This window comes from Pseudomonas sp. CFBP 13710 (assembly GCF_014842235.1).
Taxonomy (GTDB): Bacteria; Pseudomonadota; Gammaproteobacteria; order Pseudomonadales; family Pseudomonadaceae; genus Aquipseudomonas; species Aquipseudomonas baltica.
On record NZ_JACYVJ010000005.1, the window covers coordinates 111,918 to 301,637 of the forward strand.

Here is a 189,720-nt window from a genome sequence, read left to right on the forward strand (position 1 = left end):
GGTTGGACGGTATCTGATCGCCTTCCTCCAGTGCCGGTGCCTGGGCCTCGGGGCTCAGCAGGTAGGCCGCCAGCTTCTGGGCCAGCTCGGGCTGGTCGTTCTTGGCGATCACGCACTCCGCCACGTTGAGCACCACCGCGCCCTCCTTGGGTTGCGCGTACTCAACCGGTACACCGCGCAGTTTCAAGGCGGTCACCTGAGTCGGTGTGAGCGGAAACAACGCGGCCTCGTCGGTCTGCACCATCTCGGAGATCTTCGCCGAACTGGCAATGTACTCCAGCACATTCGGGCCTACCGTCTTGGGCCATGCCATGAACCCCGGTTCGACATCGGTGTCGCTGCCACCCTTCAGGCGGTTGAACATCAAGAAACCATGCAGGCCGAAGGTCGAGGAGGCGAGTGACTGGAACACCAGTTTGTCCTTGAAACGGCTGTCGGCCATGTCCATCCACGAGGTGGGGGCGGCCCAGCCATTCTTCTTGAACAGGCGCGTGTTGTAGGCCAGCCCAGTCACCCCCAGGCTGACCGCAGCGGCCTGATCCTTGATCCGCGCCTTGGCCGGGATGGCCGCCAGGCCGTCGCTGTCCTGCAGGGTGTCGCACAGGCCCATGGAGATGGCGCGGTACATGATGCCGTCGTCGAGAAACATCACATGGATCTGCGGGTTGTCCTTGCTCGCCTGGACCTTGGCGAGAATGTCCGACGAAGTACCTGGCACGATGACCACCTTCACATCGTTGGCTTCCTCGAACGCCGGCAGCACCTTGTCGGCGTACAAGCGTTCCATGGTGCCGCCGTTCATGCCCAGGTACAGCGTGGGCCCGGCCTGAGCGCCGGTGGCGGCCAGCAGGGCGGCGAGGGAGAGTGCGTGAACCGTAGGTTTGACTGGCTTCATGAAAGCGACCTTCCTTTATGCAGTTCAAGGGGAGAAAAGCGTTGGATGGAAAACGCGTCGATCGGCGCCTGGCTGCGGCCCTCGACGACCAGTTGCGACAAGGCTTCACCGACTGCCGGGCCGATCTGGAAACCGGCTCCGGCAAAGCCGAATGCATGGATGAGGCCCGCCTGCGCCAGGCTGTGGCCGATCACCGGCTCGCGGTCGGGCAGGTAGCCTTCGGTCCCGCTCCAGGTACGGATCGCCTGCGCGCCGTGCAGGAACGGGTACAACTCGACGGCGTTGCGCAGGATATCCAGGGTGGCCAGTTGACCGGGGCGTGCCCGCACCGTGTCCACGGCGAAACCCTGCCCGCCGCCGAGCACGCAATTGCCCCGTGCCACCTGGCGCGCGTAGATGCCACCGCCCTCGACCCCGGTGCTGACGTCCATGACCACAGGCAGCGGTTCGGTCACCAGCATTGCCGGGTGGCCACTGGTCATCGGTACCTGCTCGCCGAACTGTTCGGCGATGTGGTTCGCCCAAGCCCCGGCACAGTTGAGCAGCCAGGGCGCGCGCAGCCGTTCGCCGTTGCTGCAGGCCAGCACGAACGCCTGGCCGTCATGGTCGAAGGCCAACGGCTGCACCTGCTCGACGATCCGTGCACCGGCACGCCTGGCCGCTGCCGCGAAGGCGGGCGAGACCAGGCGTGGGTTGGCATGCCCATCGGCGCTGCACAGCGACGCACCCACGGCCACGTCGCCCACCCAGGCAAAACGCTGGCGCAACTGACCACGATCGAGCAGCTCCACCCCCAGATCGAAATCCGCGGCGGCGTCGGCCCAGGCTTGCAAACGGGCCATGTCGGCGTCGCTGCGGGCCAGCTTGAGATGACCGGAACGCACGTACTCGCCGTCGATGCCGATCAGCCCGGGCAGGTCGCTCCACAGTTCATGGGCGCGCTGCGACAGCGGCAATTGCACCAGCGAACGGCCCTGACGGCGCACGCCACCGTAGTTCACGCCGCTGGACCGCGAGCCGCAGAAGTCGCGCTCCAGCAATACCACCCGCTGACCGCGCAGCGCCAGCATCAAGGCTGCCGAAGCACCGACGATTCCGCCGCCGACGATGATCACATCGGTTTCGCAGACCTGGCTCAAGGCTGCACCTCCACACCGAAGGGCAGCGGCTTGATGGGCGCCTGCGCGCGCAGGCGGCCGACGTCCGGCGGCGGGCACGCGGCGGCCTGGGCAATGATTTCCACGGCGGCGCTGCCACACATGCGCCCCTGGCACCTGCCCATGCCGACCCGGCAATGGGCTTTGACTCGGTTGATATCGGTATGGCCCTGGGCGACCACCCCGCGTACCTCGCCGACGCTGACTTCCTCGCATCGGCACAGCATCAGTTCATCGGGCGCCTGGCGAGCCCAGTCCTCGGGGAACGGGAATGCGTCTTCCAGGCCGGCACGAAACCCCTGGATGCGCGCCAGTTGCCTTTGCAGGTGCGCGCCACGCCCGGCGTCGATGGCCACACCCAGGTCTTCGAGCAGGGCCAGGGCGGCGCGCTCGCCGGCCATTTCCGCCGCATCGGCGCCCATGATCCCAGCGCCATCACCGGCCAGGTAGACCCCCGGCACGCTGCTGCGTCCGGCCTGGTCGCGGCTCGGCAGCCAGGCCCGGTTGAGCGGGCTCCAGGCAAACGCGCAACCGAGCAGGTCGGCCAGTTGCGTTTCGCTGCGCAGCGCGTGAGCGAAGGCCAACCCGTCACAGGCCAGGGTGTGTCGTTCGCCGGCTTGCTGCCAGGTGACGGCTTCGACCCTGCGCTCGCCGTCGACCCTGACCAGATGCGCGCCCTGGTGCACGGCGATCCCATGGGCAGTCAGCCAGGCGCGGTAGTACAGACCCTTGGCCAGGGTCAAGGGCTGACGCAGCAGCCGGGGCAGGGCTGCGACCTGAGCAGCGAACGGCGAGCTGTCCAGTACCGCCAGCACCCGCGCGCCGGCCTTGGCGTACTGATAGGCCACCAGATACAGCAACGGCCCACTGCCGGCGAACACCACCTGCTCGCCAATGGCACACCCCTGGGCCTTCAAGGCAATCTGCGCAGCGCCGAGGCTGTAGGCACCGGGCAAGGTCCAACCCGGCACCGGCAGGATGCGGTCGGTAGCGCCGGTGGCGATCAACAGGCGGTCATACTTGACGGTGCCGACGCGCTGCTGGTTGAGCGTGTGCAGGTAGCCATCCTCGGCGTTCCACACCAATGTGTCGGGTCGGTAGTCGATCTGCCCACGCAGCGCGTCCAGCGCCTGATGCACCGCACCTGCCTTGCGCGCTTCGAAGCCATAGAGCTGGCTGGCAGGACGTTGAAAGTTGCCCGGTGCCCGGCGATAGACCTGGCCGCCGCCCTGCAAGGCTTCGTCCACCAGGCACGGGCGCAGGCCATGGGCGGCCAGGGTCTGCGCGGCACGGATGCCGGCCGGTCCGGCGCCGACGATCACCACCGCGTTCACGAGCGCCGCCCCGGTTCGCGGTCGACCTGCATGCCGGCTTCCAGTGGCGTGGCACAGGCGCGCACGCGGCGGCCGTCGCCCAAGCGCACCCAGCAATCCTGGCAGGCGCCCATCAGGCAGAAACCAGCACGGGCCTGGGCACTGAAGTCGCTGCCGCGCAGGTGCTCGACGCAGGTCAGTACTGCGACCAGCAGGGTATCCCCAGCCAGACCGGTCACCGCTTGTCCATCGAGGGTGAAGGGTACCGACGCGCGATCGAGTTCGGCCAGCCGCTTGAACAAAGCCATCAGTTTTTCCCCACCAGTACGCGGTCCAGGCCATACACCCGGTCGAGCAGAATCATGGTCGCCGCGGTCAAGGCGATCACCAGCGCCGACACCGCCGCCATCATCGGGTCGATGGACTCGGTGGCGTACACGTACATGCGCACCGGCAGGGTCTGGGTGGCAGGCGATGTAACGAAGATCGACAGGGTCACCTCGTCGAAGCTGTTGATGAACGCCAGCAGCCAGCCCCCGGCCACCCCCGGCAGGATCATCGGCAGGGTGATCTGACAAAACAGGGTGAAACGGCTGGCGCCCAGCGATTCCGCCGCCTGCTCGGCGCTGCGGTCGATACCGATGGCGGCGGCGATCACCAGACGCAGCACATAAGGCGTGATCACCACCACATGGGCCAGCATCAGCCAGACGAAGCTACCATTGACCCCCATCAGCGCGAACAGGCGCAGCATCGCCACGCCCAGCACCAGGTGCGGAATGATGATCGGCGACAGAAACAGCGCATTGAGAAAGTCGCGTCCCGGAAAGTGATAGCGGGTGATCGCCAGCGCCGCCGGCACGGCGATCAGGGTCGCCAGGGTTGCAGCCACCACTGCCAGGATCAGGCTGTTATAGAACGCATCGATGAAATCGGCGCGCTCGAACACGGCGCGGAACCAGCGCAGGGAAAACCCGGAGGTGGGCAGGGTGAGGGTGTTCTCCGGAGTGAACGCCACCAGGCACACCACCACCAGCGGGGCCAGCATGAACACCACCACCAAGGCATGAAACGACAGGGCCAACGGACCGTTCTTGGACATCGATCATTCCCCCAGGGCTTTCTTGTAGCGACCTTCGACCAGTCGGTTCCAGGACAGCATGATCAGCAGATTGGCCAGCAACAGCGCCACGGCAATGGTTGCGCCCATGGGCCAGTTGAGTTCCGACAGGTACTGGTCGTAGACCACCGTGGCGACCATCTTCAAGCGGCGCCCGCCGAGCAGCCCGGGAATGGCGAACGAGCTGGCCGCCAGACCGAAGACGATCAGCGTGCCCGACAGCACGCCGGGCATGATCTGCGGCAGCACCACCATGCGCATCACCTTGGCCTGGCTTGCGCCCAGCGATTGCGCCGCCTGCTCGGCAGCCGGGTCGAGCTTCTGCAGCGAGGTCCAGACCGGGATGATCATGAACGGCAACATCACATGCACCAGCGCCAGAATCACCGCGAAGGGTGTATAGAGCATTTTCAGCGGCCGCCCGCCCAGCGCTGCGATAGCCTGATTGATCAGGCCATCGGCGCCCAACAAGAGGCTCCAGCCAAAGGCGCGCACCACCACCGAAATCAGCAGCGGAGTCAGGATCAGAATCAGGAAGATCGAGCGCCACGGCGTGCCCATGCGGCTGAGGATGTAAGCCTCCGGCACGCCGATCACCACGCACAGCAGGGTCACCAGAGCGCTGATCCAGAAGGTCCGCCAGAAAATCTCGTAGAAATAGCCGTCGCTGAGCAGGGCGGCGTAGTTGGCCAGCGTGTAGCTGTCGCTCTTGACCCCCACTTCGTAGTCGAACAGGTTGAACGACAGCACCAGGGTCAGCCCCAGCGGGACGATCAGCAGACCGACGAACAGCGCCAGCGCCGGCGCCGACAGCAGGTATCCGCGGCTCATGCGCAGGCCTCGCTAGCGAGCACGCGAAGCAGCTCGCCCGGCCAGTCCAGGCCGACAGTGACGCCGGTGGCCAGCGGTGCGCTGCCATCGTTGCGACGCACTACGGTGATTTCGCCGAGCACCGTTTCCAAGCGGTACAGCCACTGGCTGCCGAGAAAATAGCGGGTCACGATACGGCCCTGGATGCGCCCATCACCGGCGTTGCAGAAATCGATCTTCTCCGGGCGCAGGCTCAACATCAGTTCGCCTTCCCCGGCCTGTGCCAAGACCTGGGGCTGGCCCAGCGCGTCGTACTCGCCGGGCAGCAGGTTGGCCTTGCCGACGAAACCGGAAATGAACGGCGTGCGCGGGTGCTCGTAGAGCTTGTAGGGCTCGTCGATCTGAGTGACCTGACCGGCTTGCATCACCACCACCCGGTCGCTGATCGATAAGGCTTCGGCCTGGTCGTGGGTCACCATCAGGGTGGTGATGCCGACTTCACACTGGATGCGGCGAATCTCGAACTGCATTTCCTCGCGCAGGCTCGCGTCGAGGTTGGACAATGGCTCGTCGAGCAGCAGCACCGGCGGCTGGATCACCAAGGCCCGAGCCAGGGCCACCCGCTGGCGCTGGCCCCCGGACAGCTCGCGTGGGTAACGGTCGGCATGGACGGTCAGGCGCACCAGCGCCAGCACCTGGTCGACACGGGTGCGGATGTCGCTGCTGCCAACCTTGCGCATCTTCAGGCCGAAGGCCACGTTGTCGCGCACGCTCATGTGCGGGAACAGCGCGTAGCTCTGGAACACCACGCCAAGGCCACGGCTGCTGGGTTTGGCATGGGTGATATCGCGGCCGTCGAGCACGATCCGGCCGCTGGTGACATCGACGAAGCCGGCGATCATCTGCAGCGTGGTGGTCTTGCCGCAACCCGAAGGGCCGAGCAGCGAGACGAACTCGCCCTGGCTGACGCTCAGGTCGGTCGCTACCACGGCCTGCACGGGTCCGTAGCGTTTGCACAGTGCTTGAAGTTCGAGAAAGGCCATGGCTGCGTTCCACCTGTCGTTGTCGGCCGCATGTGCGGTGCGTTGATCGAGGGCAGAGGCGAAAGGGGTCCTGCAATGGGGTGGCGCTCGTTCTGAGTCGGCTGCCGGCTATTGTTGGTCTCGCCCCGTGGACGCAGAGTAGGACGAAGACTAGGATGGCGAAAGCGCTTATTTCACTGAGCGGATGGTTATTTTCAGATTAATCCTTTCAATGAAATCGGATGAATAAAACATGAATAACGATTCCACTGAGCGGAATTCTGAGCCAAGCACAGGCGGTGTCTCCCGGTTGTTTGCCGTATTGCGTGGATTGTCTGCAGCGCCCGCCGAGGGCGAGCGCGTCATCCAGCTCGCCGAGCGCATCGGTCTGTCGCAACCCACTACGCACCGCTTGTTGCGCGGGCTGGTAGAGGAGGGCATGGTCGAGCAGGATGTACGCAGCAAGCGCTATCGGCTGAGCCTGGAGTTCTTCGCCCTGGCCGCCCGCGCCGGCAATGGCAGCAACCTGCGCGAACTGGCGCGCCCCAGCCTGCTGCGGCTGTCGGCGTCTTTGGGTGACTCGCTGTTTCTGCTGGCGCGCAGTGGTTTCGATGCCATCTGCCTGGACCGTAGCGAAGGGCCCTACCCGATACGCACCTTCACCGGCGACATCGGTGGCCGCGTTGCGCTGGGGGTAGGGCAAGGCAGCCTGGCGATCCTCGCGTTCCTACCCGAAGACGAGCGCGAAACCGTGATCCACTACAACCTGCCCCGGCTCAGGGACCTGCACCTGTACGACGAGGTGCTGTTGCGTTCGGAAGTCGACAGCGTGCGCAAGCTCGGCTATGCCGCGCGCAACACCGGCGTGCTGCCCGGCATGGCGGGCCTGGCGGTGCCGATACTCGACCGCAACGGCCACGCGGTGGCGGCCCTCAGTGTTGCCACCATCAGCGATCGACTTGGCCCCGACCGTCTACCCACCGTGGTCGAACTGCTCAAGCGCGAAGCTGCTGCCATCGGCCCACGGCTGAACCCCTTCGACCCGACCCTGCGCAGGCCCTCGCAGACCTTCGGCAAGGTCTGAAGGGCCGCCGTGCCCGGCGTGCCCCTGTTCGCGCAGACGCTTGTAAAGCGTATTGCGGCTGACTCCCAAGCGCCTGGCCAGGCGCGAGATGTTGCCGTCGCTGGCCTGCAGCAGTTCGCCCAGGTCACTGACCTTGGCCAGGGTCAGCAGCGGGCGCGGCAAGGCCTGTTCCTGCGCCGGCAGTTGGCCCGCCTCGCGAAGAAAATCCTCGGGCAGATGGTCCAGGCCTATCACCTCCTCATCGGCCAGGACCAGCGCGACCTTGACCACCGCAGACAACTGACGCACGTTGCCAGGCCATGGGTGGGCCATGAATGCGGCCCACACCTGGGCACTGAAACCGGCGCTCTGCTGGGGTTCGCGGTGCGACTCCCACACCTGTTCGATGAGCTCGCGCTTGTCGCTGCGCGCGTGCAGGGTCGGCAGGTGCAGGGTCATGCCAGCCAGGCGGTAGTAGAGGTCTTCGCGGAACAAGCCGGCCTGCACCCGCTGGCGCAGATCCTCATGGGTCGCAGAAATCAGACGAATGTCGACCGGTATCGGGTCGCCACAGCCCAGCGGCTGGATGCAGCGCTCCTGCAATACGCGCAGCAGCCGCGCCTGGGTCGGCAACGGCATGTCGCCGATCTCGTCGAGGAACAGAATGCCCTTGTCGGCCTTGCGCACCAGGCCAGGGCTGCCCTTCTGGCTGGCACCGGTGAAGGCACCACGCTCGTAGCCAAACAGTTCCGACTCCACCAGCTCGGCGGGAATCGCCGCACAGTTGACCGCAATCAGCGGGCACGACGCGCGGCTGCTGGCCCGGTGCAGGGCCTTGACCAGCACTTCCTTGCCGGTACCGGTGTCGCCGCGCAGCAGCAACGGCACGTCCTTTTCCAAAAGGCGCAGACCCTGCTGCATGGCTTTGTCCAGGCGCGGGTCGGTGCCACGTTGCGCTGCAGCCGGCGCCGGGCAGGGTGAAACCGGCTTCTTGAGCAGACACTGCAACCGGTTGCGCCCTGGCGGTTGCAGGGCGAACGTGCGCTCCGGCGGGTGGTCGAGCAGTGCCTGCGGCGTCAGTCGGAACACCTGCTGCACGGTCAAGCCCGGAAGCTCGACACCCAGCAGGCTGTCGGCACGACGATTGGCCGCCAGCACGTGACCGTTGTCGTCGAACACCAGCAGTCCGGCCCACTGGCTGTCGAGGTTGTTGACTCCGGTATTGAAGATCAATTGGTGATGCCGGTCGGCGAACGCCTCGAGAATCAGGCGATTCTCCACCGTCTGGCTCATCATCTTCACCAACCCGAGCGTGTGCGAAGGCGGCAGGTGACTGTCGCTGGAAACGTCCAGCACTGCGACCATTCGCCGTTGCGCGTCGAATATCGGTGACGCCGAGCCGTTCATCAAGCGGTTGGCAAGCAGAAAGTGCTCGTCGGGCTCGACGTGCACGGCCTGGCGGCAGGCCAGCGCAGTGCCGATCGGATTGGTCCCGGCCGATGTTTCCAGCCAGGACGCGCCGGGGACGAAACCGGCATGGCTGTGGGTAGCGCCCGGCTGCTCTCCCCACGACCTGAGCACGCGCGCCTGCGGGTCGGCCAGCCGAATCAGGCAGCGCGAATTGCCCAGGATGTGTTCGTAGTAGGGCAACACCTCGCGATGGGTGGTGTGCAGCAGCGCCTGGTGGCGTTCGAGCATCTGTTGCAGCGCGGCCCGTGGCAGCGGCTCGAAGCGCGGCGCGTGATGGTGCTCGAGCCCCGCTTCGCGACAGCGTGCCCAGGAATCGTGGATGAGCCGGTCATGGGCAAGCATTGGATTGGATACGGACATGGTTCGAGTATCCCGGCACGCGGCCTTGTTGTTTTTGTTCATGCAGTGTTGTTCACGGTTGTTCATTGTCAATGCGCCAGGCGTTCATTTTTGTTCAGTGATGAACCCCGCCTGCCTTGGACACATACCTTCGAACCGTTTGGCTGGCGCTTTCAGCCTTGACTGGCGGCAATTGGCACGCTTATCGCTCTGGGTTTGCCAGCAGTCGTACCGATGCGAAGCCGCAACCGCTTCCAATAATAAAAAAGGCGCCGCCATGTCCCTTGTGCTCGAGCAGGTCACTCGTCGTGTGGAAAATCAGCTGTACATCGACAATGCGTCGCTGGTGCTGGAACCCGGTTCGTTCAACGTTCTGCTGGGACGTACCCTGTCTGGAAAGACCAGCCTCATGCGGCTGATGGCCGGCCTGGACAAACCTGACCAGGGCCGCGTATTGATGAACGGTGTGGACGTGACCGGCAAACCGGTGCGCCAGCGCAACGTCTCCATGGTCTACCAGCAGTTCATCAACTACCCGACCATGACCGTCTTCGACAACATTGCCTCGCCGCTGCGCCAGGCCGGCATGGCCCGCGAGCAGATCCAGGAGCGCGTGTTGCAGACCGCACGCATGTTGCGGATCGAGCCGTTCCTCAAGCGCCACCCGCTGGAATTGTCCGGTGGCCAGCAACAACGCACGGCCATGGCCCGCGCGCTGGTCAAGGATGCCGAACTGATCCTGTTCGACGAACCGCTGGTGAACCTCGACTACAAGCTGCGCGAAGAACTGCGTTTCGAGATGCGCGAGTTGTTCCTGACCCGCCATACCATTGCCGTGTACGCCACCACCGAACCCAACGAAGCCCTGGCGCTGGGCGGCACCACCACCATTCTTCACGAGGGGCGGGTGATTCAGAGTGGCAGGACGCCGGAGGTCTACCACCGGCCGGCCACGGTGCTCGCGGCCGAGCTGTTTTCCGAACCGCCGATCAACCTGATCGAAGGTCGCATCGGTGGTCAGGAAGTCAGCTTCGCCAACTTCGTTCACTTCGCCCGCAATCTCGACCTGTCCGGCGTCCCCGATGGCGATTACCGCTTCGGCGTGCGACCCAGCCACATCGGCCTGACCCCCAGCAATGACGACGACCTGGAACTGGCGGTAACCGTGGAGCTTGCGGAGATCAGCGGCTCGGAGACGTTCCTGCACGTACGCAACGAGTACTTTTCGCTGGTGCTGCATCTGCCGGGCGTCCACGACTATGCGGTGGACGCGGCCATACCGGTGTACATCCCGACCCACAAGCTGTTCGTGTTCCAGCGCGACGGGCAATTGGTCCAGGCTCCCGGCCTGCGTGTAGCGAGGGCTGCCTGATGGCCGAGATACGTCTGCAGCACCTGGCCCACAGTTACAGCGCCCACCCGGCTGGGCCGGAAGACTATGCCATCCGCGAGATGGATCACATCTGGGAGCAGGGCGGCGCCTACGCCTTGCTCGGCCCGTCCGGGTGCGGCAAATCGACCTTGCTCAACATCATTTCCGGGTTGCTCAGCCCCTCCCACGGGCAGGTGCTGTTCGACGGCAAGGTAGTCAACGAGCTGCCACCCGAGCAGCGCAACATTGCCCAGGTGTTCCAGTTTCCGGTGGTGTACGACACCATGACGGTATTCGACAACCTGGCATTCCCCTTGCGCAACCAGGGCAAGTCCGAGGAACAGGTCAAGGTTCGGGTGCAGGAAGTGGCCGAGGTGCTCGACTTGCAACGCTTGCTGCAGCGCAAGGCGCGCAATCTCAGTGCCGACGAAAAACAGAAAGTGTCGATGGGCCGTGGCCTGGTACGCGACGACGTCTCGGCGATCCTCTTCGATGAACCGCTGACGGTCATCGACCCGCACCTGAAATGGAAACTGCGGCGCAAGCTCAAGCAGATCCACGAGCAGTTCAACATCACCATGGTCTACGTTACCCACGACCAGCTCGAGGCATCCACCTTCGCCGACAAGATCGCGGTCATGTACGGCGGTCAGATCGTCCAGTTCGGCACCCCGCGCGAGCTGTTCGAGCGACCGGCGCACACCTTCGTCGGCTACTTCATCGGCAGCCCCGGCATGAACCTCGTCGATGTCCAGCCCGAGCGTGGTGGGGTCGGTTTCGGCGGCATTCATGTGCCCTTGTCGGAGGCCTTGCAGGCGCGCATTGCCCAGGGCGGCTGGCAACGCCTGCAGATCGGCATCCGTCCGGAGTTCATCCGGGTCTGGGACGAAGGCTTCGAGGCGGCCCTGCACAGCGAACGGGTCCATCTGGAAGACCTGGGCACCTACAAGATTCTCACCCTGCTGCTCGGCGGCCAGACCTTCAAGGTGCGTTTGCCCGAGGACCGCACCGTGCCCGAGGGCACGGTGTTCATCAGCTTTCCCGCGCAGTGGCTGATGGTCTATGCCGATGACCGCCTGCTGGAGGTGAAGCCATGAACAAGGTTCAGAACAACAAGGCCTGGTGGCTGGTGCTGCCGGTGTTCCTGCTGGTGGCGTTCAGCGCCGTGATTCCGATGATGACCGTGGTCAACTATTCGGTGCAGGACATCTTCGACCAGTCCAGCCGCTACTTCGTTGGCGCCGACTGGTACCGCCAGGTCCTCCAGGACCCGCGCCTGCACGATTCGCTGCTGCGCCAGTTCATCTATTCGGGCTGCGTGCTGCTGATCGAGATACCCCTGGGCATCGCCATCGCCCTCACCATGCCGGCCAAGGGCCGCTGGTCGTCGCTGTGCCTGATCGTCATGGCCATTCCGCTGCTGATTCCGTGGAACGTGGTAGGCACCATCTGGCAGATCTTCGGCCGCGCCGACATCGGCTTGCTGGGCTACACGCTCAACGCCATGGGCATCAGCTACAACTATGCGTCCAACACCGTGGACGCCTGGGTCACGGTGCTGGTCATGGATGTGTGGCACTGGACTTCGCTGGTGGCGCTGCTGTGCTATTCGGGCCTGCGCGCCATCCCCGACGTCTACTACCAGGCTGCGCGTATCGACCGCGCCTCGAACTGGGCGGTGTTCCGCCACATCCAGTTGCCGAAGATGAAAAGCGTGCTGCTGATCGCGGTCATGCTGCGCTTCATGGACAGTTTCATGATCTACACCGAACCCTTCGTGCTGACCGGTGGCGGCCCGGGCAACGCCACCACGTTCCTCAGCCAGACCCTGACGCAGATGGCCGTGGGTCAGTTCGACCTCGGCCCGGCCGCGGCCTTCTCGCTGGTGTACTTCCTGATCATCCTGCTGGTGTCATGGCTGTTCTATACCGCCATGACCCACAACGACAAGCAAGGTTGAGGCAGCCATGAGCAAGCGCAAACTGATCCCCCTGCTGCTGTACATCCTGTTTTTGCTGGTGCCCATCTACTGGTTGCTGAACATGTCGTTCAAGAGCAACGGTGAAATCCTCGGTGGGCTGACCCTGTTTCCCCACGAATTCACCCTGGCCAACTATCGGGTGATCTTCACCGACCCCAGCTGGTACACCGGCTACATCAATTCGCTGTACTACGTGAGCCTCAACACGCTGATCTCGCTCAGCGTCGCGCTGCCGGCGGCCTATGCGTTTTCGCGTTACCGCTTTCTAGGCGACAAGCACCTGTTCTTCTGGCTGCTGACCAACCGCATGGCGCCGCCTGCGGTGTTCCTGCTGCCGTTTTTCCAGCTGTACTCATCCATCGGCCTGTTCGACACGCACATCGCCGTCGCGCTCGCGCACTGCCTGTTCAACGTACCGCTGGCGGTGTGGATTCTCGAAGGCTTCATGTCCGGCGTGCCGAAGGAGATCGACGAAACCGCCTACATCGATGGCTACAGCTTTCCGAAATTCTTCGTGAAGATCTTCATGCCGCTGATTGGCTCGGGTATCGGTGTAACGGCCTTCTTCTGCTTCATGTTCTCGTGGGTGGAATTGCTCCTGGCGCGCACCCTGACTTCGGTCAATGCCAAGCCGATCGCGGCGGTGATGACCCGTACCGTTTCAGCCTCGGGCATCGACTGGGGTGTGCTGGCCGCGGCCGGCGTGCTGACCATCGTGCCCGGCATGCTGGTGATCTGGTTCGTTCGCAACCATGTGGCCAAGGGCTTCGCCCTGGGCCGCGTATGAGGAGCCTGTGATGGAGTGGATGGCCTGGACTCTACCGACTGCCCTGTTCTTCGGCGCCATCGCGCTGTTGCTCGCCGGCATGACGTTCTATGAATTGCGCTCGCCCTGCACCGAGCGGCGCGGGTTCCTGCCGATCGCGACCACTCGCGGCGATCGGTTGTTCATCGGTCTTCTCGGTAGCGCCTACCTGCACCTGCTGGTGATCGGCGTTACCGACTGGAGCATCTGGGTCGCCTCGGCGCTGTCCCTGGTGTGGTTGCTGGCGGTAATGCGTTGGGGCTGAGCCACACGGGTCTGCGCGACGCAAAAATTCCAAACAGGAGGTCACTATGTACAAGAACAACAACAAACTGCGACATAGCATTGCCCTGGCGACCGCGCTGGCGTGTGCCGGGCTGAGCGCCGCGGCTTGGGCGGATGCCTATGAAGACGCGGCGAAGAAATGGGTAGGCGCCGAATTCAAGCCATCCACCCTCACGCCCGAGCAACAGATGGCGGAGATGCAATGGTTCATCGAGGCCGCCAAGCCGTTCCGAGGCATGAACATCAACGTGGTGTCCGAAACCCTCACTACCCATGAATACGAAGCCAAGACCCTGGCCAAGGCGTTCAGCGAGATCACCGGGATCAAGCTCACCCACGACCTGTTGCAGGAAGGCGATGTGGTCGAGAAGCTGCAGACGCAGATGCAGTCGGACAAGAACATCTACGATGGCTGGGTCAACGATTCGGATTTGATCGGTACTCACTTTCGCTACGGCAAGAGCGAATCGATCACCGACATGATGGCCAGTCCCGAGGGCAAGAAGGCCACCTCGCCGACCCTCGACCTCAAGGATTTCATCGGCATCTCGTTCACCACCGCGCCCGACGGCAAGGTCTATCAACTGCCCGACCAGCAATTCGCCAACCTGTACTGGTTCCGTGCCGACTGGTTCGAGCGCCCGGAACTGAAGAAGAAGTTCAAGGAAATCTACGGCTACGAACTCGGTGTCCCGGTCAACTGGTCGGCTTACGAGGACATCGCCAAGTTCTTCTCCGAGGACGTCAAGGAGATCGACGGCAAACGCATCTACGGGCACATGGACTACGGCAAGAAAGACCCCTCTCTGGGTTGGCGCTTCACCGATGCCTGGTTCTCCATGGCCGGCGGTGGCGACAAGGGCCTGCCCAACGGCTTGCCGGTGGACGAGTGGGGCATTCGCGTGGAGGACTGCCATCCGGTGGGTTCCAGCGTGACCCGTGGCGGCGACACCAACGGCCCGGCAGCCGTCTATGCGACGCAGAAATACGTCGACTGGATGCGTGCCTATGCACCACCCGAAGCTCAGGGCATGACCTTTTCCGAATCCGGTCCGGTACCGGCCCAGGGCAACATCGCCCAGCAGATCTTCTGGTACACCGCCTTCACTGCCGACATGACCAAGCCTGGCCTGCCGGTGATGAATGGCGATGGCACGCCGAAATGGCGCATGGCACCTTCGCCCAAGGGCCCGTACTGGGAAGAGGGCATGAAGCTGGGGTATCAGGACACCGGCGCCTGGACCTTCCTCAAGTCGACGCCCGAGAAACAGCGCCTGGCAGCCTGGCTGTACGCGCAGTTCGTGACGTCGAAGACGGTCTCGCTGAAAAAGACCATCGTCGGCCTGACGCCGATTCGCGAATCGGACATCAATTCCCAGGCCATGACCGATCTGGCACCCAAGCTGGGTGGCCTGGTGGAGTTCTACCGCAGCCCGGCTCGCGTGCAATGGACCCCGACCGGCACCAACGTGCCTGACTATCCGCGTCTGGCGCAGTTGTGGTGGAGCCACATTTCCGAGGCAGCCAGCGGCGAGAAGACCCCACAGCAGGCGCTCGATGGCCTGGCCAAGGATCAGGACGCGATCATGACGCGCCTGGAACGCAGCAAGGTGCAACCCGTGTGCGGGCCGAAGATGAACCCCGAGCGCGACGCCCAGTACTGGTTCGACCAGCCCGGCGCACCCAAGCCCAAACTGGCCAACGAAAAGCCTCAGGGTCAAACCGTGGGCTACGCCGAACTGGTCAAATCGTGGGAGGATGCAAGAAAGTAGCCGCAGGCGCGGTCAGCGGCCAGGAAAGCCGCGCTGCGATTGGCCTGCCACACCGCGCCGTTCTTTTCGCGGCCACAGGCCGCTCCCACGGAAGATTGATGCCCCGTAGGAGCGGTCAGCGGCCGCGAAAGCCGCGCTGCGGTGCAACGGATACAGCGCGCATCAGGGTTTACATCACTGGTGCAGCGTTTCTGCTGCATACAGGGTGTTTTCCAGCAGGCAGGCGCGGGTCATCGGACCTACGCCGCCTGGGACTGGAGTGATCCAGCCGGCGCGGGGCAGGGCAGTGTCATACACCACGTCGCCCACCAGCTTGCCATCGGCCTGGCGATTGATGCCCACGTCGATCACGATCGCACCTTCCTTGATCCATTCGCCCTTCACCAGCCCTGGCTTGCCCGCGGCAACCACCACCAGATCGGCGCGGCCCACGTGGCCCGCCAGGTCCTTGGTGAACCGATGAGTCACGGTCACGGTGCAGCCTGCCAGCAGCAACTCCATGGCCATGGGTCGTCCAACGATGTTGGAGGCACCCACCACTACCGCGTCCATGCCATACAGATCCTGGCCAGTGCTTTCCAGCAGGGCCATGATGCCCTTGGGCGTGCACGGACGCAGCAACGGAATGCGCTGGGCCAGGCGGCCGACGTTATAGGGATGGAAACCATCGACGTCCTTGTCCGGACGGATGCGCTCGAGCAGCAGCGAGGCGTCCAGATGCTCGGGCAGCGGCAACTGCAACAGAATGCCGTCGATCTCGGTGTCGGCATTGAGCGTGTCGATCAGCGTCTCGAGCTCAATCTGCGAGGTGGTGCTCGGCAGGTCGAAGGCCCGGGAAACGAAACCGACTTCCTCGCAGTCCTTGCGCTTGTGCGAAACATAGACCTGGGACGCGGGGTCGGTACCCACCAGAATCACCGCAAGGCCCGGCGTGCGCAGGCCTTGCCGACGACGCTCGGCAACCTGATGAGCGATCTGCCGACGCAGGTTGGCGGCGATCGTCTTGCCGTCGATAAGTTGTGCAGTCATGACGCGTGATTAACCATCGAAAAGGAATGAAAATGTGCGCGCATTCTCGCATGTCGCACGCCCAGGGCAAAGGCGCTTGCTTCGCGAAACCTCCTAAGCCCTTTAATTAAATGAATTTTTTTCAAAAAAGAGTTGACGACCCCAAGGCTCGCCTATAACATTCGTCGCACTTGTCGGGCAGGGCCTAGCACTGGTGAAGAAGGTAGAGTAAAACAGGCGGTTTCAAGGCTTGTTTGTCATCACCGACTGAAGCTCTGGATTTGTAATCTGCAAGGACTACAGACTCAAAAGCGCCCGTAGCTCAGCTGGATAGAGCATCCGCCTTCTAAGCGGATGGTCGCAGGTTCGAGTCCTGCCGGGTGCGCCATTAGGCAGCTTTGGCACAAGTAACGCAGTAAACGCAATATGGTGGGCGTAGCTCAGTTGGTAGAGCACAGGATTGTGACTCCTGTTGTCGTGGGTTCGATCCCCATCGTCCACCCCATATTTCGAAAGGCGCCCGATTCTTACCGATCCGGCGCCTTTGCTTTAAAAGCTACACGCGGACGTGGTGGAATTGGTAGACACACTGGATTTAGGTTCCAGCGCCGCAAGGTGTAAGAGTTCGAGTCTCTTCGTCCGCACCAACCCGTACAGCCAGGCCTAGGCCTGCTGCGCAACGTGAAAGCCGCCTTCGGGCGGCTTTTTCGTGTCTGCGTTTCAGTCGACGAGTCACGCCTCTACGGGCTGGACCATGCTGAAGGTGATGACATTGCCGTTCTGCTCGACGCTCAGGTTGCCACTGTGCGCAACCGCGATGGCCTGAGAAATGTACAGCCCGATCCCCAGGCCGTTCTTGTTGCGCAGGTTTTCACTGCTGTGCGGCTTGAACGGCTGGAACAGCGTCGACAGGCGCTCGGGGGCCACCGGGGTGGTCTGGTTGAGGACCGACAGCCGCGTGTTGTTTTGCTCCGTGCTCAAGCTGATCAGTACCGGCGTATCCGGCGTGCCATGGTAGCGGGCGTTGCCCAGCAGGTTGGTGATGACCTGCGCGTAGCGGTCCGGATCGACCATGGCGCGCACATCCGGTTGGATGCGTGCCTCGATGGTCAGGCCAGGGAAAGCCACCGCCGTTTCATCGACGATGCTTTCGACCAGCGCCGACAGATCGGTTTCAACCCGATTGACCATGATGCCGAGGCCGGACTGCAGGCGGCTCATCTCAAGGATCTGGCTGATCAGCCGTTCCATGCGACCACTGGAGTGGCTGATGTGCTTGCGCAGTTCGGTGTCGCGCGTCTCGCTCGAGGACAACATGGCCGCAGCCATGGAAATCGACTGCAGCGGATTGCGCAGGTCATGGCCGAGCATGGCGATCAGGCGCTGACGCATGCCATCGATCTCGCTGGCACGGCTCAGGCACAATTCGACCAGGTCGCGTCGCAGCTTCTCGGCAATGGTGATATCGGTATCGCCCCAGTTGGCCGAACGCCCACGCACCACTTCTTCCCAAGCCTCGAAGGAGCCCCGTGGCGTCAGGCGTGGCCCGGACGGCCCGACCTTGACGATTTTCTCCGGCTTGCCGCCCCAGCGCACATTGTTGATTTCTTCCTTGCGCAGCCAAATCACCCAGCCCGATTCCTGGCGATGGAAACGGACCGCCAGAATGCCGCAGTAGCCGCTGGTATTGCGTTCACTCTCTGAACCCTGCCAATTGTCGGTGTGGAAGACCTCGAGGTTCGGGTCCTGCTCGACGTGCTCCAGCACTTGGCGACACAGTGGGTCGAAGTGCCCGCCGATGCTTTGGGTGCGACCCGACATGACCACTGCGGCGCCATCGCAGGGTATCAGCGCGGCAATGTTGTCCGGCTCGCCCGCCAATGCACTGACCAGGTCTTCGGAGTCGCGCGCCAGGGTCATGAGTTTTTGTTGCTGGTCGCTCGCCTGCTTCAAGGTCTGGGTGGCCAGGTTGTGCTCCAACCGCTCGACCAGCGCGCTGCACACCTGCGAGATGACCTGAAAAGACATGCGCAATGGATGCGCCATCGTCTTGGGTGCCATGTGATGGCAGGAGAACAGCCCCCACAGCTTGCCGCCGACGACGATCGACACGCTCATCGAGGCGCGCACGCCCATGTTGGTCAGGTATTCGCAGTGAATCGGCGAAACGCTGCGCAGGGTGCTGAAGCTGAGGTCGAACGGCTGGCCGGTCCGTGGGTCGAGAGACGGCGTCAATGGCGCTGGCGCATAGGCCACGTCGGCGATCAGGCGAATCGGGTTGAGTATATAAAGCAGGCGTGCCTGGGCAGGGATGTCCGATGCCGGGTAGCGCTGGCCCAGGTAGCTCTCGAGGTCTTCGCGGTGGGCCTCGGCGATGACTTCGCCAGACAGGTCGGGGCGAAAACGGTAGGCCATGACCCGGTCGAAACCTGTCATGTTGCGGATTTCGGCAGTCACGCGGCTCAGCAGTGCGTCGATGTCGTGGCGGTTCTGCATCTGGCTGATGATGCGCTGCGCGTACAGGGCGAACTGGCTGAACGAGCCGCTGGCGGTCCGACGCGGTTCGAACTCCAGATACAGGACCTGCAGATGGCGATGGGCAACCACGTCGAACAGGCGGCCAAGCAGGACACTCTCGACGCTGTTCGCCCAGTGATCACTGCTGGCAAGGCCCTCGGCGATCAAGGCCAGGGCATCGGCGCCCAGCAGTTCGCTGTTCGGGGTAGTGCCCGGCAATACATCCAATCCGGTGATGGCCATCAGGTTGGCGCTGCGAGTCAGCACGCGACCTTCGCCGTCCAGTGCGATCAGCGCGCCGTGAGGCTGAATGGCCCCGGGCCGATGAATGGGCTCGTCCTCGCAATTGGCGAGGGAGACCGGCGTGTCAGGGCTTATGGCCATGAGGGTCCTGCAAGAATAGAGGTTGCTACGGGAAGCGACAGAATGGCCGAGATCTCCACGTGGAAGTGCAAGGTAATGGCTTTATCCTTTGCATAGGATACCAGCGAGCCTGAGATTATCTTGCAAAACTTGTCCGTCAGGGCATTTGCAGGCCTGGGCCAGCCTTCTTTTGCTGCCGTTTGACGGTTTCTTCAGCGACTTTGTGCGCATCCATGTGCATAGGGTGACTTCTTGAGTTCGAGCCTCTAGAATGCTTGCCCTTGATCTGGGGTCGGAAATGGCCGGCTAACGTCTGTGCAACGAGGAAAATCCATGCAAGTTTCTGTTGAAAACACTTCCGCTCTCGAGCGCCGCATGACCATCGGCGTTCCCGCCGAGCGCATCGAGGCCGAAGTCAACAAGCGTCTGCAACAGACCGCCCGTAACGCCAAGATCCCGGGCTTCCGTCCAGGCAAGGTGCCTATGAGCGTCATCCGTCAGCGCTACGAGGCTGACGCGCGCCAGGAAGCTCTGGGCAACGTCATCCAGGCTTCCTTCTATGAAGCCGTGGTCGAGCAGAAGCTCAATCCAGCCGGCGCACCCGCCGTCGAGCCGAAAGTGTTCGAGAAGGGCAAGGACCTGGAATACATCGCCACCTTCGAAGTGTTCCCCGAGTTCGAAGTCGGCGCGTTCGACAGCATCGAAGTCGAGCGTCTGAGCGCCGACGTCGCCGACAGCGACCTGGACAACATGCTCGAAGTGCTGCGCAAGCAGAACGTACGCTACGAGCAGACCGATCGCGCCGCGCAGACCGAAGACCAGCTGAACATCGACTTCGTCGGCAAGATCGAAGGCGAAGAGTTCTCCGGTGGTTCCGCCAAAGGTACCCAGCTGGTTCTGGGTTCGGGCCGCATGATTCCTGGTTTCGAAGACGGCCTGGTCGGCGCCAAGGCCGGTGAAGAGAAGGTCCTGAACCTGAGTTTCCCCGAGGACTACCAGAACCTCGAGCTGGCCGGCAAGGCCGCCGAGTTCACCGTCACCGTCAACAGCGTTTCCGAAGCCAAACTGCCAGAGCTGAACGAAGAGTTCTTCGGCCAGTTCGGCATCAAGGAAACCGGTCTCGACGGCTTCCGCGCCGAAGTTCGCAAGAACATGGAGCGCGAGCTGCGTCAGGCAATCAAGGCCAAGATCAAGAATCAGGTCATGGACGGTCTGGTATCGACCAACCCGATCGAAGTGCCCAAGGCGCTGCTCGACAACGAAGTCGACCGTCTGCGCGTTCAAGCCGTGCAGCAGTTTGGCGGCAACATCAAGCCTGACCAATTGCCGGCCGAGCTGTTCACCGAGCAAGCCAAGCGTCGCGTCGTGCTGGGCCTGATCGTTGCCGAAGTGGTCAAGCAGAACGAACTCAAGCCGGACGAAGCACGCGTGCGCGAGCTGATCCAGGAAATGGCCTCGGCCTACCAGGAGCCTGAGCAAGTTGTATCGTGGTACTACAAAAATGATGAGCAGCTGAACGAAGTCCGTTCGGTTGTGCTGGAAGAACAAGTTGTGGATACTGTTCTGCAGAAAGCCAAGGTGACCGACAAGTCGGTCTCTTACGAAGAAGCGGTCAAGCCGGCGGAAGCAGCACAAGCCGAGTGATCGTTCTCTGAGGTTCGAAAACACCATAAGCCAGCCTTCGCGCTGGCTTATGCGTATTCAAGACATGACTATTTGGGAGTGAGTGCGAGACATGTCCCGCAATTCTTATATTCAGCAGAGCTCTGACATCCAGGCCGCAGGCGGCCTGGTCCCGATGGTTATCGAGCAATCGGCTCGTGGCGAACGTGCGTACGACATCTACTCGCGCCTGCTCAAGGAACGAGTGATCTTCCTGATCGGCCCTGTGGAAGACTACATGGCCAACCTGGTCGCCGCGCAGTTGCTGTTCCTTGAGGCGGAAAACCCGGACAAGGACATCCATCTCTACATCAACTCACCAGGCGGGTCGGTGACGGCGGGGATGTCGATCTACGACACCATGCAGTTCATCAAGCCGGACGTGTCCACCACCTGCATCGGCCAGGCCTGCAGCATGGGCGCGTTCCTGCTTGCCGGTGGCGCCGCGGGCAAGCGTCACTGCCTGCCCAACTCGCGCATGATGATTCACCAGCCGCTGGGCGGTTTCCAGGGCCAGGCCTCGGACATCGAGATCCATGCCAAGGAAATCCTGTTCATTCGCGAGCGTCTCAATTCGCTGCTGGCGCACCACACCGGCCAGAGCATCGAGACCATCGAGAAGGACACCAACCGCGACAATTTCATGAGCGCCGAGCGTGCGGTCGATTACGGTTTGATCGACTCTGTGATGTCCAAGCGCAACTTGCCCGCCTAAGCAGCCAGATGGGGGTGGTGGCCATGTCAGCCACCTGTGGGCTTGAAAAAGCCCGCAATAGCCTTCATCTTGTGTTGCAAGCCTATCGGATTTGGATCGATCGAATGACTGACACCCGCAACGGCGAGGACAACGGCAACAAGCTGCTCTATTGCTCCTTCTGTGGCAAAAGCCAGCATGAAGTGCGCAAATTGATTGCCGGCCCCTCGGTCTTTATCTGCGACGAGTGCGTCGACCTGTGCAACGACATCATCCGCGAGGAGGTGCAGGAAGCCCAGGCCGAGAGCAGCGCGCATAAATTGCCCTCGCCCAAAGAAATAAGCGGCATCCTGGATCAGTACGTGATTGGCCAGGAGCGCGCGAAGAAGGTTTTGGCGGTAGCGGTGTACAACCACTACAAGCGCCTGAACCAACGTGACAAGAAGAACGACGACGTCGAGCTTGGCAAGAGCAACATCCTGCTGATCGGCCCGACCGGTTCAGGCAAGACCTTGCTGGCTGAAACTCTGGCTCGCCTGCTCAACGTGCCGTTCACCATCGCCGATGCCACCACCCTGACCGAAGCCGGTTACGTGGGTGAGGACGTCGAGAACATCATCCAGAAGCTGCTGCAGAAGTGCGACTACGACGTAGAGAAAGCCCAGATGGGCATTGTCTACATCGACGAAATCGACAAGATTTCGCGCAAGTCGGACAACCCGTCCATCACCCGTGACGTTTCGGGCGAAGGCGTGCAGCAGGCGCTGTTGAAGCTGATCGAGGGCACCGTGGCCTCGGTACCGCCGCAAGGTGGTCGCAAGCATCCTCAGCAGGAGTTTCTGCAGGTCGACACGCGCAACATCCTGTTCATCTGTGGTGGTGCATTTTCCGGCCTGGAAAAAGTCATCCAGAATCGCTCCACCCAAGGTGGTATTGGTTTCGGTGCCCAGGTGCGCAGCAAGCAGGAAGGCAAGAAGGTCGGCGAGTCGCTGCGTGAAGTGGAGCCGGACGATCTGGTCAAGTTCGGGCTGATCCCCGAGTTCGTCGGTCGTCTGCCGGTTCTGGCAACGCTGGACGAACTGGACGAGGCGGCACTGATCCAGATCCTTACCGAACCGAAGAACGCGCTGACCAAGCAGTACGGCAAGTTGTTCGAAATGGAAGGCGTGGATCTCGAGTTCCGCAGCGATGCCTTGAAGTCCGTTGCTCGTCGTGCTCTTGAGCGCAAGACTGGTGCGCGAGGCCTGCGTTCGATTCTCGAAGGCGTTCTGCTCGACACCATGTATGAAATTCCTTCGCAGACCGATGTAAGCAAAGTGGTCATCGATGAGAGCGTGATCGAAGGGACGTCCAAGCCGCTGTTGATCTACGAAAACAGCGAGCCGCCGGCGAAGGCTGCACCCGACGCCTGATCGACAATCTGAGCTGGAACAAGGAAGGGGCCTACGGGCCCCTTTCGTTTTTCAGACAGTGAACTTGTTTTTTGCGGGGCGAGCCCCCACATTGAAGGCATGCTCAATTCCATCTGTTTACGGCCTTCGGGGCCGCTGTAGAGGCGAAATCATGAAGACAACCATCGAATTGCCTCTCCTGCCATTGCGTGATGTCGTCGTCTATCCGCATATGGTTATCCCGCTGTTTGTGGGTCGTGAGAAGTCCATCGAAGCCCTCGAGGCGGCGATGTCTGGCGAAAAGCAGATCCTTTTGCTCGCGCAGAAGAATCCCGCCGATGATGATCCAGGTGAGGACGCCCTGTACCGTGTCGGTACCGTTGCCACCGTTCTGCAGCTACTCAAGCTGCCTGACGGCACCGTCAAGGTGCTGGTCGAAGGCGAGCAGCGCGGCAGCGTCGAGCAGTTCCTGGAGATCAACGGCCACGTTCGCGCCGAAGTGCAATTGATCGACGAAGTCGATGCGCCGGATCGCGAGTCCGAAGTGTTCGTGCGCACGCTGCTGGGTCAGTTCGAGCAGTACGTGCAGTTGGGCAAGAAGGTCCCTGCCGAGGTGCTGTCCTCGCTGAACAGCATCGATGAGCCTGGCCGCCTGGTCGACACCATGGCCGCGCACATGGCGCTGAAAATCGAACAGAAGCAGGAGATCCTCGAGATCATCGAGTTGCCGGCGCGTGTCGAACACGTACTGGCACTGCTGGATGCCGAGATCGACCTGCTGCAGGTCGAGAAGCGCATTCGCGGGCGGGTCAAGAAGCAGATGGAGCGCAGCCAGCGCGAGTACTATCTGAACGAGCAGATGAAGGCCATTCAGAAAGAGCTGGGCGATGGCGAGGAAGGGCACAACGAAGTCGAAGAGCTGAAAAAGCGCATCGACGCGGCGGGCCTGCCCAAGGACGCCCTGGCCAAGGCCACGGCCGAGTTGAACAAGCTCAAGCAGATGTCGCCGATGTCTGCAGAAGCAACGGTGGTGCGGACTTACATCGACTGGCTGGTGCAGGTGCCTTGGCAGGCGCAGAGCAAGGTGCGCCTCGACCTGGCTCGCGCCGAAAGCATTCTTGATGCCGATCACTACGGGCTCGAAGAGGTCAAGGAACGCATCCTCGAATACCTCGCTGTGCAGAAGCGCGTGAAGAAAATCCGTGGCCCTGTGCTGTGCCTGGTCGGGCCGCCCGGTGTGGGCAAGACCTCCCTGGCCGAATCCATCGCCCATGCCACCAACCGCAAGTTCGTGCGCATGGCCTTGGGCGGTGTTCGCGACGAAGCCGAGATTCGCGGTCACCGTCGTACCTACATCGGTTCGATGCCTGGTCGTCTGATTCAGAAGATGACCAAGGTGGGGGTCCGCAATCCGCTGTTCCTGCTCGACGAGATCGACAAGATGGGCAGCGACATGCGCGGCGATCCGGCCTCGGCGCTGCTGGAAGTGCTCGATCCAGAGCAGAACCATAATTTCAACGATCACTACCTGGAAGTCGACTACGACCTTTCCGACGTGATGTTCCTGTGCACCTCGAACTCGATGAACATTCCGCCGGCGTTGCTCGACCGGATGGAAGTGATCCGTCTGCCCGGCTACACCGAAGACGAGAAGATCAACATCGCGATCAAGTACCTGTCGCCCAAGCAGATCGAAGCCAACGGCTTGAAAAAGACCGAAGTCGAGATCGACGTCGAGGCGATCCGCGACATCATTCGCTACTACACCCGCGAAGCGGGCGTGCGAGGCCTGGAGCGTCAGATCGCCAAGATCTGCCGCAAGGTGGTGAAGGAACATGCACACCTGAAGAAATTCACCGTCAAGGTCACCGCCGAATCGCTGGAGCACTTGCTGGGCGTGCGCAAGTTCCGCTACGGCCTGGCCGAGCAGCAGGACCAGGTGGGTCAGGTCACCGGCCTTGCCTGGACTCAGGTGGGCGGCGAGTTGCTGACCATCGAGGCTGCCGTGGTTCCCGGCAAGGGCCAGCTGATCAAGACCGGTTCGCTGGGTGACGTGATGGTCGAGTCCATCACGGCGGCGCAGACGGTGGTACGCAGCCGCGCCAAGAGCCTGGGTATCGCGCCGGACTTCCATGAGAAGCACGACACGCATATCCACATGCCCGAAGGCGCCACGCCCAAGGACGGTCCGAGTGCCGGTGTCGGCATGTGCACTGCGCTGGTTTCGGCCCTGACCAAGATTCCGGTGCGTGCCGATGTCGCCATGACCGGCGAGATCACCCTGCGTGGCCAAGTATTGGCCATCGGTGGCCTCAAAGAGAAGTTGCTGGCGGCGCATCGTGGTGGAATCAAGACTGTAATCATCCCTGAAGAAAACGTGCGCGATCTCAAGGAAATTCCCGACAATATCAAGCAGGATCTGCAGATTAAACCTGTTAAATGGATTGACGAAGTCCTGCAAATTGCGCTGCAATACGCGCCTGAGCCCTTGCCCGATGTGGCTCCCGAGATTGTCGCCAAGGATGAGAAACGCGATACCGATTCCAAGGAACGAATCAGCACGCATTGAGCCTTGATTTGACTGGGTGGCTTTCTTGACAGTTTTTTAGAGCCCTTGTTATAAAGCGGCACTTGCTGTCTCGACAGCCACCCAGCGCACGTTTCACCACATACTTAGAAACAACTCAAAATATCGATATAAGGGGACTTATAGTGAACAAGTCGGAACTGATTGACGCAATCGCCGCATCTGCTGATATCTCCAAGGCTACAGCTGGCAAGGCGCTGGACGCCGTGATCGAATCCGTTACGGGCGCCCTTAAATCCGGTGATTCGGTTGTGTTGGTAGGTTTCGGTACGTTCTCCGTGACTGATCGCCCGGCGCGCACCGGTCGCAACCCGCAAACCGGCAAGGCGCTGGAAATCGCGGCTGCCAAGAAGCCCAGCTTCAAAGCCGGTAAAGCCCTGAAAGAAGCTGTCAACTAAGCTTCGGCCACGCCTTTGCTACCTGCTGCCAGGCCATGCCGGCAACAGGAGTGGAGCTGAGCAAGCTCCGCGAGTTACGAGAAGGCGCATCCTCGGATGCGCCTTTCTTCTATCCGGATTCCTATTACTCTCCGCGGTCGCTCTATCTGTACGACCGTTTTCGGGGGATGCATGCTGCAGAACATCAGGGATAACTCCCAGGGCTGGATTGCCAAGACCATCATCGGTTTGATCATCGTGTTGATGGCGCTTACCGGTTTCGACGCGATCTTCCAGGCCGCCAGCCACAGCCAGGACGCTGCCAAGGTCAACGGTGACGAGATCACCTTGAACGAGCTCAGCCAGGCCACCGAGATGCAACGTCGCCAGCTGATGCAACAGCTGGGCAAGGATTTCGATCCGGCCCTGCTCGACGACAAGATGCTGCGCGAAGCGGCCCTCAAGGGCCTGATCGACCGCAAGTTGCTGCTGCAAGGCGCACATGACGCCAAGTTCGCCTTCTCCGAAGGCGCGCTCGACCAGATCATGCTGCAGACACCGGAATTCCAGGTTGACGGCAAGTTCAGCGCCGAACGTTTCGACCAGGTCATCCGCCAGATGGGTTATGGCCGTTTGCAGTTCCGCCAGATGCTTTCCGAAGAGATGCTCATCAGCCAGCTGCGCGCCGGCCTGGCAGGCAGCAGCTTCGTGACCGACGAGCAGGTTGCTGCTTTCGCCCGTCTCGAGAAGCAGACCCGCGATTTCGCTTCGTTGACCTTCAAGGCTGACCCGTCGGCGACCAAGGTGACCGACGAGGAGATCAAGGCGCACTACGACGAGCACGCCAAGGAGTTCATGAGTCCCGATCAGGTGGTCATCGACTATGTCGAATTGAAGAAGTCTTCGTTCTTCGACCAGATCACCGTGAAGGACGAGGATCTCCAGGACGCCTACCAGAAAGAGATCGCCAACCTGTCCGAGCAGCGCCGTGCCGCGCACATCCTGATCGAAGTCAACGACAAGCTCGATGACGCGCAGGCCAAGGCCAGGATCGAGGAAGTCCAGGCGCGCCTGGAAAAGGGCGAGGACTTTGCCAAGCTGGCCAAGGAAGTCTCACAGGACCCAGGCTCGGCCAACAATGGCGGCGATCTCGGCTTCGCCGGCAATGGCGTGTACGACCCGGCGTTCGAAACGGCGCTCAATGCCTTGAGCAAGGGCCAGGTGTCGGCGCCGGTGCGCACCGATTTCGGCTGGCACCTGATCAAGCTTGAAGACGTGCAGGCGCCGGACGTGCCGACCTTTGCCAGCCTCAAGGCCAAGCTCACCAGCGACCTCAAGACCCAGGAAGTGGAACAGCGCTTCGTCACCGCCACCAAGCAGTTGGAAGACTCGGCGTTCGAAGCCTCCGACCTCGGTCAGCCGGCCCAGGAGCTGGGCCTCAAGGTGCAGACCTCCGAGCCATTCGGCAGGGACGGCGGCAGCCAGGGCGTCACGGCGAGTCGCGCAGTTGTCCAGGCTGCGTTCAGCCCCGAAGTGCTGGAAGAGGGTTCCAACAGCGCTGCGCTCGAGCTGGATCCGGAAACCATGGTCGTGGTGCGTGTGAAGGAGCATCGCAAGCCTGCGCAGCTGCCGCTGGAAGCCGTATCCGGGCCGATCCGTACCGAGTTGGCCAGGCAGCACGCTGCAGCCCAGGTGAAGGCCAAGGGCGAAGCATTGCTGGCCGGTTTGCGTGACGGCAAGGTGCCGTTGGCTGCCCGCCAGGACGGGCAGCCGTGGAAAGTGCTGGAGGCGGTCACCCGCGGTCAGGACGGCATCGAGCCGGCCGAGCTGCAGGCGCTGTTCCGCATGCCCAAGCCGCAGGCCAAGGAGAAGCCCGAGTTTACCAGTGTGTCGCTCAAGGACGGCAGCTTCGTGATTCTGCGCCTGGACGGCGTGAACGAGGCTGCTGCGCCCAGTGATGAAGAGAAGACCCAGTATCGCCGGTTCCTGGCGTCGCGTATGGGGCAGCAGGATTTTGCCGCGTATCGCAAGTTGCTGGAAACCAAGGCGGACATCACCAAGTATTGAGGTGATGGATGTTTGAACAAAAGGCCGCGTATGCGGCCTTTTGTTTGTCCAGGCATCGGCGGCGCCCTTTCGCGGCCGATGACCGCTCCTACGGAGATTTCTGAATCTCAGGTAAAAAAACGCCGCTCGAGGTGAGCGGCGTTTTCTTCGATCGAGTGCAGCCTGACGACTTACTCTTCGATATCACCCATGGCGGTGGTGTTGAAGCCGCCGTCCACGTACATGATTTCGCCACTGATGCCCGACGCCAGGTCGGAGCACAGGAACGCGCCGGCGTTGCCGACTTCGTCGATGGTGACGTTGCGGCGCAGCGGGGTCTGCGCCTGGTTGGCGGAGAGCATCTTGCGGAAGTTCTTGATGCCCGAGGCTGCCAGGGTACGGATCGGACCCGCCGATACGGCGTTGACGCGCGTGCCTTCCGGGCCCAGGGAACCTGCCAGGTAACGCACGCCGGCTTCCAGCGAAGCCTTGGCCATGCCCATGACGTTGTAGTTGGGCATGGTGCGCTCGGCGCCCAGGTACGACAGGGTCAGCAGGCTGCCATTGCGGCCTTTCATCATGTCGCGACCGGCCTTGGCCAGTGCCACGAAGCTGTAGGCGCTGATGTCGTGGGCGATGCGGAAGCCTTCGCGGGTGGTGGCCTGGGTGAAGTCGCCATCGAGCTGGTCGCCGGGGGCGAAACCGACGGAGTGAACGATGACGTCCAGGCCGTCCCACTTCTTGCTCAGGGCTTCGAAGACCGAGGCGATCTCAGCATCGCTGGCGACGTCGCAAGGGAAGCACAGATCGGCGCTCGAGCCCCAGCCAGCGGCGAATTCTTCGACGCGGCCCTTGAGCTTTTCGTTCTGGTAGGTGAAGGCAAGTTCAGCACCCTCGCGATGCATGGCGGCAGCGATGCCGGATGCGATGGACAGTTTGCTGGCGACACCGACGATCAGGACGCGCTTACCGGCGAGAAAACCCATGTGTTGTTCCTCTTCAGGTTAATCGACAGCCGTTGGGGCCAAGAAGGCTGCTTCCAACAGCTGCTGTGTATAAGGGTGCTGCGGCGCGGCAAAGATAGCCCGCGCCGCCCCTTGTTCGACGACCTGACCGTGCCGGATCACCATCAGTTGGTGACTCAAGGCTTTGACTACCGCCAGGTCGTGGCTGATAAACAAATAGGTCAGGTTGTATTTCAGTTGCAGTGAACGCAACAGCTCCACTACCTGGCGTTGAACGGTACGATCGAGCGCCGATGTGGGCTCGTCCAGCAGGATCAACGCCGGTTTCAAAACCAAGGCCCGGGCAATGGCGATACGTTGCCGTTGCCCGCCGGAGAACTCGTGAGGGTAACGATGGCGGGTCTGCGGGTCCAGCCCAACCTCCTCGAGCGCGGCAATGATAGCCTGTTCCTGCTCGGCTTCGTTGCCGATCTTGTGTATTCGCAGGCCTTCGCCGACGATCTGGCTCACGCTCATGCGTGGGCTGAGGCTGCCGAACGGGTCCTGGAAGACCACCTGCATCTGCTTGCGCAGCGGTCGTACCTGCTGCTGGGCCAAGCCGTCCAGCGCGGTGCCCTGGAACTGGATCGAGCCACGGCTGGCGATCAAGCGCATGATCGCCAGGCCCAGCGTGGACTTGCCCGAGCCGCTTTCGCCAACGATACCAAGGGTCTGCCCACGGGGCAGGGTGAACTGGATGCCATCGACGGCCTTGACGTGATCCACGGTACGGCCCAGCAATCCCTTCTTGATCGGGAACCACACGCGCAAGGCGTCGACCGCCAGTATCGGCTCGCCGACCGCGGTGGCCGCCGGCTCGCCACTGGGTTCGGCACCCAGCAGAACCTGGGTGTACGGATGCTGCGGCGCTCGAAACAATTCTTCGCACGTAGCCTGTTCGACGATGCGACCGCGCTGCATGACACATACCCGGTGCGCAATTCGCTTCACCAGGTTGAGGTCATGGCTGATCAGCAGCAACGCCATGCCCAGCCGCGCCTGCAGGTCTTTGAGCAGTTCGAGAATCTTCAGTTGCACGGTGACATCGAGTGCGGTGGTGGGCTCGTCGGCAATCAGCAGTTCAGGCTCGTTGGCCAGGGCCATGGCGATCATCACCCGCTGACGCTGGCCGCCGGACAATTCGTGCGGCAACGCCTTGAGGCGCTTGTGCGGTTCGCCGATGCCGACCAGCTCGAGCAATTCCAGGGTGCGCCGGGCAGCGGCGGCCCCGGTGAGCCCTTTGTGCAGGGCCAGCACTTCACCGATCTGCTTGCCGATGTTGTGCAGCGGATTGAGCGAGCTCATCGGCTCCTGGAAGATCATCGCGATGCGGTTGCCACGGATGTGCCTGAGCTGCTTTTCCGGGAGCGTGAGCAGGTCGCGGCCGTTGTAGACGATGGTGCCGCTGGGGTGCTGGGCGAGCGGGTAGGGCAGCAGGCGCAGGATGGAGTGCGCAGTCACCGACTTGCCCGAGCCGCTTTCACCCACCAGCGCGAGGGTTTCGCCACGGCGGATATCGAAGCTGATGTGTTCTACCACCCGTTGCCGACTTTCGCCGGCGACGAACTCGACGGCCAGGTCGCGGACCTCGATCAGATTGTCCTGGCTCATGTCATTTCCTCGGGTCGAAGGCGTCACGGGCCGATTCGCCAATGAACACCAGCAGGCTGAGCATCAGCGCCAGCACGGTGAAAGCACTGATGCCCAGCCAGGGCGCCTGCAGGTTGGACTTGCCCTGGGCGACCAGCTCACCCAGCGATGGCGAACCGGCAGGCAGGCCGAAGCCGAGAAAATCCAGGGCGGTCAGGGTGCCGATCGCGCCCGTCAGGATGAACGGCATGAAGGTCATGGTCGAGACCATGGCGTTGGGGAGGATGTGGCGGAACATGATCGCGCCGTTCTGCATGCCCAGCGCGCGGGCTGCACGCACGTATTCCAGGTTGCGGCCACGCAGGAATTCGGCGCGCACCACGTCCACCAGGCTCATCCAGGAAAACAGCAGCATGATGCCCAGCAGCCACCAGAAATTGGGTTGCACGAAGCTGGCCAGGATGATCAGCAGGTACAGCACCGGCAGGCCGGACCAGATCTCCAGGAAACGCTGGCCTGCCAGGTCCACCCAGCCGCCATAGAAGCCCTGCAGCGCACCGGCGATGACCCCGATGATCGAGCTGGCGATGGTCAGCGTCAGGGCGAACAGGACCGAGATGCGGAAGCCATAGATGACCCGCGCCAGCACGTCGCGCCCCTGGTCGTCGGTGCCCAGCCAGTTCTGCGCGGAAGGCGGCGCCGGTGCCGGTACCCTGAGGTCGTAGTTGATGCTCTGGTAGCTGAACGGGATCGGCGCCCAGAGCGTCCAGCTGTCCTTGGCCTCCAGCAGTTCGCGCAGGTAGGGACTTTTGTAGTTGGCTTCGAGGGGGAATTCGCCGCCGAACGTCGTTTCCGGGTAGCGTTTGAAGGCAGGGAAATACCACTCGCCGTCGTAGCGCACCGCCAGCGGTTTGTCGTTGGCGATCAGTTCGGCGCCCAGGCTCAGGCCGAACAGCAGCAGAAACAGCCACAGTGACCACCAGCCGCGCTTGTTGGCCTTGAAGCGCTCGAAGCGGCGTCGATTGAGGGGAGACAGGTTCATCTCAGTGCTCCCGATGGCCGAAGTCGATGCGTGGATCGACCAGGGTGTAGGTAAGGTCGCCGATCAATTTCACCACCAGCCCCAGCAAGGTAAAGATGAACAGGGTGCCGAACACCACCGGGTAATCGCGATTGATCGCCGCCTCGAAGCTCATCAGCCCCAGGCCGTCGAGGGAGAAGATCACTTCGACCAGCAGGGACCCGGTGAAGAAGATGCCGATGAAGGCCGAGGGGAAGCCGGCGATCACCAGCAGCATGGCATTGCGGAACACGTGGCCGTACAGCACGCGACGATTGCTCAGCCCCTTGGCCTTGGCGGTGACCACGTATTGCTTGCCGATTTCGTCGAGGAAACTGTTCTTGGTCAGCAGCGTCATGGTGGCGAAGTGGCCGATCACCAGGGCGCCGACCGGCAGCACCAGGTGCCAGAAGTAGTCCAGCACCTTGCCGCGCCAGCTCAGCTCCTCGAAATTGTTGGACGTCAGGCCGCGCAGCGGGAACCAGTCCAGGTAGCTGCCGCCGGCGAACACCACGATCAGCAGGATGGCGAACAGGAAGGCGGGAATGGCATAGCCGATGATGATCGCCGAGCTGGTCCAGACGTCGAAATGGCTGCCGTGGCGGGTGGCCTTGGCGATGCCCAGGGGAATCGACACCAGGTACATGATCAGGGTGCTCCACAGGCCCAGCGAGATCGACACCGGCATCTTTTCCACGATCAGGTCGATGACCTTGGCATCGCGGAAGAAGCTGGTACCGAAATCCAGCTGCGCATAGTTCTTGATCATGATCCACAGGCGCTCGGGGGCTGGCTTGTCGAAGCCGTACATCTTCTCGATTTCCTTCACCAGCGCCGGGTCCAGGCCCTGCGCGCCGCGGTAGCTGGAACCGGCGACCGCCACTTCGGCACCACCGCCGGCGATGCGGCTGGTGGCGCCGTCGAACCCTTCCAGCTTGGCGATCATCTGCTCCACCGGCCCGCCGGGGGCGGCCTGGATGATGGCGAAGTTGATGATCAGGATGCCCAGCAGGGTAGGGATGATGAGCAGCAGTCGGCGCAGGGTATAGGCCAGCATGTCAGGGCGTCTCGGAAGGCGTGGGGGTTACCGCCGGCGTGGCGTGGGGCTTGCTCCACCAGGTCTGCAGGCCCACGTCGTAGCGTGGCGTGATGGCCGGGTGGCCGATGTGGTTCCAGTACGCCACGCGCCAGGTCTTGATGTGCCAGTTGGGGACCACGTAGTGGCCCCAGAGCAGGACGCGGTCCAGAGCGCGGGCATGATCGACCAGGTCCTGACGTGAAGTGGCATTGATCAGGCTTTCCACCAGGCTGTCGATGGCCGGGTCCCTGAGGCCGATGTAGTTGCGGCTGCCGGGCTTGTCGGCACTGGACGAGGCCCAGAACTCGCGCTGCTCGTTGCCGGGCGAGGTGGACTGGGAGAAACTGCCGACCATCATGTCGAAGTCGCGCGAGCGAATGCGGGTGATGTACTGGGAGACGTCGACGCGGCGGATCACCAGTTCGATACCCAGGTCGGCGAGGTTGCGCTTGTACGGCAGCAGCACCCGGTCGAAATCGGCCTGGGTCAGCAGGAACTCGATCTTCACCGGTGTGCCCCGGGCATCGACCATCTTGTCGTCGACGATGCGCCAACCCGCTTCCTGCAGCAGTTTGTAGGCCCGACGCTGCTGCTCGCGCAGCATGCCGCTGGCGTCGGTGACCGGGTTGTTGAACGGTGTATCGAAGACTCGTTCGGGAATCTGCCCGCGCAGCGGTTCGAGAATCTTCAGTTCGGCGGGGCTTGGCAGGCCCGAGGCCGCCATGTCGGAGTTCTCGAAAAAGCTGTCGGTGCGCGTGTAGGCGCCGTTGAACAGCTGTTTGTTGGTCCACTCGAAATCGAACACCAGAGCCAGGGCTTCGCGCACGCGCACGTCCTGGAACAGCGGCTTGCGCAGGTTGAACACGAAGCCCTGCATGCCGGTCGGGTTGCCGTTGGGTATTTCTTCGCGGATCAGGCGCTTTTCGCGGACTGCAGGAATGTCGTAGGCGGTGGCCCAGTTCTTCGCGCTGCTTTCGAGCCAGTAGTCGAACTGTCCGGCCTTCATGGCTTCCAGGGCCACGGTGCTGTCGCGGTAGTACTGGATGTCGAGCACGTCGAAGTTGAACATGCCGCGGTTCATCGGCAGGTCGCGTGCCCAATAGTCCTTGACCCGCTCGTAACGTATCGAGCGACCGGCCTTGACCTCTGCCACCCTGTAGGGCCCGCTGCCCAGCGGAATGTCCAGGCTGCCCTTGGTGAAATCGCGGCCTTCCCAGAAGTGCTTGGGAAGTACCGGTAGTTGACCGAGGATCAGTGGCAGCTCGCGATTGTTGCTGTGCTTGAACTTGAACAGCACCCGTTGCGGGTCTTCGGCGACCACTTCGGCGACGTCGGCGTAGTAGCTGCGATACAGCGGCGAGCCGCTCTGGATCAGGGTCTGGAAACTGAACACGACGTCTTCGGCGTGCATCGGCCGGCCATCGTGGAAACGCGCTTCGGGGCGCAGGTAGAAGCGCACCCAACTGTTGTCCGGGGCTTTCTCGATGCGCCCGGCGACCAGGCCATACTCGGTAAACGGCTCGTCCAGGCTTTGCCGCGCCAGGGTATCGTAGTTAAGGTCCATGTCGTCGGCAGGCACGCCCTTGCTGATGAAGGGATTGAGGCTGTCGAAGCTACCCACGCCTTTCTGGCGAAAGGTGCCGCCCTTGGGCGCGTCGGGGTTGACGTAGTCGTAGTGCTGGAAGCCGGCCGGGTATTTCGGTGCTTCGTCGTACAGGGTGAGGGCATGTTGGGGCGCGGCCTGTGCCAGGCTGGCCGCAAGGCTCAGCGCGCATGCGCCGAGGGCTCTGGCCAAGGCAGGTAATGGCATCATTGACTCTTCTCCGTAGGCTTGACCCACCAGGCACTCAGGCCCAGGGTGTACGGCGGTGTAGTGACGAATGCCAACCGGCTGCGGTACGCCAGGCGGTGGTAGTCCAGGTACCAGTTGGTCACCATGTAGTGCTGCGACAGCAGCACGCGGTCCAGTGCCCTGGCGGCGGCTACCTGGTCGTCACGGTTCTGGGCGCCGAGCAGTTGCTCCAGCAGGCGATCGACCACCGGGTTGGCAATGCCCGCATAGTTCTTGCTGCCGCGCACGGTGGCTTGGCTGGAGTGAAAGTACTGCCATTGCTCGAGGCCCGGGCTGAGGGTCTGCGGCAGGGTCAGCGAGATCATGTCGAAATCGAACTGGTCCAGGCGCTGTTTGTATTGCGCGCGATCGACGCTGCGCAGGTTGGCCTGCACGCCGATACTGGCCAGGTTGGCGACATAGGGCCCCAGGATGCGCTCCAGATTGGAATTGACCAGCAGGATTTCCAGGCGCAACGGCTGGCCTGCGGCATTGCGCAGACGGTCGCCCTGCAGCGTCCAGCCCGCATCCCCAAGCAGCTTCAGGGCCTGGCGCAAGGTGGCTCGAGGAATGCCGTTGCCGTCGGTACCGGGCATGTTCGGCGCTTCCAGAAAGAGGGCCGGGCTCAGTGCGTTTTTGTACGCCGACAGCAGCAGGCGTTCCTTGCCGCTGGGCAGGCCAGTGGCGGCGAATTCGCTGTTGGGGTAATAGCTCTCGGAGCGCCGATACGCGCCGCTGAACAGCGCGCGGTTGGTCCATTCGAAATCCAGCAACAGCCCCAGTGCTTGGCGCACGCGGGGGTCGCTGTAGGCCGGGCGGCGAGTATTGAAGAACAGGCCCTGGGTCTGCGTCGGGATCTTGTGGGGAATCTGTGCTTTGATCACATCGCCGCGACGCACTGCGGGAAAGTCATAGCCGTTGGTCCAGTTCTTCGCCTGGTGCTCGATGTAGATGTCGAACTCGCCGGCCTTGAACGCTTCGAAGGCCACGTCGCTGTCGCGGTAGAACTCGACCTCCATGCGATCGAAATTGTATTTGCCGCGATTCACCGGCAGATCCTTGCCCCACCAGTTTCGATCCCGTTCCAGCACCAGCCTTCTGCCCGGTACCACCTGCTTGATGCGATAGGGGCCGCTGGTCACCGGCGCCTCGAAAGTGGTCGCCTGGAAGTCCCGACCTTGCCAGTAATGCTTGGGCAGGATCGGCAGTTCGCCCAGGCGCAGGATCAGCAGCGGATTGCCCGAGCGCTTGAACACGAAGCGGATGCGAGTCGGGCTCAGCACATCGACCCGCAGCACTTCCTGCAGGTTGGTGCGGTACATCGGATGGCCCTGGGTCAGCAAGGTACGGTACGAGAACGCCACGTCGGCGCTGGTGATCGGGTGGCCGTCGTTGAACCGCGCCTGCGGCCTGAGATTGAACACCACCCAGCTGCGGCTTTCGTTGTATTCCACCGACTGGGCGATGAGACCATAACTGGAGCTGGGCTCGTCCCCCGAGGGCGCGTACTGGCCGGTACCTACCATCAACGGCTCGTTCAGCTCGTTGATGCCGTACTGCAGGAAGTTCGCAGTCTGGACCGGGCTGGTGCCCTTGAAGGTATAGGGGTTGAGCGTGTCGAACGTACCGAAGGCCATCGTCCGCAACGTGCCACCCTTGGGCGCATCGCCGTTGACCCAATCGAAGTGGCTGAAGCGTGCCGGGTATTTGAGCGTTCCGAATTGCGCATAGCCGTGGCTTTGGATGATCGTCGCGTTGGCGCAGGCGCTCAACGCAAGGCCCAGCAGGCAGGCCAGCAGGCGGAAGGGAAGGAGACGCATCAATTCATGAATCCGAACCGGTCGGCAATGACTTTGTTGCGCTTACAGTAACAGTTTGTCTCAGCAGGAAGAAGAGTGGTGATGGCGTTAAGCTGGCGCTGGAACGCTCCTCAGGGGGAGCGTTCCAGGTCAGCGCGCACTCAGCGGCGGTTGAGGTAGACCGTAAGGGTCTGGCCAGGCTTGAGCGCGTGGCCGCTGCGCGGATTCCAGCGCTTGAGATGCTGCATCTCGACGTTGAAGCGCTTGGCGACCAGGTACAGCGAGTCGCCCTTGCGCACCTTGTAGGTGGTGGTCTTCTGCGCATCGCTGGCAGCCGAGCCAGCCCTGGCCGCCAGGCGGCCCTTGGCCGGGGTTTCGGCCTGCATGACCAGGGTCTGGCCGGCCTTGAGGTTCTTGCCGGTCAGGCGGTTCCAGCGCTGCAGGTCGCGGGTATCGACCTTGTTGGCCTTGGCGATGGACGCCAGGTTGTCGCCGCGCCGCACGGTGTACGACTTGGGCCGGCTGGGCTGCACCACCGCCACTTCGTCGAAGACGCGCTGGGCAGGTGCCAGGGTCAGCAGTTCTTCGGGCTTCATGTTCGACAGGCTGGCGGTCAGCAACTGAGCCTTGGCCGTGGGCACCAGCAGGTGCTGGGTCGGCTCCATGGTGACGCGCTTCTTGAATGCCGGATTGAGCTGGAACATCTCGTCTTCGTCGATGCCGGCCAGCGCCGCGACGCGGGACAGGTCGACGCGCTGGTTGACCTCCACCACGTCGAAGTACGGTTGGTTGGCGATCGGGTTCAGATTCACGCCGTAGGCCTGGGGCGATTGCACCAGTTCGGCCAGGGCGAGCAGCTTGGGCACATAGTCACGGGTCTCCTGCGGCAATGGCAGGTTCCAGTAGTCAGTCGGCAGGCCGAGCTTTTCGTTGCGCTCCATGGCGCGGCTGACCGTGCCTTCGCCGGCGTTGTAGGCCGCCAGGGCCAGCAGCCAGTCGCCGTTGAACATTTCGTGCAGCTTGCTCAGGTAGTCCAGCGCCGCACCGGTGGAGGCGGTGACATCGCGACGACCGTCGTAGAAGTTGGTCTGGCGCAGGTTGAAGTAGCGGCCGGTGGACGGAATGAACTGCCACAGCCCGGAGGCATCGGAGCGCGAATAGGCCATCGGGTTGAAGGCGCTTTCGATGACCGGCAGCAGCGCCAGCTCCAGCGGCATGTCGCGTTCTTCCAGGCGCTCGACGATGTAGTGCATGTACAGGCTGCCACGGCCGCTGGCACTTTCCAGGAACGATGGGTTGCTGACGAACCACAGGCGCTGCTGTTCGACGCGCGGGTTCATGGCAATGCTGTCTTGCAGCTGGAAACCGTCGCGAATCCGCTCCCACACGTCCTGTGGGGCCTTCTTGGGCTGGCTCTGGTTGACGAAAATCGGCTTGGGCCGCACGTGTGCGGTCAGGGCGTGAGGGCGTGCGTCCGGGGCGGCGCCCGAAGACACGCTGGCGGTGCTCTGGCAGCCGGCCAGGCCGGCGCACAGCGTGACCGCGATCGCCTGGGCCAGTCGCGTCAATGCGTCGGACTTGATGGTTTTACGTATGGATGACGACATTGGCTGGAGGATAGTTCCGCGCGAAAATGTCGGGCGATTCTAGAAAGTGACCGAAGGTCGGTCAACCTTTGAGAAATTTCCGACACAAATCAGTGCCCTTCAGAACTTATCTTTCCAACTACGCAAGGTTGCGAACACCGCCTGCGCCGTGCCGTGAGAGGTTCCGGCCCGTTCGTCTGCTTTTTGTTTAACGGATGTTTCAGCAGCCCGCAGAAATGGGTTCGTGCGCTTTTCCAGGCCGATCGAGGTGGGCAGGGTGATCGCATTGCGCTGGCGCAGCGCGGTGACTTCCTCCAGCCGCTTGGCAATGTCCGGATTGCCGGGTTCTACCGCGCTGGCGAATTTCAGGTTGCTCAGGGTGTATTCGTGAGCGCTGTAGACCAGGGTGTCATCGGGCAGTACGGCCAGGCGCGAAAGCGATGCGTGCATCTGCTGCGCGGTGCCTTCGAACAATCGCCCGCACCCGGCGGCGAACAACGTGTCGCCGGGGAACAGCAGGGGCTGCGTGTCGCTCAGGTGGTAGAACGCGATGTGCCCCGCGGTGTGCCCCGGCACGTCGTGGACCTGCAGGTGCAGGCCGAGCACGTCCAGGCTGTCACCTTCGCGCAGGGCGCGGTCGCGGGCCGGGATCGATTCCCCGGCAGGCCCACTGACCTGCGCGCCGGTGCGCCGCTTGAGCGCCTGAACGCCGCCGACGTGATCGTTGTGGTGATGGGTGACGAGGATATCGGTCAGGCGCATGTCGGGATGGGCGTCGAGCCACCGCTCGACCGGCCCGGCATCGCCCGGATCGACGACCGCGCAGTGGCGCGCCGCAGTGTCTTGTAACAACCAGATGTAGTTGTCGGAGAAAGCGTTCAGCGCGTGAATCTGTATCATGGCTCGGTTCGCTTGATTTCGATTAATGGTCCATCTTAGTGCCCCGTCGGCATTAGGTGAACCTCAGTGTGGGAGATCGTCATGACCGATACCGCCTTTGCCCAGGCCGACCCACAGTGGCTGGCCCTGATCGGCCAGGCCCGCGAATGGTTCGCCGGGCCGCACGGCCAGTTGCTGCTGCGCGAAGAACAGCGCTTGCTCGAAGAAGAGCTGGCGCGCTTCTTCGGCGGCTATCTGGTGCATTACGGCCCCAGCGCCGAGCCACCGCCGGTGGCCGGGCAAATCCACCGCAACGTGCGCATGGGTGCGCCCTTTCCAGGCGTCGAGATCGTGTGCGAAGAGCAGGCCTGGCCGCTGGGCGAACATGCCGCGGACGTCGTGGTGCTGCAGCACGGGCTGGATTTCAGCCTCTCGCCCCACGGCCTGCTGCGCGAAGCGGCCAGCGCGGTGCGGCCGGGTGGGCACCTGCTGATCGTCGGCATCAACCCGTGGAGCGCCTGGGGCGCGCGCCGGGTGTTCGCCAAGGACGGGCTGCACAAGGCGCGCTGCTTCTCCGCTTCGCGGGTGGCCGACTGGCTGAACCTGCTGGGCTTCGGGCTGGAGAAACGCCGGTTCGGGTGTTATCGTCCGCCGCTTGCCTCGCCCCGCTGGCAGGCGCGCCTGGCCGGCCTCGAACGCGTCGCCGGCAAGTGGCAGAGTGGCGGTGGGGGCTTCTATATATTGGTTGCGCGCAAGATGGTGGTAGGTCTGCGGCCATTGGTGCAGCAACGCCGCGAGCCAATGGGCAAGTTGCTGCCGCTGCCGATGGCCAAGGTCAACCGAGACAATTCGAACATCGATGGAAAAGCCTGATGAGTGACACTGTGGAAATCTTCACCGACGGCGCCTGCAAGGGCAATCCTGGCCCCGGCGGCTGGGGGGCATTGCTGGTGTGCAAGGGCGTGGAGAAGGAGTTGTGGGGCGGCGAAAGCACCACCACCAACAACCGCATGGAGCTGACCGCAGCCATTCGCGGGCTGCAGGAACTCAAGCGCGGCTGCGACGTGCTGCTGGTGACCGACTCCGAGTACGTGATGAAAGGCATCAACGAGTGGATGGTCAACTGGAAAAAGCGCGGCTGGAAAACCGCCGCCAAGCAGCCGGTGAAGAATGCCGACCTCTGGCAGCAGCTCGACGAGCAGGTCAATCGCCATCAGGTCAAATGGCAGTGGGTACGCGGCCACAACGGCCATGCGGGCAACGAGCGCGCCGACGACCTGGCCAACCGTGGGGTCGATGAAGTGCGTGGCATGCGCCCGGCGTAGGCGGCCCGGTAACCCCATAGGAGCCCCTGCTGCGCTGTGCTAGAGTTTCACCGGTTGCCGTTCAGGCCCTTCGCTCCACCTTGATCTTCGTTCACCCTGCTCGAGAGTTTTCTGCCCATGGCCGTTCGTTCTGTAGTATTCGACACCGAAACCACTGGTATGCCGGTCACCGATGGCCATAGGGTGATCGAAATCGGCTGCGTCGAGCTGATGGGGCGGCGTTTGACCGGGCGCAATTTTCACGTCTATGTACAACCGGACCGGCCCAGTGACGAGGGCGCCATTGGTGTCCACGGCATCACCGACGAGTTTCTGGTGGGCAAGCCGCGCTTCGCCGAGGTCGCCGACGAACTCTACGAGTTCATCCAGGGCGCGCAGATCATCGCGCACAACGCGACCTTCGACGTGGGCTTCCTGAACAACGAATTCAAGATCGCCGGCATGCCCGAGCGGGCCAACATTGCCGAGTACTGCACGGTGATCGACAGCCTGGCGATGGCGCGCGAACGCCATCCGGGGCAACGCAACAGCCTCGATGCGCTGTGCAAGCGCTATGGCATCGACAACTCCGGGCGTGAACTGCACGGCGCATTGCTCGACTCCGAGATCCTTGCGGACGTCTACCTGGCCATGACCGGTGGCCAGACCAGCCTTTCGCTGGCAGGCAACGCCAGCGATGGCGACGGCGGTGGCAAGCAGGGCAGCGAGATCCGCCGATTGCCGGCAGACCGCCGGCCCACGGCGATCATCCGCGCCAGCCAGGCCGAGCTCGACGAGCACCTGGCCCGCCTGCAGGTCATCGCCAAAGCTGCCGGGGCCGATGCGCTCTGGACGCAGTTGGGCGCGTAGCCCGCAGTGTCGCCTGCCAATGGCGCAGTCGGTGGTTTGACCGACAGCCAACCCTGCATTCGCCTGGCCGATGAGCGTTTCGACGACTACGTGCTGGGCGCCGATTTCAGTGCCCAGGTCTGTGGCTATGTGTCCCCCGTGTTCAACCAGCCAGTCGCCCAATGGCCGCTCAGGACGGTGCGTGTCTATCACAAGGACTACGGCATAGACCCTGCCGAGTTCGCCCGCTATCGCCAACCCAATGCCGGCGGTGCCATCTTCGTGGCGTGGCTCGGTGAGCAGGCCGTCGGTCATGTGGTGGTCAGCCGTCACTGGAACAACCTTGCCTATGTCGACGAGCTGGCGGTCGATGCGTTGGCGCGCGGGCAGGGCGTGGCCAAGGCGCTGCTCGATGTGGTGCGTTTCTGGGCAGTCAAGCAGGGTTTGCCAGGCATCATGCTGGAAACCCAGAACAACAACCTGCCAGCGTGCCGGCTGTACGAGCGCTGTGGTTTCAGGCTGGGTGGGATCGACTACTTGCGCTACCAGGCCATCGATGCGGCCAGCCACGAAACGGCGCTGTTCTGGTACAGGCTATTCGCGGACGGGTGAGAGCAACGCCTGCGCGTTGTGCGCAATGATTTCGAGCAGGGTCTTTGCCGCCGCGCAAACCGATGCCTCACTGCGCGTGAGGGCGTAGAGGGTGACCGGCACGGCAGGCGACAGCGGGCACGTATCCAGCCCCTGGGCACGCGCACCCGCTGCGGTAAAAGGATCGACGATGGCCAGCCCTTCGCCGGCCTCGACCATGCTGCGCATCATCTGGTAGGTCTGCACGCGAGTCTGGATACGCGGGGGCGGATTCAGCGCTTGAAGCTTGTGTTCCAGCACCAGGCTCAGCGGGTCTTCCCCCTCCAGACCGATCATCGCCTGTCCCGCCAGTTCATGCAGTGCGATGTAGCGATGCTTGGGGGAGAGCCAGCCTTGAGGGGCGAGCAACTGCAGTTTGCCTTCGGCCAGCACCTGGCTGGTAATGGACGCGTGCTTGGGACTGTGCAGGCTCAGGCCGACGTCGGTCTGCTGCAGCAACAGGCTGCGCACCATGGCATCGGTATTCTGCACACCCAGCGTGCACGGGGTTTCACGAAAGCGTCGGCGCAGGGCAGCGATGCTCTGCGGCAGCAACTGGTGGGCCAGGGACGCTGTGCACACCACGTGCAGTCCGGGATCCTGATGCTCGCGCAGGCTGTCGGCCAGGCGTTGCAGGCGGTCCGCCTGAGTTTGCACGTTGGCGATGGCAGCCTGCATGCGCAGGGTTTCCGGGGTCGGCTGGAACCTCCCACGGGCCCGCGCAAACAGCAGGAAGCCCAGCTTTCGCTCGGCGTCCTGCAAGTTCTGTTCGAGGGTCTGCACGGAAAGGTCGAGCATTTGCGCAGCGCTCTTGAGTTCGCCGGTCTGGCAGAGCGCCTGGATGATTTCGATATGGCGCAGTCTCATGCGCGTTCCCTGCCGGCTAACAACGCGGGGGGCGTGTCAGCGTGAATGGGTGCACGGACTGTCAAGGGATTCGGATGATTTCCACGCCGCTCTGTACCAGTTGGAAACGGTCGTCGCCCAAGTGGTTGACTCGATCGCCGATGGCCAGCTTGTAGGTACGGGTCGGCGCACTGCCTTCGACCGCCGGGGTCGACTCCTGAAACTCATGCACCGGATAGATACGACCTTCCGCATCGCGTGCATGAAATTGCCCAACCAGGACTACCGCCATTTTAGTTCCAACCTCTGAAGAATTTTGCGTGTATCTCGCTGGCACTGTAGACCCCTGTTTATTCAGGTAGTTTTGCCAGCGAGAAAAAATAGTGCGGGCGCCTGACCGATGGCGGACAAACCGGGCCAAGTCATCTATAACTAGCCCTCGGTTCATTCATCACAGGGGTACAGGCATGAGCAAGGTCTATTCGGTTGCGGTACTGGTCGGCAGCCTCAGAAAAGAGTCGATCAACCGCAAGGTGGCACTGGCGCTGCAGGCCATGGCACCTGACAACCTGACGTTGAAAATCGTGGAAATCGGCGCTCTGCCGCTTTACAACGAAGATATCGATGTCACCCCACCCGCTGCTTATACCACTTTTCGCCAGGCGCTGGGCGAAGCCGATGCGCTGCTGTTCGTCACGCCCGAGTACAACCGCTCGGTACCGGCACCTTTGAAGAACGCGATCGACGTGGGCTCGCGGCCTTACGGTCAGAGCCACTTCACCGGCAAGCCGGGCGCGGTCATCAGCGTCTCGCCCGGTGCGGTAGGCGGCTTTGGCGCCAACCAGCACCTGCGCCAGTGCATGGTGTTCCTCGACGTGGCAATGATGCAGCAGCCCGAAGCCTACCTGGGTCACGCAGGTGGGCTGTTCGACGAGAACGGTCAGGTGGTGGAGAAGAGCCGGCCGTTCCTGCAGGGTTTCATCGACGGCTTCGGCAAGTGGGTGGCCCGCGTGGGTTGATGTTGCGCCCGGAGAATTTTGGTCGATGCGCTTGCGATGGGCAGGTAAACTGCGCCGCAACGCGCGGGCTGCAGTCGCCTGCGCATGGGTCGAGCGAACAAGAGAGCGGGTAAATGGGCGCACAGTGGAAAGCTAAACATCGCGAAGCAGCAGCCAACGCCAAGGGGCGGATTTTCGGCAAGCTGTCCAAGGAAATTTCGATCGCGGCGCGTTCCGGTACCGATCCGGACACCAACGCCCGCCTGCGGTTGGTGATCGAACAGGCCAAGAAGGCCTCGATGACCCGCGAGACGCTGGAGCGTGCCATCAAGAAGGGCGCCGGCGTAGGCGACGACGCGGTCAACTACACATTGGTCAAGTACGAAGGCTTTGCGCCGCACCAGGTGCCGGTCATCGTCGAGTGCCTGACCGACAACGTCAACCGCACCGTTTCGCAGATTCGCGTGCTGTTTCGCAAGGGCACCCTGGGCGCCGAGGGTTCGGTCTCTTGGGATTTCCATCACTACGGCATGATCGAAGCAACGCCTGATTCGGCCGACGTCGATGCCGAGGAAGCGGCCATCGAAGCCGGTGCGCAGGAGGTCGAGGAGGGCGACGAGGGCGCGTTCCTGTTCCTGACCGAAACCACCGATCTGGACGCCGTGTGCAAGGCGCTGCCGGGGCAGGGTTTTACCGTGGTGTCGGCGAAGATCGGCTACGTGCCGAAAAACCCGGTGACTCTGGATGACGCCGCGCAGTTGGCCGAAGTGGAAGACTTCCTCGACGCCATCGACGGCAACGACGACGTGCAGAACGTCTACGTCGGCCTCGCCGGCTGATCCGTAGTCGTCTTTACCGCTATAGGCCAGGCAGATCGTAAGGACGCGGCCGACACCACCCCTGTAGCAGCGGCGCGAGCCGCGTCCGGGTTCAACGCGGTGCGTCAGGTAGATTACGGCGGCCGTTGACGCGGCTTGCGCCGCTGCTACAGGGGATCTGGCGTCTGATCGTCAGGTACCCAGGCGCTGGGTGACTTGCGCGAAGCTGGGGCGGGCCAGCACCTGGGGCTGGACGCACTCGCGTTGCAAGGCCCACAAGCCGTCGTCGGTTTCAGTGCAGCGCGTCAGCAGCTCCTCGAGCAGCAAACCGAAGGCGCGAACCTCGATCCGCTCCAGCGCTTGCGATACCTCGCTATCGTCGCCGGGGTAGAACGAGGCGCCGCCGAAATCGCCGAACAGGCACTCGCCACTGTCGCGCCACAGCACGTTGTGGGCGTAGAAGTCCCCATGGTTGATCCCGCGCGCATGCAGATGGGCGCCGACTCCGGCCATACCCCGCAGCAAGCGCAACAGGGCATCGCGATCAATGGCGAAATCGGCCGAGTAGATGTCGCGCGTGCAAGAAGCCAGGCTGGGCGGACCCGCCAGGTTGGCGAACGACTGATCGATCAGCGCCATGACCAGCCCCGCAGTGCCGTCGGGATGCCCGCTCAAGCGTCCCAGCACCTCGATCAACTGCGGATGTTCGCCCGCAGCCATGCAGGCGTTCATCTCGTTGACCGGTGAGCCATCGCTGGTCATCGCGCCCTTGTACAGCTTCACCGCCACCGGCTGCCCGCTTTCCAGGTGTGCACGATAGATGATGCCCGAAGCCCCTTCGCCCAGACGCTCGTCCAGGCGCAGGTCGCTCCAGGCGATGTGCCCGCGTGTGCCCTCGCTGTGGGGTGTGGTGAAGGCTTCGCTCATGGGGTTCCCGGCATACGCCAGCCAGGCCAGCCGTGGCAGGCGCAGCAGCCAGTCGGGCAGGGCCGGCAGGCGGTTTGCCGACAGGCGCAGCAGCTCGAGGTTTTCCAGCCGTGCCAGGCGCTCCGGCAAGGCTTGCAGACGGTTGCCCGAGAGCATCAGTTTCTGCAGGTGCAGGCAGTCACCCAGCGCGTCGGGCAAACGCTCGATGCGGTTGTCGGTGAGAATCAGCCAGCGCAGCTGTGGCGGCAACGCCTGCGCAGGTACGTGTTCGATGCGGTTGGCCTTGAAGCCGACCATGCTCAACTGCGGGCAGCGGCCGATGCAGGCAGGCAACTCGGTGAATGGATTGTCCGAGCAGAACAGCACCTTGAGCTTGTGCAGCCGGTGCAGGTCATCGGGCAGCCGGGTCAGGGCGTTGCCGCTGAGGTTGAGCACCTCCAGGCTGTCGGCCAGGGTGAAGATGGCCTGGGGAAATTCGGTCAGGCCGCAGGCCAGGTCCAGGCGGGTGGCGCCAGCCAAATGGCCGGCTTCGAGCAGCTCGAGGGTATTCATGGGACAACCGTCATCAAGGAAATCGCGGTGGCCATCATAGCGGTTCGTGCGCGCCACGCCACGTTCGACGTTCGACCTTGGTCGGCTGGCAGCCCGGCCAACCCCAGCCATACTCAACGCTCGCCCTTCAATAACAACAATCCAGGGTTGGCTACCGATGAACTATGAGCAAGCGTACGAACGCTCCATTTCCGACCCTGCCGGTTTCTGGGCAGAACAGGCCCGCGCAGTCGCCTGGTCGCACCCGCCGCAGCAGGTGCTCGACGTGCAGCCCGACGGCACCCATCGCTGGTTTGCCGATGGCCGTCTCAATACCAGCTACCTGTGCCTGGACCAGCAAGTGGCGCTGGGTCGCGGCGCACAGACTGCGCTGATCTACGACTCGCCGGTGACCGGCGTACAGCAACGCTTCACCTATCAGCAGCTGCTCGACCAGGTGGCGCGGCTGGCAGGCGTGCTCACCCACCTGGGGGTGGCCAAGGGCGATGGCGTAGTGATCTACATGCCGATGGTGCCCGAGGCTGCGATGGCGATGCTGGCCTGCGCGCGGATCGGCGCAGTGCACTCGGTGGTGTTCGGCGGCTTCGCTGCCAATGAACTGGCGCTGCGCATCGACGACTGCCGGCCCAAACTGCTGCTCACCGCTTCGTGCGGGGTGGAATTCGACCGCGTGATTGCCTACAAGCCGCTGGTGGACAAGGCCATGGGCCTGGCTCGCCATGCTCCCGCACAGGTGCTGGTGCTGCAACGTCCGCAGGCTTTGGCGACACTGCAGGACGGCCGCGATCTGGATTGGCAGGCACAGCTGGCCGATGCTGCGCCTGCAGCGGCCGTGGACATGGCCAGCGGCGATCCGCTGTACGTGATGTACACCTCCGGCACCACCGGCAAACCCAAGGGCATCGTGCGCGAAACCGGTGGTAACGCGGTGGCCCTGACCTTCGCCATGGGCGCGATCTACGGCATGCGCGCAGGCGATGTCTGGTGGGGAATTTCCGATGTCGGTTGGGTGGTTGGCCACTCGCTGATCGTCTACGGGCCGCTGATGTGCGGCTGTACCAGCGTGCTCTACGAGGGCAAGCCCATTCGTACGCCGGATGCCGGCAGCTATTGGCGCGTGGTCGAGCAGTATGGCGTCAACGCGCTGTTCTGCGCGCCCACTGCAATGCGTGCCATCCGCAAGGAAGACCCCGAGGGGTTGCTGCTGCGCGGTTACGACCTGAGTTCGCTGCGGCAGCTGTTCCTGGCCGGCGAGAAGCTCGACTCCAGCACCCATCGCTGGCTCGAAGCGCAAACCGGCAAGCCGGTTCACGATCACTGGTGGCAGACCGAGACGGGGTGGCCTGTGACCGCACCCTGCATGGGCCTGGAAGGCTCGGCCGTGCGGGTGGGCTCGAGCAACCGAGCGGTGCCGGGCTATCACGTTCAGGTACTGGATGAGCAAGGCGAGCTGATGGCGCCCGGCGAGCAAGGCGCCATCGTCATCGCGCTGCCGTTGCCTCCCGGTTGCAGCCAGACCTTGTGGGGCGATCACCCGCGCTACCTGCAAAGCTACCTGGAGCGCTACCCCGGCTATTACCACACCGGCGACGGTGGCTATCTGGATGCCGACGGCTATGTCCACATCATGGGGCGCACCGACGATGTCATCAACGTCTCGGGCCATCGGCTGTCGACCGGTGAAATGGAAGACCTGGTGGCCCGGCATGCCGACGTGGCGGAATGCGCCGTCATCGGCGTCAGCGATGAGATCAAGGGCGAGGTGCCGCTGGCGCTGGTGGTGCTCAAGGACGGCAGCGCGGTGAGTCCGTCCGTGCTGCAGGCACAGTTGGTCGCGCAGGTACGCGAATCCATCGGGGCGCTGGCATGCCTGCAGCGGGTGCTGGTGGTCAAGCGCCTGCCCAAGACGCGTTCGGGGAAGATCCTGCGGGCGGTGCTGCGCAAGATCGCTGCGCAGGAGGTGTTCGTCGCACCTTCCACCATCGATGACCCGGCGATACTGGAGGAAATCGCCCAGGTGCTCGCGGCGCGCTAGGTGAGGACGAGCTACCGGCGCGGTGGCTCGCCCAGCATGGTCAGTTGCCCCAATCGGCTGCGTGTGCGCATCAGGTCGATGACCGACCCTGCTAGGCTCTCTGCAAGGGGCCGCTCGCTGACCAGTATCAGCGTCTTGTCCTGGTCGTACAGCACGTCGATGAGGTTGATGAAGCGCTGCTGTACGGCGGTCGAGCAGTCGTCCAGCATCGGCAGATGGTCAATGCTCCAGTGCTGGAAACGCTTGCACAGGGCCAGGTAATCAATGACAGCGGTCGGTTCCTCGCAAAGGTCGGCGAAGTTGAAATGAATACGCTCGCCCGTGATCAGGCGGGCACGCAGTTCGCGGTGGCCGACGGTGAACGCCAGCGGTGCCAGATCGACGGGCGGCAATTGCAGCAGTGCACGCTGTGCCGGCGTGCCCGGCCATACGTAGTGACCGCGGGTGAAACACTGCTGTGCACCTGACTGGGCCAGGCTGCGGTAGTCGGTGGCGCCGCCGACTTCGAGCACTTGCATGCGCGCATTGATCAGTTCGATGACGGGCAAAAAGCGCTCGTGATAGAGCGGATTGGGCAGCAGGCCTTCCGGCGAGTAATTGGAGGTCACTACCAAGAGGATGCCGCGGTCGAACAGCGCCTTGAACAAGCGCGTGATCAGCATGGCGTCGCCGATGTCGTGCACGTGAAATTCGTCGAAACACAGCAGGCGGCAGTTATCGAGCAGTTCATCCAGGGTGCTGGCCAGCGGATCATCGGCCTGGCCGTGATGGAACATGCCCTGATGCAGCTTGGCGAAGAAATCATGGAAATGCAGGCGGCGTTTCTCATCCACAGGGGCGGCGCGGAACAGGCCGTCGAGCAGCCAGCTCTTGCCGCGCCCCACGGCCCCATACAGGTACAGACCCCTCGCCGGCGTGCCCTGCAGCAACGCGGGCATGCGCTCGGCCATGCTGTCGATGACCCGCGCCTGATCGGCGCCCAGCGTATAGCCCGCCTGCCGGGCGCGCTCGTCGAACCAGGCGCGCAGTGCGCCACCGGCGTGGCCAGTGTTGGCGCAGGGCTGGGCGTTGCGTTCAGGTTTGAACAGACGCCTGTACAAGGCGAGCAGCGACGGCGGTGCGGTCAATCAGGGCGCTCCTTGAGCAACGTGGGGGTCAACGCAAGTTAGGCGCCATCTGCGCCAGCACGCTCAGCACATCGCCGCCCAGTCGCGCCGAGCGCTGGCCGTTCCAGCCGGTAAGCGCATCGGGAGCCGCATCGTGATCCTTGAACGGCATTTCCAGGGTCAGCGACAGGCAGTCGAATCGCTCGCCGACGCTGTTGCAGGCGAGAGTCATGTTGGCCTCGCCCGGCTTGTCGCGGGTGTAGCCGTGTACCGCCTGGAAATCCGCCGTACGATCACACAGCAGGTCGCGAAAGGTCTGTTCCAGCTGGGCGATACGCGGCGTATAGCCGGGATTGCCTTCGCAGGCCGCGGTGAACACGTACGGGATTTCCTCATCGCCATGGGCGTCGATGAACAGGTCGACACCGTGCTTGTCCATCTGCTGCTGCACGAAGAACACCTCGGGGGTGTACTCGGCGCTGGAGTCCTGCCATGCACGGTTGAGGTCGCGGCCGCGGGCATTGGTGCGCAGGTGGCCGTGGAAGGCGCCGTCGGGATTCATGTTCGGCACCAGGTACAGATCGGCCACCGCCAGCAGGGCCTGAATCTGCGGATCATTCGCCTGCAGACGATCAATCACGCCCTCCATGAACCACTGCGCCATGTGTTCGCCAGGGTGTTGCTGGGCGATCAGCCACAGCCGACGCTTGCCGGGCGCACCGTCGCCCTTGCGCAGCAACGGTATTTCCCGCCCCTCGCAGCTTTGCCCGACAGCCAGCAGTTGCAGGCCCGCCTGGGTGATCGCGCGATTGATCAGGGCGTCGTGCCGCTGCCGGCTGTAGGGCTCGAAATAGGCAAACCACATCTCGCTGCCCTGAGCGTCCAGACCGAACCGCAGTGCCTGGCCATCGAACGTACTGGGCACGCGGAACCAGGTCTGTTGGTCGCAGGACGCCACCGCGTGGTAGCCGTGCCAGGCATTGTTATAGGAAGACTGCGCAGCGTTCTGCAACCTGAACGCGTAGCGTTGCCCAACCTGGAGCTCCGCAGCCTTGAAGTGAAACCACTGAAAGTGTGGGCTCTGCCGGTCCGGGCGAATCGCCAGTTGGATGTCGAGAGGGTCGCGTAGGTCGATGGCTTCGATGTTGCCGCTATCGAAGTCGGCGCTGATCAGCGGGGCTGGGCGGGTCACGGTAGGGTCCTGTGGGTGAGTTCTTGTACCGCCCACTGTACACCGAGCGCTGGGCCACTTCGCAACTAGCGCGCTGACTTCTGTGGTTGGTTTCATCAGCTCGGGCAAGGTTCGTGACGAAGACTTCACTTGCGCACCCGCCATGTCCGCGTCGCCTCAATGCGTTGATGAGTGATGAATCGATTATCTATGCTTAGTTGTTGCGCAAACTAATATCGCACCACGGATTTTGTCCATCTCTTGTTCAATGATAGCAATGTGATATTCGAAAATTGTTATAAATCGTCAGCTCTTGAGTGCCATCACGTACTAGCCTAACCCATAGATGGCGCAGCGCCATAAAGCCTTAGTCAAGTTGAATGGATTTTAAAAGTCAATCTAAAACAAGCAGTTAAAAGTTTAAGGTGGGCTCGTCATGGAAAGATGTCAATTGTTTATCGTTCAGCCGGGCTGTTACGGGTGAGCCGACCCAGTGTGCAGTGCCCCGTCCGGGGCAAACATTAGAAGAGACCTTGAATCACTGGCCTCGGTTAGCGCCGAGTACGCGTGAAGTTGTTTGTGCAGTGCCCTGTAGTGCACTGCAAGAATCTGCTAGGAGTAGGTATGGACAGTATCGTTGTTGCTGCGAAGTCGGCGCAAAGCACCTCGGAAATCGCCTGGGGCAATATAAAGCTGTTGGATACCAGCCTGGTCAAACTGCCAGTGGATCCCAGCGATGTCGCTTCGGCCACGCGTTCCGGCAACAATCTGACCATCACCCTCAAATCCGGCGAGCAGATAACGCTCGGAGACTTCTTCAAGGTCGATGCGGCCGGGCAGCAGAGTGAATTGGTCTTCGAAGGCCAGGACGGTTTTCTCTGGCAGGCCAACTACGGCGAACCCTTCACCGGCTTTACCTTCTCCGAAGCCTCGACCGTGGACGAATTGCTGCTGGCCGGCGCGGCTGCCAGCGGCGCCACACCCGGCTGGTTGCTCGCCGCCTTCGGCCTGGTGGGTGTGGGCGCTACCACGGCGGCCGTCGGTGGCGGAGGCGGCGGCGGTGGGGGCGGTGGCGGTGTCGCACCCGTACCGCCCGTGGATCCGGTACCACCCGTTGACACGACGGCACCCGGCGCGCCGACCGGGCTGAATTTCGCCGCCGATGGCAGCAGCGTTTCGGGCAGCGCCGAAAGCAATGCCTCGGTGATCATTCGCGATGCCCAAGGCAACGTGGTAGGCAGCGGCACCGTGGGTGCCGATGGCAATTTCCAGGTGGCGTTCCCCACGCCCCAGGCCAATGGTGAATCGCTGGAAGTGATCATCACCGACGGCTCGGGTAACAGTTCGGACCCGGTGGTCATCACCGCACCTGATATCACTGCGCCTGCAGCACCCGGGGCACTGACGCTCAGCCCCGATGGCAGCACCTTGACCGGTACCGGCGAGCCCGGCGCCACCGTTACCCTGACCACGGCCACCGGCGTGGTCCTGGGCTCGGCCGTGGTAGCGGCCGACGGCACGTTCAACCTGACCCTGACCCCGCCGCAGATCAACGGCGAAGCCTTGAGCGCCACGCAAACCGACCCAGCAGGCAACCAATCGCCCGCCGCAGGCCTGATTGCGCCTGACCTGACCCCTGGCCCTACGCCTGACCCAACGCCTGACCCAACCCCCGACACCACCGCTCCAAACGCGCCGACCGGCCTGGCCGTCAGCGCCAATGGCAGCGTGCTGACCGGTCGCGGTGAGGCCGGCACGCTGGTCAATGTCACCGATGCGGCCGGTAACCTGATCGCTACCGGCACCGTGGACGCCAGCGGCAATTTCCGCGTCGATCTCAGTCCTGCGCAGGCCAACGGGCAGGGCCTGGGCGTTACCCTGACCGACGCCTCAGGCAATGTTTCGTTGCCCGCCAACGTGCTGGCCCCGGACATCGAAGCCCCGTCTGCGCCGAGCAATTTGAGCATTGACGGCAGCGGTCTGGTGCTCAGCGGACGCGCCGAAGCAGGCGCTACCGTGGCGGTGCGCGACGCCGCCGGTAACCTGCTCGGCACCGGTACGGCCGACGCCAGCGGCATCTTCCAGATCACCTTGAGCGCTGCTCAGATCGACGGCGAAACCCTCAGCGTGGTGGCCACCGACGCGGCGGGCAATGCGTCGCTGCCTGGCCAATTGCAGGTGCCGGACCTCAGTGTGTCCGAACCGATCACCGATTTCGTCGTCAGCGCCGATGGTTTCTCTTGCGGCGGCCGCGGCCAGGCGGGCGACACCGTAACCATCACCAACGCCGCTGGCGACGCCATCGGCAGCGCGGTGGTGAATGCGTTCGGCCGCTTTTTCATCCGTTTTGCCCTGCGTCTCACCCCCAATGAACCGATCACTGCCACGCAGACCGACGAGAACGGTAACGTCACCTCCACGTTCAGCATGTTGGTGCCTGATGACATCGGCCCCGGCACCCCGGACAACCTCAACCTGAGCCAGGACGGGCTGACCCTGACAGGTACCGGCAATGCCGGCGATACCGTGCGTGTCTTTACCAGCCAGGGCGTGTTGCTGGGCAGCGCCATCGTCAACGTCGATGGCAGCTTCTCGATTACCCTTGGCCAGGCCCAGACCAATGGCGAGACGCTGACGCTCATCGCCACCGACTTCGATAACGAAGCCTCGGTGCCGGTGCCCTTCGTTGCGCCCGACAGCACAGCGCCAGCCGCCGTCGGCAACCTTGGTTTCAATGCCGATGGCACGACCCTGACCGGCATCGGCGAGCCTGGCGCCACCGTGACCGTGCGCAATGCCCAGGGCAACGTGGTAGGCACTGCTACGGTCAATGCCGCTGGCAATTTCGTTGTCAGCCTGTCCCCGGCCCAGGCCGATGGGAAAGTGCTCAGCGTCAGCCAGACCGATGCCGCCGGCAATCCTTCGGTTGCGGTACCGGCGACGGCGCCGGACATCACCGCCGGCGTGGACCTCAGCGAAGTGGCTATCAGTGCTGACGGCAGCCTGGTGAGCGGTCGTGGCCAGCCGGGCGATACCGTCACCGTCACGGCAGCGAACGGGGCAGTGCTGGCCACCGGCGTGGTCGCGGCCGATGGCACCTTCAACCTTTCCCTGGCTGCGCCACAGACCAATGGCCAGGCGCTGCTCGTCGGTCAACAGGACGCCGCCGGCAATGCCTCGGCCAATGTCGGCCTGACCGCACCTGATCTGGAAGCGCCGGTGGCACCGAGCAACCTGGCGCTGAATGCGGGCGGTACCGTGCTCTCGGGCGTGGGCGAGGCCGGCACCACAGTGTCGGTGAAAAACGCGGCCGGCACGGTGCTGGGCACCGCCCTGGTCGCGGCCGACGGCACCTTCCAGGTCACCCTGTCGAGCGCTCAGGCCAATGGCCAGGCACTGACGTTGAGCGCCGTGGATGCGGCCGGCAACAGCTCGCCATCGGTTCCCTTCACCGCGCCGGACACCACCGCGCCGAATGCGGTCACCAACCTGTTGATCAGCGCCGACGGCCTGACCCTGACCGGGCGTGGCGAGCCGGGTGCCACGGTGACCATCAGCAATGCTGCAGGCGCGGTGATCGGCACTGCCACGGTCGGTGCCAATGGCAATTTCAGCACTGCGCTGGCACCGGCCGCCGTCGAAGGCGACCTGCTGAGCGCGGTGCAAGCCGATGCCGCCGCAAACGTTTCGACCCCGGTCTTCATTACTGCACCCGACGCGGTTGGTCCGGGCACGCCTGGCAATCTGGCATTGAGCAGCGACGGCCTGCAGCTGACCGGCACCGGCAGCGCCGGCAACACCGTCAACGTCTTCGGCCCGCAGGGCAATCTGCTGGGCACGGCCACCGTAGCCGCCAACGGCACGTTCGTCATTACCCTGACCCAATCCCAGACCAACGGTGAAGTGCTGTCGGTGATCGCCACCGATGCGCTGGGCGAAGCCTCGGTGCCGGTCGAAATCACCGCCCTCGATTCGACCGCGCCTGACCCGGTGAGCGGCGTCGCCATCAGTGCCAATGGCAGCACCGTGACCGGTCGCGGTGAAGCGGGTGCCAGCGTCACCGTGCGGGGCGCCAACGGTGCGGTGATCGGTACCGGCACCGTCGCCACCGACGGTACCTTCAGCGTCGCCTTGAACCCACCGCAACTGAATGCCCAGCAGCTTCAGGTCAGCCAGACCGATGCATCGGGCAACAGCGCCACCGCCGTCGACCTGACCGCGCCCGACCTGACCGCACCGGCCGCGCTCTCGCAATTGGCCGTGAGCAACGACGGCCTGACCCTGACCGGACGCGGCGAAGTCGGCGCCACCGTGACGGTGCTCGCGCCGAACGGCGTCGCGCTGGGCACAGCAACGGTGGGCAGCGACGGCTTGTTCAGCGTCACCCTGAACGCCGCCCAGACCAACGGCCAGAGCCTCAGCGTCAGCCAGAGCGACGCTGCCGGCAACCGCTCGCCCATCGCTCTTGCGCAAGCACCCGACACCGATGCGCCTGGCGCACCCGGTGCCTTGCAGCTCAACGGCAGCGGAACCGTATTGACCGGCCTGGGCGAGGCCGGTGCCACGGTGCGCGTGGTCGGTGCCAACGGCGTCGAGCTGGGCAATGCCGTGGTCGCGGCTAACGGTACGTTCCAGGTCAGCCTCTCTCCGGCCCAGGCCAACGGCCAGTTGCTGGAGGTCACCCAGACTGACGGCGCCGGCCAGACCTCGGTGCCGGTAGCGATCACCGCTGCCGATAGCACCGCTCCCGGTGCCTTGACTAATGTGCTCCTGAGCCGTGATGGGCTGAGCGTGACCGGCACCGGTGAGAGCGGGGCCACGGTCACCGTTCGCGCGGCCAACGGCGCCGTCCTTGGCAGCGCCGTGGTGGGCAGCGATGGCACCTTCAGCGTTGGCCTGGCCAGCGCTCAGGTCAATGGCGAACGACTGGGCGCCGCCCAGACCGACCCAAGCGGCAACGTGTCGCCGACCACCTTCGTCACCGCTGCCGATGTGACTGCGCCCGGCGCCCCGGCGGCCCTGGCGCTGGACGCCAGCGGGCTGGTGCTGACCGGTACCGGCGAGGCGGGCGCCACCGTGCGCATCACCAATGCACAAGGCACGCTGCTGGGCACCGGCACAGTGGCAGCCAATGGCACCTTCAGCATTACCTTGAGCGCGGCCCAGACCAATGGCCAGAGCCTCAAGGCCGTGGCCACCGATGCGGCCAGCAACAACTCGGCGGCCAGCACCCTGGTCGCCGCCGACACCACTGCGCCGATTGCGGTCGGCAACCTGGCGATCAGCGCAAATGGCCTGACGCTGTCGGGCACCGGTGAAGTGGGCGCCAGCGTCTCCGTACGGGCCGCCAACGGCGACCTGATCGGCACCGGCACCGTGGGTGCCAATGGTATTTTCGTCATTGCCCTGAACCGTGCGGCGCAGCAGAGCGACGTCCTCAACGTGATCGAGACCGATGCGGCCGGCAATGCATCGACACCCGTCACCGTCAACGGGCCGAACGGCAGCGAGCCGGTCGCCCCGGGCAACCTGGTAATCAACCTCGATGGCGTGACGCTCACCGGTACTGCTCTGGCCGGCAACACCGTGACCGTCGTCGATGCGCAAGGCGCAGTACTCGGCTCGGCCGTGGTCAATGCCTCCGGCCAGTTCAGCCTGACCCTGTCGCCGGCGCAGAACAACGGCGAGCTGCTCAGCGTGCAGGCCAGCGACGGCGTACGCGTGTCGGTGCCGACCCTGCTCACGGCGCTGGACGCCACGCCACCCGATGCCCTCGACAATGTCCAGCTCAGCGCGAACGGCAGCATCTTGAGCGGTACGGGTGAGGTCGGTGCCACGGTCAACGTGCGCGGCGCCCAGGGCCAATTGCTCGGCACCGGCACGGTCGGCAGCGATGGCACCTTCAGTATCGCTTTCACCCCGGCATTGATCGACCGTCAGGTACTCACCGCCACCCAGACCGATCCGGGTGGCAATGTCTCGGCGGCGGTCAGCGTGACTGCTCCGGACTTCACCGCTCCGCTGGCTGCGTCGGGCTTGAGCCTGAACGCTTTGGGCACGGTGCTCAACGGTGTCGGCGAGGCGGGCACCACAGTCGCCGTGCGCGATGCGGCAGGCGTGATCATCGGCAACGGTAGCGTGGCCGCCAACGGCACGTTCCAGATCACCCTGGCCACGGCGCAGCTGACCGGCACCACTTTGCAAGTGATGTTGACGGACGCGGCAGGCAACGTTTCGCCCTCGGCGGCGCTGCCTGTCGCCGACGTTACCGCACCGGGCGTGGTGACCGGCCTGCAGCTTAATGTGGCGGGCACGCTGCTGACCGGCAAGGGTGAAGTGGGCGCGACGGTCAGCGTGACCGCAGCCAATGGCGCGGTGCTTGGCAGCGCCGTCGTCGGTGCAACCGGCAGCTTCGTTGTCAATCTGGTACCTGCGCAAGCCAATGGCGAGGTGCTCGATGTGCAGCAGGTGGACGCTGCGGGCAACCTGTCGCTGCCGGTGGCGCTGGTCGCCGCCGACGTGACCGCGCCCATCGCTTTGAACACCGTTGCCATCAGCGCCAACGGCGCGGTCGTCACCGGTGTGGGTGAAGCGGGGGCGACCGTGCGGGTATTGACCAGTGCCGGTGGCGAACTGGGCACTGCGACGGTCGGCGCCGATGGGCGCTTCTCGGTCACCCTGAGCACGCCGCAGATCAATCTGCAGTCGCTCACCGTGACCCAGGCCGATGCCGCCGGCAACCTGTCGGCCAACGTCAACCTGACCGCGCCTGACCTGCAGGCGCCGAGCGCGCCCACCAATGTCGTGCTGACCGCGCAAGGCTCGGCCGTCACTGGCCAGGCCGAGCCCGGCACGGTGGTGTCGGTGGTGGTCAGCGACGCCCAGGGCAATGTGCTGGGCACTGCGACCGTCGCCGCCAACGGCACTTTCCAGGTCAACCTGAACACGCCGCAGACCAATGGCCAGACGCTGCTGGTGACCTCCACCGATGCCGCCGGCAACGTGTCCACCTCGATCACCGTCATTGCCGCCGACTTGACTGCGCCCAACCAGGCCACCGATCTTGCGGTCAATCCCGCGGGTACGCTGCTGGCCGGCAAAGGCGAAGTCGGTGCCACGGTCACCGTGTTCGATGCCCAAGGCGCGCAGATCGGTACCGGCACCGTCGGGCCGACTGGCAGCTTTCTCGTCACCCTGACACCTGTCGCACAGAACGCCGTGCTGAGCGTGACGCTCACCGACCGTTTCGACAATGTTTCGCTGCCCGCCAGCGTGACGGTGCCCGACGCCAACGGGCCCGATCAACCCACCGCGCTGGTGCTCAGCGCCGACGGCCTGCGCCTGAGCGGGATTGCCGACGCGGGCAATACCATCACCGTGCGCGGCCCCACTGGCGTGCTGGGCACCACCACGGTCAATGCCGATGGCACGTTCCAGCTGACCTTGAGCGCGGCGCAGACCAATGGCGAACAACTGGATGTCGTGGCCAGCAGCGGTGGCTTCAATTCGCTGCCCGGCCAGCTTACCGCCATCGACAGCACAGCTCCGGCGCTGACCAATGTCGTCATCAGCAATGACGGCAGCCTGATCACCGGGCGCGGCGAAGCAGGCGCCACGGTCACCGTACTCAACCCGGCCGGCGTGACGATTGCCACGGCCATCGTCGGTATCAGCGGGCAGTTCAGTGTGACGCTGACGCCGCCGCAGATAGATGCGCAACGCTTGCAGGTCAACCAGGTCGACGGGGCGGGCAACAGTTCGGTGCCGGCCACTGTGACCGCACCTGACCTGACCCTGCCCGGCAGCGTGCTGCAGCCACTGGTAAGCGCCGATGGCCTGGTGGTCAGCGGGCGTGGCGAAGCAGGTGCCACGGTTACCGTGTTCGCCAGCAATGGCGTGGTGCTGGGCACCGGCGTGGTCGATGCAAATGGTCTGTTCAGCGTCAACCTGAATCAAGCCCAGAACAATGGCCAGACCCTTACCCTGTCGCAACGCGACCCGGCCGGCAACGAGTCGGCAGTGGTCAGCGTGCAGGCAGGCGATACCCTGGCTCCCTTGGCGCCCGCTGCGCTGGTACTCGACAGCACCGGGTCGTCGCTCAGTGGTACCGGCGAGATCGGTGCAACCGTTCAGATCAGAAATGCCAACGGCGATATCGTCGGCAGTGGGGTGGTTGGCGCGAACGGCCGCTTCCAGATCAGCCTGGACACGCCGCAGGTGGCCGGCCAATTGCTGGCTGTCACGCAGAGCGATGCGGCGGGCAACACCTCGCCAGCCACACCGCTGAGCGCCCCGGACACCACCGCGCCGACCGCGCTGCTCAACGTCGTGCTCAGCAACGACGGACGGCTGGTCAGCGGTACGGGTGAGGCGGGAGCCAATGTGACCGTGCGCAGTGCCGCCGGTGTGTCGTTGGGCAGCACTGTAGTGGCCGCGGACGGCAGCTTCACTGTCATTTTGAGCAGTCCGCAACTCAATGGTCAGACGTTGTCGCTGGTGCAGGTCGACGCCGCCAGCAACGTCTCGCCCACCTTCAGCCTGCAGGCAGCCGACATCACCGCCCCGGCAGTGCCGACCGGGCTGTCGCTGAGCCTGGCGGGTACGCTGCTTTCGGGTGTCACCGAGGCAGGTGCTACCGTCAGCATCACCGGAGCCCAGGGCCAGGTCATCGGCAGCGGCGTTGCCGGCAGCGATGGCACCTTCGCCATCACCCTGGCGTCTGCCCAGGCCAATGGCCAGGCCCTGCGCGTCACGGCTACCGATGCCGCAGGCAATACCTCGGCGCCGGCCACCCTGCTGGCAGCCGACATCACCCCACCGGTAGCGGTCAGCAATCTAGTGGTCAGCGCCGACGGCACCTTGCTCAGCGGCTCGGGCGAGGCCAACGCCACCGTGCGCATCACCGCCGCCAACGGCGATTTGCTCGGCACCGGCACGGTGAATGCGGGCGGCACTTTCCTGATTACCTTGAACCGGCCCGCCATCCTCAGCGACGTGCTGACCGTGATCGAAACCGATGCCGCAGGCAACCCCTCGCTGCCGGCGCAGGTCAACGGCCCGGATGGCGGTGCTCCGATCGCTCCGGCCAATCTGCTGCTGACACTGGAAGGCGCGATCCTGACCGGCACCGGTTCGGCGGGGGCGCTCATTCGTGTCACCAGTACCACGGGTGTGCTGCTGGGCAGCGGTACGGTCAATGCGTTGGGTACGTTCAGCATCCTGCTCGATGCCCCGCAACGCAACGGCGAAGTGCTGAGCGTGCAGGCGAGTGACGCGATTGGTCGTATCTCGATTCCGGTGTCGCTGACTGCCGGAGACACCACTGCGCCCGACCTGCTTGCCAACGTCCAGCTCAGCGCCAACGGCGCGCTGGTTACCGGCAACGGCGAGGCAGGCGCGCAAGTCACCGTGCGCAACGCGCTGAACCAGTCTGTCGGCACCGCCACGGTGGCCACGGACGGCACCTTCACGATCAACCTGGTGCCGGCCCAGACCAACCTGCAGGTGCTCACCGTGACCCAGGCCGATGCGGCCGGCAACCTGTCGCTGGGCGTGACCCTGATCGCGCCTGACCTGACCGCGCCCGCAGCACCGGTCGCGCTGGTGCTCAACGATGTCGGCACAGTGTTGACCGGCGCCGGCGAGGCGGGTGCCAACGTGGTGGTGCGCAACGCCCTGGGCGTCCAGGTCGGTACCGGCACCGTGAACGCCAACGGCACGTTCCAGATCACCCTGGACGCGCCGCAGATCGACGGCGGTACCCTGAGGGTCACCCTCGGCGACAGCGCGGGCAATCTGTCCGTGGTGGGCAGTGTGGTTGGCCGCGACACCCTTGCACCGGTGGCGGTGGTGGCGCCTGCCATCAACGCCGGCGGCAGCCTGATCACCGGGCGCGGCGAAGCCGGTGCGACCGTCACCGTCACCAGCGTCGCCGGCACCGTGCTCGGCTCGGCCGTGGTGGCCGCCAATGGCACGTTCAGCCTGGTGCTCGATCCTCCCCAGGCCAACGGCCAGCTTCTGGACGTGCTGCAGACCGACGCGGCCGGCAACGCCTCGGTGCCGGTTGCGCTGCAGGCGCCGGACATTACCCCGCCCACCGCGCTCAGCGAAGTGCTCATCAGCGCCGATGGCCTGGTGGTCAGCGGTCGCGGCGAGGCCGGTGCTTCGGTTCGCGTATTGCTCGGCAACACCGAGCTGGGCCGCGCCGACGTCAACGCCAGCGGGCAGTTCACCATCACGCTGAACAATCCTCAGGTGAACCTGCAGCAGCTCACCGTCAGCCAGGTCGATGCCGCCGGCAACTTCTCCGCCAACGTCACGCTGAACGCACCGGACCTGCAGGCGCCGGCAGCGCCGACCGATGTGGTGCTCACGCCGCAGGGCGGGGCGGTGATCGGCAAGGCAGAACCCGGCAGCGTGGTCTCGGTGGTGGTCAGCGATGCCCAGGGCAATGTGCTGGGCACGGCCACGGTGGCGGCCAACGGCACCTTCCAGGTCGACCTGGCGTTCCCGCAAACCAACGGCCAGACGCTGCTGGTCACGTCGACCGATGCCGCCGGCAACACCTCGACCAGCATCACCGTGATCGCAGCCGACCTCACCGCGCCGGATGCGCCCACTGCTCTGGGTGTCAGCCTCGATGGTCTGACCGTGGTCGGCCAGGGCGAAATCGGCAGCACTGCCACCGTGCGCGCCGTCAACGGCGACGTGCTCGGCGCCGCAGCGGTCGGTCCGAACGGCATTTTCACCGTCGTGCTGCTGCGCGCCGCCACCGAAAACGAGGTGCTCAACGTCACCTTGACCGATGCGGCCCGCAACGTGTCGACGGCAACCGTCGTGGTCGCCCCCGATGTCAACGGTCCCGATCAACCCACTGCGCTGCTGCTGGGCGGCAATGGCCTGACCCTCAGCGGGCAGGGCGATGTCGGCAACACCATTACCGTGCGCAGCGTGACGGGCGTGGTACTGGGCACGGCAGTGGTGGACGCCACGGGCAATTTCCAGGTCGCACTGAACGTAGCCCAGACCAATGGCGAAACGCTCGAAGTCATTGCCACCAGCGGCGTACTGGTATCGCTGCCTGCGCTGATCACGGTAGCCGACACCACGCCGCCCGGCCTGATCAGCAACCTGCTGGTCAGCCTCGACGGCACCCAGGTCACGGGGCGCGGCGAGGCCGGCTCGATCGTCACCATTCGCGGCCCCGACAACGCCGTGCTGGGCACGGCGACGGTCGGCGTCACCGGCGCCTTTACCGTGTCGTTGAACGTCGCGCAGACCAATGGTCAGGTGCTCAGTGCCGTGCAGGTGGACGGCGGCAACAACCCATCCACAGCCGTGACCGTGATTGCTCGCGACAGCACGCTGCCCGACGCTCCCGCAGCGGTGCTCAATCCTGCCGGCACCCTGGTGACCGGCACCGCCGAACCCGGCACGCGGGTCACAGTCATCGTCAGCGATGCTCAAGGCAATGTGCTGGGCACTGCCACGGTGGCAGCCGATGGCAGCTACGAGGTCGACCTGGGCACCGCGCAGGCCAACGGCCAGACCTTGCTGGTGACCACCACCGATGCCGCCGGCAATGTGTCCGCCAGCACCACGTTGTTCGCGCTGGACACCACCCCACCTGCGCCGGTCACCGGCCTGGTGATCAGCCCGAACGGCGATCTGCTGGCTGGCCGCGGCGAGCCGGCTGCCGAGGTGACCGTGCGCGACGCGGGCGGCACCGTGATCGGTATCGGCGTGGTCGGTGCCACGGGCAGCTTCCTCATCACCCTCACTGCCCCCGTCGCCCCAGGGGACGTGCTCACCGTCCTACAAGAAGATGCCGCGGGTAACGCGTCGGACGACGTGGACGTAACCGCACCCGATGGCACCGGCCCGGACCAACCCAGCGCGCTGCTGCTCAGTGGCAACGGCCTGCAGCTGAGCGGTCTGGCCGATGCTGGCAATACCGTGACCGTACGCAGTGCCACCGGCGTGGTGCTGGGCACCGCAGTGGCCGATGGCAACGGTGCTTTCACGGTCGCGCTGTCGAGCCCGCAGCTCAACGGCGAACAGCTGGAAGTGGTTGCCAACCTCGGTGCGCTGGTCTCGGTGCCTGCGCAAGTGCAGGCCCTCGACCTGACCGCGCCGGGCGCATTGACCGATCTGCTGGCCAGTGCCGATGGCACTCAGCTGACCGGTCGCGGCGAAGTGGGCGCCACCGTTACCGTGCTCGCGCCCGACGGTACTGCGCTGGGCAGCGTCGTCATCGGCGTTACCGGCACCTTCACCGTACCGTTCGCGGTCGCGCAGCTGGGCGGCGGCAATCTCGCCGTATCGCAGACCGACGCGGCCGGCAACCTTTCGCCGACGGCCTTGGTGCCTGCGGTGGACAGCACGCCGCCTGTGGCACCTACCGCTGCCGTCGACCTCAACGGCGGGGCAGTGGTGGGGGTTGCGGAAGCGGGCACCGTGGTCACGGTGATCGTCAGCGATGCCCAGGGCAATGTGCTGGGCACCGCCACGGTCGCCCCCAACGGCAGCTACGAAGTGGTCCTGGGGGCGGCGCAGACCAACGGCCAGACCTTGCTGGTCACCTCCACCGATGCGGCGGGCAACGTCTCGTCGACCACTCTGGTGGTCGCGCCCGACACCACGGTGCCGAACCCGGTCACCGACCTTGTGGTCAGCGCCGACGGCGCGCTGCTGACCGGCAAGGGCGAAATCGGCGCGCAAGTCACCGTACTCGGCGTGGGCGGTATTTCGGTCGGCACGGCCACGGTCGATGGCAACGGCAATTTCACCGTGACGCTCGATCCGATCTCCGGCGACCGCACCTTGCTCAGCGTCACTCAGGCCGACCCGGCCGGCAACGTTTCGACCGTCGCCACCGTCACCACGCCGGACACCAATGGCCCGGATGTACCGACCGCACTGCTGCTCAGCACCGACGGGCTGCAGTTGGTGGGCCAGGGTGATGTCGGCAACCTGATCACCGTGCGCAACCTGCAAGGGACCGTCCTGGGTACCGCGACCGTCGATGGCAGCGGCGTCTTCCAGGTGCAGCTTTCTGCTGCCCAGCTCAATGGCGAAATCCTCCAGGTCACGGCCGCCGACGGCGCGCTGACCTCGCTGCCGGCGCAACTGACAGCGCCGGATGTGACCGCTCCCAGCAACCTTGGCGCACTGTCGGTCAGCCTCGACGGCACGGTGCTGACCGGGCGCGGCGAAGCTGGTGCAACCGTGGTGATCACTGGCCCTGGCAACGTAGTGCTGGGCACCGCCGTGGTCGCAGTGACAGGGGTGTTCGTCGCCAACCTGGCCACGCCACAACTCAACGGCCAGGCCTTGAGCGTGGTGCAGACCGACCTGGCCGGCAACGCTTCGCTGCCCCTCGTCACGCTTGCCGGCGACCGTACGCCACCCGCAGCGCCGGCCGATCTGGCGGTCATCAACCAGGGCCTGGTGCTGACCGGCACGGGTGAGCCCGGTGCACTGGTTACCGTCACCAATGCCCAGAACGTCGTCCTGGGCACCGCCACGGTCCTGCTCGATGGCAGCTTCCAGGTGGTGTTGAGCCAGGCGCAGGTCAACGGCCAGGCCCTGGGCGTGACCCTGACCGATGCCGCGGGCAACGTGTCGGTGCCGGGCGCCGTTCTGGCGGGCGACACCACCGCACCGGTGCCTTTGACCAATATCGCCATCAGCAATGACGGCGCATTGACCAGCCTCTTGACCGGCAAGGGCGAGCCCGGTGCCGTGGTCAGCGTGACCCGGCTGGACGGTACCGTACTGGGCAGCGGCCCGGTATCGGCGGCGGGCAATTTCAGCGTCACTCTGACGCCAGCGGTGATCACCGGCGAGCTTCTGAACCTGGTGCAGACCGATGCCGCAGGCAATGTCTCGCCAATCGCGACGATCAATTCGCCGGACACCACTGCACCCGAATTGCTGACCCAGGTTGCAATCAACCTCACCACCGGGGCCACTGTCACCGGCCGGGGAGAGCCTGGCGCCACGGTGACCGTGCGCGACGCCGCCGGGGTAGTCCTGGGCAGCGCCCAGGTGGCAGCCGACAACAGCTTCGTCGTGACCCTGTCGCCGGCGCAGATCAACAACCAGCCACTGACCGTGGCCCAGACGGATGTGTCCGGCAACGTGGGTGCGAGCACCCCGATCTTCGCTCCGGACCTGACCCCACCGGCTGCGCCGACGCAACTGCTGCTCAATGCCAGCGGTACCGTGCTCAGTGGCGTGGGCGAAGCCAATGCCACGGTGCTGGTGAAGAACGCGGCAGGCGTGACCCTGGGCACGGCGACCACCGTAGCGGCCGATGGTACCTTCCAGGTGACGTTGCCGGCGCAGCTCAACGGTCAGTCGCTGGTGGTGACGCTGACCGACGCGGCTGGCAATGTCTCGGGCCCCGGCAGCCTGCTGGCCGGCGACACCACGCCTCCGGCGGCGCCGACCATTCTGGCGCTGAACGCGACTGGCACGCTGCTCACCGGTACCGGCGAGCCCGGTGCGCAGTTGATCATCCGCAACAACCTCAATGTGTCGGTGGGCACCGGCACGGTCAACGCCGATGGCACCTACAGCGTCACGCTCAGCGTGGCGCAGATCAACGGTGAAGTGCTCAGCGTCCGCCAGGTCGATGCCGCCGGCAACGCCTCGGCTGTGGTCACCATCACCGCCAGCGACCTGCAGGCCCCGACGGCACTGGTCAACCTGGCGGTATCGACCAATGGCCTGCAACTGACCGGCAGCGGCGAAGCGCTTGCGCGCATCGTGGTCAAGAACGTGCTGGGTGTGCAGATTGGCGCGGCGACTGCCGATGTCGATGGTAATTTCACCGTCAACCTGGCTAACCCTCAACTCAACGGCCAGGTGCTTGTCGTGACCCAGGCCGACGTGGCTGGCAACGTCTCGCTGCCGTTCAACTTTGCTGTACCGGATGTCACCGCGCCACTGGCATTGACCCTGACGGCGGTCAGCGCCGACGGTCGTATCGTCACCGGGCGTGGCGAAGCCGGCGCGACGGTGACCGTCACCGGTCCGCTCAACGCGACACTGGGCACCGCCGTGGTCGCCGCAGACGGCACCTTCAACGTGACCCTGAGCACCCCGCAGACCAACTTCGAAGCCTTGCTGCTGGTCCAGCGCGACGCTGCGGGGAACACCTCTGCCGGGGTCACCGTCAACGCCCCTGACCTGACCCCTCCGGCGCTGCCGACAGGGTTGGGCCTGAGCGCCAACGGCCTGCTGTTCAACGGCACGGCTGAGGCGGGCGCGAGGGTGTTCGTGAGCAACGCTCAGGGCGCGGCGTTGGGCAACGTGCTGGTCGGTGCCAATGGCACCTTCAGCGTGCCGCTGAGCCTGGCACAACTCAATGGCGGGACGCTGGAGGTGTACGCGCAGGATGCCGCTGGCAACAAATCCGCGCTGGCACGTTTGACCGTTCCCGATATCACCCCACCGAGCCTGGCCACGCAACTGGTGGTGAATGCCGCTGGCACCGTGCTCACCGGCAAGGGCGAGGCCGGGGCGACCGTGACTGTCGGGTTGCTGGTCGGGCAGACCCCTGTGGTGCTTGGCACGGCGGTGGTCGACGTCAATGGCAACTTCCAGGTGCCGTTGCTGCCGGCTGCCCTCGGTGGTCAGCTGTTGACCGTGATCCAGACCGATGCGGCGGGCAATCCTTCGGCTATCGCCTCGTTGAACATTCCTGTGGAGCTGCCACCGGCCGCGCCGCAGGTCAGCACCATCACCAGCAACGGCGTGACCCTGACCGGCACCACCGAGGCGGGCACTACCGTGGTGGTGCGCAACGCCGCCGGGACCGTGCTCGGCACCGGTGTCACCATCGGTACGACCTTTACCGTGACGCTCAATCCACCCCAGGCCAACGGCCAGGTGCTCGAACTGCACGCCACCAAAGGCGCGCTCACGTCGATCGCGACCTTCTACACCTCGGTCGACAGCACCGCGCCAGTGCCCATCACCGCACTGGACGTCAACGGCACCGGTACGCTTGTTACCGGCCGAGGCGAGGTAGGCGCCACCGTGCGGGTCACCAATGCCGCCGGCGTGGTGGTAGGCACTGGTGTGGTCGGTTTGAACGGCAGCTTCGCCGTGGTACTGCCAGTGGCCCAGGCCAACGGCGGTACCCTGACGGCGGTGCAGGTGGATGCCGCGCAGAACGTGTCCACGGCGGTCAGCATCGCCGCGCCCGATATCATCGCACCCGTGGCACCGGTGATCACCGGCCTGAGCAATGCCGGGCAGACCCTCAGCGGCACCGGTGAAGCCGGTGCCATCGCCACGGTCTACAACGCTGCGGGGGTTGCCATCGGCACGGCCACCGTGCTGCCCAACGGCACCTTCGCGGTCACGTTGAGCAGCCCGCAACTCAATGGCCAACTGCTCAGCGTCAAGCTGGCCGATGCCGCCGGCAATGTGTCGGCGGGCACGCCGTTCCTGGCACTCGACACCACCCCACCGACAGCGCTGGTCAACGTCGCGCTGGCCACCAATGGCAGCAGCGTGAGCGGGCAGGGTGAGGCCGGCGCGCGGGTAACCGTCAGCGTTGGCGGCGTGGCATTGGGCAATGCCGTGGTCGATGCCAGCGGCAACTTCAGCGTCGGCCTCAGCGCCGCGCAGCTCAATGGTCAGCAACTGACCGTGGTGCAGACCGATGCCGCCGGGCTGACGTCGCCGATCACCACACTCACGGCCCGTGATGCCACCGCGCCGAACGCACCGACCGCACTGTTGCTGGTCGGCGGCGTGAGCCTGAGCGGCGTCGGCGAAGCCAACAGCACCGTCAAGGTCTACGGGGCCAACAACGCTCTGCTGGCCGAGGGGCCGGTGAACGCGCTGGGTCTGTTCACGGTGACACTGGCTGCGCCGCAGCTCAACGGAGGCGCGCTGCGCGTGACCCTCACCGATGCGGCCGGCAACGTGTCCGCAGCGGGCCAACTAGGTGTGGCCGACACCACGCCACCGGCTGCGCCAACCGCCACTATCAGTGCCAGCGGCACCGTGGTGTCGGGCACCGGCGAGGCGGGCGCCACCGTCACCGTGCGCAGTGGCGCCAGCGTGCTGGGCACGGCGCTGGTCGCTGCCAACGGCACCTACAGCGTTACCCTCAATACCGCGCAGATCAACAGCCAGGTGCTGACCGTTAGCCAGGCCGATGCTGCCGCCAACGTTTCGCCGACGGCCACCACCACCGCGCCGGACCTGACCCCGCCGAACCTGGCCACCGGGCTGGTAGTTGCGGGCGATGGCCTGACCCTGCGCGGGACCGGCGAGCCGGGCGCCACGGTCAGCGTCAAGGCTGCCAACGGCGTCGTGCTCAACGTGGCGCCGGTCACCGTGGGGGCTGATGGCACCTTCACCGTGGCCTTGACCGCCGCGCAGATCAACGGCGAGCGCCTGAGTGTCACGCTCACCGACGGGCGCGGCAATGTCAGCGCCGGCGCGGCTGTGGTGGCACCGGACATCGACGTCAACGAACCGGTGATCGCCTCCAACAACCTGGCAACCGCTACGGTCAACATCACACCGGTCACGGTGGCCAGCGAGTACACCAACACCAGTGTCAGCCTGCTGCTGGGCCAGGTGAAGGCGTTCGGTTTCACGGTGGCTGCCGGTACCGTGACCGATCCGTTGATCACGGTGACCAACAACGCCTTGCTCGGTGTGCTGCCAGCTTCGGCTTTCGCTCTGGAGGTGCAGAACGCCGCCGGCAACTGGGTAACCCTGGCCAACAGCACGACCAATCCGCAGTTGCTCAATCTGATCGGGCTGGGTACCAACCAGGTGCAGGCCGACATCGGCTTGCTCCAGGCCGGCAACTATCGCCTGACGGTCGCCAGCAGTCTGGTTTCGCTGCTCGACAGCCTGACCACGCAGATCCAGTTCGTGACCACCAGCCTGACCCAGTTCACCGGAACCCCGGCGCCATTGGATGGCAACGTCATCACCGATCCCGGTGTGAACGGCCTGGCCGACCGCACCGGGCCGGACAACGGTGCGGTGTTGCAGGTACTCAAGAACGGCACCTACGTAACGGCCGGTGCGGGCACCATGGTGCAGGGCCTGTACGGCCAGCTCACCATTGATTCCACCGGCAAGTACACCTACAACCCGAGCGGGGCTGTGGCCAGCGTGGGCAAGGTCGAGGACTTCCAGTACCAGTTGGTGCACCCCAATGGCTTGAGCTCGACGGCCCATCTGTACGTGCGCATCGACAGCGCCAACGTCAATGAGGTGTGGAACCCCAACAACCTGGCCGCCAATGCCACCCTGGTGGACGCGATCAATGACACCGCGGCGAGTGCCTTGAGCCTGGTCGGTCAGTTCACCGACAACACGGCCACGATCGGTCGCTATGACAGCAGCTTGCTCGGCGGTCGCGGCGAGTTCACGTTCACAGTGGCGCCGAACACTTTGAGCGACCTGACCTTGTCGGTCACCGGCAGCGGCTTGTCACTGTTGTCGCCGGTCAACTTCGTGCTGTCCAAGCTGCAGGCCAACGGCACCTATGTTCAGGTAGGGTCCTACTCGGGCGCCAACCTGATCGCGGTCGGCAGCGCCGGCCTGGGTGTGCGGGTCGAGGACCAGACTGCCGGCACCTACCGCCTGGTCGTCACCAACGGTGGCCTGGGAGTGGCATCGAGCTACACCGCAGCGGTACGTCAGGAGGCGACGTCCACCAGCACCTTCGTGGTCGGCAGCGCCACCACGGCGGTGGGCAACCTGCTGACCGGGGCGGGCGCCGATGTACTGGGTTCCTCGTACACCTCGCTCAGCGTGCTGAGTGCCGGGGCGTTCGTTCTGCCCGGAGTCAATGGCGTGACCATTGCCGGTGCCCATGGCGCGCTGCTGGTCAATGCCGATGGCAGCTATGCCTATACACCGACCTTGAACCAGGGCAGCGCCGTGATTGGCCAGACCGACGTGTTCACCTATCAACTCAACCACCCCACCGGAGCCAGCGATACCGCCACCCTGACCATCAACCTCAACAACGCCGCCACGCCGGCCACCTTCGCGCGCCTGGCGTCGTTCACCAGTGACGACACCAGCGCCGATCACGCTGCCGTTGCCGGCAGCGACCGGCACGACCCGCAAGGCACTTCGGGCGATGATCTGCTCGATGGCGCCCAGGGCGGGGCGCTGACCCTGCACGGTCACGACGGCAACGACACCATCGTCATCTACGACCAGACGTTCGCCTCGGTCGACGGCGGTGCCGGGACCGATACGTTGAAGTGGAGCGGCGGCGATGCCGACATCGACCTGAGCAACCTGGCAGCACGCATCAACAACATTGAGGTCATCGACCTGAACCAGTCCAGCAAGGTCAACCTGACCTTGAGCTTGAGCGACCTGCTGTCGGTCACCGACGCCAGCACCGACAAGCTACTGATCCTGGGCGACAGCCACGACACCGTGCACATGACCGGCGCAACCTGGGCGCCGGGCGCCACACAGACGGACAACGGCGTGCAGTACAACGTCTACACTCCCCAGGAGGACCCCTCGCACCATCTGTGGGTCCAGAGCGGTATCAGTGTCGTCTGATACCCGCTACCAGCGTCGGGCCTGCGGGCCCGGCGTCGCGGCAGGAAGTCGCACGCCGCCTGAATCGGGCGTGCCATCAAGAACAGGAAGTGGGGGATTGGCTTGAAGTGCACCTCTTTTGCAACGCATATTTCGGTGGCCGTTCTGGCACTGGGCATCACACCGCTCTACAGCCTGCCGGCACATGCCGCAGACACCCTCGAACCCGGGCTCAAGGTCATCAGCCCCAGCCGACTGGAAACCCGTCCCGAGCAGACCGCTCGGCCGCATCCACGCAATGTCGCCAGGCCTGCGATTGCGTCCGCTGCAACGGCGGCGGGGGCCAGGCTCGACGATTCCGATCTGGCCGCGCCGGCCTCCGGCACCCAGTTGGGCCTGGTCCAGGCCGTCCGCCTGGCGGTGGAATGGCATCCGAGCATCGGCGAGGCGATCGGCACCCTGTACCAGCAGGGTGAAGGCATCAACGTGGCGCGTGCCGGCTACTATCCACGCATCACCGGCGGGCTGCGTGGTGGTCTCGACAGTTCCTACGGTGGCAATGGCACCAGCCAGGCGGTGAACATCTCGCTCAAGCAGATGCTCTACGACTTCGGCAAGGTCGACAGTGCGGTCGACGTTGCCAAGGCCCGCGTCGCGCGCAGTCAGGCCCAAGTACTGCTGAGCATCGATCAGGTGGCGCGCGACACCTCCCAGGCCTACATCGAGGTGCAGCGCTATCAACGCCTGCTGCAGGTCGCTCGCGAGCAGATCAAGGGCATCGCCGGCATTGCCGAGCTGGCACGTCAGCGCAGCGACATGGGCGCCGCCACGCGTTCGGACGTGGTCCAGGCCAGGTCCCGAGAAGACGGCGCGCGTGCCACCCTGCTGCAGTATCAGGCGCTGTACAACCGCTGGCGAGCCAACCTCATCAACCTGGTAGGACGCGCCGCGCCGTTCGACGTCAACGACGATTTTCCGCCGTCGCTGCTGGCCTCCTGCAACGCTGCAGAACCGGACATGAACGCCTTGCCCGGCATCCTGGTAGCCAACGCGCAACGGGTCGAGGCCCAGGCGGCCATTCGCCAGGCCCGTGCCGATGGGCTGCCGACGCTGTCGGTCGACCCCACTCTGAACCACTACCTGGACAGCAACTACAACAGCAACAATTCCAATATCGACCGTACCCAGGCAGGCATCTTCATCAACCTCGACGTGCCGTTCTACCAGGGCGGTGCCACCACCGCGCGTACCGCCGCAGCCACCTATGCCCTGACTGCCGCCGACTCGGCCGAAGATGCCGCCCGCCTGCAGGCCCGTCAGGGCTTGTTCGAAGCGCAGGCGCAAACCGCCAGCCTGGACCGCCGGCTCGGCTCGCTGCAGTCGCGCCAGGGCAGCATTTCCGAAGCCCGCGAGCTGTACGGCCAGCAATACCTGGAGTTGGGCACGCGGCCACTGCTCGACCTGCTCAACGCCGAGCAGGAGATCCACCAGTCGCGCTTCGACCTGGCCAATACCGAAGCTGACCTGCGCCGCCTGCAGGTGGACTGCCTGTACAGCACTGGTGCCCTGCGCAGTGCCTACCGGATCGATCAAAGCACCATCCAAGGCGTGGAGATACTGCCATGAACGATGCCGTGAACCTGCCCCTGGACGCGGAATCGGTACAACCCGCGCAAACCTTCTCGCGCCAGGACTACCAGGTCTGGCTCGACGCGATCCTCGGTGTGGCGCGTCACTACCGCCTGGAGTGCTCGGCGGAAAACGTGCGTATCGCATCGCTGCGTGCCGACGATTCCAGCGTCGAGGACGTCCTGCGGCAGATGGCCCGACAGGCCGGCCTGACGATCAAGTTCGCCCGCTACGACCCCACCACCCTGACCCAGTGGCGCACGCCGCTGGTGGTGCAGCTCAAGGACGGCCAGGTCGGCATCATCCAGGTGCTCGGCGACGACGAGCAGATCGGCATCGCCTACAGCGGTGACCAAGGGCTGCAGAGCAGCATCGACCGCCAGACCCTGCTCGACAACGCCCTGCGCACGGTGATCCTGCGTCCGGCCCGGCCGGTCAGCGACGTGCGCACCAACGACTACATCAAGCCCTACGACGAGCATTGGTTCCGCAAGATCGTGCTGCGCGACCTCAGGCCTTACGGGCACGTCATGCTGGCCTCGCTGGTGGCCAACATCCTTGGTCTGGGCGGGGTGTTGTTCTCCATGCAGGTATACGACCGGGTGATCCCGGCCGAATCGCTGCCCACCCTGTACGTGCTGTTCGGCGGCGTGCTGCTGGCGATCACCTTCGACTTCATCATGCGCATCATGCGCATGAAGATCACCGACCTGCTGGGCAAGCGCGCCGACCTGCGTGTCAGCGACCTGGTCTTCGGCCACGCGATGCGCCTGCGCAACTCGGCGCGGCCCAAGTCCACCGGTTCGTTCATCTCGCAGCTGCGCGAACTCGAATCGCTGCGTGACCTGATCACCTCCAGCACTGCCACGGCACTGGCCGACCTGCCGTTCTTCCTGATCTTCCTGGTGGTGTTCTACCTGATCGGCGGGCCGCTGGTGCTGATTCCGCTGTGCGCCCTGGTGGCCATGGTGGTGCCGGGGCTGATGGCCCAGCGCAAGCTGGCGCGGCTGGCCAACGAATCCATGCGCGAGTCAGCATTGCGCAACGCCATGCTGGTAGAAACCGTGCAGGGCATGGACGACATCAAGAGCCTGCAGGCCGAGCAGCGCTTCCAGCAGCAATGGAACCACTACAACGCCGTGGCGGCAGACAGCAGCCTGCGCCTGCGCACCTTGACCAACGGCCTGGTGGCCTGGACGCAGAACGTGCAGAGCGCGGTGTTCGCCATCGTCATCGTGTTCGGCGCGCCCATGGTGATCGCCGGCGACCTCACCACCGGTAGCCTGGTGGCCGCCTCGATTCTGGCCTCGCGGATGATGGCGCCGGTGTCGCAGCTGACCCATGTGCTGACCCGCTGGCAGCAGGCCAAGGTTGCCCTCGAAGGCCTCAACCGCTTGATGCTGCTGCCGGTCGATCACCCCGAAGGCGCCCAGCGCGTGCACCTGCCGGTGATCGGCGGGCGCTACGAGCTCAAGCGCGCCAGCTTCAAGTACAGCGAGGAGTCGCGCACTCCGGCACTGACCGTCAACGAGTTGAGCATCGCGCCGGGCGAGCGCATCGCCGTGCTTGGCCGCAACGGTGCCGGCAAGTCGACCTTGCTCCAGGCCCTGGCCGGTGGCGTGGACCTGAGCGGCGGCAGCATCAGCCTCGACGGCGTTGCCCTGGGCCATATCGACCCTGCCGACGTGCGCCGCGACATCGGCCTGCTCACGCAGAACTCGCGGCTGTTCCACGGCAGCCTGCGCGAGAACCTGATCATGGGTGCCGGGCAGGCATCGGACCAGGAGATCATCGCTGCACTGGAAATCACCGGCGCGCTGGATTTCGTGCGCCAGTGCCCGACCGGCATGGATCACTTGATTCTCGAAGGCGGCCTCGGCCTGTCGGGTGGTCAGCGCCAATCGCTGCTGCTGTCGCGTCTGCTGATCCGCCAGCCGCACATCCTGCTGCTCGACGAGCCCACCGCGTCGCTGGACGAAACCACCGAACGCCGGCTGATCCAGAACCTGGCGACCTGGGGCCAGGGCCGCACGATCATCGTTGCCACCCATCGCACCAGCGTGCTGGCCCTGGTCGACCGGATCATCGTGGTCGACAACGGTCAGGTGGTGATCGACGACACCAAGGAAAACGCCATCGCCAGACTGTCGCGTCCCAAGGGCGCGGCTCAATGAAGGAGGGCAGGGCAATGGATACAGGCAAGTCTTTCAAGGTGCTGGGCTCCGGTGAATTCAAGCGCATCCCGCTGCTCAGCGAAGACGGTGCGCCGGGCCAGTCGTATTACCAGGACGGTGTCGACGACTCCACCGTGGTGCGCGCGACCCGCGTGGTGTGGGTCGCGGTGGCGATGCTGCTGGCGTTCTTCGTCTGGGCATTCTTCTTCGAGGTCGTGGAAGTCTCCACCGGCACCGGCAAAGTCATTCCCAGCTCGCGGGAACAGCTGATCCAGTCGCTCGAAGGTGGCATCGTGGCCGAGATGAACGTGACCGAAGGGGCGATCGTCGAACGCGGTCAGGTGCTGGCCCAGCTGGACCCGACCAAGACCGAATCCAACTTCGGCGAGAGCGCGGCGAAATACCGCGCGACCTTGGCCAGTGTCGCCCGCCTGCAGGCCGAAGTGGGCCTCAAGCCCCTGAAATTCCCGGCCGAGCTCGACGCCTACCCGGCTCTGCTCAAGGCCGAAACCGAACTGTACAACGTTCGCCGGCGTGGCCTGGATGACTCGTTGGCCGGCATCAACGAATCCCTGCGGCTGGTGCGCAGCGAATTGCAGATCACCGAAAACCTGGCCAGAACCGGCGCGGCCAGCCGGGTGGAAGTACTGCGGCTGAATCGGCAGCGCTCTGAGCTCGAGCTCAAGCTCACCGAAGCCCGTTCCGATTACATGGTGCGGGCCCGCGAGGAGCTGGCCAAGGCCAATGCCGATGTGGAAACCCTGACCGCGGTGCTCAAGGGCCGCTCCGATTCGGTGTCGCGCCTGACCCTGCGCTCGCCCGTGCGTGGCATCGTCAAGGACATCGAAGTCACCACCATCGGCGGCGTGGTGCCGCCCAATGGCCAATTGATGCAGATCGTGCCGCTGGACGAGCGCTTGCTGATCGAAGCGAGAATTTCACCCCGCGATATCGCTTTCATTCATCCCGATCAGCAAGCCAAGGTAAAGATCACCGCCTATGACTATTCGATCTACGGCGGGCTCGACGGCCGGGTGGTGACCATCTCGCCCGATACCATCCAGGATGAAGTGAAACCCGAGGTGTTCTATTACCGAGTGTTCATCCGCACCGATTCCGACTCGCTGGAGAACAAGGCCGGGAAGAAGTTTGCCATCGTCCCCGGCATGATCGCCACGGTCGACATCACCACAGGCCACAAGACAGTGCTGGATTATTTGATAAAGCCGCTGAACAGGGCCAAGGAAGCCCTGCGCGAACGCTAGGAAGAGCAGGGGGGCTCGGCAGCCTGGCCCCCCGGCGATTTCCAGCTCGGGCAATACGCCGAACGCACCACCTGGGCCAGGCAATAGCCGCGGTTGCGTACCGAGCGGATCAGCCGTTCACCGCCGCTGCACTGGCCAAACTTGCTTTGCAGGCGGCTCAGGGACATTTCCAGACCGTTGTACTGGCTGGGGTTCTTGCCCAGTCCGGCGATAAGCGCTTCCTTGCTGACCACCCGCTCGCTGCTGAAGGCGAGCAGGCTCAGCAGCGAGCACTCGGTGCGCGTCAAGGCCACGCTGATGCCATTCTGGGTCAGGGTTCGGTCGATGTCGTTGAACCACCAGCGGCCGTGTGCGAGCTGCGCATCATCCGCTGTTTGATGGGCCGTATAGAGCTGCGTATAGACGGAAGAATATTTGTTGCCAAGGTCCGTAGGCATGGGGTCGTTCCTTCAAAACGTGGTGCTGGATCCAATTTCTCTATCAATTCAAGGCTAGTACGCTTTGAAAAAATCGCCAATGGCCATCGGTCAGTCGAAAAACGCTTTTCAGCGAAAGGCGATGGGCGGGGGCGAGATGCAGCCGCGAATCAGGCGGTAGCCGGTGCCGCGTACGCTCTGGATGACATGGGTGCCGAAGGCTCGGCGAATGCTGCTGCGCAGGCGACTGACGAATTTCTCCACCACCCGCACGTCGTAGGTGCGCATATTAAGCCCCAGCAGTTGCGCCAGATCGTCGAAGCTCAGCTGGTGATGAGGGGCGTAGAGCAGCGCCAGGACCACCTGAACCTGCACAAAGGTCAGGTCCAGGCGTCGCGTCGCGTCTTCCAGGCACAGACGTACGGGATCCAGCACCGGTGGGGCCAGATTCCAGTAGTCGGGGTTCTGGAACAGCGCGAGATAGAATGCTTCGCGCTCCTGCTCCGGGCCCGGCAATCGCAGCACGTGGTCGGCCCCTGCGTGTTGGTAGGCTTGGCGAATGGCGGGGTCGGCGCCGGTCAGGGCGACCAGCACCGACGCCCAGCTGTTGCCTCGACGGATGTCGTCGACCCAGCGGACGCCCTGTTGTCGTTCGCCACGGGCAGGCTCGACGAGAATGGCCTTGTGCCGGCTCTTTTCGTAGTCGAATGTCGGCTGCAAGTCCGGCTGCAGGCCCTCGACGGGCAGGGAAAGGTGGTGAAGGCAGCGCTCGAGCGAGTCGCTCCGTGAGGTATCGCTGCAAAGCATGAGAAGACGCGGTTCAAGCGGGTGAAACAGTGCAGCCAAAACATCCATGTGTATCATTCCTGCTGTTCGCCGAGCCGACGAACAAGGCGCAGCATCGAGCTGCCTGGATCCAAGTCACTACACTGTGTACTGGCGCTACGCTATCGGCAAGCGACTTGTTCGCAACGCTTCCTGCAGGTGGCTTGTCACCCGCCCGCTGCGTTGCGTATTTTGTGTACATCGCCGAGTACGGCATTGAGCGTCAAGGGCAGAGAAATGAGTAGCGAAGGACTGCGTACGGTCGCCGAGCGTTTGAGCGGTGTCGATGAAATCGAATGCTTCACACCTGATCTCAATGGCGTACCGCGAGGCAAGGTCATGACGGCAGAAGGGTTCCTGGAGGGTCGTCGTCTGCAACTGGCCAGCGGCGTGCTGCTGCAATGCATCATGGGCGGTTATCCGCCCAGCCGCTACTACGGCGCCGACGACGGCGACGTCGCACTGGTGGCCGACCTGACTCGGTTGCAGCGCCTGCCCTGGAGCGAGCCGCCCCGTGCCTGGGTGGTCTGCGATGCCGAGGAGTTGACCGGCGGGTCATCCCCGCTGTCGACCCGCGGTCTGCTCAAGACAGTGGTTGCACGCTATGCGCGCCTGGGCTTGGCCCCGGTGGTAGCGACCGAGCTGGAATTCTTCGTCTTCGCCGCCAATCCCGACCCGTTACTGCCGTTCCAGGCGCCGATCGGGCTGGATGGCCGACGCGAGGATGGCAGCAGTGCGTTCAGCGTGGGGTCCAACAATGGCTTGCGGCCGTTTTTCAACGAGGTCTATCGCAGCATGGCAGCGCTGGGGCTGCCGCGCGACACGGTGATGCACGAAATGGGCGTCAGCCAGTTCGAGATCAACCTGCTGCATGGTGATCCGCTGCTGCTCGCCGACCAAACCTTCCTGTTCAAGCACTTGCTCAAGGAAGTCGGGCTCAAGCATGGGCTGAGCGTGGTGTGCATGGCCAAGCCGCTGGCGCGGGTGGCTGGCAGCTCGATGCACATCCATCAGAGCGTGGTGGCGCTGGACAGTGGCCTCAACGTGTTCAACGATGCCCATGACCAGCCCACCGACACCTTCCGTCATTTCATCGGCGGGCAACAGGCGGCCATGGCCGATTTCACGGCGCTGCTGGCGCCCAACGTGAATTCCTACCAGCGCCTGTGTCAGCCCTATGCGTCGCCCAACAATGCCTGCTGGTCCCATGACAACCGCGCCGCCGGGCTGCGCATACCGGCCAGCCCTGCCTGCGCCCGCAGGGTCGAGAACCGTCTGCCCGGCGCCGATGCCAATCCCTACCTGGCCATCGCCGCCAGCCTCGCCGCCGGCCTGCACGGCATCGAGCACCGGCTCGAGCCCTCGCAGCCCATGCAGGGCGACCTTGCCGTGCCCGAAGAATTGTCGTTGCCATGTACCTTGCATGCGGCCCTGGAGCGTCTCAAGCGCAGCCCATTGGCCAGGGAACTGTTCGGCAATGTGTTCATCGAAGGCTACATTGCGACCAAGACCCTGGAGCTGGCGAGTTTCTTCGACGAAATCACTCCTTGGGAACGCCGGGTGCTGGCGGCCCAGGCTTGATCCTGCAACAGCTTGTATGCAGGTGACGATTTTCCCCGCCGCGCTCAGCCGAGGTGGCGGAAAAGGGCGTTGCCTGTGAACCGATCGTTCCGACACCCTTTACCGCGGACCTGCAATGCGCCAAATCTGGAAAAACTTTCGAGCCCTGTACTTCGCCTCACTGATGATGCTGATCGGCTCTGGCTTGTTGAGTACCTACCTGGCCCTGCGCCTGTCGGCCGAGCAGGTCGACAGCCTGTGGGTGGGTGCGCTGATGGCCGCCAACTATTTCGGCCTGGCCCTGGGCGGCAAGATCGGCCACAGGTTGATCGCCCGCGTGGGCCATATCCGTGCCTATGCCACCTGCGCCGGTATCGTCGGCGCCGCCGTGCTGGGCCATGGCCTGGTGAACTACCTGCCAGCCTGGCTGTTCCTGCGGGTCATCGTCGGTCTGGGCATGATGTGCCAGTACATGGTGATCGAAAGCTGGCTCAACGAGCAGGCCGACAGCAAGCAGCGCGGAGCGGTGTTCAGCGGCTACATGATCGCTTCCTACCTGGGCCTGGTCCTGGGCCAGCTGATTTTGGTGGTGCATCCGCAACTGGGGCTGGAACTGCTCATGCTGGTCGCGCTGTGCTTCGCCCTGTGCCTGGTGCCGGTGGCCCTGACGCGGCGCATTCACCCTGCGCCCATGCACCCGGCGCCCATGGAGCCACGCTTCTTCATCAGTCGTGTGCCGCAGTCACTGAGCACCGTGCTGGGCTCAGGCCTGATCGTCGGCTCGTTCTACGGTCTGGCGCCACTGTATGCCTCGGCGCAGGGCTTGAGCACCGAGCAGGTCGGCTTGTTCATGGGTTCGTGCATTTTCGCCGGGTTGCTGGTGCAGTGGCCGTTGGGCTGGCTGTCGGACCGTTACGACCGTGCGCTGCTGATCCGCTGCGTGGCAGTCGGTATCGCCATTGCCGCGCTGCCGCTGGCGCTGATTCCGGCCGTGCCGCTGGAGGTGCTGTTCGCCGCCGGCTTCCTGGTGTCGCTGCTGCAGTTCTCGCTGTACCCGTTGGCCGTGGCGTTTTCCAACGACCATGTGGAGGCCGATCGGCGTGTTTCGCTGACCGCCATGCTGTTGGTGACCTACGGTGTCGGCGCCTGTATCGGGCCGTTGGTGGCAGGGGTGCTGATGAAGCAGTTCGGCAGCCAGATGCTGTATGCCTTTTTCAGCCTTTTCGCCGTGGTGCTGGTATGGCGGATCAGGCCGAAGGCAGTGACCAACCTGCACGTCGTGGACGACGCACCGTTGCATCACGTGGCCATGCCGGCCGCCAACTCGCCGTTGGCCGCAGCGTTGGACCCGCGGGTGGATGAGCACATGGTGCAGGAACAGATGCAGAACACCGAACCTGCCGAAGAAGAGCCGGTCAAGGCTGGCTAGGGTGCCGCCGGGCCGCACTCGAGGCGCGGCCCGGGTTTAGAAATCGTCCCGGTCGAAGCGCTGTGCGTCGCGTTGCAACTGATGCACGAAGCGCTCGAGCTGCCGCTGTATCAGCCCCGGGATATTGTGGAAGCGCACGCCCACGAAAGTGGTGTCGATGCGCTCCTCGAAATGCAGATGGCGCAGCTCGACCGCCGTATTCATGGCGCCGAAGGGAAGGCCGGCGCTGAAGCGCTCGTAGATCTGCCCCAGTTGCAACCGCTCGGCGATGTCGCCCTCGAAGCGCAGCTTGCAGCCATGGGCCGAGATGTCCAGCAGCTTGCCCACCAGGGTGCTCTTCAGCCGACTGCCAGCGATTTCCACGTCGACCAGTTGCGACAACTTGAGTGCGGCACGAAAGGCATTGCGGCGCTGGTGGTAGACCACCTGGCCAGGCAGCGCGCCGACATAGCAGCGGCTGCCCTGCTTCTGGGTGATGGTCCAGTTGCCATGGCTTTCCCAGGCAACGCGTACGCCGTCATGAAAGCCTTCGACCTTGAACCCTTCACCTGCTTCCAGGTATTTCTCGCCTTCGCGGGGAATCATTTCATCAAGGACTATGCGCAGGTTGTCCCGGTCCACTTCCACCAGAAAGCTCTGGCAGCGCAGGGTGCGCTCGTGAAAAGTGATGATCAGGGGGTCGTGGCTTTCCTGGAGCATGCGCAGGTTGGCGGCGACTTCCAGGGGTGTGGCAAGCACCTTGGGCGGTTGCGGTGCGTCTTCCACGTTCGATGCGTTTGACACGTTCTGGTCTACTCCGGGGAACACACAGGTCAGGCCTGGCTGAGGGCGCGGTAGGTGGCCATTCGCGCAGTCGAGCCACGGCTGTTGTAGAGCGACGGTGGCTCGGCGCCAGTAAGTATGCGGATCTGGTTGGCGGTCGCCACCTGCTGGCGCACGATGCCTTGGCCCACCTGTGCATTGATGGCCTGGCACTGTGCGAGCAACTGACTCAACGCATCGCCCCGGGCCAGCAACGCATCGCCCAGGTGCGACTGGCGCGCCAGCGCCTGCAGCCCGTCGCGATCGGCGGACAGGCCGAGCTGCATGAGCAGGTGGCTGCGTCGGCGTCCGTTCTGCTCGAGCAACACGATCAACGACTGCTTCTGCGCCAGAATCGTTTCCAGAAGCTCCATGTCGCGGCTTTGCAACGCCAGCGACTCGTCGCGCAGCAGCTCGAGCAGCTGCCCTGCGTACGGGAGGTCTTCTTCAATCAGCTGCAACAGCGTTTGATCGTGCATGGTGAGCCCTGGCGTTGACACGTCCAGAAGCCCCTGCGCCTAGACTGGGCTAGCGCTGGGCTTCGAAATTGAGCATTTTGCTGGCAACGCGCTCGCTGTCGACTTTATAGCTGCCCTCGGCGATAGCCTGCTTGAGCTCGGCGACGCGGGCGCTGTTGACAGTGGGCTGATCGCTCAGCTTGTCGGTGATTTTCTGCATTTGCTGGGCCTGATCGCTCAAGGTGACCGGTTCCCCGCTCTTCACGGCGGGCGTGCTTGGCACGGCCGTGTCGGCGGCCACTTCCTTGGCAGCGCTGGTACGCGAGGTACCCTGCACTGACGGCGAGTTGCCCACTCGGTTGAAGTCGATAACCATTGTTCTGAACCTCTGGGTATTTGGACGCTTGCCTTGTTTTCGGCCAAACCCCGATTAACTTTAGGCGCTGTTTCGCAAATGCCCGATGCCGCGGCTACGGGCCCGTGTAGGCCCCTAGTGTAGGAAAACTCCAGTTCGCCGGCCAGCTTTTACATTGCCACTTCCACTTGCCCAGGCCCGGTGACGCGCGCCTTGACCACTCGTTTGGAGTTCAGGTTGCGCACACGTATCTGCTCGCTCATGCCCCCCTGGGCCAGCGCTTCGCCCGGCATGCGGACCGCCAGGGTGCCGCTGCGGGCAATGATCACCACTTGATCACCCTTGAGCACCAGCGCCTGTTGCTCGAGGAATACCGGCGTCAGCACCTGGTCGATCACCGTCGGTCGGATCAGCTTCATGCCCACGGCCTCGTCCATCGAAACCAGGAAGCCTTGACCCATGGCGCCAACGTCGCGTTCGCGCAACGCCACGTCGGCCTCCGTCAACACGCTGTCGCGCTTCAACGGCCGAGTGGTGGTCACCACCTCGCGAAACAGCCGGACCTGCGCCGGAACGAATACCGTCCACGGCGCAGCGCCTTCGCAGCGCACTCGCACGGTCACCCGCCCCATGGGCTGCGCCGGGCTTTCCAGGCTGGCCGACAGTTGCCGGTCGCAACCGGGCATGCGCAGACGCGGGTCGAGATTGTTCACTTCGATCTCGTAGCGGCCCTGGATTTGCGAGGTCGCCAGATAATCTTCAACAGTGAACTCAAGAAAACCCTGGGTGACACCGATAAGCTGTTCGGGCAATGTGACATTGTCGGCGCGCGCCGCACTGCCGAGCACCGCGCCACCCACCGTGGCAACGGCCCAGAATAAATACGCGGCGATGTGTCGAGAAACTGTCGTTTTTGCGTTCATGCAGTGCTAATAGCAAGGCCCGTGCCGATATCGAGCGGGTCGCAAGAGGAGTTTGGGCATGGCGGGTGTAATGGATTCGGTGAACCAGCGCACGCAGCTGGTTGGGCAGAATCGCCTGGAGCTGTTGTTGTTTCGCCTCAATGGCAAGCAGCTCTACGGGATCAACGTCTTCAAGGTCAGGGAGGTGCTGCAATGCCCCAAACTGACGGTATTGCCGAAGTCCAACCCGGTGGTTCGCGGCGTGGCCAACATCCGTGGCGCGACCATCCCGATCCTCGATCTGGACATGGCCACGGGTGCTGCGGGCCTTGTGGCATCGACCGATACCTTCGTCATCATCACCGAGTACAACACCAAGATTCAGGGCTTTCTGGTGCATTCGGTGGAACGCATCGTCAACATGAACTGGGAAGAGATCCATCCACCACCCCGGGGTACCGGCCGCGATCACTACCTGACGGCCGTCACCCGCGTGGATAACCAGTTGGTGGAGATCATCGACGTCGAGAAAATCCTCGCCGAAGTAGCGCCGACCTCCGAAGCGATCTCGGTTGGCGTGGTCGACGAGGAGACGCACAGCAAGGCCGTTTCCCTGCGCGTGTTGACCGTCGACGATTCATCGGTGGCACGCAAGCAGGTGACCCGTTGCCTGCAGACCGTGGGGGTAGAAGTGGTGGCCTTGAACGACGGCCGTCAGGCGCTGGAGTATCTGCGCAAGATGGTCGACGAGGGCAAGCGTCCGGAGGAGGAATTCCTCATGCTGATCTCCGACATCGAGATGCCGGAGATGGACGGCTACACGCTGACCGCCGAGATCCGCAGCGACCCACGCATGCAGAAGCTGCACATCATTCTGCATACGTCGTTGTCAGGGGTGTTCAACCAGGCCATGGTCAAGAAGGTCGGCGCCGACGATTTCCTTGCCAAGTTCCGCCCCGACGACCTGGCGGCACGGGTCGTCGATCGCATCAAGGCAGCAGTATGAATGCCGGGCGCCAGCGCCCGGCCTACCGAACCAGCAAGAGGCGGCACCGTGTCTACGGGTAATTTGGATTTTGATCAGTTCCGGGTCTTCCTGGAAAAAGCCTGTGGCATTCTCTTGGGCGAGAACAAGCAGTACCTCGTTGCCAGCCGCCTGAACAAGCTGATGGAGCAGCAGGGCATCAAGTCTCTGGGCGAACTGGTGCAGCGTATCCAGACCCAGCCGCGCAGCGGTCTGCGCGAGCAGGTGGTGGACGCCATGACCACCAACGAAACCCTGTGGTTTCGCGACACCTATCCCTTCGAAGTGATGAAGAACAAGGTTTTGCCCGAAAGCATCAAGGCCAACCCCGGCGCACGCCTGCGTATCTGGTCGGCGGCGTGCTCGTCCGGCCAGGAACCCTATTCGCTGTCGATGACCATCGACGAGTTTGAGCGCAGCAACCTGGGACAGCTGAAATCGGGCGTGCAGATCGTTGCCACCGACCTGTCCGGCAGCATGCTGACCAACTGCAAGAGTGGTGAGTACGACAGCCTGGCGATCGGCCGCGGCCTCTCCCAGGAGCGGCTGCAGCGCTATTTTGATCCCAAGACGCCAGGGCGCTGGGCGGTCAAGGCGCCCATCCGCAGTCGCGTCGAGTTTCGTGCGTTCAACCTGCTCGACAGCTATGCGGCGTTGGGCAAGTTCGACATCGTGTTCTGCCGCAACGTGCTGATCTACTTTTCCGCACAGGTCAAGAAAGACATCCTCACCCGTATTCATGGCACCCTCAAGCCGGGCGGCTACCTGTTCCTGGGTGCGTCCGAAGCCTTGAACGGCTTGCCCGAGCTGTATCAGATGGTGCAGTGCAGCCCCGGCATCATCTACCAGGCCAAGTGATCTTGCGCCTGGCGCGCCTCCTTCACCCAGGCGTGCGACCAAGGCGCAAGGGCGGCAATTTTTCTGGCGCCAGCGTTGCCGCTTTTCCCCTCCAGCGGAAATTTCTTGCCGCTTTTCTGGCATCACCCAACGCCTGATAGGCCCGCAACCCGCATGGGACGGGCTTTTTGAGACTTGGCACACTGATTGCTATCTATCCTGCACGAACCATCTGGTCTGCCGCATAGGTACCAACATGAGCATCAGTTTCGACAAAGCGCTGGGCATTCACGAGCAGGCCTTGGGCTTTCGCGCCAAGCGCGCCGAAGTGCTGGCCAACAACATCGCCAACGCCGACACGCCCAACTACAAAGCTCGGGACCTGGACTTCGCCTCGGTGCTGGCAGCGCAGAACGAGCAGAACGGCAAAGGTGCCTTCGGCCTGCAGACCACCAGCAGCAAGCACATCGCCGCCCAGGGCTTCAGCTCGGGCGACGAGACCTTGCAGTACCGCATTTCCACGCAGCCTTCGCTGGACCAGAACACCGTCGATGCGCAGATCGAGCAGTCGAACTACGCCGAGAACTCGGTCAACTTCCAGGCCAGTTTCACCCTGCTCAACAGCAAGTTCAAAGGGCTGGTATCGGCCCTTCGCGGAGATTAAGCCATGTCCCTTGCCAGCGTCTTCAACATTGCCGGTAGCGGCATGAGTGCGCAGACCACGCGCCTGAACACCGTGGCGAGCAACATCGCCAACGCCGAAACCGTGTCGTCCAGCATCGACCAGACCTACCGCGCACGGCATCCGGTGTTCGCCACCATGCTTCAGGGCCAGCAGGCCGGCGACAGCGGTTCGCTGTTCCAGGACCAGGATTCGGCGGGGCAGGGTGTGCAGGTCACCGGCGTGGTCGAGGACCAGAGCGATCTGGAAGCGCGCTACGAGCCCAATCACCCGGCGGCGAACAAGGATGGCTACGTCTACTACCCGAACGTCAACGTGGTCGAGGAAATGGCCGACATGATCTCGGCCAGTCGTTCCTTCCAGACCAACGCCGAACTGATGAATACCGCAAAGACCATGATGCAGAAGGTGCTGACCCTGGGTCAGTGATAGAGGCGAGCGCAGATGACGACTACCAGCATTAACAATGGCGTGAGCGCCTCGGTCCTGGACTCATTGCAGAAGACCACCAGCAGCACCGACAGCTCGACCGGCACCGCCGGCAGTGCGTTGGGCAAGGACGCGTTCCTGCAGCTGCTGGTGACCCAGATGCAGAACCAGAACCCCCTCGATCCCCAGGACAATGGCGAGTTCGTCGCTCAGCTGGCGCAGTTCAGCAGCCTGGAAAGCATGCAGAGCCTGAATGCGTCGGTGGGCACCATCGTCAACAACTACCAATCGTCCCAGGCGCTGCAGGCCTCGTCGCTGGTCGGCCGCTCGGTCATCGCCCAGACCGATACCGCCGTGGTCGACCCCACCAAGGGCCTCACCGGCTCGGTGGCGCTGACCTCGTCGAGCAGCAACACCACGGTCGGCGTCTACGACGCCAAAGGTGACCTGGTGCGCAATATCGATCTGGGTAGCCAGTCCGCCGGCAACGCCGCCTTCACCTGGGATGGCAAGGACAGCAACGGCGCGGTTGCCGCTGCCGGCACCTACACCTTCAAGGCTGCAGCCACCGTCGACGGTACCGCCACGGCCATGAGCACCTACCTTCCAGCCACGGTGAACAGCGTCACCATGGGCACCAACGGCGGTGAATTGACCCTCAACCTCGCTGGACTGGGTAGCGTTGCGCTGTCGAAAGTCCAAACCATCGGAATTTGAGCCGCTTCGTCCGGCGCAGGAGTACAGCATGACTTTCAATATCGGCCTCAGCGGTCTTTCGGCAGCTAACAAGGCGCTCAACGTCACCGGCAACAACATTGCCAACGTCGCGACCACCGGCTTCAAATCCTCGCGCGCGGAATTCGCCGACCAGTACGCCGCGTCCATTCGCGCCACGGCCGGCAAGACCAGCGTGGGCAGCGGTGTGACCACCGCTGCCGTGTCGCAGCAGTTCACCCAGGGCAACATCGCCTCGACCGGGCAGAGCCTCGACCTGGCGATCAACGGCAACGGCTTCTTCGTGCTCAACGATGGTGGCCAGAAGCTCTACACCCGTGCCGGTGCCTTCTACAGCGACAAGGACGGCAACGTCGTCGACGTGAGCGGCAACAACCTGCAGGGCTACAACGCCCAGGACGGCGTAGTGCAGACGGGCGTCTTGACCAACCTGAAAATCGACTCCGCGAACCTGCAGCCCAAGGCGACCTCGAAAATCGCCGAAACGGTCAATCTCAACTCCAGCGCGCCGCAGGCGACCATTACCCCGTTCGACCCGGGCAACGTCAAAAGCTACAACTACACCTTCAACACCGATGTGTACGACAGCCTGGGCAACGCCCACCAGATGAACCAGTACTTCGTCAAGGATGCCACGGCCAACAGCTGGACCATGCACACCACCATCGACGGTCGCAATCCGTCCGATCCGACGGCCACCACGCCGTTGGTCAATACCTTGAGCTTCAAGTCCGACGGCAGCCTCATCGTGCCCGCTCAGGGTAACGTGCCTGGTGGCCTGGGCATCAACGCCGACAAGAGCTTCAACCTCGCCGGCTGGGTGCCTTCCACCCGTGGCGCCGATGGAACCTGGACACCCAACGGCGCGACGGCCAATGCCGGTGGCGTGGCGTTGGACATGCTGGCGACCACGCAATACAACTCGGCATCGGCCACCTCGGCCAAGACCCAGGACGGCTACGCCACGGGTGAGCTGACCGGTCTGTCGGTGGACGGCACGGGCAACATGTTCGCCAACTTCACCAACGGCCAGAACAAGGTCATCGGTCAGGTGGCCATGGCCAGCTTCGCCAACATGCAAGGCCTGGCGCCCAATGGCGGCACCAACTGGAAGGAGTCGTTCGCTTCCGGTACCGCCGTGATCGGTACGCCCGATACCGGTGTCATGGGCAACCTGCAGTCCCAGGCGCTGGAAGACTCCAACGTCGACCTGACGGCCGAGCTGGTGAACCTGATCAAGGCGCAAAGCAACTACCAGGCGAACGCCAAGACCATTTCCACCGAAAGCACCGTGATGCAGACCATCATCCAGATGACCTGATGAGGGCAGGGCAGTGATCCGGTGTCTGTGTGCAGCCCTGGCCATCGCCGCAACCTGCGCGATGGCCGTGGCGGCGCCCGCGCCCTGGTACACCTACCAGAGCCTGGCGAGCGGCCGCTACCTGTGCAGTCAGGTCGACCCTGGCCCGCATTACCGTCGCTTCGCCGGGCCGTTCAGCAACGCCGGCTGCCGTCGTTGAACACGGCGCCGTCGAGCCTCGCCCTGATGTCGCGACGTAAATCCATTCTCCCGTTGCCGCTAGCGGCAATCCGGCGCCGACTTTTCGGCGTCAAGCTTTCAGTCCGCTTCGGCCGCACCGCTGCAACCCCCGTCCTAGAGGGGCTGTAGCCGTATTGGCAAAGTTGGCCCGCATATTGCTCTACCTCTCTCAGTACAGCAGTAGACGGCATTCGCCCGTCGAGGGAGACAACTGTGGACAAGATGCTCTATGTGGCAATGACCGGTGCCAGCCAGAACGCGCTGGCGCAGAAGGCGCATGCCAACAACCTGGCCAACATTTCCACCACCGGCTTCAAGCGTGACCTCGAACAGGCGCGTTCCATGCCGGTGTTCGGCGACACCTTTCCTTCGCGGGCCTATGCCCTGACCGAGCGTCCGGCCACCGATTTCAGTGGCGGCGCGCTGCAGGAAACCGGCCGGGATCTGGACGTCGCGGTAGGTGGCAACGGCTTCATCGCCGTACAGACACCCGACGGCGGCGAAGCCTACGTCCGCACCGCCAGCATGAACGTCGACGCGCTCGGTGTGCTGCGCGCCGGCAATGGTTTGCCGGTCATGGGCAACGGCGGCCCGATCGCCGTGCCGCCCGACGAGAAAATCGAAATCGGCATGGACGGCACCATCAGTATTCGTGGTCTGGGGCAGGCCCCCAACGTCATGGCCCAGGTCGACCGCATCAAGCTGGTCAATCCGGACGTGAAAACCCTGACCAAGGGCCTGGACGGTCTGATCCACACCTCCAGCGGCCAACCGGCACCTGCCGACGCTGCGGTCCGCGTCGAGTCCGGCTTCCTGGAAGCGAGCAACGTCAATGCGGTCGAGGAAATGACCTCCGTGCTGGCGCTCTCCAAGCAGTTCGAACTGCACATCAAGATGATGAGCACCGCCAAAGAAGGCGACGAGGCCATGGCCCGGGTCTTGCAAATCTAATTCCAGCGTAGCGATCGCGCCGTAAACCAGGCGCTCCAGGAGAAGACACATGCTTCCAGCACTATGGGTCAGCAAGACCGGCCTCCAGGCTCAGGACACCAACCTGACCACGATTTCCAACAACCTGGCGAACGTGTCGACCACGGGTTTCAAGCGCGATCGCGCCGAATTCCAGGACCTGCTCTACCAGATCAAACGTCAGCCCGGTGCCCAGTCGACCCAGGACAGCGAACTGCCGTCGGGCCTGCAGGTCGGTACCGGTGTGCGCATTGTCGGCACCCAGAAGAACTTCACCGCCGGCAGCCTGCAGACCACCGACCAGCCGCTCGACATGGCCATCAACGGTCGCGGCTTCTTTCAGGTGATGCAGCCTGACGGCACCGTTTCCTACACGCGTGACGGTACCTTCCACCTGAACTCCGACGGCCAGATCGTCACCGCCCAGGGCCTGGCGCTGGAACCTGCGATCGTCGTTCCCAACGAAGCGCAGACTTTCACCGTAGGCACCGACGGCACCGTGTCCATCACTACCGCCGGCAACGCCGCTTCGCAGGTGATCGGCAACCTGCAGACCGCCGACTTCATCAACCCGGCCGGCCTGCAGGCCATCGGTGGCAACCTGTTCCTGGAAACCGCCTCCAGCGGCGCGCCGCAGGTGGCAACGCCCGGCCTGAACGGCGCCGGTACGGTACTGCAGAACACTCTGGAAAACTCCAACGTGAGCACTGTGGAAGAGTTGGTCAACATGATCACCACCCAGCGTGCCTACGAGATGAACTCCAAGGTCATCTCCACTGCCGACCAGATGCTGCAGAACCTGACCCAGAACCTGTAATTCGGGTCCATCCGTAATCCCCAAGCTACCTGGGCGCCACGTGCGCCGGCTACACCGTGAGGTCTGTGTCATGCGTCGTGTCTCGATTGTTCTTGCCCTGAGTGGAATGGCCTTGCTGACCGGTTGCGTCGCGCCGCCGGCCAAGCCCAACGACCCGTACTACGCCCCGGTGCTGCCGCGCACTCCGATGCCTGCCGCCGCCAACAACGGCTCGATCTACCAGGCCGGCTTCGAGCAGAACCTGTACAGCGACCGCAAGGCGTTCCGCGTGGGCGATATCATCACCATCACCCTCAACGAGCGGACCAGTGCCAGCAAGAGCGCCAACTCCAAGGTCGGCAAGGACAGCAACAACAGCCTGGGCCTGACCTCGCTGTTCGGAGCGGGTGTGAACACCAACAACCCGCTGGGCAGTGGCGACCTGAGCCTCAATGCAGGCTACAGCGGCACTCGCGCCACCAACGGCACCGCGGCGGCAGCGCAGAACAACAGCCTGACCGGTTCGGTCACGGTCACGGTGGCCGACGTGCTGCCCAACGGCATCATCTCGGTTCGCGGCGAGAAGTGGATGACGCTCAACACCGGCGAAGAGCTGGTGCGCATTTCCGGTCTGGTCCGCGCCGATGACATCGCCACCGACAACACCGTGTCCTCGACGCGGGTAGCCGATGCGCGCATCACCTATTCGGGCACCGGTTCGTTTGCCGAGGCCAGTCAGCCGGGTTGGTTCGACCGGTTCTTTGCCAGTCCACTGTTTCCTTTCTGAGTGCGCCCGTCCATGCTCAACTTCAAACACCTGATCGCCGCTGCCCTGCTGTTGTCCGCCGCGTTCGGCGTTCAGGCCGAGCGCCTCAAGGACATCGCCAGCATTTCCGGCGTGCGCACCAACCAGCTGATCGGCTATGGCCTGGTCGTGGGCCTCAATGGCACCGGCGACCAGACCACGCAGACGCCATTCACCCTGCAGACCTTCAACAACATGCTCTCCCAGTTCGGCATCAAGGTGCCGCCGGGCTCGGGCAACGTGCAGCTCAAGAACGTCGCCGCCGTGTCGATCCATGCCGACCTGCCGGCGTTCGCCAAGCCGGGACAGGTGGTCGATATCACCGTGTCGTCCATCGGCAACTCGAAAAGCCTGCGCGGTGGCAGCCTGTTGATGACCCCGCTCAAGGGTATCGATGGCAACGTCTATGCCATCGCCCAAGGCAACCTGGTCGTCGGTGGTTTTGACGCCGAAGGCCGCGACGGGTCGAAAATCACCGTCAATGTGCCGTCGGCAGGACGGATTCCTGGCGGTGCCAGCGTCGAGCGTGCCGTGCCCAGTGGCTTCAATCAGGGCAACAGCCTGACGCTGAACCTCAACCGCTCGGACTTCACGACCGCCAAGCACATCGTCGACAAGATCAACGAGCTTCTTGGCCCGGGAGTTGCACAGGCTATTGACGGGGGCTCGGTGCGCGTCACTGCTCCGGTCGACCCCAGCCAGCGCGTGGACTACCTGTCGATCCTCGAGAACCTCGATGTCGACGTAGGGCAGGCGGTGGCCAAGGTGATCATCAATTCGCGCACCGGCACCATCGTGATTGGCCAGAACGTCAAGGTATCGCCTGCGGCAGTGACCCACGGCAGCCTGACGGTGACCATTACCGAAGACCCGATCGTCAGCCAGCCAGGGCCTTTGTCCGGTGGCGAAACGGCGGTGGTGCCACGTTCGCGGGTCAGCGCCCAGCAGGAAGCCAAACCGATGTTCAAGTTTGGCCCTGGCACCACGCTCGACGAGATCGTCCGCGCGGTCAACCAGGTGGGGGCAGCGCCCGGTGACTTGATGGCCATTCTCGAAGCCCTGAAACAGGCCGGCGCATTGCAGGCCGACCTGATCGTGATTTGAGGTAACAGCTGATGGAAATGCCGAATGGTGGAGTATCGGGAACACGGGATTCGGGGGCTTACACAGACCTCAATCGCCTGAGCTCGTTGAAAGTCGGGGATCGCGACAGCGAGGCCAACCTGCGCAAGGTGGCCCAGGAATTCGAGTCGCTGTTCCTCGGTGAAATGCTCAAGTCCATGCGTTCGGCAAATGACGTGTTGGCCAAGGACAACCCGCTGAACACCGAAACCACCAAGCAGTACCAGTCGATGTACGACCAGCAGCTGTCCGTGACCCTCTCCAAGGAAGGTGGCGGTATCGGCCTGCAGGACGTGCTCATGCGCCAGTTGTCCAAGACCAAGGGCGTGGCCCGTGCCGGCGCGAACCCGTTCGCCCATGCCGACAACAGCTTGAACAAGCCGCTGGGTGCCACTCGCGACGCCTCGGCCGATGCCAAGGCCGCCGGCAGCGTTGGTCACAACGACATGGCCTTGCTCAACCAGCGTCGGCTGTCGTTGCCCAGCAAGCTTGCCGACCGTCTGGTGGCCGGCATCGTGCCGTCGGCGGCCACCGAAGCAGGGGCAGCCAGCGGCAGCAAGAACCTCATCAACGTTGCGGCCGATGCACCGCTCAACAGCCTGGCCAAGACCGTGCGCAGTGGCGCTGCGGTCGAGGGCAGCAGCCTGGCGAAGAGCGTCGCCCAGCCGCCCCTGGCCCCGGCCAAGCGCGCGTTCGCCTCGTCCGACGAGTTCATCGCGACCATGCTGCCGATGGCCGAAAAAGCCGCTGCTCGCATCGGTGTCGACCCCAAGGTGCTGGTCGCCCAGGCGGCGCTGGAAACCGGCTGGGGCAAATCGATCATGCGCGCCGACGACGGCAGCAGCAGCCACAACCTGTTCGGCATCAAGGCCACCGGCAACTGGAAAGGCGAGAACGCCCGCGCGATCACCAGCGAATTCCGCGACGGCCAGATGGTCAAGGAAACCGCCGATTTCCGCTCATACACCTCGTACGAAGACAGCTTCCACGACCTGGTCAGCCTGTTACAGAACAACGATCGCTACCAGGGCGTGGTCAAGTCCGCGGACAACCCCGAACAATTCGTCAAGGAACTGCAGAAGGCCGGCTACGCCACCGACCCGAACTACGCCAGCAAGATCTCTTCCATCGCCAAGCAGATGCAAGGCTATGAGAACTACGCTCGCAGCAGCACCAGCGCTACCACGAATCTATAAGGTTTGAACCCATGTCGAATCTGATCTCCATTGGGCTGTCCGGTCTGGCGTCCAGCCAGGCATCCCTGGCGACCACCGGTAACAACATCGCCAACGTCGCGACTGCGGGCTATTCCCGGCAGTCGGTGGTGAACACTGCCAGTGGCTTGCAGAACATCGGCGTGGGCTATCTGGGCACCGGCACCACGATCTCCGACGTGCGCCGTATCTACAGCAGCTATATGGATACCCAACTGCAGACCAGCACTGCGTTGAGCAACGACGCGAGCGCGTACAGCACCCAGATCAACAGCATCGACAAACTGCTGTCCGATGGCAGCACGGGTATCAGCGCCGTGCTCAGCAGCTTCTTTTCCGCCGTGCAGACCGCAGCGGCGAACCCGAGCGATACCTCGTCGCGGCAACTGCTGCTGACCCAGGCGCAAACCCTGAGCAATCGCTTCAATTCGATTTCGTCGCAGTTCAGCCAGCAGAACGACAGCATCAATGCGTCGTTGACCACCCTGACCGGCCAGGTCAACAAGCTGAGTGGCAACATCGCCGAACTCAACCGGCAGATCACCGAGATGTCGGGCACCGGTTCCACGCCCAACAGCCTGCTCGATGCGCGCAACGAAAACGTTCGCCAGCTCAACGAGCTGGTCGGTGTGAGCGTGCAGCAGCGTGACGGCAACTACGACGTCTACCTGGGCTCGGGGCAGTCGCTGGTGACCGGCAGCTCGGCCAATTCGCTGGTGGCCACACCCGGTGTGGCCGACAAGAGCCAGTATGGCCTGACCATCCAGTATCAGGGCTACAGCACCGACGTGACTTCGGTCACCACCGGCGGCGAGATCGGCGGCCTGCTGCGCTTTCGCAGCGATGCGCTGAACCCGGCAATCAACGAGCTGGGGCGCACCGCCATTGTCGTGAGCGACACCTTGAACGGCCAGTTGGGCAAGGGTATCGACCTCAACGGTGACTTCGGTTCGTCGGTATTCGCCAGCATCAACAGCGCCACCGCCACGGCCAACCGCAGCCTGGCGGCGTCCACCAACAGCGCAGGTTCGGGCAACCTGAGCGTTACCGTTGCCGACTCCAGCAAGTTGAGCATCTACGACTACAACGTCAAGTTCAGCAGCACCACCGCCTACAGCGTGACCCGTTCGGACGGCACGTCGATGGGCAGCTTCGACCTGGGCAGCAATCCTGCACCCGTGATCGACGGTGTCACCCTGGGCCTGAACGGCAAGGTTGCCAGCGGCGACAGTTTCGTCGTCACACCGACGCGCAGCGGCGCGAGCGCTATCACCACCACACTCACCGATTCGAACAAGCTGGCTTTTGCCGCGCCGCTCACCGGCACGGCGACCGTTGGCAACTCGGGCACCGGCACCTTCACCCAGCCGGTGCTGGGCAGCAAGCTGGACATCTACAGTGGCACGGCCCTGAGCCAGTTGCAGAGCGGCATCGAAACCTCGTCGCCGGTCAAGCTGGTGTTCGGCAAGACCACCGACGGTGCGCAGAGCTACAGTCTGTTCAACGCATCAGGCACCAGTATCGGCAGCGGTACCATCGTGCCTGGCCAGAGCAACAACCTGAGCCTGACCGTGCCGGTGGTGGGTGCCGACGGCAAGCCCGTCAACGGCGCCGACGGCAAGCAGTTGACCTTCAGTTTCGACACCACCGTGGGCGGCACGCCTGCAGTCAACGACAGCTACACCGTGTCGTTCAACGCCGATGGCAAGTCCGACAACCGCAATGCCACGCAATTGCTGGCGTTGCAGACCAAGGCCACGGTTGGCGCCACGGCGGGCAACCCCGGCATGAGCTTCACCAGTGCCTACGCATCGCTCGTGGAGCGGGTTGGCGCCAAGGCCAGCCAGGCCACCGTCGACACCAAGGCCACCGGTGCGGTGCTGACCCAGGCCAAGACCAACCGCGACTCGGTATCGGGTGTCAATCTGGACGACGAAGCCGCCTCCCTGGTGAAGTTCCAGCAGTACTACACGGCGTCCTCGCAGATCATCAAGGCTGCGCAGGAAACATTCAGCGTCCTGATCAACGCCCTCTAAGGAATAGTCGACCATGCGAATTTCCACTTCTCAGTATTTCGAGACCAGCGCGACCGGCTATTCCAAGAATTTCTCGGACACCGCCAAGACCCAGGCGCAGATCAGCTCGGGCAATCGCATCCAGAGTGCCGGAGACGACCCGGTCGGTGCCGCCAAACTGTTGCAACTGCAGCAGCAGAGCAGCTTGCTGACCCAGTACAGCGGCAACATGACCGGCGTTACCAACTCGCTGACCCAGGAAGAGAGTGTGCTCGACAGCATCACTACGGCCTTGCAGCGGGCCCAGGAATTGACGATTCAGGCCGGTAACGGCGGCCTGAGCGATGCCGACCGCACCTCGATTGCCAGCGAAATCGGCGAGATCGAGAAAAACGTCCTTGGCCTGCTCAACACCAAGGATGCCAACGGCCAGTACATGTTCTCCGGATCCAAGACCAGCACGCCGCCTTATGTGCAGAACAGCGACGGCAGCTACACCTACCAAGGCGACCAGACCCAGCTCAGCCTGCAGGTGTCCGATACCCTGCAACTGGCGACCAACGACACCGGTTACGGCATCCTGGAAACAGCGGTGAACACCAGCCGTACGCAAACCACCATGACCGCACCGGTGGTCGACGACGGCCTGGTGACCGTGTCCGATGGCCGCCTCGAATCGCTGACCACCTACAACAAGGCGTTCACCGACGGCCAGCCGTACAAGCTGACGTTCACCAGCAGCACCCAGTTCACCCTCACCAACAGCAAGAACCAGGATGTGACCTCGCAGGTCACTGGCAACGGCACCTTTGACCCGAAGGCCGACGGTGGTACCACTATCAGCCTGTACGGTGTGGAGTTCGACATCGACGTGGCGGCCAAGCAGAGCGCGCTGGGCACCGTTGCCGATGCCGACATGGCAGGGCGCACGTTCAGCCTGGGCAGCAAGCCGGACAGCATCAGTTCGACGCGCAACGCGGCCAACACCTCCACGGCGCAGCTGACCAGCGCGAACGTGACCGATGCCGATCGCTATTCCGCAGCTTTCCCGGCTGGCGGGGCGGTGATCAAGTTCACCAGCGACAGCGAGTACGAGGTCTACGCCCAACCACTGACCGATTCCAGCCAAGCCATCGGCAAGGGTGCAGTGGTTGTCGGTGCCGCTGGCAGCTCGATCACGGCGGCGGGGGTGACCTTCAATGTTTCGGGCCAGGCTGGCGCGGGCGACAGCTTCAGTGTCAACGCGAACAGCCACAAGACCCAGAACGTGCTGGATACGCTGCATCAGCTCAAGTCCGCCCTGGAGATACCGGTGACCGACGCCAGATCCGCGCTGGCATTGAAGAACGCCACCGACTCGGCGTTGGGCAACCTGGCCAGCGCCAACGAGAACATCGACATTTCCCGTGGGCAGATCGGTGCGCGGCTCAACTCGCTGGCTATCCAGAACGACGAGAACGTCAGCCTGGCGTTGGCCAACAAGAGCACGCAGTCGGCGATTTCCGACACCGACTTCGCCACCGCATCGGTGACCTTGAGTCTGCAACAGACCATGCTGCAGGCTTCGCAGCTGGCCTTCGCGAAGATCTCCCAGCTGAGTCTGTTCAACAAACTCTGATCGGCGGGGCGCAGGCCCCGTCTCGCACGACCCCGCCGCGCGCCATTTCCTACCGCCTATGGCACAATACCTGTGTGACCAATGGGTCGAATCGTGCATCTTCACACTTATGTATTGCCGGGCCGCTGAATCAGCGGCCTGCAGCTGCTTCGTTTCTGGCAGCAGTGGCGCCGTCTTACCTGGGCCGACGCCGCCTGACACCCTTTTCGATGGCATTGCGCAAACGCTCCGCGTAATGGCCTCCAGCTACCTTTGTATTGGGAAGCCACAATGATTGGCATAAAAAGCATCGCGAGTTACGTGCCTGCCGAAGGCCTGGACAACTACGCCCAAGGTGCCAAATTCGCCAAGGATGAAGATTTCATCATCGGCAAGATCGGTTCGGCCTTCCTGCCGCGCAAGTCCGACGACCAGGAAACCTCCGACCTCTGCGTGGAAGCGGCCAACGCCTTGTTCGCCAGCAATCCGCAGCTGTCCCGCGAGTCCATCGACGCCTTGATCGTCGTCACCCAGAACGGGGACGAGGAGGGCCTGCCACACACCGCAGCTATCGTTCAGGACAAGCTCGGCCTGTCGACCAACGTTGCGGCGTTCGACATCAGCCTGGGTTGCTCGGGCTATGTGTACGGCATCTATGCGCTCAAGGGCTTCATGGAAGCGGCTGGCTTGAAGAACGGCCTGCTGATCACCGCCGACCCGTACTCCAAGATCGTCGACCCCGAGGATCGCAACACCACCATGCTGTTCGGCGACGCGGCCACCGCCACCTGGATGGGCGAGGACGCGCCCTGGCAGCTGGGCAAGGCCAAGTTCGGTACCGATGGTTCCGGCGCCCCGCACCTGAAGGTCACCGATGGGGTGTTTTTCATGAACGGTCGGCAGGTGTTCAACTTCGCTCTGCTGAAGGTCCCGGCGCATCTGCACGAATTGCTCGATGAGTCGGGCCTGACCAGCGCCGACGTCGACGCCTACTGCATCCACCAGGGCAGTGCGGCGATCGTCGATGCGGTAGCCCGGCGTTTCGAGGAAGAGCCGGAGAAGTTCATCAAGGACATGGTCGAAACCGGCAACACGGTGTCCAGCAGTATCCCGCTACTGCTGGAAAAGCACATTCTCGACTCCGCCTGGAAGCGCGTTGCCCTGAGCGGCTTCGGTGTCGGCCTGTCCTGGGGCTCGGCGCTCATCTACCGCCCCTGATCCACCGCGTTGCCCCCAGACGCGGCTTGCGCCGCTGCTACAAATGCGGCGTTGTCCGTTGACGCGGCTTGAGCTGCTGCTGCGGATACCACGTTGCCCGCCGACGCGGCTTGCGCCGCTGCTACAGATACCGCAATCCCCTGTAGCAGCGGCGCAAGCCGCGTCCGGGCTCGCCGCGCTCTTGCATGCACACGGCGGCAACCGTGACGCGATTCGGGTCACTGCTACCGTTGATCCGTTGACGCCAGAAATTCGCGCTATCGCTGTCCATTCCCCTCAAGTTCCCCCTTCCTCGGACGAAACAGTTATCAAGAGAGATCAAGCCAACGCTTGCTTTTTCCGGCTACAGCGGCTTGAAGGCGAAAAAACATTGCAATCGCCCTCAAGCAAAGCGCTGAACCGACGATAACTACTACGAAGGTTCTCTAGGCCACACCCGGCGCTCGCCAGGGCCGGAAGCCACAGCTAACAACCCCGAGGAATTTGTCATGGCCTTATCCGTAAACACCAACACCGCTTCCTTGACCGTTCAGAAAAACCTGAACAAGGCTTCCGATGCGCTGAGCACCTCGATGACCCGTCTTTCCTCGGGCCTGAAAATCAACAGCGCCAAGGACGACGCCGCCGGCCTGCAGATCTCCAACCGTCTGACCAGCCAGATCAACGGCCTGTCGGTCGCAGTGAAGAACGCCAACGACGGTATCTCCATCGCCCAGACCGCTGAAGGCGCGATGCAGGAATCCACCAACATCCTGCAGCGTATGCGTGAACTGGCCCTGCAGTCGGCGAACGGTTCGAACAGCGGCGATGACCGGACTTCGCTGCAGTCCGAGTACACCCAGCTGACTTCCGAGCTGACCCGTATCGCCAACACCACCACCTTTGGTGGTCGCAACCTGGTCGACGGCTCGTTCGGTTCCACCGCCTTCCAGATCGGCGCCAATGCCAACGAAACCATCAACGTGACGTTGGGCGATGTGTCTGCCAACGCTATCGGTTCGCAGCAGGTCAAGAGTATCGGTGTAGCCGTGTCGGCTGCCGGGGTTGCAGGTGGTGCAGTCAAGGTTACAGGCGGGGGTGAGACCAAAGATGTGACCATCGACGCCAAAGCGTCAGCCAAGACTATCGCCAGCCAGCTTAACGGTTCAGTACCCGGTCTGACCGCCAAGGCAAGCACCGAGGCATCTTTCGTCGTAGGCGCAGGTGCCGCAGCCGCTCCGGCAACCTTCACTATGAAGGTCGGCAGCAGCGAAACCGTCAGCATGGTTGGCGTGACCGATACCGCCTCGCTTGCCGATCAGTTGAACTCGAACGCGGCGAAACTGGGTATCAGTGTCAACTACGACAGCAAGGCAGGCACGCTGTCGGTCAAATCCGACACCGGTGAAAATATCGTGTTCGGCGTTGATACCACCGTCACCGGTGCCGCCGCCGCTGCTGCGAACGTGACGGTAGCTACCAAAGACGCTAGCGGTACTCCAGGCACTGCGGTAGGCGTTGCAGACACCTTCATCGCCACCGGTGCTGTCTCGCTTGATTCGTCCAAAGGCTACTCGGTCGCTGGTGTAGGTGTTACCGGCCTGTTCGCCACCGGTACTGCCGGTGCTTCGTCCAGCAAGGCCTCCGAGCTCACCTCGGTCAGCGAAACCGACATCACCACTGCATTCAACGCTCAGAACGCAATCGCTGCACTGGACAAGGCCATCTCCAACATCGACGCCCAGCGCGCCGACCTGGGTGCGGTGCAAAACCGTTTCGACAGCACTGTGTCGAACCTGCAGAGCATCTCCGAGAACTCGTCGGCCGCTCGTAGCCGTATCCAGGACGCCGACTTCGCTTCGGAAACCGCCGAGCTGACCAAGCAGCAGACCCTGCAGCAGGCATCCACCGCGATCCTGTCCCAGGCCAACCAGCTGCCATCGTCCGTACTGAAGCTGCTTCAGTAATACGGCCCCTGGCTGACTGACGGAAGGGTGCCCACGCACCCTTCCGTTTTTTGATTTTCGGGGTGATCAAACATGGACATGAGCGTTACTGCAAGATTGCCTCTTGCCGCCACGTCAGCGCCAGCGAGCGCCGCCTCCCTGCCTGCGCGGCAGGTCAAGCAGGATGAACCCGCGGTCGAGTCGGTGACTCCCGAACGGGCCGAATTGGAACAAGCGGTGAAGGACCTCCAGGCGCATGTGAATACCGCACAGCGCAATCTGGAATTCTCCATCGACGACTCGACGCATGCCGTCGTGGTCAAGGTCATCGCTACGGACAGCGGTGAAATCATTCGTCAGTTGCCAACCGAGGCCGCGCTCAAGTTGGCGCAGAGCCTGGCAGACGGTCGCAGCGGTCTGCTCGACGCGACCATCTGAGCTGGCACGAAAAATGTAGCTGGGTGTGCTTGGGGCGGTATCCGTCAAAAACACGCCTGACTCGATTCTAGGAGATACCGATGGCTACTGTTTCCTCCACTACCGGCACCACCGCCGCCACCACGACTGCCAGTACTTCAAGCACCACCACCTCAAGCACCAGCGGCGCGATCAAGTCCAGCGGCGTGGGCACGGGTATCGACACCGATGCCATCGTCAAGGCCTTGGTGAATGCCGAGAAAGCGCCCAAGCAAAAGCAGATCGATACCCAGACGCTGACCACCACCACCACCTTGACCGCCGTTGGCACCGTCAAGAGCTCGCTGGAAACCTATCGGGCCGCCGTCGCGGCAATGAACAAGGCCTCGGCGTTCAGCGGCTTGACCGGAGCCTCGTCCAACGACAAGGCGGCTTCGGTGACCGTGACCGATTCCGCCTCCGACGGTACGTACTCGCTTGAAGTAACGACCCTGGCGACTTCCTCGAAGATTTCTTCTGGCGTCTACGCCGACAAGAGCGCAGCCGTGGTCAATGCTACGTCTTCCGCCCAGACCTTGACGATCACTCAGTCATTCAAAGACAGCAAGATCAGCATTCCGGCGGGTGCGACGTTGGCGCAGACCCGCGATCTCATCAACACCCAGCTGGTCGGTCGCGGTATCAGTGCCAACATCCTGACCGACGCCAGTGGCTCGCGCCTTGTCCTCAGCTCCTCGACCACCGGCAAGGGTACCGAGATTTCCATGACCGCCGAGGCGGGCAGTGGCCTCGACAAGCTGACTGCCTCCACCACTGTGAACGAGCCCACCAATGCGACGTACAAGATCGACGGCATCGAGATGGAGTCGTCGACCAATACGGTCGCCGCGGCCATCAGCGGCGTGTCAATCAAACTGTTGGAAGCAGGGGCCGCCAAGACGACCATCTCGGTCAGCACCAACACTGACACCCTGAAGAAAGCCACCACTGGCTTCGTCGATGCCTACAACGCGCTGATGACCCAACTCAACACGCTGACCAAGGTCAGCACCGGGGCCGACGGCACGACCAGTGGGGGAGGGCTGACCGGCGACTCCACCGTGCGCCACCTGATCCAGTCGATGCGCAACGAGTTGGTCACCTCCTCGGGCTCGAGCAAGCTGACCCTGTCGCAGTTCGGCATCAACACCGACCAGAAGACCGGTCTGCTGGCAATGGATGACGCCAAGTGGAACACGGCCATGGGCGATCCCGCCAACGTGGCAGCCATCCAGGACATGTTCACCGGCAAGGACGGTCTGCTTTCGCGGATGACCACCGCGACCGACTCCTATGCGGTGAAAGGCGGCATTCTCGCCTCGCGTTCGGATTCGCTCTCCGGCACGCTGACCAAATTGACCGAGCAACAGCAGGCCCTGGACCGCCGGATCAAGAACCTGACGGACACCTTGAATGCCAAGTACACCGCCATGGACACCCTCGTCGCGCAGCTCAACGCCACCAGCAAGAGCATCATGACCACGCTGAACGCGCTGAACAAAACCGACAGCGATTGACGAAAAGTGCCACTCACGGGGCCCGGTCTATGCCGGGCCTTTGCATATCCGTCATTTGCACGAACGCTTCCATATCGACGGCGTTCATTACCTGATACCACGTTACTTTGCATATTCCATCAGGCTCACTAAAGTTTTTCCCGCCCGCGACGACATAGTAACCAAGCGATACAACATCAAATCATGTGTTACGAGGTCCGCCGCAATGAACGCCATGAGAGCGCTGAGCCAATACCAGAAGGTCGATTCCCATGCCCAGACATCCGAAGCCACGCCGCATCGGCTGGTGCAGATGCTGATGCAGGGCAGTCTCGATCGCATGGCCCAGGCCAAGGGTGCGCTGAGCCGTGGTCAGGTGTCGCAGAAGGGCGAGATGCTCGGCAAGGCCGTGGCCATCATTGGTGGCCTGCGCCAGGGGCTGGATCCAAGCAAGGCCGGCGAGTCGCAATCCATCAAGGACCTCGACGACCTTTACGCCTACATGTCCGGCCGCCTGACCGAAGCCAACATCAAGAATGATCCGCAGTTGATCGACGAAGTCGCCCGGCTGATGATCACCGTCAAGAGCGGTTGGGACGCCATCGCCAGCCACGAATCGGCACAGCCGGCCTGAGGAGTTTGCCATGAGTGCACTACAGCGGATTCAGCAGACTCGCCACGCCTTGGTAGACGCCATGCAGGCAGGCGATTGGGATGCGATCGGCGTTCTGGACATCGAATGCCGGGCTTGTGTCGACAGCGTATTGCAGGAAGTCCCGGAAGACCCAGTGCAATTGCGCAGTCACCTCGAGGATCTGCTCGAGGTCTACCGTCAATTACTCAACGTCACTCGATTAGCGCGTCAGTCAGTTGTCGACGAAATGTCACAGTTCACCCAAGCGAAGAACGCTGCAAAGGTTTACCATCTGTTCCGCTGACAGCCATTGCGCCATAAATTTGACTAAGTCGATTTTTTTGCCTTTACTAGTGGCTGTTACGATTCGTCTGGCGTCTGTTAGCTGAAACCATGGCCAAAAACGTCGAAAGCGCCCTTTCGGGCTTCGAGTTGACTAGGGAAGTTGCTATTGCATGTGGCGTGAAACCAAAATTCTGCTGATCGATGACGATAGCGTTCGCCGCCGGGATCTGGCGGTCATCCTGAACTTTCTTGGCGAAGAGAACCTGGCCTGTGGCAGCGCTGACTGGCAGATGTCGGTCGACGCGCTGTCGTCCAGCCGCGAGGTGCTCTGCGTCCTGGTGGGGGAGGTGTCTTCGGGCAACCTTGCCGGCCTGCTGAAGACGCTCGCCAACTGGGACGAGTTCCTGCCGGTGCTGCTGCTGGGCGAGCCAGGTGCTGTCGAGCTGCCCGACGACCTGCGTCGTCGCGTGCTGTCGCACCTGGAGATGCCGCCCAGCTACAGCAAGCTGCTCGATTCCCTGCACCGTGCCCAGGTCTATCGCGAGATGTACGACCAGGCCCGCGAGCGCGGCCGTCAGCGCGAACCCAACCTGTTCCGCAGCCTGGTGGGCACCAGCCGCGCCATCCAGCATGTGCGCCAGATGATGCAGCAAGTGGCCGATACCGATGCCAGCGTGCTCATCCTCGGCGAGTCGGGTACCGGCAAGGAAGTGGTCGCGCGCAACCTGCACTACCATTCCAAGCGTCGCGATGCGCCATTCGTGCCGGTGAACTGTGGCGCGATTCCGGCCGAGTTGCTCGAAAGCGAGCTGTTCGGTCACGAGAAGGGCGCCTTCACCGGCGCGATCACCAGCCGCGCCGGCCGCTTCGAGTTGGCCAACGGCGGTACCCTGTTCCTCGACGAAATCGGCGACATGCCGTTGCCGATGCAGGTCAAGCTGCTGCGAGTGTTACAGGAACGGACATTCGAGCGCGTGGGCAGCAACAAGACCCAGAGCATCGATGTGCGCATCATTGCGGCCACGCACAAGAATCTGGAAAGCATGATTGAGGTCGGCACGTTCCGTGAAGACCTGTATTACCGCCTCAACGTGTTCCCCATCGAGATGGCCCCGCTGCGCGAGCGCGTGGAAGACATCCCGCTGTTGATGAACGAGCTGATCTCGCGCATGGAGCATGAAAAGCGTGGGTCGATCCGCTTCAACTCGGCAGCCATCATGTCGCTCTGCCGCCATGGCTGGCCGGGCAACGTGCGTGAATTGGCCAACCTGGTCGAGCGGATGGCGATCATGCATCCGTATGGTGTGATTGGCGTGGTCGAGTTGCCGAAGAAATTTCGCTACGTCGACGACGAGGACGAGCAATTGGTCGACAGCCTGCGCAGCGATCTGGAAGAGCGTGTGGCAATCAACGGCCATACGCCCGACTTCGCTTCCAGCGCCATGCTGCCGCCCGAGGGGCTCGACCTCAAGGACTACCTGGGCGGATTGGAACAGGGTTTGATCCAGCAGGCGCTGGACGATGCCAATGGCATCGTCGCGCGCGCCGCGGAACGTCTGCGCATCCGCCGTACCACCCTGGTGGAGAAGATGCGCAAGTACGGCATGAGCCGACGCGAAGGCGAGGGCGAAGAGCAACAGGCAGACGATTGACGCCTGCGGCTCGACCGGCCGCTGCCCTTCAGGCAGTGGCCATGCTTCATACAACATCTGCCGTTTCCGGCAAAGCGCGCCAAGCGCTTGAACTCCCACACTTTCCCTGCGCCATCCGACTGTTCCTTGCGGCGCTCGCAGCCCGCAGGGTTTCACCCGGCACGGCTATTGCTTTTATCCCTTTCACGATACCGTTTTTGACGGTGAGCCAAGTGAGAGAGACCCATGCCACAGGCCGCTATCCAGCCCTCCGCGCCCATGCCCCGCAGCGACGCTTCCGTGTCCGTAGCGCCATCCGACAGCCGCCAGGGGCTGGACCAGGCGTTCGTCCTGTTCGACCAGATGTCCGACCGCTTGAGCGACTCCTACAGCCTGCTCGAGGCGCGCGTGGCATCGCTCAAGGGTGAGCTGGAAGTGGTCAGCGCCCAGCGCCTGGCCGAACTGGCGGAAAAGGAACGGCTTGCCAATCGCCTGCAGAACCTGCTCGATCTGTTGCCCGGCGGCGTCATCGTCATCGATGGGCATGGTCGTGTGCGCGAAGCCAACCCGGCAGCCGCGAATATGCTGGGTGCGCCTCTGGAAGGCGAACTGTGGCGCGAGGTGATCGTCCGCAGTTTCGCGCCACGCCGCGACGACGGTCATGAAATCTCTTTGATCGATGGGCGGCGTCTGTCGATTTCCACCCGCTCGCTGGACGCCGAGCCTGGTCAATTGGTGTTGCTTACCGATCTGACCGAGACCCGCCGTCTGCAGAGCGAAGTGGCGCGCAGTGAGCGCCTGTCGTCACTGGGCCGGATGATGGCCTCGCTGGCCCATCAGATACGCACGCCGCTGTCGGCAGCGCTGTTGTACGCCAGTCACCTGACCGAAAAACCACTGCCGGTGCAGACCCAGCAGCGCTTCGCTGGACGCCTCAAGGAGCGTCTGCATGAATTGGAAAACCAGGTTCGCGACATGCTGGTGTTCGCCCGCGGCGAGCTGCCGCTGCCCGATCGCCTCACGCCCCGCCAGTTGCTGCAGGCCCTGCAGGCCGCCGCCCAGCCCCATGTGCACAATGTCGCCGTGCGTTGGCAGTGCGACAGCCATGCCGGCGAGTTGCTGTGCAACAAGGACACCTTGGTGGGCGCGGTACTCAACCTGATCGACAACGCCATCCAGGCCAGCGCCGGCGAGGCACGGCTGAAGGTCCATCTGTATGCGCGCGACGACACCCTGCGCCTGTGCGTCAGTGACAATGGGCCTGGCATGGCCCCGGCAACGCTGGCGCGGCTGGGTGAGCCGTTCTTTACCACCAAGCCCACCGGTACCGGGCTCGGCCTGTCGGTGGTCAAGGCCGTGGCAAGGGCCCATCAAGGCGAGTTGATACTGCGCTCCACGCTCGGCCGCGGCAGCTGCGCCACCTTGACCCTGCCATTGGTGGCCCTGCAGGAGCGTGCTCCATGAGCATCAAGGTGCTGTTGGTCGAGGACGACCGGGCCCTGCGCGAGGCGCTGGGCGATACGCTGGAGCTGGGTGGCTTCGAATTCGAGGCGGTGAGCTGTGCCGAGGAAGCATTGTTGGCAGTGGCGCGCGAGCCCTTCGGGATCGTGGTCAGCGACGTCAACATGCCCGGTATCGATGGGCACCAGTTGCTTGCCAGGCTACGCGCCCGGCAGCCGCAACTGCCGGTGTTGCTGATGACGGCCCATGGCGCCGTCGAGCGTGCGGTGGATGCCATGCGCCAGGGTGCGGCGGACTACCTGGTCAAGCCATTCGAGCCGCGCGCGCTGCTCGACCTGGTGACCCGGCATGGCCGCGGCCTGGTCCCGGCCGGTACCGATCACGGCCCGGTCGCACTGGAGCCGGCCAGCCTGGCCTTGCTCGAGCTGGCGGCACGGGTTGCACGCAGTGATTCCACGGTGCTGATATCCGGTGAATCAGGCACCGGCAAGGAAGTGCTGGCACGCTACATTCACCAGCAGTCGCGGCGCGCAGAACAGGCTTTCGTCGCCATCAACTGCGCGGCGATTCCCGACAACATGCTCGAAGCCACGCTGTTTGGCCACGAGAAGGGCGCGTTCACCGGCGCTGTCGCGGCGCAGGCGGGCAAGTTCGAGCAGGCCGATGGCGGCACCTTGTTGCTCGATGAAATTTCCGAGATGCCGCTGGGCCTGCAGGCCAAGCTGTTGCGCGTGTTGCAGGAGCGTGAGGTCGAGCGCGTCGGCGCACGCAAACCCATTGCCCTGGACATACGCGTCATCGCCACTACCAACCGCAACCTGGCGGCCGACGTGGCGGCCGGGCGCTTTCGCGAAGACCTGTTCTACCGTCTTTCGGTCTTCCCGCTGGCGTGGACACCTCTGCGCGAGCGCCGCGCCGATATCCTGCCGCTGGCGCGACGCTTGTTGGACCGCCATGTCGACAAGATGAAGCACGCGCCTGTGCGTTTCTCGCCACTGGCCGAACAGTGCCTGCTCGATCATCCGTGGCCGGGCAACGTTCGCGAGTTGGACAACGCCATTCAGCGCGCCTTGATCCTGCAGCACGGCGGCTTGATCCAGGCAGCCGACTTCTGCCTGGCCGGGCCTGCAGGCGCGGCACCGTTGCCGCCGTTGAGCCTGGTGGTGCAAGCCCGTGCCCCGGCACTGCCGTTGGAAACCCAGGCGCCGGTCGGGCTGCCGGCCGGCGCGTTGGAGGACGATCTGCGCCGACGGGAATTCGAAATGATCATCGACACCCTGCGCAGCGAGCGCGGCCGCCGCAAGGAAGCCGCCGAGCGCCTGGGCATCAGTCCACGGACGCTGCGCTACAAGCTGGCGCAGATGCGCGATGCCGGAATGGACGTGGAGGCCAGTCTGTTCGCCTCGTGACGGACGCCCGCTGACCGGCAGCGGCTGCGGCGATTCGTCGCCATCGATCTGTTTCGCAAGCCTGCGACTGCAACTGGCACCCTCCTTGCTACTACCTCTGTAGTGAATGCAGCAGTGTCAAAAAAACGCAGGTCGTCGCAGAGGGTCACCCATGAGCCAAGGTATTGAATTCAACCGCTTGATGCTGGACATGCGCGCCATGCAGGCGGACGCCATGGCCAGGCCTGCGGCGGTTGCGGCGCCGGAAGTCGGCGCCAGCAGCTTTGCCGACATGCTCGGCGGCGCCATCAACAAGGTCGCGGACGTGCAGGGTGCTTCCAGCCAACTGGCCACTGCTTTCGAGATCGGCAAGAGCGGCGTCGACCTCACCGATGTGATGGTCGCCTCGCAGAAAGCCAGTGTCTCGTTCCAGGCCTTGACCCAAGTGCGCAACAAGCTGGTCCAGGCATATCAAGACATCATGCAGATGCCGGTCTGAGGACGAATTGAGTCATGGCTGAAGCGACCACCGATAACCTCCCTGCCAAGAGCGGCAACAAATCGCCGCTCATGGGCTTGTCTGTCCTGCAGAATCTGTCGCAGATGACCATGCTGCGTCAGGTCGGCCTGTTGGTCGGCCTGGCTGCGAGCGTCGCGATCGGCTTTGCCGTGGTGCTCTGGTCGCAGCAACCCGACTACCGGCCGCTGTACGGCAGCCTGGCGGGCATGGACACCAAGCAGGTGATCGACACCCTGACCACGGCCAACATTCCCTATACCGTGGAACCCAACTCCGGCGCCTTGCTGGTCAAGGCCGACGACCAGTCGCGTGCGCGCATCGCCCTGGCCTCGGCCGGCGTTGCGCCCAGCGACGGCAACGTCGGCTACGAGTCGCTCGACAAGGAACAAGGCCTGGGCACCAGCCAGTTCATGGAAACGGCGCGCTACCGCCGCAGCCTGGAAGGCGAGCTGGCCCGTACCATCGGCAGCCTGAACAATATCCGCGCGGCGCGCGTGCACCTGGCCATCCCGAAGAGCTCGGTGTTCGTCCGTGACGAGCGCAAGCCAACGGCCTCGGTGCTGGTGGAAATGTACCCCAACCGTACCCTGGATGCCGGCCAGGTGGCGGCCATCGTCAATCTGGTGGCAACCAGCGTCCCGGAACTGAACAAGTCCAACGTGTCGGTCGTCGACCAGAAGGGCACCCTGCTGTCGGCGCAGCTGGAAGACAACGCGCTGACCATGGCCGGCAAGCAATACGACTACAGCCGCCGCATGGAGAGCATGCTGACCCAGCGTGTCCACAACATACTGCAACCGGTGGTGGGCAGTGATCGGTTCAAGGCCGAGGTGTCGGCGGACCTGGATTTCAGCGCGGTCGAGTCGACCTCCGAGCAGTTCAACCCGGACCAGCCGGCACTGCGCAGCGAGCAGTCCACCAGCGAGCAACGTTCCAGCGGTTCGGGCCCATCGGGTGTACCCGGCGCCTTGAGCAACCAGCCACCGGGCCCGGCCACCGCACCGCAGAATGCCGCCCAGGGGCAGGCAGCCGCTGGCGCGATCCAGCCAGGCCAGCCGCTGCTCGACGCCAATGGCCAGCAGATCATGGACCCGGCCACCGGCCAGCCGATGCTGGCGCCGTATCCGGCCGACAAGCGTCAGCAGTCGACCAAGAATTTCGAGCTCGACCGCTCCATCAGCCACACCAAGCAGCAGCAGGGTCGCCTGACCCGGTTGTCGGTCGCCGTGGTGGTCGATGACCAGGCCAAGGTCAACCCGGCCGACGGCACCGTGACCCTGACGCCCTGGAATGCCCAGGAGCTGGCCCGTTTCACCCGTCTGGTACAGGATGCCGTGGGCTTCGATGCGAGCCGTGGCGACAGCGTGACCGTGATCAACGTACCGTTCGCGCCCAACTCGGCGGAAGTCATCACCGAGCCTGCGTTCTACAAGGAACCCTGGTTCTGGGACATCATGAAACAGGCGCTGGGCGTGCTGTTCATCCTGGTCCTGGTGTTCGGCGTGTTGCGCCCGGTGCTGACCAACATCACCGGTGGTGGCAAATCCAGGCCGGGCGATGGCGAACTTGGTGCCGCCGGCGGGGTGGGGGGTGTTGCCGCCCTGGGCATGGACAGCGAGCTGGCCAACGATCGGGTCAGCCTGGGTGGGCCGCAGAGCATTCTGCTGCCCAGCCCGACCGAGGGCTATGACGCCCAACTGAATGCAATCAAGAGTCTTGTGGCCGAAGACCCGGGCCGAGTGGCCCAGGTCGTGAAAGAGTGGATCAATGCCGATGAGTAGTTCACAAGCCGTCACCCCCAAGCTGACCAAGGTCGACAAGGCCGCCATTCTTCTGCTGTCTCTGGGTGAAACCGACGCGGCGCAGGTGCTTCGCCACATGGGTCCCAAGGAGGTCCAGCGCGTGGGCGTGGCCATGGCGCAGATGCGCAATGTGCACCGCGAGCAGGTCGAGCAGGTGATGAGTGAATTCGTCACCGTGGTCGGCGACCAGACCGGCCTGGGCGTGGGTTCCGACAACTACATCCGCAAGATGCTCACCTCGGCCCTTGGCGAAGACAAGGCCAACGGCCTGATCGACCGAATTCTGCTGGGCGGCAACACCAGCGGCCTGGACAGCCTGAAATGGATGGAACCCCGCGCCGTGGCCGATGTGATTCGCTACGAACACCCGCAGATCCAGTCGATCGTCGTGGCCTACCTCGACCCCGACCAGGCCGGCGAAGTGCTGGCGCATTTCGAGCACAAGGCGCGCCTGGACATCATCCTGCGCGTGTCTTCGCTGAACACCGTACAGCCTGCGGCGCTCAAAGAGCTCAATACCATTCTGGAGAAACAGTTCTCCGGCAACTCCAACGCCACGCGGACCACGCTGGGTGGGGTCAAGCGCGCCGCCGACATCATGAACTTCCTCGACAGCTCGTCCGAGGGCCAGTTGATGGACTCCATACGCGAGGTCGATGAAGAGCTGTCCGGGCAGATCGAAGACCTGATGTTCGTTTTCAACAATCTCAAGGATGTCGACGATCGCGGCATTCAGGCGCTGTTGCGCGAAGTCTCTTCCGACGTACTGGTGGTCGCGCTCAAGGGCGCCGACGAAGGCGTGCGCGAGAAGATCTTCAAGAACATGTCCAAGCGCGCGGCCGAACTGCTGCGCGACGACCTCGAGGCCAAGGGGCCAGTGCGGGTCAGCGATGTCGAGTCGGCGCAGAAGGAAGTGCTCACCATTGCCCGGCGCATGGCCGAGGCCGGTGAAATCGTGCTGGGTGGCAAGGGTGGGGAAGAGATGATCTAATCGTCCCTCTCCCGGACCTCTGTCGTGGAGGCTGGCCACCCTGGGGTGGTCGGCTCCGAGCGACCCCACTTCGCACCCAGGCGCCAGGAATCGCAAGCCATGTCCCGCCCCCCGCAAGAACCCGTCAGTGAACTGATCCGCGCCGTCGACGCGCGCAGCGCCGACCTGTGGGCGTTGCCCAGTTTCGATCCCGAACGGCCCGCCGTCGAGGTGGTGCTGGCGCCGGTGTCGGTCGAGGAGATCGAAGAGGTTCCCCTCGACGAGGTCCAGCCCATCACCCTGGAAGAACTCGAAGCCATTCGCCAGGAAGCCTACAACGAGGGTTTCGCCACCGGCGAAAAAGAAGGCTTTCACAGTACCCAGCTCAAAGTGCGTCAGGAAGCCGAGGCCGCACTGGCCAGCAAGCTCGTCCAGTTCGACCGGCTGTTGGGGCACCTGTTGACGCCCATCGCCGATCAGGACACCCAGATCGAAAAATCCCTGGTCGAGCTGGTAGGGCACATTGCCCGGCAGGTCATTCGCCGCGAATTGGTCACCGATTCCAGCCAGATCGAGAAAGTACTGCGTGAGGCGCTCAAGTTGTTGCCCATGGGCGCCAACAACATCCGCATCTTCATCAATCCCCAGGATTTCGAGCAGATCAAGTCATTGCGGGAGAAGCACGAGGAAAACTGGCGCATCCAGGAGGACGACGCGCTGCAGCCCGGTGGCTGCCGTATCGAAACCGAGCACAGTCGCATCGATGCCAGCATGGAGACGCGCATCACCCAGGCCATTGCCCAGCTGTTCGACCAACTGCACGAGCAGAACATGCACCCGGCCCCGGCCGACATCACCATCGAGCTGGGTGAGCCCGATGAAGCTTGATCGCACCAGCTTCGGCAAGCGCCTGGGCACCTACGAGGCGGCCATCGACCTGCCGCGCCAGCCAATCGTCGAAGGCCGCCTGCTGCGCATGGTCGGGCTCACCCTGGAGGCCGAAGGGTTACGTGCCGCCATGGGCAGTCGCTGTGTGGTCATCAACGACGACAGCGACCAGCCGGTGCAGGTCGAAGCGGAAGTCATGGGCTTTTCCGGCAGCAAGATCTACCTGATGCCGGTGGGCAGCGTGAGCGGCATCGCGCCTGGCGCGCGGGTGGTGCCGGTTGCCGATACCGGGCGCCTGCCCATGGGCATGAGCATGCTCGGACGCATTCTCGACGGCGCCGGCCGTGCGCTGGACGGCAAGGGCGGCATGAAGGCCGAGGACTGGATCCCCATGGACGGGCCCACCATCAACCCGCTCAAGCGTGATCCCATCAGCCAGCCACTGGATGTCGGCATTCGCAGCATCAATGGCTTGTTGACCGTGGGCCGTGGCCAGCGCCTGGGTCTGTTCGCCGGTACCGGCGTGGGCAAGAGTGTGCTGCTGGGCATGATGACGCGCTTCACCGAGGCCGACATCATCGTCGTCGGGCTGATCGGCGAGCGCGGCCGCGAGGTCAAGGAGTTCATCGAACACACCTTGGGCGAGGAGGGCCTGCGCCGTTCGGTGGTGGTGGCATCGCCGGCCGACGAAGCCCCGCTGATGCGTCTGCGCGCGGCCATGTACTGCACCCGCATTGCCGAATATTTCCGCGACAAGGGCAAGAACGTCCTCCTGCTGATGGACTCGCTGACCCGTTTTGCCCAGGCCCAGCGGGAAATCGCCCTGGCTATCGGCGAGCCACCTGCCACCAAGGGCTATCCGCCCTCTGTTTTCGCCAAGCTGCCCAAGCTGGTCGAGCGGGCCGGCAATGCCGAGGCCGGGGGCGGCTCGATCACCGCGTTCTATACGGTGTTGTCCGAAGGCGACGACCAGCAGGACCCGATCGCCGACTCGGCACGGGGTGTACTCGATGGCCACATCGTGCTGTCGCGGCGCCTGGCCGAAGAAGGGCATTACCCGGCCATCGATATCGAAGCGTCGATCAGCCGGGTGATGCCCAGCGTGGTCAGCCCCCAGCATCTGGCCCAGGCCCAGCAGTTCAAGCAGCTGTGGTCGCGCTACCAGCAGAGCCGTGACTTGATCAGCGTCGGTGCCTACGTGGCCGGCGGCGATCGCGAGACCGACCTGGCCATTGCCCTTCAGCCGCAACTGGTGCGCTACCTGCGCCAGGGTCTGAACGACAATGAGAGCCTGCAGGCCAGCGCCGAGCGCCTGGCGGCAGTGTTCACACCCGTGGCACCGGGGTAAGCGACCATGGCGATGAGTCGTGCGGCGCGCCTGGCGCCCGTGGTGGAAATGGCCGAAAGCACCGAGCGCAAGGCTGCCCAGCGGCTGGGGCATTTCCAGGGCCAGGTGAGCCTGGCCGAAGCCAAGCTGGCCGAGCTCGAACGCTTCCGCAACGACTACCAGCAACAGTGGATCAGCAACGGCAGTCGTGGCGTGTCCGGGCAATGGCTGTTGAACTATCAGCGCTTTCTCAACCAGTTGGAAACGGCCGTCGGCCAGCAGAAACAGAGCCTTGCGTGGCATCAGAACAACTTGAACAATGCGCGCGCCACCTGGCAACAGGCCTATGCTCGAGTGGAAGGGCTGCGCAAGCTGGTGCAGCGCTATATCCTCGAGGCCAGGCAGCTGGAGGACAAGCGGGAACAGCGGCTGCTCGACGAGTTGTCGCAACGCCTGCCCAGGCACGAGAACTTTTAGCCGGAATTTGTCAGTACCCCGTTGAACGCTCTGCAGAGCGGTGCTACATCTGGCCTGCAAGGCACACCCAAGGAGCATTACTACATGGCTGTAACCCAGAGTTCTGTCACCCAGACCTTCGACCCTGAAAGCAATACGTCATCGGTGGCCATTTCGGGCCGGTTCGATTTCAGCCTGCACCAGCAGTTTCGCGAAGCCTACGAGGACGAGCGTGCCGGCAAGCCCAGCCGTTATGTCATCGACCTGAAGAACACCACCTACATGGATAGCTCAGCCCTGGGCATGCTGCTGTTGTTGCGCGACCACGCCGGGGGCGACAACGCCGACATCGCACTGATGAACATTTCTCCCGACGTGCGCAAGATCCTGGCGATCTCCAATTTCGACAAGTTGTTCAAGATCTCCTGATGCAGCCAGCCAACGAGGAAGCGCTGACGGTCCTGATCGCCGACGACAACATGACCGACCGCATGCTGCTGTCCAGCATCGTGCGACGTCAGGGGCATGCGGTGATCACGGCCAGCAACGGCCAGGAGGCGGTCGAAGTGTTCCGCCAGCAGCGTCCGCAGTTGGTGCTGCTCGATGCCATGATGCCGGTCATGGACGGCTTCGAGGCTGCGCGTGCCATCAAGCAGCTGGCCGGTGAGGCCCTGGTGCCGGTGATCTTCCTGACCTCGCTGACCGAAGAACAGGCGCTGGTGCGTTGTCTGGACGCCGGTGGCGACGATTTTCTGGCCAAGCCCTACAACCAGGTGATCCTGGCCGCCAAGATCAAGGCAATGGATCGCCTGCGCCGCTTGCAGGCCACGGTGCTCGAGCAGCGAGACCTGATCACCCGCCATCATGACTACCTGCTCAACGAGCAGCGCGTGGCCAAGGCGGTGTTCGACCAGATCGCCCATTCCGGATGCCTCGACGCTCCCAACGTGCGTTACCTGCAGTCGCCCTATGCGCTGTTCAATGGCGACCTGCTGCTGGCTGCCTACACGCCTTCGGGCGACATGCATGTGCTGCTCGGTGATTTCACCGGGCACGGGCTGCCGGCGGCGGTGGGCGCGATGCCCTTGGCCGAGGTGTTCTATGGCATGACGGCGAAGGGCTACGGGCTCAACGAGATTCTTCGCGAGATGAACGCCAAGCTCAAGCGGATCCTGCCGGTGGACATGTTCTGCTGCGCCACCATGTTGCGCCTGAGCTTCCAGCGTTGCACGGTCGAAGTCTGGAACGGCGGCATGCCCGACGGCTACCTGCACCGCCAGGATGGCTCGGCGCGTGTCGCGCTGGTGTCGCGTCATCTGCCGCTGGGCGTATTGCCGGCCACCCGTTTCGAGGACCAGACCGAGGTCTGGCCGCTGGCGCCTGGCGATCGAGTTCTGCTGCTGTCCGACGGCGTCATCGAAACCAGCAATGCGCAAGAGCAGTCTTTCGGCGTGGAGAGGCTCGAACGCGTCTTCGACACGCACAAGGACCCTGAGTCGCTGTTCGAAGGCATCCTGCAGGCTTTGCATGATTTCCGCGGTGAATCGCGCGACGATGTGAGCATGGTGCAGCTGGCATTGATCGACGCCGAGCGCCAGCCCCCGGCCAGCCTGATCTATTCCGACAGCGGCCAGTCGAGCCCGCTCGACTGGTCGGCCATGTTCGAGTTTCGTGCCGACACCTTGCGCCGCTTCAATCCCTTGCCGTACATCCTGCAATTGCTGCAGGAAATTCACGGCCTGCGTCCGCAGAGTGGAGAGCTGTACAGCGTGTTTGCCGAGTTATACTCCAACGCGCTGGAGCATGGCGTACTCGGCCTCGATTCCGCGCTCAAGTGCGATGCCACCGGATTCGCCCAGTACTACGCGTTGCGTAACGATCGCCTGGCGGCTTTGGAAGAGGGCTATATACGCATACACTTGCAGATACGCCCGCACGGGGTTGGCGGAGTCCTGAGAATCGTGGTCGAAGACAGCGGCAAGGGATTCGATCCGAAACAGGTCCTGGCGAAGCCGCCGAGCGTGCACGGACTGTCTGGGCGTGGTGTCAATCTGGTCCGCCAACTGAGCCACAGCGCGGGCTGGTCGGAAGACGGGCGCAGCGCGCACGTCGAATTTACCTGGGAGTCTCAAGCGTAATCGGCTTGATCAAGGAGCGAACAAGTGCCCATCGAACAATTGGCTGAAGAACAACTGGCTGAAGCACTGCAAAAGCCCCATGTAGACCCCACGGCCCTCGAGGCCCTGCAAGAGGTCATGGAGGATGAATACCCTCTGTTGCTCGACACCTTCCTGAGCGACTCGCAACTGCGTTTGAACGAACTGCACCGGTCCCACGATCTGGTCGAACTGGGCCATGCCGCCCACAGCTTCAAGGGCAGCAGCAGCAACATGGGCGCTCTGCGCCTGGCGCAGTTGTGCAGCGAGCTCGAGCAGTACTGCCGACAAGGTGCGCTGGAGGGTGTGGATGCTTATGTACAGCGGATCGACCGCGAATTCGTCCTGGTCCTTCAACTGTACTCGCAGGAGCGCGCGCGCTTTGCAGGTTGAGCGTCGTTGACGTTGCTGGTTCCTCGCTGGCCCGATACTTGCTTTCTCCATGGCAATCAGCGTTAACGCCACCGTATCGGGGAGATCTTCATGGCTGTCGCTTCAAACCCTTTGTTGCTGCAACTGGGCGCCGCTGCTCGCGCCACATCGGTCACCGGCGCGGCCATGCCCAGTGCAGCGGACAACGATTCGGCGCCTCGTTTCGCCGATCTCTATGCCCGTCAAAACCACGAAGTCGCGGTCAAGCCGCGGACCGAGCCTGCGCCGAGTGCCCCACGGGAAACCGCCACGCCGCCGGCCTCGAAGGCGGCTGGCGCCAACCCGACGGTTGCCGATAGCGGCAAGAAGTTGCCAGTTGCCAAGGCCGACAAGCCTGAGAAGCTCGACAAGACCGACAAAACCGACAAGCCCGCCGCCAAGGACGACGACAAGGTCAGCGATACCGCCGACAAGGACGATCCCAGCGTTGGCGCTGCTGCGGCACCGGTCGATCCTGCCGCGGTACCCATCCCGGCCGATCCCGCTGCCAATCCGGCACTGGCCCAGGTGCCGCCACCGGCAGTGGCCGCTCTCAGCCCGGCGGACAGCGATAGCGTCGGCGCTGGCGAGGATTTCGATCCAGCTCAAGACGTGCTTGCCGATTTGCCGGCGCTGCGCCTGGCCCTGGAGCAGACGGCCAAAAATAATGGCACTACCTCTGCACATGCCAGCCAAACGTCATCGGGCGATCCCTCGAAGGCAGGCGAGCAGGATATAGAAGGCAATTTCGTCAATGGTCTGGCGGCCATGGTGAGCAAGGAGTCGGCAGGCGAAGCGGGTGAGGGCGGCGATGACGGTTTTGCTGGTTTGATCGGCGGGGGCTTGAAGGATGCCGACGCAACGGCCAGCGACAGCCGCCTCGATAACTTCGCCGACCGCCTGCAGGCCTTGACCCAGTCGACCACGGCCAAGACCGGCACTGCGGCGCCGCTGGCCAGCCCGCTGGGCCAGCCGTTGGCCATGCAGCAGTCAGGATGGACCGAAGGCCTGGTCAACCGGGTCATGTACCTGTCCAGCCAGAACTTGAAATCAGCCGACATCCAACTGACACCGGCGGAACTGGGGCGCCTGGACATTCGCGTCGACATCACCCCGGACCAGCAGACCCAAGTGACCTTCACCAGCGCCCATATCGGCGTGCGTGAGGCATTGGAGAGCCAGCAGCATCGGCTCAAGGACATGTTCAACCAGCAGGGCATGGGGCAGCTGGACGTCAACGTTTCCGACCAGTCCCGTCAGTCCCAAGGCGAGCAGCAGGCGCAACAGAGCCGCCGCACGGGTGGCGCACGCTCTGGTGCGGACGCGCTCGATTCCGCCGAGCCCGCCGTCGCGGCTGCGCAGCCCCTGACCTCCGGCACGGTGCTGGGGACTAGCGCTGTGGATTACTACGCCTGACAGTGCCTGAAGGGGTCGGTTGCCAGGCTCGAAATCGAGCCCACAGGATTGTTGGCATAACCCTTGCTCCATCGTCGCCATGGGTACGCTTACCCCTCAATGGTGACGGATTATTGGCATGGCAAAGACCGAAGAAGCAAAGGAACCCGCAGCCAAGGAAGGCAAGGGCAAACTCAAGCTGATCATCCTGCTGGTCGTGGGCCTGCTGCTGGCCGTCGGCCTGTCGGTCGGGGCCACCTGGTTCCTCATGCACAAACCCGCCGAAGCGCCCGCGGACAAGGCCACGGCAGATGCTGCCCACACCAAACCTGCGGCGATCTACGAGCCCCTCACACCCGCCTTCGTGGTCAACTTCAAGCAGAACGGTCGTGATCGCTACATGCAGGTCAGCATCGTCCTGCAGGCGCGGGACAAGGCCGACATGGACGCCCTGAAGGTGCACACGCCGGTCATTCGCAATAACCTGGTCATGCTTTTTTCCGGGCAACCGTTCGAAACTTTGACCACGCCCATCGGCCAGGAAATGCTGCGCCAGAAAGCTACCGCGAGCGTTCAGGAAGTGGCGCAGAAAGAAGTGGGCAAGCCCGTGATCGACCAGGTGCTCTTCACTAACTTCGTATTGCAGTAGGAACAACTCATGGCCGTACAGGACCTGCTGTCCCAGGACGAGATCGATGCGCTGCTGCATGGCGTCGACGATGGCCTGGTGCAAACCGAAGGCAATGGCGAGCCCGGGGGGATCAGGAGCTACGACCTGACCACTCAGGATCGCATCGTGCGTGGGCGCATGCCGACGCTGGAAATGATCAACGAGCGCTTCGCCCGCTACACCCGCATCAGCATGTTCAATCTGTTGCGTCGTTCTGCCGATGTGGCGGTAGGCGGCGTGCAGGTGATGAAGTTCGGCGAGTACGTGCATTCGCTGTACGTACCGACCAGCCTCAACCTGGTGAAGATCAAGCCGCTGCGCGGCACTGGCCTGTTCATTCTCGATGCCAAGCTGGTGTTCAAGCTGGTCGACAATTTCTTCGGCGGTGACGGCCGCCACGCCAAGATCGAGGGGCGCGAGTTCACCCCTACCGAGCTGCGCGTGGTACGCATGGTGCTGGACCAGGCTTTTCTCGACATGAAGGAAGCCTGGCAGGCCATCATGGAAGTCAACTTCGAGTACATCAACTCGGAGGTCAACCCGGCCATGGCCAACATCGTCGGGCCCAGCGAGGCGGTCGTGGTCTCCACCTTCCACATCGAGCTCGATGGCGGCGGTGGGGACCTGCACGTGACCATGCCGTACTCGATGATCGAGCCCGTGCGCGAGATGCTCGATGCCGGCTTCCAGTCCGACCTGGACGACCAGGACGAGCGCTGGAGCAAGGCCCTGCGCGAAGATGTCCTGGATGTCAGCGTTCCCCTGAGCGCCACCGTGGCGCGGCGTCAGCTCAAGCTGCGCGATATTCTCCACATGCAGCCCGGTGACGTGATCCCGGTGGAACTGCCGGAAGAGTTGATCCTGCGTGCCAATGGCGTGCCTTCGTTCAAAGCCAAGCTTGGCTCGCACAAAGGCAACCTGGCTTTACAAGTTATCGAACCGATCGAGCGTCGCTGATCGGTTTGACCTGATGATTTAGATGCCCGTCGAGGACCACTGATGGCTGATCAAGATGAAACAATTTCTGCCGAAGACCAGGCGCTCGCCGATGAATGGGCGGCGGCTCTGGATGAGTCCGGGGATGCCGGGCAGGACGATATCGACGCGCTGTTGGCCGCCGATACGCGCGGCAGTTCGAGTTCCTCCCGCCTGCCGATGGAAGAGTTCGGCAGTTCGCCCAAGTCGGGTAACGGCCCGGTCACGCTCGAGGGCCCGAACCTCGACGTGATCCTGGATATCCCGGTGACCATTTCCATGGAGGTTGGGGCGACCGATATCAGCATCCGCAATTTGCTGCAGCTCAACCAGGGCTCGGTGATCGAGCTCGACCGTCTGGCCGGCGAGGCGTTGGACGTGCTGGTCAACGGCACCTTGATCGCCCACGGCGAAGTGGTGGTGGTCAACGAGAAGTTCGGCATTCGCCTGACCGACGTGATCAGCCCCAGCGAACGCATCAAGAAGCTGCGGTGATGGGCCGGTTCCTGTGGGCCTTGCTGCTCTTGCCCGTGGTCGCCCTGGCAGCGCCGGAAGTGGCCCCTGCTGCGGCGCCGGTGGTGGCGTCGGGAGGCACTGGCCTGGCCGGTCAGTTGACCCAGACCGTGCTGGGGCTGCTGGCAGTGGTGGCCTTGATCTTCGCCTTGGCGTGGCTGATGCGGCGCGTGCAGCAGGCGGCGCCGCGCCAGGGCCAGGTCATCGACGTGATTGGCGCCAAGGCGCTGGGGCCACGTGATCGGCTGGTGCTGGTGCAGGTGGGCGAGGAGCAGATCCTGCTGGGTGTCAGCCCGGGGCGCATCAGCGCGCTGCACGTGATGAGCACGCCGGTGCAGCCACCCGACCGAACCACCCAGGCCACACCCGAATTCGCCCAGCGCCTGATGGAACTGCTGGGCAAGGACCAGAAGGATAAGAAGTGATGGGAGTGTTGCGCACTGTCCTGCCGCTGGGCCTGCTGTTGGTGGCGCCCCTGGCCATGGCCGCGGATCCGCTGCAGATTCCGGCATTGACCATGACCAGCGGCGCCAACGGGCAGCAGGAGTATTCGGTCAACCTGCAGATTCTGCTGATCATGACCGCGCTGAGTTTCATTCCGGCGTTCGTCATGTTGATGACCAGCTTCACGCGCATCATCATCGTGTTTTCCATCCTGCGCCAGGCACTGGGCCTGCAACAGACGCCGTCCAACCAGCTGTTGACCGGCATGGCGCTGTTCCTGACCATGTTCATCATGGCGCCGGTGTTCGACAAGGTGAACCAGCAGGCCCTGCAACCCTATCTGAGTGAACAGCTCAGCGCCCAGGATGCCGTGGCACGTGCCGAGGGCCCGATCAAGGATTTCATGCTGGCACAGACCCGGCAGAGCGACCTGGAGCTGTTCATGCGGCTGTCCAAGCGCACCGACATCGCCAGCGCCGACCAGGCGCCGCTGACCATCCTGGTGCCGGCGTTCGTCACCTCCGAGCTGAAAACGGCGTTCCAGATCGGCTTCATGATCTTCATTCCGTTCCTGATCATCGACCTGGTGGTCGCCAGTGTGCTGATGGCCATGGGTATGATGATGCTGTCGCCATTGATCATCTCGCTGCCGTTCAAGATCATGCTGTTCGTGCTGGTCGATGGCTGGGCGCTGATCATCGGGACCCTGGCCGGGAGTTTCGGTGGTGTATGACTTTGCCTTTCACAGGAGCGTGAATCCATGACCCCGGAAGTCGCCGTCGACCTGTTTCGCGAAGCGCTGTGGCTGACCACCGTGATGGTCGCGATCCTGGTTTTGCCGAGTCTGATCGTCGGCCTGATCATCGCCATGTTCCAGGCCGCCACGCAGATCAACGAACAGACCCTGAGCTTCCTCCCGCGCCTGCTGGTCATGCTGGTGACGCTGATCGTCATCGGGCCATGGATGGTGCGCACCTTCATGGAGTACATCACTACCCTGTACTCCAATATTCCGCAGGTGATCGGCTGATGCAGCCGCTGCTGCAATTGACCGATGCGCAGATCGGCGGCTGGGTGGCCAGCTTCATCCTGCCGCTGTTCCGCGTGGCCTCGATGCTGATGACCATGCCGATCTTCGGCACCCAGGTACTGCCGCAGCGCGTGCGCCTGTACGTGGCCGTGGCCATTACCGTGGTCATCGTGCCGGGATTGCCGCCGGCGCCCACGGTGGATGCGATCAGCGGCCAGGCGCTGCTGCTGGTGGCCGAACAGATCATCATCGGCGCGCTGTTCGGTTTCTCGCTGCAGTTCCTGTTCCAGGCTTTTACCGTTGCCGGGCAGATTCTCGCGATCCAGATGGGCATGGCCTTCGCGTCCATGGTCGACCCCACCAACGGCGTGTCCGTGGCCGTGATCGGCCAGTTCTTCAGCATGCTGGTGACCCTGGTGTTCCTGTCCATGAACGGCCATCTGGTGGTGTTCGAGGTGCTCACCGAGAGCTTCACCACGCTGCCCATCGGCGGCGGCCTGCTGACCGCGCACTACTGGGACGTGGTGCTGCGCATGGGCTGGGTGCTGGGCGCCGGGGTGTTGCTGGTGCTGCCTGCCATCACAGCCTTGCTGGTGGTCAACATTGCCTTCGGCGTGATGACCCGCGCGGCGCCTCAACTGAACATCTTTTCCATCGGTTTCCCGCTGACCCTGGTGCTGGGGATGTTCATCCTGTGGGTCAGCCTGGGCGACATTCTCAACCAGTATCAGCCGCTGGCGGCCAACGCCCTGCAGTGGCTGCGCGAATTGGCGCGAGCGGAGTAGGCAATGGCCGAAAGCGAAAGCGGTGCGGACAAGACAGAAGACCCCACGGACAAGCGCAAGAAGGATTCGCGCGAGAAGGGCGAGATCGCCCGTTCCAAGGAGCTCAACACGCTGGCAGTGATGGTCGCCGGGTGCGGCGCGCTGCTGGCGTTCGGCGGCCATCTGGCGCAAAGCCTGCTGGAACTGATGCGCAGCAACTTCACCTTGAGCCGCGAGGTGTTGCTCGATGAGCGCTACATGGGCATTTTTCTGCTGCAGTCGGGCAAGGTGGCGATTCTGGCGACCCAGCCGATTCTGCTGACCTTGCTGCTGGCGGCGCTGATCGGCCCGGTCGCGCTGGGCGGCTGGTTGTTCGCCGCCAGCTCCATGGCGCCCAAGTTCAGCCGCATGAACCCGGCCGCCGGCCTCAAGCGCATGTTCTCCATGCATGCATTGACCGAATTGCTGAAGGCGCTGGCCAAGTTCGCCATCACCCTGATCGTTGCCATGATGGTGCTGGCCAAAGACCGTACCGACCTGCTTGCGATTGCCAACGAGCCGCTGGAAATGGCGATCATCCACAGCGTGCAGCTGGTCGGCTGGAGCGCCTTGTGGATGTCCTGCGGACTGGCGTTGATTGCCGCCGTGGACGTGCCGTTCCAGCTCTACAGCAGCAAACAGAAGCTGATGATGACCAAGCAGGAGGTCAAGGACGAGCACAAGGACTCCGAAGGCCGGCCCGAGGTAAAGGGGCGGGTACGCCAGTTGCAGCGCGAAATGTCGCAGCGCCGGATGATGACGGCGATTCCCGAAGCGGACGTGATCATCACTAACCCGACTCACTACGCGGTGGCGTTGAAATACGATCCGGAGAAGGGCAATGCGCCGGTATTGCTGGCCAAGGGCTCGGACTTCATTGCCTTGAAGATTCGCGAGATCGGCAACGAGCATCGCATCCAGGTGCTGGAGTCACCGGCCCTGGCGCGTTCGATCTTCTATTCCACCGAGATCGAACAGCAGATTCCTGCGGGGTTGTACCTGGCGGTGGCGCAGGTGCTTGCCTATGTCTACCAGATCCGCCAGTACCAGGCCGGGCGAGGCAAGCGTCCCGACCCGTTGCAGGACCTGCCGATCCCGCCGGATCTACAGCGGGACAGTTAGGCCGCGGCGAGCCCCCTGTGGGAGCGGGCTCTGCCCGCGAAGGCCGCGCCCCCGATAGATCGATTTCACTCCATCTCGGCAGCCCTTCAATAATCTTTAACCCCCTCCGGCAAAAGTTGGACCTCTTCTTGCACTACCCCTTGGCAAGACGCCTGGCGCGTCAAAAGTTCGCTTGGGGAAGTGGGGAATGTCGGTGGATCGCTCTCAATTAATCAACACCGCTCGCAGCAACATCGTCGGCCTTGGCCGCGGCAACCTTGGCGTGCCGCTGCTGTTGCTGGTGATGCTGGCGATGATGATGCTGCCGATCCCGGCACTGCTGCTGGACGTGTTCTTCACCTTCAACATCGCCTTGTCCATCGTCGTGCTGCTGGTGTGCGTGTACGCGCTGCGTCCGCTGGACTTCGCCGTGTTCCCGACCATCCTGCTGGTGGCCACGCTGCTGCGCCTTGCGCTCAACGTGGCGTCGACGCGGGTGATCATGCTGCACGGCCAGGAAGGCCATGCCGCCGCAGGTAAAGTGGTTCAGGCATTCGGTGAGGTGGTGATCGGCGGTAACTACATCGTCGGTATCGTGGTGTTCGCCATCCTCATGATCATCAACTTCGTGGTGGTCACCAAGGGCGCCGGGCGCATCTCCGAAGTGAGCGCGCGGTTCACCCTGGATGCCATGCCCGGCAAGCAGATGGCCATCGACGCCGACCTCAACGCCGGCCTCATCGATCAGAACCAGGCCAAGGCGCGTCGTACCGAAGTGGCCGCCGAAGCCGAGTTCTACGGCTCGATGGACGGTGCCAGCAAATTTGTCCGTGGCGACGCCATCGCCGGTCTGCTGATCCTGTTCATCAACCTGATCGGCGGCATGCTGGTGGGCATGCTGCAACACAACATGCCATTCGCCGAGGCAGGCAAGGTGTATGCCCTGTTGACCATCGGTGACGGCCTGGTCGCTCAGTTGCCATCGCTGTTGCTGTCCACCGCGGCAGCCATCATGGTGACCCGTGCTTCGGGCTCCGAGGAGATGGGCAAGCAGATCCAGCGGCAGATGTTCGCTTCGCCCAAGGCACTGGCCGTCTCCGGCGCGCTGATGGTGATCATGGGCATGGTGCCCGGAATGCCGCACATGGCCTTTATCACCCTGGGTGCCATCGCCGGTGGTGGTGCCTACCTTTTGTGGAAAAAGCAGAACGACGTCAAGGTCCAGGCCCAGGCCGAAGTGCAGCGCCAACAAGAGCTGCTGCCTTCACCGACGCGCACCCAGGAAACCAAGGAACTGGGCTGGGATGACGTGACGCCCATCGACATGATCGGCCTGGAAGTTGGCTACCGTTTGATCCCGCTGGTGGACCGCAACCAGGGCGGCCAGCTGCTGGCGCGGATCAAGGGCGTACGCAAGAAGCTGTCCCAGGACCTGGGCTTCCTGATGCCTACCGTGCATATTCGCGACAACCTCGACCTGGCGCCCAGCGCCTATCGTTTGACGCTCATGGGGGTGATCCTCGCCGAAGCCGAGATCTACCCGGATCGCGAGCTGGCAATCAACCCCGGGCAGGTGTTCGGCTCGTTGAACGGCATCACCGCCAAGGATCCGGCGTTTGGTCTGGACGCGGTCTGGATCGACGTCAACCTGCGCAGCCAGGCGCAGTCGCTGGGCTACACGGTGGTCGATGCCAGTACGGTAGTGGCCACGCACTTGAACCAGATTCTGCAGAAGCATGCCCATGAGCTGATCGGCCACGAAGAAGTGCAACAATTGCTGCAAGTTCTGGCAAAAGGCTCGCCCAAGCTGGCCGAAGAGCTGGTTCCGGGCATCCTTTCGCTGTCTTCGCTGCTCAAGGTCCTGCAGGCCCTGCTGGCAGAGCAGGTACCCGTACGCGACATCCGCAGCATCGCAGAAGCCATCGCCAACAACGGGCATCGGAGTCAAGATACCGCCGCGCTGGTTCAGGCCGTCAGGGTCGGTTTGTCCCGCGCAATCGTGCAAAGCATTGTAGGCATTGAGTCGGAGCTGCCTGTCATCACGCTGGAACCAAGGTTGGAACAGATATTGCTAAATAGTCTTCAGAAGGCTGGTCAGGGTCAGGAAGAAGGCGTTTTGCTGGAACCGAGCATGGCGGAAAAACTGCAGAGATCCCTGATCGATGCGGCGCAGCGGCAGGAGATGCAGGGCCAACCGGTGATACTGCTGGTAGCCGGTCCGGTCCGCGCGATGCTGTCACGCTTCGGTCGCCTGGCGATCCCCAACCTTCACGTACTGGCCTATCAGGAAATCCCTGATAACAAGCAAGTCACCATCGTTGCGACAGTAGGGCCCAACGGCTGAGGTAGTGGGTTATGCAAGTGAAGCGATTTTTCGCCGCCGACATGCGTCAGGCCATGAAATTGGTCCGCGATGAGCTGGGCGCCGACGCTGCCATCATTGGCAACCGTCGCATCGCCGGCGGCGTCGAGCTGACCGCAGCGCTGGACTACAAGCTGTCGGCCCTGGCGCCGCGCGTGCCCAACCTCGAGTTGGAAGAAGAGCTGCGCAAGACCCAATCGCGGATCGTTTCGGCCCAGGCCGAGCTGAGCACCCGTGGCGAGAGCGATGCGGCTACCAACCGCCAGCTGGTTGCCGGCCTGCCGTTGACCGCCGCCGAGCCGCTGGTCGAGCCGCGTCGCGAAGAGCCCCCGCGTGTGCAGGTGGCCCCCGCGCCACAGCCTGCCGTCGACCAACGCCTTTTCGATTCCATGCGTTCCGAACTCAACGGTTTGCGCCAACTGCTGGAAGTGCAGCTGGGCTCCCTGGCCTGGACCCAGCTGCAAGGCAGCAAGCCGGCGCAGGCGAATCTGTGGCGTCGTTTGCAGCGCATCGGCTTGTCCGGCCCGATCGCTCGCGAGCTGCTCAGCCTGACCAGCGAAATCAACGAACCTCGGCAGGCATGGCGGATGCTGCTGGCGCACTTGGCGCGTATGATCCGTACACCGGAAGTGGAACCGCTCGAAGAAGGTGGCGTGATCGCCATGGTCGGCCCTGCTGGCATGGGCAAGACCACCACCCTGGCCAAGCTGGCGGCCCGTTATGTGCTCAAGTACGGTTCCCAGAGCGTGGCGCTGGTGAGCATGGACAGCTTTCGCATCGGTGCCCAGGAACAACTCAAGACCCTGGGCCGCATTCTCAATGTATCGGTGACTCAGGTCGATCCGGGCCAGTCATTGGTACAGGCTCTGGAACCCCTGCTGCGCAAGCGCGTGGTATTGATCGACACCGCTGGCCTGCAAGCCAGCGATCCGGCCCTGCGCATGCAGCTCGAAAGCCTGGCCGGACGCGGGATCAATGCGCGCAACTACCTCGTGCTGGCTACTACCAGCCAGAAGCAGGTGCTCAGCGCCGCGTACCATAGCTACAAGCGTTGCGGTCTGGCCGGGTGCATCCTGACCAAACTGGATGAAACGGCCTGTCTCGGCGAAGTGCTGAGCCTGGCCATCACTCAGGAACTGCCGATTGCCTATCTTACCGATGGGCCGCGCATTCCCGATGACTTGCATTTGCCGCGCCGGCACCAGTTGGTCAGCCGCGCAGTGAGCGTGCAAATGCAAGAAGAGCCCAGCGAAGAGGCCATGGCCGATATGTTCGCGGGTCTCTACCACAGCCCCGACAAGCGAGTTGGCTGAGGTGAAGAACGTTATGCAAACACACTCTTCCTGCATCGTAGGGTTGCCAGGAAACACTCGAGCAATCGAACTGGCAGCCACTCGTGTGGCCTCGGTCTAGACAAGGTAAAGAACGAACATGGGCAGCATGCATCCCGTACAGGTGATCGCGGTGACCGGCGGCAAAGGTGGCGTCGGCAAGACTAATGTGTCAGTGAACTTGTCCCTGGCTTTGGCCGAGCTCGGCCGCCGGGTCATGTTGCTGGACGCCGACCTTGGCCTGGCCAACGTCGACGTGTTGCTGGGCCTGACCCCCAAGCGCACCCTGGCCGATGTGATCGAAGGTCGCTGCGAACTGCGCGACGTGATGTTGCAGGGCCCCGGCGGCATCCGTGTCGTGCCGGCAGCCTCGGGTACCCAGAGCATGGTGCAGTTGAGCCCGGCCCAGCATGCCGGCCTGATCCAGGCCTTCAGCGATGTGGGCGACAACCTCGACGTACTGATCATCGACACCGCCGCCGGTATCGGCGAATCGGTAGTGAGCTTTGTCCGCGCCGCCCAGGAAGTCCTGCTGGTGGTATGCGACGAGCCCACCTCGATCACCGATGCCTACGCCTTGATCAAGCTGCTCAACCGCGATTACGGCATGAACCGCTTCCGGGTCCTGGCCAACATGGCGCAGAGCCCCCAGGAAGGGCGCAATCTGTTCGCCAAGCTGACCAAGGTGACCGATCGCTTCCTCGACGTTGCCCTGCAGTACGTCGGCGCCGTGCCCTACGATGAGTCGGTGCGCAAGGCCGTGCAGAAGCAGCGCGCCGTGTACGAGGCGTTCCCCCGTTCCAAATGCTCGCTGGCCTTCAAGGCGATCGCGCAGAAAGTAGACACCTGGCCTTTGCCGGCCAACCCCCGTGGCCACCTGGAGTTCTTCGTCGAACGCCTGGTCCAGCAAACCAGCGCAGGGCCCGTATCATGAGTGCCAGCGGATACCGTATGTACAGCAAGGCGTCGCGCGACTCGCAGCAGCATCAGCTGATCGAGCAATACGCGCCGCTGGTCAAGCGTATCGCCTATCACCTGCTGGCGCGTCTGCCAGCCAGCGTGCAGGTGGAAGACCTGATCCAGGCCGGCATGATCGGTCTGCTGGAGGTCTCGACCAAGTACGACTCGAGCAAGGGGGCCAGTTTCGAGACCTACGCCGGTATTCGTATCCGCGGCGCCATGCTCGACGAAGTGCGCAAGGGCGACTGGGCGCCGCGTTCGGTGCACCGCAATACCCGCATGGTCAGTGATGCCATTCGCCGAATCGAGTCGAAAACCGGTCGCGACGCTAAAGATCATGAGATCGCTGCCGAACTTAGTCTGAGTCTGGATGATTACTACGGGATCCTGAACGATACCCTGGGCAGCCGCTTGTTCAGTTTCGACGATCTGCTGCAGGACGGTGAGCACGAGGGCCTGCACGAAGACGGCGCCAGCGGTTCGCTGGAGCCCTCGCGGGATCTCGAGGACGAACGCTTTCAAGGCGCGCTGGCCGAGGCCATCGCCAACCTGCCCGAGCGCGAGAAGCTGGTCCTGTCGTTGTATTACGACGAAGAGCTGAACCTCAAGGAAATCGGCGAGGTACTGGGTGTCAGCGAATCGCGGGTAAGCCAGTTGCACAGCCAGTGCGCGGCGCGACTTCGCGGGCGCCTGGGGGAATGGCGGGCACGCTGAAGGAACGGCAAGACCGGTGCGGGCTCTGTCCGTGAAGAGGCCCGCTGGCGTAGCGCGGGTAGGCGATCTGCAGCGGCAAGTGGCTCAGGCGAATTCGATTGTTATGCACGTCCAGGGGCTGGGCGTGTTCAAGACTGCTGGAGGTCTAATTGGACAAGAACATGAAAATCCTCATCGTCGACGATTTCTCGACGATGCGGCGCATCATCAAGAACCTGCTGCGTGACCTGGGCTTCACCAACACCGCCGAGGCCGATGATGGCAACACCGCCTTGCCGATGTTGCACAGCGGCAACTTCGATTTTCTCGTCACCGACTGGAACATGCCTGGCATGTCCGGCATCGACCTGCTGCGCCAGGTGCGCGCCGACGATCGCCTCAAGCACCTCCCGGTGCTGATGGTCACCGCCGAGGCCAAGCGCGAGCAGATCATCGAAGCCGCCCAGGCCGGGGTCAACGGGTATGTGGTCAAGCCTTTCACTGCGCAAGTGCTGAAAGAAAAAATCGAAAAGATTTTCGAGCGCGTCAATAGCTGAAGTCTGCAATGGGGGCGCAATGGACCACAAACAAAGCACGTTGGGGGACTTCGAGTCGACCCTGAAAAAACACGCAGTGGAGCTGGTCGACAGCCTTGAAAAAGGCCGTTTCGGCGACGCGGTGCAATTGATCCACGAACTGAACCAGACCCGCGATCGCGGCCTGTATCAGGAAGTGGGCAAGCTTACGCGCGAGCTACACAGCGCAATCGTCAGTTTCCAGATTGATCCGAACATCCCCCAGGCCGAAGAGGTTTCGCAGATCACCGACGCGACCGAACGTCTGTCGTATGTGGTACGCCTGACCGAAAACGCGGCCAACCGCACCATGGATCTGGTCGAGCAGAGCACCCCGGTGCTCAATACGCTGAGTGCCGAAGCCAGTGCCTTGAGCGCCGACTGGCAGCGCTTCATGCGCCGCGAAGTGGCCGCCGACGAGTTCCGCGAACTGGCGCGCCGGGTCGACAGCTTCCTGACCCGCAGCGAGCAGGGCAATCGCGAAGTCGCCAGCCACCTCAACGACATCGTGCTGGCCCAGGATTATCAGGACCTCACCGGCCAGGTCATCAAGCGTGTCACCGCGCTGGTCACCGAAGTGGAGAGCAACCTGCTCAAACTGGTCCTGATGGCCAGCCAGGTCGATCGCTTCGCCGGCATCCAGCATGATCACGAACAGCTCCGCGCCGAAAAAGATCAAGAAAAACATCCCGCCAAGGGTGAAGGTCCGCAGATCCATGCCGATAAACGTGAAGACGTCGTATCCGGTCAGGACGATGTCGACGATCTGCTGTCCAGTCTGGGCTTCTAGGCCATCGCCTGCGCCTGACTGTGTTGACCGTTAATCACGTATTCCAGGGAGCATCCACATGAGCTTCGGCGCCGACGAAGAAATCCTTCAGGATTTCCTGGTAGAGGCCGGCGAAATTCTCGAGCAACTGTCCGAACAACTGGTCGAGCTGGAAAGCCGTCCCGATGATGCCGACTTGCTCAATGCAATTTTTCGCGGTTTTCACACTGTAAAAGGCGGCGCCGGCTTCCTCCAGCTCAACGAGCTGGTGGAGTGCTGCCATATCGCCGAGAACGTCTTCGACATCTTGCGCAAAGGTGAGCGCCGGGTCGACGCCGAACTCATGGATGTCGTTCTCGAAGCGCTGGACGCGGTCAACGGCATGTTCACCGAGGTGCGTGAACGCTCTCCGGTCACGCCGGCCAGCCCCCAGTTGCTCGATGCCCTGGCGCGCCTGGCCGAACCGGCTGCGGCGGTCGTTGCGCCGTCCGTGGCGGTGCCCGTTGCGGCGCCAGCCTCGACGCCGGGCGAAGACATCACCGACAGCGAGTTCGAGCAATTGCTCGATTCCTTGAGCGCGGCCAAAGCGCAGGCCGCCGCGCCCACCGCGTCCGCTGCTGCACAGCACGGTGCGGCCAGCGACGATATCACCGACGACGAATTCGAGTCGCTGCTCGACCAGCTGCACGGCAAGGGTCAGTTCGCGGTCGATGCGCTGGCGCCGGCTGCGGCATCGCCAGCCGCTTCGGCGCAGGCTGCCGTGGGTGCGTCTGGCGACGAGATCACCGACGACGAGTTCGAGGCGCTGCTCGACCAGTTGCATGGCAAGGGTACGTTCACTGCCGATGCGGTCACGCCACCGCCTGCCCAGGTGCAGGCGGTGGCTCAGGCTCCCACGAGCGACCAGATCACCGACGACGAGTTCGAATCACTGCTCGACCAACTGCATGGCAAGGGCAAGTTCAGCGATGTCGCCAGCCTGCCCGAGACGCAGCCGGCTCCGACCGCGCCCGCGCCGGTGGCGGCACCGCGCAAGGTCGAGGCAGCCCCTGTACGTGCACCGGTGGCCGAGAAACCGGTCGCCAGCGAAGCCGAGACGACCGTACGGGTCGACACCGCGCGCCTGGACGAAATCATGAACATGGTCGGCGAGCTGGTGCTGGTGCGTAACCGCCTGGTGCGCCTGGGCGCCAACAGCAGCGACGAAGCCATGTCCAAGGCAGTCTCGAACCTCGACGTGGTGACGGCCGACCTGCAGACGGCCGTCATGAAGACGCGCATGCAGCCGATCAAGAAGGTCTTCGGGCGTTTCCCGCGGCTGGTCCGCGACCTGGCCCGGCAGTTGAAGAAGGAAATCAACCTGGAACTGGTCGGTGAAGAAACCGACCTGGACAAGAATCTGGTCGAGGCCCTGGCCGACCCGTTGGTGCACTTGGTGCGCAACGCCGTCGACCACGGCATCGAGACGCCGGAAGAGCGCGAACGCAACGGCAAGGCGCGCGGTGGGCGCGTGGTGTTGTCGGCGGAGCAGGAAGGCGACCATATCCTCTTGTCGATCAGCGATGACGGCAAGGGCATGGACCCTGCGGTCCTGCGCGCCAAGGCCGTGGAAAAGGGCCTGATGGACCGCGACGCCGCCGACCGCCTCAGCGAGTCCGACTGCTACAACCTGATTTTCGCGCCGGGCTTTTCCACCAAGACGGAAATTTCCGACGTGTCGGGCCGCGGCGTCGGCATGGACGTGGTCAAGACCAAGATCAGCCAGCTGAACGGCTCGATCAACATCTACTCGGCCAAGGACCAGGGCTCGAAGATCGTCATCAAGGTGCCGCTGACCCTGGCAATCATGCCGACGCTGATGGTGATGCTGGGCAACCAGGCGTTCGCCTTCCCGCTGGTCAACGTCAACGAGATCTTCCACCTGGACCTCTCGCGCACCAACGTCGTCGATGGCCAGGAAGTGGTCATCGTGCGCGACAAGGCGCTGCCGTTGTTCTACCTCAAGCGCTGGCTGGTCAAGTCGGCGGCCCACGAGGAGCAGGGCGAGGGCCACGTGGTCATCCTGTCGGTCGGCACCCAACGCATCGGTTTCGTGGTCGACCAATTGGTCGGGCAGGAAGAAGTCGTGATCAAGCCGCTGGGCAAGATGCTGCAGGGCACGCCCGGCATGTCCGGCGCGACCATCACCGGTGACGGCCGAATCGCCTTGATCCTCGATGTACCGAGCATGCTCAAGCGCTACGCCGCACGGCGTATCTGATCGTAGTGGAGTGTTTATGGCAGTCAAGGTCCTGGTGGTGGATGATTCCGGTTTTTTCCGCCGCCGCGTCTCGGAAATTCTTTCGTCGGACCCCACCATCCAGGTGGTCGGGACCGCTACCAATGGCCGCGAAGCGATTGACCAGGCTCTGGCGCTCAAACCCGATGTGATCACCATGGACTACGAGATGCCGATGATGGACGGCATCACTGCCGTGCGTCATATCATGCAGCGCTGTCCCACCCCGGTCCTGATGTTTTCCTCCCTCACCCACGAGGGCGCGCGGGTAACGCTCGACGCCCTCGACGCGGGGGCGGTGGATTACCTGCCGAAGAATTTCGAAGACATTTCTCGCAACCCCGAGAAGGTCAAGCAGATGCTCTGCGAGAAGATCCACACACTCTCGCGCAGCAACCGCCGGCTGGGTGCGCACATGGCCACGCCAGCTCCGGCGATAGCGGCCGCGGCCTCTCCAGCCGCCCTGACACCGTCGCGGCCCGTGCCGACGCGTACGCCAGCACCGGTGACGCCGGTGCGGGCGCCGGCGCCGACCGCCAGCAGTGCGACGCCGCGGCGCAAGCCTTACAAACTGGTGGCCATCGGTACTTCCACCGGAGGGCCGGTGGCGCTTCAGCGCGTGCTGACCCAGCTGCCGGCACATTTTCCAACGCCGATCGTGCTCGTCCAGCACATGCCGGCCGCCTTCACTCGCGCGTTCGCCGAGCGCCTCGACAAGCTGTGCCGGATCAGCGTCAAGGAAGCCGAGGACGGCGACGTGCTGCGTCCCGGGCTGGCATTGCTGGCGCCCGGCGGCAAGCAGATGATGATCGACGGCCGCGGCGCGGTGAAGATTCTGCCCGGTGACGAGCGCCTGAACTACAAACCCTGCGTGGACATCACGTTTGGTTCGGCGGCCAAGTCCTACGGCGACAAGGTCCTGGCGGTGGTGCTTACCGGCATGGGCGCCGACGGTCGAGAGGGCGCGCGCCTGCTCAAGCAGGGCGGCAGTCACATCTGGGCCCAGGACGAAGCAAGCTGCGTGATCTACGGCATGCCCATGGCCATCGTCAAGGCTGGCCTGGCCGACGCCATCTACAGCCTCGACGACATTGGCCGGCACCTGGTCGAGGCGTGCGGCTGATGGATGTACTCAGCCTGATCGGGATCATCCTCGCGTTCGTTGCCATCATCGGTGGCAATTTTCTCGAGGGTGGCCACCTGTCGGCGCTGCTCAATGGTCCTGCCGCGCTGATCGTGGTCGGTGGCACGCTGGCGGCGGCGCTGATCCAGTCACCCATGAGCGCTTTCAAGCGCGCACTGCACAATGTGCGCTGGATTCTCTTTCCGCCCAGGATCGACATGGCCGGCGGTATCGATCGTGTGGTGAACTGGAGCCTGGTCTCGCGCAAGGAAGGCTTGCTCGGGCTGGAAGCCAGTGCCGAAGCCGAGCCCGACGACTATGCGCGAAAGGGGCTGCAGTTGCTGGTCGATGGCGCCGAGGCCGCGGCCATCCGCAGCGTGCTCGAAGTCGATCTGTACAACCGTGAAACCCGTGATTTGCAGGCGGCCAAGGTGTTCGAAAGCATGGGTGGCTATGCGCCCACCATCGGCATCATCGGTGCGGTGATGGGCTTGATCCACGTCATGGGCAACCTGGCCGACCCCAGCCAGCTGGGCAACGGCATCGCGGTGGCGTTCGTGGCGACCATCTACGGTGTAGCCAGCGCCAACCTGCTTTTGCTGCCGGTGGCGCACAAGCTCAAGGCACTCGCCCAGCGTCAGGCGGCCTATCGGGAAATGCTGCTCGAAGGGCTGCTGTCCATCGCCGAAGGCGAGAACCCACGCTCGATCGAAATGAAGCTGCAAGGCTACCTCGACTAGGAGAGCATGGCATGGCCCGTCGTCGTCGCCTCGAAGAGCCGGAAAACCACGAACGCTGGCTGGTGTCCTACGCCGATTTCATCACCCTGCTGTTCGCTTTCTTCGTGGTGATGTATTCGATCTCGTCGGTCAACGAAGGCAAGTACAAGGTCTTGTCGCAGGCGCTGGTGGGGGTTTTCAGCGACCCGGACCGTAGCGTCAGGCCCATCCCGATCGGCGAGGAGCGACCCTTGACCACCCGTCCTGTGCAGCCGCTGGTCACCGACAGCGAGCAATCGGAAGCGGCCATCGGCGAGGCAGTCGACCCATTGCAGACCATTGCCGACAATGTCCGTCAGGCGTTCGGCGACCTGATTGCTTCGGATCAACTGACCGTGCGCGGCAACGAGCTGTGGATCGAGATCGAACTCAAGTCCAGCCTGCTGTTCGGCAGTGGCGATGCCATGCCCAGCGACATGGCGTTCGCCATCGTCGACAAGGTGGCGGGCATTCTCAAGCCTTTCGACAATCCGGTTCATGTCGAGGGTTTCACCGACAACCTGCCCATCAGCACTGCGCAGTTCCCGACCAACTGGGAGCTGTCGACCGCTCGGGCAGCGAGCATCGTGCGCATGATGGCCATGGAAGGCATCGACCCGCGGCGCATGGCGGCCGTCGGTTATGGTGAGTTCCAGCCAGTGGCCGACAACGCCAGCGCCGATGGACGAGGGCGCAACCGTCGGGTGGTGCTGGTCATTTCGCGCAACCTTGACGTGCGTCGCAGCATCACCAGTTCTGGCAGCGCCAACGCCCAGCCGGATGCAGCATTGCGCCGGGCTGGCACACAAACTGCAAAGACGCCCTTAACCGTGCCGTCCGCGCCTGGGTCTGTCAAAAGTCCGCCGCCCGGCCCATAACCCGAAAGCTTCACTATCTCGGTAGTGCGCCGTTTACCGAGGGGAAACCATCACCATGAGAGTCTGGGCAGTAGCCAATCAAAAAGGCGGGGTAGGCAAGACCACGACTTCGATCGCCTTGGCCGGTTTGCTCGCCGAGGCGGGCAAGCGCGTGGTCATGGTCGATCTCGATCCGCATGGCTCGATGACCAGTTATTTCGGGCACAACCCCGATGAACTGGCGCACAGCTGTTACGACCTGTTCCTGCACAAGGGCGCCGTGCCGCCAGGCCTGGCTCATCAACTGCTGCTGCCGACCGGCGAGGCCAACGTCTCGTTGCTGCCTTCGAGCACCGCACTGGCGACGCTGGAGCGCCAGCAACCTGGGCAGAGTGGCCTGGGCCTGGTGATTGCCAAGACCCTGGCGCAACTGTGGCAGGATTTCGACTACGCCGTGATCGACAGCCCGCCGCTGCTGGGCGTGCTCATGGTCAATGCATTGGCGGCGAGCCAGCAACTGGTGATCCCGGTACAGACCGAGCACCTGGCAGTCAAAGGCCTGGAGCGCATGGTCAGCACCCTGACCATGATCAACCGTTCGCGCCGTCAGGCCCTGCCATACAGCATCGTTCCGACGTTGTTCGACCGTCGTACCCAGGCGTCGCTGAGCACCCTGCGCACCTTGCGCGACGATTACCCGCAGCACATATGGCCGGGTTACATCCCGGTCGACACGCGTCTGCGCGACGCCAGCCGGGCCGGACAGACACCCTCGCGCTTCGACGGCAAAAGCCGCGCCGTGGTCGCCTACCGGGCCTTGCTCAAGCATTTGCTGGCCCAACAACTCGTCGCGCAGGTAGCCTGATGAACCGTCCCGTCGATATTGCCCAACGGCCCCAGGTGGCCTTGCAGTCCTACCTGGACGGCCTGTTGCATGAAGCCACCGAGGCGTTCGAAGCGCTGGATCTCGACGCCGGCCTGGACAGACTCGACGAGTTCCAGGCAGCCGTGCTCGAGGAACAGGTGCGCGATGCTGCAAGCCTGCAGCCGGTACCAGTGCCAGTGCCGGTGCCAGTGCTTTCGCCGCCGGTGCAGGGGCAGGTGCCCACGCCCATTGCCAACTTAATCCCGTCGGCCGAGTCGGCGCTGGTCGCACCGGTGGTCGATGTCCATCTGCCGTCGGCAAGTCTGCAGCCGCTCTCGGCAACCGTAGATGGTCGCCCCAGCTGGGCCGCCGAGCCGTTCGAGTGCCTGCTGTTCGACGTTGCCGGGCTGACCCTGGCCGTGCCGCTGGTGTGCCTGGGTTCGATCTATGCATTGGCTGGCCAGACCCTGACGCCGCTGTTCGGCCAGCCCGACTGGTTTCTCGGCATCCTGCCCAGCAACAGTGGCAACCTGAAAGTGCTCGACACCGCGCGTTGGGTGATGCCCGATCGCTACCGCGATGATTTCCGCCAGGGGTTGCAGTACGTGATTTCGGTGCAGGGCTACGAGTGGGGTCTGGCCGTGCACCAGGTCAGCCGCTCGCTGCGCCTGGACCCCAACGAGATCAAGTGGCGCAGTCAGCGCGGCCAGCGGCCATGGCTGGCGGGAACCGTCATCGAACACATGTGCGCGCTGCTGGACGTCGCCGAACTGGCCGAGCTGATCGCCAGTGGCGGCGCACGCCATCTGCGTCCAGTCGCCTCGGCGCCAGGCAAGCCTGCCGCCACCACCGCTATCGTCAAGAATTGAATGAACACGCCGCCGTCATGGCATTTGAGGGGTTAGTAGCATGAAGAAGTCGTCCGCCCAAGGTTCCGAAGATCCGATCCTGCAGTGGGTCACCTTCCGTCTGGACAATGAAACCTATGGCATCAATGTGATGCAGGTGCAGGAAGTGTTGCGCTACACCGAAATCGCACCGGTGCCGGGTGCGCCCAGCTACGTGCTGGGTATCATCAACCTGCGCGGTAACGTGGTCACGGTGATCGATACGCGTCAGCGCTTCGGTCTGGATTCCAGCGATGTCAGCGACAATACGCGCATCGTCATCATCGAGGCCGACAAGCAGGTAGTAGGGATTCTGGTCGACAGCGTCGCCGAGGTGGTCTACCTGCGCCAGTCCGAAGTCGAAACGGCGCCCAACGTCGGTAACGACGAGTCGGCCAAGTTCATTCAGGGCGTGTGCAACAAGAATGGCGAACTGCTGATTCTTGTCGAGCTGGACAAGATGATGTCCGAAGAAGAGTGGTCCGAGCTGGAGAATATCTGATTGATCTTCGAGGTTGCAGTCGTCCTGCTGGCGGTGCTGTGGGTTGGAACGGTTTCGCTGTTCCTGTCCTACCAGAAAAGCCAGCGCCTGCTGGCTGCTGAACAGGCGGCAGGCGATGCGCTGCGCGATCAGCGGCTGCGCGAGCTGACCAAGCGCCTGGACGATTACCAGAATCTCAACGTGCGCCTGGGCGAAGCACTGCACGAGTTGCGCGCGGTGGTTGGGCCATTGCCGGAGAAGCTGGCCCAGCTCGAGCAACGCGACCCCGGCAGCCTGTCGTTTGCCCAGGCGGGCAAGCTGGTGGCCATGGGCGCGTCGGTGGATGAGCTGACCCAGGCCTGCGGCCTCACCCAGGCCGAGGCCGAGCTGATGAGCAAACTGCACCGCGGCTGATCGCCCAGCGCCTGTTGCTCGTCAGCATCCGGCGGTGTCACTCAGGTGTGGGTCCAGCTCAGGCTGCTGCCTACCCGCGAAAAGCGGTTGAGTGGTGTGAGTGTCCGATACGCATCGTTGAACCCCGACCAGTCGAGGACGCCGTTGATGTCGCGGATCGGCAACGCCGCCAGGTTCCACGCTTCGCGGTACTGCGCCAGCTCAAGCAACCGCTGGCTGATGGTGTGGTTGAGTGCACCGGGCCCGCTGATGTGGTTCAAGGTAATGGCATAACGCTGGAAGCCTTCAGGATCGGTCGCCCGATCCGGACGGCTATCGTAGAACCGTGGCTGCACCTCGAAGCGCTCCAGCATCGTTTGCGACACTGCATCCAGGGTCGGATTGCCCGCGTGGCTGCCGATCATGCTGTTGCCGAACTGGATGTTCATGCCCAGGGTTTCATTGGACAGGGGCACCGAAAGGATCAGGCCTCGGTCCGACGTGCGCAGCGGTACGCTATCGATGGGTTCGGCCAGCTGCCCCATGGGGGTTTTCTCTCCGGGTGCGAGGATGCTGTCGTCCATATCCATGTACAGGCCGCCTTCGCTTTTCAGAATTCGATAGCGCAGCACGTCGGATGCCGAAGCGTAGTTGGTGGCGATGCCGCCGTTGCCTTCGATGGCCGCCTGGTATTGCCGAAAATAGCGGCTGCGTTTGAACGCCGTGTACAGCGGATGCGGTTCGAGCGGGATGACCCGCAGCGAGGGCGCATGCTGGGCCAACAGCTCGACGTTGCGCGCATAGGCTTGCGGTGAGGTCGTGGAAAGGAACAGGCGGTATTGGTAACTGCTGTCGCGCAGCAGGGCGGCATTGCGTCCTACGTTTTCCAGCAAGGCAGCGCTGATGACCTTGTCGCCGACCCACAGGCAGGAGATTTTCTTCGCAATGGCTTTCATGACCGGTGGGCGCAGTTCGCCAAGGCTCAGCGGCAGTGTCAGATCGACCCCCAGCGCCCGTAGGGTTTGCGCGCGCTGGGCGTCGGTGACGGGCCGCGCGACGTTCGGCAACCGCGACAGCGAGCGCCCGCCAGGCTGCGGCGCCACGTAGCACGGCGGATCGATCTCGTTGAGGTCGGTGCTCTGGACGAAGGCGTCACGCTCCACATCGTAGTGAACGGCAGCGACGTATCCGTCTATTTCACATTCCAGAAGGTCGTGCCTGCCACTGTAGCTGGGCACGCGAATGATGGCATCGCTAAGCGCCTGGTCCGCCCCGGCCACGGGTTGCACCGATTGCGGCAGGCTGAAGGCGGTCTCCAGAACTGGCTCAAGGGCCGCAAGGTGCGGGGCCTGCACCGGGCTCAGCGGGTAGCCGAGCTGGCCGTTGATGCGTGCCGGGATGACGAACTCGGCACGCTTGAAGCGGAAGATTGCCGGTCTTTGGGGAATCTGCAGGTGCAGCAGTGGTGTTGCATTGAGCATCCCCCAGACCGCATCGCCGGCGCCGGCGGCGCGCTGCTCCAGGTTTTTGCCGTTGATTGCCCTATCCAGCCCAAGGCCTAGTTGAGCAAGGCCGCCCAAGGCAAAGATTGGCGCCAGTTCCGGCACCACCATCGCGATCGGGGCCAGGGTGTTGATGGCCGAAGTGAAGTAGCCGCGCCACTTTTCCTGGGTTACCGAGCTGTCGGTGTCGATGATGAACGCGGCGTCCTGCTCGCTGCGTTTCTTCTGTTGGCGGGCCATGGCCATGAACAGGTCGCCTTCGATGGGCGGGCTGTAGTGGCTCGTCCGGTAGTTGACCGTATCCTCGGGTACCCACAAACCGCTGGTGGCGAAACCGGGATGTCTGTCGGGATCGAAATGGTGGTAGGCGGGGTACAGGCCCAGACCCGTAAGCGCGGTGGCGAGGCCACTGAAACCCAGCGTGTCGGCCTCGTCGCCGGGTGGAAAGTGCGCTTCGAGCGCTTGACGGGTGTGTGGGTGCCTGCAGTGCTTGGCCACCCACCGCTTCATCGACGATTCGTCGGTGAATTCGTGGAACGGCGAGCTGTTGCCGGGTATGTACAGCACCGTCAGCCCGGTCGCAGTGTTTTTCAGGCACAGCAGATTGGTCGCTGCATAGCCGTAGATATTCAGGCAGGCGACGTGTACGGCATGGGGCCGCGGCAGCAGGCCTGCAATCTGCCAGGCCAGAATCCGACCGGCATCGCTCAGGCTCGCGTGGCTCGTCTGCCTGTTGCAGGCCGCGATGAAATTGACTTTGGCCGCGTCGCGGTAGGCTTGCAGTCCGTTTTTCCAGTAGCCCTTGAGCATGTGCTTGTAGGGCGTCTGGAAGTCCATGTGCCAGATGAAGCGTTGAAACTCTTCGGCAGGAAGGCGTACGTGGTTGGCCGGGTCGTAGCCCGCCGACGATGTCTGCCGGTACAGGCCGTTGTACACCAGGTACTCGCTGCCATAGTCGAACAAACCCTTTTCATCCAGATGGTCGACCAGGGTGATCGAGTAGGGCGGCGGGGTGCCGGCCCAGGCAGCATGCAGGGCGGCGCCGATCAGATCATTGTTCGATTCGCCCTGCCAGTTCGACAGCAGCGCCTGGGTCATGGTCAGCTTGCGCACGACCTTGGCGATGCAGCGCTGGCCTTTGAATTGATAGTGCAGGGTAACGGCGTCGACCTTGTCCGGATTCAGCTCCAGGCCCTGTTTCGACGCCCACTTGCGTACCGCATCGGCAGCGGCGCGATCGGGCCTGGGGTAATCCTGGAGGGCGTCGCGGACGGCTTGCACACCCTGCGGGCTGATGAATCGGGAAGTCATGGCGGTATTCCTTTCAGAGCACGGAAAGTCGTGCCAGGCCATGATTCGTTCGGCGCATCGGGTGGACGTGGTAACTATTTAGGGCGGCCGCCGCCGGTGCCGATAGCAAACCGGCCCGGTAAAGGCTATCGACGCGATCGCCGTAGACTCGATTCGAGGGGTGGGAAATAGCCTTCTGGCCCAGGCGCTACAAGGCCTTGGGCGTGATGTCTCGCTCGGCCGGCGCAGGCGCCAGTTCGAAGTCGGAAGGGGTCTTGCCTTGCAGGTGCCAGGCAAAGGCGATGATCTCTGCGATGGTCAGGTACAACTCGTGGGGGATGCTGTCGCCCAGTTCCATGCGTGCCAGCATCTTCACCAGCTCGGCATTTTCATACACCGGTACTTCGTATTCGCGCGCCATGGCCAGGATCGCTTCAGCCAGCTCATCGTCGCCCTTGGCAGTGAGGGTAGGTGCCTTCTGGCCGTCGTAGCGCAGGGCGATGGCTTGGCGCGGGGCTCGTTCGTTCATGCGGTTTCATCCACCCAGCGTTGTTCCAGTCGCGTACGAGCGCCTTGGGGGGCGGTGCCTTGATGGCACTGCAGGTCGGCGACGTTCAAGCCGCTGGCCTGCAGGCGCTGCCGCAGATTGTCCAGTTGGTTCTCGATGAGCAGGGCGGTGGCTGGTCGTTGCGCCCATAACTGGCTGGAGAGGCTGCCGTGGGCCAGTTGCGCCTGCACCTGCAGCGGGCCCAGTGCATCCAGATCGAAGGCCAGGTCCAGGCGCCAGATCTTTTCCTGGGCGGGCCTGAGCTCGTTCTTGTCGTGGGGCTGTTGGTCCGGTGGTGGGTCTTCGCGTTGCACCTTGACCTGCAGCGGGATGAAATCGTGCAGGTGGCGCATGGGGATCTCCAGTTGCCAGGTGGTCTGCGTGGCGCCATCTGGGGTGCGCCCGGTCTGTTCCAGGCCCGCGAGCTGATGGCTCTGCAGGCGCGCCACCGCCGCACCGGCCAGGCGCAGCAGGTGTTCGAGGTCGTCTTCGCCTTCGCTTTTCTGCGCCGTGCGGGCGGGCAGGGGAAAGCTTGCCGGGACGATCTTTTCGCTGACCTGCCCCCAGGCATTCAGGGCATTGCGCACGCGCCCCGGCAGCACCTGTGCCAGCACATTGGCCGCCACCGCCGGTTGCGCCGCCGCGCCGGGCAACGCAGTGGGTGCAATCTGCGCCATCAGGCGCAACAGCGCCGACTTGAGATCGGGTGCCGGTTGACCGTTGAGCAGATTGGCTTCCAGGAATGCGCCGCTGGCGACCACGGCCTGTGCAACGGTTTTCGGGTCGGCCATTTGCTGCATGTCCGGCAAGCTGGCCAACAGGCGCTCCAGGCCCGCCCGCGTCGGTGGCGCGAGTTCCGGGTTCTGCCGCAGGCTCTGCACCGCGCTCAGGAGGCTGTCCAAGGAACCCTGCCGAGCTTGCTGGGCGCCCAATTGCTGGGCCACGGCCAGTTGGTCCATGCGCCCGCTTAAGGGCACGAAATTCAGGCTGCGGTCGCTCATCACCTGGGCGCTGAGCAGGCTGCCCAGGCGCAGCGGCTGAGGGCTCTCGATGGCCAGGATATTGCCCGCCTGAGCGGTGTTGAGCAGGGTCATCATGGCCCGATACACCGCCGGCTGCCCGGCGATCTGCGGCAGCATCTGGCTGCTGCTGACCTTGCCCTGCAACAGCGTGCCCACCGGCAATGCCTGGGTGTCGATGCGGGTCAGGGTCAGCGGGGCGCCGTTGCCGCGCTCCTGGGTGGCGACCAGGGCCGCGCCGCCGGCCAGGTGCGAAACCAGCAATGCAGTGCCCTGGGGCAGCGGTTGCAGACTGCTGGCGGTGATCGTCGCCACCCCGCCACCGGCCAGGCTCAGGCGCAGCAGCAGTTGAAAGTCCTGGGCGCCGGCCTTGACCGACACCACCTCGGCGTCGACTGTCTCGCCCAGGGCCAGCAGGTTGTCCAGTGGCTGGGTGATCTTCACCATCTCGGTGTTCGAGGCACTGGCGCGCGCGGCTCCGCTGGCAGACGGCAGCGCGGCTAGGTTGCTGATCAGGTCAGGCATGGATGAAACCTGTGTCGGTTGCGCCCTTGGGCGTGAGCTGCGCATGTATAATGCGCGGCCACTGCGGCCGGCTCTGCTATACAGTGCCATGGAAGTATAGCGGCCATGCCCTGCAGAACTTGAACACGGCTCGACGCCGTGACGTGCGATCCGATTTCATAAGGCCGAGTCTTGACCCCATACCTGCACGCCACCGATCTATCCTGCGAGCGCGATGGGCGGCTGCTGTTCGAGCGTCTGCAGGTGCAGGTGGCAGCCGGCGACATGCTTCAGGTGTGCGGCCCCAACGGCTGTGGCAAGACCAGCCTGCTGCGCCTGCTGGCCGGGTTGATGCAGCCTGCTGAAGGGCAGGTCGCGCTGACGGCGCAGACGCAGACCGCACACCGGGGCGAACGTGGCTGCCCGCTGGTATGGATCGGCCACGCGCCCGGCATCAACGAGACACTCAGCGCCGAGGAAAACTTGGCCTGGCTCTGCGCACTGCACACTCCGGCCAGTCGCGAGCGCATCTGGGCGGCATTGGCGGCGATCGGCCTGCGCGGTTTCGAAGACGTGCCGTGTCACCGGCTTTCAGCCGGCCAGCGGCGCCGCGTGGCGCTTGCTCGTCTGCATCTGCCCGGCCCGCCGCTGTGGATTCTCGACGAGCCGTTCACTGCACTCGATGCACAGGCAGTGGAGCAGTTGGAACGGCACCTGGTCGGACACTGCGAGCGAGGCGGCATGGTCGTGCTGACCACCCACCATCTGCTGGCGCAGACCCCCGGCAGCTACCGGCGGCTGGAACTGGACGCGCAGGCGGCATGAGTGTTTTCGTCCTGTTGCTCAAGCGCGAAGCACGGCTGCTGTGTCGACGGCCCGCCGAGCTGGCCAACCCGCTGGTGTTTTTCGCCCTCGTCATCGCGCTGTTCCCGCTGGCCGTGGGTCCGCAGATGCAAGTGCTGCAAGGTCTTTCCCCCGGCCTGGTATGGGTAGCGGCACTGCTGGCCGTGCTGCTGTCACTCGACGGCCTGTTTCGCAGCGATCTGGAGGACGGTTCGCTGGAACAATGGATATTGTCCGAACATCCACTGCCCTTGCTGGTGCTGGCCAAGGTGCTGGTGCACTGGCTGTTTTCCGGGCTGGCGCTGGTGCTCGTCTCCCCGCTGCTGGCGCTGATGCTCGGGCTGCCCGAGCGCTGCCTGCCGGTGCTGTTGCTGTCGTTGCTGCTCGGCACCCCGGTGCTCAGCCTGCTCGGCGCAGTGGGGGCGGCGTTGACGGTCGGGCTCAAGCGCGGCGGCCTGCTGTTGGCGCTGCTGACGCTGCCGTTGTACATCCCGGTGCTGATTCTGGGCAGTGGCGCCCTGCAGGCGTCGTTGCAGCAGCTGCCAGCCACGGGTTACCTGTTATGGCTGGGCAGCCTGACAGCGTTGTCGGTGACCTTGGCGCCTTTCGCCATCGCGGCGGGGCTGAAGATCAGTGTCGGCGAATGAACGGGCCAGGCCGCGTGTGCGTCTGGCTCATGCTTTTGGATACGGGGTCATGAAGAACAAGGTGATGAACTGGACGTGGTTTCACAAGCTCGGCTCGCCCAAGGCTTTCCATGCCCTCAGCGGACGCCTGCTGCCGTGGTTGAGCGCGGCGGCGGCACTGTTGATCGGCACGGGCGTTGTCTGGGGGCTGGCTTTCGCGCCGCCGGATTACCAGCAGGGCAACAGTTTTCGCATCATCTACATTCACGTGCCAGCAGCCATGCTTGCCCAGTCCTGCTACGTGATGATGGCGCTGGCCGGCGTGGTCGGGCTGGTGTGGAAGATGAAGATCGCCGACATCGCGCTGCAATGCGCCGCACCGGTGGGCGCCTGGATGACCGTGTTGGCGCTGGCCACGGGCGCCATCTGGGGCAAACCGACGTGGGGCAGTTGGTGGGTCTGGGATGCGCGCCTGACCTCCATGCTCATCCTGCTGTTTCTCTACCTGGGGCTGCTTGCCCTGGGGCAGGCCATCGGCAACCGCGAGAACGCGGCCAAGGCCTGTGCGGTACTGGCCATCGTCGGCGTGGTCAACATTCCGATCATCAAGTATTCGGTGCAGTGGTGGAACACCCTGCATCAGGGCGCCACGTTCAGCCTGACCGAAAAACCGGCGATGCCCGCGCAGATGTGGTTGCCGCTGCTGCTCACGGTGCTCGGCTTCTACTGTTTCTTCGGCGCCGTGCTGTTGTTGCGCATGCGCCTGGAAGTGCTCAGACGCGAAGCTCGCAGCCGCTGGGTCCGGGAGTACCTGGCCGGTGCTTTGAAAACGAAGGCCGCGCCATGAGCTTCGATTCGTTCGGCGAGTTTCTGAGCATGGGGCGCCACGGCGTCTACGTCTGGTCGGCCTATGGCCTGTGCGTGCTGGTGCTGCTGGTCAACGTGGCCGGACCGCTGCTGGCCCGGCGACGTCACCTGCAACAGGAAGCGCGACGTCTGCGCCGGGAGGGTCGACCGTGAATCCGCTACGCAAAAAACGCCTGACGCTCATCCTCGCCCTGGTGGCAGGTGTCGCGCTTGCCGTAGGCCTGGCCCTGGGTGCATTGCAGCAGAACATCAACCTGTTCTACACGCCGACCCAGATCGCCAATGGCGAGGCGCCGGTGGGCACGCGCATTCGCGCCGGCGGCATGGTCGAGCGGGGCTCGCTGCAGCGTTCCGGCGACTCGCTGGATGTCCGCTTCGTGGTTACCGACTTCCAGCGCAGCGTCACCATCACCTACCGCGGCATCCTCCCCGACCTGTTTCGCGAGGGGCAGGGCATCGTCGCCCTCGGCACCCTGAACGCTGCCGGCGTGGTGCAGGCGGACGAGGTACTGGCCAAGCACGACGAGAAATACATGCCCCCGGAAGTCACCAAAGCCTTGAAAGACTCCGGCCGAATGGAAGCTTCGCCATGATCGCTGCGCTGTTGGTGCCCGAACTGGGCCAATTGTCGATGATCCTGGCGCTGTGTCTGGCTCTGGTGCAGGCCAGTGTGCCGTTGGTTGGTGCCTGGCGCGGCGACCGGCTGTGGATGGGCCTGGCGCGGCCAGCTGCGTGGGGCCAGTTCACGTTCTTGGTGCTGGCGTTCGCCTGCCTGGCCGCAAGCTTCCTCAACGACGACTTTTCCGTGCGCTACGTGGCCGAAAACTCCAACAGCGCCTTGCCCTGGTACTACAAGTTCAGCGCGGTATGGGGTGCCCACGAGGGCTCGTTGCTGCTGTGGGCGCTGATCCTGGGCGGCTGGACCTTCGCCGTGTCGATCGGCTCGCGGCAGTTGCCGCAGGTGATGCTGGCGCGGGTGCTGGCAGTGATGGGCATGATCAGCGTCGGCTTCCTGCTGTTCCTGATCCTGACGTCCAATCCCTTCGCTCGGATGCTGCCGCAGATTCCCGCCAACGGCCGCGACCTCAACCCCTTGCTGCAGGACATCGGCCTGATCGTTCACCCGCCCATGCTGTACATGGGCTACGTCGGTTTTTCGGTGGCCTTTGCCTTCGCCATTGCCGCGCTGCTGGGCGGCAAGCTGGACGCGGCCTGGGCACGCTGGTCACGTCCATGGACGATGGTGGCGTGGAGCTTTCTGGGTATCGGCATCACCCTGGGCTCATGGTGGGCGTACTACGAACTGGGCTGGGGCGGGTGGTGGTTCTGGGACCCGGTGGAGAACGCCTCGTTCATGCCCTGGCTGGTGGGTACCGCGCTGATCCATTCGCTGGCGGTCACCGAGAAGCGCGGCGTGTTCAAGAGCTGGACGGTGCTGCTGGCCATCGCCGCGTTTTCCCTGAGCCTGCTGGGAACCTTCCTGGTGCGCTCGGGCGTGCTGACCTCGGTGCACGCGTTCGCGTCCGACCCAACGCGCGGGGTGTTCATCCTGATCTTCCTGTTGTTCGTGGTGGGTGGTTCGCTGACCCTGTTTGCGCTGCGCGCGCCGGTGGTCAAGAGTCATGTGGGCTTCGGCCTGTGGTCGCGCGAAACTCTGCTGCTGGGCAACAACCTGATTCTGCTGGTGGCCGCCTCCATGATTCTGCTGGGTACGTTGTATCCGCTGGCCCTGGATGCCCTGACCGGCGCCAAGCTGTCGGTCGGCCCACCCTATTTCAATGCGCTGTTCGTGCCCTTGATGGCGCTGCTGATGCTGACCATGGCGGTCGGTGTGCTGGTGCGCTGGAAACACACGCCAACGGCCTGGTTGCGGGGCATGCTGGTGCCTGTGTTGATCGGCAGTGCCTTGCTGGCGCCGCTGGCAGCGTGGTGCCTGGGGGATTTTGCCTGGCCGGTATTGACCATCTTTGCGCTGGCTGCCTGGGTGCTGCTGGCCGGTGCCCGCGACCTGCACGACAAGACCCGTCACACGGGCTTTCGCCGAGGCCTGGCTGGCTTGCCGCGCAGCTACTGGGGCATGCAACTGGCCCACTTGGGCATCGCCGTCTGTGCCTTGGGCGTGGTGCTGTCTAGCCACGACAGTGCCCAGCGCGACCTGCGCATGGCACCGGGCGATGCAGTGGAACTGGGTGGCTATCAATTCATCTTCAACGGTGCCGAGTCTCATCGCGGGCCGAATTTCACCGCTCAGCGTGGCAGCATCCAGGTCCTGCGCGAGGGTATACAGGTCAGCTTGCTGCATCCCGAAAAGCGTTTGTACACCGTTCAGCAATCGGTGATGACCGAGGCAGGCATCGACGCCGGTTTTACCCGCGACCTCTACGTTGCCCTGGGCGAACCGTTGGAAAACGGTGCGTGGGCCGTACGCATCCACGTCAAGCCGTTCGTACGCTGGATCTGGCTGGGCGGGTTGCTGACGGGGCTGGGGGGATTGCTCGCTGCGCTGGACAAGCGCTATCGGCTCAAGGTCAAAGCGCGCGTGCGTGACGTACTCGGCAAAGGAGCCCCGGTATGAAGCGTTGGCTGCTGGCGCTGCCCTTGGGCGCATTCCTGATAGTGGCGGTGCTGCTTTACCGCGGCCTCCACCTGGACCCGGCACAGCTGCCGTCGGCGCTGATCGGCAAGCCGTTTCCCGTGTTCAGCCTGGCCGATACCCCGGGCGAACGGATATTGACCCGCGCCGACCTGCTGGGCAAGCCCGCACTGGTCAATGTCTGGGGCACCTGGTGCGTGGCCTGTCGGGTCGAGCATCCGCTGCTCAACACGCTGGCCCGGCAGGGCGTGCTGATCTACGGCATCAACTACAAGGATGACAACGCAGCCGCGCGCCGCTGGTTGGCGGACTATCACAACCCCTACGCGCTGGACATCAATGACAAGGACGGCACTCTGGGCCTGGATCTGGGCGTTTACGGCGCGCCGGAGACCTTTCTCATCGACGCCCGCGGGGTGATTCGCCACAAGTGGGTGGGTGTCATCGACCAGACCGTATGGCGCGAGCAGTTGGCGCCGCTGTACCAGGCGCTGCTCGACGAGGCCCGACCATGAACCTGAAACGCTGGCTGCTGACCTGCATGCTGCTGTCGAGCCTGGCCGGAGCGGCGCACGCCGCCATCGACACCTATAGGTTCGCCAATGAGGAATTGCGCGAGCGCTTTCACCAGTTGACTCAGCAGTTGCGTTGTCCGAAGTGCCAGAACCAGGACATCGCCGATTCCAATGCGCCCATTGCCGGCGACCTGCGCCGCGAGATTCATCGGCTGTTGACCGAAGGCAAGAGCGACGAGCAGATCATCGAGTTCATGGTCGACCGCTATGGCGAATTCGTCCGCTACAGACCGGCGCTGACCGCGCGCACCGGGCTGCTCTGGTTCGGCCCGGCGGCTTTGCTCGTGGCCGGCGTGGGGGTGATCGCGGTGACGGTGCGCCGCCGACGTCGGCAACCGGCCACCAGCCCGCGCGATCTCGACCCGGGCGAGCGGGCTCGCCTGGCTGACTTGCTTGCCCAAAAACCGCTGGATGAAGACCACCCATGATCGATTTCTGGCTCGCTGCCGGGCTGTTGCTGCTGGTTGCACTGAGTTTCGTGCTGGTGCCGTTGCTGCGGGCTCGTCGCGAGCAGCCCGAGCAAGACCGTACGGCACTCAACGTGGCGCTGTACCAAGAGCGACTGGCCGAGCTGAACACCCAGCAAAGGGCGGGTGTACTGACTCCCGCACAGCTGGAAAGCGGCCAGGCGGAAGCGGCCCGTGAGCTGCTTACCGATACCGACGGCAGCCAGACGGCGTCGGATGTTCGCCTGGGCCGCGCGGTTCCGCTGGCTGCGGCGCTGCTGGTGCCGGTCGTGGGGCTGGTGCTGTACCTGCATTACGGCGCCAGCGACCAGGTCGAGTTGAGCCGCGAGTTCGCCGTGCCGCCCACGTCCGTGGCGCAGATGACGGCGCGCCTGGAGCAGGCGGTGCAGATGCAGCCAGAGGCCGTAGAAGGCATTTATATCTTGGGACGAACCTACATGGCGCAGAATCGCCCAGCGCAAGCAGCGGCGCTGTTCGAGCGTGCGGCGTCTCTGACCGGGCGGCAGCCCGAGGTACTGGGGCAGTGGGCGCAGGCGCTGTATTTTGCTGCGGGCAGGCAGTGGTCCGAACCCATCCAGGCGTTGACCGACGAAGCCCTGCTGGGCGATCCGAAGGAGCCAACCAGCCTTGGCTTGCTCGGCATCGCCGCCTTCGAGAGCCAGCGCTTCGAACAAGCCATCGGCTACTGGGAGCGGCTGCTGGCAACGTTGCCGGATGCGGACCCGGCACGCACGGCATTGCAGGCTGGAATCGCGCGCGCTCGTAGCCAACTGGCGTCCGCCGACACACCGCCAGCCTCCCGGCCCACGCCCGCGCGCGCCGGGTTGAAGGTGCGGGTGACGCTGGCGCCCGCGCTGGTCGCCAAGGTGCAGCCGGGTGACAGCGTGTTCGTCTTTGCTCGCGCGGTGTCCGGGCCACCGATGCCGCTGGCGGTCAAGCGCCTGACGGTCGCTGACCTCCCGGCGCAGGTCGAGCTGGCGGATAGCGACGCGATGATGCCACAGCTGAAACTGTCGAACTTTGCCGAAGTCCAACTCATCGCCCGGATATCCAGGGCCGGCCAGCCCACTCAGGGCGAATGGCTGGCACGCGGTGCGCCGATTGCCAGTGACAGCGCCGCCGTGCAGCAATTGCTGATCGACAGTCCCGACCTTTAGAGAGATGCCATGAACCGTTTAGCTCGAATGGCCGTGATCGGCCTGGCCCTGGGCATGAGTGCCTGCGCCGTGCAGCGCCCGTCCGAACCGGAGCCACGGCCGCCGGTGCAGACCCTGCCACCAGCCGGACCGAGCACGGCGCCGACCCCGCCTGCGCCGCCCGCACCGCCTGCACCCAAGCCCATGCCGCGCACCTCGGCCAGCTTCGCGCCGCCGCCCGGTGGTGCCAGTCACTGGGACCCGAGCCTGGGCGTCTACGTGCTTGAGGACCAACCCGACACCTACTACCGGCAGCGTACCTACTACCGGTGGAATGATGGCTGGAGCTGGGCCACCAGTCCCAAGGGGCCTTGGGAAGCCACCGACACCACCGGCGTGCCGGCCGGATTGGGCCGCAAGCATCCCTGAACCCTGGCCGGCGTGAAGCAGGCCAGCCAGCGTTGACCGCCGTTACTGGCCGGTATAGATCTGGTCGAACACGCCGCCGTCGTTGAAGTGGGTCTTCTGCACGCTGCGCCAGTCGCCGAAGGTCTTCTCCACCGAGAGGAATTCAACCTTTGGAAAGCGGTCGGTGTACTTGGCCAATACCGCAGGGTCGCGGGGGCGCAGGTAGTTGTTGGCGGCGATCTCCTGGCCTTCGGGCGACCACAGGTACTTCAGGTATTCATCGGCTGCGGCGCGCGTGCCTTTGCGGTCGACCACCTTGTCGACCACGCTGACCGGCGGCTCGGCTTCGGCGGACACGCTGGGGTAGACCACTTCGAACTGATCGCGGCCGAACTCGCGGGCGATCATTTCCGCTTCGTTCTCGAAGGTGATCAGCACATCGCCGATCTGGTTGGTCATGAACGTGGTGGTTGCACCGCGGCCGCCGGTGTCGAGTACCGGCGCCTGCTTGAACAGCTTGCCGACGAAGTCGCGGGCCTTGTTTTCGTCGCCGCCGTTCTTCAGCACATAGCCCCACGCCGACAGGTAGGTGTAGCGGCCGTTGCCGGACGTCTTGGGGTTGGGGACGATGACCTGCACGCCGTCCTTGAGCAGGTCGGGCCAGTCCTTGAGCGCCTTGGGGTTGCCCTTGCGGACGATGAACACGGTCGCCGAGGTGAATGGTGCACTGTTGTTCGGCAGGCGCGTGACCCAGTTGTCAGGCACCAGCTTGCCATTGTCGGCCAAGGCATTGATGTCGGTGGCCATGTTCATGGTGATGACATCGGCCGGCAGGCCGTCGATCACCGAGCGCGCCTGCTTGCTCGAACCGCCGAAGGACATCTGCACGGTGATCGCTTCGTTGTGTTCAGCCTGCCAGTGTTTCTGGAAGGCGCTGTTGTAGTCCTTGTAGAAGTCGCGCATCACGTCGTACGAGACGTTGAGCAGGCTGGGCGCGGCCTGGGCCAGGCCGGTCAGGGTCAAGCCTGCCGCCAACAGCGAGGCACCGATCAATTTCTTCACTGCAGTTCCCTCTTCGAGCGTTCTTGGAAATAGGCGGCATTATGCCTGCGCGGCTACCTCGACATGATGGGCACGGTTAGATCAAAAACTGCTGTGCTTATAGCGCTTTTTTGAACAAGGCATTGCCGCATTGCGAGCAGAAGGACGCTGCCTGCTCATGGCTGCCTTTGTGACACACCGCGCACTCGTGCTGCAGGCCTTCGCCACGCATGGCGTTGGCCAGTTCGGCGGTAAGGATGCCGGTGGGCACCGCGATGATCGAATAACCGGTGATCATCACCATGGCCGAGAGCACCTGGCCGATCGGCGTGGTGGGCACGATATCGCCGTAGCCGACGGTGGTCAGGGTGACGATGGCCCAGTAGATGCCGGTGGGAATGTTGGCGAAGCCGTTCTGCGGCCCTTCGACCACATACATCAAAGTGCCGAATACCGTGACCAGGGTGCTGACGCTGACCAGAAACACGATGATCTTCTGCTTGCTGCCGCGCAGGGCTGCCAGCAGGTAGTTGGCCTGCTTCAGATAAGGGCTGAGCTTGAGTACGCGAAAGATCCGCAGCATGCGCACCACGCGCACGATCATCAGGTACTGGGCGTCGCTGTAGTAGATGGCCAGAATGCCGGGCACGATCGCCAGCAGGTCGATCAGGCCGTAGAAACTGAACGCGTAGCGCAGAGGCTTGGGCGAACAGTACAGGCGCAGCAGGTATTCGACGGCGAAGATGAAAGTGAAGCCCCATTCGATCCAGGCAAACAGGTCGGCATACTGGCTGTGGACGGTCTCGACGCTGTCGATGATCACCACCAGCAGGCTGGCGAGGATGATCAGCAACAAGGTCTTGTCGAAGCGCCGTCCGGCAGGGGTGTCGCTTTGAAAAACGACGACGTACAGGCGATCACGCAGAGTGGTCATAGAAAGGTGCTTCCCGAAGAGGCGCACAGCGTAGGAGCTTTGCCGCGCGGGTGCAAGGCCGTGCGCCAAGCCTTGCCCAGCCTGGGCTAATCCGGCGTACAGCCTTTGAGCACCAGGCGCGTGATGGTGTCGATGGCGGCTTCGTAATCGGCGTCGTCCAGTTTCGCCTTGCCGGTGATCGAAGCGATCTGCCAATCGAAGTCGGCGTAGGTCTGCGTTGCGGCCCAGATGCTGAACATCAGGTGATGGGGGTCGACCGGGGCGATCTGGCCGCGATCGATCCAGGTCTGCAGGCACTGGATGTTGTGCCGAGCCTGGGCATTGAGCAGATCCACCTGATCGGCGCTCAGGTGCGGCGCGCCGTGCATGATTTCACTGGCGAACACTTTCGAGGCGAAGGGCAGGGCGCGGGAGATATGGATCTTGGAGCGGATATAGGCACGCAGCACCTCCTGCGGCTCGCCTGCCGTATCGAACGGCGTGGACGCCTGCAGGATCGGCTCGATGATGCTTTCCAGCACCTCGCGGTAGAGGTTTTCCTTGGACTTGAAGTAGTAGTAGACGTTGGGCTTGGGCACGCCGGCCTTGCTGGCGATGTCGTGGGTCTTGGCGGCGGCGAAACCCTTGTCGGCGAATTCCTCACTGGCCGCGCGCAGAATCAGTGCCTTGTTGCGCTCGCGAATACTGCTCATGGTGGGCAAAAGTCCTTGTTTCTGCGCAGTGGACCCCGGCTGTGTTGCAGGGTCCGCGATGGTAGCACCGGCGTTGCCGGGCCCTCAACAATGGCCCGGCAGGGAACTTAGCCGACCCCCGTGCGTCAGCCACCTAACTTACTCATGAGGATGCTCCCCGTGGCCGCAGGCAATTTGCTGACGCTTCTCGACGATATCGCGACTCTGCTCGACGACGTTTCCCTGGCCGCGAAGAAAACCGCCGGGGTGCTGGGCGACGATCTGGCGCTCAATGCCCAACAGGTCACCGGGGTCAAGGCGGATCGTGAACTGCCGGTGGTCTGGGCGGTGGCCAAGGGTTCCCTGCTGAACAAGGCGATCCTTGTACCTGCAGCGCTGTTGATCAGCGCATTCGCGCCCTGGCTGATCACGCCGCTGTTGATGATCGGCGGCGCGTACCTGTGCTTCGAAGGCTTCGAGAAGGTCGTGCACAAGTTCCTGCACAAGGATTCGGCCGCCGACCTCGAGCAGCGCAAGGCCGCCATGGCCGATGCCAAGGTCGACATGGTGGCGTTCGAGAAGGACAAGATCAAAGGTGCGGTGCGCACCGACTTCATTCTCTCGGCGGAGATCATCGTGCTGGCATTGGGCGTGGTGTCCACGAGGCCCTACCTGGACCAGGTCGGCGTGCTGGTGATCACTGCTGTGCTGATCACCGTAGGTGTCTATGGGTTGGTGGCCGGCATCGTCAAGCTCGACGACGTTGGCCTCTACCTCAAGCAGAAGACCGGCGCGGCCAGTCAGGCGCTGGGCAACGGGCTGCTGTGGTTGGCGCCCGTGCTGATGAAGGTACTGTCGATACTGGGCACCATTGCCATGTTTCTGGTGGGCGGCGGAATCATCGCGCATGGCCTGCCGTTCGTGCATCACCTCAGTGAGGCGGCGGTGGCGCTGGCTGGCGGTGGTCTGATGGGCACGGTGGCGAGCACTCTGGTCGACGCGCTGACCGGCATTCTTACCGGCGCCGCGGTATTGGCAGTGGTCAGCCTGGGCAAGAAACTCTTCGGGAAATCCCACTGACGGGTCGAAGGTTATCAGTACGGCGGGGCATACTGCGTCTGGGCCCGACAGTGTGTTGCCGCCTCACTGCGTGGGCCGCCGACGCGGCTTGCGCCGCTGCTACAGGTTCGCGATTGCTGCCTGGTAATAGAGGTTTTTTCGGAAAGTTTTAAACTATCCAATATATCGTACGCAAACTATGAGTGCTGTCGATCAAATCAATAGGCCAGTAGTTATTCTCTGCAAGTACAACCATTGATCCGGTTGCGATAATTAAATGGGATTAACGGGGTGTTGTTGTTTCCTACCTATGACGGTGCTGTTCCGAAGTCTCCTCTCCAACAGAAGCGAGCGTGTGCCGATTCATAATTAGATCAGCCTGAGGAAACCACAATGTTCTTGCACAACAAGCGTTTGCAATACACAGTGCGTGTCGCGGCACCCAATCCAGGTTTGGCCAACCTGTTGCTGGAGCAATTCGGCGGTGCCCAGGGCGAACTGGCCGCGGCGGCACGTTACTTTACCCAAGCCCTGGCCGAGGATGATCCGGGCCGCAAGGATCTGCTGATGTCCATCGCCACTGAGGAACTCAGCCATCTGGAGATCGTCGGTTCGATCATCGTCATGCTCAACAAGGGCGCAAAAGGCCAGTTGGCAGAAGGTGTTCAGGAAGAAGGCGAGTTGTACCGTGCAATCAATGGCGCGGGCAACGATTCCCATATCACCAGCCTGCTGTATGGCGCCGGTGCTCCCCTGACGAACTCCGCAGGCGTTCCTTGGACCGCTGCTTATATAGATACCATCGGCGAACCGACTGCCGATATGCGCTCCAATATTGCCGCTGAATCACGGGCAAAGATTGTTTACGAGCGCTTGATGAATGTCACCGACGATCCAGGCGTGAAAGAAGCATTGGGATTCTTGATGACTCGGGAGATCGCCCACCAGCTGTCGTTCGAAAACGCGTTGCATGCCATTCAACCCAACTTTCCCCAAGGCAAGTTGCCAGGCATGCCGGAGTTCACCAACAAGTACTTCAATATGTCCGGCGAACCCAATGTACGCGGCCCGTGGAACCAGGGTGAAGAGTGGGAGTTCGTGGCCGAGCCGGAACCGGCCGTGGACGGCGGTGACGGCAGTGCTTCGGTGGTATTGAGCGCCAAGGATGCCAAGGTGCTGGAAGCGTTGAAGTTGCGTACCGAGTCCGATCCGGACGCCAACCCGGTTACCGGCGCAGACCTGGGTTCTGGCAAGGCGCAGAACGATTTGGCCTGATTGCCACTCGGCTATCGCGCTGCAAGAAAAAACCTCCCTGCAGCACGCCTGCCGGGAGGTTTTTTCATCACAGGTTTCAGTTCTGCACGGCTCTCACCGAGCCACCGTCGACGCGCACATTGCTGCCATTGACGAATGACGCTCGCTCCGACACCAGCAGCGCGATCACGGCAGCGACTTCCTCGGCCTTGCCCCGACGTTTTTGCACGATGCCAGGGCGTTCCTCTTCGAGAAAACTCTCGATCGCCTCCTCGAATGAGGTGCCCATCTGCTGCGCGCGCTGTTCCATCATGCCATCGGTCATGGGCGTCTCGATGAAGGCAGGCGCGACGGTGTTGCACAGCACGCCGAATCCCGCTTCCTTGTAGGACAGGTTCTTGACGAACGCCGCCAGCGCAGCCTTGGCCACGTTGTACACCGCTTCCTCCCAGTACGGTTGCACCGCATTCTCCGAGGTAATGCAGACAAAACGTCCCCACTCTCGCTCACGCATTTTCGGAATGGTGGCCCGCGCCACGCGGACGGCGGAAAAGAAGTCAGTGCTCCAGGCTTCCTGGTAATCGGCGTCGGACAAAGCCAGTGGGTCGCCCTTGGCCCCGGTGACGCCAGCGGTGTGGACGACAATGTCGATCTGGCCAAAGCGTGCTTCGGCTTGAGCCACGAGATGGTCGACCTGCTGCTGGTCGGTCACATCGGCTACCACGCTCAGCACTGTCTCGGGCAACAGGGCGGCTACTTGCTCGAGCTTGTCTGCATCGTTGTCGCTCAACACGACAAAAACGCCTTCCTCGCCCAGCAGCCTCGCAGTTGCCAGGCCCAGACCGCCGCTGCCGCCAGTGATGAGCGCCACACGCCCCTTGATTCCCAGGTCCATACCGGCCTCTCGTTCGCGCAATGAATGTGCAGTTGAGACAGGCACGTCACAGCCGGGATTCAATCATTCTTCATGGGTGAGAGCCGGCAGCTGCCGCAGGTCAGAGCGTTTCGATGCGCCATGTTGCGCTGTGCAGCTTGATCCTGCGCGGCATCAGGCTGGCTGGAGGCGTGTCGGCCAGCGTCTCGAGCAGCGCCTGGGGCTGTTCCATTGGCAGTTCCGCCAGTGCCTCGGGCGGCAGTTCCCACCACTGGCTGGCCAGCAGCCGCTCGATGGTTTCGGGGTCGAAGCGGTAGCGAATAACCCGTGCCGGCGTGCCGGCGACGATGGCGTAAGGCGGTACGTCCTTGTTCACAAGCGACTGAGCCCCAACCACGGCACCCGTGCCGATGCTGATGCCGTCCATGAGCATGGCGTCGCGCCCGATCCACACGTCATGGCCCAAGGTGGTCGGGGTACTGACGTAGTAGCCGGCCACTTCGGGAGTCCGAGCCGCCCGCAGGGCAAAGAGTTTGCTATGGGTAGACAGCCAGCCCAGCGGGTGGGACTGGCGGCTGTGACCGATGACCGTGCCGGCCGCAATCGAGCAGTAGCGTCCGATCTCGGACACCTCGTGCAACTCGGCACCGCTCATGATGGCGGTGTGTGCACCAATGCTCAGGCGCTCCCCGAACAGCTTGACGTCATGCAGCTTGACGCCTTCTTCCAGGGTCAGCTCGATACCATTGCGCAGGCCCCGGCTGCCGCAGTCAAGGCGACACTTGCGTGCCGCCAGGGCTTTCTTCAGCTTGCGGTCGAGCAGGGCGCGTTTGAGAACGTTCATTGCGTGGGTCCGAATCAGTGAGGCAGACCGCCAGCATATCTCATACGTCGCCTCAGGGAATCAGACGCTCGCTGCGCAGCTTCTCGAACACATCGAAGAACGCCTGGTCACTGGCCTGGAACTCCTTGAAGCCCAAGCGGCGGCTCTTGGAAACGTCGGTCACCACTTCGATGGGCCGGCCCAGGTCGGCGTCGGTGTGCCATGGTGAAACCAGGCGGTCGATATCGGCTTCCAGCAGGCCCTGCTCCTGAGCCAGCTGCTGCCACACCGCCGCATCGTCGGCCATCTGCTCGGCCAGGGGCGTAACCTGTTGTGGAAAGGGTGAAGCCTGCACACCGAACCAGTCGGCGATCTGCTGCCACATCCAGCTCCAGCGAAACACGTCGCCGTTGGTCACGTTGAACGCCTGATTGGCCGCGGCAGGCGTCGTGCTGGCCCACAGCAGTTGTTTGGCCAGTAGGCGAGCATCGGTCATGTCCGTCAGGCTGTCCCACTGCACGCGCGAACCGGGGAACACGAACGGCCGCCCGGTGGCCTTGCAGATCGACGCGTACACCGCCAGGGTGGTTGCCATGTTCATGGCGTTGCCCACCGCGACACCGGTGATGGTGTGGGGGCGATGCACGCTCCAGGTGAAGCCATCGCGCTCGGCGGCGGCGAACACTTCGTCTTCCTGGGCGTAATAGAAGTTCTCGACGTCCAGGCGGCCTTGTTCTTCACGGAAGGGCGTCTGTGGCAGGCTGCCCTTGCCGTAGTTTTCGAACGGGCCCAGGTAGTGCTTGAGGCCGGTCACCAAGGCTACATGCTTGACGCTGCCCGCCGCGCGCAGCGCATCGAGCACGTTGCGCACCATGGCGGCGTTGACACGGATATTCTCCGCTTCGGTATCCTGGCGAGCCCAAGTGGTCAAGAACACATGGCTGGGCTTCAGCTCGGCCAGTGCCGTGGCCAGGAAGGCTGGGTCCATCAGGTCGGCCTGCACAGGGGTAACCCCTTCGGCCACGTTGGGCTTGCGCGCCAGTCCGGCAACCTGCCAACCCTGATCCAGCAGCAGTCGCGAAGTCGCGCTGCCAACGATACCGCTTGCGCCTACTACCAATGCAGAATGAGTCATGTCGTCTCCAGGTGTGAGTGGATGCTGTGGATGTGGACCGCAACATCCCGCCGGGGACTGCATCGGATGGCCTGTGGTGCGACGTCGCAGTGGTGCTGCAACGAGCGCTAGCGCTCGTCGAGCGCGAAGCGGGTCAGGCAGAAGGTGCCCACGCCGGCGTCCTGCAGACGCTGCGAGCCTTGCAACTCGGGCAGGTCGATGATCGCGGCGGCCTCGAACACCTCGGCCCCCATGCGCCGAACCAGATTGGCCGCAGCGATCAGGGTGCCGCCGGTGGCGATCAAGTCGTCGAACAGCACCAGCGAGTCGCCTTCGCACAGGCTGTCGGCATGCACCTCCAGGAACGCTTCGCCGTATTCGGTCTGGTAACCCTCGCTCAGCACGTGGGCGGGCAGCTTGCCTTGCTTGCGGAACAGGATCAGCGGTTTGTTCAGTTGGTGGGCAACGATGGAACCGATCAGAAAACCGCGCGCATCCATGGCGCCGATATGGCTGAACGGGGCGTCGATGTAGCGGTGCACGAAACTGTCGATCACTAGGCGCAGAGCCTTGGGCGACTGGAACAGCGGGGTGATGTCACGAAACACCACGCCGGGCTTGGGGAAATCCGGCACAGGGCGGATCAGGGATTTGAAGCTGTGTTCGTCGAAAACCATCGGTCGTAGCTCTGGCAGGGCAGGGGTTGTGCAGTATAACCCTCAGGGGTGGCCAGTACTGCCCCACCTGCCGTGCTCATTCGAGCACCGTGCCACCGGCCACGGCGCACAGGCGTTGCGCATCGAGGATGCGTACTTCCTTGCCGTGCGCTTCGAGCAGCCCACCGTGCTGGAACCGAGTGAACACCCGCGACACCGTTTCCATCGCCATGCCCAGGAAGTTGCCGATCTCGTTGCGCGACATGCTCAGACGAAACTGCACCGCCGAGTAGCCGCGTGCAGTGTGCCGGGCCGACAGATTGGCCAGGAAGGTCGCGATACGCTCCTCGGCGGTCTTTTTCGACAGCAGCAGCATCATTTGTTGATCGTCGCGGATCTCGCGACTCATCACCCGCATCAGTTGGCGACGCAGCTGCGGCAGTTGCACCGACAGCTCGTCGAGGCGTTCGAAAGGAATCTCGCACACCGACGTGGTTTCCTGTGCCTGCGCGGTCACCGGATACACCAGGCGGTCCATCCCGGACAACCCCAGCAGTTCGCTGGGTAAATGAAATCCGGTGATCTGCTCTTCACCCCTGTCGCTCAGGCTGAACGTCTTCAAGGCACCGGAACGCACGGCATATACGGCTGCGAAGGCTTCCCCCTGGCGAAACAGGAACTCACCTTTCTTCAGCGGGCGGCCGCGCTTGATGATGTCGTCCAGCGCATCCATGTCGGCCAGTTCCAGTGACAGCGGCAGGCACAGCGGCGCCAGGCTGCAGTCCTTGCAGTGGGCCTGATGAGGGGCGCGGTTTTTCGCCGGCTCGGACATTGCTTCGATCCTTGTTGAAACGTATTGATAAGTGCAAGTTCATCCCTGCAAGGGTAACCCAGCCGCGCGCCTGCAAGCCAACAACCGCCTCCACGCTCGGCGCACCCAGGGAACTACAGGTGGCCAACGGGCTCAGCTACAACAGGAAACCCATCACGTCATTGCCCGAGGTAAGCATCCATGAAAGCGCTCTTGCACGCCCTGAAGTACACCGGCCTGGTTGGAATGCTCTTCGCTGCCTCGTGCGGTGTGGGTGCTGCGCCGGGCGTCAGTGCCTCGAGCCCGGCGGCGGGTTCCGCTGCCAGCCCCGCAAGCACCACGGCCCCGGCACCTGGCACGGCCTCGACACCCGGCACTGCGCAGCCCCAGGCCAACACCACGCGCAACCCCTCCAGCAGCATGAATCGCGCGCCGGCCACTCGAAGTTCGAGTACGATCCCAAGGCCTGCGCCCTCGGCATCGCCTGAAGGCGGCGATATGCTCCAGCAGCAGCGCCAGCAAAGCGGTGAGCAGATGATCCAGGAACGCAAGGGGCGCGCAGCGGACAGTAATTGATCCCGAAACCGGAGAGACAAGTATGTCGAAGAAGATAGCGTTGGTGACAGGTGCCGGCAGCGGCATTGGGCAGGCAACGGCCCTCGGTTTGGCAGCCGACGGCTTCTGCGTGGTGCTGGCAGGCAGACGCCTGGAGACCGTGCAGGCCGTGGCTCGGAAGATCGCCGAGCAGGGCGGTGAAGCCCTGGCCGTGGCGGCCGATGTGCGTGACAGTGCCAGCGTGGATGCGTTGTTCGCCAGGGTCGAAGAGACTTACGGGCGCCTTGACGTCATCTTCAACAATGCCGGCATCGGCGCGCCCGCAGTGCCCATCGACGAGCTGGACGTGGCCAAATGGGCCGACGTACTGCAGACCAACGTCACCGGGGTTTTTCTGTGTTGTCGCGCGGCGTTCGGGTTGATGCGCCGACAGCAACCGCAAGGTGGCCGGATCATCAACAACGGGTCGATCTCGGCGCACACGCCACGCAGTTTCAGCATGCCCTACACCGCCAGCAAGCACGCCGTGCTGGGCATTACCAAAAGCCTTGCGCTCGATGGTCGCGACTTCAACATCGCCTGCAGCCAGATCGATATTGGCAATGCCCTCACCGATTTGTCGGCGCGCATGACCAAAGGTGTTCGCCAGGCCAATGGCGAAATCGCCGTCGAACCCATGGTCGATATGGTTCACGTTGTCGACGCGGTCCGCTATATCGCCAAGCTGCCTCTATCGGCCAACGTACTCAACATGACCGTCATGGCGACCAACATGCCGTTCGTTGGCCGCGGCTGAAGTGCGCTCTGCCAGCCCGTCACCTGGCTGGCGGGCACGTGCCACTGTCGATCCAGGCAAGGTACGGTTTATCATTCGTGCACTTTCACCTGTGTGCGTCCTTCCGGAGCCTTGCTACTGATGTCACTGATCCATCACTCCACCTGCGCGCCGTCCGAAGACGTCAAGAGCCAATTGCTGCAGATGGTGGTCGACTACCTTACCGACATCAGCAGCCTGGGCATTACCCCGAGCAACCCTTTGTACCAGCTGTACCAATACGGCGTCGGCTATGAAGTGCATCTGTACCTGGAAGCGATGGCCGGAGGGCGTGAGGTAAAACCGGAGCTGGTGCTGGCGTTCGACCCTGCCCGACCGGAAACGCTCGACGGCTTCGCCCTGTTCCTGCGAGCCGCCCATGACCCCGCAGTGTGCACGGTGGCCTACATGGCAGTGCGCATGGCGCGGCGCAGGCAAGGAGTGGCGCGGGCGTTACTCGAGGCCATCCGGGTGCGTCATGCCCACGTCGAACTGGCGTGCGTACTGGGCAAGGTGCCTTGGTTCGAGAATCTGGGCTTTCAGGTGATCGGCGCGCAGGGCCCGCAGGTCAAGCTGAGCAGCGATGGCGGGGCAACCGACCAGCCCATTGCCGTGCTGGATGTCGCACCTGTCTACGCTTCGCTGGAGGTCCGACAGATTCATGCCTATCTGCTCAATCAGCATGGGCGCAAAGCCATGCTCGAGGCCGAAAGAAAACGCGACCGCCAGCTCGACCAGATGACGCGCCAGGCCGCGACATTCGCCAGGGATGCCTTGCAAGGCAAGCCACGCTGACGCGCTTTACCCATCAATGCATGTGCAGTGAGGTCGTCACCTTGCTCAACAGCCGTTCGTTGGTCCACGGCTTTGGCAGAAACTGAACATTCGGCCCCAGATCCAGGTCGCGACCCGAGTAACCGGAGGTCAACAGAATCGGCAGGGTAGGCCAGCGCTCGGCGGCCATCTTGCTCAAGTCGTAGCCGTCCATATGCCCCGGCATACGGATATCGCTGACGACCATGTTGACTTCTCCCGGATGCGTCTCGAGAAAGTCGTAGCCTTGGTCGGCGGTTGCGAATGCCGTCACCTCGAAACCTGCATCTTCGAGCACCGTCGTCAGCAGGAGGCGGATAAGGTCCTCATCTTCAAGGACTAGAATGGAGGCGGTAGTCATGGGGGCGTCCCTTCAATGATGCGTAAGCGTCTGAACAGTCGACTGACGCAACGCCCAAGGGTTCTGTGCCTTAAAAAAAAGACTGACGAAAGGGCATAAACTGTTGCGCACAAGTTACGGATATGCAAAGAAAACGGCGCGTTTCCGCGGCCGCGACCAAAGTCATCATCGGTAGCAATTTGCCGTCGGACGAGCCACTGCCTGGCTGGCCGTTGACAGAGCGCAGGTGCTAACCTGCCGCCCGGCGCTGCGCCGTGGCCGTTTTGCTATCGCCCTGGGCGGCAGTGCTGCGGGTGTAGCGGTATTCTTTCGAATGAGTCCGATCATGAACAAAGCAACAGGCATCATCGCCGGCATCGTCGTCATGGCCGCGGCCGCCACCCTGGGTGGCGCCTGGTATACCGGCACCCAGTTGGAGCCGGTCCTCGGCAATGCCATCGAGCAGGCCAATCGCGAATTGGCTGCCTCCTTCAGCGTCGACGGCCAGCCGGGCATGCAGATCGAATTGCTGTCCCTGGAGCGGCATTTCTTCACCAGCACCGCGCACTACCGAATCAGACTTCACGGCATGCAGGCCGAGGGCAGGCCCGAAAATCGCGAGTTGTTGCTGATCGATCATATCGAGCACGGGCCGCTGCCCTGGTCACACCTGAAAACGTTCAGGTTGATGCCAGTGATGGCCGCGAGCAACTTCGCCCTCGAGCGCAACGCCGACACCCAAGCCTGGTTTGCCATGAGTCAGGAGCAGCCGCCGTTGCGCGGTCAGGCCAGCATCGGTTACGACGGTGCCAGTGACACGCGCCTGCAACTGTTGCCGCTCGACGCCCGCGAGGGCAACGACACCGTGAAATTTTCCGGCTTGAACGCCCGCCTGGTGTTGAGCGCCGACGCCAGCCATTACAGCCTGACCGGTCGCAGCGAAGAACTGCTGGCCGACATCGAAGGCCAGGCAGGTCGCCTGCAGGCGCAATTCAAAGGCTTGAGCTTCGATACCGGCGGCACCCTGGGTACCTCTGGCCTGTACCTGGGGCACTCGGAACTCAAACTTGCCCAGGCCAGTCTGCAGGGCGCCGAGATCGCCCCCGTCCAGGTGGAAAACCTTGCCGCCTCCGGCCTGATGCAGGAAGTGGAGGGCAAGCTTGACGTCCAGGCCAGCTACAGTATCGGCGCCGTGAACTATGCCAGCCGACCGGTCGGCGCGCTGCAGATGAGCATCAAGCTGGCCAACCTCGATATCGTTGCCAGTCGGGAATTCGGTGATTTCTATCGAACGGTCATCGCGCCGCAGTGGCAGACACCTTTGCCAGATGGAACATTGCCACCCTTGCGCTTGAGCATTGCCCAGCGGCAACAATTGGAAACGGTCATCGGCAGGCTGCTGGATGCCAAGCCCCAGTTGCAATTGGAACGCTTGAGCCTGGCCACCGACCACGGCGAAAGTCACTTGAGCATGACGGCTCGCCTGGCCAATCCCGCGCCGGCCAAACCCGGCTCGCCAGCGTATTGGCCCGCACTCATCGCCAATGTGCAGGCGGATCTGCAACTGTCCAAGCCGATGCTGGCAGACGTCGGCAGCCTGCAGGCCAGGCTCCAGGGGCAGACGGATCCGGCCCGTGTGGAACAGGCCGGACGGGATCTGAGCGCTACCGTCGCCGGGCTGGGGCAGATGCTCGGGCTGGTCAAGGACGAAGGTGAGCATTTACGTGCCAGCCTGCGCTACAGCGATGCCGTGGTGGATTTCAACGGCCAGAAGATGCCCCTGTCGCAGTTCGCGCAGATGCTCGGACAGTTCAGCAGCATCGGTCAGCGCTGACGGCAGGCGGCCGCCGTACGCGTCAGTCGCGTTGCGGCGGCAGCATCCGCTCGAGCATGCCGTCCCGGCGCACCGCCACGTGCCATACCGTGGCGGCGACATGCATGATGATCAATCCGTACAGCGCGAATTGCCCCCACACATGTACGGTGTTGGCGAATTTACCCAGCGCCTCGTTCTGGACGAACCCAGGCAGCGACACCAGCCCGAAAAACGGCACGTCCTGGCCATTGCCGGCCATCAGGTAGCCGGTCACTGGCATGGTCAGTAACACGGCGTACAGCAAGCCATGATTCAGATGGGCCAATACCCGCGTACCGGCACCGATCTCCGCTCGATAGGCTGGCGCCCGGTGGCGCCAGCGCCAGGTCAGCCGGATCAGCACCAGAAGGGCGACACTGATGCCCATGGATTCATGTGCCAGGTACCAGAGCACCCGAACCGGACCGGGCGGAAAATTCTCCGCTACCCATACGCACGGCAGCACCAGGCACAGCGCGGCGACCGTCAGCCAATGCAGGGCCTGGGCAAAGCCGTTATAGCGTTCGATAGCCATGCACTTACTCCTCAATACGTGACAGTCACATGCGGTGCCCGGTTGGACCGATCGACCCGAGCGGTGTCACTGTTTGTAAGCCCAACCGTCAGTCAAATCCGACACATGGTGTTATGGAAATAACTACCGACAGTCGGAAATGACTAGTGGCATCAGGCTATTATTGGATCCACGCTAAATACTGTCACACATTTGCCGATAGCCCGTGCAACATCACAGCGGACCTACCGGCCATGCAAAAAACCCTGAAATTCAGCCACAAGATTCTCCTGGCCGCTTCGCTCATCGTGACCGCAGCCTTCGCGTTGTTCACGTTCTATAACGATTACCTGCAGCGCAATGCCATTCGTGCCGACCTTGAAAGCTATCTGCACGAAATGGGCAGTGGCACTGCCACGAACATCCAGCACTGGCTCTCGGGACGCATCCTGCTGGCCGAAACCCTGGCCGAGAGCGTTGCCCTCAACCCCAGTCCCGAGGCCATAGGCGCGTTGCTCAAGCAGAAGACCTTGCTGGCCAACTTCGAGTTTGCCTATCTGGGCAATGTCTCGGGAGGTTATTTCCTCGAACCGCCCGATACCATGCCCGAAGGCTACGATGCGCGCACCCGTCCCTGGTACACCGACGCCATGAACGCGCGCCGGACCATCCTCACCGAACCTTACGTCGATGCCGCGAACGGCAAGACCATCCTCACTATCGCCACCCCATCGCTGAGCGCCAATGGTCAGCCGGTCGGTGTAGTGGGCGGGGATCTGAGCCTTGAGACGCTGGTCAAGACCATCAACTCGCTGGACTTCGACGGCAGTGGCTACGCCTTTCTGGTCAGCGCAGACGGCAAGGTCCTGGTCCACCCCGACAACCAGTTGGTGATGAAGTCACTCAAGGACGTGTACCCGCAGCACACACCGCGCATCGGCAGCGACGTCACCGAGGTCGAACGCGATGGCCGTCCGTCCATCGTGACCTTCGCCAAGGTCGAGGGGCTGCCTTCGGTCGACTGGTACATCGGTTTGAGCATGGACAAGGCCAAGGCCTACTCGATGCTCAGCCAGTTTCGCAGCTCGGCGGTGATCGCTACGGTCATTGCCGTGGTCCTTACCATCGCCTTGCTTGGCATGCTCATTCGCCTGCTGATGCAGCCTTTGCACGCAATGGGCCGGGCCATGCACGACATCGCCGAAGGCGAGGGCGACCTGACCCGTCGGCTCACCCTGCACAGCGCCGATGAGTTCGGCGCCCTGGCGCTTTCGTTCAACCGTTTCGTCGAACGCATCCATGACTCGATCCGCGAGGTAGCCTCGGCCACTGGCCAGGTCAACGAAGTGGCGTTGCGCGTGGTCAGTGCCTCGAACTCCTCGATGCTCAACTCCGATCAGCAGGTCAACCGCACCGGCAGCGTGGCCGCCGCCATCAACGAACTGGGCGCCGCCGCGCAGGAAATTGCCCAGAACGCCGCCCTGGCTTCGCAGCACTCCAGTGCCGCGCGCAACCTGGCCGCCGATGGCCAGGCGGTGGTCGGCCAGACCATCAGCGCCATGAACGTGCTGTCGCAGAAGATCAGCGGCTCGTGCAGCAACATCGAAAGCCTGAACGCCAGCACCGTCAACATCGGCCAGATCCTGGAAGTGATCACCAGCATTTCACAGCAGACCAACCTGCTTGCGCTCAATGCGGCGATCGAAGCGGCGCGCGCCGGCGAAGCCGGGCGGGGCTTTGCCGTGGTCGCCGACGAAGTCCGTAACCTCGCGCACCGCACCCAGGAATCGGCCCAGCAGGTCCAGGGCATGATCGAGCAGTTGCAGGTGGGCGCACGCCAGGCGGTCATCCTGATGAACGAAAGCCAGGGCCAGAGCGAGTCCAGCGTCACCATCGCCAATCAGGCCGGTGAGCGTCTGGTCAGCGTGACCCAGCGCATCGGCGAAATCGATGGCATGAACCAGTCGGTGGCCACCGCTACCGAGGAGCAGACTGCCGTGGTGGAATCGATCAACGTCGATATCACCGAGATCAACACCCTCAACCAGGAAGGTGTGGAAAACCTGCAGTCCACCCTGCGTGCGTGCGCCGATCTCGAACAGCAGGCCCTGCGGCTCAAGCAACTGGTCGGTAGTTTCCGCATCTGACGCCTGGGCGTGCGCCGGTAGGGCGGCCTTCAGGGATGAGGCCGTCGTACGGGCAAACGCCCTCTACAGATCCACGGCAACGCTCAAGGTCAGGTTGCGTGGCTCGCCGGGCATCGCCCAGTAGTTGCTGTAGGATCGCTCGAAGTACTTTTCGTCGAACAGGTTGTTCAGGTTGACCCCCAGGGTGACCTTGTCGCTGGCCTTGTAATGCGCGAGCAAATCGACCGTGTGATAGGCGGGCAACTCGAAACGACCCCCCGACTCGCCGGACCGATCCCCTACATAGGTGAACGCGGCGCCGATATCGGAACCGCGCAACGGCCCGTCCTGAAACTCATGGACGCCCAGCAGGCTGGCGCTGTTGCGTGCCACGCCAAGCAGGCGGCTGCCCTTGGGCACGCTGGCGTCGCCCTCGGTGACCTCGGCATCGATCCAGGCGTAGGCGCCGATCACGCGCAGTGCATCGGTCAGCTGGCCACTGAACTGCAAGTCGACGCCCTGGCTGCGTGCCTTGCCGATGGCGCGATTGAGGTTGCTCGCCGGGTCCAGCGCCAGCACGTTCTCTTTGTCGATGTGAAACGCCGCCAGGGTGGCGCTCAGGCGCTCGTCGAACAACTCGGCCTTGAGCCCCGCCTCGTAGCCTATGCCTTCTTCAGGGTCGAACGACTTGCCGCCGGCATCCAGCCCGCTGTTGGGCTTGAACGACGTCGAGGCATTGGCGAACAGCCCCCATTGCGGCGTGAGTTGGTAGAGCAGCCCGGCGCGCTGGGTGAAAGCATCCTGGCGCTGCAGGTTGCGATTGCCGGTGGTGTAGTCGGCGATGCGCTGTTCGAAATGTTCATAGCGCATGCCCAGCATGCCGCGCAGTTTGTCGCTGAACACCAGTTGATCCTGCAGGTTCAGCGCGTGGCTGCGCACATGCTCGCGAAAATCCGAGCCCGACCGCGCGCTTGTGGGTTTGGGCTGGCCGTACACCGGGTCGAAGATGTCGATCCGGTAGGCGCCTGCGGTCGCGGTCACCCGTTCGTTCTTGCGGTAATCCTCGTACTCGCTGCCGATCAACAGTTCATGCTGCACGCTGGCCGTGTCGAGGAAACCGCGCAGCTCGACCTGGCTGATGCTGTCGTGCCAATCCATGTCACGCTCGCGAAAGCGCCGGTTGACCGTATGGCCGTCGGCGTTGAGCGCGCGTGCCTCACTGGCATCGCCGCTCAGCTCGCCTTGCTTGTAGTGGCTGGCCACGCGCAGTTGCCAGTCGTCGTTGAGCCGGTGTTCCAGCGCGGCCTGGATGCGGTTGTTGTCGTTGTCGATGAAGCCGTCGTTGGGCTCGCCGAGAAAGGTCCGGCGCGAGCCTCCACCCCAGCCATTGCCCGGCGCTACCACCCCGCGGTCGAACACCGATTGGTGGCGCACCAGCTCGGCCTCCACCAGCAAGGAGGTGTCCGGATCCAGCTGCCAGCTCAGCGATGGTGCCACGTACACCCGCTCGTTCTGCACATGGTCACGGAAGCTGTGGTTGTCTTCCACCGCCAGGTTGACCCGGCTCAGCACCTGGCCCTCGGCATCGAGCGGGGTGTTCAGGTCCAGGCTGGTGCGATAGCGGTCCCAGGAGCCGGCGCTGCCGTACAGGCGCGCGAAGGATTCGGCCTGGGGTTTCTTGCTGACGATGTTGACCGTGCCGCCGGGATCGCCACGTCCGTACAGGCTGGCAGCCGGGCCCTTGAGCACCTCGATGCGTTCGATGCTGGAAACGTCCGGGGTCGCAGGGTAGCCGCGGTTGGCGCTGAAGCCGTCGCGGTAGAATTCCGAGGTGCTGAAGCCGCGCACGCTGTATTCGTAAAGCGTCAGGCCGCCGAAGTTGTTCTGCTGGGACACACCCCCGGCGTATTGCAGGGCACGTTCCACATTGCTGCTGCCCAGATCCTGAAGCACCTGGACCGGGATCACGCTGACCGCTTGGGGAACGTCCTTGATCGCGGTATCGGTCTTGGTCGCGCTGCCCGAACGGGTCGCGCGGTAGCCGGTGACCGGACCGGTCGCGGTTTCCATATCGCCACCCGCCGTGACGCTGATGGCTTCCAGTTCGAGGGTTTCGGGCGAGGTTTCGGCGTAGGCGGGCATCCCCAGTACGCTGAAGGCGAGGCCGGCCATGGGGGCAAAACGAGGTGAGCGCATGTGCAACGATCCATTATGTTATAGTTATAATATAACGTAATGATTCGTGACGTGCATCTCCCATCTGCGCGTTTGCGCTGCTCAGGCCACCCGGCGCAGCGAAATGAACATGGCGTCGTCGGCCAGGATGGCTGCGATCATCGCGCCGGTTTCGGCCAGGCGCCGTGCCAGGTCCTCATCCGGGACGTGCAGGTCCCAGCGCGTCAACAAGTTATTCGTCAGCATCGGCATGGTGTCGACCTCGCGCAGCGCCGCGAGGAAAGCGGCAGGCGGCGGCAGGTAAGTGGTGAAGCCATCGCCCTTGAGCGCAGCAGTGTGGATGCCCAGCTGCGCGCACACTTGCGCCTTGGCAGCGATGTCGTCACGGTCGGCCTGACGCGACTGCTCGATCAACGCCGCCAGCGGCGCGTCGACCAAATGCCCACCGGCAATCAACGCCGGTCCAGTGGCCCAGGCTTCGGTCGGGCAATCCTTCATGTCCGGACGCAGTGGAATGTGCGGGTTGATCTCCATCGGATAGATCCGGCACACCAGCGGCCGCTTGGCATAGATGCCGCAGCGATTGTCGGCATCCAGGTTGCGGCAAGGTCCGACGTTGTAGGCGGCGAAGGTGATCGAGACGTAGGCGGGCGCGCTGCCGCACAGCACGGGCAGCGAACGCCGTCTGGCATGTTCCTGTTGCGCGTGGCTGAGGTTCAGGCTGTGCAGCCCGGGGCCGTTTTCCAGGAAGGCTTCGAGCAACACGATCAACTGGCCGCCGTCTTCCGCCCAATGGCGCGCCTCGGACAGCGTCAGCGGTACGTGATGGTCGCTGCAGCATTTGCCACAACCGGTGCAAGAAAAACGTGTGTCCATGCCAACCCCGTCTGTTCGGAAAGAGTGACGAAAACATGGCGTTTCGACACTGATGAACTGGACCAGAGCAGATTCCGTGCCAGCTCCCTTCAGCCGCCCAGCAGGTCGTGGGCGTCGAGCAGCCGGTAGGCCACCTCGGGGTTCTTTTCCAGGCCGCGACGGATGGCAGCCGGAATCGCTTGCCGCGTCTTGCGGCACAGTCCCGGCAGTGCGTCGATATGGATAGCGATGCCACGCATGCTGCGCACCGTGCTCGAGCCAGGCGTGACTTCGACACGCAGGCCGAGCTGGTCGAAGATACGCTGCTGCAAGCGCCGCAGGTCATCCAGGCTGTCCACGTTCTCCAGCCGTTCGAGCAGGCGCTTTTCTTCATCGCGGGTCAGGCGCAGGATGCGCAGGTCGGCATCGGGAACCGCGTGCAGGCGTTCGCGCTCGCAGATGCAAGCGCCGGGTGGGCAGGGTTGGCGAGTGGCAGGGGCCATGGTCATGAGCGCAAGCATAGCCAGACTGCGGGGTATTTGCACTGGGGCTGTCGACATGCCGGGGCCTCGTCCATACTGGCGCAAATCCATCCGTTCCCAAGGCCTTACATGTCCAGAAGCCGGCTCGCCGTGCGCCATGGCGCACTGAGCATCCTCCTTGTATTGCTCGCCGCCTGTTCCAGTCAACGCAGCAACCAACCCCCGGCACCTTCGCCCGAACAGGTGCGTGCCAAGCTCGTGCAGCTGCTGCCCGCCAAGGTCACCGACCGCGAGGGCTGGGCTGCCGATATCGAAACGGCCCTGAACGTGCAGGGCATCCCGGGCAGCGATGAAAACCTGTGCGCGGTGCTGGCCGTGGCCGAGCAGGAGTCCACCTTCCAGGTCGACCCCAGCGTGCCGGGGCTGGGCAAGATCGCCCGCCAGGAAATCGACCGCCGCGCCGGTCGGGTGCATGTACCGGGCTTTCTCGTCGACGCTGCGCTGGGCATTCGCTCGGTCGACGGCAAGTCCTATGCGCAACGGCTGGAGGCTGCGCGCTCGGAGAAACAGCTCAGCGAAATCTTCGACGACTTCACCGGCATGGTGCCCTTGGGCAGGCAGCTGTTCGGCACGTTCAACCCAGTCCGCACCGGCGGGCCGATGCAGGTCAGCATCGACTTCGCCGAGAAGCACCGCGCGCGCTACCCCTACACCGTGGACGGTTCGATTCGCCGCGAAGTGTTCACCCGGCGCGGCGGCATGTATTTCGGCATTGCCCATCTGCTTGGCTATCCGGCCAGCTACGAACGTCCGTTGTACCGCTTCGCCGATTTCAACGCCGGCTGGTACGCAAGCCGCAATGCGGCGTTCCAGAATGCCGTGAACCAGTTGTCCGGCGGCCGTCTGGCGCTCGACGGCGACCTGATTCGCTACGACTCCAGCGCCGCCAGCAACACCGAGCTGGCGGTACGCAATCTTGGCAACCGCTTGAACATGAACGACCGCGACATTCGCCGTGCCCTCGAGGAAGGTGAAACCCTGGATTTCGAAAAGACCACGCTCTTCGAGCGTACCTTCGCCCTGGCCGACAAGGCTGCCGGCAAGCCGGTTCCGCGGGCGATCCTTCCGGGCATCAAACTGCAGAGCCCGAAGATCACCCGCAACCTGACCACGGCCTGGTTTGCCCAACGGGTGGACGAGCGCTACGCCCGCTGCATGCTGCGCGCCCGCTGAGGGCCCCGGGTTCGCTTAGTCGGCGCGCAGCAGCAGCGGCTCGGCCAGGCTGTAGCCAAAGCCGCGCAGGGTCTGCAGGGCTTCGGGGCAATCGAGCTGGGCCAGCTTGCGACGAAGGTTGCACACGTGTCGCTCGATCAGCGCCGTCTTCGGCGCCTGGCCTGCGCCCCACAATTGCTGCTCGATGGACTGCCGGCTGACCGCGCCAGGGTTGCTTGCCAGCATCGCCAGCAAGCGATGCTCGCTGACGGTCAGGCTCTGCTGGCGCTTGCCGCGTCCGACCATCAGCCGCGATGGCGACAACCACAGGCGTGAAGGCGGCAGGGCAGGGGCGCGCGGCCGCGCACGGGACAGTGCCTGCAGACGCGCCAGCACCTCGGCTGTGGCGACCGGCTGCGCCAGGCACGCATCGGCCCCGGCGCGCAGGGCGGCGATACGGGCCTGACGGTCGTCGCCGGCCAGCAGCACCATCAGCGCAGCGCTGCCCCGGTGCGCCAGGCAGTGCTCCAGCGCGCCCTGGCCAGAGCGTTCCAGTGCCAGCACGATGAACCCATATTGGCCTGGCACAAGCGCCTGCGCTGCTGTGGCCGTATCGACCGTGTGCAGCGTTGTGGCGTGTTCCGCCAATGCGCGTTGCAGGGCGTTGTCGGGCGTGTCGCTGATATAGAGCAGGTTCATGTTCACACCAATGCCTTGCTTTGTCGGCACCACAGGGTCATCCGCGTGCCACCTTGTTCGCTGCTGCCCACTTCGAGGGTAAACCCATGCAGCTTGACCACCGCAGCAACGATCGACAGCCCCAGGCCGAAGCCGCTGTGCTGGCCGTCGGCTTCGCAACGATAGAAGCGTTGAAAGATCGCTTCGCGCTCCTCTGGTGCGATACCCGGTCCGCTGTCGCTGATTTCCAAACGTGTGGCGCCGTTTTCCGCCGTGGCGCCAAGCACCACCAGACCGTGCGCCGGAGTGAACTTGATGGCATTGCTGAGCAGGTTGCCCACGGCTTCGAACAGCAGCGCGCGATCGCCATGCAGCATCGGCAGCGTGTCGGGCACGTCCAGACGCAGATTGATGCCCTCGTCCTCGGCCAAAGGCAGATAGAAGTCGTGCAGTTCGTGCAGCAGCGGTTGCGGGTCGAAGGAAATGAAGCCGGAACGTCGACGGTGGTCTTCGATTTCCGAGATGCGCAACAGCCCACGAAAACGCGCCATCAGCGTGTCGGCTTCAGCGATCACATCGTCCAGTTGCAACGCTTGGCGCGAATCCGCCGGCGCCTCCTGCTGGATGCGATACAACTGGGCGCGCAGGCGGGTCAGGGGGGTACGCAAGTCATGGGCAATGTTGTCGCAGACGCCCTTGACCTCGATCATCAGTTGCTCGATGCGTTCGAGCATCGCATTGACGATCGCCGCCAGCATGTCCAATTCGTCCCGGCGGTCCGAGAGCGGCAGGCGAGTGGTCAGATCACCGGCAACAATCGCATCGGCACGGGCCTCGATGGCGCGGATGCGCCGCAATGGCCTGCGTCGCAGCAGATGCCAGCCGGCGATCCCGGGAATGATAGTCAGCGAAATCCCCCACAGCAGTGCGCGCAGAATGATGTGGGTCACCGCGAACAACGAGCCGTTGTCACGTACCAGCACCAGCCAGCGACCGTCCAGGGTACGCATGGCCACCGCGTCGCAGCTGTTCTGCGGCATCTGCGGATTGGCGCTGTCCACGCAGCTGTCCAGGTCGTGGATGCGACCGTCCAGCGGCAGGCCCCGCGGCACTTGCAGCAGCTGGCCGGACAACGGCCGCAGTTGCAGGTCGAACAGGCCATAGGCATCGAAGGTGCGATCATCGAATGCTTCGCTGGCAGCCAGCGCCTCGTTCAGCGCTTCACCGTGGAACCGCGAGAACAGATGTTGACGCTGCATCAGGGAGTGCCGCGCCAGGTCGGCGAGGTATGTCGAGACCTCGTAGTACAACACCCCCATGAGGATGCTGCTCCAGGCCACGAACAGAAAGCTGTAGAGCGCCAGCAGCCGACTGCTGGAAGAACGCCAGCCTTTAGACAGGTTCGGCAATGACATAGCCGGAGCCTCGCACGGTCTTGATCAACGGTGCGGTGCCCGGTGGGTCGATCTTCTTGCGCAAGCGGCCAATGTGCACGTCGATCAGGTTGGTGCCCGGATCGAAGTGATAACCCCAGACTTCTTCGAAGATCATCATGCGCGTCAGGATCTGCCCGGCATTGCGCATCAGAAATTCCAGCAACTTGTATTCGGTGGGTAGCAGGTTCAGCGCCTGTTCGCCACGGCGTGCTTCGCGGGTCATCAAATCCAGGGTCAGGTCGGCGACGCGCAGCGTGTTGTCGGCGGCGGCCACGGGGTTGTTGCGGCGCAGCAGCACCTCGACCCGAGCCGCCATCTCGTCCGAGGCGAACGGCTTGGTCAGGTAGTCATCGCCACCGGCACGCAGTCCGCGTACGCGCTCGTCGACATCCGACAACGCGCTGATCATCAGAATGGGCGTGCTCACGCCGATGGTGCGCAGGGTCGTCACGATGGCCAGGCCGTCCAGCTCGGGCAGCATGCGATCCAGGGTGATCACGTCGTAGTTGCCGCTCACCGCCTTGACCAGCCCTTCGCGGCCGTTGTCCACCCAGTCGACCTGCAGGCCATGGCTGCTCAGTTCCGCCACGATCTCCCTGGCGGTCACGGCATCGTCTTCGATGGTCAGTACGCGCGTCATGTTGGTCTCTACCCGATGATGTCTGCTGAGGATGGCGGCATTGTGACAACAATCCGCGCACGGCTCGTTGAAGTTTTTTTCATCTTGCGCCACCTCATCCTTTCTGGGTAACCCCTGGGCGCTTCCAAGGCCGCAGGCCGACGGATAGCACGGTTCCTGTGCAGTGTTGCTAAAGCCTGGCCGTGTCCGGCCGATGCAACGGTCACAGCCTATAGGGACGCACTCGTCATGAACGCCTTGAGCAACATCGCCAGCACTTTGAGCATTCGCCCGTCTGCCCCCATCAACACTGCCGCGCCGGCGCCCACGGCGGTCGCCGACAGCGAGGCGACGCAGACCGCTGCCGCGCCCGCCGCGACCGAGAAAGGCGCGCCGGCCGGTGGCGCTGGCGGCGCGGGCGCAGCCCAGGGCAGCAGTGGTACATCGGACACGATCAAGGCGCTGCAAAAGCAGATTGCCGAGTTGCAGAAGCAGCTTCAGGAACAGCAGCAGGATATGGCGCGCATCCAGGCCAGCCAGCAAAGCGAAGAAAGCAAGGCAGCCTCCGTGGCCGCCATCCAGGCGCAGGTGGTCGCCACCTCTGCGGCGTTGCAGACCGCCACCGCCGGGCTGCTTCAGGCCATGCAGGAATCCGGCAGCAGCACCGCCGGGTCCATGGTCAGTACCACGGCGTGAAGTCCACCCCAGGCTGCTTATAAACCCCTGGCCCATGAGCTAGGCTAGAGGCAGACATCACCGAGGAGCTACCGAATGCTGGCGCCTGCCAAGCCTGTGCATGAAGAAGAGCGCGTACACGCACTGCATGCCCTGAACATTCTCGACACTCGGCCCGAGGAGCGTTTCGACCGCCTTACCCGCCTGGCCAGGCGGCTGTTCGACGTGCCCATTGCCTTGGTCAGTCTGGTGGACAGCGACCGCCAATGGTTCAAGTCCTGCCAGGGCATGGCCGCCACTGAAACGTCGCGAGATGTCTCGTTCTGCGCTCACGCCATCCTCAGCGACCAGATTCTCATGATCCCCGATGCCGGCAGCGACGAGCGTTTCCACGACAACCCGTTGGTGACCGGTGAACCAAAGATCCGCTTCTATGCCGGCTGCCCGCTGAAAGTGGGCAATGGCAGCAACGTCGGGACGTTGTGTCTGCTCGATACCCGGCCGCGAGTCCTCGACGCCGAGGAACGCGGCCTGCTGCTGGACCTGGCGAGCATGGCCGAGCGCGAGATCGCCGCCTTGCAGTTGGCCAGCATCGACGACCTCACCCAGCTGTCCAATCGGCGCGGGTTCGAAGCCTTGGCGGAGCATGCCTTGAGCATGTGCAGGCGCATGGGCACGCCAGCGTCGCTGCTGTTCTTCGACCTCGATCGCTTCAAGGTCATCAACGACACCTTTGGCCACGCCGAAGGCGACCGCGCCCTGGTCACGTTCGCCCAGGTATTGCGCAGAGTGCTCAGGGAAATGGACATCGTCGGAAGAATGGGCGGGGACGAATTCGTCGCGCTGCTGCTGGGCTCCAATGCCGCCGCAGGCGATGCGGTCATCGAGCGCCTGGGTCGAGCCCTGGCAGACGCCAACGCCGAGCTGCAAGGCCGCTACTCGATCACCTACAGCGTAGGTCGCATCGAGTACGACCCCGGGCGTCACGACAGTGTAAAGCGTCTGCTGGCCGATGCCGACGGCGCCATGTATGCCCGCAAGCAGGCCGCCAGGCGTTCGTGATCGGCGCGGTCAGTCCGCGGCCTGACGCATTTGCTTCTTCTGCGCCTTGTAGTCCATCGCCACCGCCGGCGGTGCACTGCTCTTGCCGGTTTCCACCCATTTGCGCAGGCGGCTGGCGTCGGCAAAGTGGGTGTACTTGCCGAAAGCATCGAGGATCACCATGGCCACCGGTCGACCTCCCATTCGCGTCACCAGCACCAGGCAGTGGCCGGCCATGTTGGTGAAGCCGGTCTTGGTGATCTTGATGTCCCAGTCGTCCTTGTTGATCAAGTGATCGGTGTTGTGGAAGCCCAATGTATAGCTGGGTTTCTTGAACGCCACGGTCTTTTCCCGCGTGGTGCTCAGCTCGCTCAGCAGCGGATACTGCTGCGCCGCCACCAGCAGCTTGGTCAGGTCGCGTGCGGTCGAGACGTTGCTGGTCGACAGCCCGGTGGGCTCGACATAGCGGGTGTGGGTCATGCCCAACGAGCGAGCCTTGGCATTCATCGCCGCAATGAACGCACCGTAGCCACCCGGATAGTGATGCGCGAGGCTCGACGCCGCACGGTTCTCGGAAGACATCAAGGTAATGAGCAGCATGTCCCGGCGATTCAGCTCGCTGCCGAGCTTGACCCGTGAAAACACACCCTTCATTTCCTTGTTCTGGCTGATGTCCACCGAAATCACTTCGCTCATGGACTGTTTGGCATCCAGCACCACCATGCCCGTCATCAATTTGGTCACCGACGCGATGGGCACCACATGGTCGGCGTTGTTCTCGTAGACCACTTTGTTGGTCTGCAGATCGATCAGCAGGGCACTGCCCGAGGCCAGGTGCAACTGCGATGGGTCACGCGGGATGGCGGCTTTTTCCGCCGCTTGCAGGTTCGGGGCGACGACGAAGGTAGTCAAGGCCAGCCACAGGCTGAAAAGAGATAGCGGGGTCTTCACGCGGAGCGCTCACTGAAAAAGAGGTAGATCGGGCTGATGATCGAGGCGGGGTCGAGAGTGTCGAATGTCACACGTCGGAAGTATGGCAAAGCGCCTGCCGATTGTCGCGCTTGTCGGGATGCACCGCGTGAAGAAAAGCTCATCCAGCTCGATGTCCAATGAAAAGCCCCGCAAGGCGGGGCTTTGTCGCAAGCGCAATGACTCAGGCCAACTGGGGGTGCTGCGCCGCAGTGAGTGTGGCGTACGCTTGCTTGGCATGGGGCAGGGAGGGCAGGGGGCCGCTGATTGCCTCGCCGTCGCGCACTACGTACCAGCACGCCAGAAGACCCAGATCGCGCAACTTTTCCGGGACTGCACTGCCGACTACCGACATGATTCTTAATACAGGCATGAGAGACCTCCGTGGTTCCTGCCGACCACCTTACGAAATCGACCCGCACCTTAGAAATCACCTTGCTCGATAGTCACCATCGATAATCCCTATCGCGCTCACACCGCGCGATCACCAGCGCGGCGGGCCGTAGTAGACCGGCGGTGGCCCATAGTAGCCGCGCGGTGGCCCGTAGTAACCACGCGGCGGCGGTGGTGCCGCATACACGGGGTAGGGCTGCGCATACACCGGCTGCGACTGGACATACACCGGCTGCTGTACATAGACAGGTTGCTGCACATACACCGGTGGCGGGCTTTGCACATAGACCGGTTGCTGCTCCACATAGACCCGCTGCGGTGCATTGGAGGTGACCACCGCACCGACCACGGCCGCACCCAGTACCGCGCCCAATATACCCGGTCCGGCACCCTGCCAGCCGCCGCCATGCGCCGAGGCCTGGCTGGCCATCGCCAACGTGCCGACCAACAGAGCGATCTTGGGAAGTTGACGCATCATGATAGATTCCTCGTGTTTCGCACCCCTGGCGTTCGAACCTGCGATAGGTCCAAAGCATTTCGCCGGGAACACGACTATGACAAAAAATCAGTCGAAAGCGTCCCTGTCCATGGGTAAATTTTGTGTAAGGGCATGGCGTCGTCAGCCCGCTTTCATACGTCACACGCTGCCCGGAGGCCACCGATGTCCATTTCTCCCAACCGCGATACCATCCTGTGCATATCCCTCGCCGCGCGTCCCGGAACGTTCGGGGTGCGCTTCCACAATCACCTGTACGACCAGCTGGGTCTCGACTACTACTACAAGGCCATGACCACACGCGACCTGCCAGCCGCCATCGGCGGCATGCGCGCCCTGGGCATCCGTGGCTGCGGCGTGTCGATGCCATTCAAGGAAGCCTGCATACCCCTGGTGGACGAGCTGGATGCGTCGGCAGCGGCCATCGAGTCGATCAATACCATCGTCAATGACAACGGTCACCTGAAGGCCTACAACACCGACTATCTGGCCATCTGCCAACTGCTCGACACGCACGGCGTCGATCCCGAAACCACCTTTGCCCTGCGTGGCAGCGGCGGGATGGCCAAGGCCGTGGCTTCGGCATTTCGCGACGCTGGTCTGCGCAATGGCTTGATCATCGCTCGCAACTACGAAACCGGCCGCGCGCTGGCCGACGCCTGCGGTTATCCCTGGCAGGCCGAACTGGGCGATTCGCGTCCGCAACTGCTGGTCAATGTCACACCGATCGGCATGGCCGGCGGCGAGCAGGCCGACGGGCTGTCGTTTGAAACCGCCGCCATAGAAGCGGCGCAGCGGGTATTCGATGTGGTCGCGATGCCTTGGCAGACACCATTGATCAAGGCCGCGGGCGAACTGGGCAAACCGGTGATCACAGGCTTGGAAGTCATTGCCATCCAAGCCCTTGAACAGTTCGTGCTCTACACCGGCGTGCGTCCAACGGCCGAGCAACTGCGTCTGGCCACCGAGTACGCCCGCAGCTGATCAGCGCGTCATTCCAGCCGCGACAAGCGCTCTTCCAGTACGGCGATGCGTGCCTCCAGCTCGTCGAGGCGGGTATCGTCAGGCCGCGAACCGCCGCGCTCGGGTGTCGCAGCACGGGCGTTCATGATTGCGTCAATGGCAGCCGGATCGCCCAGGGCGTGGGAGTAACGATCTTCGCGCTGGCCTGCCTGGCGCGGCACATGCACCGCGAAACCGCGGCTGACCAATCGCTCGAGTTGATGCAAGATCTGCTCGCTGTCCTCGAAATCGTGCAGGCGGGCACTGCGCGACAGCAGCTCGCCAACGGTCTGCGGTCCCCGCAGGAACATCAAGCCCATCAGGATGACCTGGGCGGGCACCAGCTCGAGCGCCTTGTCCAGCCGGTGTTCCCAGCGATCGGCACGGCTGCCCATCACCAGTCGGGTCATCTGCCGGCCTTCCAGAGCGCGCAGGCTCTGCCCGATCTGCCCCTGGGTGTACTGGCTCACTGGCTCGCGACTGGTCTTCTGGTTGCAGGCCAGTACCAGCGCATTGAGCGTCAGCGGATAGGTTTCCGGATTGCTGGCCTGCTTCTCGATCAGCGCGCCCAGCACGCGGATCTCGATGGCATCGAGCTGCAGTGGTTCGGAAGCGTTTGTTTCAACGTCGGTCATGGCGAAACCCCAAGCAATCATCGCAGGCAATCATAGACGGCCAGTATGCTATAAAAGCCGCGCGAAAAGACGTCTGCCCGGCTGCCCGCCGCCGCCCGTGGCGCGGCTATGCGCGCGACGGCACGTCATCACCCGGGCGGGCGCCAAATTTGGGGTTGCTGCGCGTCAAAACCGGCCTTAGACTGCCGCCCCTCTTGACCATGTGCCCTGTGGTGCTTGAAGAATTCTGCCTGCGTCGCTTCCGGCGTCGCGAGCTTCCTGTTTTGCCCTAGCGCATTATTCGTTTGCAGAGAAATCAATGACAAAGGAAAAGTTGCTGGCCATGCCGGCTGATGACTACATGAACGCCGAGCAACTGGCCTACTTCACCGAGCTGTTGCAGGCCATGAAGATCGAGACCCAAGAGCGTATCGAGCAAAGCCGTGTAGCCATTGAAAGCCTGGATACGCCGGCCGATCCCGCCGATGCCGCTTCCGTGGAAGAGGAGCGCCACTGGCTGGTCAATGTCATCGATCGCGACCAGCGCCTGCTGCCGCAATTGGAAATGGCTCTGGGCCGGATCAACGACGACAGCTTCGGCTGGTGCGACGACAGTGGCGAGCCGATCGGTCTCAAGCGTCTGCTGATCAGCCCCACCACCAAATACTGCATCGAGGCGCAAGAGCGCCACGAGCAGATCGACAAGCATCAGCGTCAGGCATGATCACGCTCGCGCAGGCACCTCTTACGCCTGCGGATGCAATGCCACGTTGAGCTCATCGACGATGGGCGCCCATTCTGCGTCGCTGTGCAGCTCTTCTTTCAAGAAGTTGCGTTGCTGTTCACTCCAGAAGGGCGCATCTATCAGCTTGGTGTCTTGATCCAGCTGATGCTCGGCAATGAATTTCTGAATATCGGCCTCGTCGCTGGCCAGGCCCAGTTGATCGAAAAGGCCAGTGAGGCTTGGGTTCGGCAGATCCATGATGACTCCTTTGCGGCCGTTTCCGGCCATGATTGAAAGGTTACCCAGTATCTGAGGCGAGGCCCTCGCCAGAGTTCGCTTGCGATGCCGGATTTGTCTGCAGTACTGACGGACAGAAGCACTGGCCTGTGCACCGTTTTCCGTCCAGGCCGCAGCCATGCAACAAACTTCTTGACCGCGGCGGGGTTCGATTCGGTACTATTCGCGGCAGATCACCGTCATGCGCATCATCGCTCGGATCATGTTGGTCGCCGGCTGCTCGATGCAGCCCGGCGCCGCTCAGCCACACATGGCCAGGCCTGCCTTTTTCCTTCGCGGTCATCGGCAATTTTCCCTGCAGCAGGGTCGACGCTGCGCATCCCGGATCAAGGTTCGATCCTTTAGTCTTTCGTTAGCAGGTCGGTAGCAGTCATTGCACGTGCCGCCGACCGTTCGGCGCTCCCCGCGTCTTCAGGTTATTACCACGCGAACAGCGTTCGGTAGTCTGTGTTTCGATTTGAGGATTCTTCATTGGCAGTAAGTAATCTGGATATGCACGCACTGTTTGTGCTCGGCGACTTGCGTGCGAAGTTGGTCAAACTCTTTCAGTCGCGTTTCGTCTATGTCACCGAACAAAGCGCTGAAGGCATCTATATGGCCGAACTCGATACCGAGTCCGCACTGGTGGTCGATGACAAACCCAGGCTCGAACTCAAAGTAGGCGACCATTTTCGCGCCGCGGTCTTGCCCAGTCGCGAAGGTGGCAAGTTCGAACTCAAGTTTCGCGACATCAAGCTTACCGTTTACGGGCTCGGCGAGTATGCCTTCGTCAGCATGGCGCAGGGCGAGGGCATCGTGTTCAAGGAAGGCCAGACGGTGATGCTGGTATTCGCCGCCCACGAGCGCATTGAGGAAAACCTCGGCAAGACCTTGAAGGCGGCAACCGCCAAGGCGGCTAAGTGGCGCAAGGGTGAGTTGGCCTTCAAGGCCAGCGAGTAACGCCTCGGGGAACCTGCGCTACAGTAAGTTGACTTACCCAAGTCATCGACTGTTTACCGAGGAACCCCGCATGAAAGGACTACGTGCCTGGCTGGCCGCTTGTGGCGCCGGCTTCTGGCTATCGACTGCAGCCATCCCGGCTCACGCGCAGCCGGCGCCCATACACTTCGCCGATCTGAACTGGGAAAGCGGCAGCTTCATCACCGAACTGCTGCGCTACATCGTCGAGAAGGGCTACGAGCTGCCCACCGACACCCAGCCCGGCACGACCATCACCCTGGAAACGGCCCTGGCCAAGAACGACATCCAGGTCATTGCCGAAGAGTGGGCGGGGCGCAGCCCGGTATGGGTCAAGGCCGAAGCCGAGGGCAAGGTCATCGGTGTGGGCGATACCGTCAAGGGTGCCACCGAGGGCTGGTTCGTTCCCGAATACGTGGTCAAGGGTGACGCCGCCAAGGGCATCAAACCGCTCGCGCCAGAGCTGCGCAGCGTCGCCGACCTGGCGCGCTACAAGGACGTCTTCAAGGACCCGGAAAGTCCCGACAAGGGCCGCTTTCTCAATAGCCCGATCGGCTGGACGTCCGAAGTCGTCAACGCGCAGAAACTCAAGGCTTACAAGCTGACTGACGATTATGTCAATTTCCGTTCTGGCTCCGGCGCTGCGTTGGATGCCGAAATCGCGTCGTCGATCCGTCGCGGCAAACCGGTGCTCTTCTACTACTGGTCGCCGACGCCGCTGCTGGGGCGTTACAAGCTTATCCAGCTCGAAGAACCGCCGTTCGATGCCAAGGCCTGGGGCACTCTGACCGATGCCGACAACCCTGCGCCGCTGCCGAGCCGCTCTCTACCTTCCAAGCTGTCCATAGGGGTGTCGAAGGCGTTCCAGCAGGAGTATCCGCAGCTGGTCGACTTTTTCGCCAAGGTCGATCTTCCCATCGATCCCCTGAACAAGGCCCTGGCCGACATGAGCGAAGCCCGCACATCGCCTCGCCAGGCCAGCGAGGCGTTCGTGAAAGATCATCCAGACGTGTGGAAGGCATGGCTACCCGAAGAGGTCGCCAGCAAGGTCAGCGCCAGCCTCAAGTAGTCAGTGACCACTGTCGCTGCGGTGGCTGCTGACTTCGGCAGGCACCGCTTCCCCCGCGGTACGCTTGCGGAACAGCGCGGCCCGAGCCAGCAGCAGCGTGGTCACTGGCACGGTGATCGACAGTAGAATCGGGATGAGCCAGGCATGCACCACTGGCCCGTGCTTGAGCCAGGAAAAGTACAGGATCGAAGCCAGCGCCACGCACCAGGCGCCCAATGTCGACGCCAGCGCGGGCGGGTGCATGCGTTGGAAGTAGTCCTTGAAGCGCAGCAGCCCCAAGGCGCCGGTGAAGGCGAACACGCTGCTGGCCAGCAGCAATACCGCTGTGGCCACCTCCACCCAGAACGGCAGTATCTGTACCGAATTCATTCGATGACTTCTCCGCGCAGCAGGAATTTGGCCAGCGCAAACGAGCCCACGAAACCGAACAGGGCGATCAGCAGCGCTGCCTCGAAATAGGTGTCACTGGCGTAGCGTATACCCAGCACCAGCATGACCAGCATCGCCAGGATATACAGGTAATCCAGGGCCAGCACCCGATCCTGGGCCGACGGCCCCCGGAACAGTCTCACCAGGGTCAGCAACATGGCCAGGGCAAAGATGAACAGGCTCGCGACAATGGCATTGGACAGCAATGCGCTCATTGGAAAATCTCCATCAGCGGGCGTTCGTAGGTGTCTTTGAATTCCTTGATGAACTGCGCCTCGTCATCCAGATCCAGCACATGCATCAGCAGCACGCTGCGATCCAGCGCCAGCTCGGACCACACGGTGCCGGGAATGACGGTGGCGACGGCCGCCAGGGCGGCAAGGCCGTTGGCATTGTGCAACTGCAGCGGAATCTCGATGAAGGCCGAGCGGGGCGCGCGAACGTCCATTGTCCATACCCGCCAGAATACCTGCACGTTGGAAACCAGCACGCCGCCACCTACGCGCAGCAGCAGTCGCAGCACCACCATGGGCCGACGGATCCGTACCGCCTGAGGCCGCAGGGGCGACATCAGCAACGGCGCCAGCCACCCAAGCAGCGCGGCCAGCAACAGGTTCCCGGCGCTCAGGGACACATTGAGCAGCAGCCATAGTACGGCAAGGGCCATAGACAAAAGGGGGGCGGGGAACAGGCGGCTCATGGTTCACCCTCCAGGCTGGCAGCAGTCGGGCTGGGTATTGGCTGAGCGCCCAGCACGGTCATCACGTATTGCTTGGGATCGTCGAGCATCGCCGCCGTGTCCGCCGTGTACCGCAACAGTGGCTCGGCGCGCATCGCCAACACGACGCAAAGCCCCAGCAAGACCATGATCGGCACGCATTCGTTGAGCCGCAGCAACGGCGAAGGCCGCTCGTGGGGCGTCCAGAAGCGCTGCATGCCGACCCGTGCCAGCGCGATCAATGACGCCAGCCCGGAGAGAATCAGCAACGCCAGGTAGGCCCATGCGGTTGCACTCAGGGTCTGCTCGCTGGCAACACCCAGACCCTGCGGGTTGAACAGTGCGGAAATCAGGTTCAGCTTGCCAATGAATCCGGAGAGCGGCGGCATGCCGATGATCAGCAGTGCGCAGGCAATGAAGCTCAAACCCAGGAAGGCCATGGTCCATGGGATCACCTGACCCACCACGGCTTTCTGCTCGTCATCCAGGTTGATGCCCTTGGGTGGATGCAAGGCCTCGACTGCTGCTGGCAGCGGGTCGGCATCGTACTCCAGCGGGATTTCGTTGGCCGAACGCGAGCGCTCGATCAACTCGGCCAGCAGGAACAGGGCGCTGAGCGCCAATGTCGAGCTGACCAGATAGAACAGCGCAGCGCCGATCAGTCCACTCTGCCCGAAACCGATGGCCGCCAGCAGGATACCGGCCGACACCATGATGCTCAGGCTGGCCATGCGCTCCAGGCGCTGCGCGGCAACGATGCATACTGCGGCCACGGCGATGGTCGCCAGCCCACCGTAGATCAACCACTGGCCACCGAAGTGCGCCGAGGCCCCGGCCTGTCCGGAGAACAGCAGTGTCCACAGCCGCAGCAGGGTGTAGAAACCCACTTTGGTCATGATCGCAAAGAGGGCCGCAACCGGGGCACTGGCGGCGGAATAGGCCGGCACCAGCCAGAAATTCAACGGCCACATGCCGGCCTTGGCCAGGAAGGCTGTCGCCAGAATGGCCGCACCGGCATGCAGCAAGCCGCGATCCGCCTCGGGCACCAGCGGAATCTTCAACGCCAGGTCAGCCATGTTCAGGGTGCCAGTGACGCCGTAGATCATCGCCGCGCCGATCAGGAACAGCGACGAGGCAAGCAGGTTGATGGCGATGTAGTGCAGCCCTGCCGATACTCGGGCCCTGCCGGAGCCGTGCAGCATCAGGCCATAGGACGCGGCCAGGAGCACTTCGAAGAACACGAACAGATTGAACAGGTCAGCCGTCAGGAACGCTCCGTAGAGCCCCATCAGCTGAATCTGGAACAACGCATGGAAGCTGGCGCCGGCCCGATCCCAGCGCGCCATGGCGAACAGCAGGGCGCAGACCCCGACGATGCCCGTCAGCACCAGCATCAATGCCGAGAGCCTGTCCACCACCAGCACGATACCGAATGGCACCTGCCAGTTGCCGGGCAGGTACACGCCAATCGAACTGGCCTGGCCTTGATCCTGCACCCACCACATCAGGTAACAGGCGATTGCCAGTCCCAGCATGCTGGAAATGACGTTGATCCGCGCTTTCAGCGGACGGTGTTTTTCTCCGAGCAGCATCATCAGCGCTGCCGTGAACAGTGGCAGGATGATGGGCGCAACGATCAGGTGGGGCATCCAGCTCATTCCTTGGGCTCCCGGCCGTCTACGTGGTCAGTGCCGGTCAGGCCCCGCGATGCCAACAACACCACCAGAAACAGCGCGGTCATCGCGAAACTGATGACGATGGCGGTCAGCACCAGTGCCTGGGGCAGGGGGTCGGTGTAGTTGAGCAAATCCTGTGGCACACCTTCCTTGATGATCGGCTCCTTGCCGATGAACAGGCTGCCCATGCTGAAGATGAACAGGTTGACTCCGTAGGACAGCAGGCACAGGCCCATGACCACCTGGAACGTCCGCGGACGCAGGATCAGCCAGACACCTGACGCAGCCAGGACGCCGATTGCGATTGCAATCACTTCTTCCATCAGACGGCTCCTTTGGGGGCAATGCCCTTGGGCAGGCTGGACGGCCGATGACCGCGCACCGACTGGTGACCCAGAGCGGTCAGGATCAGCAGGGTCGAGCCCACCACCACGGTAAATACACCAATGTCGAAGAACAGTGCGCTGGCCACATGCAAATCACCCAGCAGCGGCAAGTGGACGTGCGCCGTATGCGTTGTCAGGAATGGATAGCCCAGTGCAATCGCTCCCAATCCGGTGACGGTCGCGAACAGCAACCCAGTGCCCATCCAGCGCAACGGACGCAGACGCATCTGGGCCTCGACCCACTGCGTGCCTGCCACCATGTACTGCAGGATGAACGCTACCGATAGCACCAGGCCGGCGACGAAGCCCCCGCCCGGTTGATTGTGTCCGCGCATGAACAGGTACATCGACACGATCACGGCCACCGGCAGCAACAGGCGGACCAGAACCGCCGGAACCATCATGAAGCCCAGCGCCGTATCATCCGCGCCACGTGGGTTGATGAGGTCGGTTACCACGTCAGGCGCCAGTGAGCGCTGCTGCGCAGGCAACTGCATGCTTTCCTTGGGTGGGCGGAAGCGCCGGAGCAGGGCAAACACGGTCAGTGCCACGGCGGCAAGAACCGTGATCTCGCCCAGAGTGTCGAAACCGCGGAAATCCACCAGCATGACGTTGACCACGTTGGTCCCGCCGCCCTGGGGCAGGGCACGGCTCAGGTAGAACTCGGAAATGAAGTTGGGTGTTGCACGGGTGAGCATCGAATAGGACAACAGCGCCATGCCGCCGCCCACGACCAGGGCCAGCACCAGATCGCGCAGGCGCCGCAGCTTGGCGCGGTCGAGAGTGGCTCGTGACGGTGCGACTTCCTCGATCCGCCGAGGCAGCCAGCGCAGGCCCAGCAATATCAATACCGTGGTGACCACTTCCACCACCAACTGAGTGAGCGCCAGATCAGGCGCCGAGAACCAGACGAAGGTGACGCAGGTCATCAGCCCGCACACGCTGACCATGGTCAGCGCAGCCAATCGGTGATATTTCGCCTGCCAGGCGGCGCCCAGCGCACAGGCAATGGCAATCATCCAGAGAATCACGAACACGCCCGAACCTGGAATTTTCGGTCGATCACCCCAGCTCAGACCGCTGTAGAGCATCGGCGCCATGCCCGCCAGTACGGCGACCAGCACGAGCATGAACAGTTGCGCCTGCAGGCGTCGGGTAGTCAACAGCAGCTCCGCCCTTCGTGCCAGCCGCATCATCACCACCTGCGAACGCTCGAACAGGCGCTTGCCATTGAAGCGCTCGATCACTGGCGGATAACGCAGGCGACCGTGACGGAACTGATTGCGCAACAGTACGTAGAGCAGCACCCCCGCGCCCATTGCGATCAGGCTCATGACCATCGGGGCGTTCCAGCCATGCCAGATAGCCAGGCTGTATTCGGGCAGCTCGCCGCCCACTACCGGCAATGCTGCGGCAGCAAGGAACGGCGCCACCGATTGCGCGGGAAAGATGCCGACCACCAGGCAGGTCAGCACAAGCAACTCCACCGGCGCACGCATCCAGCGCGGTGGTTCGTGGGGCACATGGGGTAGATCGGTCGCTTTCGGACCGAAGAAGACGTCCACCGTGAAGCGCAATGAATAGGCGACGCTGAAGATGCCGGCCAGCGTCGCCACCACGGGCAGAGCGATCTCGACCCAGGCGGTGGAGCTTATGAACACCGTTTCGGCGAAGAACATTTCCTTGGACAGGAAGCCGTTCATCAACGGCACACCGGCCATGGACGCGCTTGCGACCATGGCCAGCGTGGCCGTGAACGGAATCAGACGGAAAAGCCCGCTCAAGCGGCGTATGTCCCGCGTGCCGCTCTCGTGGTCAATGATGCCCGCTGCCATGAACAGCGACGCCTTGAACGTCGCATGATTGAGAATGTGGAACACCGCCGCTACGGCTGCCAGCGGGCTGTTGAGACCGAGCAACAGAGTGATCAGGCCCAGGTGGCTGATCGTCGAGTAGGCCAGCAGGCCCTTCAGGTCGTTCTGGAACATCGCCGCATAGGCACCCAGCACGAGGGTACATGCTCCCGCCCCACTCACTATCCAGAACCATTGCTCGCTGCCCGAAAGCGATGGCCACAACCGCGCCAGCAGAAACACCCCGGCCTTGACCATGGTTGCCGAGTGCAGATAAGCGGAAACCGGTGTAGGCGCGGCCATCGCATGGGGTAGCCAGAAATGGAACGGAAACTGTGCGCTCTTGGTAAGCGCACCCAGCAGGACCAGAGTCAGCATGACCGGATACAGGCCGTGCGCGCGGATGACGTCGCCCGCCACGAGCACCTTGTCCAGGTCGTAGCTGCCGACGATATGACCCAGCAGCAGCACCCCGGCCAGCAGGCACAGGCCACCTGCGCCGGTCACCATGAGCGCCATGTAGGCGCCGCGGCGTGCATCGGCGCGATGATGCCAGTAACCGATCAGAAGAAAGGAGAACAGGCTGGTCAATTCCCAGAAGAACACCATCTGGATCAGGTTGCCGGAGATCACCAGACCGAGCATGGCGCCCATGAAGGCCAGGAAGAAGGCGAAGAAACGTGGTACTGGATCTTGCGGCGACATGTAGTAGCGCGCATAGAGCGCGACCAGCGTGCCGATGCCCAGCACCAGCAGGGAAAAGAGCCAGGCAAACCCGTCCAGGCGCAGCACCAGGTTGAGCCCGAGACTGGGCAGCCAGAGGAATTCCTCGCGTATCACACCGCCGTTGGCGATTTGCGGATACAGCATGGCTACCTGTACCGTGCCGACCAAGGCTACCAGTCCAGCCAGAACCGATTCGGCGTTGCGCGCGTTGTGCGGCAGAATGGCTGCCACGCAACTGCCTACGAAGGGCAGAAGCAATAGTACTATCAAGGACATAGGCTTCTAATCTGCAGGAATATTGAAAACGATCATACGGGCTCACAGGGTGATCACCAACCCGCAAGCTGTGGCAGAATCGTACAGGCATGCTGTAACGACTTGTTTTTTTATGACAAATTTTTACCACCGTTAGCTCCGCCACAATTGCGTCGATCAGCGGGACTACTCACAGCGAGCGCGAAACCCTTTGGTCAAAGACCCCAGTTCCAAAGCTTCGGTGCTTCAGCATGTCAGCCATAACGTGCGGCGCTTGCGTCAGGCCGCCGGACTTTCCCAAGCGGCTCTCGCGGAACAGTCCGGTGTCAGTCGCCGCATGCTGGTGGCCATCGAAGCCGGCGACAACAACGTCAGCCTGACCACTCTGGATCGCGTCGCGCAAGCGCTGGAGGTTGCCTTCAGCGACCTCATCCAGCCTGGCGAGAACCGCGACCCCAGCCGTATCAACGAGCTGGCGTGGGTCGGCACCTTGCCGGGCAGCAGGGCTGTACTCCTGGCCAGTACGGTGGCCAGCAAGGAGGTAGAACTCTGGGAATGGCTGCTGCAGCCCGGCGAATCCTATGCATCTGAGGCGGACGCCGAAGGTTGGAGCGAGCAGATCTACGTCTGCGAGGGACGCCTCACCATCATATTAGCGGGCCGCACCCGCGAACTCGCGGCCGGCGAGTTTTTCGTCTACCCGAGCAATCAGCCCTACGCGTACCGCAACGACAGCGAAACGGCTGTCCGCTTCGTACGTAACGTCGTCATCTGAACTCCTCCAGGCTGCAAGGTGACCGCAACGCCGTCGAGCAGGTGCGAAGCGTTCTTCGTCGAGGTTGCCCCGCGCTGCTGCCTTCGCCATTATCCGTCCACACGATCTGCCTCCAACATCTGCCTACAAGATCCAGCACCCGAACCGGAGCCCGAATGAGCCTGACACCTTCCGCCAGCTTTTCTGTTGCCGAGCGCTTGCGCGACATGCGCGCGCTCATGCTCCGCGAGGGCATAGATGCCTTGCTGGTACCTTCGGCGGACCCGCATCTATCCGAATATCTGCCGGAACACTGGCAGGCCCGCCAATGGTTGTCCGGGTTCCAGGGCTCGGTCGGAACCCTGATCGTGACCGCCGAGTTCGCCGGTCTCTGGGCCGACAGCCGCTACTGGGAGCAGGCACGGGTCGAACTCGCCGACAGCGGCATCGAATTGGTCAAGCTGATCGCCGGGCAACCGGGCCCACTGGATTGGCTGGGCACTCAGGTGCGCGCAGGCGGTACGGTTGCAGTCGACGGCGCGGTCATGGCAATCGCCGCCGCACGGCAGTTGCGAGAAAAGCTCCAGCAGACAGGTGCGTCACTGCGTACCGATACCGACCTTTTCGCTCAGGTCTGGCTCGATCGCCCGGCATTGCCTGCGCAATCGATCTACGCACATGCCGCACCCTACGCTGTGCGCGAGCGCGGCGAAAAACTGAAGACGCTGCGCGAGCAGATCCAGGCGCATGGCGCCCATTGGCACTTGTTGGCAACCCTTGACGACATCGCCTGGCTGTTTGACCTGCGCGGGTCGGACGTACCCTATAACCCGGTATTCGTCGCGTTCGCCTTGATCGGCGAGCGCTCGGCCACGCTGTTCACTGCGCTGTCCAGGGTCGATAACAGCGTGCGCGACAGCCTGGAGCAGGACGGCATCGAGGTTCGCGACTACGCCGACATCGCATCGGCGCTGGCCGCTGTGCCGGTAGACGAAAAGCTGTTGCTCGACCCGGCCCGCGTCACCGTTGGCATCATCGAAAACCTCGGGACGGGTGTGGCCCTGGTAGAAGCACTCAATCCAACCACCCTGAGCAAATCGCGCAAGACCGCACCCGAAGCGGAACATATCCGCCATGCCATGGAGCAGGACGGGGCGGCACTGTGCGAGTTCTTCGCATGGCTGGAAGTTGCCTGGGGTCGCGAACGTATAACCGAATTGACCATCGACGAGCGGCTGACGGCTGCGCGCGCGCGTCGACCCAACTTCGTCTCGCCCAGCTTCTCGACCATCGCGGCGTTCAACGCCAACGGTGCAATGCCGCATTACCGCGCAACCAAACAGGCCCATGCCGTGATCGAGGGTGACGGTCTGCTGTTGATCGACTCCGGTGGCCAGTATCTAGGTGGCACTACCGACATAACCCGGATGATTCCGGTCGGTGCGCCCACGGCGCAACAGCGGGCGGATTGCACCAGGGTGCTGCAAGGCATGATCGCCCTGTCACGCGCTACTTTTCCCAAGGGCATCCTTTCACCCTTGCTCGATGCCATCGCGCGCGCGCCGATCTGGGCCGATCAGGTCGACTATGGGCACGGCACTGGCCATGGGGTGGGTTATTTCATGAATGTTCACGAAGGGCCGCAAGTCATCGCCTATCAAGCCGCGACGACACCGCAGACGGCCATGCTGCCGGGGATGATCACATCGATCGAACCGGGCACCTACCGTCCTGGGTGTTGGGGGGTGCGTATCGAGAACCTGGTCCTCACCCGCGAAGCCGGCCAAAGCGACTTTGGCCAGTTCCTCGACTTCGAAACCTTGACCCTATGCCCAATCGATACGCGCTGCATAGATGTTCACGAGTTGTCGACAGCTGAGCGCCGATGGCTCAACGACTACCATGCCGAAGTGGCCCGGCGAGTGGCGCCCTTGCTGGCAGGCGCCCCATTGGAGTGGCTGCGCGAGCGCACTCTACCCGTGTGAAGAGCCAGATCAGTCGGCGGCCACGGCAGGGGCGTGTTCGGCACGAATCGTCAGCGTGGCTCCGACTGAGGCCATGATGATCGCGCCTATGGCCAGCCATTGGGTAGGGCTCAGCACTTCATGCAGGAACAACAGCCCCGACAGCGCTCCGATGGCCGGCTCCATGCTCATCAACGTACCGAAGGTTCGCGCAGGCAAGCGCGTCAGCGCGACCATTTCGAGGCTATAGGGTAGCGCCGTGGACAGGATTGCCACGGCGATGGCAGTTGGTATCAGTGCCATGTCGAGCAAGGCGCTGCCCGCATGCGCAATACCGATCGGCGCGATGAACACCGCAGCGATCATCACACCCAGTGCGGCGGTCTGCACGCCATTGTCGGCACCGGCCTTCTGCCCGTACAGAATGTACAGCGCCCAGCACACGCCTGCCCCCAGCGCATAGCAGACGCCGACCGGATCGAGCCCTGCCTGCGCCTCACCCATGGGTATCAATAGCAGCAGTCCAACGACTGCCAGGGCAACCCAGGCAAAATCCACAGCCTTGCGCGAAGCCAGAATGGCTACCGCCAACGGCCCGGTGAATTCAAGGGCCACGGCGATCCCCAGCGGTACGGTGCGCAGCGACATATAAAAGAGCAGGTTCATGCAGCCCAGGGCGATACCGTAGATCATCACCGTCTGCAGCGTTGTCCAGGTCAGCTTGGCGCGCCATGGGCGCAGCAGTACCAGCATGAACAGGCTGGCGAAGATCAGACGCAAGGCGGTCGTACCTTGTGCACCTATCAACGGAAACATGCCCTTGGCCAGCGAGGCACCAGTCTGGATGGACGCCATGGCTATAAGAAGAAGAGCGATAGGGTAGAGCTTGGTGGTCAGCGAAGGCGGAGTCATGTGTCGGCTACTTGGCAGGTGTGAAAGGCATGAGTGCGGCGTATCATGGCCAAGGCGGATGAAATGAGCAATATATTGCCCATTTTATATTTCCTGAACTTTTCCTGTATTGGCTATTGACGCCCGCCGGAATCACTCTATAATTCGCCCCACTTCCGGCGCAGCCGAAACGATAAACTCCTTGTTAATC

General features: G+C 63.3%; 166 protein-coding genes, 3 tRNA genes and 2 pseudogenes (1 of these 171 cut by a window edge). 111 read left to right on the forward strand and 60 right to left on the reverse strand.

Annotated features, from left to right (window positions below; genetic code table 11):
- The 7 genes in view from IFT44_RS13615 to IFT44_RS13645 are tightly spaced (at most 3 nt apart) and all read right to left on the reverse strand, a layout consistent with a single transcriptional unit that may run on beyond the window.
- Nucleotides 1-895, reverse strand: partial view of an ABC transporter substrate-binding protein gene (locus IFT44_RS13615; protein ID WP_192176047.1) — the 5' portion only. It extends 146 nt beyond the left edge of the window; only the first 895 of its 1,041 coding nucleotides appear in the window; its start codon is at nt 893-895; its stop codon lies beyond the left edge, outside the window.
- Nucleotides 892-2,034 carry an NAD(P)/FAD-dependent oxidoreductase gene (locus tag IFT44_RS13620; RefSeq protein WP_192176048.1) on the reverse strand — a complete coding sequence of 381 codons (1,143 nt, stop codon included), beginning with the start codon at nt 2,032-2,034 and terminating at the stop codon, nt 892-894. The genes IFT44_RS13615 and IFT44_RS13620 overlap by 4 nt, the downstream gene beginning before the upstream one ends.
- Nucleotides 2,031-3,386, reverse strand: a complete 1,356-nt coding sequence (locus IFT44_RS13625; protein ID WP_192176049.1) for an FAD-dependent oxidoreductase — start codon at nt 3,384-3,386, stop codon at nt 2,031-2,033. The genes IFT44_RS13620 and IFT44_RS13625 overlap by 4 nt, the downstream gene beginning before the upstream one ends.
- The gene (locus IFT44_RS13630; protein WP_192053179.1) at nt 3,383-3,673 is read right to left on the reverse strand and encodes a (2Fe-2S)-binding protein; all 291 of its coding nucleotides are present in this window, start codon (nt 3,671-3,673) and stop codon (nt 3,383-3,385) included. Before IFT44_RS13630 ends, IFT44_RS13625 begins: the two co-directional genes overlap by 4 nt.
- Nucleotides 3,673-4,467, reverse strand: coding sequence for an ABC transporter permease (locus tag IFT44_RS13635; protein WP_192176050.1), 795 nt, complete (start codon nt 4,465-4,467; stop codon nt 3,673-3,675). The genes IFT44_RS13630 and IFT44_RS13635 overlap by 1 nt, the downstream gene beginning before the upstream one ends.
- A gap of 3 nt (nt 4,468-4,470) precedes the next feature.
- Nucleotides 4,471-5,316, reverse strand: a complete 846-nt coding sequence (locus IFT44_RS13640; RefSeq protein WP_122713762.1) for an ABC transporter permease — start codon at nt 5,314-5,316, stop codon at nt 4,471-4,473.
- Nucleotides 5,313-6,338 (reverse strand): ABC transporter ATP-binding protein, encoded by a 1,026-nt coding sequence (locus IFT44_RS13645; protein WP_192137954.1) that lies wholly within the window; start codon nt 6,336-6,338, stop codon nt 5,313-5,315. Before IFT44_RS13645 ends, IFT44_RS13640 begins: the two co-directional genes overlap by 4 nt.
- A gap of 232 nt (nt 6,339-6,570) precedes the next feature.
- On the opposite strand from IFT44_RS13645, the gene IFT44_RS13650 reads away from it, so the two are divergent.
- Nucleotides 6,571-7,401, forward strand: coding sequence for an IclR family transcriptional regulator (locus tag IFT44_RS13650; RefSeq protein ID WP_192176051.1), 831 nt, complete (start codon nt 6,571-6,573; stop codon nt 7,399-7,401).
- A 24-nt stretch (nt 7,402-7,425) separates the two neighbouring features.
- Here the strand turns inward: IFT44_RS13650 and IFT44_RS13655 are convergent.
- Nucleotides 7,426-9,210: pseudogene (locus tag IFT44_RS13655) on the reverse strand (sigma-54-dependent Fis family transcriptional regulator); the annotation flags it as partial.
- A gap of 256 nt (nt 9,211-9,466) precedes the next feature.
- On the opposite strand from IFT44_RS13655, the gene IFT44_RS13660 reads away from it, so the two are divergent.
- Genes IFT44_RS13660 through IFT44_RS13685 form a run of 6 tightly spaced genes read left to right on the forward strand, consistent with a single transcriptional unit; the run spans nt 9,467 to nt 15,404 of the window.
- A complete protein-coding gene (locus IFT44_RS13660; RefSeq protein WP_192176053.1) occupies nt 9,467-10,561 on the forward strand; it encodes an ABC transporter ATP-binding protein in 1,095 nt (364 codons plus the stop codon).
- Nucleotides 10,561-11,658 carry an ABC transporter ATP-binding protein gene (locus tag IFT44_RS13665; protein WP_192058140.1) on the forward strand — a complete coding sequence of 366 codons (1,098 nt, stop codon included), beginning with the start codon at nt 10,561-10,563 and terminating at the stop codon, nt 11,656-11,658. Before IFT44_RS13660 ends, IFT44_RS13665 begins: the two co-directional genes overlap by 1 nt.
- A complete protein-coding gene (locus IFT44_RS13670; protein ID WP_122476022.1) occupies nt 11,655-12,521 on the forward strand; it encodes a carbohydrate ABC transporter permease in 867 nt (288 codons plus the stop codon). Before IFT44_RS13665 ends, IFT44_RS13670 begins: the two co-directional genes overlap by 4 nt.
- 7 nt (nt 12,522-12,528) lie before the next feature.
- A complete protein-coding gene (locus IFT44_RS13675) occupies nt 12,529-13,329 on the forward strand; it encodes a carbohydrate ABC transporter permease (protein WP_122476020.1) in 801 nt (266 codons plus the stop codon).
- A 10-nt stretch (nt 13,330-13,339) separates the two neighbouring features.
- Entirely contained in the window at nt 13,340-13,612 is a 273-nt protein-coding gene (locus IFT44_RS13680; protein ID WP_122476019.1) for a DUF2160 domain-containing protein, read from the forward strand.
- A gap of 46 nt (nt 13,613-13,658) precedes the next feature.
- Nucleotides 13,659-15,404 carry an ABC transporter substrate-binding protein gene (locus tag IFT44_RS13685; RefSeq protein ID WP_122476017.1) on the forward strand — a complete coding sequence of 582 codons (1,746 nt, stop codon included), beginning with the start codon at nt 13,659-13,661 and terminating at the stop codon, nt 15,402-15,404.
- A gap of 174 nt (nt 15,405-15,578) precedes the next feature.
- Here IFT44_RS13685 and folD read toward each other — a convergent pair whose 3' ends face one another.
- Complete coding sequence (gene folD, locus IFT44_RS13690) at nt 15,579-16,433, reverse strand: bifunctional methylenetetrahydrofolate dehydrogenase/methenyltetrahydrofolate cyclohydrolase FolD (RefSeq protein ID WP_122476016.1); 855 nt, start codon at nt 16,431-16,433, stop codon at nt 15,579-15,581.
- 290 nt (nt 16,434-16,723) lie between these two features.
- Here folD and IFT44_RS13695 point away from each other — a divergent pair.
- The 3 genes from IFT44_RS13695 to IFT44_RS13705 all read left to right on the forward strand — a co-directional run bounded on the left by IFT44_RS13695 (nt 16,724) and on the right by IFT44_RS13705 (nt 17,059).
- Nucleotides 16,724-16,800, forward strand: a tRNA-Arg gene (locus IFT44_RS13695).
- A gap of 41 nt (nt 16,801-16,841) precedes the next feature.
- A tRNA-His gene (locus IFT44_RS13700) sits at nt 16,842-16,917 on the forward strand.
- Nucleotides 16,918-16,974: 57 nt separating this feature from the next.
- Nucleotides 16,975-17,059: transfer RNA gene (locus IFT44_RS13705), tRNA-Leu, on the forward strand.
- Between the two features lie 85 nt (nt 17,060-17,144).
- Here the strand turns inward: IFT44_RS13705 and IFT44_RS13710 are convergent.
- The gene (locus IFT44_RS13710) at nt 17,145-19,313 is read right to left on the reverse strand and encodes a GAF domain-containing protein (protein WP_192176054.1); all 2,169 of its coding nucleotides are present in this window, start codon (nt 19,311-19,313) and stop codon (nt 17,145-17,147) included.
- 312 nt (nt 19,314-19,625) lie between these two features.
- Between IFT44_RS13710 and tig the strand changes: the two genes are divergently transcribed.
- The 6 genes from tig to IFT44_RS13740 all read left to right on the forward strand — a co-directional run bounded on the left by tig (nt 19,626) and on the right by IFT44_RS13740 (nt 28,070).
- Nucleotides 19,626-20,936: a trigger factor gene (tig, locus tag IFT44_RS13715; protein WP_192102324.1), complete on the forward strand. Its 1,311-nt coding sequence runs from the start codon at nt 19,626-19,628 to the stop codon at nt 20,934-20,936.
- 91 nt (nt 20,937-21,027) lie between these two features.
- Entirely contained in the window at nt 21,028-21,669 is a 642-nt protein-coding gene (clpP, locus tag IFT44_RS13720; RefSeq protein ID WP_122476013.1) for an ATP-dependent Clp endopeptidase proteolytic subunit ClpP, read from the forward strand.
- Nucleotides 21,670-21,773: 104 nt separating this feature from the next.
- Nucleotides 21,774-23,060 carry an ATP-dependent Clp protease ATP-binding subunit ClpX gene (clpX, locus tag IFT44_RS13725; protein ID WP_122476011.1) on the forward strand — a complete coding sequence of 429 codons (1,287 nt, stop codon included), beginning with the start codon at nt 21,774-21,776 and terminating at the stop codon, nt 23,058-23,060.
- 151 nt (nt 23,061-23,211) lie between these two features.
- Nucleotides 23,212-25,608, forward strand: coding sequence for an endopeptidase La (gene lon, locus IFT44_RS13730; RefSeq protein WP_192058147.1), 2,397 nt, complete (start codon nt 23,212-23,214; stop codon nt 25,606-25,608).
- A gap of 143 nt (nt 25,609-25,751) precedes the next feature.
- Complete coding sequence (locus tag IFT44_RS13735; RefSeq protein ID WP_049858847.1) at nt 25,752-26,024, forward strand: HU family DNA-binding protein; 273 nt, start codon at nt 25,752-25,754, stop codon at nt 26,022-26,024.
- 171 nt (nt 26,025-26,195) lie between these two features.
- Nucleotides 26,196-28,070 carry a SurA N-terminal domain-containing protein gene (locus tag IFT44_RS13740; RefSeq protein WP_192176055.1) on the forward strand — a complete coding sequence of 625 codons (1,875 nt, stop codon included), beginning with the start codon at nt 26,196-26,198 and terminating at the stop codon, nt 28,068-28,070.
- Nucleotides 28,071-28,240: 170 nt separating this feature from the next.
- Here IFT44_RS13740 and fabI read toward each other — a convergent pair whose 3' ends face one another.
- From fabI to gloB, 8 genes are all read right to left on the reverse strand, one after another.
- Nucleotides 28,241-29,035, reverse strand: a complete 795-nt coding sequence (fabI, locus tag IFT44_RS13745) for an enoyl-ACP reductase FabI (protein WP_122476006.1) — start codon at nt 29,033-29,035, stop codon at nt 28,241-28,243.
- A gap of 18 nt (nt 29,036-29,053) precedes the next feature.
- Nucleotides 29,054-30,664 (reverse strand): ABC transporter ATP-binding protein, encoded by a 1,611-nt coding sequence (locus IFT44_RS13750; protein ID WP_192176056.1) that lies wholly within the window; start codon nt 30,662-30,664, stop codon nt 29,054-29,056.
- A 1-nt stretch (nt 30,665) separates the two neighbouring features.
- Nucleotides 30,666-31,685, reverse strand: a complete 1,020-nt coding sequence (locus IFT44_RS13755; protein ID WP_192176057.1) for an ABC transporter permease — start codon at nt 31,683-31,685, stop codon at nt 30,666-30,668.
- Between the two features lies 1 nt (nt 31,686).
- Entirely contained in the window at nt 31,687-32,760 is a 1,074-nt protein-coding gene (locus tag IFT44_RS13760; RefSeq protein ID WP_192176058.1) for a microcin C ABC transporter permease YejB, read from the reverse strand.
- Between the two features lies 1 nt (nt 32,761).
- Complete coding sequence (locus tag IFT44_RS13765; protein WP_185794484.1) at nt 32,762-34,594, reverse strand: extracellular solute-binding protein; 1,833 nt, start codon at nt 34,592-34,594, stop codon at nt 32,762-32,764.
- Nucleotides 34,591-36,432: an extracellular solute-binding protein gene (locus tag IFT44_RS13770; RefSeq protein ID WP_192176059.1), complete on the reverse strand. Its 1,842-nt coding sequence runs from the start codon at nt 36,430-36,432 to the stop codon at nt 34,591-34,593. Before IFT44_RS13770 ends, IFT44_RS13765 begins: the two co-directional genes overlap by 4 nt.
- 140 nt (nt 36,433-36,572) lie before the next feature.
- Nucleotides 36,573-38,018, reverse strand: coding sequence for a lytic transglycosylase domain-containing protein (locus IFT44_RS13775; RefSeq protein ID WP_192102319.1), 1,446 nt, complete (start codon nt 38,016-38,018; stop codon nt 36,573-36,575).
- A 99-nt stretch (nt 38,019-38,117) separates the two neighbouring features.
- The gene (gene gloB, locus IFT44_RS13780) at nt 38,118-38,897 is read right to left on the reverse strand and encodes a hydroxyacylglutathione hydrolase (RefSeq protein WP_192176060.1); all 780 of its coding nucleotides are present in this window, start codon (nt 38,895-38,897) and stop codon (nt 38,118-38,120) included.
- A gap of 81 nt (nt 38,898-38,978) precedes the next feature.
- On the opposite strand from gloB, the gene IFT44_RS13785 reads away from it, so the two are divergent.
- From IFT44_RS13785 to IFT44_RS13800, 4 genes are all read left to right on the forward strand, one after another.
- Nucleotides 38,979-39,749, forward strand: coding sequence for a class I SAM-dependent methyltransferase (locus tag IFT44_RS13785; protein WP_122475993.1), 771 nt, complete (start codon nt 38,979-38,981; stop codon nt 39,747-39,749).
- The gene (gene rnhA / locus IFT44_RS13790; protein WP_122475992.1) at nt 39,749-40,201 is read left to right on the forward strand and encodes a ribonuclease HI; all 453 of its coding nucleotides are present in this window, start codon (nt 39,749-39,751) and stop codon (nt 40,199-40,201) included. The genes IFT44_RS13785 and rnhA overlap by 1 nt, the downstream gene beginning before the upstream one ends.
- 117 nt (nt 40,202-40,318) lie before the next feature.
- Nucleotides 40,319-41,050, forward strand: coding sequence for a DNA polymerase III subunit epsilon (dnaQ, locus tag IFT44_RS13795; protein WP_122713741.1), 732 nt, complete (start codon nt 40,319-40,321; stop codon nt 41,048-41,050).
- A 6-nt stretch (nt 41,051-41,056) separates the two neighbouring features.
- Entirely contained in the window at nt 41,057-41,641 is a 585-nt protein-coding gene (locus IFT44_RS13800) for a GNAT family N-acetyltransferase (protein WP_342214289.1), read from the forward strand.
- On the opposite strand, the gene IFT44_RS13805 is transcribed toward IFT44_RS13800, so the two are convergent.
- Together IFT44_RS13805 and IFT44_RS13810 are read right to left on the reverse strand one after the other, a co-directional pair.
- The gene (locus tag IFT44_RS13805) at nt 41,624-42,526 is read right to left on the reverse strand and encodes a LysR family transcriptional regulator (protein ID WP_192176061.1); all 903 of its coding nucleotides are present in this window, start codon (nt 42,524-42,526) and stop codon (nt 41,624-41,626) included. The two genes, IFT44_RS13800 and IFT44_RS13805, sit on opposite strands and share 18 nt — an antisense overlap.
- A gap of 61 nt (nt 42,527-42,587) precedes the next feature.
- Nucleotides 42,588-42,797 carry a hypothetical protein gene (locus tag IFT44_RS13810; RefSeq protein ID WP_122713739.1) on the reverse strand — a complete coding sequence of 70 codons (210 nt, stop codon included), beginning with the start codon at nt 42,795-42,797 and terminating at the stop codon, nt 42,588-42,590.
- Nucleotides 42,798-42,972: 175 nt separating this feature from the next.
- Here IFT44_RS13810 and IFT44_RS13815 point away from each other — a divergent pair, with 175 nt between their 5' ends.
- Together IFT44_RS13815 and IFT44_RS13820 are read left to right on the forward strand one after the other, a co-directional pair.
- Complete coding sequence (locus IFT44_RS13815) at nt 42,973-43,524, forward strand: NADPH-dependent FMN reductase (RefSeq protein ID WP_192176062.1); 552 nt, start codon at nt 42,973-42,975, stop codon at nt 43,522-43,524.
- 113 nt (nt 43,525-43,637) lie between these two features.
- Nucleotides 43,638-44,342, forward strand: a complete 705-nt coding sequence (locus IFT44_RS13820; protein ID WP_122475984.1) for a YebC/PmpR family DNA-binding transcriptional regulator — start codon at nt 43,638-43,640, stop codon at nt 44,340-44,342.
- Nucleotides 44,343-44,513: 171 nt separating this feature from the next.
- Here the strand turns inward: IFT44_RS13820 and IFT44_RS13825 are convergent, their stop codons facing one another.
- The gene (locus IFT44_RS13825; protein WP_192176063.1) at nt 44,514-45,800 is read right to left on the reverse strand and encodes a leucine-rich repeat-containing protein kinase family protein; all 1,287 of its coding nucleotides are present in this window, start codon (nt 45,798-45,800) and stop codon (nt 44,514-44,516) included.
- Nucleotides 45,801-45,957: 157 nt separating this feature from the next.
- Here IFT44_RS13825 and IFT44_RS13830 point away from each other — a divergent pair, with 157 nt between their 5' ends.
- Nucleotides 45,958-47,835: an AMP-binding protein gene (locus IFT44_RS13830; RefSeq protein WP_192176064.1), complete on the forward strand. Its 1,878-nt coding sequence runs from the start codon at nt 45,958-45,960 to the stop codon at nt 47,833-47,835.
- 11 nt (nt 47,836-47,846) lie between these two features.
- On the opposite strand, the gene zapE is transcribed toward IFT44_RS13830, so the two are convergent.
- Together zapE and IFT44_RS13840 are read right to left on the reverse strand one after the other, a co-directional pair.
- Complete coding sequence (zapE, locus tag IFT44_RS13835; RefSeq protein WP_446730955.1) at nt 47,847-48,944, reverse strand: cell division protein ZapE; 1,098 nt, start codon at nt 48,942-48,944, stop codon at nt 47,847-47,849.
- A 46-nt stretch (nt 48,945-48,990) separates the two neighbouring features.
- Complete coding sequence (locus IFT44_RS13840; protein WP_342214290.1) at nt 48,991-50,133, reverse strand: M14 family metallopeptidase; 1,143 nt, start codon at nt 50,131-50,133, stop codon at nt 48,991-48,993.
- A gap of 603 nt (nt 50,134-50,736) precedes the next feature.
- On the opposite strand from IFT44_RS13840, the gene IFT44_RS13845 reads away from it, so the two are divergent.
- The 4 genes from IFT44_RS13845 to IFT44_RS13860 all read left to right on the forward strand — a co-directional run bounded on the left by IFT44_RS13845 (nt 50,737) and on the right by IFT44_RS13860 (nt 74,734).
- Entirely contained in the window at nt 50,737-69,687 is an 18,951-nt protein-coding gene (locus IFT44_RS13845; RefSeq protein WP_192176066.1) for a BapA/Bap/LapF family large adhesin, read from the forward strand.
- Nucleotides 69,688-69,822: 135 nt separating this feature from the next.
- Nucleotides 69,823-71,292, forward strand: a complete 1,470-nt coding sequence (locus IFT44_RS13850; protein WP_240998694.1) for a TolC family outer membrane protein — start codon at nt 69,823-69,825, stop codon at nt 71,290-71,292.
- Nucleotides 71,289-73,469: a type I secretion system permease/ATPase gene (locus IFT44_RS13855; RefSeq protein ID WP_192176067.1), complete on the forward strand. Its 2,181-nt coding sequence runs from the start codon at nt 71,289-71,291 to the stop codon at nt 73,467-73,469. Before IFT44_RS13850 ends, IFT44_RS13855 begins: the two co-directional genes overlap by 4 nt.
- Before the next feature lie 14 nt (nt 73,470-73,483).
- The gene (locus IFT44_RS13860; protein ID WP_122713729.1) at nt 73,484-74,734 is read left to right on the forward strand and encodes an HlyD family type I secretion periplasmic adaptor subunit; all 1,251 of its coding nucleotides are present in this window, start codon (nt 73,484-73,486) and stop codon (nt 74,732-74,734) included.
- On the opposite strand, the gene IFT44_RS13865 is transcribed toward IFT44_RS13860, so the two are convergent.
- The gene (locus IFT44_RS13865; protein WP_185794495.1) at nt 74,731-75,171 is read right to left on the reverse strand and encodes a winged helix-turn-helix domain-containing protein; all 441 of its coding nucleotides are present in this window, start codon (nt 75,169-75,171) and stop codon (nt 74,731-74,733) included. The two genes, IFT44_RS13860 and IFT44_RS13865, sit on opposite strands and share 4 nt — an antisense overlap.
- 108 nt (nt 75,172-75,279) lie before the next feature.
- A complete protein-coding gene (locus tag IFT44_RS13870) occupies nt 75,280-76,005 on the reverse strand; it encodes a helix-turn-helix domain-containing protein (RefSeq protein WP_163007416.1) in 726 nt (241 codons plus the stop codon).
- A gap of 309 nt (nt 76,006-76,314) precedes the next feature.
- Between IFT44_RS13870 and IFT44_RS13875 the strand changes: the two genes are divergently transcribed.
- Together IFT44_RS13875 and IFT44_RS13880 are read left to right on the forward strand one after the other, a co-directional pair.
- Nucleotides 76,315-77,556 carry a glutamine synthetase family protein gene (locus tag IFT44_RS13875; protein ID WP_192176108.1) on the forward strand — a complete coding sequence of 414 codons (1,242 nt, stop codon included), beginning with the start codon at nt 76,315-76,317 and terminating at the stop codon, nt 77,554-77,556.
- A 115-nt stretch (nt 77,557-77,671) separates the two neighbouring features.
- The gene (locus tag IFT44_RS13880) at nt 77,672-78,964 is read left to right on the forward strand and encodes an MFS transporter (RefSeq protein WP_192176068.1); all 1,293 of its coding nucleotides are present in this window, start codon (nt 77,672-77,674) and stop codon (nt 78,962-78,964) included.
- 36 nt (nt 78,965-79,000) lie between these two features.
- On the opposite strand, the gene IFT44_RS13885 is transcribed toward IFT44_RS13880, so the two are convergent.
- The 4 genes from IFT44_RS13885 to flgA all read right to left on the reverse strand — a co-directional run bounded on the left by IFT44_RS13885 (nt 79,001) and on the right by flgA (nt 81,501).
- Nucleotides 79,001-79,747, reverse strand: a complete 747-nt coding sequence (locus IFT44_RS13885; protein WP_192176069.1) for a flagellar brake protein — start codon at nt 79,745-79,747, stop codon at nt 79,001-79,003.
- 29 nt (nt 79,748-79,776) lie between these two features.
- A complete protein-coding gene (locus IFT44_RS13890) occupies nt 79,777-80,244 on the reverse strand; it encodes a flagella synthesis protein FlgN (protein WP_122475954.1) in 468 nt (155 codons plus the stop codon).
- Nucleotides 80,245-80,293: 49 nt separating this feature from the next.
- Nucleotides 80,294-80,599 carry a flagellar biosynthesis anti-sigma factor FlgM gene (flgM, locus tag IFT44_RS13895; RefSeq protein WP_122713722.1) on the reverse strand — a complete coding sequence of 102 codons (306 nt, stop codon included), beginning with the start codon at nt 80,597-80,599 and terminating at the stop codon, nt 80,294-80,296.
- Between the two features lie 149 nt (nt 80,600-80,748).
- Nucleotides 80,749-81,501, reverse strand: a complete 753-nt coding sequence (flgA, locus tag IFT44_RS13900; RefSeq protein ID WP_122475951.1) for a flagellar basal body P-ring formation chaperone FlgA — start codon at nt 81,499-81,501, stop codon at nt 80,749-80,751.
- 58 nt (nt 81,502-81,559) lie between these two features.
- Here flgA and IFT44_RS13905 point away from each other — a divergent pair, with 58 nt between their 5' ends.
- From IFT44_RS13905 to IFT44_RS14175, 56 genes and pseudogenes are all read left to right on the forward strand, one after another.
- Complete coding sequence (locus IFT44_RS13905; RefSeq protein ID WP_122475949.1) at nt 81,560-82,486, forward strand: chemotaxis protein CheV; 927 nt, start codon at nt 81,560-81,562, stop codon at nt 82,484-82,486.
- A 48-nt stretch (nt 82,487-82,534) separates the two neighbouring features.
- The gene (cheR, locus tag IFT44_RS13910; protein ID WP_192176070.1) at nt 82,535-83,362 is read left to right on the forward strand and encodes a protein-glutamate O-methyltransferase CheR; all 828 of its coding nucleotides are present in this window, start codon (nt 82,535-82,537) and stop codon (nt 83,360-83,362) included.
- Nucleotides 83,363-83,597: 235 nt separating this feature from the next.
- Entirely contained in the window at nt 83,598-84,005 is a 408-nt protein-coding gene (gene flgB, locus IFT44_RS13915; protein ID WP_122475947.1) for a flagellar basal body rod protein FlgB, read from the forward strand.
- A 3-nt stretch (nt 84,006-84,008) separates the two neighbouring features.
- Nucleotides 84,009-84,452: a flagellar basal body rod protein FlgC gene (gene flgC, locus IFT44_RS13920; RefSeq protein WP_122713719.1), complete on the forward strand. Its 444-nt coding sequence runs from the start codon at nt 84,009-84,011 to the stop codon at nt 84,450-84,452.
- Between the two features lie 15 nt (nt 84,453-84,467).
- Nucleotides 84,468-85,169, forward strand: coding sequence for a flagellar hook assembly protein FlgD (gene flgD / locus IFT44_RS13925; protein WP_122475944.1), 702 nt, complete (start codon nt 84,468-84,470; stop codon nt 85,167-85,169).
- 28 nt (nt 85,170-85,197) lie between these two features.
- Nucleotides 85,198-86,508, forward strand: a complete 1,311-nt coding sequence (gene flgE / locus IFT44_RS13930; protein WP_192137936.1) for a flagellar hook protein FlgE — start codon at nt 85,198-85,200, stop codon at nt 86,506-86,508.
- Between the two features lie 13 nt (nt 86,509-86,521).
- Nucleotides 86,522-86,707, forward strand: a complete 186-nt coding sequence (locus tag IFT44_RS13935; RefSeq protein WP_122475940.1) for a hypothetical protein — start codon at nt 86,522-86,524, stop codon at nt 86,705-86,707.
- Nucleotides 86,708-86,940: 233 nt separating this feature from the next.
- Entirely contained in the window at nt 86,941-87,678 is a 738-nt protein-coding gene (locus IFT44_RS13940; RefSeq protein ID WP_122475939.1) for a flagellar basal body rod protein FlgF, read from the forward strand.
- 49 nt (nt 87,679-87,727) lie between these two features.
- The gene (gene flgG / locus IFT44_RS13945; protein WP_043186004.1) at nt 87,728-88,513 is read left to right on the forward strand and encodes a flagellar basal-body rod protein FlgG; all 786 of its coding nucleotides are present in this window, start codon (nt 87,728-87,730) and stop codon (nt 88,511-88,513) included.
- Between the two features lie 70 nt (nt 88,514-88,583).
- Nucleotides 88,584-89,279: a flagellar basal body L-ring protein FlgH gene (gene flgH, locus IFT44_RS13950; protein WP_043186005.1), complete on the forward strand. Its 696-nt coding sequence runs from the start codon at nt 88,584-88,586 to the stop codon at nt 89,277-89,279.
- 12 nt (nt 89,280-89,291) lie between these two features.
- On the forward strand, nt 89,292-90,401 hold the full coding sequence (locus IFT44_RS13955) for a flagellar basal body P-ring protein FlgI (protein ID WP_122475937.1): 1,110 nt from the start codon (nt 89,292-89,294) through the stop codon (nt 90,399-90,401).
- Between the two features lie 11 nt (nt 90,402-90,412).
- Nucleotides 90,413-90,943: pseudogene (locus tag IFT44_RS21370) on the forward strand (rod-binding protein); the annotation flags it as partial.
- Nucleotides 90,935-91,615 (forward strand): flagellar assembly peptidoglycan hydrolase FlgJ, encoded by a 681-nt coding sequence (flgJ, locus tag IFT44_RS21375; RefSeq protein ID WP_446730956.1) that lies wholly within the window; start codon nt 90,935-90,937, stop codon nt 91,613-91,615. The pseudogene IFT44_RS21370 and the gene flgJ, both read left to right, overlap by 9 nt.
- Nucleotides 91,616-91,626: 11 nt before the next feature.
- On the forward strand, nt 91,627-93,669 hold the full coding sequence (gene flgK, locus IFT44_RS13965) for a flagellar hook-associated protein FlgK (RefSeq protein ID WP_122475934.1): 2,043 nt from the start codon (nt 91,627-91,629) through the stop codon (nt 93,667-93,669).
- Between the two features lie 13 nt (nt 93,670-93,682).
- A complete protein-coding gene (locus tag IFT44_RS13970) occupies nt 93,683-95,266 on the forward strand; it encodes a flagellar hook-associated protein 3 (protein ID WP_192176071.1) in 1,584 nt (527 codons plus the stop codon).
- A gap of 270 nt (nt 95,267-95,536) precedes the next feature.
- Complete coding sequence (locus tag IFT44_RS13975; RefSeq protein WP_122475930.1) at nt 95,537-96,463, forward strand: ketoacyl-ACP synthase III; 927 nt, start codon at nt 95,537-95,539, stop codon at nt 96,461-96,463.
- A gap of 488 nt (nt 96,464-96,951) precedes the next feature.
- Nucleotides 96,952-98,409 carry a flagellin gene (locus IFT44_RS13980; RefSeq protein WP_122475929.1) on the forward strand — a complete coding sequence of 486 codons (1,458 nt, stop codon included), beginning with the start codon at nt 96,952-96,954 and terminating at the stop codon, nt 98,407-98,409.
- A gap of 72 nt (nt 98,410-98,481) precedes the next feature.
- On the forward strand, nt 98,482-98,826 hold the full coding sequence (locus IFT44_RS13985; RefSeq protein WP_122475927.1) for a flagellar protein FlaG: 345 nt from the start codon (nt 98,482-98,484) through the stop codon (nt 98,824-98,826).
- An 80-nt stretch (nt 98,827-98,906) separates the two neighbouring features.
- The gene (gene fliD / locus IFT44_RS13990; protein WP_192102307.1) at nt 98,907-100,361 is read left to right on the forward strand and encodes a flagellar filament capping protein FliD; all 1,455 of its coding nucleotides are present in this window, start codon (nt 98,907-98,909) and stop codon (nt 100,359-100,361) included.
- 205 nt (nt 100,362-100,566) lie between these two features.
- Nucleotides 100,567-100,974: a flagellar export chaperone FliS gene (gene fliS, locus IFT44_RS13995; protein ID WP_122475924.1), complete on the forward strand. Its 408-nt coding sequence runs from the start codon at nt 100,567-100,569 to the stop codon at nt 100,972-100,974.
- A gap of 10 nt (nt 100,975-100,984) precedes the next feature.
- Complete coding sequence (locus tag IFT44_RS14000) at nt 100,985-101,278, forward strand: flagellar protein FliT (protein ID WP_122475922.1); 294 nt, start codon at nt 100,985-100,987, stop codon at nt 101,276-101,278.
- A 151-nt stretch (nt 101,279-101,429) separates the two neighbouring features.
- Nucleotides 101,430-102,911 (forward strand): sigma-54 dependent transcriptional regulator, encoded by a 1,482-nt coding sequence (locus tag IFT44_RS14005; protein WP_122475920.1) that lies wholly within the window; start codon nt 101,430-101,432, stop codon nt 102,909-102,911.
- A gap of 225 nt (nt 102,912-103,136) precedes the next feature.
- Nucleotides 103,137-104,354 carry a sensor histidine kinase gene (locus IFT44_RS14010; protein WP_192176072.1) on the forward strand — a complete coding sequence of 406 codons (1,218 nt, stop codon included), beginning with the start codon at nt 103,137-103,139 and terminating at the stop codon, nt 104,352-104,354.
- On the forward strand, nt 104,351-105,760 hold the full coding sequence (locus IFT44_RS14015) for a sigma-54-dependent transcriptional regulator (protein ID WP_192137931.1): 1,410 nt from the start codon (nt 104,351-104,353) through the stop codon (nt 105,758-105,760). Before IFT44_RS14010 ends, IFT44_RS14015 begins: the two co-directional genes overlap by 4 nt.
- A gap of 151 nt (nt 105,761-105,911) precedes the next feature.
- Nucleotides 105,912-106,238 carry a flagellar hook-basal body complex protein FliE gene (fliE, locus tag IFT44_RS14020; RefSeq protein ID WP_122475915.1) on the forward strand — a complete coding sequence of 109 codons (327 nt, stop codon included), beginning with the start codon at nt 105,912-105,914 and terminating at the stop codon, nt 106,236-106,238.
- Nucleotides 106,239-106,252: 14 nt separating this feature from the next.
- The gene (fliF, locus tag IFT44_RS14025; RefSeq protein ID WP_192176073.1) at nt 106,253-108,040 is read left to right on the forward strand and encodes a flagellar basal-body MS-ring/collar protein FliF; all 1,788 of its coding nucleotides are present in this window, start codon (nt 106,253-106,255) and stop codon (nt 108,038-108,040) included.
- Nucleotides 108,033-109,052 carry a flagellar motor switch protein FliG gene (gene fliG / locus IFT44_RS14030; protein ID WP_043193255.1) on the forward strand — a complete coding sequence of 340 codons (1,020 nt, stop codon included), beginning with the start codon at nt 108,033-108,035 and terminating at the stop codon, nt 109,050-109,052. The genes fliF and fliG overlap by 8 nt, the downstream gene beginning before the upstream one ends.
- Nucleotides 109,053-109,151: 99 nt before the next feature.
- Nucleotides 109,152-109,919, forward strand: a complete 768-nt coding sequence (gene fliH, locus IFT44_RS14035; protein WP_122475912.1) for a flagellar assembly protein FliH — start codon at nt 109,152-109,154, stop codon at nt 109,917-109,919.
- Nucleotides 109,909-111,267, forward strand: a complete 1,359-nt coding sequence (gene fliI / locus IFT44_RS14040) for a flagellar protein export ATPase FliI (RefSeq protein ID WP_122475911.1) — start codon at nt 109,909-109,911, stop codon at nt 111,265-111,267. The genes fliH and fliI overlap by 11 nt, the downstream gene beginning before the upstream one ends.
- 6 nt (nt 111,268-111,273) lie before the next feature.
- The gene (gene fliJ, locus IFT44_RS14045; protein WP_122475909.1) at nt 111,274-111,723 is read left to right on the forward strand and encodes a flagellar export protein FliJ; all 450 of its coding nucleotides are present in this window, start codon (nt 111,274-111,276) and stop codon (nt 111,721-111,723) included.
- Between the two features lie 84 nt (nt 111,724-111,807).
- A complete protein-coding gene (locus IFT44_RS14050) occupies nt 111,808-112,131 on the forward strand; it encodes an STAS domain-containing protein (protein WP_122475908.1) in 324 nt (107 codons plus the stop codon).
- Entirely contained in the window at nt 112,131-113,840 is a 1,710-nt protein-coding gene (locus IFT44_RS14055) for an ATP-binding SpoIIE family protein phosphatase (RefSeq protein WP_185794508.1), read from the forward strand. The genes IFT44_RS14050 and IFT44_RS14055 overlap by 1 nt, the downstream gene beginning before the upstream one ends.
- Before the next feature lie 66 nt (nt 113,841-113,906).
- Complete coding sequence (locus tag IFT44_RS14060; RefSeq protein ID WP_185794565.1) at nt 113,907-114,251, forward strand: Hpt domain-containing protein; 345 nt, start codon at nt 113,907-113,909, stop codon at nt 114,249-114,251.
- Nucleotides 114,252-114,341: 90 nt separating this feature from the next.
- A complete protein-coding gene (locus IFT44_RS14065) occupies nt 114,342-115,685 on the forward strand; it encodes a flagellar hook-length control protein FliK (RefSeq protein ID WP_192176074.1) in 1,344 nt (447 codons plus the stop codon).
- A gap of 118 nt (nt 115,686-115,803) precedes the next feature.
- The gene (gene fliL / locus IFT44_RS14070; RefSeq protein ID WP_122475903.1) at nt 115,804-116,313 is read left to right on the forward strand and encodes a flagellar basal body-associated protein FliL; all 510 of its coding nucleotides are present in this window, start codon (nt 115,804-115,806) and stop codon (nt 116,311-116,313) included.
- A 9-nt stretch (nt 116,314-116,322) separates the two neighbouring features.
- Nucleotides 116,323-117,291: a flagellar motor switch protein FliM gene (gene fliM, locus IFT44_RS14075; RefSeq protein WP_043186057.1), complete on the forward strand. Its 969-nt coding sequence runs from the start codon at nt 116,323-116,325 to the stop codon at nt 117,289-117,291.
- A gap of 42 nt (nt 117,292-117,333) precedes the next feature.
- Nucleotides 117,334-117,804, forward strand: coding sequence for a flagellar motor switch protein FliN (gene fliN / locus IFT44_RS14080; protein ID WP_122475901.1), 471 nt, complete (start codon nt 117,334-117,336; stop codon nt 117,802-117,804).
- Nucleotides 117,804-118,247: a flagellar biosynthetic protein FliO gene (gene fliO, locus IFT44_RS14085; protein WP_122475899.1), complete on the forward strand. Its 444-nt coding sequence runs from the start codon at nt 117,804-117,806 to the stop codon at nt 118,245-118,247. Before fliN ends, fliO begins: the two co-directional genes overlap by 1 nt.
- Nucleotides 118,247-118,999: a flagellar type III secretion system pore protein FliP gene (gene fliP, locus IFT44_RS14090; RefSeq protein WP_122475897.1), complete on the forward strand. Its 753-nt coding sequence runs from the start codon at nt 118,247-118,249 to the stop codon at nt 118,997-118,999. Before fliO ends, fliP begins: the two co-directional genes overlap by 1 nt.
- Nucleotides 119,000-119,026: 27 nt before the next feature.
- Nucleotides 119,027-119,296, forward strand: a complete 270-nt coding sequence (fliQ, locus tag IFT44_RS14095; protein ID WP_043186065.1) for a flagellar biosynthesis protein FliQ — start codon at nt 119,027-119,029, stop codon at nt 119,294-119,296.
- On the forward strand, nt 119,296-120,081 hold the full coding sequence (gene fliR, locus IFT44_RS14100; RefSeq protein ID WP_122475893.1) for a flagellar biosynthetic protein FliR: 786 nt from the start codon (nt 119,296-119,298) through the stop codon (nt 120,079-120,081). The genes fliQ and fliR overlap by 1 nt, the downstream gene beginning before the upstream one ends.
- A 3-nt stretch (nt 120,082-120,084) precedes the next feature.
- Nucleotides 120,085-121,221 carry a flagellar biosynthesis protein FlhB gene (gene flhB / locus IFT44_RS14105; protein WP_122713695.1) on the forward strand — a complete coding sequence of 379 codons (1,137 nt, stop codon included), beginning with the start codon at nt 120,085-120,087 and terminating at the stop codon, nt 121,219-121,221.
- 193 nt (nt 121,222-121,414) lie between these two features.
- Nucleotides 121,415-123,544: a flagellar biosynthesis protein FlhA gene (gene flhA, locus IFT44_RS14110; protein ID WP_122476754.1), complete on the forward strand. Its 2,130-nt coding sequence runs from the start codon at nt 121,415-121,417 to the stop codon at nt 123,542-123,544.
- A gap of 11 nt (nt 123,545-123,555) precedes the next feature.
- Nucleotides 123,556-124,875: a flagellar biosynthesis protein FlhF gene (flhF, locus tag IFT44_RS14115; protein WP_192058203.1), complete on the forward strand. Its 1,320-nt coding sequence runs from the start codon at nt 123,556-123,558 to the stop codon at nt 124,873-124,875.
- 118 nt (nt 124,876-124,993) lie between these two features.
- Nucleotides 124,994-125,827: a flagellar synthesis regulator FleN gene (gene fleN, locus IFT44_RS14120; RefSeq protein WP_122475888.1), complete on the forward strand. Its 834-nt coding sequence runs from the start codon at nt 124,994-124,996 to the stop codon at nt 125,825-125,827.
- Nucleotides 125,821-126,567, forward strand: coding sequence for an RNA polymerase sigma factor FliA (gene fliA, locus IFT44_RS14125; RefSeq protein ID WP_240998692.1), 747 nt, complete (start codon nt 125,821-125,823; stop codon nt 126,565-126,567). The genes fleN and fliA overlap by 7 nt, the downstream gene beginning before the upstream one ends.
- A 161-nt stretch (nt 126,568-126,728) precedes the next feature.
- Nucleotides 126,729-127,103, forward strand: coding sequence for a chemotaxis response regulator CheY (locus IFT44_RS14130; protein WP_090362272.1), 375 nt, complete (start codon nt 126,729-126,731; stop codon nt 127,101-127,103).
- 19 nt (nt 127,104-127,122) lie between these two features.
- Complete coding sequence (locus IFT44_RS14135) at nt 127,123-127,911, forward strand: protein phosphatase CheZ (RefSeq protein WP_185794514.1); 789 nt, start codon at nt 127,123-127,125, stop codon at nt 127,909-127,911.
- Nucleotides 127,912-127,969: 58 nt separating this feature from the next.
- Entirely contained in the window at nt 127,970-130,150 is a 2,181-nt protein-coding gene (locus tag IFT44_RS14140; protein WP_192176075.1) for a chemotaxis protein CheA, read from the forward strand.
- A 16-nt stretch (nt 130,151-130,166) separates the two neighbouring features.
- Complete coding sequence (locus tag IFT44_RS14145) at nt 130,167-131,291, forward strand: protein-glutamate methylesterase/protein-glutamine glutaminase (RefSeq protein ID WP_192176076.1); 1,125 nt, start codon at nt 130,167-130,169, stop codon at nt 131,289-131,291.
- Nucleotides 131,291-132,031, forward strand: a complete 741-nt coding sequence (locus IFT44_RS14150; protein ID WP_122475880.1) for a flagellar motor protein — start codon at nt 131,291-131,293, stop codon at nt 132,029-132,031. Before IFT44_RS14145 ends, IFT44_RS14150 begins: the two co-directional genes overlap by 1 nt.
- Nucleotides 132,032-132,042: 11 nt before the next feature.
- Nucleotides 132,043-132,927, forward strand: a complete 885-nt coding sequence (motD, locus tag IFT44_RS14155) for a flagellar motor protein MotD (protein WP_185794517.1) — start codon at nt 132,043-132,045, stop codon at nt 132,925-132,927.
- A 55-nt stretch (nt 132,928-132,982) separates the two neighbouring features.
- Complete coding sequence (locus tag IFT44_RS14160; RefSeq protein ID WP_122475877.1) at nt 132,983-133,771, forward strand: ParA family protein; 789 nt, start codon at nt 132,983-132,985, stop codon at nt 133,769-133,771.
- Nucleotides 133,771-134,640, forward strand: a complete 870-nt coding sequence (locus tag IFT44_RS14165; protein ID WP_192176077.1) for a CheW domain-containing protein — start codon at nt 133,771-133,773, stop codon at nt 134,638-134,640. Before IFT44_RS14160 ends, IFT44_RS14165 begins: the two co-directional genes overlap by 1 nt.
- Before the next feature lie 40 nt (nt 134,641-134,680).
- Nucleotides 134,681-135,160, forward strand: coding sequence for a chemotaxis protein CheW (locus IFT44_RS14170; RefSeq protein ID WP_043186096.1), 480 nt, complete (start codon nt 134,681-134,683; stop codon nt 135,158-135,160).
- On the forward strand, nt 135,161-135,553 hold the full coding sequence (locus tag IFT44_RS14175; protein ID WP_049858773.1) for a DUF2802 domain-containing protein: 393 nt from the start codon (nt 135,161-135,163) through the stop codon (nt 135,551-135,553).
- A 41-nt stretch (nt 135,554-135,594) separates the two neighbouring features.
- On the opposite strand, the gene IFT44_RS14180 is transcribed toward IFT44_RS14175, so the two are convergent.
- From IFT44_RS14180 to fliK, 3 genes are all read right to left on the reverse strand, one after another.
- Nucleotides 135,595-138,345, reverse strand: coding sequence for a dermonecrotic toxin domain-containing protein (locus IFT44_RS14180; RefSeq protein ID WP_192176078.1), 2,751 nt, complete (start codon nt 138,343-138,345; stop codon nt 135,595-135,597).
- Nucleotides 138,346-138,532: 187 nt separating this feature from the next.
- On the reverse strand, nt 138,533-138,853 hold the full coding sequence (locus IFT44_RS14185; RefSeq protein WP_192176079.1) for an EscU/YscU/HrcU family type III secretion system export apparatus switch protein: 321 nt from the start codon (nt 138,851-138,853) through the stop codon (nt 138,533-138,535).
- Nucleotides 138,850-140,415 (reverse strand): flagellar hook-length control protein FliK, encoded by a 1,566-nt coding sequence (fliK, locus tag IFT44_RS14190; RefSeq protein WP_192176080.1) that lies wholly within the window; start codon nt 140,413-140,415, stop codon nt 138,850-138,852. The genes IFT44_RS14185 and fliK overlap by 4 nt, the downstream gene beginning before the upstream one ends.
- 171 nt (nt 140,416-140,586) lie before the next feature.
- On the opposite strand from fliK, the gene ccmA reads away from it, so the two are divergent.
- From ccmA to IFT44_RS14240, 10 genes are all read left to right on the forward strand, one after another.
- Nucleotides 140,587-141,219, forward strand: a complete 633-nt coding sequence (gene ccmA / locus IFT44_RS14195) for a cytochrome c biogenesis heme-transporting ATPase CcmA (RefSeq protein ID WP_192176081.1) — start codon at nt 140,587-140,589, stop codon at nt 141,217-141,219.
- Nucleotides 141,216-141,884, forward strand: coding sequence for a heme exporter protein CcmB (ccmB, locus tag IFT44_RS14200; protein WP_122475867.1), 669 nt, complete (start codon nt 141,216-141,218; stop codon nt 141,882-141,884). Before ccmA ends, ccmB begins: the two co-directional genes overlap by 4 nt.
- Before the next feature lie 61 nt (nt 141,885-141,945).
- Nucleotides 141,946-142,710 (forward strand): heme ABC transporter permease, encoded by a 765-nt coding sequence (locus tag IFT44_RS14205; RefSeq protein ID WP_185794566.1) that lies wholly within the window; start codon nt 141,946-141,948, stop codon nt 142,708-142,710.
- Nucleotides 142,707-142,883: a heme exporter protein CcmD gene (gene ccmD, locus IFT44_RS14210; RefSeq protein WP_192137920.1), complete on the forward strand. Its 177-nt coding sequence runs from the start codon at nt 142,707-142,709 to the stop codon at nt 142,881-142,883. Before IFT44_RS14205 ends, ccmD begins: the two co-directional genes overlap by 4 nt.
- Nucleotides 142,880-143,323: a cytochrome c maturation protein CcmE gene (gene ccmE, locus IFT44_RS14215; RefSeq protein WP_122475863.1), complete on the forward strand. Its 444-nt coding sequence runs from the start codon at nt 142,880-142,882 to the stop codon at nt 143,321-143,323. The genes ccmD and ccmE overlap by 4 nt, the downstream gene beginning before the upstream one ends.
- 11 nt (nt 143,324-143,334) lie before the next feature.
- Complete coding sequence (locus IFT44_RS14220) at nt 143,335-145,305, forward strand: heme lyase CcmF/NrfE family subunit (protein WP_192176109.1); 1,971 nt, start codon at nt 143,335-143,337, stop codon at nt 145,303-145,305.
- Nucleotides 145,302-145,838, forward strand: a complete 537-nt coding sequence (locus IFT44_RS14225) for a DsbE family thiol:disulfide interchange protein (protein WP_122475859.1) — start codon at nt 145,302-145,304, stop codon at nt 145,836-145,838. The genes IFT44_RS14220 and IFT44_RS14225 overlap by 4 nt, the downstream gene beginning before the upstream one ends.
- Nucleotides 145,839-145,840: 2 nt before the next feature.
- Nucleotides 145,841-146,326 (forward strand): cytochrome c-type biogenesis protein, encoded by a 486-nt coding sequence (locus IFT44_RS14230; RefSeq protein WP_244652169.1) that lies wholly within the window; start codon nt 145,841-145,843, stop codon nt 146,324-146,326.
- Nucleotides 146,323-147,522 carry a c-type cytochrome biogenesis protein CcmI gene (ccmI, locus tag IFT44_RS14235; protein WP_192137918.1) on the forward strand — a complete coding sequence of 400 codons (1,200 nt, stop codon included), beginning with the start codon at nt 146,323-146,325 and terminating at the stop codon, nt 147,520-147,522. The genes IFT44_RS14230 and ccmI overlap by 4 nt, the downstream gene beginning before the upstream one ends.
- Before the next feature lie 9 nt (nt 147,523-147,531).
- Nucleotides 147,532-147,930 (forward strand): hypothetical protein, encoded by a 399-nt coding sequence (locus tag IFT44_RS14240; protein ID WP_192176083.1) that lies wholly within the window; start codon nt 147,532-147,534, stop codon nt 147,928-147,930.
- A 42-nt stretch (nt 147,931-147,972) separates the two neighbouring features.
- Here IFT44_RS14240 and IFT44_RS14245 read toward each other — a convergent pair whose 3' ends face one another.
- From IFT44_RS14245 to IFT44_RS14255, 3 genes are all read right to left on the reverse strand, one after another.
- Nucleotides 147,973-148,971, reverse strand: a complete 999-nt coding sequence (locus IFT44_RS14245) for a sulfate ABC transporter substrate-binding protein (RefSeq protein WP_122475851.1) — start codon at nt 148,969-148,971, stop codon at nt 147,973-147,975.
- Nucleotides 148,972-149,068: 97 nt separating this feature from the next.
- The gene (locus IFT44_RS14250) at nt 149,069-149,884 is read right to left on the reverse strand and encodes an ion transporter (protein WP_192176084.1); all 816 of its coding nucleotides are present in this window, start codon (nt 149,882-149,884) and stop codon (nt 149,069-149,071) included.
- A gap of 86 nt (nt 149,885-149,970) precedes the next feature.
- On the reverse strand, nt 149,971-150,576 hold the full coding sequence (locus IFT44_RS14255; RefSeq protein WP_192176085.1) for a TetR/AcrR family transcriptional regulator: 606 nt from the start codon (nt 150,574-150,576) through the stop codon (nt 149,971-149,973).
- 159 nt (nt 150,577-150,735) lie between these two features.
- On the opposite strand from IFT44_RS14255, the gene IFT44_RS14260 reads away from it, so the two are divergent.
- Together IFT44_RS14260 and IFT44_RS14265 are read left to right on the forward strand one after the other, a co-directional pair.
- Complete coding sequence (locus IFT44_RS14260; protein ID WP_192176086.1) at nt 150,736-151,635, forward strand: DUF808 family protein; 900 nt, start codon at nt 150,736-150,738, stop codon at nt 151,633-151,635.
- A gap of 372 nt (nt 151,636-152,007) precedes the next feature.
- On the forward strand, nt 152,008-152,889 hold the full coding sequence (locus IFT44_RS14265) for a manganese catalase family protein (RefSeq protein WP_192104629.1): 882 nt from the start codon (nt 152,008-152,010) through the stop codon (nt 152,887-152,889).
- A 76-nt stretch (nt 152,890-152,965) separates the two neighbouring features.
- Here IFT44_RS14265 and IFT44_RS14270 read toward each other — a convergent pair whose 3' ends face one another.
- From IFT44_RS14270 to fnr, 5 genes are all read right to left on the reverse strand, one after another.
- Nucleotides 152,966-153,763: an SDR family NAD(P)-dependent oxidoreductase gene (locus IFT44_RS14270; protein ID WP_192176087.1), complete on the reverse strand. Its 798-nt coding sequence runs from the start codon at nt 153,761-153,763 to the stop codon at nt 152,966-152,968.
- A gap of 100 nt (nt 153,764-153,863) precedes the next feature.
- Nucleotides 153,864-154,586 carry a CatB-related O-acetyltransferase gene (locus IFT44_RS14275; RefSeq protein WP_192176088.1) on the reverse strand — a complete coding sequence of 241 codons (723 nt, stop codon included), beginning with the start codon at nt 154,584-154,586 and terminating at the stop codon, nt 153,864-153,866.
- A 52-nt stretch (nt 154,587-154,638) separates the two neighbouring features.
- The gene (locus IFT44_RS14280; protein ID WP_192176089.1) at nt 154,639-155,700 is read right to left on the reverse strand and encodes an SDR family oxidoreductase; all 1,062 of its coding nucleotides are present in this window, start codon (nt 155,698-155,700) and stop codon (nt 154,639-154,641) included.
- 107 nt (nt 155,701-155,807) lie between these two features.
- A complete protein-coding gene (locus tag IFT44_RS14285) occupies nt 155,808-156,356 on the reverse strand; it encodes an adenine phosphoribosyltransferase (RefSeq protein WP_122475837.1) in 549 nt (182 codons plus the stop codon).
- Nucleotides 156,357-156,432: 76 nt separating this feature from the next.
- The gene (fnr, locus tag IFT44_RS14290) at nt 156,433-157,167 is read right to left on the reverse strand and encodes a fumarate/nitrate reduction transcriptional regulator Fnr (RefSeq protein WP_122475835.1); all 735 of its coding nucleotides are present in this window, start codon (nt 157,165-157,167) and stop codon (nt 156,433-156,435) included.
- 180 nt (nt 157,168-157,347) lie between these two features.
- Between fnr and IFT44_RS14295 the strand changes: the two genes are divergently transcribed.
- From IFT44_RS14295 to IFT44_RS14305, 3 genes are all read left to right on the forward strand, one after another.
- Nucleotides 157,348-157,722 carry a hypothetical protein gene (locus IFT44_RS14295; RefSeq protein WP_185794533.1) on the forward strand — a complete coding sequence of 125 codons (375 nt, stop codon included), beginning with the start codon at nt 157,348-157,350 and terminating at the stop codon, nt 157,720-157,722.
- Between the two features lie 22 nt (nt 157,723-157,744).
- Nucleotides 157,745-158,497, forward strand: a complete 753-nt coding sequence (locus IFT44_RS14300; RefSeq protein WP_192176090.1) for an SDR family oxidoreductase — start codon at nt 157,745-157,747, stop codon at nt 158,495-158,497.
- Nucleotides 158,498-158,617: 120 nt separating this feature from the next.
- On the forward strand, nt 158,618-159,310 hold the full coding sequence (locus IFT44_RS14305; protein WP_192058236.1) for a GNAT family N-acetyltransferase: 693 nt from the start codon (nt 158,618-158,620) through the stop codon (nt 159,308-159,310).
- A 13-nt stretch (nt 159,311-159,323) separates the two neighbouring features.
- Here IFT44_RS14305 and IFT44_RS14310 read toward each other — a convergent pair whose 3' ends face one another.
- Nucleotides 159,324-159,689 carry a response regulator gene (locus IFT44_RS14310; protein WP_122475828.1) on the reverse strand — a complete coding sequence of 122 codons (366 nt, stop codon included), beginning with the start codon at nt 159,687-159,689 and terminating at the stop codon, nt 159,324-159,326.
- Nucleotides 159,690-160,014: 325 nt separating this feature from the next.
- On the opposite strand from IFT44_RS14310, the gene IFT44_RS14315 reads away from it, so the two are divergent.
- Complete coding sequence (locus IFT44_RS14315) at nt 160,015-161,502, forward strand: YdgA family protein (protein WP_192176091.1); 1,488 nt, start codon at nt 160,015-160,017, stop codon at nt 161,500-161,502.
- A gap of 22 nt (nt 161,503-161,524) precedes the next feature.
- Here IFT44_RS14315 and IFT44_RS14320 read toward each other — a convergent pair whose 3' ends face one another.
- The gene (locus IFT44_RS14320) at nt 161,525-162,058 is read right to left on the reverse strand and encodes a cytochrome b (protein ID WP_122475824.1); all 534 of its coding nucleotides are present in this window, start codon (nt 162,056-162,058) and stop codon (nt 161,525-161,527) included.
- A gap of 233 nt (nt 162,059-162,291) precedes the next feature.
- On the opposite strand from IFT44_RS14320, the gene IFT44_RS14325 reads away from it, so the two are divergent.
- Nucleotides 162,292-164,184: a methyl-accepting chemotaxis protein gene (locus IFT44_RS14325; RefSeq protein WP_192176092.1), complete on the forward strand. Its 1,893-nt coding sequence runs from the start codon at nt 162,292-162,294 to the stop codon at nt 164,182-164,184.
- 63 nt (nt 164,185-164,247) lie between these two features.
- On the opposite strand, the gene IFT44_RS14330 is transcribed toward IFT44_RS14325, so the two are convergent.
- The 3 genes from IFT44_RS14330 to IFT44_RS14340 form a co-directional block, all read right to left on the reverse strand.
- Nucleotides 164,248-166,359, reverse strand: a complete 2,112-nt coding sequence (locus IFT44_RS14330) for a TonB-dependent siderophore receptor (RefSeq protein WP_192176093.1) — start codon at nt 166,357-166,359, stop codon at nt 164,248-164,250.
- A gap of 81 nt (nt 166,360-166,440) precedes the next feature.
- Nucleotides 166,441-167,214, reverse strand: a complete 774-nt coding sequence (locus tag IFT44_RS14335) for a YkgJ family cysteine cluster protein (protein ID WP_122475818.1) — start codon at nt 167,212-167,214, stop codon at nt 166,441-166,443.
- Between the two features lie 89 nt (nt 167,215-167,303).
- Nucleotides 167,304-167,702, reverse strand: coding sequence for a hypothetical protein (locus IFT44_RS14340; RefSeq protein WP_192137911.1), 399 nt, complete (start codon nt 167,700-167,702; stop codon nt 167,304-167,306).
- Nucleotides 167,703-167,804: 102 nt separating this feature from the next.
- Here IFT44_RS14340 and IFT44_RS14345 point away from each other — a divergent pair, with 102 nt between their 5' ends.
- Nucleotides 167,805-168,908, forward strand: a complete 1,104-nt coding sequence (locus tag IFT44_RS14345; protein ID WP_122475816.1) for a DUF1615 domain-containing protein — start codon at nt 167,805-167,807, stop codon at nt 168,906-168,908.
- A 15-nt stretch (nt 168,909-168,923) separates the two neighbouring features.
- Here IFT44_RS14345 and IFT44_RS14350 read toward each other — a convergent pair whose 3' ends face one another.
- The 3 genes from IFT44_RS14350 to IFT44_RS14360 are packed head-to-tail and all read right to left on the reverse strand — an operon-like array spanning nt 168,924 to nt 171,641.
- A complete protein-coding gene (locus tag IFT44_RS14350; protein ID WP_192104639.1) occupies nt 168,924-169,586 on the reverse strand; it encodes a response regulator transcription factor in 663 nt (220 codons plus the stop codon).
- 2 nt (nt 169,587-169,588) lie between these two features.
- A complete protein-coding gene (locus IFT44_RS14355) occupies nt 169,589-170,980 on the reverse strand; it encodes a sensor histidine kinase (RefSeq protein WP_122475812.1) in 1,392 nt (463 codons plus the stop codon).
- Entirely contained in the window at nt 170,958-171,641 is a 684-nt protein-coding gene (locus IFT44_RS14360; RefSeq protein ID WP_122475810.1) for a response regulator transcription factor, read from the reverse strand. Before IFT44_RS14360 ends, IFT44_RS14355 begins: the two co-directional genes overlap by 23 nt.
- Nucleotides 171,642-171,869: 228 nt before the next feature.
- On the opposite strand from IFT44_RS14360, the gene IFT44_RS14365 reads away from it, so the two are divergent.
- Together IFT44_RS14365 and IFT44_RS14370 are read left to right on the forward strand one after the other, a co-directional pair.
- Nucleotides 171,870-172,316: a hypothetical protein gene (locus IFT44_RS14365; protein WP_244652162.1), complete on the forward strand. Its 447-nt coding sequence runs from the start codon at nt 171,870-171,872 to the stop codon at nt 172,314-172,316.
- A 75-nt stretch (nt 172,317-172,391) separates the two neighbouring features.
- Nucleotides 172,392-173,357, forward strand: a complete 966-nt coding sequence (locus tag IFT44_RS14370) for a sensor domain-containing diguanylate cyclase (protein ID WP_192176094.1) — start codon at nt 172,392-172,394, stop codon at nt 173,355-173,357.
- 9 nt (nt 173,358-173,366) lie between these two features.
- On the opposite strand, the gene pbpG is transcribed toward IFT44_RS14370, so the two are convergent.
- The 3 genes from pbpG to IFT44_RS14385 all read right to left on the reverse strand — a co-directional run bounded on the left by pbpG (nt 173,367) and on the right by IFT44_RS14385 (nt 175,176).
- Nucleotides 173,367-174,287 (reverse strand): D-alanyl-D-alanine endopeptidase, encoded by a 921-nt coding sequence (gene pbpG, locus IFT44_RS14375; protein WP_122475805.1) that lies wholly within the window; start codon nt 174,285-174,287, stop codon nt 173,367-173,369.
- Between the two features lie 202 nt (nt 174,288-174,489).
- Nucleotides 174,490-174,678: a hypothetical protein gene (locus tag IFT44_RS14380; RefSeq protein ID WP_122475803.1), complete on the reverse strand. Its 189-nt coding sequence runs from the start codon at nt 174,676-174,678 to the stop codon at nt 174,490-174,492.
- A 111-nt stretch (nt 174,679-174,789) separates the two neighbouring features.
- On the reverse strand, nt 174,790-175,176 hold the full coding sequence (locus IFT44_RS14385) for a hypothetical protein (protein WP_122475801.1): 387 nt from the start codon (nt 175,174-175,176) through the stop codon (nt 174,790-174,792).
- Nucleotides 175,177-175,359: 183 nt separating this feature from the next.
- On the opposite strand from IFT44_RS14385, the gene IFT44_RS14390 reads away from it, so the two are divergent.
- On the forward strand, nt 175,360-176,178 hold the full coding sequence (locus IFT44_RS14390; protein ID WP_192176095.1) for a shikimate 5-dehydrogenase: 819 nt from the start codon (nt 175,360-175,362) through the stop codon (nt 176,176-176,178).
- Between the two features lie 8 nt (nt 176,179-176,186).
- Here the strand turns inward: IFT44_RS14390 and IFT44_RS14395 are convergent, their stop codons facing one another.
- Nucleotides 176,187-176,831, reverse strand: coding sequence for a YceH family protein (locus IFT44_RS14395; RefSeq protein WP_192176096.1), 645 nt, complete (start codon nt 176,829-176,831; stop codon nt 176,187-176,189).
- 298 nt (nt 176,832-177,129) lie between these two features.
- Here IFT44_RS14395 and IFT44_RS14400 point away from each other — a divergent pair, with 298 nt between their 5' ends.
- Nucleotides 177,130-177,534: a TraR/DksA family transcriptional regulator gene (locus IFT44_RS14400; protein WP_122475798.1), complete on the forward strand. Its 405-nt coding sequence runs from the start codon at nt 177,130-177,132 to the stop codon at nt 177,532-177,534.
- A 21-nt stretch (nt 177,535-177,555) separates the two neighbouring features.
- On the opposite strand, the gene IFT44_RS14405 is transcribed toward IFT44_RS14400, so the two are convergent.
- Nucleotides 177,556-177,792 (reverse strand): DUF2789 domain-containing protein, encoded by a 237-nt coding sequence (locus tag IFT44_RS14405; RefSeq protein WP_122475796.1) that lies wholly within the window; start codon nt 177,790-177,792, stop codon nt 177,556-177,558.
- Nucleotides 177,793-178,302: 510 nt separating this feature from the next.
- On the opposite strand from IFT44_RS14405, the gene IFT44_RS14410 reads away from it, so the two are divergent.
- Nucleotides 178,303-178,770: a hypothetical protein gene (locus IFT44_RS14410; protein WP_122475794.1), complete on the forward strand. Its 468-nt coding sequence runs from the start codon at nt 178,303-178,305 to the stop codon at nt 178,768-178,770.
- Nucleotides 178,771-178,840: 70 nt separating this feature from the next.
- On the forward strand, nt 178,841-179,857 hold the full coding sequence (locus IFT44_RS14415; protein ID WP_192176097.1) for an ABC transporter substrate-binding protein: 1,017 nt from the start codon (nt 178,841-178,843) through the stop codon (nt 179,855-179,857).
- Here the strand turns inward: IFT44_RS14415 and IFT44_RS14420 are convergent, their stop codons facing one another.
- Genes IFT44_RS14420 through IFT44_RS14445 form a run of 6 tightly spaced genes read right to left on the reverse strand, consistent with a single transcriptional unit; the run spans nt 179,858 to nt 185,921 of the window.
- The gene (locus IFT44_RS14420; protein ID WP_122475791.1) at nt 179,858-180,226 is read right to left on the reverse strand and encodes a Na+/H+ antiporter subunit G; all 369 of its coding nucleotides are present in this window, start codon (nt 180,224-180,226) and stop codon (nt 179,858-179,860) included.
- Entirely contained in the window at nt 180,223-180,501 is a 279-nt protein-coding gene (locus IFT44_RS14425) for a K+/H+ antiporter subunit F (RefSeq protein ID WP_122475789.1), read from the reverse strand. The genes IFT44_RS14420 and IFT44_RS14425 overlap by 4 nt, the downstream gene beginning before the upstream one ends.
- Complete coding sequence (locus tag IFT44_RS14430) at nt 180,498-180,986, reverse strand: Na+/H+ antiporter subunit E (RefSeq protein WP_192176098.1); 489 nt, start codon at nt 180,984-180,986, stop codon at nt 180,498-180,500. The genes IFT44_RS14425 and IFT44_RS14430 overlap by 4 nt, the downstream gene beginning before the upstream one ends.
- On the reverse strand, nt 180,983-182,662 hold the full coding sequence (locus tag IFT44_RS14435) for a monovalent cation/H+ antiporter subunit D (RefSeq protein WP_192176099.1): 1,680 nt from the start codon (nt 182,660-182,662) through the stop codon (nt 180,983-180,985). Before IFT44_RS14435 ends, IFT44_RS14430 begins: the two co-directional genes overlap by 4 nt.
- The gene (locus tag IFT44_RS14440; protein WP_043186251.1) at nt 182,659-183,003 is read right to left on the reverse strand and encodes a Na+/H+ antiporter subunit C; all 345 of its coding nucleotides are present in this window, start codon (nt 183,001-183,003) and stop codon (nt 182,659-182,661) included. The genes IFT44_RS14435 and IFT44_RS14440 overlap by 4 nt, the downstream gene beginning before the upstream one ends.
- A complete protein-coding gene (locus tag IFT44_RS14445) occupies nt 183,003-185,921 on the reverse strand; it encodes a monovalent cation/H+ antiporter subunit A (RefSeq protein WP_192176100.1) in 2,919 nt (972 codons plus the stop codon). The genes IFT44_RS14440 and IFT44_RS14445 overlap by 1 nt, the downstream gene beginning before the upstream one ends.
- Before the next feature lie 190 nt (nt 185,922-186,111).
- Between IFT44_RS14445 and IFT44_RS14450 the strand changes: the two genes are divergently transcribed.
- Together IFT44_RS14450 and IFT44_RS14455 are read left to right on the forward strand one after the other, a co-directional pair.
- Entirely contained in the window at nt 186,112-186,675 is a 564-nt protein-coding gene (locus IFT44_RS14450; RefSeq protein ID WP_122475781.1) for a helix-turn-helix domain-containing protein, read from the forward strand.
- 155 nt (nt 186,676-186,830) lie between these two features.
- On the forward strand, nt 186,831-188,639 hold the full coding sequence (locus IFT44_RS14455; RefSeq protein ID WP_192176101.1) for an aminopeptidase P family protein: 1,809 nt from the start codon (nt 186,831-186,833) through the stop codon (nt 188,637-188,639).
- Between the two features lie 9 nt (nt 188,640-188,648).
- Here the strand turns inward: IFT44_RS14455 and rhtA are convergent, their stop codons facing one another.
- Nucleotides 188,649-189,530, reverse strand: a complete 882-nt coding sequence (gene rhtA, locus IFT44_RS14460) for a threonine/homoserine exporter RhtA (protein ID WP_192176102.1) — start codon at nt 189,528-189,530, stop codon at nt 188,649-188,651.
- Between the last annotated feature and the right edge of the window lie 190 nt (nt 189,531-189,720).

Bases quoted from the DNA above. Each gene is read 5' to 3' on its own strand.
- flgC (WP_122713719.1), top strand. From the start codon at position 84,009: ATGTCCCTTGCCAGCGTCTTCAACATTGCCGGTAGCGGCATGAGTGCG.
- IFT44_RS13875 (WP_192176108.1), top strand. From the start codon at position 76,315: ATGACGGCAGAAGGGTTCCTGGAGGGTCGTCGTCTGCAACTGGCCAGC.
- fliH (WP_122475912.1), top strand. From the start codon at position 109,152: ATGTCCCGCCCCCCGCAAGAACCCGTCAGTGAACTGATCCGCGCCGTC.
- IFT44_RS13970 (WP_192176071.1), top strand. From the start codon at position 93,683: ATGCGAATTTCCACTTCTCAGTATTTCGAGACCAGCGCGACCGGCTAT.
- lon (WP_192058147.1), top strand. From the start codon at position 23,212: ATGAAGACAACCATCGAATTGCCTCTCCTGCCATTGCGTGATGTCGTC.
- IFT44_RS14330 (WP_192176093.1), bottom strand. From the start codon at position 166,359: ATGCGCTCACCTCGTTTTGCCCCCATGGCCGGCCTCGCCTTCAGCGTA.
- IFT44_RS14280 (WP_192176089.1), bottom strand. From the start codon at position 155,700: ATGACTCATTCTGCATTGGTAGTAGGCGCAAGCGGTATCGTTGGCAGC.
- IFT44_RS14015 (WP_192137931.1), top strand. From the start codon at position 104,351: ATGAGCATCAAGGTGCTGTTGGTCGAGGACGACCGGGCCCTGCGCGAG.
- IFT44_RS14360 (WP_122475810.1), bottom strand. From the start codon at position 171,641: ATGACGCGCGTACTGACCATCGAAGACGATGCCGTGACCGCCAGGGAG.
- rhtA (WP_192176102.1), bottom strand. From the start codon at position 189,530: ATGACTCCGCCTTCGCTGACCACCAAGCTCTACCCTATCGCTCTTCTT.
- flgG (WP_043186004.1), top strand. From the start codon at position 87,728: ATGCTTCCAGCACTATGGGTCAGCAAGACCGGCCTCCAGGCTCAGGAC.
- IFT44_RS14320 (WP_122475824.1), bottom strand. From the start codon at position 162,058: ATGGCTATCGAACGCTATAACGGCTTTGCCCAGGCCCTGCATTGGCTG.
- IFT44_RS14300 (WP_192176090.1), top strand. From the start codon at position 157,745: ATGTCGAAGAAGATAGCGTTGGTGACAGGTGCCGGCAGCGGCATTGGG.
- IFT44_RS14395 (WP_192176096.1), bottom strand. From the start codon at position 176,831: ATGACCGACGTTGAAACAAACGCTTCCGAACCACTGCAGCTCGATGCC.
- IFT44_RS14150 (WP_122475880.1), top strand. From the start codon at position 131,291: ATGGATGTACTCAGCCTGATCGGGATCATCCTCGCGTTCGTTGCCATC.
- fliF (WP_192176073.1), top strand. From the start codon at position 106,253: ATGGCTGAAGCGACCACCGATAACCTCCCTGCCAAGAGCGGCAACAAA.
- IFT44_RS13830 (WP_192176064.1), top strand. From the start codon at position 45,958: ATGAACTATGAGCAAGCGTACGAACGCTCCATTTCCGACCCTGCCGGT.
- motD (WP_185794517.1), top strand. From the start codon at position 132,043: ATGGCCCGTCGTCGTCGCCTCGAAGAGCCGGAAAACCACGAACGCTGG.
- IFT44_RS14435 (WP_192176099.1), bottom strand. From the start codon at position 182,662: ATGAGCTGGATGCCCCACCTGATCGTTGCGCCCATCATCCTGCCACTG.
- IFT44_RS14170 (WP_043186096.1), top strand. From the start codon at position 134,681: ATGAAGAAGTCGTCCGCCCAAGGTTCCGAAGATCCGATCCTGCAGTGG.
- fliO (WP_122475899.1), top strand. From the start codon at position 117,804: ATGGGCCGGTTCCTGTGGGCCTTGCTGCTCTTGCCCGTGGTCGCCCTG.
- IFT44_RS14295 (WP_185794533.1), top strand. From the start codon at position 157,348: ATGAAAGCGCTCTTGCACGCCCTGAAGTACACCGGCCTGGTTGGAATG.
- flhB (WP_122713695.1), top strand. From the start codon at position 120,085: ATGGCCGAAAGCGAAAGCGGTGCGGACAAGACAGAAGACCCCACGGAC.
- fnr (WP_122475835.1), bottom strand. From the start codon at position 157,167: ATGTCCGAGCCGGCGAAAAACCGCGCCCCTCATCAGGCCCACTGCAAG.
- IFT44_RS13820 (WP_122475984.1), top strand. From the start codon at position 43,638: ATGGGCGCACAGTGGAAAGCTAAACATCGCGAAGCAGCAGCCAACGCC.
- IFT44_RS13855 (WP_192176067.1), top strand. From the start codon at position 71,289: ATGAACGATGCCGTGAACCTGCCCCTGGACGCGGAATCGGTACAACCC.
- IFT44_RS14325 (WP_192176092.1), top strand. From the start codon at position 162,292: ATGCAAAAAACCCTGAAATTCAGCCACAAGATTCTCCTGGCCGCTTCG.
- IFT44_RS13630 (WP_192053179.1), bottom strand. From the start codon at position 3,673: ATGGCTTTGTTCAAGCGGCTGGCCGAACTCGATCGCGCGTCGGTACCC.
- flgM (WP_122713722.1), bottom strand. From the start codon at position 80,599: ATGGTTATCGACTTCAACCGAGTGGGCAACTCGCCGTCAGTGCAGGGT.
- IFT44_RS14010 (WP_192176072.1), top strand. From the start codon at position 103,137: ATGCCACAGGCCGCTATCCAGCCCTCCGCGCCCATGCCCCGCAGCGAC.
- clpP (WP_122476013.1), top strand. From the start codon at position 21,028: ATGTCCCGCAATTCTTATATTCAGCAGAGCTCTGACATCCAGGCCGCA.
- IFT44_RS13880 (WP_192176068.1), top strand. From the start codon at position 77,672: ATGCGCCAAATCTGGAAAAACTTTCGAGCCCTGTACTTCGCCTCACTG.
- IFT44_RS14400 (WP_122475798.1), top strand. From the start codon at position 177,130: ATGACAAAGGAAAAGTTGCTGGCCATGCCGGCTGATGACTACATGAAC.
- fliJ (WP_122475909.1), top strand. From the start codon at position 111,274: ATGGCGATGAGTCGTGCGGCGCGCCTGGCGCCCGTGGTGGAAATGGCC.
- IFT44_RS13890 (WP_122475954.1), bottom strand. From the start codon at position 80,244: ATGCACGATCAAACGCTGTTGCAGCTGATTGAAGAAGACCTCCCGTAC.
- IFT44_RS14240 (WP_192176083.1), top strand. From the start codon at position 147,532: ATGAACCGTTTAGCTCGAATGGCCGTGATCGGCCTGGCCCTGGGCATG.
- gloB (WP_192176060.1), bottom strand. From the start codon at position 38,897: ATGATACAGATTCACGCGCTGAACGCTTTCTCCGACAACTACATCTGG.
- IFT44_RS13680 (WP_122476019.1), top strand. From the start codon at position 13,340: ATGGAGTGGATGGCCTGGACTCTACCGACTGCCCTGTTCTTCGGCGCC.
- IFT44_RS14345 (WP_122475816.1), top strand. From the start codon at position 167,805: ATGTCCAGAAGCCGGCTCGCCGTGCGCCATGGCGCACTGAGCATCCTC.
- IFT44_RS13760 (WP_192176058.1), bottom strand. From the start codon at position 32,760: ATGCTGGCCTATACCCTGCGCCGACTGCTGCTCATCATCCCTACCCTG.
- IFT44_RS14250 (WP_192176084.1), bottom strand. From the start codon at position 149,884: ATGACCACTCTGCGTGATCGCCTGTACGTCGTCGTTTTTCAAAGCGAC.
- IFT44_RS13740 (WP_192176055.1), top strand. From the start codon at position 26,196: ATGCTGCAGAACATCAGGGATAACTCCCAGGGCTGGATTGCCAAGACC.
- IFT44_RS14050 (WP_122475908.1), top strand. From the start codon at position 111,808: ATGGCTGTAACCCAGAGTTCTGTCACCCAGACCTTCGACCCTGAAAGC.
- IFT44_RS14265 (WP_192104629.1), top strand. From the start codon at position 152,008: ATGTTCTTGCACAACAAGCGTTTGCAATACACAGTGCGTGTCGCGGCA.
- IFT44_RS13645 (WP_192137954.1), bottom strand. From the start codon at position 6,338: ATGGCCTTTCTCGAACTTCAAGCACTGTGCAAACGCTACGGACCCGTG.
- IFT44_RS13955 (WP_122475937.1), top strand. From the start codon at position 89,292: ATGCTCAACTTCAAACACCTGATCGCCGCTGCCCTGCTGTTGTCCGCC.
- fliP (WP_122475897.1), top strand. From the start codon at position 118,247: ATGGGAGTGTTGCGCACTGTCCTGCCGCTGGGCCTGCTGTTGGTGGCG.
- IFT44_RS13985 (WP_122475927.1), top strand. From the start codon at position 98,482: ATGGACATGAGCGTTACTGCAAGATTGCCTCTTGCCGCCACGTCAGCG.
- IFT44_RS14005 (WP_122475920.1), top strand. From the start codon at position 101,430: ATGTGGCGTGAAACCAAAATTCTGCTGATCGATGACGATAGCGTTCGC.
- IFT44_RS14255 (WP_192176085.1), bottom strand. From the start codon at position 150,576: ATGAGCAGTATTCGCGAGCGCAACAAGGCACTGATTCTGCGCGCGGCC.
- IFT44_RS14405 (WP_122475796.1), bottom strand. From the start codon at position 177,792: ATGGATCTGCCGAACCCAAGCCTCACTGGCCTTTTCGATCAACTGGGC.
- IFT44_RS13635 (WP_192176050.1), bottom strand. From the start codon at position 4,467: ATGTCCAAGAACGGTCCGTTGGCCCTGTCGTTTCATGCCTTGGTGGTG.
- fliE (WP_122475915.1), top strand. From the start codon at position 105,912: ATGAGCCAAGGTATTGAATTCAACCGCTTGATGCTGGACATGCGCGCC.
- IFT44_RS14445 (WP_192176100.1), bottom strand. From the start codon at position 185,921: ATGTCCTTGATAGTACTATTGCTTCTGCCCTTCGTAGGCAGTTGCGTG.
- IFT44_RS14065 (WP_192176074.1), top strand. From the start codon at position 114,342: ATGGCTGTCGCTTCAAACCCTTTGTTGCTGCAACTGGGCGCCGCTGCT.
- IFT44_RS13825 (WP_192176063.1), bottom strand. From the start codon at position 45,800: ATGAATACCCTCGAGCTGCTCGAAGCCGGCCATTTGGCTGGCGCCACC.
- fliK (WP_192176080.1), bottom strand. From the start codon at position 140,415: ATGCCTGACCTGATCAGCAACCTAGCCGCGCTGCCGTCTGCCAGCGGA.
- clpX (WP_122476011.1), top strand. From the start codon at position 21,774: ATGACTGACACCCGCAACGGCGAGGACAACGGCAACAAGCTGCTCTAT.
- IFT44_RS14365 (WP_244652162.1), top strand. From the start codon at position 171,870: ATGAACGCCTTGAGCAACATCGCCAGCACTTTGAGCATTCGCCCGTCT.
- IFT44_RS14225 (WP_122475859.1), top strand. From the start codon at position 145,302: ATGAAGCGTTGGCTGCTGGCGCTGCCCTTGGGCGCATTCCTGATAGTG.
- IFT44_RS14350 (WP_192104639.1), bottom strand. From the start codon at position 169,586: ATGAACCTGCTCTATATCAGCGACACGCCCGACAACGCCCTGCAACGC.
- flgD (WP_122475944.1), top strand. From the start codon at position 84,468: ATGACGACTACCAGCATTAACAATGGCGTGAGCGCCTCGGTCCTGGAC.
- IFT44_RS14335 (WP_122475818.1), bottom strand. From the start codon at position 167,214: ATGGACACACGTTTTTCTTGCACCGGTTGTGGCAAATGCTGCAGCGAC.
- IFT44_RS14135 (WP_185794514.1), top strand. From the start codon at position 127,123: ATGGACCACAAACAAAGCACGTTGGGGGACTTCGAGTCGACCCTGAAA.
- IFT44_RS14340 (WP_192137911.1), bottom strand. From the start codon at position 167,702: ATGACCATGGCCCCTGCCACTCGCCAACCCTGCCCACCCGGCGCTTGC.
- flgE (WP_192137936.1), top strand. From the start codon at position 85,198: ATGACTTTCAATATCGGCCTCAGCGGTCTTTCGGCAGCTAACAAGGCG.
- IFT44_RS14440 (WP_043186251.1), bottom strand. From the start codon at position 183,003: ATGGAAGAAGTGATTGCAATCGCAATCGGCGTCCTGGCTGCGTCAGGT.
- IFT44_RS13755 (WP_192176057.1), bottom strand. From the start codon at position 31,685: ATGAACCTGTCTCCCCTCAATCGACGCCGCTTCGAGCGCTTCAAGGCC.
- IFT44_RS13815 (WP_192176062.1), top strand. From the start codon at position 42,973: ATGAGCAAGGTCTATTCGGTTGCGGTACTGGTCGGCAGCCTCAGAAAA.
- IFT44_RS13640 (WP_122713762.1), bottom strand. From the start codon at position 5,316: ATGAGCCGCGGATACCTGCTGTCGGCGCCGGCGCTGGCGCTGTTCGTC.
- IFT44_RS14145 (WP_192176076.1), top strand. From the start codon at position 130,167: ATGGCAGTCAAGGTCCTGGTGGTGGATGATTCCGGTTTTTTCCGCCGC.
- IFT44_RS13750 (WP_192176056.1), bottom strand. From the start codon at position 30,664: ATGAGCCAGGACAATCTGATCGAGGTCCGCGACCTGGCCGTCGAGTTC.
- IFT44_RS14420 (WP_122475791.1), bottom strand. From the start codon at position 180,226: ATGAATTCGGTACAGATACTGCCGTTCTGGGTGGAGGTGGCCACAGCG.
- IFT44_RS14275 (WP_192176088.1), bottom strand. From the start codon at position 154,586: ATGAACGTTCTCAAACGCGCCCTGCTCGACCGCAAGCTGAAGAAAGCC.
- IFT44_RS14165 (WP_192176077.1), top strand. From the start codon at position 133,771: ATGAACCGTCCCGTCGATATTGCCCAACGGCCCCAGGTGGCCTTGCAG.
- IFT44_RS14000 (WP_122475922.1), top strand. From the start codon at position 100,985: ATGAGTGCACTACAGCGGATTCAGCAGACTCGCCACGCCTTGGTAGAC.
- IFT44_RS14390 (WP_192176095.1), top strand. From the start codon at position 175,360: ATGTCCATTTCTCCCAACCGCGATACCATCCTGTGCATATCCCTCGCC.
- IFT44_RS13870 (WP_163007416.1), bottom strand. From the start codon at position 76,005: ATGGATGTTTTGGCTGCACTGTTTCACCCGCTTGAACCGCGTCTTCTC.
- IFT44_RS13845 (WP_192176066.1), top strand. From the start codon at position 50,737: ATGGACAGTATCGTTGTTGCTGCGAAGTCGGCGCAAAGCACCTCGGAA.
- IFT44_RS13980 (WP_122475929.1), top strand. From the start codon at position 96,952: ATGGCCTTATCCGTAAACACCAACACCGCTTCCTTGACCGTTCAGAAA.
- IFT44_RS14380 (WP_122475803.1), bottom strand. From the start codon at position 174,678: ATGCCTGTATTAAGAATCATGTCGGTAGTCGGCAGTGCAGTCCCGGAA.
- IFT44_RS14425 (WP_122475789.1), bottom strand. From the start codon at position 180,501: ATGAGCGCATTGCTGTCCAATGCCATTGTCGCGAGCCTGTTCATCTTT.
- IFT44_RS13670 (WP_122476022.1), top strand. From the start codon at position 11,655: ATGAACAAGGTTCAGAACAACAAGGCCTGGTGGCTGGTGCTGCCGGTG.
- flgA (WP_122475951.1), bottom strand. From the start codon at position 81,501: ATGAACGCAAAAACGACAGTTTCTCGACACATCGCCGCGTATTTATTC.
- fliM (WP_043186057.1), top strand. From the start codon at position 116,323: ATGGCCGTACAGGACCTGCTGTCCCAGGACGAGATCGATGCGCTGCTG.
- fliD (WP_192102307.1), top strand. From the start codon at position 98,907: ATGGCTACTGTTTCCTCCACTACCGGCACCACCGCCGCCACCACGACT.
- fliR (WP_122475893.1), top strand. From the start codon at position 119,296: ATGCAGCCGCTGCTGCAATTGACCGATGCGCAGATCGGCGGCTGGGTG.
- IFT44_RS13660 (WP_192176053.1), top strand. From the start codon at position 9,467: ATGTCCCTTGTGCTCGAGCAGGTCACTCGTCGTGTGGAAAATCAGCTG.
- ccmB (WP_122475867.1), top strand. From the start codon at position 141,216: ATGAGTGTTTTCGTCCTGTTGCTCAAGCGCGAAGCACGGCTGCTGTGT.
- fliG (WP_043193255.1), top strand. From the start codon at position 108,033: ATGAGTAGTTCACAAGCCGTCACCCCCAAGCTGACCAAGGTCGACAAG.
- IFT44_RS13775 (WP_192102319.1), bottom strand. From the start codon at position 38,018: ATGTCGTCATCCATACGTAAAACCATCAAGTCCGACGCATTGACGCGA.
- IFT44_RS14315 (WP_192176091.1), top strand. From the start codon at position 160,015: ATGAACAAAGCAACAGGCATCATCGCCGGCATCGTCGTCATGGCCGCG.
- IFT44_RS14305 (WP_192058236.1), top strand. From the start codon at position 158,618: ATGTCACTGATCCATCACTCCACCTGCGCGCCGTCCGAAGACGTCAAG.
- fleN (WP_122475888.1), top strand. From the start codon at position 124,994: ATGGGCAGCATGCATCCCGTACAGGTGATCGCGGTGACCGGCGGCAAA.
- IFT44_RS13665 (WP_192058140.1), top strand. From the start codon at position 10,561: ATGGCCGAGATACGTCTGCAGCACCTGGCCCACAGTTACAGCGCCCAC.
- IFT44_RS13685 (WP_122476017.1), top strand. From the start codon at position 13,659: ATGTACAAGAACAACAACAAACTGCGACATAGCATTGCCCTGGCGACC.
- IFT44_RS14370 (WP_192176094.1), top strand. From the start codon at position 172,392: ATGCTGGCGCCTGCCAAGCCTGTGCATGAAGAAGAGCGCGTACACGCA.
- IFT44_RS14415 (WP_192176097.1), top strand. From the start codon at position 178,841: ATGAAAGGACTACGTGCCTGGCTGGCCGCTTGTGGCGCCGGCTTCTGG.
- fabI (WP_122476006.1), bottom strand. From the start codon at position 29,035: ATGGGTTTTCTCGCCGGTAAGCGCGTCCTGATCGTCGGTGTCGCCAGC.
- dnaQ (WP_122713741.1), top strand. From the start codon at position 40,319: ATGGCCGTTCGTTCTGTAGTATTCGACACCGAAACCACTGGTATGCCG.
- IFT44_RS14285 (WP_122475837.1), bottom strand. From the start codon at position 156,356: ATGGTTTTCGACGAACACAGCTTCAAATCCCTGATCCGCCCTGTGCCG.
- ccmI (WP_192137918.1), top strand. From the start codon at position 146,323: ATGATCGATTTCTGGCTCGCTGCCGGGCTGTTGCTGCTGGTTGCACTG.
- IFT44_RS13860 (WP_122713729.1), top strand. From the start codon at position 73,484: ATGGATACAGGCAAGTCTTTCAAGGTGCTGGGCTCCGGTGAATTCAAG.
- fliL (WP_122475903.1), top strand. From the start codon at position 115,804: ATGGCAAAGACCGAAGAAGCAAAGGAACCCGCAGCCAAGGAAGGCAAG.
- flhF (WP_192058203.1), top strand. From the start codon at position 123,556: ATGCAAGTGAAGCGATTTTTCGCCGCCGACATGCGTCAGGCCATGAAA.
- IFT44_RS13650 (WP_192176051.1), top strand. From the start codon at position 6,571: ATGAATAACGATTCCACTGAGCGGAATTCTGAGCCAAGCACAGGCGGT.
- IFT44_RS14185 (WP_192176079.1), bottom strand. From the start codon at position 138,853: ATGAACGAACGAGCCCCGCGCCAAGCCATCGCCCTGCGCTACGACGGC.
- IFT44_RS14140 (WP_192176075.1), top strand. From the start codon at position 127,970: ATGAGCTTCGGCGCCGACGAAGAAATCCTTCAGGATTTCCTGGTAGAG.
- IFT44_RS13785 (WP_122475993.1), top strand. From the start codon at position 38,979: ATGACCGATACCGCCTTTGCCCAGGCCGACCCACAGTGGCTGGCCCTG.
- IFT44_RS13675 (WP_122476020.1), top strand. From the start codon at position 12,529: ATGAGCAAGCGCAAACTGATCCCCCTGCTGCTGTACATCCTGTTTTTG.
- fliS (WP_122475924.1), top strand. From the start codon at position 100,567: ATGAACGCCATGAGAGCGCTGAGCCAATACCAGAAGGTCGATTCCCAT.
- fliI (WP_122475911.1), top strand. From the start codon at position 109,909: ATGAAGCTTGATCGCACCAGCTTCGGCAAGCGCCTGGGCACCTACGAG.
- IFT44_RS13810 (WP_122713739.1), bottom strand. From the start codon at position 42,797: ATGGCGGTAGTCCTGGTTGGGCAATTTCATGCACGCGATGCGGAAGGT.
- IFT44_RS13770 (WP_192176059.1), bottom strand. From the start codon at position 36,432: ATGCGTCTCCTTCCCTTCCGCCTGCTGGCCTGCCTGCTGGGCCTTGCG.
- IFT44_RS14130 (WP_090362272.1), top strand. From the start codon at position 126,729: ATGAAAATCCTCATCGTCGACGATTTCTCGACGATGCGGCGCATCATC.
- IFT44_RS13805 (WP_192176061.1), bottom strand. From the start codon at position 42,526: ATGAGACTGCGCCATATCGAAATCATCCAGGCGCTCTGCCAGACCGGC.
- IFT44_RS14430 (WP_192176098.1), bottom strand. From the start codon at position 180,986: ATGAGCCGCCTGTTCCCCGCCCCCCTTTTGTCTATGGCCCTTGCCGTA.
- IFT44_RS13975 (WP_122475930.1), top strand. From the start codon at position 95,537: ATGATTGGCATAAAAAGCATCGCGAGTTACGTGCCTGCCGAAGGCCTG.
- IFT44_RS13865 (WP_185794495.1), bottom strand. From the start codon at position 75,171: ATGCCTACGGACCTTGGCAACAAATATTCTTCCGTCTATACGCAGCTC.
- ccmD (WP_192137920.1), top strand. From the start codon at position 142,707: ATGAGCTTCGATTCGTTCGGCGAGTTTCTGAGCATGGGGCGCCACGGC.
- rnhA (WP_122475992.1), top strand. From the start codon at position 39,749: ATGAGTGACACTGTGGAAATCTTCACCGACGGCGCCTGCAAGGGCAAT.
- IFT44_RS13905 (WP_122475949.1), top strand. From the start codon at position 81,560: ATGGCGGGTGTAATGGATTCGGTGAACCAGCGCACGCAGCTGGTTGGG.
- fliN (WP_122475901.1), top strand. From the start codon at position 117,334: ATGGCTGATCAAGATGAAACAATTTCTGCCGAAGACCAGGCGCTCGCC.
- flgB (WP_122475947.1), top strand. From the start codon at position 83,598: ATGAGCATCAGTTTCGACAAAGCGCTGGGCATTCACGAGCAGGCCTTG.
- IFT44_RS14385 (WP_122475801.1), bottom strand. From the start codon at position 175,176: ATGATGCGTCAACTTCCCAAGATCGCTCTGTTGGTCGGCACGTTGGCG.
- IFT44_RS14355 (WP_122475812.1), bottom strand. From the start codon at position 170,980: ATGTCATTGCCGAACCTGTCTAAAGGCTGGCGTTCTTCCAGCAGTCGG.
- IFT44_RS13765 (WP_185794484.1), bottom strand. From the start codon at position 34,594: ATGATGCCATTACCTGCCTTGGCCAGAGCCCTCGGCGCATGCGCGCTG.
- IFT44_RS14270 (WP_192176087.1), bottom strand. From the start codon at position 153,763: ATGGACCTGGGAATCAAGGGGCGTGTGGCGCTCATCACTGGCGGCAGC.
- fliQ (WP_043186065.1), top strand. From the start codon at position 119,027: ATGACCCCGGAAGTCGCCGTCGACCTGTTTCGCGAAGCGCTGTGGCTG.
- IFT44_RS14455 (WP_192176101.1), top strand. From the start codon at position 186,831: ATGAGCCTGACACCTTCCGCCAGCTTTTCTGTTGCCGAGCGCTTGCGC.
- folD (WP_122476016.1), bottom strand. From the start codon at position 16,433: ATGACTGCACAACTTATCGACGGCAAGACGATCGCCGCCAACCTGCGT.
- IFT44_RS14310 (WP_122475828.1), bottom strand. From the start codon at position 159,689: ATGACTACCGCCTCCATTCTAGTCCTTGAAGATGAGGACCTTATCCGC.
- IFT44_RS14160 (WP_122475877.1), top strand. From the start codon at position 132,983: ATGAGAGTCTGGGCAGTAGCCAATCAAAAAGGCGGGGTAGGCAAGACC.
- IFT44_RS13710 (WP_192176054.1), bottom strand. From the start codon at position 19,313: ATGGCCATAAGCCCTGACACGCCGGTCTCCCTCGCCAATTGCGAGGAC.
- flgH (WP_043186005.1), top strand. From the start codon at position 88,584: ATGCGTCGTGTCTCGATTGTTCTTGCCCTGAGTGGAATGGCCTTGCTG.
- IFT44_RS14055 (WP_185794508.1), top strand. From the start codon at position 112,131: ATGCAGCCAGCCAACGAGGAAGCGCTGACGGTCCTGATCGCCGACGAC.
- IFT44_RS14180 (WP_192176078.1), bottom strand. From the start codon at position 138,345: ATGACTTCCCGATTCATCAGCCCGCAGGGTGTGCAAGCCGTCCGCGAC.
- tig (WP_192102324.1), top strand. From the start codon at position 19,626: ATGCAAGTTTCTGTTGAAAACACTTCCGCTCTCGAGCGCCGCATGACC.
- flgK (WP_122475934.1), top strand. From the start codon at position 91,627: ATGTCGAATCTGATCTCCATTGGGCTGTCCGGTCTGGCGTCCAGCCAG.